Below are 226658 nucleotides of genomic sequence, written 5' to 3'. Positions count from 1 at the left end.
CGGGAGCGGGCACGCCGGGCCGGCTGCGCGTCGTGCTGGCGGGCCGGATGCAGCGGCACAAGGGCCCGCAGGTCCTGCTGCAGGCGGTCGCGCGGCTGCGGGAGCAGCGGCCGGACATCGGCCTCGACGTGCGGATCATCGGCGCCGCGAGCGGCGGCGACCTGGATCTGCCCGCCCTCGTGACGTCGCTCGGGGTCGAGGACGCGGTGCGGCTCGAGCCCCCGGTGCCCCCACGGCGGCTCGCCGCGGCGTTCCGGGCCGCGGACGTCGTCGTCATGCCCTCGGCCCACGAGTCGTTCGGCCTGGTGGCCCTGGAGGCCCAGGCGTGCGGCACCCCGGTGATCGCCACGGACGCCGGTGGCCTGGCGGAGGCCGTGCAGGACGGCGAGACGGGCATCCTGGTGCCGGGCCGGGACCCAACGGACTGGGCCGACGCCCTCGCCCGGCTCCACGACGACCCGGCGGGACGGGCCGCCCTCGCGACGAGGGCCGCCGTGCACGCCCGGGCCTTCACCTGGGACAACACGGCGGCCCTCACCGAGGACGCCTACCGTCGGGCGCTCAGCGGCCTCAGCCGCGAATGAACTCCTCGACCGCGGCGCGGCCGGCCTCGTCCGGCAGCTGCTGCGGCGGGGACTTCATGAAGTACGTCGACGCGGCCATCACGGGGCCGCCCTCGCCGCGGTCGGCGGCGATCTTCGCGGCGCGCACGGCGTCGATGATCACGCCGGCGGAGTTCGGGGAGTCCCACACCTCGAGCTTGTACTCGATCGAGACGGGCACGTCACCGAAGTTGCGGCCCTCGATGCGCACGAACGCCCACTTCCGGTCGTCCAGCCACTGCACGTAGTCGCTGGGGCCGATGTGCACGTCCCGCTCGGCGAGGTCCGCGTCGATGTTCGAGGTGACGGCGCGGGTCTTGGAGATCTTCTTGGACTGCAGCCGGTCCCGTTCGAGCATGTTCTTGAAGTCCATGTTGCCGCCGACGTTGAGCTGGTAGGTGCGGTCGACGGTGACGCCGCGCTCCTCGAACAGCCGGGCCAGGGACCGGTGCGTGATGGTGGCACCGATCTGGCTCTTGATGTCGTCACCGACGATCGGCACCCCGGCGTCGCGGAACTTCTGCGCCCACTCCTCGGTGGAGGCGATGAACACGGGCAGCGCGTTGACGAAGGCGACCTTCGCGTCGATCGCGGCCTGCGCGTAGTGCTTCGCCGCCTCCTCGGAACCGACCGGCAGGTAGCAGACCAGGACGTCGGCCTTCGCCTCCCTGAGGGCGGCGACGACGTCGACGGGCTCGCGCGGGGACTCGTCGATGGTCTCCTGGTAGTACTTGCCGAGGCCGTCCAGGGTGGGGCCGCGCTGGACCTCGACACCGCTGGTGGGCACGTCGCAGATCTTGATGGTGTTGTTCTGGGAGGCCTCGATCGCCTCGGCCAGGTCCTTGCCGACCTTGACGTCGTCGACGTCGAACGCCGCGACGAACTCGAGATCGCCGACGTGGTAGTCGCCGAACTGGACGTGCATCAGGCCGGGAACGGTCTCGGCCGGATCGGCGTCACGGTAGTAGTGCACGCCCTGCACGAGGGATGACGCGCAGTTGCCGACACCGGCGATGGCCACGCGGATGGGTTGACGGGGCACGGACAGGACTCCTTCGATGAACGGGTCGCCGGACTGCCCCGCGGGGCAGTCCGGCCATCCGTCCACTCTAGCCAGCGCCGGCCGCTGACCAGCGCGTTCACCCACCCGGTGACACCGCGTGTGGCCCGGATCACCGGGCGGGTGAACGAGTGCCGACTCTCAGCGGGCCATGCCCCAGATGTTGATGCCGGCGTCCACGGCGTGCCGGTCGATCCGGTTCAGTTCGTCGTCGCTGAACTCGAGGTTGCCGAGCGCCGCGAGGCTGTCGTGCAGCTGGTCGACGCTGGAGGCCCCGATGAGGGCGCTGGTCACCGTGCGCTGTCCCTGCTCGCGCAGCACCCAGGCGATGGCGAGCTGGGCGAGGGACTGGCCCCGGTCGCGGGCGAGGTCGTTGAGAGCACGGACGTGCTTGATGGTGTCCGGGGTGAGCCAGTCGGGGTTCAGCGACTTGCCGGCGGCGGCGCGGGAGTCGGCGGGCACCCCGTCGAGGTACTTGTCGGTGAGCATGCCCTGGGCCAGCGGGGAGAAGGCGATGGAGCCGACGCCCTCGTCGCCGAGCACGTCGAGCAGGGAGGGCTCGCCGTCCTCGATCCAGCGGTTGAGCAGCGAGTAGGAGGGCTGGTGGATCACCAGCGGCGTGCCGAGGTCGTTCAGGATCCGGACGGCCTGCGTCGTCTGCTCGGCCGTGTAGGAGGAGATGCCGGCGTAGAGGGCCTTGCCGGAGCGCACGGCGGAGTCCAGGGCGCCGAGGGTCTCCTCCATCGGGGTGTCCGGGTCCGGGCGGTGGCTGTAGAAGATGTCGACGTGGTCCAGGCCCGTCCGGGACAGGGAGGCGTCCAGGCTCTCCAGCAGGTACTTCCGGGAGCCCCACTCGCCGTAGGGGCCGGGCTGCATGCGGTAGCCGGCCTTGGTGGAGATGACCAGCTCCTCGCGGTAGGAGGCGAAGTCCTCGGCGAGGATCCGGCCGGCGTTGATCTCCGCACTGCCCGCGGGCGGCCCGTAGTTGTTGGCCAGGTCGAAGTGGGTGATGCCGGCGTCGAAGGCGGCGCGCAGGATGTCCCGCTGGGTCTGCAGCGGCTTGTCGTCACCGAAGTTGTGCCACAGCCCGAGGCTGATCGCGGGCAGTTTCAGGCCGGATCGGCCCAGCCGCCGGTAGGGCATCGTCTCGTAACGGTTCTCGGAAGCGGAGTACACCATGGCCTCATCGTGCCACGGGCATCCGACGGTTCCGTGCGCGGGCGGTGCACGGGTGCGCGCACGCCTCTGATACCGGCGCACCGACGACGCCGAGTGTGCGGTTGACGCACGCAGACCGACGGTTCACCTGCGTCATCCGCACACTCGACGGCGGGAGAGGATCCTCAGACGCTGGCGCGCAACACCAGGGCCGACGACGCCGGCATCTGCGCATCCCCGTACACGAGGTGACCCTCCACGGTGTTCAGCAGCACCTCGTCGACGCTGCCCACCGGCACGGCCCGGTCCGAGTCCGACAGGTTGACCGCCACGACGACGTCACCCGCGCCCGCCAGCCCGGTCCGGCGCAGCACGATCCACTGCTCCTCCTCGGAGAAGTCGACGGCGATCGAGCGGAAGTCCGGCTGCGTGAGCTCAGGGGTGGCGTGCCGGAGGGCGATCAGCGACCGGTAGAGCGCCAGCAGCCGGGCGTGATCGCCGCCGGAGACCTCGTCCCAGTCCAGTTTCGAGTTCGTGAAGGTGCTCGGATCCTGCGGGTCCGGCACCGTGGACTCGTCCCAGCCCATCGCCCCGAACTCGCCGATCCGGCCCTTCGAGACGGCCTCGCCGAGCTCCTTCTCGGGGTGGGCGGTGAAGAACTGCCACGGCGTGGACGCTCCCCACTCCTCCCCCATGAACAGCATCGGCGTGAACGGCGCCATCAGGTTCAGCACCGCCGCGACGGCGAGCCGGTCGTACGGCAGCGTCGCCGAGAGCCGGTCGCCCGCCGCCCGGTTGCCCACCTGGTCGTGGTTCTGGATGCACGTGACCAGTCGCCACGTCGGCGTCGTGAACGGGTCGATCGGCCGGCCGTGGTGCCGTCCCCGGAAGGTCGAGAGCGTCCCGTCGTGGAAGAAGCCCCCGCGCAGCACCTTGGCGAGCGACGCGAGCGGCGCGAAGTCGGCGTAGTAGCCGACGGTCTCCCCGGTCACCGCGGTGTGCACGGCGTGGTGGAAGTCGTCGCTCCACTGGCCGGCGCAGCCGAGGCCGTTGGCGGCCCGCGGCGTGATCATCCGCGGGTCGTTGAGGTCGGACTCGGCGACCGCGAACAGCGGCCGTCCCGTCGCCGCCCCGATCTCGTCCACGACCCGGTTGATCTCCTCGAGCAGGTGCACCGCGCGCCGGTCCTCGAGGGCGTGCACCGCATCGAGCCGGAGACCGTCCACGTGGTAGTCGCCCAGCCACATCGCGACGTTGTCGAGGATGTAGGCCCGCACCTCGTCGGAGTCGGCCCCGTCCAGGTTGATCGAGTCGCCCCACGGGTTCACCGCCGAGGAGTGCAGATACGGACCGAACCGGCCCAGGTAGTTCCCGGACGGGCCGAGGTGGTTGTAGACGACGTCCTGCACGACGGCGAGGCCGCGAGCGTGCGCCGCGTCGACGAAGCGCTGGTACGCGGCCGGACCGCCGTACACCTCGGCCACGGTGAACCAGGCGACCCCGTCGTAGCCCCAGTTGTGCTCGCCGTTGAAGCCGTTGACGGGCAGCAGCTCGATCGCGTCGACGCCGAGCTCGACCAGGTGGTCGAGTCGCCCGATCGCCGCGTCCAGGGTGCCCTCGGGGGTGAAGGTGCCCAGGTGCATCTCGTAGAGCACGGAGCCGGCCAGCTGACGACCGGTCCAGGTGGCGTCGGTCCACGGGTGGGACGACGGCTCGACGGTGCGGGAGAGCCCGTGCACCCCGTCCGGCTGGCGCCGCGAGCGCGGGTCCGGCAGGGGCGTCGTGTCGTCGTCGAGCAGGTAGCCGTAGTCGACCTCGGTCGCGGGGACGTCCGCGGGAGCGACGGTCCACCATCCGTCCGCAGCGGAAGCCGACGAACCGGACGCGGACGGACCGGACGCCCGGTGCATCGGCACGTCACGGCCGGCCACGCGCAGGGTCACGCGCTCGGCGGCCGGCGCCCAGACGTCGAATCGGGTGCGGCTCATGCGTTCTCTCCTCCGATGGGCAGCAGCAGGGCGACGCCGAGCTCGCCGATGACGTCCGCGACCCGCACCCGCCCGGCGGGGAGCTCCCGGCCGGTGAGCGCGTCCACGGTGGGCACCGCCAGGGTGAGCGCGGTGTCCCCGAGCCCGCCTCGGGCCGCCAGCCCGACCGGGAGCCGGGTGGCGACGGTGACGGCACCGGGCCGCTCACCCCCACGGTCGAACGCGATGACGTGGTCCGCGGCGGGACCGTCCACGGCGATCGGCCGGTACCCGGCGAACAACTCCGGCCGGTTTCGGCGGGCGTGCAGCGCGGCCCGCACGACCTGCAGCTTGGCCACGCCCACGGGACCGATCTCCGGCTGCGGGTCGAACTCGAGCTCGGCCAGCGCCGTGACCCGCGAGGCGTAGTCGACCGGCCGGCGGTTGTCGGGGTCCACGAGGGAGAAGTCCCAGAACTCGGTGCCCTGGTAGACGTCGGGCACCCCCGGGATGGTCAGCTGGATCAGCTTGGCCGCGAGCGAGTTCCGGTAGCCGGGACCCTCGATCGCGCCGACGAAATCCTCGACGACGCGGGTGACCTCGCGCCGGTCGTGGACGGCGTCGACGGCGCCGGTCAGGGCGGCCTCGAACTCCTCGTCCTGGTCCGTCCAGGTGGTGCTGGTGCCTGCCTCGCGGGCGGCCTTGAGGACGTAGTCCGTCAGCCGTTCCCGGCTGATCGGCCAGGCGCCGACGGTGGCCTGCCACACCAGGTTGGCGATCGGCGGGTCCGGGATCGGCGCGAGCTCCTGCAGCCGCGCGAACGTCCGCGCCCACTCGTCGGGCAGCTCGGAGAGCACCGAGATGCGGGCGCGGGTGTCCTCGCTGCGCTTGGTGTCGTGCGTGGTCAGGGCGTTCATCGCGGTCGGCCAGTCCCGGGCGCGCTCGGCCATCTTGGCGTGGAACCCCTCGACCCCGAGGCTGAAGATCGACGGGTCGGCACCGACCTCGGTCAGCGACGTCAGGCGCGTGTACCGGTAGAAGGCGGTGTCCTCCACGCCCTTGGCCATCACCATGCCGGAGGTCTGCTGGAAGCGCCGCGCGACCGGCTGGTTCTCGTCCTCGAGCAGTCCGACCAGGACGTCGACGGCCCCGGCGAGGTCGGGACGGTGATCGACGGCCAGGTGGGCCGCCTCGTGCAGGTGGGCGGCCCCGTCCTCGGGCAGGTAGCTGCGGTAGACGGGGAAGCACGCGAGCAGCTCGGCCAGCGCGTCCTGCGCGGTGGCGGCGTCGAGCCCGGTGTCGGCGGGCAGTTCCCGCACGAGGCGCAGAGTCTCGGCGAGCAGGGTGCGGTCCGCGAAGTCCCGCTTGGTGCCGTGGATCAGCTCGGCCCACTCGACGGTGCCGGTCACGGCGTCGAGGCCGGCCTCCCCGGCGGGGTCGGTGAAGAGCCGGTCGACGTCGGCGAGCGTGTCATAGCCGGTGGTGCCGGCGGTCGCCCAGCCGGACGGCAGCCGCTCCCCCGGCTCGAGGATCTTCTCCACGAGCACGTACACGCCACCGGTGGCGTCCGCGAGGTCGTCCAGGTAGCCCGCCGGGTCCCGCAGCCCGTCCGGGTGGTCGATGCGCAGCCCGTCGACGAGGCCCTCGTCCACCCAGCGGCGGATCTCGGCGTGAGAGGCGTCGAACACCTCGGCGTCCTCGACCCGCACGCCGGCCAGCGTCGAGACGGAGAAGAAGCGCCGGTAGTTCAGCTCGGCGTCGCCGCGCCGCCAGTCGGCCAGCTCGTAGTGCTGCCGGCCGTGCACGGTCGCCGCGTCGGCGCCGTCGTCGGCGGTGCCCGCCGCCACCGGGAACCGGTGGTCGTAGTAGGCCAGCTGCCCGTCGACCAGCTCCAGCTCCTTCACGTCCTCGGCGGAGCCGAGCACCGGCAGCAGCAGCCGGCCCCCGTTCGCGTCCCAGTCGATGTCGAAGGCCTGCGCGTACGGCGAGGCGGTGCCCTCGGCCAGCACCGACCACCACCAGGGGTTGTCGGCCGGCGTGGCCACGCCCTGGTGGTTGGGCACGATGTCGACGAGCACGCCCAGGCCGGCGTCGTGCGCCGCCGTGGCGAGCGCCGCCAGCGCGTCCGCACCGCCGCGGGACTCGTCCACGGTGGTCGGGTCCGTCACGTCGTAGCCGTGGTTGGAGCCCTTCTCCGCGGTCAGGATCGGCGAGAGGTAGATCCAGTCCACGCCCAGCTGTGCCAGGTAGGTCAGCTGCGCGGTCGCGTCGGCGAGGGTGAACCCCTCGTGGATCTGCAGGCGGTAGGTCGAACGCGGTGTTCTCATGGCCTCACGATCGGTCGGGGCACGGGTCCGGGGAACACAGGTCGGTCCGCCCCGTCGGGACGGACCGACCCGCGGTCAGGAGTCGGTCTCGGTCGCGCTCTGGGTCAGCACGGCCAGGGAGGCGGCCACGGAGTGATCGGGCTCGACCTCCGGCTCCACGAAGGCCTTGAGCACGATCATCGAGCGCTCGGCGACGACGAACTCCTCGCCGGCCTCGTGCACGATGTCCTCCTCGGCGGAGCCGGCGGTGTCGATCATCTCCGCCCACTTCTCCCCCAGCTCCGCCGGCGGCAGCCGGAAGGTGACCGGTTCGGGGCTGGAGTTGAAGTAGAGCAGGAAGTGGTCGTCGGTGATCTCCCGGCCCAGGCTGTCCACGCCCTGGATGCCGTCACCGTTCAGCCACATCCCGAAGGACCGGCTCAGGGAGTTGTCCCAGTCCGAGGGCACCATGCGGGTGCCGTCGGAGTTGAGCCAGGCGATGTCCGGCATCGACGTCTTGGTGCCCGGCTCGACCGGCCGGCCGTCGAAGAAGTACCGGCGGCGGAAGGTCGGGTGGTCGGCGCGAAGCTTGTTGACGGCCGCGGTGAACTCGACCAGGGGCAGGTCCGCCTTGTCCCAGTGCACCCAGGTCAGCTCGGAGTCCTGGCAGTAGGTGTTGTTGTTGCCCTGCTGCGTGCGGCCGAGCTCGTCCCCGTGCAGGATCATCGGCACGCCCTGCGAGAGCAGGAGGGTCGCGATGAAGTTCCGCTGCTGGCGGGCCCGCAGGGCGAGCACCTTCTCGTCGTCGGTCTCACCCTCGATCCCGGAGTTCCAGGACCGGTTGTGGGACTCGCCGTCGTTGTTGTCCTCGCCGTTGGCGTCGTTGTGCTTCTCGTTGTAGGACACGAGGTCGCGCAGGGTGAAGCCGTCGTGCGCGGTGACGAAGTTGATCGACGCGACCGGACGGCGGGCGGACCGCTCGTACAGATCGGCCGATCCGCTCAGCCGCGACGCGAACTCGCCGAGGGTGGAGGGCTCGCCGCGCCAGAAGTCGCGCACGGTGTCGCGGTACTTGCCGTTCCACTCGGTCCACTGCGGGGGGAAGTTGCCCACCTGGTAACCGCCGGGACCGATGTCCCACGGCTCGGCGATCAGCTTGACCTGCGAGACGACCGGATCCTGCTGGATGAGTTCGAAGAACGTCGAGAGCTTGTCGACGTCGTAGAACTCGCGGGCCAGGGTCGAGGCGAGGTCGAAGCGGAAGCCGTCGACGTGCATCTCGGTGACCCAGTAGCGCAGGGAGTCCATCAGCAGCTGCAGGGAGTGCGGGTGGCGCACGTTCAGCGAGTTGCCGGTGCCCGTGTAGTCCATGTAGTACCGCTTGTCGTCGTCCACGAGGCGGTAGTACGCGGCGTTGTCGATGCCCTTGAAGGAGAGCACGGGGCCCATGTGGTTGCCCTCGGCGGTGTGGTTGTAGACCACGTCGAGGATGACCTCGATGCCGGCGCGGTGCATCGAGCGGACCATCGCCTTGAACTCCTGCACCTGGGCACCCTCGTCGCCGGTGGAGCAGTAGGTGTTCTGCGGCGCGAAAAAGCCGATGGTGTTGTAGCCCCAGTAGTTCGAGAGGCCCTTGTCCAGCAGCGTGGAGTCGTTGACGAACTGGTGCACGGGCATCAGTTCGATCGCGGTGACGCCGAGCTTCTGCAGGTGGGCGATCACCGAGGGGTGGGAGACGCCGGCGTAGGTGCCGCGCTGCTCCTCCGGGACGTCCGGGTGCAGGGCGGTGAGGCCCTTGACGTGCGCTTCGTAGATGACGGACTTCGGGTACGGGATGCGCGGCAGCCGGTCCCCGTCCCAGTCGAAGAAGGGGTTGATGACGACGCCGTGCATCATGTGCGCGGCCGAGTCGTCGTCGTTCACCGAGTCGGGATCACCGAAGTGGTACGGGAACAGGGACTCGTCCCAGTCGATCTCCCCGGCCACGGCCTTGGCGTAGGGGTCGAGCAGCAGCTTGTTGACGTTGCAGCGCAGCCCCTGCGAGGGATCGTTGGCGCCCTCGATGCGGTAGCCGTACCGCTGTCCGGGCTGGATGTGCGGCAGGTAGCAGTGCCAGACGTAGCCGTCGACCTCCTGCAGCTCGACGCGCTCCTCGGTGCCCTCGGCGTCGATCAGGCAGAGGATCACCTTCTCGGCGACCTCGCTGAACAGAGCGAAGTTGGTGCCCGTGCCGTCGTAGGTGGCACCCAGCGGGTAGGGGTTCCCGGGCCAGACTTCCATGCACACTCCAGTGTCGAGAGGAATCGGTATCAGTGCTTACGATACCGGGCCGCGGGGTGCCGGGTTGACCGGCGGTGCGGCCTCAGGCGGCGAGAACGGCGCGGATCGCGGCGGCGGTGGCATCGATCACGGCGGTGGCGTGCAGGGGTCCTCCCGCACCCGTGCCCGCGGGGTCGTGCGCCGCGACGCGGCCGGCCCGGCCGTGGACGGCGGCGGCGACGGCGGCCGCGGCGGCCCAGCGGGTGTCTCCGCCGACGCCGAGCCGTTCCGCTGCCTCCGGATGCTCGGCCACTCCGGCGAGGACGGCGCCGAGGATGCCGGCGAGCACGTCGCCGCTGCCGGCGGTGGACAGCCACGGGGTGGCGTCGGCCTGGCTGAACACGGCGCCGTCCGGGCCGGCGACCAGCGTGGTCGCACCCTTGAGCAGCACCGTGCAGCCGGTCAGGCTCGCGGCCAGCCGCACGTGATGGAGGGGCCGCGCCTCGACGTCGGCCCGCTGGACCGGATCGCCGTTGCCCTGCCGGTCGGACAGCAGCCGGGCCAGCTCGCCGGCGTGCGGGGTGAGGACGAGGTGCGCGGCGCCGGTCGGCGGGAGCACGCTCATCCCCCCGGCGTCGACCACGGCCGGGGTGCCGTCCTCGACGGCGGCCGCCAGGGCGGCGCGCACCCGGTCGAGCTGGCCCTCGTCGTCGTTGGTGCCGGGGCCGGCGAGCCACGCCTGCACGTGCACGTCCCCGGGTTGCTGTTCGCTGCACACCGCGTCGGGGGTGCGCAGGTTGATGGCCTCGCCGACGGCGGCCGGACCCAGGTAGCGGACCATCCCGACCCCGGCGGCGGCGGCGGCAGCGGTCGTGAGGAGAGCGGCCCCGGGGTACTGCGCGGACCCGGCGATGACGCCGAGCACCCCGCGACTGTACTTGTGGGCGCTGCGTGACGGGGAGGGCCAGAGGGCGCGCAGGTCTCTTGCCTGCAGCCGCCGGATCGTGGGGGCGGGCAGCCCGTCCTCGATGCCGATCGGCACCACGGTCAGCGTGCCGGACGCCGTCTCGCCGGCCCCGGCCAGGTGCCCGGCCTTCGCGCCGCCGAAGGTCGCGGTCGCGTCGGCGGTGATGTGGGCGTCACCCGCCTCGCCCGTGTCGGCATCGACCCCGGACGGGATGTCACAGGCGAGCACGACGACGGATCCGTCGCGACGGAGATCCTCGAGGTGGGCCGCCAGTCCGGCGGCGGGTTCCCGCAGGCCGCCGGAGCCGCCGGTGCCGAGGATGCCGTCGATCACGACGTCGGCGTCCTCGAGCAGCCGCCGTGCCGCGTCGGCGGAGGACGACCCCTCATCGGCGAGCCGGACGACGTCGCCGCCCGCGGCGCGCAGGGCGGCCAGGCCGGCCTCGTGGGCGCGGTCCGCGACGAGCACGGCGGCGGGCCCGAGGCCGCGCCGGGCCAGCAGGGCCGCCGCCCAGAGAGCGTCGCCCCCGTTGTTGCCGGAGCCGGCCAGGGCCACGACCCGGGCGCCGTAGCGGGGCCGTCGGCGGGCGTCCAGCAGCGCCAGGGCCGCACCGGACAGACCGTGGGCGGCGCGACGCATCAGGGCGTCGCCCTCCCCGGCGTCGAGGTGCGGTTGTTCGGCGGCGCGGATCTGCGCACCGGTCCAGGCCTGACGCATGAGCGGTCCCTTCTCGTGAGGCTGGTCCACCGAACGACTCAGTCCGCCTCGGCGATCACCATGCCGGTGGCGATGTCGCCGTCGTGGCTGATGGACACGTGCCACCGGTCGATGCCGCGGGAGCGGGCGACCTCGGCCACGCTGTCGCACATCCGCAGGTGCGGCGCCCCGGCGTCGTCGGTCTCCACCCAGCAGTGCTGCCAGTTCATCCCGGCGGGCGCGCCGAGCGCCTTCGCCGTGGCCTCCTTGACCGCGAACCGGGCCGCGAGGGAGCGCACGTGCAGGCCACGCTCGGACGGCACGAACAGCCGTTCGAGCAGCCGCGGCGTGCGGGCCAGCTGCGCGGCGAATCGCTCGACGGCCACCACGTCCACGCCGATGCCGCGGATGCCCACGGGACTACTCGACCGTGACGGACTTGGCCAGGTTGCGGGGCTGGTCCACGTCGTAGCCCTTGGAGTCCGCGAGCTGGCACGCGAACAGCTGCAGCGGGACGGTGGTCAGCAGCGGGGCGAGCAGCACCGGCGTCTGCGGCACCCGGATCACCTCGTTGGCGTACGGGGTGACGGCCTCGTCACCCTCCTCCGCGATCACGATGGTGATGGCGCCGCGGGCGCGCACCTCCTGGATGTTGGAGACGACCTTGGCGTGCAGCGAGTCGCGGCCGCGGGGGGACGGCACGATGACGAACACCGGCTGCCCCTCCTCGACGAGCGCGATCGGGCCGTGCTTGAGCTCGCCGGCGGCGAAGCCCTCGGCGTGGATGTAGGCGATCTCCTTGAGCTTCAGCGCGCCCTCGAGGGCCACGGGGTAGCCCACGTGCCGGCCGAGGAAGAGCACCGAGTCCGCGTCCGACATGCGCCGGGCCAGGTCCTTGACCTCGTCGGCGGCGTCCAGGACGGTCTGGATCTTGGCGGGCACCTGCTGCAGCTCGTGCAGCACCTCGCGCACCTCGTCGGCGAACTTGGTGCCGCGCAGCTGGGCCAGGTAGAGGCCGAGCAGGTACGCGGCGGCGATCTGCGAGAGGAACGCCTTGGTGGAGGCGACGGCGATCTCGGGGCCGGCGTGCGTGTAGATCACGGCGTCGGACTCGCGCGGGATGGTCGAGCCGTTGGTGTTGCAGATGGAGACGACCTTGGCGCCCTGCTCCCGGGCGTGCCGCACGGCCATCAGGGTGTCCATCGTCTCGCCGGACTGCGAGAACGCGACGACGAGGGTCTTCTCGTTCACGATCGGGTCCCGGTAGCGGAACTCGTGCGCGAGCTCGACCTCGGTGGGGATGCGGCACCAGTGCTCGATGGCGTACTTGGCGACCTGGCCGGCGTAGGCGGCGGTGCCGCACGCGACGACGACGATCTTGTCGACGGCCCGCAGGATCGACTCGTCGATCCGCAGCTCGTCCAGCATCAGGTTGCCGTGCGTGTCGAGACGGCCCATCAGGGTCTGCTCGACGGCGGAGGGCTGCTCGTTGATCTCCTTGAGCATGAAGGACGAGTAGCCGTCCTTCTCCGCGGCGGCGGCGTCCCAGTCGACGCGGTACTCGGTGCCCTCGGCGGGGTTGCCGTGGAAGTCGGTGATCTCCATCGCCTCGGGGGTGATGGTGACGATCTGGTCCTGGCCGAGCTCGACGGCGCGGCGGGTGTAGTCGATGAACCCGGAGACGTCGGAACCGAGGAAGTTCTCGCCGTCACCGAGGCCCACGACGAGCGGGGAGCTGCGGCGGGCGGCGACGACGACGTCGGCGGCGTCCGCGTGCACGGCGAGCAGGGTGAAGGCGCCCTCGAGGCGCTGGCAGGCCCGCTGCATGGCAGTGGTCAGTCGCTGGCCGGGATCGGCGATCTCGTCGGCGAGGGCACGGTAGGTCCGGGCGAGCAGGACGGCGGCGACCTCGGTGTCGGTCTCGGAGAGGAACACGTGACCGGTGTCGAGCAGCTCGGCCTTCAGCTCGGCGAAGTTCTCGATGATGCCGTTGTGGATCACGGCGAGCCGGCCCTCATCGGCCAGGTGCGGGTGCGCGTTGCGGTCGGTCGGGCCGCCGTGGGTGGCCCACCGGGTGTGGCCGATGCCGGTGACGGCGTCGGGCAGCGGCGCCTGCTCGATCTCCCCGACCAGGTTGGCGAGCTTGCCGGACTTCTTCCGGAAGTCGATGGCCCCGTCGGCGACGACGGCGACGCCCGCCGAGTCATAGCCGCGGTACTCGAGGCGACGCAGGCCCTCCAGCACGACGTTCAGGGCGGTGTGGGCGTGCCCGGGACGCCCGACATATCCAACGATTCCACACATGCCTGCCAGCCTACCGGGGTGATCGGACCCTCCGGGCACGGCGCGGCGGTCGCCCGCGTGACGTGCGACGCAGTGGCCGCCGAAGCGTCGTGCACCGGCCGTCGGGCGCGGTCGAGTGGACTCGCTCCCCCCTGCCGGGCAGAATCGAGACGATGAGCGTGGAGCCCCCGGGCCTGGTCCCGACCCTGTCCCCCCGTGCCCCCTCGGCGGAGCACGGGGTGAGTCCGTTCTTCGAACTGGACCGCCCGACGTGGGCGCGCCTCTCCACGGAGATCGATTCGCCCCTCAATCAGGAGGACATCGACCGGCTGCGCGGCACCGGCGATCCGCTGGACCTGGAGGAGATCCGGGACGTCTACCTGCCGCTCTCCCGGTTGCTGAACCTCTACGTCGAGGCCGCGGGGCACACCCACAACGTCACGACGACGTTCCTCGGGGAGCGGACGCACCGCACCCCGTTCGTCATCGCCGTGGCCGGCTCGGTGGCCGTCGGCAAGTCCACCATCGCCCGGGTGCTGCGGGAGATGCTGCGCCGCTGGCCGAGCACCCCGGACGTCCAGCTGGTCACCACCGACGGCTTCCTGCTGCCCAACGCCGAGCTCGAGCGGCGCGGCCTGATGGAGCGCAAGGGCTTTCCCGAGTCCTACGACCAGCGGGCGCTGCTGCGGTTCGTCGCCGAGGTCAAGAGCGGTGCCGAGGAGGTCCGCGCCCCCTGGTACTCGCACCTGGTGTACGACATCGTGCCGGACCGGGAGATCGTCGTCCGCCGGCCCGACGTGCTGATCATCGAGGGCCTGAACGTGCTGCAGCCGGCGCGACGGCACCGTGACGGCCGGGTGGGTCTGACCCTGAGCGACTACTTCGACTTCTCTCTCTACGTGGACGCGCGGACCGCCGACATCGAGAACTGGTACATCCAGCGGTTCCGGCAGCTGCGCTCCTCCGCGTTCGCCGACCCGCAGTCCTACTTCCGCCGGTTCGCGACCCTCTCGGACAGCGAGGCGGAGGCGACGGCCCGCGGCTACTGGCGCGGCATCAACGAGCCGAACCTCGTGCAGAACGTGCTGCCCACCCGCGGCCGGGCCCAGCTCGTGCTGAGCAAGGACGCCGACCACTCCGTCCGGCGCGTCCTGCTGCGGAAGACCTGACCGTGGACCGGGCGCTCGGCACGTTCGCGGTGGCCGCGACGGTGACGGTGGCCCTGCTGCTGAGCGCGTGCGACCGCCCGACGCCGAGCCCGTTCCCCACGCCGCCCGCGACGTCGCCGAGCCCGAGATCACCGGCACCATCGACGACGTCAGCAGTACCGTCCGTACCGTCCACGGCGTCTCCCGACACGTCGACCCCCGCCACGGGCATCCCCCCGCAGCCGATCCCCTCGCCGTCCTCGTTCAGCCCGGAGCGTCCCGACCGCGGCGGCGACCGGGTCCCGCCGGACCCGAACCCCACGCGTTGAAGACCCCGGGACGGATGTCGTCCCCGCGGGAACTCTTCACCCGGCCGCAACGTTGAGGTGCTTTCAGCCGTCCATCCGGAGGGCTACGCTGCTGCCCATGTTGCAGGGATTCAAGCAGTTCATCATGAAGGGCAACGTGCTGGACCTGGCCGTTGCCGTGATCATCGGAGCGGCGTTCTCGAAGATCGTCGACGCGCTCGTCACCGACGTGCTGATGCCGCTCATCGCGGCGCTGGTCGGCTCGCCGGACTTCAACAGCTTCGCCCTCGTCACCATCAACGGGAACGACGTCAAGTTCGGCGTCCTGCTCACGGCCATCGTCAACTTCCTCCTCGTCGCCGCCGCCGTCTACTTCGCCATCGTGCTGCCCATGAACACGATGATCGAGCGTCGCAACCGGCGCCTCGGCATCGTGCCGGCGGACGCCCCCGCCGACCCGCAGGTGCAGCTGCTCACCGAGATCCGCGACTCGCTCGTCGCCGGTCGTCCACGCGCCTGACCCACCCCACCAACGGCTGAGGCCCGCTCCCGGATCCGGGGGCGGGCCTCATGACGTGAGGGTGGGATCGGGCTGCTCGGCTCAGACCTTCTCGGACAGGGCCAGGCTGTCACGCACGGCGGCCGCGAGGGACTCGGCCTCGGTCCGCGCGGTGTCCATGTCGGCCGCCTCGACCATCACCCGCACGACGGGCTCGGTGCCGGAGGGCCGCAGCAGCACGCGCCCGGTCTCGCCCAGGCGTTCCTCGGTCGCGGCGATCACGGCCTGCAGTTCGGTGTGCGTGGAGGCACGGGACTTGTCCACGTCCTTGACGTTGATCAGCACCTGGGGCAGGCGGGTCATCTGGGCGGCGAGTTCGGAGAGCCGCTGCCCGGTCGCGGCGACCTGCGCCGCGAGCTGCAGACCGGTGAGCACCCCGTCGCCGGTGGTGGCGTGCTCGGCGAAGATGACGTGGCCGGACTGCTCTCCGCCCAGGGTGTAACCGCCCTCCCGCATCCGCTCGAGCACGTAGCGGTCACCGACGCCGGTCTCCTCGATGCGGATCCCGGCGTCGCGCAGGGCGAGCTTGAGGCCGAGGTTGCTCATCACCGTCGCCACCAGCACGTCGTCCTGCAGGGCGTTCCGGCTCTTGAGGGCGAGCGCGAGGATGGCCATGATCTGGTCGCCGTCGACGACCTCGCCGCGCTCGTCGACCGCGAGGCAGCGGTCCGCGTCACCGTCGTGGGCGATGCCCAGGTCCGCGCCGTGGGCGAGCACCGCGGCGCGCAGGGGCTCGAGGTGCGTGGAACCGACCCCGTCGTTGATGTTGACGCCGTCCGGGTCCGCCCCGATGACGACGACCCGGGCCCCGGCGTCGGCGAACGCCTGCGGGGAGCAACCGCTCGCGGCGCCGTTCGCGCAGTCGACGACCACGGTCAGCCCCTCCAGGCGGGCGGGCAACGCGGCGAGCAGGTGCAGGACGTATCGGTCCTCGGCGTCGGCGAAACGCTGGACGCGGCCGACGTCGGCTCCGGTGGGACGGCGGCGGTCGGGGCCGCGGAACACCGCCTCGATCTCGTCCTCGACGGCGTCGGGCAGCTTCTGGCCACCGCGGGCGAAGAACTTGATGCCGTTGTCCGGCGCGGGGTTGTGCGAGGCGGAGATCATCACGCCGAAGTCCGCGTCGATGTCCGCGACGAGGAAGGCCGCCGCGGGCGTGGGGAGCACTCCGGCGTCGTAGACGTCGACGCCCTCGCTCGCCAGCCCGGCCGCGGTGGCGGCGGAGATGAACTCGCCGCTGATGCGGGGGTCGCGCGCGAGCACCGCCCGGGGGCGCGCGCCCTGCTCGGTGCGGTCGTGGCCGAGCACCTGTGCCGCGGCCTGCGCGAGCCCGAGGGCCAGCTCCGCCGTGAGGGTGCCATTGGCCAGGCCTCGGACTCCATCGGTCCCAAACAATCTAGACATCGCCACTCATCATAGCGGGGGGCCGAGCCGCGACCGGCCCACGCGCCACCCGCAGACGACGAACGGCCGGTCGCCCAGGGGCGTCCGGCCGTTCGTCGTGCGCGGCAGCGGGATGGGTCCCGCGCCGCGAAAGGATCAGCGCTTCGAGTACTGCGGGGCCTTGCGGGCCTTCTTCAGACCGGCCTTCTTGCGCTCGATGACGCGGGCGTCACGGGTCAGGAAGCCGGCCTTCTTCAGGGTCGGCCGGTTGTTGTCCCGGTCGATCTCGTTCAGCGACCGGGCGATGCCGAGGCGGAGCGCTCCGGCCTGACCGGAGGGGCCGCCACCGCTGATGCGGGCGATGACGTCGTAGGCGCCCTCGAGCTCGAGGATGCGGAACGGCTCGTTGACTTCCTGCTGGTGCAGCTTGTTCGGGAAGTAGTTCGCCAGGTCACGGCCGTTGATGGTCCACGTGCCGGTGCCCGGCACGATCCGCACGCGTGCGATGGCCTCCTTGCGACGGCCCACGGCAGCACCGGGGACGGTCAGGGCGGGGCGGGCGGCAGCGGGCGACTCGGCGCCTGCGGCCGAGGACTCGCTCGTGTAGCTGGTCAGGGTGTCCTCGCCGTCGGCGGCGAAGGTCTGCTCGTCGTTCTGAGCCACGATTCTCCTTGTGTTCTTCGGGGCCCGCGACTACTGCGCGACCTGGGTGATGGCGAACGTCTGGGGCTGCTGCGCCGCGTGGGGGTGCTCCGGCCCGACGTAGATCTTCAGCTTCGAGAGCTGCTGGGCGGCCAGCGAGTTCTTCGGCAGCATGCCCTTGACGGCCTTCTCCACGGCGCGGGTCGGGTTCTTCTCCAGCAGCTCGGCGTAGCTGACGGACTTCAGGCCGCCCGGGTAGCCGGAGTGCCGGTAGGCGCGCTTCTGCTCGGCCTTGGAGCCGGTCAGCGCAACCTTGTCGGCGTTGATGATGATGACGAAGTCGCCGGTGTCGACGTGAGGGGCAAAGGTCGGCTTGTGCTTCCCGCGCAGCAGCGTTGCGGTCTGGCTGGCAAGGCGACCCAGGACGACGTCGGTGGCGTCGATGACGTGCCACTTGCGGTCGATGTCACCGGGCTTCGGAGTGTACGTACGCACGTTGTTTGCCTTCGTTTCGATACAGTTCGTGGTGGCGCAACTGTGGACGCGCCGCGGTCGATGCGTTCGGGAGACGGCCAGGTGAGGGCTGAGCATCATTCCCCTGATCCTCGACCGGCGCATCTCGTCGACCTTGTCCTGCAACGGGACTCGACGTGGATACGCGTGATCCGGGCAGGACACGCACAACAGCTTGCAAGACTACCGGGTCCGGACCCCACGGGTCAAAACGAGGTCGGACCCTCCGCCGGGACGGCGTCAGGACAGCGTCCGGACGGCGTCGAAGCACCGTCGGCCGCCGTCAGGCGAGCGGGTCCCGCCGGGCCCGCGTGGCGTCGGCCCGGGCCGCGAGCTCCTCGTCGGCCGGGTAGCCGACCTCCTCGAGCACGAGCGGGTGGGGGGCGGCGAGCCGGCTGGCGGAGTCCCGGATCCGTGCGTCGAGCCGTTCCCTCAGCCAGCCGGTGTCCCGCCGCCCGTCGCCGGCCTGCAGGGCGGCGCCGATCAGGCCGCGCACCATGTGGTGGCAGAACGCGTCCGCCACCACGTCCGCGACGATCACGCCGTCGTCCTGCCGGGTGAAGGTGAACCGCCGCAGGTCGCGCACGGTCGTGGCGTGCTCGCGCGGCTTGCAGAAGGAGAGGAAGTCCCCCACGCCGGTGACCGCGTCGGCGGCCGCGTTGAGCGCGCCGACGTCGAGCGGTTCCGGGTGCCAGAGCGTGGTGCCCCGCCGCAGCGGGTCCCGCCCGGCCGCCGGGTCGGCGATCCGGTAGCTGTATCGCCGCCACAGGGCGGAGAAGCGGGCGTCGAAACCGGCTGCCGCGACGGCGGCGCTGTGGACGACGACGGCGTTCGCCGCGTGCGGGCCGAGGTCGCCGAGCACCCGCCCGAGGACGCCGCGCAGGCGCCGCAGTAGAGCCTCGGCCGGGTCCCCGGTGTCACGCCGCCGCAGCCCCTCCCACTCGGCCGTCGTGACGTCCAGGTGCGCGACCTGCCCACGGGCGTGGACACCGGCGTCGGTGCGGCCGGCCACGGTCAACCGTGCCGGCCGTCGCAGCAGGAGCGCCAGCCCGCTCTCCAGCGCCCCCTGCACGGTGGGGGCGGATGGCTGCGTGGCCCAGCCGGCGAACGGTGCGCCGTCGTAGGCGATGCCCAGACGGATCCTCAGCTCCCGGTCCCCCGCCGCGACGGAGCCGATCGACACCGTGGAGCCGTCGGGTGTGGAGCCGGTCGACACCACGGACGCGGGCTGCTCACTCATGGTCGGTCCGCCTTCCGGGTGTCGGGTGAGGTGTCGGATGGGATCTGCCCGGCCGCGCACGACCAGCGCAGAAGTGAGGGCCGGGATGTCGGAGCCGGGGCGGAACGCACGATGCCCGCCCCCGCGGAGGCGGGGACGGGCATCGACGTGCGAACACGGACGAGGTCAGGCCTTCTCGGCGTCGCCCTCGGTCGCAGTCTCGGTCTCGGCGGGAGCCTCGGCCGGGGTCGCCTCGGCGGGGGTCTCGGCCGGGGTCGCCTCGGTCTCGTCGGCGGCCGGAGCAGCGGCGGCCACGTCGGCCGTGCTGTCCTCGGCCGGCACCTGGGCGGCGGCCGGAGCAGCGCTCGAGCCGGCGCGACGGGTGGCGTTCTCCGCCTCCGCGACGGTCGCCTGCCGGGCGGAGACCGGCTCGAGGACGAGCTCGATCACGGCCATCGGCGCGTTGTCGCCCTTGCGGGGACCGATCTTGGTGATGCGGGTGTAACCGCCGTCGCGCTGCGACACGGCCGGGGCGATCTCGGTGAAGAGCTCGTGGACCACGGTCTTGTTGCTGATCACGGCGAGCACGCGGCGACGGGACGCCAGGTCACCGCGCTTGGCGAAGGTGACCAGTCGCTCGGCGTAGGGACGCAGGCGCTTCGCCTTGGTCACCGTGGTGGTGATCCGACGGTGCTCGAAGAGCGAGGCCGCCAGGTTGGCCAGCATGAGGCGCTCGTGGGCGGGGCCGCCTCCGAGGCGCGGACCCTTGGTGGGGGTGGGCATGGTTGTTCTCCTCTAGAAACGGCGGGTCAGAGTTCGTCGTCGCCGTACTCGGCGTCGTCCTCTTCGAGGGCGGCACGAGCGGCCAGGTCGAAGCCTGGGGGCGAGTCCTTCAGCGAGAGACCGAGCTCGAGGAGCTTGGCCTTGACCTCGTCGATGGACTTGGCGCCGAAGTTCCGGATGTCCATCAGGTCCGCCTCGGACCGGGCGACGAGCTCACCCACGCTGTGGATGCCCTCACGCTTGAGGCAGTTGTAGGACCGGACGGTCAGCTCCAGGTCCTCGATCGGCAGCGCCATGTCGGCGGCGAGGGCGGCGTCCGTCGGCGACGGGCCGATCTCGATGCCCTCGGCGGCGGTGTTCAGCTCGCGGGCGAGGCCGAACAGCTCCACCAGGGTGGTGCCGGCCGACGCGACGGCGTCGCGCGGGCTGATCGCCGGCTTGGTCTCGACGTCCACGACCAGGCTGTCGAAGTCGGTCCGCTGCTCGACGCGGGTGGCGTCGACGCGGAAGGTGACCTTCAGGACCGGCGAGTAGATCGAGTCGACCGGGATGCGGCCGATCTCGGCGTCGAAGGACTTGTTCTGCGAGGCCGAGACGTAGCCGCGGCCACGCTCGATGGTCAGCTCGACCTCGAACTTGCCCTTCTCGTTCAGCGTGGCGATGTGCAGGTCCGGGTTGTGGAACTCCACCCCGGCCGGCGGCGCGATGTCCGCGGCGGTGACGACGCCCGGGCCCTGCTTGCGCAGGTAGGCGACGACCGGCTCGTCGTGCTCCGAGGAGACCGAGAGCTGCTTGATGTTCAGGATGATCTCGGTGACGTCCTCCTTGACACCGGGGACCGTCGTGAACTCGTGCAGCACGCCGTCGATGCGGATGCTGGTGACGGCGGCACCGGGGATGGAGGACAGCAGGGTCCGGCGCAGGGAGTTACCGAGCGTGTAGCCGAAGCCGGGCTCGAGGGGCTCGATGGTGAAACGGGAGCGCGTCTCGGAGACGACTTCTTCCGTGAGAGTGGGGCGCTGTGCAATGAGCACTTCGGAGGTTTCCTTTCAGCGAGCGACCGCTATATGACGCAACACAGTGGTGGAATGACCGGGTCCGGCCACCCGACGGGCGTCGGCATCACGCCGAGGTCCCGGTGGTGGCACGACCGAGCGACCGGGCCCGCGGAGCGGACCCGGTCGCCGGGGATGATCAGACGCGGCGGCGCTTCGGCGGGCGGCAGCCGTTGTGGGCGCTCGGGGTGACGTCCTGGATGGTGCCGACCTCCAGGCCGGTCGCCTGCAGCGAGCGGATCGCGGTCTCACGACCGGAGCCCGGGCCCTTGACGAACACGTCGACCTTCTTGACACCGTGCTCCTGCGCGCGCTTGGCGGCCGACTCGGCGGCCATCTGCGCGGCGTAGGGGGTCGACTTCCGCGAACCCTTGAACCCGACCTCGCCGGCCGAGGCCCACGAGATGACGGCACCGGAGGGGTCGGTGATCGAGACGATGGTGTTGTTGAAGGTGCTCTTGATGTGCGCCTGGCCGAGCGTGATGTTCTTCTTGTCCTTGCGGCGCGGCTTGCGCACCGCCGAGCGGGTCTTCGGGGGCATGTCTACTCTCCTGGGATGGGATCTGCGTTCGCGAGAGGTCCGCTGAGAATCAGCGGGCCTTCTTCTTGCCGGCCACGGTGCGCTTCGGGCCCTTGCGGGTGCGCGCGTTCGTCTTCGTGCGCTGTCCGCGCACCGGCAGGCCACGGCGGTGCCGCAGGCCCTCGTAGCTGCCGATCTCGACCTTGCGGCGGATGTCGGCGGCCACCTCGCGGCGGAGATCGCCCTCGACGCGGAAGTTGCCCTCGATGTAGTCGCGCAGCTGCACCAGCTGATCGTCCGTCAGGTCCTTGACCCGGACGTCCGGGCTGATCCCGGTCTCGGCCAGGACCTGGTGCGCACGGGTGCGGCCCACGCCATAGATGTAGGTCAGCGCGATCTCGACCCGCTTCTCACGGGGAATGTCGACGCCAGCGAGACGTGCCATGTGGCGGTTCTCCTTGGTTCATCCGGAGGTCTGAGGCATCACCGTCCACGGTGTCTCGCCGTGGTCCCCGGCCTCCGGAGCCGGGGGTGTGCGGGCGGGGCCCGCGGTGGTGCCTGTCATGATCGGCGCCGGTGGCGCCGGGGTGGGTGCGGATGCACCCGGGAGCGGCCCAGGGCCTCCCGGAGGAGGTCAGCCCTGGCGCTGCTTGTGGCGTGGGTTCTCGCAGATCACCATGACCCGGCCGTTGCGGCGGATCACCTTGCACTTGTCGCAGATCGGCTTCACGCTCGGTTGGACCTTCATGTCTTTCCTTTGCGTTTACTTGTAGCGGTAGACGATGCGGCCGCGGGACAGGTCGTAGGGAGAGAGCTCCACCACCACCCGGTCCTCGGGGAGGATCCGGATGTAGTGCTGACGCATCTTCCCTGAGATGTGGGCGAGAACGAGGTGACCGTTGGACAACTCCACCCGGAAGGTGGCGTTGGGCAGCGCCTCGGTCACTGTGCCCTCGATCTCGATGACACCGTCTTTCTTGGCCATGAACTCCGCTATCGTTTTCTCGTCCGCCCCGGTCGAGGCGGTGGGACGTTCCCGGTTGCCCGAGGTTCTCCCGGACATGCGGTCGCCCGTGTCACTGTCGGAACGGGGAATGCAGGCCGCACGGAGGGCGCAGACAACCAACAGACAATCCTACGCGTCGATCGGCGCGAAGGGAAATCGGTGCGACCGACGCCGCGACCCGCTCGCGTGGGCGCGCACGTCGGGCCGGCATGCCGGGCCGGGCTCGCCGGCGCGTCAGGGGGCGACGGGCGTGATGCCGTAGGCCGCGAGGCGGGAGGCCCCGCCGTCCTCGGCGGTGAGGACCCAGATGCCGTCCTCGTGGCGGGCGACGGAATGCTCCCAGTGCGCGGCCCGGGCGCCGTCGACGGTGACGACGGTCCAGTCGTCCTCGAGCACCGCCGTCTCCAGTCCCCCGGCGACCAGCATGGGCTCGATGGCCAGGCACATCCCGGCTCGCGCCTTCGCCCCGCGGTCACGCGCCCGGTAGTTGAGCACGTCCGGCGGCTGGTGCATGGCGGTGCCGATGCCGTGGCCGACGTAGTCCTCGAGGATCCCGAACCGCTCCCCCGCGAGCTCGGTGACCCGGTCGTCGATCGCGGCACCGATGTCCCCCACCCGCGTGGCGGAGGCGAACGCGGCGACCCCGGCCCACATGGCCTCCTCGGTGACCCGTGAGAGCTCGACGTCGGCGGGGTTCGCGGCGCCCACGATCACGGTGCGGGCGCTGTCCCCGTGCCAGCCGTCGACGATCGCCCCGCCGTCGATGGAGACGATGTCGCCGTCGGCGAGCCGGTGCTCACCGGGGATGCCGTGCACGACCTGGTTGTTGACGGAGATGCACAGCGTGGCCGGGTAGCCGTGGTAGCCCAGGAAGTTCGACGTGGCGCCGGCGTCGCGGATCACCGCGGCCGCCGCGGCGTCGATCTCGGCCGTGGTCACACCGACCCCGGCCGTGGCGATCGCCGCGTCCAGGGCTGCGGACGTGACGCGTCCCGCCTCGACCATGCGGGCCATCTGCTCCCGGGACTTGTACTCGATGCCGTGCCGGGCGAAGGGCGACACCGTCAGGCCTGGCGCTCGACGACGCGGGCCATCGCGGTCATCACCCGGTCGGTCACCTCGTCGATCCCGCCGATGCCGTCGACGGCGACGAGGATGCCGCGGTCGGCGTAATCGTTGACGACCGCCGAGGTCTGCTGCGTGTACAGGTCGAGCCGGTGACGGATGACGGTCTCGTTGTCGTCCGTGCGGCCCTCCTCCGCGGCACGGCTGAGCAGCCGGCGCACCAGCTCCTCGTTGTCCGCGGTCAGCTGCAGGACGAGGTCCAGGGTCGCGTTGCCGGCGGCCAGGATGGCGTCCAGCTCCACGACCTGTGCCGTGGTGCGGGGGTAGCCGTCGAGCAGGAAGCCGCCCGCGACGTCCGGCTCGGCCAGCCGCTCGCGGACCATGTTGTTGGTCACCGAGTCCGGCACGAAGTCACCGGCGTCCATGTAGGACTTCGCCTCGATGCCGAGCGGGGTGCCGCCCTTGACGTTGGCCCGGAAGATGTCACCGGTGGAGATGGCGACGATGTCGAGCCGCTCGCTGATGCGGGCGGCCTGCGTGCCCTTGCCGGAGCCCGGCGGCCCGATGATCAGCATGCGCACACCCGCGGCCGCCAGGGAGTCCGTCTGTGCCTGTACGTCCGTCTGAGTCATCGCAGGAGCCCTTCGTAGTGTCGTTGCTGCAGTTGCGCGTCGATCTGTTTGACCGTCTCCAGCCCGACGCCGACGACGATGAGCAGCGACGTGCCACCGAACGGGAAGTTCTGGTTCGCTCCGAAGGCGACGAGAGCGATCAGCGGGATCAGGGCGACCAGCGCCAGGTAGATGGCGCCCGGCAGCGTGATGCGCGACAGCACGTACTGCAGGTACTGCTCGGTCGGCCGGCCGGCCCGGATGCCCGGGATGAACCCGCCGTACTTCTTCATGTTGTCGCTCACCTCGGTGGGGTTGAAGGTGATGGACACGTAGAAGTACGTGAAGAAGATGATCAGCAGGGCGTACAGCACCATGTACAGCGGGTGGTCGCCACGGGTCAGGTAGTTGTTGATCCACACGACCCACGCGGCCGGCTCCTGGCCCGCCTTCGGGGTGTTGAACTGGGCGAGCAGGCTCGGCAGGTACAGCATCGAGGACGCGAAGATCACGGGGATCACGCCGGCCATGTTGACCTTGATCGGGATGTACGTCGTCGTCCCACCCACGGTCCGCCGGCCCACCATCCGCTTCGCGTACTGCACGGGGATGCGGCGCTGGGACTGTTCGACGAAGACGACGGCGGCGACGACCACGAGGCCGAGCACCAGGACCAGCAGGAACGTGCCCCAGCCCTTGGTGGTGAGGATCGAGCCGAGCGAGCTCGGGAACCCGGCGGCGACGGACGTGAAGATGAGGATCGACATGCCGTTGCCGACGCCCCGCTCCGTCACCAGCTCGCCGAGCCACATGATCAGACCGGTACCGGCCGTGAGCGTGACGATGAGCAGGATGATCGTGATCGGGTCGTCGTTCGGGATCACCGGGTACGGGCAGTTGTTCAGCAGCGCGCCCGAGCGGGCGAGTGTGACGATCGTCGTCGCGTTCAGCACGCCGAGGCCGATGGTCAGGTACCGCGTGTACTGGGTGAGCCGCGCCTGCCCGGTCTGTCCCTCCTCCCACAGCGTCTGGAAGTAGGGGATCACGACGCGCAGCAACTGGATGATGATGCTCGCGGTGATGTACGGCATGATGCCGAGCGCGAAGATCGACACCTGCAGCAGCGCACCGCCGCTGAACAGGTTGACCAGCTGGTAGACGCCGCCCGAGGTGTTGCCGAGGGCGAGGCACTGCTGCACGTTGGCGTAGTCGACGCCCGGGGAGGGGATGTAGGCACCCGCCCGGTAGATGGCGATGGCCGCCAGCGTGAACAACAACTTGCGTCGCAGATCGGGCGTCCGGAACGCCCGTCCAAGTGCGCTGAGCAAGTGTCCTCCTGGAGAAGTCATGGGGTGGAAGCGGTGGCCACGGGCCACAGCTTGCCAGTGTATCGGTAGTGGTTCCGGTGACGACGCCGCCCCGGATGCGACGAACTCCCGGCCGATGGGAGACCCATCGACCGGGAGTTCGTCTCACGGACTGTCGGCGTGCTCCGACGGTCCCTTCGCGGGGGTCATGGACCGCCCGGTCAGAGCGCCGTGGTGGAGCCGCCGGCGGCGGCGATCTTCTCGACCGCGCTGGCCGAGAACGCGTTCGCGGTGATGTTCACCGCGACGCCGATCTCGCCCGAGCCGAGGACCTTCACCGGCTGGTTCTTGCGGACGGCGCCCTTGGCGACCAGCGCCGCGACGTCCACGGTGCCACCGGCCGGGAACAGCTCCGCGAGCTTGTCCAGGTTGACCACCTGGAACTCGACGCGGAACGGGTTCGTGAAGCCACGCAGCTTCGGCATCCGCATGTGCAGCGGGAGCTGACCGCCGGCGAAGCCCGGGCGGACCTGGTACCGGGCCTTCGTGCCCTTGGTACCGCGACCCGCGGTCTTGCCCTTGGAACCCTCACCGCGACCGACGCGGGTCTTGGTGGTCTTGGCGCCCGGGGCCGGCCGCAGGTGGTGGACCTTCAGCGCGTGGGTGGACCCGGTGACCTCGACGGTCTCGTTCGGGTTCGTGTTCTCAGTGTTGTCCGCGATGCTCACTTTGCCTCCTCGACCTTCACCAGGTGCGACACGGTGTGGATCATGCCCAGGGTCACGGCGTCCGCATCGCGCTCGACCGTGTGGCCGATGCGCTTGAGGCCGAGCGAACGCAGCGTGTCCCGCTGGTTCTGCTTGCCCCCGATGACGGACCGGATCTGGGTCACCTTCAGCTTGCCTTCGTACGACGGCGCAGCCATGGTCACGCACCTGCCTTCTGGATCGACCGCAGCAGCGGGGCGGGGACGACCTCGTCCATGGGCAGGCCACGGCGGGCCGCCACGGAGCGGGGCTCCTCGAGGCCCTTGAGCGCCTCCACCGTCGCGTGGACGATGTTGATGGCGTTCGAGGAACCGAGCGACTTGGAGAGCACGTCGTGGATACCGGCGCACTCGAGCACGGCGCGCACCGGACCACCGGCGATCACGCCGGTACCCGGGGTGGCCGGACGCAGCATGACGACGCCGGCAGCGGCCTCACCCTGCACGCGGTGCGGGATGGTGCGGTCCTCGATGCGGGGGACGCGGAAGAAGGACTTCTTCGCCTCCTCGACGCCCTTGGCGATCGCGGCCGGCACCTCCTTGGCCTTGCCGTAACCGACACCGACCATCCCGTTGCCGTCACCGACGACGACGAGAGCGGTGAAGGAGAACCGGCGGCCACCCTTGACGACCTTGGCGACGCGGTTGATGTTCACGACGCGCTCCAGGAACTTGTCCCGGTCGTCGTCGCGGCCACCACGGCCACCACGCCCGCCGTCACGGCCACCACGGCCACCGTCGCGGCCACCACGGCCACCACGCTCGCCCCGACCGCCGCGGTCACCACGGCCACTGCCGTCGGTGCGCGTGCTGTCTCCGGCGGTGCCGGCGTTGGCGGCCGGAGCCGCCTCTGCGTTGTTCACCACAGTGTCCTTCTCGTTGTTCTGCTCGCTCACAGTGCCAGCCCCTTCTCGCGGGCGCCCTCGGCGACCGCGGCCACACGGCCGTGGTACTTGTTGCCCGCGCGGTCGAACACGACGCTCGCCACACCGGCGGCCTGGGCGCGCTCGGCGACCAGTTCACCGACCCGACGGGCCTTGGCGGTCTTGTCGGCCCCGAGGGACCGGAGGTCGGCCTCGAGGGTCGACGCCGACGCGAGGGTGACCCCGCGGGTGTCGTCGACGACCTGGACGAAGACGTGACGGCTCGAGCGGGTGACGACCAGCCGGGGACGGACGGTCGTACCGCTGACGTGCTTGCGGCCACGGACCTGGCGGCGAGCACGGGCAGCGGCCTTGCTCCTGCCCTTGATGACGGAGATCCCGATGGGAGTCATGTTTACTTACCAGCCTTTCCGACCTTGCGGCGGATCTGCTCGCCTGCGTACCGGATGCCCTTGCCCTTGTAGGGGTCGGGACGGCGCAGTTTGCGGATGTTCGCAGCGACCTCGCCGACGCGCTGCTTGTCGATGCCGGTGACGGTGAGCCGGTTGGGGCCCTCCACCGTGAAGGTGATGCCGTCGGGGGCCTTGACCGGGACCGGGTGGGAGTACCCCAGCGCGAACTCGAGATCCGCACCCCGCGCCTGAACGCGGTAACCGGTGCCGACGATCTCGAGCTTCTTCTCGTAGCCGGCGGTGACGCCGACGATGAGGTTGTTGATCAGGGACCGCGTCAGGCCGTGCAGCGAGCGGGATTCCCGCTCGTCGTTCGGCCGGGAGACGGTCAGAGTGCCCTCGTCCAGCGCGACCTCGATGGGGCTGGCCACGGTGTGGCTCAGCTCGCCCTTCGGGCCCTTGACGCTGACCTGGCTGCCGTCGATGGTGACATCGACACCGGCGGGCACGGCGATCGGGAGACGTCCGATTCGTGACATGGTGCTTCGCTTCCTTTCGTGTGCCCGCGACTACCAGACGTAGGCGAGGACTTCCCCGCCGACGCCCTTCTTGGCAGCCTGCTTGTCGGTCAGCAGACCGGAGGAGGTGGACAGGATCGCGATGCCGAGACCGCCGAGCACGTGCGGCAGGTTCGTGGACTTCGCGTACACCCGGAGGCCGGGCTTGGAGATGCGACGCACACCGGCGATCGCGCGCTCACGGTTCGGACCGAACTTCAGCGCGATGGTGAGGTTCTTGCCCACGCGGGCGTCCTCCTCCGACCATTCGGCGATGTAGCCCTCGGCCTTGAGGATGTCGGCGACGCGGCCCTTGAGCTTGCTGTAGGGCATGGTCACCGAGTCGTGGTGAGCGGAGTTGGCGTTGCGCAGGCGCGTCAGCATGTCTGCGACTGGGTCTGTCATGGTCATTGGGCTGGTGCCCTTCCTCGACGTGGTTTCCGCACTCGTGCGGACCTGCGGCGTAGTGGTGTCAGTCGGTGGTGAAGGGGAAGCCCAGTGCGCGCAGCAGCGAGCGTCCCTCGTCGTCGGTGTTCGCCGTGGTCACCACGGTGATGTCCATGCCCCGCGTGCGATCGATCCGGTCCTGGTCGATCTCGTGGAACATGACCTGCTCGGTCAGGCCGAACGTGTAGTTGCCGTTGCCGTCGAACTGCTTCGGGCTCAGGCCGCGGAAGTCGCGGATACGGGGCAGCGCGAGGCTGACCAGGCGGTCCACGAACTCCCACATGCGGTCCCCGCGCAGCGTGGCGTGGGTACCGATCGGCATGCCCTCACGCAGCTTGAACTGCGCGATGGACTTGCGGGCCTTGGTGACCATCGGCTTCTGACCGGTGATCGCCGTCAGGTCGCGCACGGCGCCCTCGATCAGCTTCGAGTCCTTCGCCGCGTCGCCGACACCCATGTTCACGACGACCTTGACCAGGCCGGGAACCTGCATCGGGTTCGCGTAGGAGAACTCCTCCTGGAGCTTCCCGACGATCTCCGAGCGGTACTTCGCCTTCAGCCGCGGGGTGATCTTCTCTTCGGTGGCACCAGCGGTGCTGTTCATCTCTGTCGTCTCGCTCATCACAGGTCCTTACCGGAGGCCTTGGCCACGCGGATACGCACGGTGCGCTGCCGGCCGTCGCGCTCGACGGTGTCGATCCGGTAGCCCACGCGGGTCGGCTTCTTGGTCTCGGGGTCGACGACCGCCACGTTGGAGATGTGGATCGGCGCCTCGACGTGCTCGATGCCACCCGTGCGGGTGCCACGGTCGCTCTGCCCGGCCTTGGTGTGCTTCGTGACCCGGTTGATGCCCTCGACGAGCACCCGGTTGGTCTCGGGGAACACCTTCAGGACCTTGCCCTGCTTGCCCCGGTCACCGCCGCGAGCGGCGTTGGCGCCACTGATCACCTGGACCAGGTCGCCCTTCTTGATCTTGAACTTCTGAGCCATGGGTCAGAGCACCTCCGGCGCCAGCGAGATGATCTTCATGAAGCGCTTGTCGCGCAGCTCACGCCCGACGGGCCCGAAGATGCGGGTGCCGCGGGGGTCGCCGTCGTTCTTCAGGATCACTGCGGCGTTCTCGTCGAACTTGATGTAGGACCCGTCGGGACGACGGCGCTCCTTCTTGGTGCGGACGATGACGGCCTTGACGACGTCACCCTTCTTGACGTTGCCACCGGGGATCGCGTCCTTGACGGTGGCGACGATCACGTCACCGATGCCTGCGTAGCGACGTCCGGAACCACCGAGAACACGGATGGTGAGGATCTCCTTCGCCCCCGTGTTGTCGGCGACCTTCAGTCGCGACTCCTGCTGAATCACTGTGTACTCCTGTCGTCGTACCGGTTCTTCCGCACCCCTCGGCGATGCCGGCGAGGGAGGAAGCCTGGTCGAACGGATATGGACTGCGCGGGCCGTCCGGACCCGCGGGCCGGGCCGAAGCGGGGAATCACTCCCCCGCCACCGGCCCCGCGCCCCTGCCCCGCACCGCCGTCGCGCGAGGCGACGGCCGGAAAGAGGGGCAGAGAGAGTTTACTTGGCCTTCTCGACGATCTCGACCAGGCGCCACCGCTTGGAGGCGGACAGCGGCCGGGTCTCGCTGATCAGGACCAGGTCGCCGATGCCGGCGGTGTTCTGCTCGTCGTGCGCCTTGACCTTCGAGGTCCGGCGCAGCACCTTGCCGTACAGGGGGTGCTTGACGCGGTCCTCGACCTCGACGACGACGGTCTTGTCCATCTTGTCGGACACGACGTAGCCGCGGCGGGTCTTGCGGTCACCGCGGGACTTGGCGTCCGTGCCGCCGCCTGCGGCCGCGTTCTCGGTCACGTTCTCACTCACTTGGTCTCATCCTCGCTCGCTGCGGCGGGCTCGTCCGCCGGCGTCTCGTCGGCCTTCTTCGAACGCCGCGTGGCCTTCTTCTCGGGCTGCGCCGGCTCGGCTGCCTTGGCGACGGTCGGACGGATGCCCAGCTCGCGCTCACGCAGCAGCGTGTAGATGCGGGCGATGTCCCGCTTGACGGCCTTGAGCCGGCCGTGGTTCTCGAGCTGCCCGGTCGCGGACTGGAAGCGCAGGTTGAACAGCTCTTCCTTCGACTTGCGCAGTTCCTCGCCCAGCCGGTCGTTGTCCAGCTCGGCGAGCTGTTCGATGGCCAGGTCCTTGGTCCCCACTGCCATGTCTATTCACCACCTTCGCGACGCACGATGCGCGCCTTGCACGGGAGCTTGTGGATGGCCAGGCGCAGGGCCTCGCGCGCCACCTCGTCGGTGACACCGGAGAGCTCGAAGAGCACGCGTCCGGGCTTGACGTTGGCGATCCACCATTCGGGTGAGCCCTTGCCGGAACCCATGCGGGTCTCGGCGGGCTTCTTGGTCAGCGGGCGGTCCGGGTAGATGTTGATCCAGACCTTGCCGCCACGCTTGATGTGGCGGGTCATCGCGATACGAGCGGCTTCGATCTGCCGGTTCGTGACGTAGGCCGGGGTCAGCGCCTGGATGCCCCAGTCACCGAAGGTGACCTGGGTACCGCCGGTAGCCTGCCCGGAGCGACCCGGGTGGTGCTGCTTGCGGTATTTCACTCGGCGTGGGATCAGCATTTACTGCTCTCCTCCTTCAGCGGCGGGCGCGGTGGCGCCGGCCGGGGCGTTCTCGGTGGCCGCGGGGGCCTGGCCCTCGGGACGGTCACCACGACGGCGGCGGTCGCCGCCACCGGCGCGGCCACCACGGTCGCCGCGGTCTCCACGCTCGCCACGGCCACGCGACGGCGCGGCTGCGGCCTGAGCGGCGAGCTCCTTGGCGGTGATGTCGCCCTTGTAGATCCAGACCTTCACACCGATGCGGCCGAAGGTGGTCTTGGCCTCGAAGAAGCCGTAGTCGATGTTGGCGCGGAGCGTGTGCAGGGGCACGCGACCCTCGCGGTAGAACTCCGAACGGCTCATCTCGGCACCGCCGAGGCGGCCGGAGCACTGGATCCGGATGCCCTTGGCACCGGCCCGCTGCGCGGACTGCATGGCCTTCTTCATGGCACGGCGGAACGCGACGCGGGACGCGAGCTGCTCGGCGACGCCCTGCGCCACCAGCTGAGCCTCGATCTCGGGGTTCTTCACCTCGAGGATGTTCAGCTGCACCTGCTTGCCCGTGAGCTTCTCCAGCTCGCCACGGATCCGGTCCGCCTCGGCGCCGCGGCGGCCGATGACGATGCCCGGACGGGCGGTGTGGATGTCGACGCGGACACGGTCACGGGTGCGCTCGATCTCGACCTTGGCGATACCGGCGCGGTCCATGCCCTTGGACATGAGCTGACGGATCTTCACGTCCTCGCGGACGAAGTCCTTGTAGCGCTGGCCGGCCTTGGTGCTGTCGGCGTACCAGTGCGACACGTGGTCGGTGGTGATCCCGAGGCGGAAGCCGTGCGGGTTGACTTTCTGTCCCACTTAGCGGACCTCCTCGTTCTGGGGCGTGGTGACGACGACGGTGATGTGGCTCGTGCGCTTGTTGATGCGGTAGGCGCGGCCCTGGGCCCGCGGCTGGAACCGCTTCATCGTCGGGCCCTCGTCGACGAACGCCTCCGAGACGATCACGTCGTCCTCGTTGAAGGCGACACTGAGCTGGTCGGCCTTCACCCGGGCGTTGGCCAGCGCGGACGCGACCACCTTGTAGACCGGCTCGGACGCGTGCTGCGGGGCGAACTTCAGGATCGCCAGCGCCTCGTTCGCCTGCTTGCCACGAATCAGGTTGACGACGCGCCGGGCCTTCATCGGCGTGACGCGGATGTGCCGCGCGACTGCCTTGGCTTCCATTGCTTTCCTTCTCTCGTCTTGACGAAGAGCGGCGCCTAGCGGCGCTTGCCCTTCTTGTCGTCCTTCACGTGGCCGCGGAAGGTCCGGGTCGGAGCGAACTCACCGAGCTTGTGTCCGACCATGGACTCCGTGACGAACACCGGCACGTGCTTGCGCCCGTCGTGCACGGCGATCGTGTGACCGAGCATGTCGGGGATGATCATCGACCGGCGGGACCAGGTCTTGATGACGTTCTTCGTGCCCTTGTCGTTCTCGTTGGCGACCTTCACGAACAGGTGCTGGTCGACGAAGGGGCCCTTCTTCAGGCTGCGAGGCATGTTCCGCCGCTCCTATCGCTTGTTCTTGCCAGTACGGCGGCGACGCACAATCAGCTTGTCGCTGTCCTTGTTCCGACGGCGGGTGCGGCCCTCGGGCTTGCCATTGGGGTTGACGGGGTTACGACCACCGGAGGTCTTGCCCTCGCCACCACCGTGCGGGTGGTCGACCGGGTTCATGGCCACACCGCGCACCGTCGGGCGGATACCCCGCCACCGGTTGCGGCCGGCCTTGCCCCAGCTGATGTTCGACTGCTCGGCGTTGCCGACCTCGCCGACGGTCGCGCGGCAGCGCACGTCGACGTTGCGGATCTCACCGGACGGCAGCCGGAGCTGGCCGAAGCGGCCTTCCTTCGCCACCAGCTGCACGGACGCACCGGCCGAGCGGGCCAGCTTGGCCCCGCCGCCCGGACGCAGCTCGACGGCGTGGATCACGGTGCCGACGGGGATGTTGCGCAGCGGCAGGTTGTTGCCGGGCTTGATGTCGGCGCCGGCGCCGGACTCGACGAAGTCACCCTGCTTGAGGCGGTTCGGCGCGATGATGTAGCGCTTGGTGCCGTCCACGTAGTGCAGGAGGGCGATGCGCGCGGTGCGGTTCGGGTCGTACTCGATCTCCGCGACGCGGGCGTCGACGCCGTCCTTGTCGTGCCGGCGGAAGTCGATCAGCCGGTACTGGCGCTTGTGACCGCCGCCCTTGTGCCGGGTGGTGATCTTGCCGGTGTTGTTCCGGCCGCCCTTCTTGGGCAGCGGGCGGACCAGGGACTTCTCCGGAGTGCTCCGGGTGATCTCTGCGAAGTCGGCGACGGACGAGCCGCGTCGGCCCGGCGTCGTCGGCTTGTACTTACGGATAGCCATGGGTTCTCAGTTCCTCGCTAAAGTGGTCTCCGCTCAGCCGAGCGGACCGCCGAAGATGTCGATCGTCCCCTGCTTGAGGGTCACGATGGCGCGCTTGGTGCCCTTGCGCTGGCCCCAACCGAACTTGGTCCGCTTGCGCTTGCCCACGCGGTTGAGGGTGTTCACGGACTCGACCGAGACGGAGAAGATCTTCTCGATCGCGTTCTTGATCTCGGTCTTGTTCGACCGGGGGTCCACCAGGAAGGTGTACTTGCCCTCGTCGATCAGGCCGTAGCTCTTCTCCGACACGACCGGCGCGAGGATGATGTCCCGCGGGTCCTTGTGGTGGATGGCGCTGCTGGTGCTCTGCGTGCTCACTTGGCTTCCTCCTGCGACTTGCCGGCGGCAGCCACGAACGCCTCGTAGGCGGCCTGGGTGAAGACGACGTCGTCGGCGACCAGCACGTCGTAGGTGTTCAGCTGGTCGGCGTACAGCGCGTGCACGTTCGTCAGGTTGCGCACCGACAGGGCCGCCACGTCGTTGCCCCGCTCGAGGACGACGAGGACGGACTTGCGATCGGTGAGCTCACCGAGGACGGCCATGGCCGCCTTGGTGGACGCCGTGGTCCCCTCGACGAGGCTGCTGATCACGTGCACCCGGCCGTACCGGGCGCGATCGGACAGCGCACCGCGCAGGGCGGCGGCCTTCATCTTCTTGGGGGTCCGCTGCGAGTAGTCGCGCGGCGTCGGGCCGTGCACGACGCCACCACCGGTCATGTGCGGGGCGCGGACGGAGCCCTGACGAGCCCGGCCGGTGCCCTTCTGCTTGAACGGCTTGCGACCGGCACCGGCGACCTCGCCGCGGTTCTTGACCTTGTGCGTGCCCTGGCGGGCGGCGGCCAGCTGAGCCACGACCACCTGGTGCAGCAGCGGCACGTTGGTCTGGACGTCGAAGATCTCCGCCGGCAGGTCCACCGCGACGGTCTTCGCACTCTGTGTAGTAGCCATGGGTTGTTACGCTCCCTGAGTTTCGTTGGCCTTGACGGCGGAACGGACCAGGACGACCGAGCCGCGCGCGCCGGGGACGGCGCCCTTGAGCAGCAGCAGCGAGTTCTCGGCGTCGACGCCGTGCACGAGCAGGTTCAGCGTGGTCTGCCGGACGGCGCCCATGCGACCGGCCATCCGCAGGCCCTTGAACACGCGGCCGGGCGTCGAGGCCCCGCCGATGGAACCGGGCTTGCGGTGGTTCTTGTGAGCACCGTGCGAGGCGCCCACGCCGTGGAAGCCGTGGCGCTTCATGACGCCGGCGAAGCCCTTGCCCTTGGTGGTGCCGATGACGTCGACACGCTGGCCGGCGGCGAAGGTCTCCACGGAGAGCTCCTGGCCGAGCTGGTACTCGGCGGCGTCGGCGGTGCGCAGCTCGACGACGTGGCGGCGAGGGGTGACACCGGCCTTCGCGAAGTGACCGGCCAGGGGCTGGGTCACCTTGCGCGGGTCGATGGCGCCGAAGCCGATCTGGACGGCGTTGTAGCCGTCGCCCTGCGCGTCGCGCAGTGCGGTGATGACGTTCGAGTCAGCCTTGACGACGGTCACCGGCACGAGACGGTTGTTCTCGTCCCAGACCTGGGTCATACCGAGCTTGATGCCCAGCAGTCCCTTCACCTGGCGGGTGAGATGGTGTGTCATGTCGATGCGATCCTCAGAGTTTGATTTCGATGTTCACGTCGGCCGGCAGGTCGAGACGCATGAGCGAGTCGACGGCCTTCGGCGTGGGGTCGATGATGTCGATCAGACGCTTGTGGGTGCGCATCTCGAAGTGCTCGCGGCTGTCCTTGTACTTGTGCGGCGAACGGATCACGCAGTACACGTTCTTCTCGGTGGGCAGCGGGACGGGGCCCACCACCGTCGCACCGGCGCGCGTGACCGTCTCCACGATCTTCCGGGCTGAGACGTCGATGACCTCGTGGTCATAGGACTTCAGCCGAATGCGGATTTTCTGTCCCGCCATGGCGTCGCCACTCTCTTTCTTCACGTGCTCTCTGGTGGAAATGAATCCCTTGTCAGGTGTGCCGGCTCTCGCCTGCCCACCGCCGTCGCCTGAGCTGAATCCGGACCTGTCCGGGTTCCTCAACCCACCGCGGCTCCGACCCCCGCACTCGGGCGTGTCGCCTCGCCTGCGCAACACGATTCCCGGTTCTTCGTTGTGGGGGTGGTCGTGTCCGTGTCCTGCCGAGGGCCGCCGCGGTGGGCGACCTCTTCCCCACGCCGTCCGGCATCCGAGGATGCTCCGGCCGGGGCACTGTCCATGCGGAACCAGCGACGCCATCCGGCGAAGCACATGGCAGGGCACGTGAACAACTCACCCAGTCTGCCAGACGCACCGCTGCCCTGCAAATCGGCGGGGTGAGAGGCCGGTCACCCGGGGCGTGTTCCCCGCTCCCCGCCGGCCTGCGCACCCGGCTCCCCGACACGACGAAGGGCCCCGGCGCGATGCCGGGGCCCTTCGTCAGTGGTCCCGCCCGACCGGCACCCTCAGCGGGTGAGCGGCCGGACGGTCGGGATCACTTGTTGATCTTGGTGACGCGACCCGAGCCGACGGTGCGGCCACCCTCACGGATGGCGAAGCCGAGGCCCTCCTCCATGGCGATCGGCTGGATCAGCTCGACCGACATCTCGGTGTTGTCGCCCGGCATGACCATCTCGGTGCCCTCGGGCAGCGTGATGACGCCGGTGACGTCGGTGGTCCGGAAGTAGAACTGCGGACGGTAGTTCGAGTAGAACGGGTTGTGACGCCCACCCTCGTCCTTGGACAGGATGTAGACGTTCGCCTCGAAGTTGGTGTGCGGGGTGATCGAACCCGGCTTCACCACGACCTGGCCACGCTCGACATCGTCGCGCTTGAGGCCACGGAGCAGCAGGCCACAGTTCTCGCCGGCCCACGCCTCGTCGAGCTGCTTGTGGAACATCTCGATACCGGTCACCGTGGTCTTCTGGACCGGGCGGATGCCGACGATCTCGACCTCGGAGTTGATCGCGAGGGTGCCGCGCTCGGCGCGACCCGTCACGACGGTACCGCGACCGGTGATCGTGAAGACGTCCTCGATCGGCATCAGGAACGGCTTGTCCTTGTCACGGACCGGATCCGGGATGTAGGTGTCCACGGCCTCCATGAGGTCCTCGACGGACTTGACCCACTCCGCGTCGCCCTCGAGGGCCTTCAGACCGGAGGTGCGGATGACGGGCGCGTTGTCGCCGTCGAACTCCTGGGAGGAGAGCAGCTCGCGCACCTCCATCTCGACCAGGTCCAGCAGTTCCTCGTCGTCGACCATGTCCGACTTGTTCAGCGCGACCAGCAGTGCCGGCACGCCGACCTGGCGGGCCAGGAGCACGTGCTCGCGGGTCTGCGCCATCGGGCCGTCGGTCGCCGCGACCACGAGGATCGCGCCGTCCATCTGAGCCGCACCGGTGATCATGTTCTTGATGTAGTCGGCGTGACCCGGAGCATCGACGTGAGCGTAGTGACGCTTCTCCGTCTGGTACTCCACGTGGGAGATGTTGATGGTGATGCCGCGCTGCTTCTCTTCGGGAGCAGAGTCGATGGACGAGAAGTCACGCTGCTCGTTCAGAGACGGGTACTTGTCAGCAAGCACCTTCGAGATGGCAGCGGTCAACGTGGTCTTACCGTGGTCGACGTGACCGATGGTACCGATGTTGACGTGCGGCTTAGTCCGCTCGAACTTTGCCTTCGCCACGGGGTTCCTCCTAGAACGTTAGTGGTGTAGAGAAGTCGCTTCCAGCTCGCGAAGGGTGCCGCTGCTGAAACCCGACCAAGTCTACTGGGGGCTGGTTGATTGGGGAAATCAGCTTCCCCGACCCGCGACTACTCGCCGCGGGTCTTCTGGATGATCTCTTCGGCCACGTTCTTCGGGACCTCCGAGTAGCTGTCGAACTGCATCGAGTACACCGCGCGGCCCTGGGTACGGGAGCGCAGGTCACCGATGTAGCCGAACATCTCGGACAGCGGCACGTTGGCACGCACCACCTTCACACCGCTGGCATCCTCCATGGACTGGATCTGCCCGCGCCGCGAGTTCAGGTCGCCGATGACGTCGCCCATGTACTCCTCCGGCGTGCGCACCTCGACCGCCATGAGCGGCTCGAGGAGCACCGGGTTGGCGCGCCGGGCGCCTTCCTTGAACACCATCGAACCGGCGATCTTGAACGCCATCTCCGAGGAGTCGACGTCGTGGTAGGCGCCGTCGAGCAGGGTCGCCTTCACGCCCACGAGCGGGTAACCGGCCAGCACGCCGAACTGCATGGCGTCCTGGATGCCCGCGTCCACCGAGGGGATGTACTCGCGGGGGATGCGGCCACCGGTGACCTTGTTCTCGAACTCGTAGAAGGTGCCGTCCGAGGTGTCGAGCGGCTCGAAGGACATCTGCACCTTCGCGAACTGCCCGGAACCACCGGTCTGCTTCTTGTGCGTGTAGTCGATCTTCTCGACCTTGCGCTTGATGGTCTCCCGGTAGGCGACCTGCGGCTTGCCGACGTTCGCCTCGACGCGGAACTCGCGACGCATGCGGTCCACCAGGATGTCCAGGTGGAGCTCGCCCATGCCGCCGATCTCGGTCTGGCCGGTCTCCTCGTTGAGCGAGACCGTGAACGTCGGGTCCTCGGCCGAGAGCTTCTGGATGGCCGTGGAGAGCTTCTCCTGGTCACCCTTCGTCTTCGGCTCGATGGCCACGAAGATGACCGGCTCGGGGAAGGACATCGACTCGAGCACGATCGGCTGGTTCGGATCGCACAGGGTGTCACCCGTGGTGGTGTCCTTCAGCCCGACGACCGCGTAGATGTGCCCGGCGTAGACCTCGTCGACCGGGTTCTCCTTGTTGGCGTGCATCTGGAAGAGCTTCCCGATGCGCTCCTTCTTGCTCTTGGTCGAGTTGAGCACCTGCGAGCCGGCGGCCACCTTGCCCGAGTACACCCGGACGAAGGTGAGCTGACCGAAGAACGGGTGCGAGGCGACCTTGAACGCGAGCGCCGAGAACGGCTCGTCGCGGGACGGCTTGCGGGAGAGCTCGGTCTCCTCGTTCTTCGGGTCGTGGCCGATCATCGGCGGCACGTCGATCGGGGACGGCAGGTAGTCGATGACCGCGTCCAGCATCGGCTGCACGCCACGGTTCTTGAACGCAGAACCGCAGAGCACGGGGTAGATGCGGGAGTTGACGGTCAGCTCGCGGATACCGGCCTTGAGCTCCTCGATGGACAGCTCTTCGCCCTCGAGGTACTTCTCCATCAGCTCGTCGGACGCCTCGGCGACGGCCTCGACGAGATCCGCCCGGTACTGCTCGGCCCGCTCGCGCAGGTCCTCGGGGATCTCCTGGGTCTCGTAGTGCGCACCCATGGTCACGTCGCCCTTGGCGTCGCCCGGCCACACGAGGGCCTTCATGGTCAGCAGGTCGACGACGCCGACGAAGTCGTTCTCGGAGCCGATCGGCAGCTGCAGCACCAGGGGCTTCGCGCCGAGCCGGTTGACGATGGTGTCGACGGTGAAGTAGAAGTCCGCACCGAGCTTGTCCATCTTGTTGACGAAGCAGATGCGCGGGACGTCGTACTTGTCCGCCTGGCGCCACACGGTCTCCGACTGGGGCTCCACGCCCTCCTTGCCGTCGAACACCGCGACGGCGCCGTCGAGCACGCGCAGGGAGCGCTCCACCTCGACGGTGAAGTCCACGTGGCCGGGCGTGTCGATGATGTTGATCTGGTTGTTGTCCCAGAAGCAGGTCACCGCGGCGGAGGTGATGGTGATGCCGCGTTCCTTCTCCTGCTCCATCCAGTCGGTCGTCGAGGCGCCGTCGTGGGTCTCGCCGATCTTGTGGTTCACACCCGTGTAGAAGAGGATGCGCTCCGTGGTGGTGGTCTTACCGGCATCGATGTGGGCCATGATGCCGATGTTGCGAACCTTGGTGAGGTCGGTGAGCACGTCCTGTGCTGCCACGTGATTGCCTTTCGTTGCGGCTTTGACTTCGGTTCGCCGGGCCCGGGACGGGCCCGGCGAGATGCCGGTGCCTACCAGCGGTAGTGCGCGAAGGCCTTGTTCGACTCGGCCATCTTGTGGGTGTCCTCGCGGCGCTTGACCGCGGCACCTAGGCCGTTCGAGGCGTCGAGGATCTCGTTCTGCAGACGCTCGGTCATCGTCTTCTCGCGGCGCGCCTTGGCGTAGCCGACGAGCCAGCGCAGGGCCAGGGCGGTCGCGCGACCGGCCTTGACCTCGACGGGCACCTGGTAGGTGGCACCGCCGACGCGGCGGGACTTGACCTCGAGGGTCGGCCGGACGTTGTCCATGGCCTTCTTCAGGGTGGCGACGGGGTCCTGGCCGGACTTCGTCTGCGCGCCACCGAGGGCACCGTAGACGATCCGCTCGGCGGTGGACTTCTTGCCGTCGACCAGCACCTTGTTGATCAGCTGGGTGACCAGCGGGGAGCTGTAGATCGGGTCGTTGACGAGCGGCCGCTTGGGGGCCGGGCCCTTGCGAGGCATTACTTCTTCTCCTTCTTCGCGCCGTAACGGCTCCGGGCCTGCTGGCGGTTCTTGACACCCTGGGTGTCCAGGGCGCCGCGGACGATCTTGTAGCGCACGCCCGGCAGGTCCTTCACGCGACCGCCGCGCACCAGCACGATGGAGTGCTCCTGCAGGTTGTGGCCCACACCGGGGATGTACGCGGTGACCTCGACGCCGCCGTTGAGCTTGACGCGTGCGACCTTCCGCAGCGCCGAGTTCGGCTTCTTCGGGGTGGTCGTGTACACACGGGTGCACACGCCACGCTTCATCGGGTTGCCCCTGAGGGCGGGCGCCTTGGTCTTGGCGATCTTGGGTGAGCGGCCCTTGCGGACCAACTGCTGGATCGTAGGCACTACATATTCTCCGTTTGATCTCGGGATCAGGACTGGTGGATCACATCTGTCTGCCTGACGCCCCGGCTACTCGACGGGGAAGCGCGGAGCTTCGAACCCGGATCGGGAGCGTGGTCACGGTGCAGACACCGACTATCAAGAATACTCCCGCGGCGCAGGCCGAGTCAAAACTTGTGGGCAGGAGCAAGCGATGGCATTCGTACACAAGACGCGTGCACCAGGAACGAATCCACTGCCACTTGACAACGGGATCGAGTCTAGCAGACCCGGGTCGGCGGCCGGTCGCGCTCTCCGCCTCGTTCCCTCACCCGGTCGCCGGTCCGGTCTCCGGGCGCGAGGGTCACGCCCCGTCGACGTCGTCGGTCTCGTCGCCGGTGCCGGCGCCCGTGCCTCCCTGCAACCGGACCAGCAGTTCGGCACGGGATCGCACCTGCGCCTTCCGGTACACACGGGTGAGGTAGCCCTCCACCGTCTTCTCGCTGAGGTGCAGCCGTTCGGCGATGGTCGCGGTGGTGGCACCGGTGAGCACCTCGTCGGCGATCTGCGACTCCCGCACGGTGAGGGTGAACCGGTCGCGGGGGTCGGCGGTCCCGCAGGCCTCGGCGGCGCGGTCCCGCAGGCCGACGGCGAGCTCCCGCCAGCACACCGCCTGCAGCGAGCCGAAGGTGTCCGCGGCCCGAGCGGCGAAATCGTGCACGGTCCGCGCCGTCACCGGCGAGCGCAGTCCCCCGGCCGCCGCCCGGGTCGCGACGAGCAGGGTGAGGAACGCGTTGATCCAGGCGTTCTCCGGGGCGGCGCCCTCTTCCAGCGCGGTCTCGGCGACCTCCGCCAGCTCGTCCGGTTCGCAGGCGATCACGCGGCAGCGCACCCGCAGCCCCGCGATCAGGGGGTGGGCCGGCTCGCCCTCCCCCAGCTCGTCGAGGACCGACCGCGCGAGGCGCTGGGCCGGGGCCGGCCGACCGGCGTGGAGCTGGGACTCGGCCAGGTCCGTCGCCACGCTCAGGGCGAGGGGCCCGCGGACTCCCCGGCCCCGCACCGCCCGGTGCAGGATGTCCAGTCTCTTCGCGGCGTCCGCGGCGCGGCCCCGGCTCACCAGGTCGGCCGCCCGCAGCTGCTCCAGCAGGACCCGCATCAACGCGGGCGGATCCGGCGGCACCCGCTCGACGGCCACGCCGAACGGTGTCCCGCCGTAGACCATGGCCCGGGCGGCGACCATGGCGGCCAGGGCGTCACTGAGCCGGCCCGAGTAGATCGGTGACATCTCGGCCGCCTCCACCGCACGGCGCAGAGAGAGGGTCAGGTCCCCCTTCTCGACGTCGATCCAGCCCTCGCTCGCACTCAGCCACGGCAGGGCCGCCAGCCCACCGGTCCGCTCGGCGGTGCGGCGCCCGTGCGCGAGCGCGCTGCGCGCGCCCTCCAGGTCCTGCACGAGCAGCAGGAGCAGGCCCGACGCGAGGCTGTACTGCACGTCCTCGTGCGCGGGCACCGACCGGCGCACCTCGTCCAGGTCGGCGCGGGTCAGCTCCCCCGTGAGGAAGCGGAGCATGCCGCGCGCCACCGGCACGAGCGCCGCCACGGGGTGGGCGGCCTGCTCGGGGGTCAGGCCGTCGAGCCGCGCCATCGCCGCGGGCGCGTCGTGCGCCTGCAGCTGGAGCAGCATCAGCTGCGCGCGCACCGCGGCGTGCAGGGCGGCGAGCGACTCCGGGACCGGGCCCGGCTGCGGCGGCTCCTGCCCGTCCCACGAGTGGATGAGCGCCCGGTAGAGACCGATCTCCTCGCGCAGGGCGACGGTGTCCGCCTCGCGCATCGCCTCCTGCAGCAGCTCGCCGACGCGGGTGGAGACGTGGGTCGCGTTGACCGCCGCGTTCAGCAGCAGGCCGGCTCGCGCGTTCCGGTCGGTGTTCAGTTCCGCGGCCTGCTCGAACGAGCGGCTCGCGCTGGCCCGGTCCTGCCGGCGGACGCACTCGTGCGCGTGCGCGGCCAGCGCCGCGCTCAGATCGTCGTCGGGACCGGCGGCGGCGGCCACCCGCTGCCACAGCGCGGCGTCGTGCCAGCCCTGGGCGGTCAGCGCGCGGGCCAGGTCCGCGTGCGCGTGCCGGACCTCGTCGGCGTCGGCCATCGCGAGCACGGCCTGACGGATCAGCGGGTGCCGCACGTCGATGGCCTGGGCTCCGGCGCGCACCAGGTCGTGGGCGACCAGGGCGTCCACCGCCGACCGCGCGAGGGTCGCGTCGACGCCGCGCGGATCCGGGGCGGTGCCGTCGTCGGCGGCGAGCGCACCGGCCAGCATCTCGAGGGTGAGCCGCTGCTCGCACGCGATCAGCACGGCCGCACGGCGCTCGGTCGCCGACAGGGCGGCGAACTGCTGCGAGTAGGCCCGCACCAGGCGGGCCGTGGCCGCGCTCGGCATCCGGGTCCGCTCGCTGAGGACGAAGTCGGTGACCTCCGGGGACCGCGCCGACTCGAGGATGGCCAGCGGATTGCCCGCCGTCGCGTGCACGAGCTGCGTGAGGATGTCGTGGCCGATGGTCAGGCCGTGCTGGGCGAGCATGGCCCGGGCCTCGTCGACGGAGAGCCCCTCGACGCGGATCTGCTCGAACTCGGTGTCGAGCTGCCGGCCGTCGTCGATCGCGACGAAGGCGGCGATGCGGTCGTTCTGCGCCTGGTTGCCGACGAAGCCGAGGACGGCGAGACTGCCGTCGTCCAGGTGCTGGGCATCGTCGATCAGCAGGAGCAGCGGACGGTCCCGCGCGGCGATCCGCATCAGGTCCACGACGCCGGTCGCGAGCGCGATCTCCCCGAGCACGGGCGGCCCGAGGGCGAGGGCACCCTCGACGGCGGCGCGGCGCGGCGGGCTCAACTGGTCCAGGTACGGCGTCAACGGGCCGAGCAGGACGGAGAGCGCGCCGAGCGGGACGGTGGACAACCGGGAGGAGGCCCGGAGCCACACCACACGGAAGTCGGAGGAGACGCTGCCGATCTGCTCGAGCAGGGCCGTCTTGCCGACCCCGGGCACGCCCTGCAGCACCGCCGCGCTGGCCCGGGACCGGCGGGCGTCGTTGACGAGCCGCTGCAGGCGGGCCAGTTCGCGTGCCCGGCCCACCAGCGTCACGGCGGCGTCAGCGTCCACCGGCCCGGTCATGCAGCCATCGTGGCACCGGCCCGACTGCACGGCAACTCGGAGTCAGCTGAGCGTCGTCCGACCGCGCCCGGAGGTCGCACCGCAGGTCACCGGGCCGTGGCGGCACCGGCACCGGCGGTGCGCAGGTCGGCCGAGATGGCGGCGGCGGTGGCCAGCAGGCCGGCGATCAGCGGGGAGCCCGCGGCGGCCTCCGGGGAGTGCAGCGCCGACATGGAGACGTTGATGGCGGCGACGACCTCGCCGTTCGCCCCGTGCACCGGCGCGGCGACCGAGCGCAGGCCGGCCTCCAGTTCCTGGTCGACGACCGCCCAGCCGGCCTCTCGGACGCGGTCGATCTCCTGCCGGAGCGCGGCGGGATCGGTGAGGGTGCGGGCGGTCAGCGCGGACGGGGGCCGCTCCCGGAGGATCTCCTCCAGGTCGGCGGGCGTCTGGGCGGCCAGCAGCACGCGGCCCATCGACGTGGCGTAGGCCGGGAACCGGGTGCCGACGCTGATTCCCACCATCATCAGGCGGCGGGTCGCCACCCGCGCGACGTAGACGATGTCGGCGCCGTCGAGCACGGACGCCGACGTCGACTCCCCCAGCTCGGCGGACAGCGCCTCCAGATGGGGTTGCGCGATGTCGGTCAGCCCCATGGACGAGAGGTAGGCGTAGCCGAGGCGGAGCACCTGCGGGGTGAGGCGGAAGAGACGCCCGTCGGTGCGGACGTAGCCGAGCTCGACGAGGGTGAGCAGGAAGCGGCGTGCGGTGGCCCGGGTCAGGCCGGTGCGGCGGGCGACGTCGGAGAGGGAGAGCTCCGGGTGCTGCGCGTCGAACGCCCGGATCACCTCGAGCCCGCGCGCGAGGGACTGGACGAACTGGTCGCCGGGTGCGTTCGCCGCGGTGCCGGCCTCCCGCTCCGTCGTCGTCACCCCGCCGTGCCGTCGATCAGGTCGAGGCCGACCATGCGCTGCACGTCCGCGAAACCCACGCCGAAGGTGTCCCGCACGCGCACGCCCTCGTCGGTGATGAGGAAGACCGCGTGCTCGGTGTAGACGCGGCTGACGCAGCCGACCCCGGTCAGCGGGTAGGTGCAGGTCTGCACGAGCTTGGACGCGCCCTCGCGGGTGAGCAGGTTCATCATCACGAACACGTCCTTCGCGCCGGTCGCGAGGTCCATGGCCCCGCCGACGGCGGGGATCGCGTCCGGGGCACCGGTGTGCCAGTTGGCGAGGTCGCCGGTCGCGGACACCTGGAACGCACCGAGGACGCACACGTCCAGGTGGCCGCCACGCATCATGGCGAACGAGTCGGCGTGATGGAAGTAGGAGGCACCCGGCAGCTCGGTGACCGGGATCTTGCCGGCGTTGATCAGGTCGGGGTCGACCTCGTCCCCGACCGCGGCCGGCCCCATCCCGAGCATGCCGTTCTCGGTGTGCAGGAAGACCCCGGAGTCCTCGCTCAGGTGGTCGGAGACCCTCGTCGGCTGACCGATGCCCAGGTTGACGTAGGCGCCGGCCGGGATGTCGGCCGCGACGACGGCGGCCATCTGGTCGCGGGTCAGGGTCGCGTCGTGCGTCACCCCGGTACTCGTCGTGCTCATCACTGTCCCTCTCCCCTGCTGAGTGCCTCGGTGACGGCCGGGGCCGCGTGCCCGACGCAGACCACCCGGTCGACGTAGATGCCCGGCGTCACGATGACCTCCGGATCGAGTGCGCCGATCTCGACGAGCTCGCCGACCTGGACCACGGACGTGGTCGCGGCGGCCGCCATGATCGGGCCGAAGTTGCGGGCGGTCTTGCGGTAGACCAGGTTGCCGCGCCGGTCGGCGGTCAGGGCCTTGACCAGGGCGATGTCCCCGGCGATCGGGTGCTCGAGCACCTGGAGGCGGCCGCCGATCTCGCGGGTCTCCTTGCCCTCGGCCAGGGGTGTGCCCGCGCCGGTCGGGGTGAAGAAGGCGCCGATGCCGGCCCCGGCCGCACGGATCCGCTCGGCCAGGTTGCCCTGCGGGACGAGTTCGAGCTCGATCTTCCCGGCCCGGTACAGGCCGTCGAAGATCTGCGAGTCGGACTGCCGCGGGAAGGAGCAGATGATCTTGCGCACCTGCCCGGCGGCCAGCAGCGCGGCGAGGCCCTGCTCGCCGTTGCCGGCGTTGTTGTTGACCACGGTGAGGTCCTTGACGCCGGTGCGGCGCACGGCGTCGATCAGCTCCATGGGCTGCCCGGCCGTGCCGAAGCCGCCGATCAGCACGGTGTCGCCGTCCTTGATCGGCGCGACGGCCTCGTCGGGGTCGGCTGCGATGGTCAGCACGGGTGGGGCTCCTCTTCTCGGTTCCGGGGTCCGGCCACCGGATCTGGTGTGGCGCTCACGCGGAGGCGTTCTCGATGACGACGGCGAGGCCCTGGCCCACGCCGATGCAGATGGCGGCGACGCCGTAGCGCTGCCCGGTCTCCTCGAGCCGGGCGACCAGGGTGCCGAGGATGCGGCCCCCGGACGCGCCGAGCGGGTGACCGATGGCGATGGCGCCCCCGCGGGCGTTGACGATGTCCTCGTCGATCCCCCACGCCTGCACGCAGGCCAGCGACTGGACGGCGAAGGCCTCGTTGAGCTCGACGGCGCCGACGTCGGACCAGCCGATCCCGGCGCGGGTGAGCGCGCGGTTGGCCGCCTCGACCGGTGCGTAGCCGAAGTCCCGCGGGTCCAGGGCGTGGGCGCCCCGGCCGATGATGCGGGCGCGGGGCCGGGCGCCGATGCGCTCGCCGGCGGCCTCGCTGCCGAGCAGCACGGCGGAGGCGCCGTCGTTGAGCGGCGAGGCGTTCCCGGCGGTGATGGTGCCGTCGGGCCGGAACACGGTGCGCAGCCCGCCCAGCTGCTCCGGCGTGCTGGACGCGCGGATCGACTCGTCGCGGGTGAGGTCGGTGCCGGGCACCGGGACGGTCATCGCGTCGTAGAAGCCCTCGGACCAGGCGGCGTCGGCGAGCTGGTGCGAGCGGTAGGCGAACGCGTCCTGGCGGGCCCGGCTGATGTCGTGCTTCTCCTGCAGCTGCTCGTTGGCCTCCCCGAGGGACACCGTCCACTCCGCCGGCATGTTCCGGTTGACCAGGCGCCAGCCGAGGGTGGTGGAGGCGAGGTTCAGGTCGCCGGCCGGGTAGGGCTTCTCCGTCTTCGGCAGCACCCAGGGCGCTCGGCTCATCGACTCGACGCCGCCCGTGAGGACGAGGTCCGCGTCGCCGGTCTCGATCTGCCGGGAACCGATCATCGCGGCGTCCAGGCTGGACCCGCACAGCCGGTTGACGGTCGTGCCCGGCACGGAGACGGGCAGACCGGCCAGGAGCACCGCCATCCGGGCGACGTTGCGGTTCTCCTCGCCGGCGCCGTTCGCGTTGCCGAGGATCACCTCCTCGACCATCGCCCCGTCGAGCCCGGGGGTTCGTTCGAGCAGGGCGCCGACGACGACGGTGGCCAGGTCGTCCGGCCGAACGGGGGCGAGCGCCCCGCCGAACCGGCCGAAGGGCGTCCGCACGGCGTCGTAGATGTAAGCCTCGGACATGCGTCTCCGTTCCGGGCGGCTCGGCCGCTCCCGCGTCGCTGCGGTCATGCTCCGCAGGCCGCTCACACGGGAGGGCCGACAGGCCAGTGTTCGCAATGCGAACGTATGTGCGTTATATGAACAACAGTAGGACGGCGCTCACGCCGGGTCAAGGTGGGTGCTGTCGAGATCGGCGAACACCCGCTGGGCCGTGGCGAAGGCCGTGTTCGCGGACGGCACGCTGCAGTAGATGGCGCTCTGCAGCAGCACCTCCTTGATCTCCTCCCGCGTCAGCCCGTTGGTCAGGGCCGCGCGCACGTGCATCGCCAGCTCCTCGGTGTGGCCGCCCGCGATCATGGCCGTGAGGGTGATCATGGAGCGACTGCGCCGGTCCAGGCCGGGCCGCGTCCAGATGGTGCCCCACGCGTAGCGGGTGATCATGTCCTGGAAGTCGGCGGTGAAGTCGTCGACCCGGGCGTTGGCCCGGTCCACGTGCGCGTCGCCGAGCACCTCGCGGCGGACGGCCATGCCGGCGTCGTAGACCTCGCGCTGGGTGCGGTCCGGGTGCTCGGGTCCGTGCTCACTCATCGTCGTCTCCTCGGGTGGAATCGGTCGCGCCGGGGACGTTCGCGCCGGCGAGGAAGTGCGCCCGGAGCAGGGCCGCGGTCGCGCCCGGGTCCTCGGCCGGGGCCAGGTGGGCGACGCCGGGCAGCTCCACGGCGCGGCCGTCCTGCACGTGCTCGGCGATCTCGCGGGCGAGGCCCATCGGGGCGACCTCGTCCGCCGCGCCGGCCAGCGCGAGCACCGGCACGGTGATCTCGGCGAGCCGGTCCCGCGCGTCGAATCCGGCCAGCGCCTCGCACACGCGGGCGTAGCTGAACCGGTCGGCGTGCTGCAGCGAGCTGAGGAGGGCGGTGGCGGTGGGGGCCTCCCGGGCCAGGAAGCCCGGCCCGAACCACCGCTGGGCGGAGCCGGTGACCATGACGGGCGTGCCCGAGGCGCGCACGGTCTCGGCTCGCTCGCGCCACGCCACCGGGTCGCCGATCTTCGCGCCGGAACAGATGATGGCGGCCGCCCGGAAGCGCTCCGGCGCGTCGAGGAGCAGCTGCAGCCCGGTGGCACCGCCGACGGAGACCCCGGCGTAGCCCACCGGCCCGGCACCGTCGGCCGCCACCCGGTCCAGCAGCTCGAGCACCCCTGCCGCCAGCTCGGCGATGGTGAAGGGTTCCGCCTGCGGGGCGGACGTGCCGTGCCCCGGCAGATCCCAGGCGATCAGGTCGAGGTCGTCGGCCAGCAGATCGGCGGTGCGCTGCCACAGGGGCTGGGCCGCGGTACCCAGCGACGGCCCGAGCACGACGAGCGGGCGGGTGCGGCCGTCCTCGGCGGGACGGCGGAAGTCGACGGCGGTGAGCCGGGGGACGGTCACGAGTGCTCCTCTGCGGTGCCGCGGGTCACGGCGTTATCGGCACGGCGGCCGGCTGCGGCGGCGCTGTCGGCGACGATCGCGTCGACGAAGGCGCCGGCCGAGCCGAGATAGCGGGTGGGGTCCAGCAGGTCCTCGAGCGCGGCGTCGTCGAGCGCGTCCTGCGGGATGGCGGACCGCAGCTGAGCGCGCAGGTGAGCGGTGGCCGATGCTCCCCCGCCCGCCGCGCCGGCGCCGTCCGCCTGCGCGATCATCGCGGTGAGGCGCTCCTTCGCACTCCCGCCGTCGCCGGCGTCGGATCGCTGATCGTCGCGCAGCAGCGGGGTGGCCACCGCGGTGATCCGTTCGCTGAGGACGCCCGGGCAGGCGTCCGTCAGGGTCGCCAGCATCCGGTCCGCGTGCACGACCAGGCCACCGGTCAGCTCCGCCGCGGATGCCGCGGCGGAGGGAACCAACCGCAGCAGCGAGGCGAGCGCGGGCCACTCGCTGTGCCAGGCGCCGTCGGGCCGTTCGTCGTCGGCGAGGGCCGCCGCGAGGTGCAGCTGGGCGACCAGCTGGGGCACGGTCAGGGCGGTGCGGCGGATCAGCACTGAGAGCACGGGGTTGCGCTTCTGCGGCATCGCGGAGGAGCCGCCGCGGCCCGGCGCCGCCGGCTCGGCGAGCTCGGCGATCTCGGGCCTGCTCAGCAGCACGACGTCGGTGGCCAGCTTGCCGAGGGCGTCGGCGAGCAGGGCGAACGCGTCGGCCGCCTCCACGAGCGGCAGCCGGGCGGTGTGCCAGGGGGCAGCGGGGCGCAGCCCGAGCCGGGCGGCGAACCGGCCGGCCAGGTCGAGCGGGGTGACGCCCGTGCCGGCGACGACCGTGCCGACCGCGGCGAGGGTGCCGCTCGCGCCGCCGCACTGGACCGGCAGTCGGTCGGTGCGTTCGCGTAGCACGGCGACCGCGGTGTCGACGCCCTGCAGCCACGTGGCGGCCTTCAACCCGAAGGTGTAGGGCACGGCGTGCTGGGCGAGGGTGCGGCCGACCATCGCGGTGTCGCGGTGCTCGACGGCGAGGTCGCGCAGGTGCGCCGCCACGGCCTCGGCGTCGGCGAGCGTGGTGTCCGCCGCCCGCCGGAGCAGCAGTACCAGGGCGGTGTCGATGACGTCCTGGCTGGTCAGGCCACGGTGCACGAATCGCACCGCACGATCAGCCGCCGGGTCCGCCGCCGTGACCGCGCCGCGCAGCTGTGCCAGCAGCGGGATCAGCGCGTTCGCCCCGTTCTCCGCCTCGACGCCGATGGCCGCCAGGTCGAGACTGCCGACGACGGCGGCCCGGGCCACCGTGTCGGCGGCCTCGGCCGGGGCGAGGCCGAGGTCCGCCTGGGCGTGAACCCAGGCGGCCTCGACGTCGAGCATGGCCTGCGCGAAGGCGGCGTCCCCGACGGCGTCAGCCGTGGCCGCCGTCCCGGGGGCGAAGAGCAGGGAATCGCTCACGCGTCGATGCCCGGGAACGCGAGGAACACGGTCTCGCCCTCCCCCTGCAGCCGGATGTCGAACCGCAGGCCGCCGTCGGGCTCGCGCTGCGCGATCAGCGTCGAGCGCCGATCGGCGGGCAGGGAGGAGAGCAGCCGGTCCCGGTCGAGGGCGGCGGTGTCCTCGGGCAGGTAGACGCGGGTGAACAGCCGGTTGAGCAGGCCGCGGGCGAACACGGTCACGGCGATGAACGGCGCGGCGCCCTCCTCGGTGGGGCCGGGGTCCACCGTCGTGAAGGTGTAGTCGCCCGCCCCGTCGACGGCCGCGCGACCGAAACCGGTGAACGTCCAGCCGTCGCGCCGCAGGGATCCGGGCACGTGCGGCACCGTGCCGTCCTCGTCGGCCTGCCAGATCTCGATCAGGGCGTCGGGGATGGGGTCGCCGGCACCGTCGTACACGGTGCCGTGCAGCCGGACGGGGCGGGGGTGGTGCGGGCCCACCAGCTGCTCGCCGCGCTCGTACGGCAGGGCGTAGCCGTAGAACGGGCCGATGGTCTGGCCGGGGGTGGCCACCAGTTTCTCGCTCATGCCTGCTCGTCCTCCTCCATCCAGGTGCGGTTGCTGCCGGAGAGGACGATGTCCCACCGGTAGCCGGTGCACCACTCGTGTTCGGTGATGCCGTGGTCGTAGGTGGCCACCAGCCGTTCTCGCGCCTTCGGGTCGACGATGGACTGGTAGATCGGGTCCAGGTCGAACAGCGGGTCCCCGGGGAAGTACATCTGGGTGATCATCCGCTGGGTGAAGTCCGTGCCGAACAGGGAGAAGTGGATGTGGGCCGGTCGCCACGCGTTGTGGTGGTTCTTCCACGGGTACGGTCCCGGCTTGATGGTCGTGAACCGGTAGGTGCCGTCGTCGTCCGTCAGGCAGCGGCCCACGCCCGTGAAGTTGGGGTCGATCGGCGCGGGGTGCTGGTCGCGCTTGTGGATGTAGCGGCCGGCGGCGTTCGCCTGCCACACCTCCACGAGCTGGTTCCGCACCGGCCGGCCGTCGCCGTCGAGCACACGGCCGGTGACGATCATGCGTTCGCCGACCGGGTCGCCGTTGTGCTGGATGGTCAGGTCCGACTCGAGCGCGTTGACGTCCTGGTGCCCGAAGGCCGGCGCCCAGAGCTCGATGGTCTCCGGGTCGGTGTGGTGCAGGTCCTTCGTGGGGTGCCGCAGGATCGAGCTGCGGTAGGGCCGGTAGTCGATGCGCGGCTGCGTCTCCTCGGTTCCACCGCGCCGGTATTCCTCCCCCAGGCTCGCGATCTCGCGGCTGACGGCGTCCTGCGTGTCCGCGGCGTCGTCGGACGAGAGCGGGGTGTCGTGGTCGAACGTCTCGGAATCTTCTGAGGCCATGGGGACTCCTGTCGGACGGAGCGGGCGACCGCAGCGGGCGCCCGCGGGGGCGGGATGGTGGTGGATCGGGTCGGGTCAGGTGGCGGGAGCGGGACGCCGGGAGAGCGCGAACTGGGCGGCCATCCGCACCGGGGCGTCGGGGGCGCCGAACCCGCGGTAGTCGCCGCGGCGCTCGAGCACCTCGAGGTAGAGCTCGCCGATGGTCTCGGTGTAGAAGTGCAGGAACTCGCCGTGCTCGTCCCGGTCGTAGAACAGGGTGAGGTCCCGCAGGTCCGCGACGGTCGCGTCGTCGAGACCGAACCGGGCCTGCAGGTCGTCGTAGTAGTTCTGCGGGATGGGCAGCAGGACCAACCCGGCGTCGCGGGCGGCCCGGGCGGCGGCGACGATGTCGTCGCAGGCCAGGGCGAGGTGCTCCGGCCGGCTCACGCTGGCTGCATCCGCGCCGGCGCGAGGGTTGACGTTGAGGACGACCCGGACGGACGCGTCGTCGCTGGACATCACCTGGGACTGGACCAGGCCGGCGGGACCGGCGACGTCGAGCGTGGGCCAGCGGGTCAGGCCCAGGGCGCTCGGGTAGAACAGGCGCGCCTCGTCGATGTGCTGCCACGGTTGGACCAGGTTGACGTGGTCGATGCGCCGGATCCCGAGGCCGGGACGGTCGGCGGCGGGCCGCCCGTCGTGGTGGAACTCGGTCGCCCACGCCGGTTCGGGGCCCGACTGGCAGAAGAAGATCTCGGTCCCGTCGGGCGCGCGGACGGCCTGCAGGGCCTCCTCGTCGACCCGCTGGGTGCGCGGCACGGGCGCGGCGAGCAGCCGGTGCGCGCGGTCGGCCGCGTCGATGGGCCGGTGGACGTCCACGCCGAGGGCGGAGATGAACGGGTCCGCGGCGTCGGCGTCCTGCGCGTTGATGACGATCCGCGCCTCGCCCTGCTGCCACAGCGTGACGGGCTTGCTCTGGTGGGTGCCGACATAGGCGAAGCCGAGCTGGCCGAGGACCCGCTCGAGGTGCGCGTTGCCGGTGGTCTTCACCTCGGCGAAGCCGAGCGCGGTGGGCGGGGTGACGGCGGGCAGCGCGGTCAGGCCGACCCGGTCCGGCTTGACGTCGGCACCGGGGGTACGGGCCGCTTCGGCACGGTCGCGTGCCGTGGTGTCGGCCAGGGCGATCAGCGAGCGCAGGCCGGCGACGGCGGTGCGGCGCGTCTCGCTCTGGCGGAAGACGTCGTTGAAGATCTCGAGCGAGACCGGGCCGGCGTAGCCGGAGGCGACGACGGCGTCGAACAGGGCGGCGACCGGCAGGTCGCCCTCGCCGGGGAAGACGCGGTGGTGGCGGCTCCAGGACAGCACGTCCATGCCGAGCACGGGCGCGTCCGCGAGCTGGAGGAAGAAGATCGTCTCCGGGTCGAAGCCGGCGATCTCCGCGGGGTCGTGCCCCCGGGAGAGGATGTGGAAGCTGTCCAGGCAGGTGCCGACCGCGGGGTGGCCCGCCAGCGTGACGATGCGGTGGGCGCGCCGGTAGTCGTTCACGTAGCGACCCCAGGCGAGCGCCTCGTAGGCGAGGCGGATGCCGTGCTCGGCGGCGGCGTCACCGAGGGCGCTGAGCTGCTCGGCGGCGAGCGCGTCGTCGTCGATCGTGGCGGTCGCGACGTTGGAGCAGACGAGCAGCAGGTCCGCGCCGAGGCGCTCCATCAGCGCGAACTTCAGCTCGGCCCGCCGCAGCGTGTCGGCGAACAGCTCGGGCGACACGAGGTCGGCGTCGCGGAACGGCTGGTAGAGGTCGAGGGACAGGCCCAGGTCCGCGCAGCGGGCGGCGATGTCCTCGGGCCGGGAGGCCGAGGCGATCAGGTCGTTCTCGAAGATCTCGACACCGTCGAATCCGGCGGCCGCGCACGCGTCGAGCTTGTCCTCCAGGGTGCCGCTCAGGCACACGGTGGCGATCGAGGTGCGCATCAGGGCGCGGCCTGCTCGGCGTCGACGAGCGAGGCGAACACGTCGTGCATGCGGGCGGGGTCGGCGGTGCGGCCGGTGAAGACGGCGAAGGCGTCCACGGCCTGGCCGACGGCCATCCCGGCACCGCTGAGGGTGCGGCAGCCGCGCGCGGCGGCGGTGGTCAGCAGCGCGGTCGCCAGCGGCCGGTAGACGATGTCGCTGACCCAGAAGCGGTCGTCCAGCAGCTCGGCGTCCAGGGGCAGGCCGGGGTGGGCGGCCATCCCGACCGGGGTGCAGTTGACCAGCCCGTCCGCGCGGGCGAGCAGGCCGGGCAGGTCCGCGGGCGTGCCGGCCGCGACCGTGCGGTCGGGGAACAGTCGGGCCAGTCCCTCCGCCCGGGCCTGCGCACGCGACCGGTCGACGTCGACGACGGTCAGCTGCTGCGCGCCGAGGGTCAGCAGGGCGTAGGCGACGGCGGAGCCCGCTCCCCCGGCTCCGAGCTGGACCACCCGGTCGACCGCGGCACCGGGCAGACCCTCCTGGAAGCCGCGCCGGAAGCCCGAGTGGTCGGTGTTGTGGCCCACGGTGCGGCCGGCGTCGTCGATGGTGACCGTGTTGACGGCCTCCAGCCGCGCAGCGTCGGGGTCCACTTCGTCGAGGTGGGCGAGCACGAGCTGCTTGCACGGGTGGGTGACGTTCAGCCCGTTGAAGCCGAGGACGTGCGCCCAGCGCAGGACGTCGCCGACCCGGTCGGCGGGGATGCCGAGGACGGTGAGATCGATCGGCCGGTACAGCAGGGTGAGCCCGTGGTGACGCGCTTCCGCCTCGTGCAGCGGCGGGGTCAGCGACGGCGTGACGCCGTCACCGACCAGGCCCAGGAGAGGGGATGTCGCGCGTGTACTCACCATTCCTCCAGAGCGCCGGGACCGCGTGTGACACGGGCAACAGTAGCAGTGTTCGCCATGCGTTCGCTTGTTCGTAGAGCGAACACGATGGCAGACCGCACGCTCGTGCGTCACCGACCGGGCCACCCGGTGTACGCCTCGGCGAGCCACGTGGAGCCGGCCGTCGAGGTGACCACCGAGGTGAGCTCGCCGAGCTGCCGCTTCCGGTCGAACGCGTTGGCCTCGGGGTTCTCGTGCAGCATCGACGTCATCCAGTAGGAGAAGTGCTGGGCCTTCCACACGCGCTGCAGCGCGGTGTCGCTGTAGGCGTCGATCCCGGTGGTGGAGCCGGTGGCGAAGTGATCGGCGAGGGCGGCGTGCAGGACGGCGACGTCGGCGAGCGCCAGGTTAAGCCCCTTGGCGCCGGTGGGCGGGACGGTGTGGCCGGCGTCGCCGGCGAGGAACATGCGGCCGTGCCGCAGCGGCTCGCAGACGAAGCTGCGGAACGGCAGCACCGTCTTCTCGAAGACCGGCCCGCGCTGGAGGGTGAACCCGTTACCCTCGACGCGGCGCTGCAGCTCGGCCCAGATCTGGTCCTCGGACCACTGCTCCGGGTCGGTGTCCTTCTCGCACTGGAAGTACATCCGCTGCACCGTGTCGGTGCGCTGGCTGATCAGGGCGAATCCGTGCGGGGAGTTGGCGTACATCAGCTCCGGGGCACTCGGCGGCGCCTCGCAGAGGATGCCGAACCAGGCGAACGGGTACTCCCGGAAGTAGGAGCGGCGCGCGGTCTCCGGCACCTCGCGGCGGCAGATGCTGCGCGATCCGTCGGTGCCGGCGAGGTACTCGCACTCGATCCGCCAGTCCACGCCGTCGGCGTCGGTGAACTCGACGGCGGGGGCGTCCACGACGTCCTCGACCCGGGTGTCCCGCACGCCGTACCGGACGTCGCCGCCGTCGCGTTCCCGCGCCGCGGCCAGGTCCATGAAGACGTCGGTCTGCGGGTAGAGCCAGACGGACTCGCCGACGAGGTCGCGGAAGTCGATGCGGTGGCCCTCGCCGTCGAACCGCAGCTCGATGCCCTCGTGCTCGTAGCCCTCGCGGAGCACGCGGTCGCTGACCTCGTTCTCCAGTAGCATCCGCACGCTGCCGTGCTCGAGGATGCCGGCGCGGATGGTGGTCTCTATCTCGGCACGCGTGCGGGCCTCGACCACGACGGTCTCGACGCCGGACCGGGCGAGCAGGTGGGAGAGCATGAGCCCGGCGGGGCCCGCCCCCACGATGGCGACCTGCGTCCTGACCACGCGCCGTTGCGCCACTGCGTCTCCCTCGACCGATTGCCCGGCTGCTCGTGCGCCGGATGGCCCACATGGTGTGGGCGTGCTCACAGTCTCAACCGGTGCCGCGGTCGATGTCCCCGGCATTCTCATTGAACGAGAGACCGAGATCGACGGCGCGACGGGCGATGCCGCGGGCGGCGGTCTGCAGCACCGGCACCGTGGTGCCGGTCCGCTCCTGCCCGGCGGGCACGACGACGCCGAGGGCGGCGACCGCGCGACGGTCGGGCCCGAGCACGGGCACCGCGACGCCGGAGGTGGCGTCCACGACGTGGCTGTCGAGCAGGGCGTGACCCTCGCGCCGCACGTGGGCAAGGAGACGGCGCAGCTCGGCGACGCTCATCCGGGCCCACGGCGCGTCCGGATCGTAGCCGTGGCGCAGGTAGTGCTCCGTCCGCTCGCGGTCGCCGAAAGCGAGCAGGACGACGCCGGAGGAGGAGATGGCGGCGGGCAGCCGGCCGGCGACGCGGGCGGCGTTGGCGATCGACCCGTGCCAGGAGAGCCGTTCGACGAAGAGGACGTCCCCGCCGTCCTGCAGGATGGTCAGCTGGGTGTGCTGGCGCACGACGGACTGGACGTCCTCGAGGAAGGGCATCGCCACCTGCCGCAGTGTGGTCACCGGCGACGCGCGGCTGGCCAGCTCCCACAGACGGATCCCGAGCCGGACCCGCCCCGCGCCGTCCCGCTCGAGCATCCGCTGGGCCACCAGTTCATGCACGATCCGGTGGGTGGTGGCCAAGGGGATCTCCGCCCGCGCCGCCAGGGCCGCCACCGTCAACGCCGGCCGCTCACTCGAGAAGGCCCCGAGGATCCGGATGATCCGCTCGATCATCGAGTCCCCGGACGGCGAATTGGCCATGGGGCAATCCTCCCACCCACCCCCCTTCCTTCCCGCTGCACCCCCGTGCCCGACCCCGCGCCGCACCCACCCCAGCCACAAAGAAGAACAAGGGCATACAGAAACGGCCCCGCTCCCACGAAGGGAACGGGGCCGTCTCAGTGACGGATCAGAGCCGTCGACGACGGATCAGCGGAAGTCGCTGCCCATGTCGTAGTCGTCCAGCGAGATCGCGTGGAACTCCGGCGACACGGAGCCGTCGAGGCCCGCGTAGTCGAAGTCACCGAACGCGCTCGGGCCGGTGTACAGGTTGGCCTTCGCTTCCTCGGTCGGCTCCACGGAGACGTCGTTGTACACGGGCAGCCCGGTCCCGGCGGGGATGAGCTTGCCGATGATGACGTTCTCCTTGAGGCCGAGCAGCGGGTCGCTCTTGCCCTCCATGGCCGCCTGGGTGAGCACCCGGGTGGTCTCCTGGAAGGACGCGGCGGACAGCCACGACTCGGTCGCCAGCGAGGCCTTGGTGATACCCATCAGCTCCGGACGACCCTGCGCCGGGGCCAGGCCCTCGGCGACGGCCTTGCGGCTGGCCTGCTCGTACCGGCTGCGCTCGGCGAGCTCACCGGGCAGCAGATCCGTGTCACCGGACTCGATGACCGTGACCCGACGCAGCATCTGCCGGACGATGACCTCCACGTGCTTGTCGTGGATGCCGACGCCCTGGCTGCGGTACACGCCCTGGACCTCGTCGACGAGGAACTTCTGCGCCTCGCGGGGGCCCATGATGCGCAGCACCTGCTTCGGGTCCACGGCACCGGACACCAGCTGCTGACCGACCTCGACGTGATCGCCGTCGGCGACGAGCAGACGCGCACGCCGCAGCACGGGGTACGCGATCTCCTCGCTGCCGTCGTCCGGGGTGACGACGATCCGCAGGGACCGCTCCGTCTCCTCCAGGGCGACCCGGCCGGCACTGTCCGAGATCGGGGCGACACCCTTCGGGGTACGCGCCTCGAACAGCTCCTGGATACGGGGCAGACCCTGGGTGATGTCCTCCGCGGAGGCGACACCACCGGTGTGGAAGGTACGCATGGTCAGCTGGGTGCCGGGCTCGCCGATCGACTGGGCGGCGATGATGCCGACCGCCTCGCCGATGTCGACGACCTTGCCGGTGGCCAGCGAACGGCCGTAGCACTTGGCGCAGGTCCCGACCGCGGACTCACAGGTGAGCACGGAGCGGACCTTGAGCTCGGTGACGCCGGCCTCGAACAGCTGGGCGATCAGCACGTCCCCGACGTCGGCGCCGGCCTCGGCCAGCACCGTGCCGTCCGCGCTGGTCACGGCGGTGGCCAGGCTGCGGGCGTAGACGCTGTTCTCGACCTGCTCGTGCATGGTCAGCTCGCCGTTGGCGTCCGCCGTCGCGATCGGCAGCGTGAGGCCGCGATCGGTGCCGCAGTCCTCCTCGCGGACGATGACGTCCTGCGAGACGTCGACCAGACGACGGGTCAGGTACCCCGAGTTCGCGGTACGCAGCGCGGTGTCCGCGAGGCCCTTCCGGGCACCGTGGGTCGCGATGAAGTACTCGAGCACGGACAGGCCCTCACGGTAGGAGGACTTGATCGGGCGCGGGATGATCTCACCCTTCGGGTTCGCCACCAGGCCACGGATACCGGCGATCTGACGCACCTGCATCCAGTTACCACGGGCACCGGAGGAGACCATGCGGTTGATCGTGTTCGACGCCGTCAGGTTCTTGCGCATGACGTCGGCGATCTCGTTGGTCGCACGGTTCCACAGGTCGATCAGTTCCTGGCGACGCTCGTCGTCGTCGACCAGACCCTTCTCGTACTGCGCCTGGATCTTCGCGGCCTGAGCCTCGTAGCCCTCCATGATGGCGGGCTTCTCCGGCGGCGCGGCGACGTCGGAGATCGCCACGGTCACCCCGGACCGGGTGGCCCAGTAGAAGCCGGCGTCCTTGAGGTTGTCCAGCGTCTGCGCGACGACGACCTTCGGGTAGCGCTCCGCCAGGTCGTTGACGATGGTCGACAGGCGACCCTTGTCCGCGACCGACTCGACCCACGGGTAGTCCGCGGGCAGCGTCTGGTTGAACACGACCTGACCGAGCGAGGTCTTCACCATCGCCGGCTGACCGGGCTCCCAGCCCTCCGGGGCCTCCCACTCGGCGTTGGGGACGAAGTCGTCCAGCCGGATGGTGATCTGCGAGTTCAGGTGCAGCGTCCCGGAGTCGTGCGCCATGATCGCCTCGGCCGGGTTCGAGAACACGCGACCCTCACCCGTCGACCCGACTCGCTTGGTGGTCAGGTGGTGCAGACCGATGATCATGTCCTGCGAGGGCAGGGTGACCGGACGGCCGTCGGACGGCTTGAGGATGTTGTTCGAGGAGAGCATCAGGATGCGCGCCTCGGCCTGCGCCTCGGGGCTCAGCGGCAGGTGCACCGCCATCTGGTCCCCGTCGAAGTCGGCGTTGAACGCACCGCAGACGAGCGGGTGCAGCTGGATGGCCTTGCCCTCGACCAGCTGCGGCTCGAACGCCTGGATGCCCAGACGGTGCAGGGTGGGGGCACGGTTGAGCAGCACCGGGTGCTCGGTGATGATCTCCTCGAGCACGTCCCAGACCTGCGGACGGTAGCGCTCGACCATGCGCTTGGCGCTCTTGATGTTCTGCGCGTGGTTCAGGTCCACGAGCCGCTTCATCACGAAGGGCTTGAACAGCTCGAGAGCCATCTGCTTGGGCAGACCGCACTGGTGCAGCTTCAGCTGGGGGCCGACGACGATGACCGAACGGCCCGAGTAGTCGACGCGCTTGCCGAGCAGGTTCTGCCGGAACCGGCCCTGCTTGCCCTTGAGCATGTCCGAGAGCGACTTCAGCGGCCGGTTGCCCGGGCCGGTGACCGGACGGCCACGACGGCCGTTGTCGAACAGCGAGTCGACGGCCTCCTGGAGCATCCGCTTCTCGTTGTTGACGATGATCTCCGGGGCACCCAGGTCGAGCAGGCGCTTGAGCCGGTTGTTCCGGTTGATCACGCGGCGGTACAGGTCGTTCAGGTCCGAGGTGGCGAAGCGGCCACCGTCGAGCTGGACCATCGGGCGCAGCTCCGGCGGGATCACCGGAACGGCGTCCAGGACCATGCCCAGCGGCGAGTTGGTCGTCGTCAGGAACGCGTTGACCACCTTCAGACGCTTCAGGGCGCGGGTCTTGCGCTGCCCCTTGCCGTTCTTGATGGTGTCGCGCAGCGACTCGGCCTCGCCCTCCATGTCGAAGTCGATCAGGCGCTGCTTGATCGCCTCCGCACCCATGGAGCCCTCGAAGTAGAGGCCGAACTTGTCGACCATCTGCCGGTACAGCGACTCGTCGCCCTCGAGGTCGGAGACCTTGAGGTTCTTGAACCGGTCCCAGACCTGCTCGAGCCGGTCGATGTCGGCGTCGGCGCGCTTGCGCACGCTGGCCATCTGCCGGTCGGCGGAGTCGCGGGCCTTCTTCTTGTCGGCGGCCTTGGCACCCTCGCCCTCGAGGCGCTCGATCTCACCCTCGAGGTCGCGGGCGATCGCGGCGATGTCGGAGTCACGGGTGTCCGTGAGCTGCTTCTTCTCCAGGTCGTGCTCGGCCTGCAGGTTCGGCAGGTCGGCGTGCCGACCCTCCTCGTCGACGCTGGTGATCATGTAGGCGGCGAAGTAGATGACCTTCTCCAGGTCCTTCGGCGCCAGGTCCAGCAGGTACCCCAGGCGCGACGGGACGCCCTTGAAGTACCAGATGTGGGTGACCGGAGCGGCCAGCTCGATGTGGCCCATCCGCTCGCGCCGCACCTTGGCCCGGGTCACCTCGACGCCGCAGCGCTCACAGATGATGCCCTTGAAGCGGACGCGCTTGTACTTGCCGCAGTAGCACTCCCAGTCCCGGGAGGGGCCGAAGATCTTCTCGCAGAAGAGTCCGTCCTTCTCGGGCTTGAGGGTGCGGTAGTTGATGGTCTCGGGCTTCTTGACCTCACCGTAGGACCACGCGCGGATTTCTTCCGCGGTGGCGAGGCCGATACGCATGTGTCCGAACGAAGTGTCGGTCGACATCTGGTCCTTGTCTCTCTTGGTGTGACGAATGTCTGAAGTCGGTTCCTGAGGGTGCTGACGGCTCCCGCCCTCCGTGCCCGGCGTGAGGCCGGGCACGGAGGGCGGAGCGGGTCAGACCTCCTCGACCGAGCTGGGCTCGGCCCGGGACAGGTCGATACCGAGTTCCTCGGCGGCCCGGAAGACTTCCTCGTCCGAGTCACGCATCTCGATGGTGGTGCCGTCGGTGGAGAGGACCTCCACGTTCAGGCACAGCGACTGCATCTCCTTGATCAGGACCTTGAACGACTCCGGCACACCGGGCTCGGGGATGTTCTCGCCCTTGACGATGGCCTCGTAGACCTTCACGCGACCGTGGATGTCGTCCGACTTGATGGTCAGCAGTTCCTGCAGCGTGTAGGCCGCGCCGTACGCCTCGAGGGCCCATACCTCCATCTCACCGAAGCGCTGGCCACCGAACTGCGCCTTACCACCCAGCGGCTGCTGCGTGATCATCGAGTACGGGCCGGTGGAGCGGGCGTGGATCTTGTCGTCCACCAGGTGGTGGAGCTTCAGGATGTACATGTAGCCCACGGAGATCGGGTCCGGGAACGGCTGGCCGGAGCGGCCGTCGAACAGGCGCGCCTTGCCGGAGCGCTCGATCAGACGGTTGCCGTCACGGGTGACATTGGTCGAGTCCAGGAGGCCCTGGATCTCGTCCTCGGTCGCGCCGTCGAACACCGGGGTGGCGACGTTCGTCGGGCCGGACTCGCGCGGCAGCTGCGGCAGGTTCGCCGCCCACGCCGGCTCGCCCTCGATCTTCCAGCCCTGCTTCGCAGCCCAGCCCAGGTGGATCTCCAGGACCTGACCGATGTTCATGCGGCCCGGGACGCCCAGCGGGTTCAGGATCACGTCGACGGGCGTGCCGTCCTCCAGGAACGGCATGTCCTCGATCGGCAGGATCTTGGAGATGACGCCCTTGTTGCCGTGGCGGCCGGCGAGCTTGTCGCCGTCGGTGATCTTGCGCTTCTGCGCCACGTAGACGCGGACCAGCTGGTTCACGCCCGGGGGCAGCTCGTCGTCGTCCTCGCGGTCGAACACGCGCACGCCGATGACGGTGCCGGACTCGCCGTGGGGCACCTTCAGGGACGTGTCGCGCACCTCGCGCGACTTCTCACCGAAGATCGCCCGGAGCAGGCGCTCCTCCGGGGTCAACTCGGTCTCGCCCTTGGGGGTGACCTTGCCGACGAGGATGTCGCCGGCCTCGACCTCGGCACCGATGTGGATGATGCCGCGCTCGTCCAGGGCGGAGAGGATCTCCTCGGACACGTTCGGGATGTCCCGGGTGATCTCCTCGGCGCCGAGCTTGGTGTCGCGGGCGTCGATCTCGTGCTCCTCGATGTGGATCGAGGAGAGCACGTCGTCGGAGACCATCCGCTGGGACAGGATGATCGCGTCCTCGTAGTTCAGTCCCTCCCAGGACATGAACGCCACGAGCAGGTTCTTGCCGAGCGCCAGCTCGCCGCCGTCGGTGGCCGGGCCGTCGGCGATGACGCCGCCGCGCTCGACCCGGTCGCCCTCGGCGACCACGACGCGCTGGTTGTAGGAGTTGCCCTGGTTGGACCGGGAGAACTTCATGATCGGGTAGTTCGTCTGGGTGCCCTCGTCCTCGAGCACCGTGACCATGTCGGCCGACACCTCCGAGACGACGCCCGCCTTCGCGGCGACGACCACGTCACCGGCGTCGACCGCGGCGTGCTTCTCCATGCCGGTGCCCACGACGGGGGCCTCGGACCGGAGCAGCGGCACGGCCTGGCGCTGCATGTTCGCACCCATCAGGGCGCGGTTCGCGTCGTCGTGCTCGAGGAACGGGATCAGGGCGGTCGCCACGGACACCATCTGCCGCGGGGAGACGTCCATGTAGTCGACCTCGGCGGCCGGGATCAGCACGGGCTCGCCGCTGCCGCCGCGCTGGCGGACCAGCACGGTCTCCTCGGTGAAGTGCCCGTCGTCCGTCAGCGGGGCGTTCGCCTGCGCGATGACGACCTCGATCTCGTCGTCGGCGGTGAGGTAGTCGACCTCGTCGCTGACCTGGCCCTCGGTGACCCGGCGGTACGGGGTCTCGATGAACCCGAACGAGTTGATCCGACCGTAGGAGGCGAGCGAGCCGATCAGGCCGATGTTCGGGCCTTCCGGCGTCTCGATCGGGCACATGCGGCCGTAGTGCGACGGGTGCACGTCACGGACCTCCATGCCGGCCCGGTCGCGGGAGAGACCGCCGGGGCCGAGCGCGGAGAGGCGCCGCTTGTGGGTCAGACCCGCGAGCGGGTTGTTCTGGTCCATGAACTGGCTCAGCTGGGAGGTCCCGAAGAACTCCTTGATGGCCGCGGACACCGGGCGGATGTTGATCAGGGTCTGCGGCGTGATCGCCTCGACGTCCTGGGTGGTCATCCGCTCACGGACCACACGCTCCATCCGGGACAGGCCGGTGCGGAGCTGGTTCTCGATCAGCTCGCCCACGGCGCGGATGCGGCGGTTGCCGAAGTGGTCGATGTCGTCGACCTCGACGCGGAGGTCGTGCTCGGCCCCGTCACGGATGCCGGGCATGGTCTCGTTGCCGGCGTGCAGGGACACGAGGAAGCGGATCATCGCGACGATGTCGTCGATGTTCAGCACGGAGGCGCGGGGATCGTCCAGCGCGGTCTCGACGCCGAGCTTCCGGTTGATCTTGTACCGGCCGACCTTGGCCAGGTCGTAGCGCTTCGGGTTGAAGTAGAGGTTGTCCAGCAGCGTCTGGGCGGCCTCGACCGTCGGCGGCTCGCCCGGGCGCAGCTTGCGGTAGATGTCGAGCAGCGCTTCCTCGCGGGTCTGCGTGCCGTCCTTCTCCAGGGTGGCGCGGATGGAGTCGAAGTCGCCGAACTCCTCGAGGATGCGGCTCTCGGTCCAGCCCATGGCCTTGAGCAGGACGGTCACCGACTGCTTGCGCTTGCGGTCCAGACGGACGCCGACCTGGTCACGCTTGTCGATCTCGAGCTCGAACCAGGCTCCGCGCGAGGGGATGATCTTCGCGGTGTAGATGTCCTTGTCGCTGGTCTTGTCCGCGGTCTTCTCGAAGTAGGCGCCCGGGGAGCGGACCAGCTGCGAGACGACGACGCGCTCGGTGCCGTTGATGACGAAGGTGCCCTTGTCGGTCATCAACGGGAAGTCGCCCATGAACACCGTCTGCTGCTTGATCTCACCGGTGACGTTGTTCATGAACTCGGCCTTGACGTACAGCGGCGCGGCGTAGGTCGCGTCGCGCTCCTTGCACTCGGCCATCGTGTACTTCGGGTCGGCGAACTCCGGCTCCGAGAAGGACAGGGACATGGTGCCCTGGAAGTCCTCGATCGGGGAGATCTCCTCGAAGATGTCGGCCAGACCGGAGGTGGTCGGCACGCCCTTGTCGCCCGTCGCGATGGCTTCCTCGACGCGGCGGCGCCAGGTGTCGTTGCCGACGAGCCAGTCGAAGCTGTCCAGCTGCAGGGACAGGAGGTTGGGAACATCCAGCGGTTCGTGGATCTTGGCGAAGGAGAGGCGGGGTGCTTCGCCGCTAGCGGTTACGTTGTCAGAGGTGCTCGAGGCGACCAAGAGGGATCCTTCCACAGACCTTCAGGCGAGAACTGCGCCCCCGACGGCGACCTGCGGCCTGCAGTCGTGCCGCCCACCCGTACTGGTCCGATACGGACCGGGTCGCTGCTCGCGGTCGCCTCCGTGAGGTCCACGGATCTGGCGTCCAGCGCAGCACACGACCGAGCCCACCGCTATATGAAGGCTGAAGGTGAAGAGGGGATACGCAAAGATTCAGTCTACCCGGCAGAATGCTTGGTGTCCAGCCCGGCCTGTGGTATTCGCGCGGGAACAGGCGGTTCCCCCACCCGGCGCCCCGCCCCGCTGCCCCCGCCGACGGCCGGAGCGAGGCGCCGGTCACACTAGGCTGGGGGCACCCAACGTCTCCGGAGGACCAACGCCATCATGAGTGAGCACCACGACAACGACGTCGTCATCCTGGCCGGGGCTCGCACCCCCCAGGGCAAGATCCTCGGCCAGCTGGCCGGCTTCACGGCCGTCGAACTGGGGACGCTCGCCGCGTCCGCCGCGATCGAGCGGGCCGGGGTCGGCGCCGCCGACATCGACCACGTCATCCTCGGCCAGGTGGTGCAGGCCGGCGCCGGCCAGAACCCCGCCCGGCAGACCGCCATCGCCGCCGGCGTCGGCTGGGACGTGCCGGCCGTGACGCTGAACAAGGTCTGCCTCTCCGGGCTGGTCGCCATCACGGACGCCGCGCGGCTGATCCGCTCCGGTGAGGCGGACGTCGTGCTCGCCGGTGGCCAGGAGTCGATGACGAACGCCCCGCACCTGCTGCCCGGCGCCCGCAAGGGCTGGACCTACGGCTCCTTCGAGGCGCTCGACTCCGTCGCGCAGGACGGCCTGGTCGACTCGTTCGACCACGTCTCGATGGGCGCCTCCACCGAGGGGCACAACGGCCGGCTGGGCATCGACCGCGCCGCGCAGGACGAGGTCGCCGCGGCTTCGCACCAGCGGGCGGCCGCCGCAGCCGACGCCGGGGTCTTCGAGCAGGAGATCGTCCCGGTGAAGGTGCCGCAGCGCAAGGGCGCGCCGGTCGTGGTCTCCACCGATGAGGGCGTGCGGCCGACCACCACGGTCGAGACGCTCGCCGGGCTGCGGCCCGCCTTCGCCTCGGACGGGACCATCACGGCGGGCAACTCCTCGCCGCTCTCGGACGGCGCCTCCGTCGTCGTCGTCGCGCGCCGGTCGTGGGCGGAGGAGCGCGGGCTGCCCTGGCTGGCCGTGATCGGTGCTCCCGGCCAGGTCGCCGGCCCGGACAACTCCCTGCACTCGCAGCCGTCCCGCGCCATCGACCACGCCCTCGGCCGTGCCGGCTGGCAGCGCGAGGACCTCGACTTCATCGAGATCAACGAGGCCTTCGGCGCGGTGGCCGTGCAGTCCCTCGCCGACCTGGACTACCCGCTGGAGAAGACCAACATCCACGGCGGCGCGATCGCTCTGGGTCACCCGATCGGCGCCTCCGGAGCCCGGCTCGCGCTGCACGCCGCTCTCGAGCTGGCACGACGCGGCTCCGGCCGCGCCGCCGTGTCGCTGTGCGGCGGTGGCGGTCAGGGCGAGGCCCTGCTGCTCTCCCGCGACTGAGTCACGCTCCCCCGGTCGCCGCGACGGCCGACGGCGGACGCGAGAAGGGCCCCGCTCCGGTGACCGGAGCGGGGCCCTTCTGCGTGCCCCCGTCGGGGGCGTGTACCAATGATCAGATGATCGGCGAGGTCACTTGAGGGTGACGGTGGCGCCGGCGCCCTCGAGCTGCGCCTTGGCCTTCTCGGCGGTCTCCTTGTTGGCGCCCTCGAGGACCGCCTTCGGGGCACCGTCGACCAGGTCCTTGGCTTCCTTCAGACCCAGGGAGGTCAGCGCGCGGACCTCCTTGATGACCTGGATCTTCTTCTCGCCGGCGGCCTCGAGGACGACGTCGAACTCGGTCTTCTCCTCCTCGGCCTCCGCCTCGCCGCCACCGGCAGCAGCCGGGCCGGCCACGGCCACGGGGGCGGCAGCGGTGACGTCGAAGGTCTCCTCGAACGCCTTGACGAACTCGGAGAGCTCGATGAGGGTCAGTTCCTTGAACGCGTCGATCAGTTCGTCGGTGGTCAGCTTCGCCATGATGGCGCTCCTTCGTTTCGTTGCCGGTCTCGTGCCGCCCTCACGGGGCGGGGTGATCCCGGCGGGATCTTCGGTCGTGGCCCGGAGCCCGGGCCGGCAGGAGCGGGTCCTGCCTGTGCTGCCGTCGTGGCGTCACCGCCGTCGGGCAGCGGCCGCTCACGCGGCCTGGCTGGCCTCGTCCTGCTTCGCTCGCAGGGCCTCCGCAGTGCGGACGGTCTTGGAGAGCGGAGCCTGGAACAAGGCGGCGGCCTTGGACAGCGACGCCTGAGCGGCGCCGGCGACCTTGGCCAGCAGGACCTCGCGGGACTCGAGATCCGCGAGTTTGGTGATCTCAGCGCCGCTGAGTGCCTTCCCCTCGAGGAAGCCACCCTTCACGATCAGCTGAGGGTTGGTCTTGGCGAAGTCACGCAGGCTCTTGGCAGCCTCCACCGGGTCTCCGGTGATGAACGCGATCGCGGAGGGTCCGGCAAGCTGGCCATCGAACGCATCGATGCCCGCCTCCTTCGCCGCGATCTCGGTCAGCGTGTTCTTCACCACGGCGTATTCCGCGTTCTCACCGAGGGAACGACGCAGCTGCTTGAGCTGGGCCACGGTGAGACCACGGTATTCCGTCAGGACGGCGGCGGTGGAGTTGCGGAAGTGATCCGTCAGCTCCTGGACCGCGGCGACCTTGTTCGGCTGCGCCATGGTTCTCCTTCCGGTCATCGTGGGCCGGCCGGCCACGGCAGCGGAATGTGCGTCTTGAACGCAACAACGCCCCGCGCAGATGCACGGGGCGCACGGAGAGCGGACGGGAAGAGACCCGTCGGCGTCGAGCTTTCGTTCACCTGCGCAGGCCGCCCGCTGTGCGGGGCCTTCGATTCATCCTCCGCCTCGAGCACGATTGCCCGGGCAGAGATGAACGACCGGCGGTCTTTGGTACCCGTCCATGGTACGTGAGCGCGGCGATCCGGCCAAATGCCGGGTCGCCGCGCTCCCGGGACGGTGCTCGGCTAACCCGAGTCCTCGGATACTCAGGCGGCGTGCCGCCCGCGGCGACGGCCGAGGCCGCGTGGCGTCGCGAGGAAGACGGCCACCAGAGCGGCCACGAGGAAGCCGACGGCCGGCAGCAGGAGGGACTGGCCCATGGCACTCGCGTACCCTGCCTGCAGGGCAGCCGGCAGGGAGCCGGAACCCCCCATCCCGGCCTCGCCGGCGGGGGCGCCGCCGCTCAGGTGCGGCAGCTCGGCCGCGAGCCGGCTCTCCATCAGCACCGCGATCGCGGCCGAGCCGAGCACCGCGCCGACCTGACGCGTCGTGTTGTAGACGCCCGAGCCGGCCCCGGCGACGTCCGGTGTGAGGTTGCGGGTCGCGCTGATCGACAGCGGGGCCCACATGCAGGAGCTGCCCAGGCCCATGATGACCGGCACGAGCGCCAGGAACACCAGTGGCGTGTCCGGGGTCATGATCGCGGCGAGGATCAGCAGGCCGATGCCGAAGGCGGCCATGCCGGGCACCGCCAGGCGCCGGGGGTCCACCCGGGCGATGATGCGGCCGACGATCGGCGCCATGACGCCGGAGACGATGGCCATCGGGGCGAGCATGAGGGCCGACTGCGTCGGGGTGAGGCCGCGGACGGTCTGCAGGAAGAGCATGAGCGGGAAGTTCATCGCGGTGATCGCCAGGCCCACGAGGGTGATGGCCAGGTTCGCGAGGCTGAAGTTGCGGTCGCGGAAGAGCCGCAGCGGGATCAGCGGCTCACCGCGGTTGTAGCGCTGCCACACGACGAAGAGGGCGAGCACGACGACGCCGGTGATGATGAGCCCCCACACTGAGATGGGCCCGGTGATGGTGCCCCAGTCGTAGGTCTCCCCCTCCTGGATGCCGAACACCAGCGCGAACATGCCCACCGCGCTGAGCACGACGCCCAGGATGTCGAACCGGTGGCTGTGGGTCGGCAGCCGCGGGACGAGCATGAAGGCGAGGACGAGCCCGACGACGCCCACCGGCACGTTGACGAAGAAGATCCACTCCCAGCCCAGCGAGTCGACCAGCAGGCCGCCGAGGATCGGGCCGACCAGGGTGGCGATGCCGGCGGTCGCGCCCCAGAGTCCCATCGCCGCGCCGCGTTTCGCCACCGGGAACATCCGGGTGATCACGGACATGGTCTGGGGCGTCATGAGCGCCGCGCCCAGGCCCTGCAGCACCCGGGCGAGGATCAGCATCTGCACGTCGCCGGCGAAGCCGCACCAGGCGGAGGCGACCGTGAACACGGCCAGGCCGATCACGTAGATGTTCTTCGGCCCGAACCGGTCACCGAGTCGCCCGGTGATCAGCAGCGGCACCGCGTAGGCGAGCAGGTAGGCACTGGTGACCCAGATGACGGCGTTGATGTCGGCGCCGAGGCCCCGCATGATGGCGGGCATCGCCGTGGTCACGATGGTGGAGTCCACGAGGATCATGAAGAAGCCGACGACGAGGGCCCACAGGGCCGGCCACGCCTTCGGGTCGAGCGGCGCGTCGGTCGCCGGGGACGGGTACGGGGTGCCCGCGCGCGGAGGGGTCGCCTCGGCAACGGGGGGCTGGGCCTGCGCGACGGTCTGGTCGCTGCGGGTGGTGGTCACGGATGTCCTTCCGCCCGGGAGACCCGGGGAGCGGTGCTGGTGCACGTGGTGCGGGTGGAGCAGATGTCGATCGAGCGGCCCGACGGCAGACGACGCCGGTCGGAAGCAGTGGGGGGTGGCGGCGCTGACGCGGGGCCACCCTGCGGCATCAACGTCGGTGCCGGGACGGTTATGCCCGGTCCGACGGACCGGGGGGATGATCAGCAGAGGCGCTTCTGCCAGGCGCCGACCACGCCGGCCTGCCGGAAGCCGAGCTCGACATTGATGGCGAGCACGGGGGTGTTCTCCTCGGCGTTCCAGGTGTAGACGCGGCGAACCTCCGGCCACGCCGTCGCCAGCCGCCGGAGGTTGTCGATCTTCAGCAGCATACCCAGCCGGTGGCCGCGATGGGCGCTCAGGACCAGGGTGTCCTGCTGGTAGGCGACGGCGGGACGCGCGTCGAAGCGCTCGAGGACGGTGTGGCCCACCAGCCGCCCGGTCGGGACGTGCCGGACGGCGGTCACGAGCCGGTGCCCGCCTCCGGCGGCCAGTTCCGCTTCCTCGTCCGCGACCCGGCCGGCGTCCCAGTCCTCCTCGTCCTGCTCGAGGTCGGCGGAGGGGACGTCCGTGCTCATGGCCGTCTTCAGCTGCGCGTAGTCCGCGGCGGTGTCGGCGGGTGCGACGTCGGACCAGGCGATGAGCTCGTGGTCGGGATGCTCGGGCAGGGCGGCGTACCAGGCCTGGAGGGTGGCCGGCGCGACCGGCACGTCGAGCCGGCCGAGGCGTTCGACCTGTTCGAGCACGTACCCGTGGCGCCGGGCGAAGGCCACCTCCGGGGCACCGGCGGGCACGGCTCCGGCCCCGGATCGGGCCGGTACGGCATCGGGCCAGGGTTCGGTGCCCGCGGTCTCGGTCCAGCCGGTCAGCACCGTCCGGCCCGCGGTTCGCAGGTCCCGCTCGGCCACCGCCATCAGGGAGGATCCGACGCCTCGGCGCTGGCGACCGGGATCGACCACGACGTCGACCCAGGCGACGGCCGGGTTCTCCCGCAGCGGCAGGGTGGCGGTGAGCAGGCCGAGCACGCCGCCTGCCCCGTCGACGGCGATCCAGCCACGCCACTGCTCCGCGGCGGTGTCAGCGGCACGGGCGTACTGCTCGGGCAGGCTCTCGGTGTGGTCGTCGTCGCCCCACTGGTGACGGCGGGCCCGGATCCCGACCCCGGCGGCGGCCCGGAAGGTCGCGGCGTCGGCGCCGGTCAACTCGGCGGGGCGGACGAGCTCGCGGACCTCGACGGTCTCCTGGTCGCGCACGGTCACGCTCCTCATCGTGTCCCGGCCGGCCGCTCCGGTCCAGACCCGGCGGTACTCCGCATCCCGTCGGCCCTCGGACTCCGACCCGGGAACGCGAACGGGGCCGGACGAGATGATCTCGTCCGGCCCCGTTCGTCGGCCGTGTGGCCGCGGGTCGTTCAGCCTCAGGCGGCGGGGAGCACGCGGGTGACGTTCGGATCCACCGGGATGCCGGGGCCGAAGGTCGTGCTCACGGTGGCGCGCTGGATGTAGCGGCCCTTCGAGGCGGACGGCTTGAGCCGCAGGACCTCGTCGAGCGCCGCGGCGTAGTTCTCCGCCAGCTTCTCGGCGTCGAAGGACACCTTGCCGATGATGAAGTGCAGGTTCGCGTGCTTGTCGACCCGGAAGTCGATCTTGCCGCCCTTGATCTCGGTCACGGCGCGGGCCACGTCCGGGGTCACGGTGCCGGTCTTCGGGTTCGGCATCAGGTTGCGGGGGCCGAGGATCTTGCCCAGGCGACCGACCTTGCCCATCAGGTCCGGGGTGGCGACGGCGGCGTCGAAGTCCGTCCACCCGCCCTGGATGCGCTCCATCAGGTCGTCCGACCCGACGAAGTCGGCGCCGGCGGCCTCGGCCGCGGCGGCCCGGTCACCGGTCGCGAAGACCACGACGCGGGCGGTCTTGCCGGTGCCGTTCGGGAGCATCACGGTGCCGCGGACCATCTGGTCGGCCTTGCGGGGGTCGACGCCCAGACGGAACGCGACCTCGACGGTGGCGTCCGAGGACGACGGGTTGGACTCCTTGGCCAGGGTGATGGCCTCGGCCGGGGCGTACAGCTTGCCCTCTTCGATCTTGGCGGCCGCGGCCCGGTATGCCTTGCTGCGCTGTGCCATCTGCGTCTTCTCCTTGTGCAGGTGTGGTGTGACGGGCCGCGCGCGGCCCTTTCCCACGGGATGTGTCAGGTGCCGAGCAACTGCTCGGCGGGTGTCGAGTGACTACTCGACTCCGTCTGATCGTCGAGTGACTATTCGACGGTGATGCCCATCGAGCGGGCCGTGCCCGCGATGATCTTGGCGGCCGCGTCGACGTCGTTCGCGTTCAGGTCCTCGAGCTTCGTCTGGGCGATCTCGCGCACCTGGGCCTGGGTCAGCTTCGCGACCTTGGCGGTGTGCGGGGTGGCCGAGCCCTTCTGGACGCCCGCAGCCTTCTTGATCAGCTCAGCGGCCGGCGGTGTCTTGGTGATGAAGGTGAACGAGCGGTCCTCGTAGACCGTGATCTCGACGGGGACGACGTTGCCGCGCTGGGATTCCGTCGCGGCGTTGTACGCCTTGCAGAATTCCATGATGTTGACGCCGTGCTGACCGAGCGCGGGACCGATCGGGGGGGCCGGGTTGGCGGCACCCGCCTGGATCTGCAGCTTGATCAGGCCGGCGACCTTCTTCTTGGGAGCCAATTGAAGATCCTTCTTCCATGATGGTGCCCGCCGGCACAGGAGCGTCCCGGCGGAGGTTGGCCGCCGTGGCGCGGCGGCCGCCGTCGTCATGATCCGCAAAGCATCGGATCACGCCGACGAAGTCGGGGGTCGGACTCTCAGATCTTGGTGACCTGGTTGAACCCGAGGGTGACGGGCGTCTCGCGCTCGAAGATGGAGACCAGCACGACGAGCTGCTGCGACTCGGGCTTGATCTCGGAGATCGTGGCCGGCAGGGTCTCGAACGGGCCCTCCTTGACGATGACCGACTCGCCGACGGTGAAATCGACGGCGATGGCGCCCGGCGCCGGGCGGACCGGCTTGCCCTCCTCGGCCGCACGCTCGGCCTCGAACGACGGAGCCAGCATCGAGACGACCTCGTCCAGGCGCAGCGGGACGGGGTTGTGGGCGTTGCCCACGAAGCCAGTGACACCCGGGGTGTGCCGGACGGCGCCCCAGGACTCGTCGGTCAGTTCCATCCGGACCAGCACGTAGCCGGGGATCCGCACGCGGCGCACGACCTTGCGCTGCGCGTTCTTGATCTCCACGACATCCTCCATGGGGACCTGGATCTCGAAGATGAAATCCTCCATGTTGAGGGTCTGGATCCGGGTCTCCAGGTTGACCTTCACCCGGTTCTCGTAGCCGGCGTAGGAGTGGATGACATACCAGTCACCCTCCTGGCGGCGCAGCTTCGCGGTGAACTCGACCAGCGGGTCCTCGGCGGGCTGGGCCGTGTCGGCCTCGCCCTCCTCGCCCTCGGTGATCGGCTCGGCGGTGTCGGTGCCCGCGGCGACGGCGAGGTCCGTCTCCTGGATGGTCGCGTCGTCGGTGGCGACACCGTCGGCCTCGGCCAGCGTGACGTCGTCGTCCTGCGTCGTCTCCACCTGCGCGGCCTCGGCGTCGTCGGCCTGAGCGGTCTCGACCTCGTCGTCCGTGACGTCCGGCTCGGCGGGGGCCGACACCGGCGCCCCGGTCGGCGCGGCGTCGCTGAACGGCGAGTCGGCGCTGCGCGCGTTCGACCGGGTGACGTCGTCGTCGATGTTTTCGAGCCTGTGCTCGGACACGGTGTACTCCTGTTTCTCGACCGGTTGTCTTGCGGGGTGCTCACGCACCCGAGGCATCACTGCGTGGGCGTGCCGACGAAGACCCATTTCGCTGCCGAGAAGAACACGAAATCCAGTCCCGTCACGATGAGCATCATGATCACCACGAACACGAGCACCACGGCGGTGTAGTTCAGCCACTGTCCTCGCGTCGGCGTCACCACCTTGCGCAGTTCGCCGATGACCTGCCGGACGAACAGCGCGATCCGCGAGAACACGTTGCGCCTGGGCTGCTTCGCCTCGGGCGAGGGGCGCCCCTGAGAGCTGCTGGCAGCTGTTTCGGTCACCGGTTCCTCACTTGCCGTTCGTCGAGTTCGCCGACGGTCACACGACCGCCGCGCCGCGATGCCGGCTGTTCACCAGCCAGTGCGCAGGGCAGACAGGACTCGAACCTGCAACCTGCGGTTTTGGAGACCGCTGCGCTACCAATTGCGCCACTACCCTTCGATGTTCCGCTTCCGGGGCTGATCCTGACCCTGCATGAGGGCGCAGTCGAGCTTCGGGCGAACACCAAAATGACAGTCTACGCATGTCGAGCGCGAACGTCGAACCGACGCCTCCCGATGCACGCCGATGTCGACGTCGCCCGGCCCCCTTGTGCCCTGGATCACAGCCGGTGTACCGTGGTCGCATTCACGTAGCGAACACTTGTTCGCCATACGAACACCAACGGCGTCCACGGACCCCGTCCCGGTGATCGTCACCGGATCGGCCACCGTCCCCGGTCCCCCCACGGTCGGCCGCCCGGCCTCCGGCACCGCCCGCGTCCCCAGCCCGTCGAGATGGAGACCTCCGATGACCTCCCACGAGACCACCCCCCTGTCGCCCCGCGAAGAGGGCGTCACGCCCGACGAGCAGGCCCGCCGCCTGCAGCGCGCGAAGAAGGCCGCCACGGCCGCCTTCCTCGGTGGCACGCTCGAGTACTACGACTTCTTCATCTACACCACCGCCGCGTCGCTGGTGTTCTCGAAGATCTTCTTCCCCGCCGGCGACCCCGTCGTCGGCCAGATCCAGGCCTTCGCGACGCTCGGCGTGGCGTACGTCTTCCGTCCCGTCGGCGCCATCGTGTTCGGTCACCTCGGCGACAAGATCGGGCGGAAGAACACCCTGGTGCTCACCATCCTGCTGATGGGAGCCGCGACCTTCCTCATCGGCTTCCTGCCCACCTTCGGGGCCGCCGGCTACCTCGCTCCGGTGCTGCTCGTCCTGCTGCGCGTGCTGCAGGGTCTCTCCGCGGGTGGGGAGACCGCCGGCGCGGCGTCGCTGACGATGGAGGAGTCGCCCGTCGGACGGCGCGGCTTCTTCCCCAGCTTCACCATGAGCGGCATCTCGGGCGGCATCGTCCTCGCCTCGCTGGTGTTCCTGCCGATCGCCGCCCTGCCGCAGGACCAGTTGCTGACGTGGGGCTGGCGGATCCCGTTCTGGCTCTCACTGGTGGTGGTCGTCGTCGCCTTCCTCGTGCGCCGCACGCTGGAGGAGCCCGAGGTGTTCGAGGAGAAGGCGGAGCACGCTGATCTGGTCAAGCTCCCGCTCACGGAGATGCTGCGCACCCACCCGAAGCAGTTCGTGCAGACCGTGCTCATGTCCTTCGAGACGGTGACCAACACCTTCATGCAGTCCTTCGGGCTCGCCTACGCCGTGGTGGTCGGCATCCCGGCGACGACGATGCTGTGGGTGAGCGTCGTGGGCAACGCCCTGGCGATCTTCTCGCAGCCGCTCATGGCCTCGTTCTCCGACCGGATCGGCCGCAAGCCGCTCTTCGTCTCGGGCGTCATCGGCTCCGGGATCATGATCTTCATCTACTTCTGGTCGATCTCGACGCAGAACATCGCCCTCGTCTTCATCACCAGCACGCTCATCACGGCCGGCACCTACGCGATGTCCAACGCCATCTACCCGGCCTGGTTCCCCGAGCTGTTCAACGTCCGGGTGCGCTACTCGGGGGTGGCCATCGGCCTGCAGATCGGGATCCTGTGCGCGGGCTTCACCCCGCTGCTGGGCGAGGCCCTGCGCGGAGCCGACAAGGCCAACTGGGGCCCGGCCGCGTGGATCGTGGCGGCCTCCTCGATCCTCGCCGCCACCGGTGCCCTCTGGGCCCGGGAGACCTTCCGGACCCCGCTGAAGGACCTCGGCGCCCCGGTCCACCACCCGCAGACGAGCAGCATCGACAAACTCTCCGTCTGACCCACCACAGAACCGAACGAACGACGGACGGCCCCGCCACGAAGGCGGGGCCCTCCGTCGTCCGGTCGTCGTGTGAAGTCAGCGCTGACCCTGCGCAATCCGCCACCCCCCCTCCCCCTCCCCCCGCTCGTGACACCGACCGCCCCCCACCAACAGCAATACCGATCCGGCGGAACCGACGATCCGAGGTCGGCACGGTGCCGGGCGAAAGGGGACGTGTCGACCGGAGCGAGCTCTGCGAGCGCAGGGAGATCCAGTCCCCGTGCCCGGTGCCGTACCGACCGAACGCAACCCGACCGAATGCAACCCGACCGACGCAACACGACGGAACGCACCTAACGCACCGAAGCGAACGCAACCCCGCCACACGCGGTCGAAACCAGGACTCCCAGCACCCGACGTCACGAACGGAGACCCCGCCTAGACTTGTCACCACCCCCGCCCGCAACGAAGGACGTCATGAGCCCAGCCCGCATCTCCCAGCGTGTCGGATCGATCGCCGAGTCGGCCACCCTCGCGGTGGACGCCCGCGCGAAGGCCCTCAAGGCGCAGGGCCGGCCCGTGATCGGGTTCGGCGCCGGGGAACCGGACTTCCCGACGCCGGACTACATCGTGGAGGCGGCGGTCGAGGCGGCGCGGGATCCCCGCAATCACCGGTACTCCCCCGCCGGGGGCCTGCCGGAGCTGAAGACCGCGATCGCGGAGAAGACGCAGCGCGACTCCGGGTACACCGTCGACCCCGCGCAGGTGCTGGTGACCAACGGCGGGAAGCAGGCCGTCTACGAGTCGTTCGCCACGCTGCTGGATCCGGGCGACGAGGTGCTCATGCCCACCCCGTACTGGACCACGTACCCCGAGGCCATCCGCCTCGCCGGGGGCGTCCCCGTCGAGGTGTTCGCCGGCCCCGAGCAGGGCTACCTGGTCACCGTCGACCAGCTCGAGGCGGCCCTGACCGAGCGCACCAAGGTGCTGCTCTTCGTCTCCCCCTCCAACCCGACGGGTGCCGTCTACTCCCCCGAGCAGACCGCGCAGATCGGCGCGTGGGCCGCGTCGAAGGGCCTCTGGGTGGTCACCGACGAGATCTACGAGCACCTGACCTACGACGGCGTGCCGTTCACCTCGATCGCCACCGCGGCACCGGAGCTCGGCGACCGCGTCGTCATCCTCAACGGCGTGGCCAAGACCTACGCGATGACGGGCTGGCGGGTCGGCTGGATGATCGCCGCCCCGGACGTGGTCAAGGCGGCGACGAACCTGCAGTCCCACGCGACGTCCAACGTCGCCAACGTCTCCCAGCGCGCGGCTCTTGCCGCCGTCGCCGGACCGCTGGACGCCGTCCACCGCATGCGGGAGTCCTTCGACCGGCGGCGGAAGCTGATCGTCGAGGGCCTCAATGCGATCGACGGCGTCGAGTGCCCGATGCCGACCGGAGCCTTCTACGCGTACGCCGACGTGCGCCCGCTGCTGCAGCGGCCGGTGAAGGGTCGCACACTGTCCACCAGCGCGGAGCTGGCCACCTTCATCCTCGAGGAGGCGGAGGTGGCCGTCGTGCCCGGCGAGGCGTTCGGCCCCTCGGGCTTCCTGCGCCTGTCCTACGCCCTCGGCGAGGACGACCTGCTCGAGGGTGTCGGCCGGGTGCAGCGCCTGCTCGGCGCGTGACCGACCACTGACCGACCACCGACCGTGATGCCCGGGATGACGCGGATGCACGCCGGTCCTCCCGGCAGACGGGCCGGTGGCGACCCCGTGGCGAAGATGGCAGGCTGACCACCATGAACTCCTTCTTCACCGCCATCCGCTCGCTCGGCGTGCGGCGCGGGCCGCACCGGATGCTCGCCGGCGTCTGCGGCGGTATCGCGGATCGCTTCGGCGTCAGCCCCTGGCTGGTGCGGCTGATCTTCGTGCTCAGCCTCCTGCTGCCCGGTTCTGGCATCGTCGTCTACCTGATCGGCTGGGTCCTGCTGCCGGACGAGCAGGGCGTCATCCCGCTGCAGCGCTCCCTCCAGCGCTGACCCGTCCCCACCCGCACCACGGCACCGTTCCTGAACGAGGAGACCACCAGATGAAGATCGGCATGCTCACCAGCGGCGGCGACTGCCCCGGCCTGAACGCGGTGATCCGCGGGATGGTGCTCAAGGGCATCGAGATCGGTGACCACGAGTTCGTCGGCTTCCGGGACGGGTGGCGCGGTGTGGTCCAGGAGGACATCATCCCCATCCCCCGCTCCAAGGTGCGGGGCATCTCGAAGCAGGGCGGCACCATCATCGGGACCTCCCGCACGAACCCCTACGAGGGGGACGGTGGCGGTCCGGAGAAGATCGCCGCCATGCTCGAGCGCAACGGCATCGACGCGATCGTGGCGATCGGCGGCGAGGGCACCCTGGCCGCCGCGAACCGGCTGGCCAACGAGGGCATCCCGGTGGTCGGCGTGCCGAAGACCATCGACAACGACCTGAACGCGACGGACTACACGTTCGGCTTCGACACCGCGGTCCAGATCGCGACCGACGCCATGGACCGGCTGCGGACCACCGGCGAGTCCCACTCCCGCTGCATGGTGGCCGAGGTGATGGGCCGGCACGCCGGCTGGATCGCCCTGCACTCCGGCGTCGCCTCGGGCGCGCACGCCATCCTCATCCCCGAGCAGAGCCTGGACATGGAGCGGGTGACCGGATGGGTGCAGGAGGCATTCGACCGTGGCCGCGCGCCCCTCGTGGTGGTTGCGGAGGGCTTCATCCCCGCCGGCTACCAGGAGGCCTACTCCGACAAGGGCCTGGACGCCTTCGGCCGTCCCCGCCTGGGCGGGATCGGCGAGTGGGTGACCGGCGAGATCGAGCGGATCACCGGGATCGAGAGCCGCAACACGATCCTCGGCCACATGCAGCGCGGAGGCACGCCCACCAGCTACGACCGCGTGCTCGCCACCCGGTTCGGCATGGCCGTCATCGACCTCGTCCTCCAGGAGCGGTGGGGGCACATGGTCTCCCTCGACGGCACCGACATCGTGCAGGTGCCGTTCGCGGACGCCATCGGCGACCTGCGCGTGGTGCCGCAGTCGCGCTACGACGAGGCCGCCCTGCTCTTCGGCTGACCCGGTCGGGCTACCGGGTCGGCCGCGCCGACCCGGGTTCCGGCGTCAGCCGCGGCGCGTGTTGAGCAGACCCGCCGGACGGCCGACCACCTGGCCGGCGTCGGGCGCGACGATGATCTCCTGCGCGGCCGCGTACCTGCTGTCGCCGTCGACGACGACGAGCGTGGCCTCCGGGTCGACCGACCGCTTGATCACGGCCAGCGCGATCGGGCCCATCTCGCCGTGCTGGGCGACCGAGGTGACACGCCCGACGGCGCGCTCCCCGGAGCGCACCTCGGACCCGGCCGCCGGCAGCGTGTGCTCGGAGCCGTCCAGGTGCAGGAACACGAGCCGCCGCGGCGGGTGGCCGAGGTTGTGCACGCGGGCGACGGTCTCCTGCCCCTTGTAGCAGCCCTTCGCCAGGTGGACGCCGGTGCGGATCAGGTCCAGTTCGTGCGGGATGGTCTTCTCGTCGACGTCCCGGGCGTACCGGGGACGCCACGCGGCGACCCGCAGCGCCTCCGCGGCGCTGTGCCCGGCCAGGCCGACGCCGGTCTCGGCGAGGGCGTCGACCGTGCGCTCGAGGTCCTCGCGCGGGACCAGGAAGACCGACCAGTGCCACGTGGCGGCGGGGTGATCCTCGCCGACCGTGTAGGCGAAACCGCCCGGGCCGAGCCGCGGCCACGGGTCGGCGAAGTGGGTCAGTGCGTCCCGCAGGGGAGCCGGCGTGTCCTCGACGTCGAGCGCGGCGCCGACGGCGGCCCACGCGTCGGTGACGTCGGCGACCTCGACCCGCAGCATGAAGCGCATGGAGTCGAGCCAGCGGGCCAGGTCCTCGTGCTGTCCGACGTCGGTGAGCAGCCACGTGCGCTCGCCGTCGTCGGTGACGAGCAGATCGAATTCGATGCGCCCCTGCACGCTCAGCAGCAGGGTCTCCGTCGTCACCCCGGCCGGCAGACCCGTCAGCTGCTGGGAGGAGAGGGTGTGGAGCCAGCTGAGCCGGTCCGGGCCGGTGACGGTCACGACGCCGCGATTGCTCAGGTCCACCACCGCACGGCCGCGGGTCAGGGCGCGCTGCTCCTGGGCGGGATCGCCGTAGTGGGCGGCGATGCCGGCGTCGGCCCCCTCGTCGGGGACGGCACCGTGGCGGGAGAGCAGGGGGCTGGTGGGACTCATGTTCTCCTCAACGGCCGCGGCGCGCGCCCGCATTCCCGGCAGCGACCGGCATCGGTGGGTGCGGGCGGGTCAGGCGCGGTGCAGGCGGCCGGAGGCGTGGGACTGCAGGGCCCGTCCGGCAGCGGCGATGTCCCAGGCCCAGAGCAGGTCGCCCTCGACGAGCCCGTACATCCGGGTGGCCGCGCGGTAGTCCTTGGCGCCGGGCGCCCGCATCACCGCGTCGGTGCTCAGGTCGATGCGGGGGCCCTTGATCTGGCCCACGTAGAGCTCGCTCACCCCGCCCGGATGGACGAGGGTGGCGACGATGTCGAAACCGCCGTCGCCGTTGCGCAGCTTCTCGACGTCGTCGGCGGTGCGCAGGGCCGGCACGATGTCCGCCGGCAGCATGCCCGGGCCGGAATCGGCGTCGTTCTGGGGGCGGTCGAGCTGCCAGATGCCCGTCTCCATCGTCAGCGGGCGCAGCCGCTGACCGTCTTCGTCGATGAGCCAGGACTCACTGGTGTAGATCAGGTAGGGCAGGCCGTTCTGGGAGAACGTGATGTGCTGCTCGAACTGCAGGCTCTCCTCGTCCGCGTACCCGAGGACGCCCGTCCCCTCCCAGTGGCCGATCAGCCAGGAGAGCGGGACGAGTTCGGGAGTGAGGTCCGTGGGCAGTTCGAACGGCATCGACTCAGGCTACTGCTGGCCCTTGAAGAGCCGCCAGACGACGAATCCGGCGAACCATGCCATGGCCAGGCTGGCGATGGCCAGCAGCACCAGATAGAAGATCTCGAGGGCAACAATCGACATGCTGTCAGGGTACACGCGGCGCGGGCGCGACCCGTCGTCGATGACGGCCCGACACGCGTGCGCGGGTCACGCGGCGAGCAGCAGCTGGGCCCCGTAGACGGCCGAGCCGGCCGCGAGCACCGGGCCGACCCCGACGGCCACGGCGCCCAGCCTGGTGCGGGGCCCGCCGTCGGCGAGCACCATGCGGCGGAAGGTCGCCACCACCAGACCGGCGACGGCGCCGAGCACCGTGGCGACGCCGGCGCTCGGCTCGTGCAGCAGGAGGGCGAGCAGCGGGGCGACGGCCGTGGCCACGAGGACGCACAGCGGGTCGATGACGCGGTCCGGCCACGGGACGGCCGCCATCACCACGGCGACCATGGCCGCGACGGCGGTCGTGCCGATCAGGGCGACGTGGGCGTCCGTGGCCACCCGGAGCGAACCCACCCAGCCCGAGCCGAGGGCCGTCAGCACCACGCCGGAGGAGGAGGCCACCAACGACTCGAGCCGCCGCTCGGCGCCCGTGCCCCGCACCAGCTCGATCAGGAACACGGCGATGACGCCGACGGCGGCGATCAGCCCGGTCCAGGTCAGGAAGGCGCCGGGCAGGCGGGCAGCGGTCAGGACGGAGACGATCCCCACGACCGCGATCACCACGCTGTGGGCGCGGGCGGCGGTCAGGCCCTGCAGGCGCACCCAGCCGACGCCGGTGACGACCGCGGCGACGGCGACGAACACCACCAGCGCCCCGACGCCCAGAGCGGCGGCCGCGACGAGCCCGAGCAGGGTCAACAGAGCGGCGGCGCAGACGATGTTCAGCCTCACCCCCTCATCCTCCCAGCCCGGAGGCGGATTCGGTGACCCGACCTCGGCGCACGGGACGCCGGCTCCCTCACCGCCGCGAGCGCATCGCGTGCGTCACGGTGCCGGGCCCCCATACGAGGCGCCTCGTATACTGAGGGGGTCCTGGCCTCCCGCGCGGAGGTTCGGCGCCGATGACCGACGTGTCCGACGATGCGCGCGTGAGACCTCGACCGACGGAGGCAGAAATGTCGCACCTCCTGCTCCTCACCAACAGCACCGGGTCCTCCGTGGACGTGTTGCCGGCCCTCGAGCTGCTCAACCACCGGGTGCACATCCTCCCGGCCGAGCCGACCGCCCTCCTCGAGACGGAGCCGTGCGACGTCGTCCTGCTCGACGCCCGCCGCGACCTGGTCGGCGCCCGCGCGCTCGCCCAGCTGCTCAAGGCCACCGGCCTGAGCGCTCCCCTCATGCTGGTCCTGACGGAGGGTGGCATGGCCGCGGTCTCGACCGCGTGGCAGGCCGACGACGTCGTCCTCGACTCGGCCGGACCCGCCGAGGTGGAAGCCCGGCTGCGCCTGGCCGTCACCCGGACCGACGCCGCGACCGAGGACACCGGGGAGATCCGCGCCGGTGGCGTCGTCATCGACGAGGCGAGCTACACCGCCCGGGTCTCCGGCGAGATCCTGAACCTGACCTACAAGGAGTTCGAGCTCCTCAAGTACCTCGCCCAGCACCCGGGCCGGGTCTTCACCCGCAGCCAGCTGCTGCACGAGGTGTGGGGCTACGACTACTACGGCGGCACCCGCACGGTGGACGTGCACGTGCGGCGGCTGCGCGCCAAGCTCGGCCCCGATCACGAGACGCTGATCGGCACCGTGCGCAACGTCGGCTACCGGTTCGCGCCCACCCGGATGGACGAGGACGCCCTGGAGGGCGCCGACGTCTGACGCCGGATCAGCGACGGAGACGACGAAGGGCCCGACCGGATGGTCGGGCCCTTCGTCGTCTGATGCTCGGTACTGGTGGAGGACATACGGGTCGAACGTATCGAGGGCACCCCACTGGTGCATCCCCCTCGTCCCATGACGGGAACGGTTCCCGACCCTAGCCCACCCCCGCCGACCGGCGCAAACCGTGACCGGAGTCCACCCTCGGCGCGACCAGCGCCGCCCAGGCAGGCGCACGCGCCGGTTGCGCCCGGCGCGCGGATCGCCTAGGCAGGAGGGCATGAGCACCCGCTGGCACCTCGACATCGTCCGGTCCCGTCCCACCGACGCGCAGCTCGAGCAGCTGGGGCGTCTCGCCGGCGCGGCCCGCGCCGCGGACGGCCATCCGCCGTTCTCCGACCAGACGCTGGTCAGCCTGCGGGCCGGCGACGGGGACGGCCGCCGGGTCACGACCCTGCTGGCCTCCGACGACGACGGGACGGCCGGCGAGGCGGGCCGTCCGCAGGACGCCGACGCGAGCACGACCACCCTCGCCGGGGCGGCCGTGCTCGTCGCCGACAGGGACGGTGCTCCCCTGCTCGAACTGGTGGTCGACCCCGCGCGCCGCCGCGACGGCGCCGGTTCGGCCCTGCTGCGCGCCGCGGCCGATCTGCCCGATCTGCCCGGCGAGGCCGAGAACGCGGGTGCGGACGTGCGGGCCTGGTCGCACGGGGACCACCCCGCCGGCCGGGTGCTGGCCGCGGAGCACGGCTACGCCGTCGTGCGTGAACTGTGGCGGATGAGCGCACCGGTGGGCGACGTCGTCCCGGACCCCGCGGAGATCGCCCCGCCCGAGGGCGTCCGGCTGCGCTCCTTCCGGCCCGGCGACGAGAACGCCCTGCTCGAACTCAATCGCGCCGCCTTCGCCCACCACCCCGAGCAGGGGTCCCTGAGTGCGACCGACCTGACCGACCTGATGGCGCAGCCGTGGTTCGACGCCGCCGGGCTGTTCCTCGCCGAGCGCGACACCGAGGGGTCCGACGGCGCGCTGCTCGGGTTCCACTGGACCAAGATCGACCCCGCCGAGCCGGGCGAGGGCGAGGTGTACGTCCTCGGCGTCCACCCGCAGGCGCAGGGGCTCGGCCTCGGCCGGGTGCTCACCGCGGTCGGCCTCGCGCACCTGCGCGACCGCGGTGTCGCGACCGTCACCCTGTACGTCGACGCCGACAACACCGCGGCGGTCCGGCTCTACACCGGGATGGGCTTCACCCGCGCCGACGTGGACGTCCAGTACGCCCCGGCCGTCGCCCCCGGTGGCAGACAGTAATCTGGAATCGATCCCGGATCCCCCTGCGACAGGAAGCTCATGGAACAGCAGTCATCGGTCGACGGCACGGCGCAGGTGGACGGCACGGCCCAGGCGGACACCACCGTGGCGGTGGACGGCGTCGCCCCGTTCGACTTCTCCGAGGTGGCCGCAGCGCGCGCGACGCAGGACCGCATCGACATCCCCGAGTTCGCGCCCACGCTCGTCCCGGCCGGTGACGTCGGGCCGGAGCGGTTCCTGGACCGCGAGCTGAGCTGGCTGGCGTTCAACGCGCGCGTGCTCGAGCTCGCCGAGGATCCCAGCCTGTTCCTGCTCGAGCGGGTCACCTTCCTCTCGATCTTCGCGTCCAACCTCGACGAGTTCTTCATGGTGCGGGTGGCCGGGCTGAAGCGCCGGATCGCCGCCGGCCTGGCGGTGCCCTCCCCCGCGGGCCTGAGCCCGCTGGAGGTGCTCGACCAGATCTCCGAGAAGGCGCACGAGCTGATGCAGCGCCACGCCGCCGTCTTCACCGACCAGATCCAGCCCGCCCTCGAGCAGGAGTCCATCCTGTTGACCTCGTGGGACGAGCTGAACGACGTCGAACAGGCCCGGCTCACGGACTTCTTCGTCCAGAAGGTGTTCCCCATCCTGACCCCGCTCGCGGTGGACCCGGCGCACCCGTTCCCCTACATCTCCGGGCTCTCGCTCAACCTCGCCGTCATCGTGCGCAACCCGCTGACGGGCAAGGACCTCTTCGCCCGGCTCAAGGTGCCGGATCAACTGCCCCGGCTGATCTCCGTCGACGGGCCGCGGGCCGGTCACGCGCCGGGCCGCACCGCGCGGTTCATCCCGCTCGAGGACGTCATCGCCGAGCACCTGGGGGAACTGTTCCCGGGGATGGAGGTGCTCGAGAAGCACACGTTCCGGGTGACCCGCAACGAGGATCTCGAGGTGGAGGAGGACGACGCCGAGAACCTCCTGCAGGCCCTGGAGAAGGAACTGCTGCGCCGCCGGTTCGGCCCGCCGGTGCGCCTGGAGGTGCGCACCGACATCAACCCGAGTGTGCGCCGGCTGCTCGAGCGCGAGCTCGGCGTCGAGGAGCACGAGGTGTACGCCCTGTCCGGGCTGCTGGACCTGCGCGGCCTCGGCGTGATCGCGAAGATCGACCGGTCCGACCTGCACTACCCGAAGGCCGTCCCCCACACCAACCGGGACCTGAACGAGAGCGAGACGGCGAAGGCAGCCAACGTGTTCGCCGCGATGCGCCGGCGCGACATCCTGCTGCACCACCCCTACGACTCGTTCTCCACCAGCGTGCAGGCGTTCCTCGAGCAGGCGGCCGCGGACAAGCGGGTGCAGGCCATCAAGCAGACCCTGTATCGCACGTCGGGCGACTCCCCGATCGTCGACGCCCTCGTGGACGCCGCGGAGGCCGGCAAGCAGGTCCTGGCCCTGGTGGAGATCAAGGCCCGGTTCGACGAGCAGGCGAACATCTCGTGGGCCCGCAAGCTCGAGCAGGCGGGCGTGCACGTCGTCTACGGCATCGTCGGCCTGAAGACCCACTGCAAGCTCTCCCTCGTGGTGCGGCAGGAGAGCGACGGGCTGCGCCGGTACTGCCACATCGGCACCGGCAACTACCACCCGTCCACGGCCCGCTACTACGAGGACATGGGCCTGCTGACCTCCGACCCGCAGGTCGGCGAGGACCTGTCCCGGCTGTTCAACCAGCTCTCCGGCTACGCGCCCCGCTCGACGTTCAAGCGGCTGCTGGTCGCCCCGCGGTCCCTGCGCTCCGGGCTGATCGACCGGATCGAGAAGGAGATCACGAACCGGCGGGCCGGGCTGGCCGCGCGGATCCAGATCAAGGTCAACTCGATGGTGGACGAGGCGATCATCGACGCGCTGTACCGGGCCTCGCAGGCCGGGGTCGTCGTCGACGTCATCGTCCGCGGCATCTGCTCCCTGCGTCCCGGTGTGCCGGGTCTGAGCGAGAACATCACGGTGCGCTCGATCCTCGGCCGGTTCCTCGAGCACTCCCGGGTCTTCGCCTTCGCCAACGGCGGCAACCCGGTCGTCTACATCGGGTCCGCCGACATGATGCACCGCAACCTGGACCGCCGCGTCGAGGCCCTCGTGCAGCTGAAGTCCCCCACCCAGGTCCGCGACGTCACCACCCTGCTCGACCGCTACATCGACGAGGGCACCTCGAGCTGGCACCTGGACAGCGACGGCGAGTGGGCGCGCCACTCCCGCGCCGCGGACGGCACCGCGCTGACCGACATCCAGTCCATGCTGCTGGAGATGCGGGCGCACCCGCGGGCGGCGTCGATCCGATGAGTTCCACCGTCGATCCCCGCGAGACAGCTCCCCACCCGAGGCGCCCCGGTGCCTGACGCCGGTTCCCGCCACGGCGTCGTTCTCGCTGCGGGCGCCCTGTGCTGGCGGCTGCGCGGAGGGGAGCTGGAGGTGCTGCTCATCCACCGGCCCCGCTACGACGACTGGTCCTGGCCGAAGGGCAAGCAGGACCACGGCGAGACGCTGCCCGAGACCGCGGTCCGCGAGGTGGAGGAGGAGGCCGGGGTGCGGATCACCCTGGGCATCCCGCTGCCCACCGCCACCTATCCCGTTTCCGCCGGCCGCAAGGACGTTTCCTACTGGGCGGCGCAGCTGCACGCCGCGACCGTCGCCGAGCCGGACGGCAAGGAGGTGGACCGGGTGCGCTGGGCCGCCCCGGCCGCGGCCGCGAAGCTGCTGACCAACCCGACGGACCGGGAACCGCTCGAGGCGCTGCTCGCGGCGCACGCGGCGGGCACGCTGCAGACCCGCGAGGTCCTCGTCATCCGCCACGCCAAGGCCAAGCCCCGTTCCGGCTGGACCCATGCCGAGGGGCAGCGCCCGCTCGCCGCGACCGGCCGCCGCCAGGCGCACGCGCTCGCCGACCTGCTCATCGCGTGGCGCCCGCGCCGGATCGTCACGAGCCCCTGGCTGCGCTGCACCCAGACGATCTCGCCCTACGCGAAGGCGCACGACGTCAAGGTCAGCACGGAGTCGGCCCTCACCGAGGCGAACGCCCGGCGCAAGCCCCGTCGGGCCGCGGCCGCGATCGAGAAGGTGCTGGAGAAGACCCGGCCGATGGCCGTGTGCACGCACCGGCCGGTGCTGCCGGTGGTGCTCGAGGTCCTCGCCGCGCACGCGCCGGCGGACCTGGCACGGCAGCTGCCGGACGCCGATCCGTACCTGAGCCCGGGCGAGGTGCTCGTGGTGCACCTGAGTGTGGCCGAGCCGGGCCGCATCGTCGCCCTCGAGCGTCACCAGCCGTTCGACGACTGAGCGTTCTCGCCGCATCCCGGGTACGGACCGTGCTCCGAGCGGCGTCGACCGTCGGCGCGACGCACCGTCCTAGACTGGTCGTCGTGAGCATCCCGACGCCGTACGAAGATCTGCTGCGTGAGGTCCTGGAGCAGGGCACCCCGAAATCCGATCGGACCGGTACCGGCACCCGCAGCGTGTTCGGCCGGCAACTGCGGTTCGACCTCGCCGACTCGTTCCCGCTGATCACCACCAAGCGGGTCCACGTCAAGTCGGTGGCCCTCGAACTGCTCTGGTTCCTGCGCGGCGAGTCGAACGTGCGCTGGCTGCAGGAGCGCGGCGTGCGGATCTGGAACGAGTGGGCCGACGAGGACGGCGAGCTGGGACCGGTGTACGGCGTGCAGTGGCGCTCGTGGCCCACCCCCGACGGCCGGCACATCGACCAGATCAGTCAGGTCGTCGAGTCGCTGAAGACGACGCCGGACTCGCGGCGGCACATCGTCTCCGCCTGGAACGTGGCCGAGATCGAGAACATGGCGCTGCCCCCGTGCCACGCCTTCTTCCAGTTCTACGTCCAGCCGCAGCCCGAGGGCCCGGGGCAGCTCTCCTGCCAGCTGTACCAGCGCAGCGCCGACATGTTCCTCGGCGTCCCGTTCAACATCGCCTCCTACGCCCTGCTCACCCGCATGGTCGCCCAGCAGACGGACCTGCTGCCCGGGGAGTTCATCTGGACCGGCGGCGACTGCCACATCTACGACGACCACGTCGACCAGGTGACCGAGCAGCTCACCCGCGAGCCCTACCCCTACCCGCAGCTGCACCTGACCCGCCGGCCGGCGAGCATCCTCGACTACGAGTACGAGGACGTCGAGGTGGTCGACTACCAGCACCACCCCACCATCACGGCGCCCATCGCGGTCTGACACCCAGACCGGATCCGGTTCCACCACCCGCAACGGAGGCACGACGATGACGACGACGCCGGCACCGCCCCTGGACGCCGCCTGGGACGACCTGACCCTGGACGAGGACCACGACCGCGGGCGGTTCAACCTCCTCAAGGGCCCGACGTACCTCGGCTTCGTCGGGTACGCCGACCGCGAGGACGGCGCGATCGTCCTGCAGCACACGATCATCGCCGAGCAGTACGGGCGGCAGGGCTACGCGCGGGCCCTCGTGACCCTCGTCCTCGACCGGCTGCGCGAGCGCGGGGCGCGGATCGTGCCCGAGTGCAGCTACGTGCAGGACTACCTGCGCCGGTTCCCGCAGTACGGCGACCTGGTCACCGAGTGACGACCGGGGCTGGATCCTCCGGATCCGGGGCCACCGGGTCCGGCGCCGGCCGGCCGCCGGTCGGGATGATCTGGGCGCAGGCGCACGACGGCGTGATCGGCCGTGACGGCGGGATGCCGTGGCACGTGCCCGAGGACCTGCGCCACTTCACGACCAGCACGACGGGTCACCCCGTGATCATGGGCCGGACCACGTGGGAGTCCTTCCCCGACCGGTTCCGCCCCCTCCCGGAGCGCACCAACATCGTCCTGACCCGCAACCCGGACGTCGCACCCGAGGGCGCCGTCGTCGCCCGGGATCTCGACACCGCGCTGGAGGACGCCGCCCGCGCTCCCGGCGCGGACCGAGTGTGGGTGATCGGCGGCAACGCGGTGTTCACCGAGGCGGAGCAACTGGCGGACCTCGCCGTCGTCACCGACCTGGATCTCGCCGTCGACGGCGACACCGTCGCTCCCCGCCTCGGCGACGACTGGACGGCCGAGCGGTGGGAACCCGCGGACGGTTCGTGGCTGACGTCGACCGGTGGTACCCGCTACCGGTTCACCTGGTACCGGCGGCAGTCCTCCCCCGAGTGAGCACGCGCGTGACGCACCGCGCAGACCCCGCGGAGCGCGTTTCTCTACACTGGAGGACATGACCTCCCCCGCCGTCGCTCCCGCACGCCCCGCCCCCGACGCGCCGACCACGACCGTCGGTTTCGTCGGCTGGCGCGGCATGGTCGGCTCCGTCCTCATGCAGCGGATGCGCGAGGAAGGCGACTTCGCCGGCATCGACCCGGTGTTCTTCTCGACGTCGAACGCGGGCGGCCCCGCACCGTCGATCGCCGAGGGTGCTCCCGCCCTGCAGGACGCGCACGACCTGGCGGCGCTGGCGAAGCTGCCGATCATCGTCACCGCCCAGGGCGGGGACTACACCGCCGAGGTGCACCCGAAGCTGCGGGCCGCGGGCTGGGACGGGCTGTGGATCGACGCCGCTTCGACGTTGCGGCAGGCGGAGGACTCGGTCATCGTCCTCGACCCCGTCAACCGGTCCGTGATCGACCGTGCGCTCGCCGGCGGCATCAAGGACTTCATCGGCGGCAACTGCACCGTCTCCTGCATGCTGATGGGCCTGGGCGGCCTGTTCAAGGCCGGACTCGTCGAGTGGGGCACCGCGATGACGTACCAGGCCGCCTCCGGCGGCGGTGCCCGGCACATGCGCGAGCTGATCGACCAGTTCGGCGCCATCCACGGGGCGGTCGCGGACGAGCTCGCGGACCCGGCGTCCGCCATCCTCGAGATCGACCGCAAGGTCCTCGCCACCCAGCAGGACCCGGCCTTGGATGCCTCCCGCTTCGGGGTGCCGCTGGCCGGCTCGCTGATCCCCTGGATCGACGCGGACCTGGGCGACGGCATGTCGAAGGAGGAGTGGAAGGCCGGCGCGGAGACCAACAAGATCCTCGGCCTCGGGCAGCGCGGGCCCGGCGGGGTCCCCGGCAGCACCGCCATCCCCTTCGACAGCCTCTGCGTGCGCGTGGGCACCCTGCGCTGCCACTCCCAGGCGATCACCCTCAAGCTCACCCAGGACCTGCCGGTCGCCGAGATCGAGCGCATCATCGACGCGGACAACCCGTGGGCCCACGTGGTGCCCAACACCAAGGAGGACACCCTCCGCGAGCTGACCCCGGTGGCGGTGACCGGGACGATGGACATCCCCGTCGGCCGCATCCGCAAGCTCGCCATGGGGCCGGAGTACATCAGCGCGTTCACGGTCGGCGACCAGCTGCTCTGGGGCGCCGCGGAGCCGCTGCGCCGGATGCTGCGGATCGCCCTCGGCACCCTCTGAGCGTCCTCGGCGGCCCGACCGGGGCCCGCATCCGGCCCTGAGCGCAGTTCTGTCGGTGGCGGCGGCGAGGCTGTGGCCATGGAGTACCGCACCATCGACGACGCGCTGCACGGCTTCGTCGTCTCCTGCCTCGGCGGCAGGACCCTGCCCGCGGCCCGGCGGATCGTGGCCGTCGACGCCGCCCTGCGCCGCTACCTCGACACGGACGGCAGCGAGGCGCTGCTGCCGGACGAACGCGTGCTCGTCGAGCTCGAGCGCGATCTCGGCACCGCCGAACCGCTGGCCCGGCTGCTGCCGGCGGACCGGCTGCTGAGCCTGCTGCCCGGCTTCATCGCCGCGACCCCGTCGCCCACCGCGGTGCGTCGTGCCCGGCTGACCCAGGTGTGGCGCCTCGTCCAGTGGTTGCGCAGCCGCGATCTGCTCGACGTCGGCGAGCATGCCGAGGACATCGCCCGGATCCGGGAGGCTCTCGCCGCCGTCCGCATCTCCCGCTACCGGTGAGCGGGGTCAGCCGTGGGGATGCATCGCCGCGTCAGAGCGCCGTGCCGATCAGCAGCGGCTCGGGATGCAGGTCGACGCCGAACCGCTCCCGCACGCCGTCGCGGACCGCCCGGGCCACCGCGAGCACGTCGCCGGTGCTGGCCCCGCCCCGGTTCGTCACCGCGAGCGTGTGCTTGGTCGACAGACTCGCCCGCCCTCCGGCGAGCTCCTGCCCCGGCGTACCGGGCAGCCCGAAGCCCTTGGAGAAACCGGCCCGGTCGATCAGCCAGGCCGCGCTGAGCTTGACCTTGCCGTCGGCCGCCGGATAGCGGGGCGCGTCCTCGGGCAGGGCTGCCGCCTCGTCCTGGTCGACGATCGGGTTGGTGAAGAAGGACCCGGTGCTGAACGTGTCCCGGTCCTCCGGGTCCAGCACCATGCCCTTGCCCGCCCGCAGGCGCAGCACGGCCCGCCGCACGTCGGTTGCGTAGGCCTTCTCGCCGACCTCGACGTCGAGCGCGCGGGCCAGTTCGGCGTAGCGGATCGGCACGCTCATCCGGCCGATCGCGAGCTGGAAGTCGACGGTGAGCACGACGTAGCGGGGCGACCCGTCCACGGTGGTGCGCTTGAGCAGGGAGTCCCGGTAACCGAAGGCGAGGTCGTGGTTGAAGAGGGTGCGGACAGCATTGGTCTCCCGGTCCCAGCAGCGCACGCTCGCGATCGTCGCCGAGACGTCGGTGCCGTACGCTCCGACGTTCTGCACGGGGGTGGCACCGGTGGACCCGGGAATGCCGGAGAGCGCCTCCAGCCCGGAGTAGGCGTGCAGCACGGTGAACTGCACCAGGTCGTCCCACGGGTGCCCGGCGGCCACCCGGACGAAGACGCCGCCGCAGGTGTCCTCGGAGTCCACGCGGTGGCCGGTGCTGGCGATCTGCAGGACGGTCGCGTCCACGCCGCCGTCGTCGATCACCAGGTTGGATCCGCCGCCGACGATCAGCAGCCGCTCCCCGGCCGCATCGGCCTCCCGCACGGTCGCGATGATCTCGTCCTCGCTGCGGGCGGTGACGAGCCGCCGCGCCGGGCCGCCGGTGCCCAGGGTGGTCAGATCGGCCAGCTGCGTCCCCGTCACCAGATCCTGACCTGCGCCTGGGACCGGGCGAGCACGCGGGTGCCGTCGAGGCCGACCGTGAGGTCGACCCGGGCCACCTGGTTGTCCTCGTCGAGCGCGCCGATCGTGCCGCTGATCTGCAGCACCGCGCCGGGGCCGCCGTCCGTGTTGGCCACCGGCACCGGCTTGGTGAAGCGCGCCCGGTAGTCGACGACGGCGGCCGGGTTGCCGATCCAGTCGACGACGAGCTGCACGGCAGCGCCCATGGTGAACATGCCGTGCGCGATGACGCCGGGCAGTTCCACCGACGTCGCCACGTCCTCGTTCCAGTGGATGGGGTTGAAGTCACCGGAGGCGCCCGCGTAGCGCACCAGGTCCGCGCGGGTGATCTCGACGGTCCGCTCCCCGATGCTCGCGCCGACCTGAAGGTCGGCCCAGGTCACGCTCACGCGTCGTCCCCCCGCACGATCAGGGTCGAGGTGGCCGTGGCGACCTTCTCCCCCTCGACGGTGGCGATCTCGGCGCGCGTGGTGATCATCGCGCCCGCGGGCGTGGACCGCAGGGTGTCAACGTGCAGCTCGGCGGTCAGCTCGTCGCCGGCCTGGATCGGCTGGTGGTGGGTGAACTGCTGCTCGGCGTGGACGACGCGGGAGAAGTCGATGCCCGCGTCCTCGTCGGTGATCAGCTGCGCCTCGGCGCGCTGCGAGACGATGATCGCGAAGGTCGGCGGGGCGACGACGTCGCGGTAGCCCAGCTCCTGGGCGGCCTCCAGCTCGAAGTGCGCGGGGTGCGTCGCCTTGACCGCCCGGGCGAACTCGCCGATCTTCTCCCGGCCGACGGCGTACGGGCGCGTGGCCGGGTACACCCGCCCCTGCAGGTCCTGGTTCACTGGCACGTCGCGGTCCTCACGTCGTTCGTCACGGGCACCATCGAGCATAGCCAGTCGCGGGGCCGGGCGAGTGAGCCGACCGGCCCGCGCAGCACCGGTTCAGCCTGCGCGACGTCGGTCCTACCATGAGGGGGTGAACGGGCGCCGGCGGTTGACGCAGGCCGAGTGGCGGCACGCCACCGAATGGCCGCTGATCATCGCCGCCGTGCTCTACACCGCCGGTTTCGCGTGGCAGGTGATCGACGAGCCGCCGGGCGCGATCGGCGTCGCCCTCGAGGTGGCCCTGTGGCTGCTGTGGGCCGTGTTCGCCGCGGACTACGTCGTCATGATCGTCACCGCGCACGACCGCATGCGGTGGTTCGTCCGCAACCTGCACGAACTCCTGCTCGTGGTGCTGCCGATGTTCCGGCCGCTGCGGCTGCTCCGGCTGATCAGCGTCGCCATGATGCTCGAACGCCGGATCGGCCCGCGGATCCAGGGCCGGGTGTTCCTCTACGGCCTGTCCTCCGCTCTGCTGGTGGTCCTGATCGGCTCGATCGCCGTGCTCGACGCCGAGAAGCACGCTCCTGGGACGACGATCACGACCTTCGGGGACGCCCTGTGGTGGGCGGTCGTGACGATCACGACCGCCGGCTACGGCGACCTCTACCCCGTCACCGCGCTCGGGCGGCTGATCGCGGTGGGACTGATGATCAGCGGGATCGCCGTCATCGGCCTCGTCACCGCGACCCTCGCCTCGTGGCTGATGCAGCGGGTGGTGAGCGAGGAGATCGTCGAGGAGGTCACGGACGAGCAGGCGCCACTGCGGCGCGAGGTGGCCGCCCTGAGCGAGCAGGTCGCCCGGCTGAGCGCCCAGCTGGATCGCCTGACCGGTGACCGCCCGGGTCCTCCCGCGGCGAACGGTCAGCACGCCGACGACGCCGGCACCGATGCGGCCCAGGTCGATGCGTCCCAGGTCGTCCTGCCCCGGGGACGACGCAGGCCCCCGGCTGACGCCGAGGGCCTGTGAAAGGAAGTAGCGGTGCCGGGGCTCGATCCCGGGACCTCACGATTATGAGTCGTGCGCTCTGACCAACTGAGCTACACCGCCATTCACGGGAACGCCCGCGCCGCGTCTGCCGACGTACCGCGCGGGCGTGAACCGTGAGAGCCCCGACCGGGAATCGATCCCGGGACCTCCATCTTACCAAGATGGCGCTCTACCACTGAGCTATCGGGGCAACGATCGACTACTTTACCAGCGCGAACACGCCGGACGAAATCGACGTCCGACGGGCTCGGGCAGGGGCCGCCGACCGCGTCGTTCCGGGCGAGAAGGGCCCTCAGCCCTTCCGGTTCCAGGGCTTGTCGTTGCCCTTCCAGCTGCCGCCCTCGGATCCGCCGCCGCGCTTGCGGTCGGCCCGGTCCTCGCGACGCCGGAAGCCGTCCGCCTGTGTGGAACGGCCGGCGTGCCGGCTGCCCCCGCCACGCGGTCCGCGGTCCAGCTCGAGCTCGATCAGCTGGCCACCGATCCGGGTGCGGGACAGCGCCCGCAGGGTCTGCTCGGGCAGCTCCGCCGGCAGCTCGACCAGGGAGTGGTCGGACCGGATGTCGATGCCGCCGATGTCGGAGGAGTCGATGCCGCCCTCGTTGGCGATGGCGCCGACGATCGAGCCGGGCATCACCCGCTGGCGGCGCCCGACGGCGATCCGGTAGGTGGCCTTGCCGGCACCGGGGCCGCGGCCGGAGGTCCGGCCCCGGTCCTTGCCGGCGCGGGGACCCTTGGCCGGCAGCGGCGCGGGCTCCTCCATGAGCAGCGGGCGGCCGCCCTGGGCCATCACGGCGAGCGCCGCGGCGACCTCGACCGCGTCGACGTCCTGCTCGCGCACGTACTCCTCGACCAGGTCGCGGAAGACGCTCAGGTCCTCCGCCTGCCGGGTCTGGGTGATCTGCTCGGCGAAGCGCCCGATGCGGGTGCTGTTGACCGCGTCGACCGACGGCAGCGTCATCTGCTCGACCGGCTGGCGCGTGGCCCGCTCGATGGAGCGCAGCAGGTACTTCTCGCGCGGCGTCATGAACAGGATGGCGTCACCGGCACGCCCGGCGCGGCCGGTGCGGCCGATCCGGTGCACGTAGGACTCGGTGTCGTGCGGGATGTCGTAGTTGATCACGAGGCTGATCCGCTCGACGTCCAGCCCGCGAGCGGCGACGTCGGTGGCGACGAGCACGTCGACATTGCCGGCGCGCAGCGCGTCGACGGTCCGCTCGCGCTGGGTCTGCGGGATGTCGCCGTTGATGGCGGCGGCCGTGAAGCCCCGCGCGGTCAGCTTGTCGGCCAGTTCCTCGGTGGCGATCTTCGTGCGGACGAAGACGATGACGCCGTCGTACTCCTCCACCTCGAGCAGGCGGGTGATCGCGTCGAGCTTGTGCGGGTTCATCACCTGCACGTACCGCTGACGGATGTTGGCGCGCGTGGTGGTCTTCGCCGCGACGGTGATCTCCGCGGCGTTGTTCAGGTACTTCGCGGCGATCTTGCGGATGGCCGGCGGCATGGTCGCCGAGAACAGGGCCACCTGCTTCTCCGCCGGGGTGGAGGCGAGGATCGTCTCGACGTCCTCGGCGAACCCCATCCGCAGCATCTCGTCGGCCTCGTCCAGGACCACGTACTGCAGCCCGGTCAGGTCGAGCGAGCCCTTGCTGATGTGGTCGATGACGCGACCCGGGGTACCGACGACCACCTGGGCGCCGCGGCGCAGGCCGGCCAGCTGGGGGCCGTAGGGGGAGCCGCCGTAGACGGGCAGCACGGTGAAGCCCTTCAGGTGGGCGGCGTAGGTGGAGAACGCCTCGGCCACCTGCAGGGCCAGCTCGCGGGTCGGGGCCAGGACGAGCACCTGCGGGGAGGTGGCCGGGCCGTGGACGTCGGCCAGCTCGGCGAGCCTGGAAAGGGCGGGGACGGCGAAGGCGGCGGTCTTGCCGGTGCCCGTCTGGGCGAGGCCGACGACGTCGCGGCCCTCGAGCAGCGCCGGGATGGTGGCGGCCTGGATCGGCGAGGGGTTCTCGTAGCCGAGGTCGGTCAGGGCGGCCAGCACGCGGCCGTCGATGCCCAGGTCGGTGAAGCGGACCTGATCCGCGTCGTTGAGGTTGTCGGTGTCGCTCTTCTTGTCGCTGCCGTTCCCGGCGGCGTTCCCGGGCGCGTTCTCGGCGGCGGAGCGGTCCGCACCGCCGGACGTGGCGTCCGTGGACACGGCGGTCTCGGGCGACGCGGTGTCGGGGGTCGTGGTGGTCTCGGTGGTCGTGGTGTCCTCGGACATGGTCCTCATTCGTGAGCGCGGGAGATCACCGGCCCGATGGTGGGGCGGCGACGTCGTCGGTGGTGGCGTTGACCCGGCTGGGCTCGGGAGCCAGTGCAGAGCCGGCACGCTGCCGGCGGGCTGATGGCCCGCGCTTGTCCGATCACCAGGACCGGACGGACGGGCATGTCCGCGGATCGAAGGTCCGGCTCCAGCACGATGAGGAGCCGCGACGCGGGGACACGAGGAACGGGCGAACCGCCACGGGAAACATCTCCATTCTACAGACTGCGGGCCGTCCCGGACCGTGAGACGTGTCTCGTCCCTGGTCGGCAGGCAGCCCGGGGACGGCACCGTCGGCCACGCCGGTGCGCCCGGCGGTCGCCGCACCGGCGGCGACCCGCCCGCACGACGCCGGGTCCTCACCTCCGGGCGGGGACGCCGGCCTTATGCTGCCCGGGTGCATCCACCACGGCGGGACCACCCATGACGGCCGGGCGCGTCCTCACCGCCGCGGCCGTGCTGGCGGCCGCGCTCCTGCTGGTCACCGGCGCCCTGCCGGCCCGTGCCGCGCTGCAGCTGGCCGATCGCACCATCCCCATCCTCGTCTTCGTGGCCGCCATGACGGTCGTCACCGAACTGCTCGAGGCGGCCGGGCTGTTCCACCGGGTGGCGTACGGCGTCGCCCGGCTCGCTCGCGGCCGCACACCGGTGCTGTGGCTGCTGGTCGCCCTGCTCGGTGTCGTGACCACCGCCCTGTTCTCCCTGGACACGACCGCGGTGCTGCTGACCCCCGTCGTCGTCGTGGTGGCGCGGGCGTGTGGTCTGCCGGTGACGCCGTTCGCGCTGCTGTGCATCATGCTCGCGAACACGGGCTCCCTGTTCCTGCCGGTGTCCAATCTCACCAACCTGCTGGCGCAGCACCGGCTCTCCTGGTCGCCGGGTGCATTCCTCCTGGCGGCGGGGCTGCCGGCCGTCGTCGCCTGCGTCGTGCCGGTCGCCGTGCTCACCCTGGTGTACCGGCGCGCGGTGACCGGGACCTATACCCCTCCCGCATCGCGCCCGCTCGCCGATCCGGTCCTGCTGCGGATCAGCCAGGTGACGGTCGCGGTGCTCATGGTCGCCCTCGTCAGCGGCATGCCGGTGTGGATCCCCGCCGTCGCGGCCGCGACCGTCCTGCTCGTGGCGACGTCCCGCCGCACGCGGGTCATCCCGTCCCCGCGACTGGTGCCGTGGCGGATCCTGCTGCTCACCACCGCCCTGTTCGTCGCGGTCGAGACGGTGCACGCGCGCGGGCTGGATGCGGCACTGCAGTCGGCGGCCACCGGGGGCCGGGACGCCGGCTCACTCGCCCTGCTCGCCGCCCTCGCGGCCGTCAGCGCGAACGTGGCCAACAACCTGCCCGCCTACCTGCTGCTCGAACCCGCGGCCGGAGCCGACGCCGCGCGACTGCTGGCCCTGCTGATCGGCGTCAACGTGGGGCCCCTCGTCACACCGTGGGCCTCCCTGGCGACGATGCTGTGGCACCGCCGGCTCACGACCCTGGGCGAGTCGGTCAGCTGGGGCCGGTTCGCAGCGATCGGCGCGGTGATCGCCGTGCTCACCGTCGCCGCCTGCGTCCTCGCCCTGGCGCTCGTCCCCCCGGCGTGATCAGATCGACCGCGCCGGCCGCGCCGGCCGTCACCTCCGGCGGCGCGGTCCGAGACCCGGTGCGGTCCGGAGCTCGGTGCGATCCGGGCTCCGCTCGGGTTCTGTCGGCGTCCGGTGACACAATCGAGGCATGGCCCTGACCGTCCCCTCCCCCTTCGCCACCACGGGTTCGACCCGCGTGCGCGCCGTGGGCGAGCGCCGGGACGACGGGGTCGACACCGCTTCCGATCCGGCCACGGGGCACGCAACGGGGCACGCAACGGCGGAGCGGGTCCTGATGGACCGCGTGCTCACGACCGCGGACGAGGAAGCCGCGGCCGTGTTCCTGATTCCGGGCGGCTACGACCTGCGCGCGAGTCTCGGCATCCTCCAGCACGGCGTCCAGGATCCCAGCATGCGGCTCGACCCGGGCCGGGCAGCCGGCTGCTGGATGGCGTTCAACACCGACCACGGTCCCGCATCGCTGCGGCTGGACGCGCGCCGGGTCGCCGGTCAGCACCCGCCCGGCGCGGAGGGCGCTCTCGAGCCGGAGATCGTCGGGCCGGAGAGCGTCGTCGGGCCGGTGCATGTCCTCGTGCAGGCCCGGGCCTACGGTCCTGGCGCGGCCGACGCCCTGGCCGCGGTGCCCGCCCTGCTCGGTGCCCACGACGACTGGGCCGATCTGGACGGCGACGAGTTGGCCGGGCAGCTGCCCCGCTTCATCACGCGGACCCGGCGGGCTCGCCTGGACGTGCGTCTGCCGACCGCCGGGCGGATGCTCGACTTCGCCGTCATCGCCGTGCTGGGGCAGAAGATCACCGGCCTCGAGGCGAAGCGGGCGTGGCAGTACCTGGTGTCACGGTTCGGCTCGCCCGCCCCGGGTCCCGTTCCCGCCGGGCTGACCGTTCCGCCGACCGGCGAGCAGTGGCGACGGGTGCCGTCGTGGCACTGGCACCGCGCCGGCGTCGACCTCAGCCGGTCGACCACGATCCTGCGCCTGGCCCAGCGCGCCACCGCCCTGCAGCGGCTGGCCGCGCTGCCCTGCGGCGACGAGCTGGCCACCCGCCTGATGTCCATCCCCGGGATCGGGCCGTGGACCACGGCGGAGACCACGCAGCGCACGCACGGCGATCCGGACGCCGTCAGCGTCGGCGACTTCCACCTGGCCAAGGACGTCGGGTGGGCGTTCTCGGGTGCCGCCGTCGACGACGAGGGCATGATGCGCATCCTCGAACCCTGGACCGGCCACCGGCAGCGGGTCGTGCGGCTGATGTACCTCTCCGGCTTCCGGCGCCCCCGCTTCCACCCGCGACTGGCCCCGGCTGACCACCGCTTCCACTGACACGATCCGGGACATGACCCAGCCGGACATGACAACGGCCCGGACGCTGCTGCGTCCGGACCGTCGACGTCGGAACGGTGGCCGAGGGAACGGCCGCCGAGCGAGAACGCCGGTGTCAGGCGAGGGGGCCGAGGTTGGCCGGGTCCTCCGTGGTGCCGGTCTGGTGGGCAGTGCCGCCCGCGGACGGTGCGCCGGCCTGCTGCGCCTGCGCCTCCGCCTGGGCCTGCTGCTGGGCGACGGCCGCGTGCACCTCGTTCATGTCGAGGCCCTTCACGGCCTCGATGAGCTGGTCCAGCGAACCCTTGTCCAGCGCACCGGCCTGGTTGAAGACCATGACCTTCTCGCGGAAGGCCATCAGCGTCGGGATCGACGTGATGCCGGCCGCGGCGGCCAGCTGCTGCTCCGCCTCGGTGTCCACCTTGCCGAAGACGATGTCCTCGTTCTCGGTGGAGGCGGCGTCGAACACGGGCGCGAACTGCTTGCACGGGCCGCACCAGTCGGCCCAGAAGTCCAGCAGCACGATGTCGTTGCCCTCGATGGTCTCGGCGAGCGTGTCGTTCGTGACGGTGACGGTACTCATGGGTTTCACGCTAGCGGCCGGGGCGGCCCGTGGCCAACGCTGTTCGCTGACCGGTGAGCGCTGCGGCGCCGGGCCCGGACCTCATCCGACTCAGACGTGCTCCGGCTCGTGCCGGTTCAGCAGCCGGCGGCCGCCGAGGATGACGGCGGCACTGACGAGCACCAGGACGGCGGCGCTGAGGAACGGCACCCGTGCACCGAAGTGCTCGGCGAGCGTCGTCGCCACGAACGGGGCGAGGGCCCCGCCCAGCCAGCGGACTCCGTTGTAGGCCGCCGAGGCGACCGGACGCGGGGCCGAGGAGACCTCCATCGCCAGCTCGGTGAAGAGCGTGTTGTTCACGCCGAGCAGGGCGCCGGAGAGCACCGTGACCACCACGACCGCGGGGATGAGACCGACCGCGAAGACGGCCAGCAGGGCGAGGACGACGGCCAGACCGACGAGGGATCCGGCCAGGACGGCGGTGGTTCCGAACCGGTTCTGCAGCACGGGGGCCAGGAACACCGAGCACACCGCGAGCAGGACGCCCCAGCCGAAGAACACCGCACCGATGCCGTAGGCGTTCATGCCGAGCACGAAGGGCACGTAGGCGAGGATCGTGAAGAACCCGAAGTTGTAGAAGAACGCGGCGATCGCCGTCGTCCGCAGGCCGCGGTGGCCGAGGGCGACGAGCGGGTCCCGCAGCCGGGTCTTCGTCGCGGCGGGGGGCAGCGTCGGCAGCAGCACGCTCAGCGCGATGAAGGCCGCGGCCATGAGCACCGCGGTGCCGAAGAACGGGGCGCGCCACTGCCAGCCGCCCAGCACGGCGCCGACGAGGGGGCCGAGCGAGATGCCCAGACCGAGGGCGGCCTCGTAGAGGACGATGGCGACGCCGGACCCGCCGCTCGCGACGCCGACGATGACGGCGAGCGCGGTCGCGACGAAGAGGGCGTTGCCCAGGCCCCAGCCGGCACGGAAGCCGACCAGCTGGGCGACGTCGCCGCTCAGACCCGAGAGCGAGGCGAACACGACGATCAGGCCGAGCCCGATCAGCAGCGTCTTCTTGCCGCCGATGCGGGTGGAGACGACGCCGGTGATGAGCATGGCCAGGGCCGTGATGAGGAAGTAGCTGGTGAACAGCAGCGAGACCTGGGAGTGGCTCGCCTGCAGGTTGACGGCGATGGCCGGCAGGATCGGGTCCACGAGCCCGATGCCCATGAACGCGAACACGGAGGCCAGCGCGGTTGCCCACAGGGCCTTGGGCTGGCGCAGGAGGCTGGTCGTCTCCCGTTCGAGGGTGGCGGACGCGTCCGCGGCACCGTGCGGGTTGCCCTCTCCCGTGCTCGATGCCGGGTTCTGCTGGTCGGCCGTCCTGTTCTGGTCGGCGTGGTGGACGCTCACGTGTCCGTGCTCCTCTCGCTGGTCATTCCGGGGCCGGCGATATCGCCGGCCGGGGGAATCAGCGGGAGTCCTGCAACCTGACCAGACGCTCCAGGGCCGGCACGGAACGGCGCAGGGCCTCGCGGTCCTCCGCGTCGAGCCGGTCCAGGCGTTCCGCCAGGTAGGCGTTGCGCCGTTGGTTCACGCCGTCGAGCGTCTCGCGTCCCCGTTCCGTCAACCGGACGAGGACCGCGCGGGCGTCGTCCGGATCCGAGGACCGGACGACCATGCCGGCCTTCTCCAGCCGGCTGACCAGGTCCGTCGCACTGGGCACCTTGATCCCGGCGCGGGCGGCGATGCCGCTCATCCGCATCGGCGATTCCGCCAGCATGTTGAGCAGCCCCACCTGGGCCGTGGACCAGTCGCCGTCGGCGTCGAGCCCCCGCATCAGGTAGACAGCGTGCCGCAGCCCCTGGCGCAGATCGTCGGCCAGATCCATCCGGTCGCCCGGGAGATCGGCGTCGCGCTCGGAATCGTTCGACTCCCGTGATTCCACCATTGTTTAGGTTACCTAACTATTGTGGTGACGACAAGGCGTCTGCGGGTGACTCCGGATACACGACGACCCCCGATCGTATCGATCGAGGGTCGTGGTGGTGTGCGGGTGGCAGGTGAGGGATTCGAACCCCCGTAGGCAATGCCAGCTGATTTACAGTCAGCCCCCTTTGGCCGCTCGGGTAACCTGCCGCGCTCATCCGGGGATGAGCCGCTCCACCGAGGGAGAGCAATAGAACAATACAAGGCGGAACCGGATTTGGCCGAATCGGGGTGATGGGCGGCGCTCAGACCCGGGGGTGACCCAGCCGGGCGAGCTGCTGCTCGAAGCGATCGGCCTGCTCCTGCGTCACTTGACCGAACCGGACAGCACGGCTCAGTTCGTCGTGGACGCCCGGGACCACCGGCATGCGGCGGCGGGGGTGGCCGTCCAGCTCATCGTCACCGGTGTCCGGGGAGGGCAGGTCGTCGTTCATCATCACTCCATCGTGTTGACCGTGCGTGAGCAGGCTATGAGGGGTGGCTTGGTGTCGGCTGAGAGTCGAGGCACGAACCGGTAACGGCCGCACTAGGCTGGAGGACGAGCCCGTCCCGATCCCCCGATCCCGAAACCGCAGGAGTGCAGCATGGCTTCCGAGTCCTCGTTCGACGTCGTCAGCAAGGTCGACAAGCAGGAGGTCGCCAACGCGCTGAACCAGGCGCAGAAGGAGATCGCCCAGCGCTACGACTTCAAGGGCGTCGGCGCCGAGATCGACTTCAGCGGCGAGAAGATCCTGATGAAGGCCAACGCCGAGGAGCGGGTCAAGGCGGTGCTGGACGTCTTCGAGTCGAAGCTGGTCAAGCGCGGCATCTCGCTGAAGTCCCTCGACGCCGGCGAACCGTTCGCCTCCGGCAAGGAGTACCGGATCGAGGCCTCCATCAAGGAGGGCATCGAGCAGGACGCCGCGAAGAAGATCACCAAGCTGATCCGCGACGAGGGACCCAAGGGCACGAAGGCGCAGATCCAGGGCGACGAGCTGCGGGTCTCCTCCAAGTCCCGCGACGACCTGCAGGCGGTCATCGCCCTGCTCAAGGGCGCGGACCTCGACGTCGACCTGCAGTTCCTCAACTACCGGTAGGACGCACCCGCGGTTCTCCCGGTCTCCGCGGCACCGGCCGGGTGATCAGCGCCTCACAGGGGCACCGTCGACGCGGCACAGACCCGGCACAGAGTCGGCTCCGATCGTGGAGCCATGGACACCTCCCCGCTTCCCGTCACCCCCGTTCGTCCCTCCGGCTCGCTTCCTCCCGGGACCGGACGTTCGGCCTCCGATTCCTCTGTTCCCTCGGCCTCTGTTCCCTCGGCCGTCGGCCGGGTGCGCTCCCGCAACCGCGCCCTCTTCGCCCGCCGGGTCGTGACCCTGGCCGTCGGCGCCGGCTCGATCGCCACCGCGGCGACCATGACGGCGGTGTGGGCGCAGGACGCCATCGCCAGCCCGTCCTCGTCGACGTCCTCGAGCACCACCAGCACCACCAACGGGTCCAGCAGCTCCACCGACGGCAGCAGCAGCAGCTCCAGCGACAGCGGCAGTTCGAGCGGGTCGTGGGCCGGCCAGGCCCCGCAGTCCGGGGGCGGCGGCTCCCAGGGCTCGACGGGCGGCTCCTGATGGATGCCGTCGAGACGCCCGACGGGATGGATGCGGACCTCACGACCGATCCCGTCCACGTCGGCGCTGCTCGCTGGGAGGCCATCGGCACCACCTGCACCGTCCACACCGCGGAGCCCGGTGCCGTCATCGAGGCCCGGCGCCTCGTCTCCGCCCAGCTGACCGAGCTCGACGTCGCCTGCTCGCGGTTCCGCCACGACTCGGAGCTGAACCAGCTACCACGCGGGCGGTGGGTCGAGGTGTCGGCGGTGCTGTTCTCGCTCATCGAGGCCGCGCGGCACACGGCGCGGCGCACCGACGGTCTGGTGGACCCGACGATCGCGGCCGCGATGGACGCTGCGGGGTACGACCGCGACCTCACCGCGGTCCAGGCGCGGTTGCCCGAGCACCAGGAGCCGGTCCCGGCCCCCGGCTGGTACCGGGTGATGACGGACGCGGCGTCCTCGCGCATCCTGATCCCCCACCGGGTCGAGCTCGACCTCGGCTCCAGCGCCAAGGCGTGGGCCGCCGACCGTGCGGCCACCGCCGCGGCCGCCACCCTCGGCTGCGGGGTCCTGGTCAACCTCGGCGGCGATCTGCGGGCGGCCGGCCCTGCTCCGGCAGGCGGCTGGCAGCTGACGGTCGACGACGGCCTGCCCGGGCCGCGCCCCGCCGTCACCATCACGACGGGCGGCCTGGCCAGCTCGTCGACCGCCCGGCGCACCTGGCAGGTCCGCGAGCGCGACGGCGGGATCCGCCGGCTGCACCACATCCTCGACCCGCGCACCGGCGAACCGGCGCCGCGCACCTGGCGGCTCGTCAGCGCGACCGCCTCCACCTGCCTGACCGCGAACGCTGCCACGACCGCCGCGGTCGTGCTCGGCGACGCCGCCTCCGCCTGGCTCGAGGCGCGGAACATCCCGGCCCGCCTGGTCGGCCGGGGCGCGGGCGACCACGGACCGGACGGCGAGCGCCTCGTGCGGACGACGGCCGGCTGGCCGGCGGACGTGTCCGCCACGCCCGGCGCTCGAGCCGCGTCGTGACCGAGATCCTCTGGGCACTCTCCCGCTCCACCGGGCTGATCGCCCTCGTCCTGTTCACGGCCGCCCTGATCTGCGGCGCCCTGGTGTCCGGCCGCGCCGGACGCGGGCGGGCGGCCTCCCTGCTCCCCGCCGGGCTGCACCGCACGCTCTCCCTGCTCGCGGTGGTCTTCCTCGCCACCCACGTCGTCAGCGCCGTCGTCGAAGGCTACGTCGACATCGGCTGGCTCGCGACGGTGGTGCCGTTCACCGCCGGCTGGAACCCGCTCGGCGTCGGGCTCGGCACCCTGGCCGTCGACCTGCTGCTCGCGATCACGCTGACGACGGCGTTCCGGCACCGCCTCTCCCCGCACGTCTGGCGCTCGGTCCACCTGAGCGCGTACGCGATGTGGCCGATCGCCCTCGTCCACACGGTCGCGACCGTGAGCGTCGACGTCGGCCTCGCCTGGACGGTCGCCCTGCTCTGCCTGGCCGCCGGGACCGCCACCCTGATCTGGCGCGCCCGCCGGCCCGACCACGACGCCGCCGCCCGGCGGCTCGCCCCCTCCGACTCCTGGCGGTGACCCCGTGACCCTGCTCGATCCCTCCGTCCCCGGCGGCGTCCTGCCCGACGTGGCCGCCCTTCCCCGCGGCACTGCACACCTGCCCCGACTGCTGCGTCTGCTCACCGACGCCGGCCTGACCGGGCGCGGCGGTGGCGGCTTCCCGGCCGCGGCCAAGCTCCGCTCATTGACCACCGCGCCGGTCCGCCTCATCGTCAACGCCTGCGAGTCCGAGCCGTGGGTGTACAAGGACGAGGTGCTGCTGCAGCGCCGCCCCGACCTGGTGCTCGGCGGTGCCGCCCTGATCGCCGAGGCCGTCGGCGCCCACGAGCTCGTCCTGGCGGCCGGCCGGGGGACGGCGACGCTCGACCGGCTCCGCCGGCTGCTCGCCCTGACGCCGGGCCTGTTCCGGCGGGTCCGCGTCCTCGACGTCCCCGACCACTACGCCTCCAGCGAGGCGAGCGCCCTCGCCTCGTTCGCCGCCGGGGGCGCCGCCCGCCCGCGGTTCCACGTCGGCCCGATGACCCGCGCGGACCACCCCGGCGGCCCGGTGCTCGTCCTGAATGCCGAGACGGTCGCCCACGCCGCCGCGGTGTGGGCGTCCGACGGCGCCGTCGTCCCGACCCGGCTGCTGACCCTCTCCGGTGACGTACGGCAACCCGGCGTCGTCGAGGTGAGCGAGCACGCCGTCCCGCGGCTGACCGAGGTCCTGGACCGCGCGGGCGGCCCCGCCGTCACGCCCCGGGCGGTCCTCCTCGGCGGCCTCGGCGGGACCTGGGTGCCGTGGTCACGGGCGCAGCGCCTGAGGCTGGACCCGGCCGATCTGCGCAGCGTCGGCGCCTCGTTCGGCGCGGGCCTGGTGCACGTCCTCGGTGCCGACGTCTGCCCGCACCCCGTGGTCGCGGACATCCTCGACTTCCTGGCCGGCGAGAGTGCCGGTCAGTGCGGGCCCTGCATGTTCGGGCTGCCCTCGATCGCCGCGGACTGGCACGCCGTGGGCGGGGGCGCCGGGACAGCCGCCGGTGCGGCGGCCCGGGACCGGCTGGCCCGGCGGCTGCCGCTGATCGCCGGGCGCGGAGCGTGCCGGCACCCCGACGGCGCGGTGCGGCAGGCCGCCTCCGCGCTGGCGGTGTTCGGGGATCACCTGCAGGCGCACGGAGCGGGCCGGTGCGACGCGATCGAGACGGAACCGTCCACCGACACCGCCTCCGAGCAGGGAGTCGCCACGGCGATGGGGGTCGCCTCGTGAGCAGCGCAGCACCGCGGCCCGGCGGCGTGTCCGTGGATCCGACCGCGTGCGCGGCGCACGGCCTGTGCGCCGCGTGGCTGCCCGAGCGGGTCACCCTGGACGAGTGGGGGTACCCGCTGGTCGACGGCACCCCGCTCGATCCGGCCACGCGGCGGCGGGCCGAGCGAGCGGCGGCGGAGTGCCCGGTCCGCGCGTTCCACGTCGCCACCGCCCCGGACCGGGCCGCGATGCGCTGAGCCGGACTCGCCTGGACGGTGCTCGCGCGGGTCCGTCACCGCCCCACCCGGAGTGCGCCGTCGCACGCGCCACACCGTAACGTTGGAGGTCATCATCATCTGACGGACACCACAGCGGGAGCGGTCATGAGCCTCATGAGGACCAAGTCGATCGAGCAGTCGATCAAGGACTCCGACGAACCCGGACACGACCTCAAACGGTCACTCGGCGCCTGGGACCTCGCCATCATGGGCGTGGCCGTGGCGGTGGGCGCCGGCATCTTCTCGGTCGGCGCGAAGGCCGCCGCCAACTTCGCCGGGCCCGCGGTGAGCGTCTCCTTCGTGCTCGCCGCCGTCACCTGCGGCCTGGCGATCATGTGCTACGCCGAGTTCGCGTCCACCATCCCGGTCGCCGGCAGCGCCTACACCTATACGTACGCGACGCTCGGCGAGCTGCTGGCCTGGATCATCGGCTGGGATCTCATCCTCGAGCTGCTCGCCGCGGGGGCGGTGATCGCGAAGTACTGGGGCATCTACCTCTCGAACGTCTTCAGCCTGTTCCACGTCGACGTTCCGACCACCCTGCACCTCGGACCGGTGGCGTTCGATTGGGGCCCGTTCGTCATCGTCGCGATCTTCACCGTGCTGCTGATCCTGGGGACCAAGCTCTCCACGATGGTCAACAACGTGTTCACCATCATCAAGGTGGCCATCGTCGTCTTCGTCATCATCGTCGGGTTCACCTTCGTCAAGGCGGAGAACTACACGCCGTTCGTGCCGCCCGCGCAGCCGCCGGCCGGTGGCGGCAGCGTCCTGACGCAGTCGTTCCTCTCGTTCCTCACCGGTGCGGCGCCGGCGCAGTACGGCGTGTTCGGCATCTTCTCCGGCGCCGCGCTCGTGTTCTTCGCGTTCATCGGGTTCGACGTCGTCGCCACGTCGGCGGAGGAGGTCAAGAACCCGCAGAAGAACCTGCCGCGCGGCATCTTCGGCGGCCTGATCCTGGTCAGCATCCTCTACATCCTCACGACGCTGGCCCTGACCGGCATGGCCTCCTACCAGGACCTGGCGAAGGCCGAGAGCCCGTCCCTGGCGACGGCGTTCGTCCAGGTGGGCGCCCCCTGGGCGGCGCAGGTGATCTCCGTGGGCATCCTCATCGGCCTGACCACCGTGATCATGGTGCTGCTGATGGGCCTGTCCCGGGTGCTGCTCGCACTCAGCCGCGACGGTCTGCTCCCCCGCTGGCTCTCCGCCACCTCCGCGAAGCACAAGACGCCCGCGCGGCTGCAGCTGATCTGCGGTGCCGCCGTCGCGCTGATCGCAGCCCTGACCGACGTGTCCTGGCTCGAGGAGATGATCAACATCGGCACGCTCTCCGCGTTCGTGCTGGTGAGCATCGGCGTCGTCGTCCTGCGCCGCAAGCGGCCCGAGCTGCCGCGGGGCTACCGGGTGCCGTGGTCCCCCGTGCTGCCGATCATCGCGGCCGTGCTCTGCTTCTATCTGATGCTCAACCTCACGGTCGAGTCCTGGATCCGGTTCGTCGTGTGGCTGCTGATCGGTTTCGTCATCTACTTCAGCTACGGGCGCCGGCACGCGCGGGTGGGGCTGATGAACGATCCGGTGCGCAGCCGGTTGGCGGACACCGAGCGCCGCTGACGCCACCCGCTCCGCGGGAACGCACCGGCCCTACACGAAGGGCCCCGCACCGGTTGGTGCGGGGCCCTCCGTGTGGGAGCAGCTCGTCAGCGGCGGCCGGCCATCCGCTCGAGGCGCTCGACGCGGGCGTCCATCGGCGGGTGGGAGGCGAAGAGACCGGCGACGCCGGCGCCCGCCTTCCGGAACGGGTTGGCGATCATCAGGTGCGAGGTGTTCACCAGCTTCTGGTCCTGCGGCAGCGGTGCCCGCTGGGTGCCGGCCTGCAGCTTGCGCAGCGCGGAGGCGAGGGCCAGGGGGTCGTTCGTCAGGGTGGACCCGTCCTCGTCGGCGTCGTACTCCCGGGTGCGGCTGATCGCGGACTGCACGACGACCGCCGCCAGGGGCGCCAGCAGCGAGGTGGCGAGCACGGCGAGGATGTTGCCGCCGTTCCGGTCCCGTCCGCCGCCGAAGAACAGGGCGAACTGGGCCAGGGAGGTGATGACGCCGGCGATGGCGGCGGCCACCGAGGAGGTGAGGATGTCGCGGTTGTAGACGTGCATGAGCTCGTGACCGAGGACGCCGCGCAGCTCGCGCTCGTTGAGCAGGCCGAGGATGCCCTCCGTGCAGCAGACTGCGGCGTTCTGCGGGTTCCGCCCCGTGGCGAAGGCGTTGGGCGCCGCGGTCGGGGAGACGTAGAGCCGTGGCATCGGCTGGTTGGCCCGGGCCGAGAGTTCCTGCACGATCCGGTACATCCCCGGCTGCTGCTCCGGCGTCACCGGGTAGGCCTGCATCGAGCGCAGGGCGATCTTGTCGCTGTTCCAGTACCCGTACGCCGTGGTCCCGAGCCCGATCAGCAGGAAGATCCACAGGAAGGCGCCGTTCCGGGTGCCCGCCGCGAGCGCGGCGCCCACCAGGAGCAGCAGCCCCATCATGCCGCCGAGCAGCAGGGTCGTCTTCAGGCCATTGTGGTGGTTGTGCACGGTCCGTCCCGGGTAGTGAAGTGCCAACAGGTTCTCATCGGTGAGAACGTCCGGCAAGCGGGCGCTGTTCCGATGCTCGGACAACTCGGAGCCGACTCCCAGCCGGCGTCGATCCCCGCGGGCCCAGCACGCCCCGCTGGGTCACGGCGTGGGGTGCCGCGCGTCGTAGTCCCGGAAACCCGGCTGCCGCCACGCCATCACCGCGGTCAGCGCGATGCACAGCAGGCCTCCGAGGAACAGGACGGTCCCCTCGGAGAACAGGGTGGTCGCGCCGCCGGCCACCGCGTCGCCGATCCGGGGGCCGCCGGCCACCACGACCACGAACACGCCCGAGAGCCGGCCGCGCAGGTGATCCGGGGCGGCGCTCTGCAGGATCGTCGAGCGGAACACCGAGCTGATCGAGTCCGCCACCCCGGCGGCGGTGCAGGCCAGCAGCGCGGGCACCACCCAGAGGGAAACGACGCCGTCGGTGTCGCGGCCCGCCGCCAGCACCGTCAGGCCGAGCACCCCGATGCACAGCCCCCACGCCGCGACCGACCACAGCACCGCCAGGCCCTGACGCCGGACCGCGCCGAGCGGGCCGGAGAAGAGCCCCGCGAGGAAGGAGCCGAGGGCGATGGCCGCCAGCAGCGCCCCGGCCGTCGCCTCGCCCCCACCGAGGGCGAGCGCGCCGATCGCGGGGATGAGGGCGCGCGGGGCCGCGGTGATCATGGCGATCAGGTCGATGACGAAGGTGCCGCGCACGTTGGGCCGGGTGGCCAGAAAGGCGAACCCCTCGAGCACCGACCGCAGGCCGGGCGTTCCCGTCGCTCCCACGGGCTTGAGCGGGGGCAGCGTGAACAGGCCCCACCAGGCGAAGGCGAAGGAGAGCACGTCGAGGGTGTAGGTCCAGCCGTACCCGACGCTGGCGACGAGGAACCCGCCGACCATCGGGCCGATCATCGCCGCCATGGTGAAGGTGATCATGCCGAGCGCGTTCGCGGCCGGCAGCAGCTCCTTGCCCACGAGCTGCGGGATGATCGCGCTGCGCGTCGGTTGATTGATCGCGGTACCGGCGCTGTTGAGCGCCACCAGCAGGTACAGCACCCCGATGTTGTGCAGCCCGGCCCACGCCTGGATCGCCATTCCCGCGCTCGAGGCCCACATGATGCCGGCGGACACGAGCGCGACGCGGCGCCGGTCGTGCACGTCGGCGATCGAGCCGCCGTAGAGCCCGAACACGACGAGCGGGACGAGAGCGAAGATGCCGAGGATGCCGACGTAGAGGCTCTGCCCGGTGATGGAGAACACCTGCAGGCTGACCGCGACGAGCGCGATGTTGCTGCCCATCGCCGAGAGCGACATCCCGACCCACATCCGCCGGTACGCGCTGCTGCGCTTCAGCGGCGTCAGATCGGCGAGGAGGCGGGGCACCGGTCCAGCCTACGAGAGCCCGTCACCGGTTCCCGCCCACGTCGCGCCGCCCGCCGTTCACCCGGCGTTGCCCGTACCGTTGTTGTGAGTCATTCAGAAAAAGTGCTTCACTGGACGTGATGGAGACGACAGCGACGACGAACACCGAGCCGGACTGGCCGGCGCAGCTGCGCGCCCACGCCCTGCGGGTCACCCGGCCACGCACGAACGTGCTGCGCGTCGTCCAGGAGCACCCGCACGCCAGCGCCGACGAGGTGCACCGCCAGGTGCGCGCGGCCCTGCCGGAGATCAGCGTGCAGTCCGTCTACGTCGTCCTCGCGGACCTGGACCGGCACGGACTGATCCGCCGGATCGACGTCCCCGCCTCCCCCGCCCGGTACGAGACCCGCACCGGCGACAACCACCACCATGCACAGTGCGTCCGATGCCACCGCATCGTCGACGTGGACTGCGTCGTCGGCTCCGCGCCCTGCCTGACCCCGGGCGACGCGGCCGGCATGACCATTCTCTCCGCCGACGTCCTGTTCCGGGTCGTCTGCGCGGATTGCCGGGAGAACGGCCCGGACAGCGGCATCCCCCACCGTTGATGCACGACACGATCAAGGAGCAAGCATGACGACCACCCCCCGCGAGACAGGTCGCTACACGACCGCGAACAACGGCGCCCCCGTCGCCAGTGACAACGAGTCGCTCACCGTCGGCGCCGACGGCCCCGTCGTCCTGCACGACCACTACCTGCTCGAGAAGCTGGCCCAGTTCAACCGCGAGCGGGTTCCCGAGCGCGTCGTCCACGCCAAGGGCGGTGGCGCGTTCGGCGTCTTCGAGACCACCGAGGACGTCTCGCAGTACACCCGCGCCGCGCTGTTCCAGCCCGGCGTGAGCACCGAGATGCTGGCCCGGTTCTCCACGGTCGCCGGCGAGCAGGGCTCCCCCGACACGTGGCGGGACCCGCGCGGCTTCGCGCTGAAGTTCTACACGACCGAGGGCAACTACGACCTGGTCGGCAACAACACCCCGGTGTTCTTCATCAAGGACGGGATCAAGTTCCCCGACTTCATCCACTCCCAGAAGCGCCTGCCCGGCTCCGGCATGCGGGACAACGACATGCAGTGGGACTTCTGGTCCCTGCGCCCCGAGTCGTCGCACCAGGTGACCTGGCTGATGGGTGACCGCGGCATCCCGAAGACCTGGCGGCACATGGACGGCTTCGGCTCCCACACCTACCAGTGGACCAACGAGGCCGGCGAGCGGTTCTGGGTCAAGTACCACTTCCAGACCGACCAGGGCAACGAGTACCTGACCGCGGACGAGGCTGAGCAGCTCGCCGGTGTCGACGCCGACCACCACCGCCGCGACCTGTTCGAGGCGATCGAGCGTGGCGAGCACCCGTCCTGGACGCTGTCCGTGCAGGTCATGCCCTACGAGGATGCCAAGACCTACCGGTTCAACCCGTTCGACCTGACCAAGGTGTGGCCGCACGGCGACTACCCGCTGATCAAGGTCGGAAAGATGACCCTGAACCGGAACCCGGAGAACTTCCACGCGCAGATCGAGCAGTCCTCGTTCGAGCCGTCCAACTTCGTGCCCGGCATCTCCACCAGCCCGGACAAGATGCTGCTCGCCCGCATCTTCTCCTACGCGGACGCCCACCGGTACCGGATCGGCGCGAACTACCAGGACCTGCCGGTCAACTATCCGAAGAACGCGCAGGTCAACTCCTACTCCAAGGAGGGGCCCATGCGGTACACGTTCAACGCGCCGGACGTCCCGGTCTACGCGCCGAACTCCTTCGGCGGCCCACACGCCGACGCGGCCCGGGCGGCCGAGTCGAACGGCTGGGACGCCGACGGCGATCTGGTGCGCGCCGCGGCGACCCTGCACCCCGAGGACGACGACGTGACGCAGCCGCGCAACCTCTACCGGAACGTCCTCGACGCCGGTCAGCAGGAGCGTCTCGTGGGCAACATCGCGGGCCACATCTCCGGCGTCCGCAGCGCCGAGATCCGCGAGCGGGCCTTCCAGTACTGGGACAACATCGACTCGGAGCTCGGTTCGCGCGTGCGCAACGCCTACGCCGAGGCTGCCGCCGAGCAGGATCAGCCGGTCGCGACCGTCTGACCAGCACCGCGACCGCAGGTCAGCCCGCGGGCCCGTTCGGACGTCGTCCGAGCGGGCCCGCGGCCCGTGCGGCCACGCCGCATTTCGACACACAATTGGTTTGTGTATCCCCCAGTGTGCTGCCATACTAAAAACGAGGCGACTCGCGAGGAATTCCCCCATCTCTCGCTGAGAGCCTCCAGCCGGCCGGACTGGTCACCTATCCCCCCACTGGTAATCAGCCCGGCTGGCGCCAACGTTCCGGATGCCCGGTGGCGCGACGAGAGTCCGCCCCGGGCATTCGTCGTCTCCCATTCCGTCTCTTCCTGCACGAGCGGCCTTCCTGCGCCGTCGTCGCCTCCGTGCCGCTCGGCGGCCCTGCCCTGATTCTCCTGCTCTGACGGTCGCGGTCTGCTCGGGGTTCCCCGGTCACCCCTGCCCGAAGAGCGACGCGGTGATGGTCGGCAGTGCGGGCAGCGTCGGGCCGCCCGGGTCCCCGGACGACGAGCTGGTCGGCAGGCTGGTCGCCGTGCCTGACGGAGTGCTCGTCGGAGTGCTCGTCGGGGAGCCGGTCGGGGTAGTCGTCGGCCGCTCCTGAACGGGGAGCTCGCCCCGCGCGGTGGCGCCGTCGCGCAGATCGGTCAGGACCCACGGGACGGCGGGGACGGTGGACGGAGCCGGAACGGCCGAGACGCGCACGGCGACGATGTCGACGGTCACCTCACCGCGGCGGGCCGGCAGGTCGACGCTGAAGCTCGTCATCAGGGGAGATGCCGTCACATCGGCATGGGCGTCCCGGATCGCGCGCGCCTGATCGGCCGTGAGGCGGTCGTCGGCACCGGCCGTCGCGGACGCGCTCGCCGTCCCGGATGCGTCGAGCGTCGGGGTGGAGGAGGCCGATGGCGTGACCGACGGCGTGGCCGACGCGCTGACGGCGGCAGCCGCGGCGGAGGACGTGGCACCGGCGGTGGCGCCGGGATCGGACATCGACGCCGGGCGGCGGACCACCAGCCATCCGTCCTGCGGCCGGAACTGCAACGTCAGCCGCCGGTCCGACTCGGCGATCGGTGCCGTGACGGTGATGCGGGCCGTGGCGACCCCGTCGACGGGACCGGACTGCCAGAACCGGCCTTCGGCCGCGACCACCGCACGCACACCCAGCACGGCACCGGTGGACGGCACCGTCGTCGGCGGGGCTGTCACCGTGGGTGGGGCTGACGTGGGAGGAGCGGTGGTAGGAGGAGCGGTGGTCGGAGGCAGGGACGTCGGTGGCGGCGTCGTCGGAGGTGCCGTCGTCGGAGGCACCGTCGTCGGGGGTGCCGTCGTCGGGGGTGCTGTCGTGGGCGACGCGGTCACGGTGACGGTCGTGGAGGGCAGCGGCGCTGTCGTGGTGGTCGACGGCGCCGGCAGGGTCGGTGAGGCCGTCGGGGGAATCGCCGGACGCGGAACGGACGGCGTGCCGACCGGTGTCGTCGTCCGCGGCGGGGCGACACTCGAAGGGGCGACGCTCGGAGCGGCGATCCCGGGCGAGCCCGGGTCGGGGGCAAGGGCACCGGTTCCGTCCGGGCGGCCGTCGCCGCCCCCACCGGATCCGGGGAAGCCCGGAATGACCCCGGCCGGCGGCTGTTGATCGAGCAATCCAGGATCCTGACCCAGTGGCACGTCCGGCGACCAGACGCCGCTCCCGTCACCGGTCACACCACCGGGCAGGTCACCGCCGGGCAGACCGACGCCCGGCAGACCGCCGCCCGCATCACCCAGACCGCTGGACGGGAGCATCGAGCCGGACACGACGACTCCGGGGGCACCCGCGCTGCCGGACGGAACGCTGGGCAGCGCCCCGGACCGCCCGTCGAGCACCCCACCCGCGAGGGCGCCGGGCAGGTCCACCGGTGCCGCCGCCGCCACGATCGCTGCCGGAGCCGGCTCGGCCGTCACGAGGCGGCCGACACCGATCCCGGCGGCCACCCCCACCACGACGACGGCCGTGGTCACGGCGGCCGCGCCCGAACTGCCGCCGGGACCGAAGGCGGCGAGCCCCCACCGGCCGGACCGCGCCGTCGGGACGGCCGCCGATCCGATGCCCAGGGCAGCGAGCAGTCCGGACCCGGACGACGCCGCGACGGCAGCCAGCGGCAGATAGGCCGCGCGCAGCCCGCGGTTGACGTCGCGCAGGTGCAGGACGGCGGCGGAGCAGCTCAGGCAGCTCTCGACGTGCGTGCGTGTCACGGCGAGCGCGGGTCCGCGCAGCCGGCCGGCCGCGAAGGCCCCCAGCGACGGCCCGACGACGCGGCACTGCTGGTCCTGGACCGCGCGGACGTGGCACTGCAGGTAGGCCTCGGCCAGCCGGTCGCGGGCGCGACGCAGGGCGACCGAGGCGGCGTTCGGGCTCAGACCGACGAGCGGGCCGATGGCCGCAGGCTTCAGACCCTCGACGGCGGCGTACCAGAGCACGGTCCGCGAGCGCTCGGGCAGCGTGAGGAAGGCGCGGCGGATGGTCTCGGCATCGAAGCTCTTCAGCACGGGGTCGTCGAAGACCTGCGGGACCTCGGCGAGCTCGATCGCCTCGGTGCTGTACTGGCCGCGGGTCGACCGGGCCGCCCGTGCGGCCTCGTGCGCGACGATGGTCACCAGGTAGGCGCGGACGTTGTCGCGTGGACCGGCTCCCCGACGGATCGCGGCCAGCGTGTTGGCGAAGGCCTCGGCCACCAGGTCGTCCGCCTGCGCCGCGCTGGTGGCACTGCGGCGGGCCACCCGCCATGCGGCGTCGCGATGGCGTTCGTAGAGGACCCCGAACGCGCGGCGGTCCCCCGCGCGGACGGCGCTGATCAGTTGCCCGTCGCTCGCGTCGTCGTCCGCGATCGGCACCGCTGGTGCGTTCACTGCGTACCGCCTCGTGCAGGTCCAGATCCCTTCTGGATTCTACGTCGGTCCGCGGTCACCGCACCCGGGCGGTGACCGCCGATCCTTGGTCGGATGCCGGTGCCCGCGCCTCCCCCGAGTGCGGGCACCAGCATCCGGACAGTGCGTTCTCGCACTGGTCGTGCCGCCTCACCCCCGCGGACGGCACCCGGCCCCCTCCATCGACGCCCGCACGTCGCTCCCCAGCGCCGCGGCGTCGTCGCACTCATGAAGAGACGGAATCGGGCCCAACGTGACACCCCGTTACCGAAGCGTTACGAAGCGAGCCGTCGAGGAGGGGGGCGATCGGGCCGGACGGCACCGGCGGGGGCCGCCACGGGGCGGTGCCCGATCGTAGGGTAGGAGCATGACCTCTGCTCTCCAGTCGCTCGTCGACCGTGGACTGTTCCTCTCCGTCGAACACCAGCGCGCGTTCGAGGAGCACCTGGTTCCCGATGCCGCGCAGGTGGATTTCGCCGGCCCGCGCGTGACCCTGCCGGGCACCGACGGCACCGCGATCCCGTACCTGCTCGGCAGTTCCTCACCGTCACGCGGCACCTGGATCTGGTCGTGGCAGCAGCCCGAGCACTTCCTGCCGGCCGTGCTCGCGGCCGCCGAGGCCACGCGGCGCTACGGCGTCGATCACGACGTCCCCGAACTGGCGGAGGACGAGGTCCCGCTCGCCGCGGGCCTGGACGAGCGTCTCGTGATCGCCGCCAAGACCGTCTCCGGCGTGCACGCCCACTACACCGCCGGTGCGGGCGGGGGTGCCCGGGTGTGGATGCTCGTGCGCTCCGACGCGCTGGTCCTCGACCCGCCGACGGTCCGTTCCGTCGGCCGCACGATCGCCGAGGGACTGCACACGGGCCTGGCCACCGACCACCGGGCCGCGGTCGAGGGCTACGCCCGGCGCCGGGGCCTGCACCTGAGCGAGGACGCCGACGACCGGGTGGTGCTCAGCACCGCCGATGGCGGCGTCGAGCTGACCTTCGACGGCTCCGCGATCAGCGGGATCGACGTCGTCGAGAGCCGTCTCCCCGCGGGTTTCGCCCCCGAACCGGTGCCGGTGACGCTCGTGGAGCCGGAACCGGTCGAGCGCCCCGCCGCCGTCGCCCGCGAGGAGGCACCGGCCGCCCCGCAGACGCCGATCCCCGCGCCCGTGTCCGAGGCCGCACCCGAGCCGGCGCGCGAGCAGCCCGAGCCGGCGCGCGAGCAGCCGTCGTATCAGGAGCCGACCCGCGAGGCGCCTGCGTCCGCCGCTCCTGCCGAGCAGCCCGTCCCGACGGCTCCGGCCGCCGACGAGGCCGGGACACCGGAGCAGCCCCGGGAAGCACCGCGCCCGGAGGAGACGCAACCCGAGGAGACGCGACCCGCGGAGCCTGTCGAGCCGCAGGAGGCACCCGACGGCCAGCGCACCGAGACGCCCGAGGACGAGGAGGAGCCGCGCCGGAAGGGCTTCTTCGGCCGCCTGTTCGGCCGCTGATCGGCGGCGACCCGCACGCCCCCGTGTCATCGGCCCCCGAGCAGCGCCCCGGGCGGGGAATACCGGCTCCCACCCGCGACTTGAGACATGGATGTGACCTCCACGCGCAGCGCCTCGGCGAGACCACCCGCCCGCACTCCGGACTCGCTCGATTCGGGCGGTCGCCTCGGTCGTACCGGCGTCGGGCTGCTCAACGGCTTCGCCGCCTACGGCCTGTGGGGCCTGCTGCCGCTCTACTTCGCGCTGCTGGGCTCCGCGGGTGCCGTCGAGATCGTCGCGAACCGCGTCGCCTGGTCCGTGCTGTTCTGCGCGGTTCTGCTCACCGTCATGCGGGGCTGGGGCGCCCTGGGGCATGCGCTGACCGATCGCCGCGTCGTCGGGACGCTGGCCCTCGCGGCGGTGCTCATCGCCGTCAACTGGCTGGCGTTCGCGTACGCCATCACCACGCACCAGGCGATCGAGGGGTCGCTCGGCTACTTCATCAACCCGCTGGTGTCCGTGGTCGTCGGGGTGCTCGTGCTGCACGAGTCGCTGCGCCGCACCCAGTGGGTCGCCGTGGGGATCGGCGCCGTCGCCGTCGTCGTCCTCGCGATCGCCTACGGCAAGCTGCCGTGGATCGCACTCGTCCTGGCGTTCTCCTTCGGGTTCTACGGCCTGGTCAAGAACCGGATCGGCGGCCGAGTGGACGCCCTGACCAGCCTGACGGTGGAGACCGTGGTGCTGCTGCCGGTGGGGCTGGCCGTCATGCTGTGGCTGGCGCTGACCGGTCAGGCCACGCTCACCGCGTACGGGCCCGGCCACTTCTGGCTGATGGTCGCCAGCGGTGTCATCACCGCGCTGCCGCTGCTCTTCTTCGGCGGCGCCGCCCGGCGCCTGCCGCTGTCCACCGTGGGCCTGATCCAGTACCTGGCGCCCGTGCTCCAGTTCATCTTCGCGATCTCGGTCCTGAAGGAGCACATGCCGACCGAGCGGTGGGTCGGGTTCGGCCTCGTGTGGGTCGCGCTGCTCGTGCTCATCGTCGACGCCCTCCGGCAGATCCGCCGTCGGCCCCGTTCCGGTACGACGACGACGGGCTCAGCGAACACGGAGCCGCTCGCGTCCTGACCGAGCTGCCCTGAGCAGCGCCGCGACGCCGATCGACACGGCCAGCAGCACGGCGCTGCCGACGACGTCGAGCACGTAGTGGTTGCCCGTCCCGATCACCACGGCGACCATGGCCGTCGGGAACAGCCACGGCAGCAGCCCGAGGCGCCGGTGAGCCCCCGTCAGTGCCGACCACGCCGCCCAGGCGGCCAAGGCGGACCACCCCACGTGCAGGCTCGGGAAGGCCGAGAAGAGGTTCCGGCCACCGCTGAGGTCACGTGACGCGGGGCCGCCGAGCAGCGCGTCGTCGGCCACGACGTCGACGATGCCCGGCAGGGCGAACCGGGGCGGGGACACCGGGTACGCCCAGAAGACGACCAGGGCGAGGACCGCCATGACGATCGCGGTCGTCCGCACCTGCCGGTAGATCCCGCCGTGACGGAGCAGCACCCACAGCAGGACGCCGAGCACCGGCACGGCGTAGAAGCGATAGAGCAGCACCGCGGCCCGGGCCAGCGGCGGCCGTTCGACGAGCCAGCGATTCGCCGACACCTCGACGTCCAGGTCCAGGGCCCGCTCCACCGACTGCAGCAGCTGCGCGTGCTCGGTGGCGGCCGTGAGGCCGGGCCGCAGCGCGTCGTGGGCCCAGGAGAACACCGCCACCACGGCGATCAGGACGGCGAGCTCGAGCCAGCGTCGGCGGCCGTGGACCCCCGTGGAACTCCGTGCTCCGGTCGGACCGGAGGAGGCCGGCGTCGTCGTGGATCCTCGACGACGCCGGCCCCCTGCTCGGTCTTTCCCGGTGCGGTCGCCGGGCTGCTCAGCCGGCGTGGTCCTCCCCCGTCCGGCCGACGTGCCGACCGAGGTGACCGCCGGCGTCGCCGTCGTGGGCCGTCGGCCCGTCCGCGTTCTCGACGACCCCCGCGTTCTCGACGACCCCGGCGTTCGCGCGGTGGTCCTCACCCGCGGACGACGTGTCGGCGGGCAGCGCATCCGTGGGCTCCCCGTCCCGCCCGTCCACACGGTCGCCCGCGGCCGGCTCGGTCGCGGCGACACCGGCCGGAGCAGCCGTGTCGTCGACGGCATCCTCCCGGCCCGGCGTGCGCAGGTTCCAGCGGCGGATGACGAACCGGAACACCAGGTAGTAGATGACCGCGTAGACCAGCCCGATCGGGATCAGCCACAGCCCGTTGGTCGACTTGCCCAGGTTCAACAGGAAGTCGATGGCGCCGGCCGAGAACGAGAAGCCGTGATGGATGCCGAGCGCGTTGACCAGGGCGATGGACGTGCCCGTGAGGATCGCGTGGATGACGTACAGCGGCCACGCCACGAACATGAAGGAGAACTCGAGCGGCTCGGTGATGCCGGTGATGAACGAGGTCAGACCGGTCGAGAGCATGACGCCGCCGATCACCTTGCGCTGCGCGGGCCGCGCCTCGTGCCAGATGGCCAGCGCGGCGGCCGGCAGGGCGAACATCATGATGGGGAAGAACCCGGTCATGAACAGGCCCGCGTTCGGGTCACCGGCGAAGAAGCGGGTGAGGTCGCCGTGCTTGCCGTTGAAGTCCCCGATGAGGAACCAGACCACGGAGTTGAGGATGTGGTGCAGGCCGAGCGGGATGAGCAGCCGGTTGAGCACGCCGTAGATGCCGCCACCGACGATCGCGTTGTCCTGGACGGCGTTGCCCACGCCCGTGAGGGCGGTGTTGAACAGCGGGTAGATGAGGGAGAGCACGACGCCGATGATCATCGCGGAGACCGCCGTGAGGATCGGCACGAGGCGGCGGCCGCCGAAGAAGCCGATGTAGTCCGGCAGTTTCGTCCGGTAGAACCGCTGCCAGAGGACGGCCGCGAGCAGGCCGATGACGATGCCGCCGAGGACGCCGAAGTTGATCAGCGCCTGGGTGCCGTCGGTGGCCTTCTGCCCCGCCAGCACGATGGGCGACATCACCTTGAACACCCCGGTGAGCACCAGGTAGCCGACGACGGCCGCGAGCGCCGTCGAGCCGTCGGCCTTGCGCGCCCAGCCGATGGCGATGCCGACCGCGAACAGCAGCGGCAGGTTGTCGAACAGGGCACCGCCCGCCGCGGAGATGACCGAGCCGACGGTCTCCAGGCCCGCGATCCCACCGATCAGGTCGGCCTGGCCGAGGCGCAGCAGCAGGCCCGCGGCCGGCAGCGCCGCGATCGGCAGCATGAGCGACCGGCCGAACCGTTGCAGGTTCGCCATGCCGCGCCGTTCCTTGCGTGGGGCGGCCGCCCCGGTCGCGATGCTGGTCATGAGTCCTCGTCTCGTCGGCGATCCCGGCCACCGGACCGGCGACGGGCGGTGATCGGGGCGCGGTTCCCGCGCATGGTCTCGATCACGCTGAGAGAACGCTCGTAGTATTGACCCCGGTTGTCAACGAGGCACGCTGACGCAGGTCAGCGAAGGATGAAGGAGCCACACATGGCCAAGGCGGACGACATCGTGGCGGCGCTCGGCGGCGCCGGGAACATCGTCGAGGTGGAGGGCTGCATCACGCGGCTGCGGACCGAGGTGTCCGACGCCTCCGTGGTGAACGAGGCGGCGCTGCGGGCCGCCGGCGCGCACGGCGTCATCGTCTCCGGACGCGCGGTGCAGGTCGTCGTGGGGCCCGAGGCCGACTCGCTCGCCGAGGACATCCAGGACCTCCTGTGACCGTCCCGGTGGGCGCCCCCGTCGCCGGCACGGTGACGACGCTCGCCGAGGTGCCCGACGAGGTGTTCGCCGCTCAGATGGTGGGACCGGGCGTCTCCGTGGCGCCGTCCGGCTCGGGCGCGGTCCCCGTGCTGGCCCCCGTCGGCGGGACCATCGTCAAGCTGCACCCGCATGCCTTCGTCGTCACCACCCCGGAGGGGCCCAGCGTGCTGGTGCACGTGGGGCTCGACACCGTGGAGCTGAAGGGCCGGCACTTCACCCTGCACGCCGAAGAGGGGCAGCAGGTGGAGGCGGGTGAGACCGTGGTGACCGTGGACCTCACGGCCGTGCAGGACGCCGGGTACAGTGCCGCCTGCCCCGTGGTGGTGCTCGGCGCCGCACCGGACTCCGTCAGCAGCGACGCCGTCGGACGCACGGTGGCGGCCGGGGACCGCCTCTACGACCTGCGCTGACTTCCGGTGCTGTCCGCACCGGCCGCGTCCGCCACGTCGGCGGCGGCGTCCGCCACGGCATCAGCGGCCAGGGCCGCCGCGCTCTTGGGCACGACGATCATCGGCACGGGCAGCGTGCGCAGCATCTTCGACGCCGTGCTCCCCATGAACAGCCGGTTCCCGTGGGCGAGTCGGCTCGAGCCGACCAGCACCAGGTCGCCCGGTTCCCAGGTCATCCGGTCGATGGCGTTCTCGATCGTCTTGCCCGTCGCGATGGCGGTGTCCACCCGCGCGGCGGCCGGCAGGGTGTGCGCGGCCTCGTCGAGCATGCGCTGCGTGTGCCGGCGCGCCTCGGGCCGGTCCTTGACGTTGCCGAGCGCCAGCAGCGAGATCAGGCGCAGCCGCACCCGACGCCGGGCCGCCGCCGCGAGCCCGGTGTCCAGCACCGCCTGGGCGCCCGGCCGTGAGCCGATCGCCGCGCTGATGCGCGTGATCCGGGGTGCGTCGTAACCGCGCGGCGCGAGGGCCACGGGCACGGGTGAGCTGTGCAGCAGGTGGTCGGCCACGGTGCCGACGCTGAACCGGGACCACAGCCCCGAGCTGGCGGCACCGACGATGATCAGTTCCGCGTCGAACTGCTGGGCCACCGTCATCAGGCCCTCGGCGAAGGAGCTCGCCGTGCGGGTGTGGGTGCGGGCCTCGACGTCGTCGGGCACCAGGGAGCGCGCCCGCTCGAGCAGGGTGCGCGGGGAGGGCCGGCCACCGCGCTCGGCGCCCGGATCCTGTTCGGGGTAGCTGGGGTTGAACGGTTCGGAGCGCCGGCGCACGTGCACGATGTCCAGCGAGGCGGACTGGGCGCGGGCGATCGCCACGGCCAGCGCCACGGCGTCGGCACCCGTGTCCGCGGCTCCGTAGCCGACCACGTACCTCATGCTCCCCATCTCCGTCCCGCCCTGTCGTCGTTCTCGCCGATGTCCCTCGGTGCCGGTCCCCTGCCCCGGCCTGCGCGCCTGGCCTGCGGCGATGCCGCACCCACCGGCCCGTGACCTCCGCCACCATTGTGGCAGCCCCCACCGTCGGGATCCGGAACCGGGAGTCATGAAGTGGTCGGCACGCAGCACCGGCCGGCGCCCGTCGCGCGGGGCCGGCCGGTGCGGTGCTCCACCGCGTGGTGCGTGGTGCCGCTCAGGCGGCGAGGATGGCCGTCTCGAGCACGTCGAGCGCGTCCACCAGCAGCTCGTCGCTGATCACCAGCGGCGGCAGCAGCCGGATGACGTTGCCGTAGGTGCCGCAGGTGAGCAGGATGACGCCCTCCGCGAGGGCGGCCTGCACGATGGCCTTCGTCGCCTCCGGGTTCGGCTCCTTGGTGGTGGCGCCGGTGCCGGGCTTGACCAGTTCGATCGCCATCATCGCGCCGCGTCCGCGGACCTCGCCGATGATGTCGGTCTTCTCCGCAAGCGCGCGCAGCCGGGAGCCGATGGTGTCCCCGATGTGCCCGGCGCGGGCCGGCAGGTCCTGCTCCTTCATGGTCCCGATCGCGGCGAGCGCGGCGGCGCACGCCACCGGGTTGCCGCCGTAGGTGCCGCCGAGACCGCCGCCGTGGACGGCGTCGAGCAGGTCGGCCCGGCCGGTGACCGCGGAGAGCGGGAGGCCGCCGGCGATGCCCTTGGCCATGGTGATCAGGTCCGGCACGACGTTCTCGTGCTCGGAGGCGAACCAGGCGCCGGTGCGGCAGAAACCGGACTGCACCTCGTCGGCGATGAAGACGACGCCGGTCTCCTTCGCCCACGCGGCCAGGGTCGGCAGGAAGCCCTCGGCGGGGACGATGAAGCCGCCCTCGCCCTGGACCGGCTCGATCAGGATGGCGGCGACCTGGTCCGCGCCGATCTGCTTCTCGATCATGGCGATGGCCCGGCGGGCGGCGTCCTCGCCCTTGATCTCCGTCTCCTCGCGGTACGGGTAGCTCATCGGCACCCGGTACACCTCGGGGGCGAACGGGCCGAAGCCGTGCTTGTAGGGCATCGACTTGGCGGTCAGCGCCATCGTCAGGTTGGTGCGGCCGTGGTAGGCGTGGTCGAAGACGACGACGGCGTTGCGGCCGGTGGCCAGGCGGGCCACCTTGACGGCGTTCTCCACCGCCTCGGCGCCGGAGTTGAAGAGCACGGTCCGCTTCTCGTGGTCCCCCGGGGTCAGCGCGTTCAGCTGCTCGGCGACGGCGATGTAGCTCTCGTAGGGGGTGACCATGAAGCACGTGTGGGTGAAGTGCTCGACGGACTCCTGGACGGCGGCGACGACGGCCGGGTCCGAGGCGCCGACCGAGGTGACGGCGATGCCGGAACCCAGGTCGATGAACTGGTTGCCGTCGACGTCACGGATGATGGCGCCGTCGGCGTCGGCGGCGTAGACGGGCACGCTGGAGGCGACGCCGGCAGCGACGACGGCGGACCGGCGCTGCGCGAGCTCCTGCGATCGCGGGCCGGGGAAGGCCCCGGAGACGTCGCGCTTCTGTTCCAGGCGGGTGGCGATGGCGGTCATGGATCGTCCTCTCGGGTGGGCGGGTTTCGGCTGTCAGCGTAGCCCCGGGGCCACCCTCCGTTCCATGTCCAGTCGCACAGTCATCACGGTCATCGGTGTGACATCCGACAGATCTGCCGTAGCGTGGATCCATGCCCATCACCGTGCACGACCTGCTCGCCGACACCGGCCTGGGGCTCCGTCCCGTCACCGACGGGCGGGGCATGGACGAGCCGATCTCCTGGACCGCGTCCACCGAGCTGGAGGATCCGTCGCCGTTCCTCTCCGGCGCGGAGGTGGTGCTCACCGTGGGGCTACGGCAGCCCGACGCGGCGGCGCAGCGCCGGTTCGTCTCCCGGCTGGCCTCCGCCGGCGTCGTCGGGCTCGGCTTCGGCACCGGGCTGGGGCACGACGAGGTTCCGGCCGCCACCCGCGCGGAGGCGGAACGGACCGGTCTGGCCGTGTTCGAGGTGCCCTACGCGGTGCCGTTCCTCGCGATCACCCGGCGGGTGGCGCAGGCGCACGCGGACGAGACGTCCGCCCGGCTCGAGGGACTGCTGCGCGAGCACCAGGTCCTCGCCCACACCCTGCTCTCCGGCCGCGGCCTGCCGGGTCTGCTCACGGCGCTGGCCGGGATGCTCGGCACCGACGTCGCCCTGACCCAGTACGGTTCGGTGCTGCACACCGCCCCCGGTTCACGACTGCCCGAGGAGGCGTGGACACGGGTGGCGATCTCAACCGGCAGCGCCGACGCCGCGGTCCTCGCCGTGCGGGAGCTGCCGGCGGACGCGGACATCCTCGCCTACGCGCAGAGCCTGGTCAGCCTGGAACTGAGCAGCCAGTCCCGGCATCGTGCGTCTCTGCGGCAGGTGCGCGGCCAGGTGCTCGGCGACATCGTCCGCGGGACCGTCACTGGCGCGGAGGCCGCGTCCCGCATCGAGTCCCTCGGGCTGCAGCCGCGACGCCGCCACCGGGTGCTGGCCCTCAGCCTCGCCTCCGAGCGCGGGCACGGCCGGGACCGGCTGCTCGCCGCCCTGCCCCTGCCGGGCGTCGCCGCGGACCTGGTCACCGCCGTCCTGCAGGAGAGCCTGCTCATCATCGTCCCGGACACCGGGCCCCGTACCGGGCAGGACATCGCGGAGGCGGTCGCCACGCACGTCGAAGCGGCGGGGCTGGACGGGAGCATCGGCATCGGCGGGGCCTACCCGCACCCGGAGGGGCTGCGGTGGAGCTGGTTCGAGGCGCGGCAGGCCCTCGCCCGCGGCGGCCGGATCAACGACGTCGAGAAGCTGAGCCTGACCGGGCTGCTGCTGGCCAGCGAGGACGTGCCGCTGGCGGCGATGAGCGACGAGGTGCTGGCGCCGGTGCGGACCAGCGACGCCGACCACGGCACCGATCTGATGGTGACCCTGGCCCGGTACCTCGATCTGAACGGCTCGGCGGCGGCGGTGGCCGCGGACCTGGCGCTGCACCGGAACACGGTGCGCTATCGCCTCGCCCAGATCGAGACCCTCACGGGGCTGGACCCGGGCGTCACCGCGGACCGGGTGCAGCTGTGGCTCGCGCTGACCGTGTCCCGGGTCCGCAACGGGGCGTGAGATCACGAGAGCCGCCGAGTGTGCGGTTGACGCAGCCACACCCCCCCCGATGAGACCGCCATCCGCACACTCGGCGCGAGAACGTGAAACGACGGCGGCCGCGCCGCACCGGTCAGGTGCAGCGCGGCCGCCGTCGTTGAGCAGGCGTGACGCTCAGGCGCCGGTGAGGTCCCGGATCGCCCGGCTGATGTCGACCATGTCGCCGCGCGGGACGACCTTGACGCGCTCCCGCTCGACCGGGCCGGACGCCGTGGCCGTCGTGCCGAGCTCCCGCTCGTGCGCGTCCAGGGCGTGCCAGCCCTCCCACGTCGTGTACTCGACACCGCGGCCGTCCAGCAGCTCGATCACGGCGGACTCCTCGGGGTGCTCCGGCCGGGCCAGGCCCTCACGGTCCGCCAGCAGCATGCCGATGGTCTCCAGGGCGTCGCCCTTGGTGTGCCCGATCAGGCCGACCGGGCCACGCTTGATCCAGCCGGTGGCGTAGACGCCCGGGACGGGGTTGCCGTCGGCGTCGAGCACGTGCCCGCCGTCGTTCGGCAGCACACCGCGGCGGTGGTCGAAGTCCAGGTCCGGCAGCGCCGAGCCGAAGTAGCCGATGGCCCGGTAGACGGCCTGCACGGGGTACTCGACCGTCTCACCGGTGCCGCGGACCCCGCCGGTGCCGTCCAGCTCGGTCCGCTCGAATCGCATCGCGGCGACGTGCCCGGGGGCGTCCGCCGAGTCGAGGATCTCGACCGGGTTGTGCAGGAAGTGCAGGTGCAGGCGGCGCTTGGCGGTCAGCTCCGCCAGGTCGTCCGGCTGGGCCGCGATCCAGTTGGTGAGCGTGCCCATCATGGTCTTGGTCTGGTTGTTCGTCTGCATCTGCCGCTCGGACTCCTCGTCGAACTCGAAGTCCTCCGGGTAGAGCACGATGTCGACGTCGGGCGACTGGGAGAGCTCGCGCAGCTCCAGCGGCGTGAACTTGATCTGCGCGGGGCCCCGGCGGCCGAAGATGTGCACGTCCGTGGCGGGCGAGCGCTTGAGCGCCTGGTAGACGTTGTCCGGGATCTCGGTGGTGAGCAGGTCGTCGGCCTGCTTGGCGAGGATGCGGGCGACGTCGAGGGCGACGTTGCCGTTGCCGATGACCGCGATCTCCTTGGCGTCCAGCGGCCAGTCGCGGTCCACGTCGGGGTGCCCGTCGTACCAGGAGACGAAGTCGGCGGCCCCCCAGGAGCCCTCCAGCTCGACACCCGGGATGTTCAAGTCCGCGTCCTTGATGGCACCGGTGGCGAAGATGACGGCGTCGTACCGGGCGCGCAGCTCCGTCAGGGTGATGTCGGTGCCGACGTTGACGTTGCCGAAGAAACGGATATCGCCGCGGTCGAGCACCTTGTGCAGGGCGGCGATGATGCCCTTGATCCGGGGGTGATCCGGCGCGACGCCGTACCGGATCAGCCCGAACGGGGCCGGGTAGCGGTCGAAGAGGTCGATGCTCAGCGTCAGGGCACCACTCTTGACCTCCTCGGACTTGGTGAGCAGGTCCGCGGCGTAGACGCCGGCGGGGCCGGCTCCGACGACGGCGACCCGCAGGACGGTCGTCGTGGCGCTGGCGTCGGCGGGGGTCGCGGTGGTGGCGGTCTCGTCGGCCGCGGCGGTGCCGTTCAGGCTGTGGTCGAGCACGATCGAATCAGTCTCCTTCAAATCCACACCATTCTAGTTTCTTATTCGGAGCCGTTCGTGGTGACGTGCGCAAGCACACACCACTCCCCCGGTGAACGGCGCCGTGGCGCGAGAAGGAGAGATCAGCCGTCGGCGTCGGGACCGGCGCCGGGCAGGAAGGACAGCACCTCCCAGAGGTGCCCGTCGAGGTCGCGGAAGTAGCCGGAGTAGATGCCCCAGGGGCGCTCGTGCGCCACGCCGAGGACGGTGGCCCCGGCCAGCTCGGCCTCGCGCAGCACGGCATCGACGTCGTCGCGCTCCGGCACGATGTGACCCAGGGACACGCCGGAGCCGCCGATCGCGTCGGCGGGCAGGCCGGCGTCCTTGGCCAGTTCACCGGCCGGGTAGAGGGAGAGGATCAAGCCGCCGTCCAGGTGGAACATGGCGGTCTCGCCGCCCGGGCTGTCCGGCGTCGCGGGGTGCTCGGAGCCGATGATGCCCTCGGTGGCCAGGCCGAGCCCGTCCCGGTAGAAGGTGACGGCGCGCTGGAGATCCGCCACCGCGAGGGTCACGACGTGGAGCTGGCTCTTCATCGGTCAGGACCCGCCGTCGTCGTCGCCCTCCGCGGCCTCCTCGGCGTGTTCACGGGGCTGCGTCGGCTGGGTATCGTCGTCGCCCTCGGCCGGGGACTCGCCGTGCGTGCGGCCCTGGTCGTCGTCGGGCTGGGTGCTGGTCATGGTGACCTCCTGGAGTGCAGCTCCGGTCCGGTGCTGCTGATCCAGCCAAGCAGAGGGACCCCGGCGAGCGCAATGGTCACCGCGCCGGTCCGGAGACCGGGTCAGTCCGGCAGCGGCTCGAACGCGGTCTCCTTCATCGTCAGGTAGAAGACGGTGGAGATGGCCATCAGCACGACGAGGTACCAGGGGAACGCCGTCGGCAGCCCGACGGACGCCAGCTGCGTCCCGACCATCGGCACCGTGCCGCCGATCAGCCCGACCGTCAGCGCGTAGGGGAAGCCGAGGCCCGCGGCCCGGAAGTCGGCCGGGAACATCTCGGTGTAGGCCGGCATCGAGCTGGCCTGCAGCAGGGACAGGGTCAGCATCCCGAAGCCCTGCACGGCGATCAGCGACCACACCGAGTGGTTGATCAGGGCGAGCGCCGGGACGGTGCCGACCGTCAGCAGCACGCCCGCCGCGACCATCGTGGGCCGGCGCCCGAACCGGTCCGAGAGCCGCCCGGCGACCAGGGCCCCGACCATCGCGACGACGGTGCTCACGACCATGGCCACCATGCCGAGCTTCGGGTCGAAACCCCGGTAGGTGGTCGCGTAGGTGGGCATGTAGGTCCCCCACGCGTAGACCATGGCCGTGAACCCGATGGTCAGGCCGACCACCCGGACGGTGGCGCCCGGGTAGCGGCGCATGGCCGCGAACATGCCGGTGGCACCGGCCCGCGAGCGCCGCGCGTCGATCGTCTCGTGCATGTCGCGGCGCAGCCAGATCCCGGCCACCGACAGCAGCGCCCCGACGACGAAGACGAGCCGCCAGCCCCATGCCGTCATGGCCTCGTGCGGCAGCGTCCAGGACAGCAGCAGCACGAGGCCGGCGACGGCGATCTGGCCGAAGCCGGCGACGGCGTTGAGCACCCCGGCGATGAAACCGCGCCGGCCCTGCGGCGCCATCTCCATCGCGAACGCGGACATCGAGGCGTACTCCCCGCCGATGCAGATGCCCTGCACGATGCGGGCCACGAGCAGGATCAGCGGCGCCACGAGCCCTACCTGCGCGTAGGTGGGCGCGAAGGCGATCAGCAGGCTGGACACGCCCATCCCGTAGACGGTCAGCAGCAGGGCGGGCTTGCGGCCGAACCGGTCGGCGACGGTGCCGAGCACCAGCCCGGCCAGCGGACGGGCGATGAAGCCGACCGCCATGATGCCGAAGGTGCCGAGCAGGGCGACGAGCGGGGACGTGCCGGCGGGGAAGAACTGGCCGGCGAAGTAGACCGACAGCAGGGCGTAGGCGTTCCAGTCGAACCACTCGATCAGGTTGCCGATCCCGGCCGCACGCAGCTGGCGCCGCGGGATGCCGGGCACCAGGGAGGGGCGGTCCCGCGCGGGGGTGACGGCGGGTGCGGCGGTGGCGCCGGAGGTCAGCTCAGCCATGTCTCGACGGTAGGAGCGTGATGCGGGCCGCGTGCAGCCGGCCGACACCTCCGGTCACGCCGGGACACATTTCGTCACCGGTCCCGTCGTCATCGGAGGTGGGCCTGCGCCCCCTACGCTGGGGGCCGTGAACGCCTCGGTGACGCTGCTGATCCTCGACCTCGTGGGGGTCTACTTCTTCGCGGTGTCCGGTTCCCTGCTCGCGGCCCGGCAGCGCTTCGACCTGGTCGGCTCGCTGCTGCTCGCCTCGGTCACCGGCCTCGGCGGCGGCGTCGTCCGGGACCTCGTGCTCGACGCAGGGCCGCCGATCGCGTTCTCCCAGCCCCTCTACCTGGCGCCGCCCGTGCTGGCGGTCGTGACCGTGTACTTCATCTCGGCGTCGGTGCGCCGGTTCAACCGGCTGCTGGTGGCCTTCGACGCGGCGGGCTTGGCGCTGTTCTGCGTGTCCGGGACGCTGCTGGCCATCGCCGCGCACCAGCACCCGGTGACGGCCGCCCTGCTCGGGGTCACGACGGCGGTGGGCGGGGGCATCCTACGGGACGTGATCGCCAACGTCACCCCGGCGCTGTTCGACCAGCGCGAGTTCTACGCGATCCCCGCGTTCGTGGGGGCGGCGCTGACGGCGGCCGCGGCCGCGCTCGGGCTCGTGCACCCGCTGACGACGGTGCCCATCATCGTGCTCGTGTTCGCCCTGCGGGTGGCGGGACGGCGGCTGCGGTGGGGCATTCCCCTGGCCAGTCGCCGCGTCGTCGAGTGAAACCCTCCGCGACCGACACCGACGCCCGGGGCCGGCTCAGGCGGAGCGGTCCACCACGGCGCGCGCGAAGCCGACCAGCGCGTCCTTGACGACGCCGGCGGGCAGCGGGTCCAGCGCGTCGACAGCGTCGTCGGCCCAGCGGCGGGCAACACTCCACGACTCGTCGGTGGCCGAGTGGTCCGCCACCGCGGCGACCGCGGTGCGCAGCGCCTCGTCCGAGCCGAGGTCGCCGTCGACCAGGTCCAGCACGCGGGCGGCGGACTCGTCCCCGCCGGCGGCCGCGCGACGCAGCAGCAGGACGGGCAGGGTCGGGACGTGCTCGCGCAGGTCCGTACCCGGGGTCTTCCCCGAGACCGCGCGAGCCCCGGTGACGTCGATGACGTCGTCGGCCAGCTGGAAGGCGACGCCGATCTTCTCGCCGTAGCTGACCATGGTGTCGACGTAGACCTCGTCGGCGCCCGAGAAGATGGCCCCGAGCTGGCCGCTGGCCGCGACGAGGGAGCCGGTCTTGTCGGCGATGACGGAGAGGTAGTGGGCCACGGGGTCCTCGCCCTCGGCGGGGCCGACGGTCTCGTGCAGCTGTCCCAGGCACAGCCGCTCGAAGGTGCTCGCCTGGATGGCCAGCGCCCGGCCGCCGAGGTCGGAGACGAGCCGGGAGGCGCGGGCGAACAGGAGGTCGCCCGCGAGGATGGCGACCGAGTTGCCCCAGATCTGGTGGGCGGACGGGGCACCGCGGCGGAACTGCGCGGAGTCCATCACGTCGTCGTGGTAGAGCGTGGCCAGGTGGGTCATCTCGACGACGACGGCGGCCTGCTCCACCTCGTCGCGGTCCGGGTCACCCAGGTGCGCGGCGAGGATGGTCAGCAGCGGGCGGATGCGCTTGCCGCCGGCGTCGAACAGGTGCCGGCTGATGGTGTCCGCGAGCGGGTCCGCGTGCGCGATGGAGGTGCGCAGGCGTTCCTCGACCCGCCCGAGGGAGGCGACGACGGCGGGACCGAGGTCGGCGTTGTCGGCGACGAGGGAGAACGCGGCGGGCAGCACCATGCCGGCCGTGGGCAGGCGACCCGATCCGGAGCCACCGGTCGGGCGGACGGCGGACGCCACCGGCGACCCGGCCGACGTCATCTCGGCGTTCGAGGTTTCCTTCACGCCTCAACCCTAGCTTTCTGCGGCAACGACGCCGGACGCCGGCCGGTACTCGCCCGGTTGCTCAGCTGGTTGCTCGCGGGAGGAGTGAGCCGTTCCAGCAGGTGGATGGCCCGGTCCTCGAGCCCGCCCGGGTGATCCGTGAGGTTCGCGAGCATGCGCACCACCATCCGCAGCAGCGGCGGGGCGCTCATGCCGGTGCGCAGCGCCGCGTTCATCACCTGCGGGTGCCCGATCAGGCGGGCGAAGAGGGCACCGAGCTGGAAGTGGGAGCCCCACTGCCCGCGGATCACGTCCGGGTAGGTGGCCAGCGCCGCGTCACGGCCGGCGGCGTCGGGGGCGGCCAAGGCGTCGACGATGCGCTCGGCGGCGAACCGGGCGGACTCCATGGCGTAGGAGATGCCCTCGCCGTTGAACGGGGAGACCATGCCGCCGGCGTCGCCGAGCAGCAGCATGCCCGGCACCGCGTGCGGGGTGCGGTTGAAGCCCATCGGCAGGGCGGCACCGCGGATGGGGCCCACCTGGTTCTCGGGCCGGTAGCCCCACTCCGCGGGCATCGCGGCCGTCCACTCCCGCAGCACCTGCCGGTAGTCGATCCTCCCGAACTGCTTCGAGGAGTTGAGGATGCCCAGGCCCACGTTGGAGGTGCCGTCGCCGACGCCGAAGACCCAGCCGTAGCCCGGCAGCGGGCGGCCGGCGGCGTCGGGCAGCTGCAGCCAGCCCTCCATCCAGTCGTCCTCGTGGCGGGGGGACGTGTAGTAGGTGCGCACGGCCACGCCGAGCGGACGGTCCTCGCGACGCTCGAGGCCGACGGAGAGGGCGGTGCGGGCGGAGTTGCCGTCTGCGGCGAGGACGACGTCGGCGTCGAACCTGCGCTCCTCGCCGGTGCGCCGGCCGTCGGCGTCGAGCACCGCGGCCCGCACCCCGGTCACCCGGCCGGCATCGTCCCGCTCGGCCCCGAGCACGTTGTGCCCGGTCAATACGGTGGCGCCGGCGGCCTCGGCGTGGCGGGCGAGGGCCTCGTCGAAGCCGAGCCGGGTGCGGACCAGCCCGTAGTCGGGGAAGTCGGTGAGTTCGGGCCAGGGCACCTCGACGGTGCGACCCGCGGCGATCAGGCGCAGCCCCTTCATCCGGCGCCAGCCGGCGTCGACCTCGTGGGGCAGACCGATGCGCTGCATCTCGCGGACGGCGCGCGGGGTGAGCCCGTCCCCGCAGACCTTCTCCCGGGGGAAGTGGGTCTTCTCGAGGACGACGGTCTCGATGCCGGCCTGCGCGAGGTGCCAGGCCGCGGTGGAGCCGGCGGGGCCGGCCCCGACGATGACGACGGTCACGGCGCGGCGACCGACGGCGTCACGGCATCCGCCGCGGACGTCGTCACGGGCTTCGTGGCCCGGTGCACGGCGACGATGCCGCCGGTCAGGTTCCGGTACTGCACGTCGGTCCAGCCGGCCTCGGCGAGCCAGGCGGCGAGCTCCTCCTGGTCCGGCCAAGCACGGATCGACTCGGCCAGATAGACGTAGGAGTCCGGGTTCGAGGAGACCGCGCGGGCGATCGGTGGGATGGCCCGCATCAGGTACTCGGTGTAGACGGTGCGGAAAGGCGCGAACGTCGGTCGGGAGAACTCGGCGATCACGAGCCGGCCACCGGGCTTCGTCACGCGCAGCATCTCGCGCAGCGCCTGCTTCGGGTCGTTGATGTTGCGCAACCCGTAGGAGATGGTCGTGGCGTCGAACTCGCCGTCGCCGAAGGGCAGGGCCATGGCGTCGGCCTGGACGAAGGTGATGTCGGGGCGACGGCGACGGCCGACCTCGAGCATGCCCGGGGAGAAGTCGGCGGCGACCACGTCCACGCCCGCGTCGGCGTAGGGCTCGCTGGACGTACCGGTGCCGGCGGCGAGGTCCAGCACCCGCTGGCCGCGTCGCGCGCCGACGGCGGCCACGACGATCCGGCGCCAGTACCGCACCTGTCCGGCGGACAGCACATCGTTGACCAGGTCGTAGCGGGGTGCGACGTCGTCGAACATCCGCGCGACGTCGTCGGGATCCTTCTCCAGGGACGCGCGATTCACCCGCTCATTCTGGCACGCCGGGGCGAACCCACCCCGCGAGGGCCCGGCACTTCGCCGGCAGCGGACGCCCCGGCCGCCGCACCGGTCGCGCCTCCGCAGCCGAGTAGATTGAGGGCACCATGGCCTCCGTTTCCTCGCGGGTGGCCGGGGAACCCTCCCCGGCCGGCACCGACACCCCCACTCCCCTTCTCTCGACCGTGACCGTTCCCCTGGACCCCGCGCGTCTGCCGGGTGGCCTCGTGGGTCTGGTCGAGACGACACGGCGGTCGGGGCTTCCCGCGGTCTGGCTGCGCCGGGAGAACGGCCTCGTCGGTATCGGCACCGCCGCGCGGTTCGCGTCCGCAGGCGCCGACCGGTTCGCCCGGGCCCGGCAGTGGTGGCGTCAGGTCAGCGCCACCGCGCGGCGGGAGAACACCGTGGGCGGGCCCGGCACCGGGCTCCTGGCCTTCGGGTCCTTCGCCTTCGCCGACGACTCCGCCTTCGACTCCCGCCTCGTCGTGCCCGAACTCGTCGTGGGCGCCGCGGACGACGGACGCACCTGGCTCACGCTGCAGAGCGTGAGCGACGACGCCCCGACCGCCGCGACCGCCCTCGCCGCATTCGACGCGCTGCTCTCCGAGTCCTCGGCTCCGCCCGCCGTTCCGACCGGTGGCCGGGTGCGGGACGGGTCGCTGAGCGGGGACCAGTGGATGGACGCGGTCACGGCGGGGGTCGCCCGGATCAGCGCCGGGGAGCTGCACAAGCTCGTCCTGGCGCGCGACGTCGTCGTCGAGCTGGACACCGCGGTGGAGCCGGCGGCCGTGCTCTCGGACCTGGCGCACCGGTACCGGGACTGCTGGACGTACTCGGTGGAGGGGCTCATCGGGTCCACCCCGGAGATGCTGATCAAGGTCGAGGACAACGTGGCCCGCGCCCGGGTGCTGGCCGGGACCCTGGACCGGGCGAGCGCGCCGGCGGACGACCCGGACTACGCGCAGCGGGTGCTGTGGGGTTCGACGAAGCAGCGGCAGGAGCACGAGTTCGCGATCAACTCGCTGCTGGACCGCCTCACCAGTTACACGGACACGATGACAGTCTCGAGCGAGCCGTTCGTGCTCGAGCTGCCCAACGTGTGGCACCTGGCCTCGGACGTGACGGCGGTGCTCAACGACGCGCCCTCTCCCACCGGCAAGCACCGCACGCCGGGCGCGCTCGCCCTGGCGGAGGCGCTGCACCCCACGGCCGCCGTGTGCGGAACGCCGACGGCCGCCGCCGCGGAGCTGATCAGCGAACTCGAGCACCTGGACCGCGGACCGTACGCCGGCCCGGTCGGCTGGGTCGACTCGACCGGCAACGGCGAGTGGGGCATCGCCCTGCGGGGGGCGGTGCTGGAGTCGCCGACGACGGCGCGCCTGTTCGCCGGGTGCGGGATCGTCGAGGCCTCCGATCCGGCCGCGGAACTCCGGGAGACCTGGGCGAAGTTCCGGCCGATGCTCCAGGCCCTCGGGGTGCAGGCGCACTAGGGGTTCGGGGGCTCGGCCGCCGTCCTTCTGGCGGTGGCGGCGGGCTGACTCGTCTCATGGAGGAGTTGTTCACGCCTGGGCCCGGTGGCGCACCGGTTCATCGTCGGACTCCCTCCACAGCTTCCCCGGCCGCCGCGAGTTCTGTCGGTGGCAGCGGGTTGACTCGTGCCATGGAGGAGCTGTTCGCGCTCGTGCACGTTGATGGAGGCGGTCGCGCCGACGAGACGGTGACGCCCGTCGCCGGGCTCGCGCCCCGTCCCCTGGACGAAGCCGAGGCGATGCGCCGGGTCCATGCCGTGGCATCCGCCGCGGACACCGACTCGACCGATGTGCTCATCGGTGCCTTGGAGCAGGTGCGGCAGCTCGAGTCCTGGCTGGAGGCGCGTCGACACGCCATCGCGGTGAGCGCGACCCACGCCGCCACGCGCGACCACGAGGCCTGGGTCAGCGCGAACCCGACGTGGGACGACGGTCTCGCGGACCGTGGGAGTGCCGGGCTCGGGCACGGTGGACTCACGCGCGCCGAGAGGGTCGCCGTCGCCGAACGCAGCGCCATCGCCGAGATCGCCTGCGCCCTGCGGATCGGCGAGAAGGCCGCTCACCTGCTGATCCAGCACGGTCAATTGCTCGATGCCTGGCTCCCGGACACCACAACGGCGCTGGCTGCCGGCACCATCACGGGCGCCGCCGCCCGCATCATCATCGACAGTGCGAGGGAGTACACCTCGCTGCCGGTCACGGACGCTCAGACCGACGCCCGCGTCCGCACCGCCGTCGAACAGACCGAACGGTTCCTCCTCGACGTGGCGTGCGCCGGAGGTACGACGGGCGAGGTGGGTGCGCGAGCCCGCCGGCTGCGTGAGCGCCTGCACCCCCTCTCCCGGCAGGAACGCCACGAGGTGGCGCGAGCCGACCGATGCGTCCGCGTCCGACCGGGGTGCGACGGCATGGCGCACCTGACGGCGTGGCTGCCGGCGGCCGACGCCCACGACGTCGACCACCACCTCACCGCCCTCGCGCGGGCCGCGCTGGGACCTCAGCTCGAAGTGTCCACCGGCCGGACTCGGGAGACGGGTATGCCCGACGACGAGGACGAGCGGACCGTCGGTCAGGCTCGGGTCGACGTCCTCACCGACCTGATCATCGGAGGAACCACCAGCGGGAGCGTTCCGGACGCCGCCGGCACAACGGCTCCGGACCTGAGCGACGCCGGCGCCGGCGGGACGAGGGCGGCTCCGTCCGCCGATGGTCCGTCGAGTTCGCCGCCGTCGCTCCTGCTCACCATGCCGGCCGCGGTGCTCCTCGGCGAAGACGGCCCGGCCGCGTTCGGACCCTTCGGATCGATCCCCGTCGAGGACGCCCGCCGGCTCGCGTCGACAGCGACGTCCTTCACCCTCGGCATCACCCTGGCCGACGACTCGTCGCCGACCGGTACGCGGCTGATCACCGCAGGGCGGCAGTACCGGATCCCCGCCGAGCTGCGTCGCCGGTTGCAGGTGCGGGACGGAACCTGCCGGTTCCCCGGATGCCGCCGTGCCGCCACCCGCTGCGATCTCGACCATCGCACCGCCTGGGCCGACGGCGGGGCCACCGAGGAGGACAACCTCGCCCACCTGTGCCGCCGACATCACGTGCTCAAGCACCACTCCGCCTGGCGAGTGACCGGTCCACCCGGGCTGGACGCCGCCTCGCGCGACGATCCGACGCCGACGTCGTCTGCTTCGAGCTCATCGGTTCCGGCGCCGGCACCATACTCCTCGCCTCCACCGGCCTCGTCCGTCCTGCACTGGGTGTCCCCCACCGGTCGTCGGTACCGGAGCGACCCGGATGACGCTCCCTTCCGACGGCCTCCGGCGCCGCCGGCCCGCTGACGTGGGCGGCTCCTGCTCTCGGGCAATTTCCGCCCACCCGGCAACACTGTTCAGACCCCTCGACGCGGCCACTCTCGGCGCACGCCGGAAACGAGGACGACACGTGGGGTGGTGCATACTCTTGGAAGCATGCGCACCGGCTCCCCGTTCGGCACTGGTGCCCTGTCCGACCATTGCCCTGCCCGTCCACAGGAGGACGCCTTGCGCTCACGACTGCTCGCCTCTGCCCTGGTCCTCACGGTCCTCGGCGCCGTCTCCGGTTGCTCCAACTCGGACACGACGTCCAGCCCGGCCACCAACGCCTCGGGGTCCTCCGTCGCCAGCTTCGATCCGACCTCGGTCGCCAAGGACGACGCGCTCGCCGGCCAGGTGCCCGACGCGATCAAGTCGAAGGGCACTCTGACCGTCGGGTCGGACACGTCCTACGCCCCGGCCGAGTTCCTCAAGGAGGACGGCCAGACCGCCCAGGGCTACGACATCGACCTCGCCAAGGCCATCGCGGCCACCCTCGGCCTGAAGGCCACCGTGCAGACCGCGGAGTTCGGCTCGATCCTCCCGGCGCTGGGCTCCAAGTACGACGTCGGCATGTCGTCCTTCACGATCAACGCCGAGCGGCTCAAGGCCGTGAACATGGTGTCCTACTTCAAGGCCGGCACCCAGTGGGCCGTCAAGAAGGGCAACCCCAAGAACGTCTCCGTGGACGACGTCTGCGGCAAGACCGTCGGCGTCCAGACCGGCACCGTCCAGGAGTCCCCGGACCTGTCCGACCGCAGCGCCAAGTGCAAGGCGGCCGGCAAGGACGCCATCACCATCGTGTCCCTGAAGAACCAGACGGACGTGACCACGCGCCTCGTCAACGGCAGCATCGACGCCATGGCCGCCGACTCGCCCATCACGAGCTACGCAATCACCCAGACCAACGGACAGATCGAGAAGGTCGGCGACGTCTACGACGCCGCCCCGCAGGCGATCACCGTGGCCAAGAAGGACACCGCGCTGGCGGGCCTGATGCAGAAGACGATGCAGAAGCTCATCGATGACGGGACCTACACCAAGATCCTTGCCTCCTGGAACAACACCGACGGCGCCGTCAAGACGTCAGAGCTGAACCCGGCGCAGTCGTGAGTCACGGCGTCACCACCCGCAGGGACCCGGACGCCGGCGGCAACGCCCGGCCGGACCTGATCCGCGCCGTCCCCGTCCGGCACCCCTGGCGCTGGGTGGGCGCGGCGGTGCTCATCGTGCTCGTCGCCCTGCTCGCCCAGAGCCTGGTGACCAACGAGAACTACCGCTGGGACGTCGTCGCCAAGTACCTGCTGGACACGCGGGTGATCGCCGGTGTCGGCTGGACCCTGCTGCTGACCGTCCTCTCGATGGTCATCGCGATCGTCCTGGCGATCACCCTGGCGCTGATGCGGCAGTCGGACAACCCGCTCTTCCGCTGGGTCAGCTGGGTGTGGGTGTGGTTCTTCCGCGGCACTCCCGTCTACACCCAGCTGGTGTTCTGGGGTCTGGCGTCGACGCTGTACCCCAACATCGCCCTCGGCGTCCCGTTCGGCCCCGAGCTGTTCACCATCAGGACGGAGACGCTCCTCTCCTCCTTCTGGGCCGCGACCCTGGGCCTGGCGCTGAACGAGTCGGCGTACCTCGCCGAGATCTTCCGCGCCGGCCTGAAGTCGGTGGACAACGGGCAGGAAGAGGCCGCGGAGGCCCTCGGCATGCGCAAGTCCGTGATCATGCGGCGCATCGTGCTGCCGCAGGCGATGCGGGTGATCGTGCCCCCGACCGGCAACGAGACCATCGGCATGCTCAAGACGACGTCGCTCGTCCTGGCCGTGCCGTTCATCCTCGACCTGACGTTCTCGACCAACGCCATTGCCAACCGCATCTACCTGCCGATCCCGCTGCTGATCGTGGCCGCCTTCTGGTACCTGCTCGTCACGAGCATCCTCATGGTCGGCCAGTTCTACATCGAGCGGCACTTCGGCCGGGGCGTGGACGCGGACTCCCCGGCTCCGGTGAAGGTGACGCCGGCGGCCCACCACACGGCCGCCGACGATGCCGCCACCACCGATGCGCCCGCCCTGGCGGGCGAGGGCGATCTACCCGGCAACCGTGCCGCAGGAGGCGACGGACGATGACCAGCGAGACCACCCGCACCGCTCCCCGCGCCGAGCGAGGTACCGCCCCCCTGGTGCGGATCGAGGGGCTGCACAAGTTCTTCGGCGACCACCACGTGCTGCGCGGCATCGACCTCACGGTCAACCGGGGCGAGGTCTGCGTCGTCGTCGGGCCGTCAGGCTCCGGCAAGTCGACCGTCCTCCGCTGCGTCAACCAGCTCGAGACCATCAGCGCCGGGCGTATCTTCATCGGCGACGAGCTGATCGGCTACCGCGAGCAGGACGGCAGGCTGCACGACCTCACGCCCCGGCAGATCGCGGCCCAGCGCCGTGAGGTCGGCATGGTCTTCCAGCGCTTCAACCTGTTCCCGCACATGACGGCGCTGCAGAACGTGATGGAAGCGCCCATGCAGGTCAAGGGCGTCAAGAAGGCCGAGGCCACCAGGCGCGCGCACGAGCTGCTCGACCGCGTGGGCCTGGGCGACCGGTCCGGGCACTACCCCTCGCAGCTCTCCGGCGGTCAGCAGCAGCGCGTGGCGATCGCCCGGGCGCTGGCCATGGAACCGGAACTGATGCTCTTCGACGAGCCCACCTCGGCGCTCGACCCGGAGCTGGTCGGGGACGTGCTCGAGGTGATGAAGGACCTTGCCCGCTCGGGCATGACGATGATGGTCGTCACCCACGAGATGGGCTTCGCCCGCGAGGTCGGCGACACCCTGGTCTTCATGGATCAGGGCGCCGTCGTCGAGGCCGGTCACCCGCGCGAGGTGCTCGGCAACCCGCAGAACCCCCGCACCCAGGAGTTCCTCTCCAAGGTGCTCTGAGGCTCGCCGGACTCCGCGTCATCCGCGGAATGCCGCGTTGGTCGTCGATTGCCCCGTCGTTCGCGGCAATCGACGAACGACGCGGCATTGCGCTGTCCGGGGTCGGTGCGGGGCGGGGTGCGACCGGGTCCGGGTGCGGCCGACGTCCCGTCAGTTCGCGGTGGGCGTCAGCGCGCGATGGGCGTCAATTCGCGCCGGCGATGTCGGCGGCCGCGGCGGTGAACGACGCGTGCAGGTCGGCGAGCCGGGTGCGATCCGCGACCACCTCGATGAGGCTGCGTCCACGGATCGGCGCCGAGAGGGCTGTCTCAAGGGCGCCGAGGTCGGCCACCCGCTGGTGACGGACCCCGTAGGCAGCGGCGAGCGACCCCAGGTCGACGTGCTGCGGGGTGCCGAACAGCCGTTCGACCGCGCTCGTCCAGCCCGCTCGCCGGGCCACCTTCCCGTGTTCGAGCAGGCCGAAGATCGCTCCCCCGGCGTCGTTGAGCACCACCGCCTGCAGGTCCGGTTCCGGCTCACCCGCGCCGAGGTACCAGCCGGTCGCGTCGTGCAGGTAGGTGACGTCGCCGAGCAGCACCCGGACGGGGCGGCGCGTGCCGAGCGCGACGCCGGTCGCGGTCGAGATGGTGCCGTCGATGCCGGCGACGCCGCGGTTGGCGATCACCCGCGTCGGACCGGGGCCGGCGACCGGCGCCATCAGGTCGAGGTCGCGGATGGGGTTGGACGACCCGGCGAGGAGGATGCCGTCCGTGGCCGGCCACAGCCGCTCCGCGAGGAGGGGCCCGTTGACGCCGCTCTCCCGGGCGTCGTCCTCGGCGAGCTCGACGAGCCGACCGGCCAGGTGCGTTCCGCGGTCCTGCCACTCGTCCGCCCACCCGTCCGGTCCGGTCCCGGCGAAGGCGGCGAGCTCGTCACGGTCGGTGACGACGCGTTCGCGGCGGCGGCCGGTGTCGAACCAGGCGACGGGCACCGGCGCGTAGAGGGCGGTCTCGATCTCTTCGCGGCCCAGCAGGGCGGCGACCGGCCGGCTGAGCGTGGGCCGTCCGAACAGCACCGCCCGCTCGACCCGCTCCAGCAGGTGCGGGAGCAGCAGTCGGTAGGCCGCCACGGACGTCGCTCCGTGCCGGGCGTTCGAGGACGGCTCGGCGAGCAGCGGCAGCCCGCGCTCGGCCGCGAACAGCGCGGCCTCCGGCCCGGCACCGTCGCCCGCGACGACGACGGTGCGGCGAGTCGCGGCACCGCCGGTGCGAGCCGCAGTGCCAGTGCCAGTCCCTACGGCAGCGGCTGCGCCAGTGCCAGCGGCAGTCGGGGAATAGGAGAGCAGGGCGGAGCGGGATCGGTCGCCGTCACGGTCATTGTCGCCGTCGGACTCGACGGGCCGGGTCGCGAGGGGCGCGGCGTTGCGCCCGCCGCCACTGTCGCCGTCACCGCCGTCGCCGTCGTTGTCGCCGTCGGCCGTGATCGTGAGGGTGGAGGCATACGCCGTCGACGGCGCCGCCTCGGCAACGACCACCGGGTCCTCCGCCGGCACGAGCGGGTCCCGGAAGGCGAGGTTGAGCTGCACCGGCCCGGGCGCCGCCACGGGTTCGAAGGAGAAGGCCGGGTGGGTCGGCGGGAGCAGTCCGTTCGCCGCGGCCAGCACCCGGCCGACGGCGTCCAGCGCTGCGTCGACGTCGTCGGCGGGCACGTCGATCGCCTCCCGCACGTGGACGCCGAAGAGGCCGGCCTGCCGGGTGGTCTGGTTGGCGCCGGTGCCGCGGAGTTCCTCGGGCCGGTCTGCGCTGAGCACGAGCATCGGCACCGCGCTGTGGTTCGCCTCCATCACCGCGGGCATCAGATTGCCGACGGCGGTGCCGCTTGTGGTGACCACGGCCGCCGGGACCCCGGTGCCCCGTGCCAGACCGAGCGCGGTGAACCCGGCGGACCGTTCGTCGATCCGCACGTGCAGGCGCAGCCGGCCGGGCAGGACGTCCCGGCTCGCGGTGGTGGGATCCGCGTCGGGCTCGACGGCGACCTCGACCAGCGCGTACGCCAGGGGCGCGCTGCGGGAGCCGGGGCAGACGACGACGTCGCGCACCCCGCCGTCGATCAGCAGCCGCACCACCGCGCGGGCCACGGTCATCGCATCAGTCACCGCTCCATCATGCCGCGACGGTCGCACCGGCCCGCACCGGACGACACCGACCCGGCCGGACGCGTGGTCCGGCCGGGTCGGGGGACGCCGGCGTGCGGCGTCGTCCGGGGCGCCCGTTCAACGCCCCGGTGGGGGTGGCTCAGCGCCGGTGGACCTGCACCACCGACGGGCGCGGCGCGGCGACCTGGCCGGCTCGGGGGCTCGTGCCGGGGCGGACGTAGTCCGGGAACAGCGAGTGCTGGGCGGCGAAGGAGCCCTCCTCGCCCGGGTGCTGCACGGCAACGTAGACCATGCCGTCCCGGTCGTGGATCACGGGCCCGCAGGTCTCCGCCTCGGTGGGCACGGAGAGGAACTGCTGCACGCGACCGCGCTCGCGGCCCTCGAGGGTCACCTTGAACAGCCCGTCGTTGTACCCGATGGTCGACGGCGCCCCGTCGGTCGAGATCCACAGGTTGCCGGTGGAGTCGAACGCGACGTTGTCGGGGCAGGAGATCGGCGAGACCTTCTCCTTCGGGAAGCCCGAGAAGTACGTGGACGTGTTGGTCGCCGGGTCCCCGCACACGAGCAGCAGGTTCCAGCGGAACGTCGTCGCGGCCGCACGGTTGCCCGTCTCGGTCAGTTCGACGATGTGCCCGTCGCGGTTGGGCGTGCGCGGGTTGACCTCGTCGGCGCCGGCCTTGCCGGTCTTGCCGCGGTCCGAGTTGTTGGTGCACGCGACGTACACCTTGCCGGTCAGCAGGTTCGGCTGCACGTCCTCGCAGCGGTCCATCTTGGTCGCTCCGACCTGGTCGGCGGCCAGACGGGTGTGGACGAGGACCTCCTCGACGCTCATGCCGCTGACCTGCGAACGACCGTCGACGACGAGCGGCAGCCACATGCCGCTGCCGTCGAAGGCGCCGTCCGCGGGCAGCCGGCCGGAGCCGTCGATCTCGCTCGCGCCGCTGTCGCCGCGGAACTTCGCGACGAACAGGTCGCCCTCGGAGAGAAGCTTCAGGTTCTCGGCGCGGTTCCTCGAGACCCTGCGGCGGGAGACGAACTTGTACAGGTAGTCGAACTTCTCGTCGTCGCCCATGTACGCCACGACCCGGCCCTCGCCGTCGACGCGCACGTTCGCGCCCTCGTGCTTGAAGCGGCCCATCGCGGTGTGCTTGACGGGGGTCGACGTCGGGTCCTGCGGGTCGATCTCGACGATCCAGCCGAACTGGTGGGCGGCATTCTCGTACCCGGCGTTGCGGGTGTCCCAGCGCGGCTCGTCGGCCTCCCAGCCGTATGTGCTCGGCTTGTCCATCAGGCCGTAGCGCTTGTCCTCGGCGCTCGTGCCGGGGGTGCGGAAGTAGCCGTTGAAGTTCTCCTCGCCGGAGAGCACCGTGCCCCAGGGGGTCGTGCCGCCGGAGCAGTTCCCGATCGTGCCGCGGGTCGTGGTGCCGTCGGCGTGCTCGACGGTGCGCAGCAGGGCCGAGCCGGCGGCGGGACCGTCGAAGGCGAAGGTGGTGTCCGCGTCGACGCGCCGGTTCCGGCGGCCCCCGACGGTGTAGCTCCACGGCCGGCCCGTGCGGCGCCGGGTCAGCTCGACGACCGACATGCCGTGGGCGGCGCGGGCGATCGCCCGGTTGGTGGCCTGCTGCGCCGGGTCCGTGGTCGCCGGGAACATGATGCCCGGGTTCACGTACTCCTGGTTGCAGACGAGGATGCCGCTGCGGCCGTTGCCGTGATCGACGATGACGTCCGTGTAGTCGTTGTTGTAGCCGAACTGCCGCTTCTGGGCGGACGGGGTCTGGTGCTGCAGGTCGAACGCCGGGGCATCGGCGAACAGCGGATCGCCCCAGCGGATGATCGGGGACCAGGTGTACCCGGCGGGGACGGTGAACGCGTCCACGCTCTTGTCGACCGGGGTGATCGCGGTGAACGGCAGCCGCCCGACGTTCCCGCGGCCATGCCCGTGGCCGGTGGGGAGGGCGGACGCGGCCGGAGCCGCGGCAGCGGGACCGCCCGTGGCCGCGGAGCCGGCGGCGATCAGAACGGCGCCGGCCGCGCCGAGGCCGAGTACGTTGCGCCGGCTGAGTGCCGCGGCGGCCACGTCCCGGAAGTACTCGTTGTCGGTGGTGTTGCAGGTCTCGCCCAGGCAGGCGTTCCCGCACTTGAAGTGGCAGGTCACGGGGCTGCGTTTGCCCTTCGTGTGCCCGTACATGGGCAGGAGCGACAGCGGCGTGCGCGTGGTCTCGGTCATCGTGGCTTCCCTCGTCGGCTCGTGCGGTGTGATGCCCCCGAGGGCACACGCTGCCAGTGCGCCGCCGACGACGCGCGACGCGAAGATGACCCGCCGGTGAACACGAGGTGGCCGATCGGGTTCGCGCCCACGGTGGGACCACGACCGGCGGTGGCCGCGCCGGTCAGCCGCGTCAGCCGCGTCCGGCGAGGACGGCGTGCACCCGGGTGAGCCGGTCCCGCCACCACCGTTCCCGGTCCGGCCGAGCGGCCAGCGCGTCCAGCCGGTCCGGGTCGGGGACGACATCGCGCACGTCGAGGTGCCCGTCGACCGGGCGCAGGGAGTCGGCGACGACGTCGTCGGCCATCAACGCCACCGTGCCGAGCCCGCACGCGAAGGGCAGGTCCGGCAGGGCGGCGGCCAGGGCGACCCCGCCACGGATGCCGACACTGGTGTCCAGCGCGCTGGAGACCACGGCCGGCAGGCCCGCGGCGGCGACGACGGCGAGCGCGCGGCGCACCCCGCCGAGCGGCGCGGCCTTGACCACGATCAGGTCCGCGGCCCCGGCGCGGGCCACCCGCAGCGGGTCGTCCGCCCGGCGCACGCTCTCGTCGGCGGCGATCAACGTGTCGACGCCGCGGTCCCGCAACGCCTCCCGCAGGCGGGCGAGGCCGTCGATGCCGTCGACCGGCTGCTCCGCGTACTGCAGGTGCACCGGTCCGAGCGCGGTGAGCGCCTCGACCGCCGCCTCGTGCGTCCAGCCGGCGTTGGCGTCGACGCGCAGGGCCGCGTCCGGCAGTGCGCGGCGCACGGCGGCGACGCGGGCGACGTCGTCCTCCAGGCTCTGCCCGCGCTCGGCCACCTTGATCTTGACCGTGCTCACCGGCCCGAACCCGGCGAGCACCTCGGGCACCCGGTCGGCGGCGACCGCCGGGACGGTGGCGTTGACGGGGATCCGGCTGCGCCGCGGCTCCGGGTAGCCGGTCCACGCGGCCTCGATGCCCGACGCCAGCCACGCGGCCGCCTCGGCGTCGTCGTACTCCGGGAACGGTCCGAACTCTCCCCACCCGGCCGGGCCGCGCAGGAGCAGCACCTCCCGGGTCTCGGTGGACCGGAACCGGACCCGCATCGGCACACTGACCACCCGCGCGGCGTCCTGCAGGTCGGCCAGGGGCGGCAGGTCAGTCGGCCGGACGGGCGGCAGCGGGACCTCCTCGGGCACCGGGCCTGTTCCGGGCGGGACGGACGGTCCAGGGGTCACGGCATCGCTCACCGGTTCAGCGTATCCACCGGCGATCCCACCCGAACGCTCAGGCGGGCGGACCCCCGAGGACGGGCCCGGATGGGACAATGGCAGCGATGACTCTGTCCCACCTGACCCGTGACCGCGGCCGGACCGGCGCCCGCCGGCCGGCCACCCGCACCCTGCCGGTGGCCGCCCTCTGGACCGGCGCGGCGCTGTGCGCCGCCGCCGTGTTCGCCGTGTACGCGTTCTTCGTCCGCACCGTCCTCGGCCAGCAGCTCGACGAGGCGCCCCTGACCAGCGCCCAGAAGCTGCAGACCGGCGACACCCCGGCCGCCGTGTGGCTGCAGACGCTCCCGTGGTTCCTGATCGCCGGGGTGCTGATCGCCCTGGCGGTGCTGATCGCCGTGGTCCGGCGCCGGTGGGCGGTGCTGGTCGCCGTCGTCGTGACGGTGGCCGGAGCGGTGCTGACCACCCAGTTCCTCAAGTACGCCGTGTTCGAGCGGCCGGACCTGGGGCTGGACACCCTCACCCTGAACTCGCTGCCGTCCGGTCACACGACGGCGGCCGGGGCGGCGGCGGTCGCGCTGCTGATCGCCGTGCCGCGGGAGTGGCGGCCCGTGTTCGGCGTCGCCGGCGCCGTGTTCACCACCGTCGTGGCCGCCTCGACCCTGATCAGCTACTGGCACCGCCCCTCCGACGTGGTCGCCGCCCTGGCCGTGGTGGGGGCGTGGGCGTGCGCCGCGGCGGCCCTGACGGACCCCCGGGCCGCGCGCCGGCGGGGCCGGGCCGGTGGGGGTGCCGCCCGCAACCGGGCCGTCGCCGAGCAGGCTCGGCTCGCCGGCCTGGTGCTGCTGGGGATCGGCGTCGTCGCCCTGTGCGTCTCGGGCGTGTTGTACACCGGGGTCATTCCGGCGTCCGTCGCCGGCACCGGCGGCAACCTGTGGGCGGGGCTGCTGTTCGAGACGTCCGCGGCCTGCGCGCTCTTCGCCGCGCTCACCCTGGTCCTCGGCCGGCGCTCGGTCCTGCCCTGAGCGCGCCCGCCGGGCCCGTCTTCGACGCCCACCTTCACATCGTCGACCCGCGGTTCCCTCTCGTGCCCAACGACGGGTACCTGCCCGACCCGTTCCCGGTGCCGGCCTACCGGCACCGGGTCGCCGCGCTCGACGTGCGGGGCGGCGCCGTCGTCTCGGGTTCCTTCCAGGGCTTCGACCAGACCTACCTGCTCGACGCGCTGGCCCAGCTCGGGCCCGGGTTCGTGGGCGTGACCCAGCTGCCGGAGACGGTGACCGACGCGGAGATCACCCGGCTCGACGACGCCGGGGTGCGGGCCGTGCGGTTCAACGTCCGCCGGGGCGGGTCGGCGGCCGTCGAGGCCCTGGAGCCGCTCGCCCGGCAGGTGCACGACGTCGCCGGCTGGCACGCCGAGCTGTACATCGACGCCCGGGACCTGCCGGACCTGCTGCCCGTGCTGCGGCGCCTGCCCGCCGTCAGCATCGACCACCTCGGCCTGCACGCGGACGGGCTGCCGCACCTGCTGGTCGCTGTGGAGCACGGTGCCCGGGTCAAGGCCACCGGGTTCGGGCGGGTGGACCTGGACCCGGCGCAGGCGATCGCGGCGATCCTGTCCGTCGACCCCACCGCGGTGATGGCGGGCACCGACCTGCCGTCCACGCGCGCGCGGCGTCCCTTCGCCGACGCGGACCTGGACCTGCTCGCCGAGGCCGCCGGGCCGGAGCACCGGGATGCCGTGCTGTGGAGCAACGCCGCCGCGTTCTACCGGCTCGAGCCGGGCGTCAGGCCCGGATCGGCTTGATCCGCGGCAGCAGGATCACGAACAGCACGGCGGCGATCAGACCGAGCACCCCGGTCACGGACACGCCCGCGGCCAGGGAGACGGCGTCGGTCACGGCGGAGAGCACGAGCGGACCGGCCGTCGAGCCCGCGTCGGCCATGAACCGCCACACGCCGAGGAACTGCACCCGCCCGTCCGACGGGGAGTAGTCGGCGCCCAGCGTCATCACGAGGCCGGACCCGATCCCGTTGCCGAAGCCGAGCATCATCGCGACCAGCAGGAACGGCACCGTCGTCGTCGTGAGCGGGCAGAGCAGCAGGGCCACGCCCATCACCGCCATGCTCGGTGCCGCCACCGCCAGGCGCCCGCGGGTGTCCATCAGCTTGCCGGCCGGGTAGAAGACGAGCATGTCGACCGCGCCGGAGATGCCGTAGACGAGCGACGTGGCGGACGGGTCCAGGCCCAGGCTCTCCGCCCAGAGGGGGATCACGACCTGGCGGGCCTGACGGATGGCGGAGACGAAGATGACGGCCACCCCGATGGTGGCGTAGATGCGGGCGTGGCTGCGCAGCACCGACCGGATGGTCACGGCGGAGCCGGTGGAGGGACGCTCGGGCTGGTCGGCACGCGGGCCCGCCGACGACGTCCCGCCCGCCAGCGCGTCCGTGGTGACCACCGGGATCGAGCGGGTGGGCATCGGCGGGTCCGGCATCGACAGGGCGATCGCGCCGGCCGCCACGAGGGCGACGACGCCCACGAGGTAGGCACCGCCGAGGCCGGTCAGCTGCATCACCGCCGCCCCGACGAAGGGGCCGATGAACAGGCCGATCCGCATCGAGCCGCCGAGGCTGGAGAGGGCGCGGGCCCGGTACCGCGGTTCGACCATGACCGTCAGGTACAGCTGCCGGGCGAGGTTGAAGACGGCGCCGGAGGACCCGATCAGGAACACGGCGATCGCGAGGACCGCGAGATTCGGCGCGAGCAGCGCCGTCAGCATGCCGACGGCGCACAGCGCGGCGGCGGCGACGATGGCCCACCGCTCCCCCACCCGGGCGGTGACGATCGAGGCCGGGATGTTGGACAGCAGCGACCCGACGCCGATCAGGGTGACGATGACCGCGGCGACGGCGATCGAGCCGCCGAGATCGCGGGCGGTGAGCGGGACCACCGGCAGGATGGCGCCCTCGCCGACGGCGAAGAGCACGGAGGGGCCGAACACGGGAACGACGAACCTGCGGAGGGAGAAGTCGTCGCGTCCGGCCATCGATTCCACTCTACGCGCGGGCCTGCCGGCCGGCCCGCGCCGTCAGGCGACTCCCGGTCAGGTGGCCATCGGGCGCACGTTGAGGGACTCCACCTGGGCCTCCGGCGTCGCACCGAGGGCGAAGACCACGGCGCGGGCCACGGACTCCGGAGTCAGGTAGGCGTCGGCGCGGTAGTCGCCGCCCTGGTGGCCGACGATCTGGCGCTGCATGTCGGTGTCCACCTTGCCGGGGTGGATGGAGGTGACCCGCACACCGTGCTGCCGTTCCTCCTCGCGCAGGGTGTCGGCGAAGGCCCGCAGGGCGAACTTGCTGGCGCTGTAGACGCTGTTGCCGGGGTTGGTGAAGAAGCCGGACCCGGAATTGATCAGCACCACCTGGCCCCGGGCCCGGCGCAGGGCGGGCAGCAGCCGGCTCGTCAGGTCCGCGACGGCGACCACGTTGACCTCGAGGATCTCGCGCCACGTCTGCCGGGACAGCTCCTCGACGGTGCCCATCGCGGTGATGCCCGCCGAGTGGACCAGGGCGTCGAGCCGGTCGATCCGTCCGGCAGCCGCGGCGACGTCGTCCCCGGACGTCAGGTCGGCGACGAACGGCTCCGCGGACGGGAAGGACGCGGCGACCGCGGCGGCCAGGTCCCGGTCCCGGCCGCCGATCAGCAGGTGGTGGGTGGGGGCGAGTTCCTCGGCGACCGCGCGGCCGATGCCGCGGGTGCCGCCGGTGATGAGCACGTGGGGGCGGTTGTCCAGGTTGTCCATCGATCCAGCCTAGGACCGGCGGCGCCCGCACCCGCACTCGCAACAGGGAGGCGCCCACACGAGTGGGTGCCGCGGCCCTCCTCGCCGCGGCACCCGTGTCGTTCCCTCAGGCCCGTTCACTCAGGCCCGTTCACTCGTGTGGTCGGTGCTGCTCCGTCACCGCGGGTCGGTCACCAGCGGTGGGCGACGTCGACCACGAGCCGGCTCGTGGTGCCGTCGGCGAGCACGAAGGCGCGCATGGGCAGCCGCGCCCGGACGCCGACGCCGACGGTCGACTGGCCCTCGAAGCTCCCGCCCCAGGCCACCTGCCGCAGCGTCGAGTACCCGCTGACGTCCACCATCTCGGAGCGGTTGAGCGCCGGGCTCGTGCCGGAGGCGTTGACCACGACCTCCAGGTACGCGCCACCGCGCAGGGACAGCGGCAGGCCGGAGCCCTGCCGGAGCACCTGGTTCACGTACTGCACACGGAAGCCCACCGCGGGGCCCTGCACGTCGAACACCAGGCGGTCGTAGCAGTCGTGCTGGCCGGCGCGCACCCCGGTCAGCGTGGCCGCCGTCCACGGCAGCGTTCCCTTCGGCGTGGATCCCCAGGTGATCCCGCACCAGGGAGCCGCCGTCGTCGTGGCCGCCGTCGCCGTCGACGGGACCACCAGCAACGAACCGGCCAGCGCCACGGCGGCGAGGGCCGATCGTGTCCTTCTCATGACTACCTCCTCCGGCGGCCCCCGACGGCCGCCGATCCCCGGCATCACGCCCGGTGCGCGATGCACTCGGTGGCTCGATCGTAGGAACGCCGGGCGCCCCGGGATAGAGGGATTCTCCTGATCCCGGGCCGTGACCCGGGTCGCGGCCCGGCCTCAGTAGGGTGGACCGGTGAGTCCCACAGGCCGCTACGCCCCGTCCCCGACCGGGGACCTGCACGTCGGCAACCTGCGTACCGCGCTGCTGGCCTGGCTGTTCGCCCGCAGCACGGGCCGGGCGTTCCGGATGCGGGTCGAGGACCTGGACCGCGCCCGCTCAGGCTCGGCGGAACGTCAGCTGGCGGACCTGGCGGCGGTCGGCATCGACTGGGACGGCGACGTCGTCGTCCAGTCCACGCGCAACGTCCTGTACGCCGAGGCCCTCGAGACGTTGCGGGAGCGTGGACTCGTCTACGCGTGCTTCTGCACCCGCCGGGAGATCGCCGAGGCGGCGTCGGCCCCGCACGCGGCACCCGGCGCCTACCCCGGCACCTGCCGGAACCTCGACGACGCCGAGCGGGCGGCCCGGCGGGCGAGTGGCCGGCCCCCGGCGCTGCGGCTGCGCTCCGCGGTGGACTCCTTCACGGTGCACGACGTGCTCGCCGGCGAGTGGACCGGGCTCGTCGACGATCTCGTGCTCGTGCGCAACGACGGGACCGTCGCCTACAACTTCGCGGTGGTGCTCGACGACGGTCAGATGGGCATCGACCAGGTGGTCCGGGGCGACGATCTGCTCGCCTCCTCCCCACGGCAGGCCTACCTCGCGACCGTCCTCGGGCTGCAGCCGCCGACCTACGCCCACGTCCCGCTCGTGCTCGGGCCGACCGGGGCGCGGCTGGCCAAGCGGGACGGCGCGGTGACGCTGCGGGAGCTGACCGAGGACGGGGTTGCCGTCGCCGACGTCGTCGGAATGATCGCCGACTCGCTGGACCTGCGCGGTGCCCGCACGGCGGCGGCGATGCTCGAGCGGTTCGATCCGGCGGCCCTGCCCCGGCACCCCTGGACCTTCACGCCAGCTCGTCAATAGATGCTCTATCGGAGCCGGATTCGACCCCCGACGGGACATCTTGTGGCGAGCTGGCATCAGGGCAGGGCCGTCAGGGCAGCGGTCCGGTGAGGTAGCGCTGCAGGTTCGGTGCGATCAGGGCGACGATCTGCTCGTGCGGCATCGACGCGATCGGCTCCAGCTTGACCACGTACCGCGTCAGGATCAGCCCCGCGATCTGGCTCGCGACCAGGGACGCGCGCATCGCCCGCTCGGCGTCGTTCCCCGGCAGGTGCTCCACGATCGGCGTGAGCGCGCGGCGCTGGATGAACTGGCGCAGCAGCGCGACGCCCCAGTCCCGGTGCAGGCCGGAGCGGAACAGCCCGACGGCGGCGGCCCCGGCCGGGGAGTCCCACACCGGCAGCAGCGTGGCGAGCAGCCGGGCCGCGAGCCCCTCGGTGTCCGCCGGCCGCACGGACCGGACGTACTGCGCCGGGTCGAACGGCGCCTCCACCGCGGCCAGGAAGAGCGGCTCCTTCCCGCCGAAGTGGTGGTTGATCATGGCGGGATCGACGCCGGCGTCGGCGGCGATGGCCCGCACCGTGGCCCCGTCGAACCCGTCCGCGGCGAAGCGACGGCGGGCGGCGGCGAGGATCAGGGCCCGCGTGTCGTGCCCGGCACCACGCCGGCCGCGCCGGGGAGCCGGCGCCGTCATCCGGCGGCTGCCGCCCGCTCGCCGGCTGCCGCGCGCTCGTCCCGCATCGACCGCTCGTCCCGCGTCGACTCGCCGGGCGTGCGGTGTCCGGTCCGCCCGGGCCGTCGCGCGAACGACGGCGCGTGCTCGGGACGTGGACCGAGGGCGATCAGCCGCGCCGGTAGCGCCGAAAAGGCGGGCACGTGGCGAGCGAGCGCGATCATCACCGCCGGCGGCCCGCTCCGCTTCCCCTGGACGGCGGGCCCGAAGATCGCCGCCTGCAGCACTCGCTGCACGGCCTGGATGATGACCGTCGGCGGGTACCGGCGGCGCTGCACCGCGGCGAGGTCGCGCTCCGTGACGGTGCCGGCCTTCAGCGGTGCAGCCAGCCGAGTGGCGGCCGCGACGGCGTCCTGCACGGCGAGGTTGATGCCGACACCGCCGGCCGGGGACATGGCGTGCGCGGCGTCCCCGATCAGCAGCAGACCGGGCCGGTACCAGCGGCGCAGGCGATTGAGCTTGACGTCGAGCAGGTGCACCTCGTCCATCGACGCGATCGTGTCCACCCGGTCCGCCAGGTCCGGCCGCATCCCGGCGACGCGCTGCCGAAAGCGCTCGATGCCCTCGGCCCGCAGCTGCGCGTCGGCGCCCTTCTCCCGGAAGTAGGCGATCTGGAAGAAGGTGTTGCGGACCAGCGAGAGCATGATCTCGCCCTTCCCGAACACGGGCATCAGCGAGGAGTGCTGCCGTTCACCCTCGAATCGCGGCAGCCGGAACCACCACGTGTCGAACGGGACGGCGAACTCCTTCGGCACCAACCCGGCCTGCTCCCGGACGAGCGACCCACGCCCGTCGGAGGCCACGGTGAGCGGCGCCGTCAGCCGGTGCCGTGCGCCGGTGGCCCGGTCCACGTACTCGACACCGGTGACGGCGCCGTCCTCCTCCAGCAGCCGGGTGACCTCGGCCTGCATCCGGATGTCGAAGCCGGGCTCGGGCGTGGCCTGGTCGACGAGGAAGTCCAGCAGATCCCACTGCGGGATCATCGCGATGTAGTCGTACGGCGGCCGCAGCCGGCCGAAGTCCGCGAGGGTGACCGTCCTGCCGTCGCCCAGCGGCAGCTCGAAGTTAGCGAGCCGGTCCTGGGGCAGCGCCGCGAAGGCATCGCCGAAACCGAGCTCGTCCATCAGGCGAATGGTCGAGGCGTGCACGGTGTCCCCCCGGAAGTCGCGGAGGAAGTCGCGGTGCTTCTCGAGCACCGTCACCCGCACGCCGCCGCGGGCGAGGATCAGGGCGAGCATGACGCCGGCCGGTCCGCCGCCGACGACGATGCAGTCGCGGCTCTCCGTGATGACAGCGGCGTCGGCGTTCGACGGGAGGGAATCGGTGGACATGGCGGCCTCCTCGGGCTTCCAATTCAACAACCGTTGAATTAACGCTACGCCGAGCCGGTCGTGAGCGGAAGGGGGCAACCGTCTGCGGTCAGGCCCTGGCCGCAGACGGGTGTCGCACCGGCGAGCCCGGTCCTACGCTGACGCCATCACCGTGCTGCTCGAGGAGACCACCGTGGACTGGCGCATCGAACTGATCTTCTTCCCCGTCGCCGACGTCGACCGTTCCGTCGCCTTCTACCGCGACCAGGTCGGCTTCACCCTGGACCACGACCACACCCCGCACGAGGGCCTGCGATTCGTGCAGTTCACCCCGCCGGGCTCGGCGTGCTCGATCGCCTTCGGCACCGGTATCCACGACGCCGAACCGGGGAGCCAGCACAGCGTTCAGGTGGTGATTCCGGACGCCGACGAGGCGCTGGCGCACCTGACGAGCAACGGGGTCGACGCGCAGGGCGTGCAGGAACTGGCGTGGGGCCGGTTCGTCACCTTCGCCGACCCGGACGGGAACACCTGGACGCTCCAGCAGCTGCCGACGCGGAGCTGACGCACCGGGCCTGACAAACCGGAGCGCGTCGGCCGTCACGCCAGAGGGGACCGTTGCTGCCGTTCGGGACCGACGTTCACCGCCTCGGCGGAAGGAACGGTCCCACCGGCGATCCGAGCGACGGTGACGGCTGGCGCCGGATCAGTTCGCGCCGTCCCCGATGCGGACGTCGACGTCGAACCCGACCGGCGTGCCGTGCTCGACGGTCCGCGACACGGTGCAGTTCTTGTCGTGCGAGAGGGCGACGAGCCGGTCGACCATCCCCGCCGCCTGCCGGCCGGCCTCGTCGTCGGCGAAGGCCAGGTGGAAGCCCAGGTGGAGGTCCTCGACCCGGTTGCCGCCGCCGTCGTCGACGACCTTGCGGCCCGAGGCCTCGACGCGGAACTCGACCGGCTCGGTGCGCCGGGACGTGACGGTGTCGACGTCGATCGCGGAGCACCCGGCGATGGCGGCCAGCAGCAGCTCGACCGGGGAGAGCAGCCCGTCCGCCTGGCCGAAGCTGACGGACGCCCCGGCGGCGTTGCGCGCGGTGTAGCGGCCGGTGGCGTCGCGGGTCAGCTCGACGGAGCGCTGGGCGGGATCGGGAGTCTCGGTCATGGCCCCATCATGGCACCGGAGCAGGCGAGCCCCGGACCCGCTCGGTGCGACCGTTGCCGGGTTCACACGGTCGGTCGCGGACGACGCAACGGCCCCAGGACCCGACGCCGGCCCGGCGCCTACAGCTCGGCCAGCACCGAGGTCGGGTCCTCGATGGCCCGGGCGACGAACATGAGGAAGGCCGAGGCCGTCCCGCCGTCGCACACCCGGTGATCGAAGGCGAGCGTCAACTGGGTCACCCGGCGCACGCGGAGCCGCCCCTTGACCACCCACGGTTTCTCGATGATCCGCCCGACGCCGAGGATGCCGACCTCGGGGTGGTTGATGATCGCGGCGGAGCCGTCCACCCCGAACACCCCGTAGTTGTTCAGCGTGAAGGTGCCGCGGCGCAGCTCCTCGGGGGTGCACTTGCCGTCCCGCGCCCGGGCGGTGAGCGCCTTGAGCTCGGCGTCGAGTTCGCGGGCGTTCAGCCGGTGGGCATTCGGCACGGACGGGACGACGAGGCCGCGGTCGGTCTGGGCGGCGAAGCCGAGGTTGACACCGTCGACGGTGACGATGTGATCGCCGTCGATCCGGGCGTTGAGCTCGGGGTAGCGCATCAGTGCGGCCGCGGTGAACCGGCCGATCAGGGCCAGCAGGCCGGGCGCCCCGGCCGGGTCCGCCGCCTTGTGCCGCTCGCGCAGCTTGAGCAGCCGGGTCGCATCGACGTCGACCCAGACCGTGGCCTCGGGGATCTCCCGGCGGCTGCGGCTCATCGCCTCGGCGGTCACCTTCCGCACGCCGCGCATCTCGGTGCGCGCGGCGACGGGCAGGCCGCTGCGGCGGTCGGTCTCGCCCGTAGCGGGAGCGGTGACGGCGGCAGCGGGTGTCGGCGACGACGGGGCCGGGGTCTCCCCCAGACTGGCCGCGGCCTCCGTCGTCGCGGCCGAGGTACCGGTGCCGGCCGCCGCCTCGACGTCGCGGCGGAGGATGAGCCCGTCGCGGCCGGTGCCGGTGACCGCGTCCAGAGCGATCCCGAGCTCGCGGGCCAGCCGGCGCACGATCGGCGAGATCACCGACGGCGCGCGACGGTCACCGGGAGCGGGAGCCGCGGGGGCCGCCGGGGACGCGGGCGTCGCCGCGGAAGCAGGAGCAGGAGCCGCAGGAGCAGGAGCAGAAGGAGCGGACGCACCGCGCGGGCGCCGGGTCCGTCCCCGGGCGGCCGTGCCGCTGGTGCCGTAGCCGATCAGCACGTTCCCGGAGCCACCGGCGCTCGACTCCGCGGCGTCCCCGCCGGCGGTGTCGGGCGTGACCTCCGCGGGCGGCGTCGCCCCGGCGCGCTCCTCCTCGCGGTAGCTCAGGGCTCGCTCGGCACCCACCGGGGCGGTGCCGGGAGCGGCTCCGGCCGGGGCCGTGCCAGGATCAGCAGCGGCCCCGTCGGCGCCGCCGGAACCGGCCTCGACAGGAGCGGACGAGCCGCCCTCATCGACGCTGATCAGCGGGGATCCGACGTCGATCACCGCGCCGGCGTCGCCGTGCAGAGTCGCGACCACCCCGCCGAACGGGGAGGGCACCTCGACGACGGACTTGGCGGTCTCGACCTCGGCCACGGGCTGGTCGACGACGATCGTCTCGCCGACGGCGACGAGCCAGCGCACCAGCTCGCCCTCGGTCAGGCCCTCGCCGAGGTCCGGCAGGAGAAAGGTGCGCACGGTCGTGGTGGCGGTGGTCATCGGTCCTCCCACTGCAGGTCGTCCAGCGCGTCCAGGATGCGGTCGACGCTGGGCAGGTGATGGTGTTCGAGCTTGGGCGAGGGGTACGGGATGTCGAAGCCGGTCACCCGGCGCACGGGCGCAGCCAGCTGGTGGAAGCAGCGCTCCTGGATGCGGGCGACGAGCTCGGAGGCGACGGAGACGAAACCCTGCGACTCGGCCACGACCACCGCGCGGCCGGTGGCGCGCACGGCGGCGGTGATCGCCTCGTCGTCCAGCGGCACCAGGGTGCGCAGGTCGAGGACGGCGACGGAGCGCCCCTCGGCCTCCGCGGCGGCCGCGGCCGCGAGCGCCGTCGGCACGGACGGGCCGTAGGTGACGATGGTCGCGTCGGTCCCGGACCGGGCCAGGACCGCCTTGCCCTCCGCCCGGTCCTCACCGGTGGCGGCGTCGTCGCCGACGGACTCCTGCAGGGCCGCCAGGTCGAGCGTCTCCTTCGACCAGTACAGCTTCTTCGGCTCGAAGAACACGACCGGATCGTCGGACGCGATCGCCTCGCGCAGCATCCGGTAGGCGTCCGCGACGGTGGCCGGCGTGAAGATCTTCAGGCCCGGCGTGTGCGCGTAGTACGCCTCGGAGGAGTCGCAGTGATGCTCGACGCCTCCGATGCCGCCGCCGTAGGGGATGCGGATGACCAGGGGCAGCGAGACGGCACCCCGGGTGCGGTTGTGCATCTTGGCGACGTGGCTGAAGATCTGCTCGAGCGCCGGGTAGGCGAACGCGTCGAACTGCATCTCGACGACGGGTCGGAGGCCGTTCATCGCCATGCCGACGGCCATCCCGATGATGCCGGACTCGGCCAGCGGGGTGTCGAAGCAGCGGTCCTTGCCGAATCGGGCGGTCAACCCGTCGGTGATGCGGAAGACGCCGCCGAGCGTGCCGACGTCCTCGCCGAAGACGACGACGGAGGGGTCCGCCGCCATGGCGTCGGCCAGCGCCGTGTTCAGCGCCTTGGCAAAGGTCACCGGAGCAGGGGCAGCAGCGGCGGAACTGGCGGCGGCGTTGGCTGTCGCGGTGCTGATGTTGCCGTTGGCGTCCGACGACGTGGGGATGGTCTCGCGGGTCATCGTCGTGTCGCTCATGATGCGTCCTCCTCGCGGGACAGCTCGTCCGCCAGCTGGGCGGCCTGCTCCCGCAGCTGCGGGGTGGGCTCGGTGTAGACGTGGGCGAACAGGTCCTGCGGGTCAAGCTGGCTCTCGGCGTTCAGCGCCGCCCGCAGCGAGGCGGCGACCGCTTCGGCCTCCGCGGTGATGTCCGCCTCGGCGGCCTCGTCGAGCACGCCGGTGCCGGTCAGGTACGTGCGCAGCCGGGTCAGCGGGTCCTTCGCCGCCCAGCCGGCGACCTCCTCGTCCTGCCGGTACCGGGTGGCGTCGTCGGCGTTGGTGTGCGCCTGCATCCGGTAGGTGTGGGCCTCGACGAGCACCGGGCCGCTGCCGTCGCGGACGATCTCCACGCCGCGGCCGAGGACGGCGAGCAGCGCGGCGAGGTCGTTGCCGTCGACCCGCTCCCCCGGCAGGCCGTACCCGATGGCCTTGTGCGCGAGGGACGGGGCCGCGCTCTGATGGGCGAGGGGCACGGAGATCGCGTACTGGTTGTTCTGGATGAAGAAGATCACCGGCAGATGGAAGACGGCCGCGAAGTTCAGGGCCTCGTGGAAGTCGCCCTCGCTCGTGGCGCCGTCGCCGCACATCGCCAGCACCACGGTGTCCTCGCCGCGCAGCTTCGCGGCATGGGCGACGCCGACGGCGTGCAGGAGCTGGGTGGTCAGCGGCGTCGACTGGGTGGCGACGCGCTCGGCCATCGGGTCGTACCCCGCGTGCCAGTCGCCGCGGAAGGAGACCATGACCTTTGCCGGGTCGACGCCGCGGCTCATCACGGCGACGCTGTCCCGGTAGGTCGGCATCAGCCAGTCCTGCGCGGCGAGGCAGAACGCCGCGGCCACCTGGCAGGCCTCCTGCCCGTGGCTGGAGGGGTAGACGGCCATCCGGCCCTGCCGGACGAGCGCGGAGTTCTGGTCGTTGACGCGGCGGCCGACGACGAGCTTGCGGTAGGCGGCGAGCAGCGTCGCGTCGTCGGGGAACGCGTACTCGTGCCCGGGCTGCACGCGACCCTCGCCCGGGGCCTGGCGCACGCCGTGCTCGTCGACCATCTGGATCGGCGCGGTGGCCGGCAGCATGTAGTCCTCGAGGCTGATGCCGAACGGGGTGGTTCCCGGCCGTGGCCAGCGCCCGCCGGCCTCCTCGTCCGCCCCGGGATCCACGACGGTGGTCTCACTCATGATGCTCCCTTCCCTGACCTGCCTGCAGGCGCCGCTGTGACTCAGGGCACATGACGGTCCTGTCGCACCAGTATGCGGCTATCCGGCATTCCGTCACATCGATTACGCCCGAGGCCGGACGTTCTGCGCCCGTATGCGGTTTTCCTGGACGATATGCTCAACAAGCCGGGCTGGAGTCAGCGCGGCTGGACGATTCGATGCGCGCGCGGAGCGTGGCCGACGAGAGGACGCCGCCATGGAGCTGGACGAGGTCGACCGGGCGATGATCGCCGAGCTGCGCCGGGATGCCCGCCTGCCCGTCGCCACGCTCGCCGCACGCGTGCACATCTCGCGAGCCAACTGCTACACCCGGCTCAACCGGCTCACCGGCGAGGGGGTGATCAGCGGGTTCACCGCCGTGGTGGACCCGCTCAAGCTGGGCCTGAGCGCGTCCGCCTACGTCACCCTGCGGCTGCGGCAGCACTCGTGGCGGGAACTGCGGGCGCGGCTCGAGGCCGTCGACGAGATCGCCCACATCGCCCTGGTGGGCGGCAGCTTCGACGTCATCCTGCTCGTGCGCGCCCGCGACAACGCCGATCTGCGTCGCGTGGTGTTCGACCAGCTGCAGACCATGCCCGGAGTCCTCGACACCCAGACGTTCCTGATCTTCGAGGACACGGACACCCGGGCCGTCTGACCCGGGCGGGCGGAGACCGCTCCTGCCGCGCCGCGTGGCGTTTTGGTCCACGAGAGCACGGCTTCGTATGCTGATCATCTGGTCAAGCAGCGGCCCTTCCTTCAGTGTGTCGTCCTGCCAGAGGAGAGCGCCGCCGTGACCGCCCCCCATTCCTGTACCCCCGCTCGCGCTGGTGCACGCGCGGGTGCGGGTGCGCGCGCGGGCCAGGCGCCCGTCTGCCCGGGGGCCGCATGACCGACGACGTGCTCGGCGAGGACCCGGTCGCCCCGGATCTGCCCGCGGTCCGCGACATCTTCTCGGCTCCCAGTCATCGGTCCAGCGCGAGCACGTATCTACGCCCCACCGATCCGTTCCCCGACCTGACCGTGCTGACGCTCCGCGACCTGCAGATCCTCCACAGCCGGGTGGCCCGGCAACGGGAGGCGGAGTACCTGACCCTCGAGGGGCCCCATCCCGTCACGCTCGACCGCCTCGAGGAGTTGACCCGCGTGCTCGACTCCCAGGATCACCAGCTGCCCTGAGCGGCGTCCGTCCTCCTCCCTCCCCCCTTCCCCTCCCTCAGCCCCTCCCCAGCCCCTCCGAAAGGGACCCCGTGTCCACCCAGACCTCCGACGACTTCCTCGCCCAGCTCCAGGAGCTGATCCTGCGCAGCGACGAGTTCATCGACTTCCTCGAGGGCTTCACCGCCATGCTCGCCGACCTGATGCCCGCCGACATGGGCGAACTCTGCTACGCGGTGACCCTGATGCGGGAACGACGGCCCGACACCGTCTCCGCCTCCAGCGACCAGGCGCGCGCACTCGACGAGTCGCAGGGCCGGCACGCGGACGGCCCGTGTCTGACCTCCCTGCGGGAGCAGATCGTCGTGCACGTCGAGAACACCGCGACGGAGCGCCGCTGGCCGGAGTACACCGCGACCGCCGCGAAGGCGGAGGTCGGTTCCATCATCGCGGTGCCGTTCGAGCTCGAGGGGGAGGCGCGTGCCGCGCTGAACGTCTACGCCGGACAGCCACACGCCTTCGATGCCGCGGCCATCGAGATGATCCAGCGGCAGACCCGCCAGGCCACCGGCGCCCTGCGCCTCGCTCTGCGCCTGGCCCGCCACCGGGACACTGAGGCGGACCTGCGGGCCACGCTCGAGTCCCGGACCGACATCAACCTCGCGGTCGGGATCCTGATGGGACAGAACCAGTGCAGCCAGCAGCAGGCGGTCGCCATGCTCGAGTCCGCGTCGAACCACCGGAACATCAAGCTGCGGCAGATCGCCGCCGACCTGGTCGCCAGCATCGGCGGTGGCCAGGCGGCGACCCGCTTCGACGGCTGACTGACATTGCCCCGGATGTCGACGTACCGGGGACACCGTCGTCGCCCGCGTGTACGCTGGAACCGACGGTCGGACAGTGGCCGCACGTGCCGGTCCGCATCTGCGGAGGCACTGAACGAAAGGCCACTGTGATGTCCGAACATCCGGTCGTCCCCGCCCCCCGGACTCCTCGCGACGGTTCGTCCTCCTCGCCTCAGGAACGCCGGCTGGTCATGAGCGTCGCCCGGTGACGCCGCCGACCTACACCGAGCAGTTCAAGGCGCAGGCCGTCCGGATGGTCCAGGACCACCGGCCGGACCCGACGGTCGCGTCGCCGGCGCTCTCCGTCGCCCGGCTCCTCGGCCTCGAGGCAGACCTGCTGCTGGCCTGGGTCGCCGCCTCGGTCACACCGGCGCCCTCTCCGGCCCGTCAGCAGGGGGGCTGGGACGACGACCTCCGGGACGTGACGGACGTCCAGGACTTCCTGGAGCGCCTCACCGGTGTCGTCACCGACGGGCTGCGCGCCACCGACCCGTATGTGCGGTGCACCATCATGGCGTTCGACGGCGGCGTCGGGCGGACGCTCGCCGCCAGCACCGACAGTGCTCGCGACATCGATGCCGTGCAGTTCGACACCGGCGAGGGCCCGTCCCTGCTGGCGGGGCGGACGCAGTCCCTGGTGCTCGTCGGCGACGTCACGACGGAGGGACGCTGGTCCAGCTTCGCGTGGACGGCCGCCCGTCACGGCGTGGTCTCGATGATCGGCGTCCCCTTCCTCGTCTCCGGCGTCGGGCCGGCCGCGTTGAGCGCGTACGCACCCCAGGCGCATGCCTTCAGCAGCGACGCCATCCAGCAGGTCCGCGAGCGGACCGACCGGGCGTCGCGCCTGCTCCGCTCAACGGCCCCGCGCTCGAGCTGATCGGCCACCCGCCCCGTCAACCGCCGAGCGCGAGGCGGCGGCCGGTCCAGCGCTCGCGCAGCCAACGGTCGTGCGTGGCGAGGACGACGGTCCCGTCCCACTCGGCCAGCGCCGCCTCCAGGTCCTCCACCAGCCCGAGGGCCAGGTGGTTCGTCGGCTCGTCCAGCAGCAGGACGTCCGGCGGGCTGGCCAGCACCGCGGCGAGCGCGACCCGGCGGCGCTGCCCGGGTGAGAGGTCGCGCAGCGGCCGGCGCAGATCCTCGGCCGCGAGCAGCCCGAGTTCGACGGGGCCGGGCAGGTCCACGGGCTCGCCCGGCCGCCGCGTCTGCCGCAGCGCCGAGCGGAAGGCCTCGAGGGCGGTACCGTCGCCGTCGGGCCGTGGGTCGTGCTGGCCGAGCCGGCCGATGACCAGCCCGTCCTCGCGGTCCAGCTCCCCGGACCCGGCCGCGAGCCGGCCGGCCAGCACGTCCAGCAGGGTGGACTTGCCCGCCCCGTTGGGGCCGGTGACGAGCAGGTGGTCGCCGGCTCGGAGGTCGACGTCGACGGCGTCCAGGCGGCCGGGCACCGCGACCGCCCGACCCTGGATCAACGTCGTCGCCTCCCGGACCCGGGCGTGGGGCGCCCCCACCCGCGCACGCGGCGTCCGGGCGCCGGGTGCCGGTCCGGTCGGCGCGGTTCCCCGGGACGCCGTTCCCGTGAGCGCCGTCAGCCGCAGCGGTTCCGGCGGCGCGACGATCGCCTCCCGCTCCAGGGTGTCCAGGCGGCTGCGGGCCGCGTGCAGGCGATTGCCCAGGGTCTTCGCGGCCCGGTCGGCGTAGAACGTGGTCGAGGCGCGCGTCTCGCTCTTCGACGTCGACCGGTGGAAGAGGTCGCCCTCCCCCAGGCCGGTGGCCTCCTCGAGCCGGGCGCGCTCCTCCTCCTGGTCCGCGTACCGGGCGGCCCAGCGGCGCCGCGCCCGCGCGCGAGCGCTCAGGTAGTCGCTGTAGCCGCCGGTCCACGCGGTGCCCTGCCGGTCACCGCCCGCGCCGTCCGGATCCAGGCCGGGGTCGAGATCGACGATGCCGGTCGCGACGGCGTCGAGGAACCACCGGTCGTGACTGGCCATGAGCACCGGCCCGCGCCACGCCGCCAGTTCCCAAGCGAGGAAGTCCATGGCGCCGTCGTCGAGGTGGTTGGTCGGCTCGTCCAGCAGCAGCGCCTCCGGCCGGGAGAGCAGCAGGGCGGCCAGCTGCAGCCGTCGCCGCTCGCCGCCCGAGACGCCGGTGACGGCCCGCCCGGACGGCAGGTGGTCCAGCCCGAGGCCGGTCAGGACCGCGGCGATCCGCGCGTCCAGACTCCATGCCTCGTCCCGCTCGGCGTCCCGCAGGGCGGCGTCCCACGCGTCCGCCACCGTCGGGTCGTCCGGCTCGGCGCTCAGCTGCTCACCGAGCGACTCGATGCGGCCGGCGAGGGCGCGGACGTCGGCGACGGCGTCCTCGACGAGCGAGCCGACGGTGGCCGCGGCGTCGTACGGGGCCTGCTGGTGCAGCAGCCCGGGCGCGTCCGGCCGCTGCACGACACCGCGGTCCGGCGTGAGCAGCCCGGCGGCGATGCGCAGCAGTGTCGACTTGCCGCTGCCGTTCTCCCCGATCAGGCCGATGCGTTCGCCGGCGTTGACGGTCAGCGTGACGTCGGTGAGCACGCGGCGGTCCGGCCGCGTCGGGTAGGAGAAGCCGACCCCGTCCAGGCGAAGACCCGCCCAACGGGCAGCAGGAGGTCGGGCAGCAGGAGGTCGGGCAGCAGAAGGCCGGGCAGCACGAGGCCGGGCAGAGGAGTCGCGCGCAGCGGAAGGGCGGGCAGAGGAGGGGGTCATGAGGTTCCTGACGAGGGAAGGGAACCCGCCGGGCCGTGCCCCCGGGAAGAGGGGTCCGGACGACGTGACCGGTCGGGTCGACCGGGAGCTGGACTGCTCGTCGTCGTCAGGGGCCGCGGACGCGGGATGCTGGCTCGTCACCGGAACATGCGTGCCATCGTAGCGGGTGCCCGCAGCCGCGTCACGGCCGGGATCCGGGCGGCGTGAACCGTAGGATGTTCCGTGTGCTGACGCCCCGATCGGGGCGTCGGTGGAGTCGAGAGGGAGAACTGTGACCGCCAGCGCCGAACCCGGGCCCGGTACCCCCCTCGACGCCCGGATGACCGTCGTCATCGCCACCCGGAACCGGCGCGACGAGCTGCTGGAGAACCTCCGCCACCACGAGTCACCCGTGATCGTCGTCGACAACGCCTCGACCGACGGCACCTCCGCAGCGGTGGCCGCCGCGTTCCCCGAGGTCACGGTGATCCCGCTGATGATCAACGCGGGCGCCGCCGCCCGCACGCTCGGCGCCCAGTTCGCCCACACCGCGTACGTGGCCTTCGCCGACGACGACTCCTGGTGGGCTCCCGGCGCCCTGGCCGCGGCCGCCGATGTGTTCGACGCACACTCCAGCCTCGGCGCCCTCGCCGGATCCCTCGTCGTCGGCCCGGGCGAGGATCCCGACCCGATCAACGCGGTGCTCGCCGCCTCGCCGCTCGGCACCCCGCCGGGCTGGCCCGGCCCCGCTCTGCTCGGCTTCGTCGCGTGCGGGACGATCGTGCGCCGTCGCGCGTTCCTCGCCGTCGGCGGGTTCGACGACATCGTCCGGTTCCCCGGCGAGGAGGAGCGCCTCGCCCTCGACCTGGTCGACGCCGGCTGGCAGGTGGCCCACGTGGCCGCCGTCCGGGCGCACCACCACCCGTCGCTGCAGCGGGACACCGACCGGCGGCGGCAGTCCGAGTTGATCCGCAGCCGGTTGCTGACCGCCCTGCTGCGCCGCAGCTGGGCGGAGGTCGCCCGGCAGACCGGCACGGCCCTGGTCAGCGACGGTGGATGGCGTGCGCTCACCGAGGCGATCCGCCGGAGCCCGGCGGCGTTGCGGGCCCGGCGTCGGCTCACCCCCGCCACCGAGGCCTCCCTCGCCGCACTGCGGTCCGGCGTCCCGCTGCCGGGACCGGCCGACGGAACCCGCGTGCCGATCCGCACCCGATGACGGAGGCCACCCCGCGGCCGGATCCGCGGATCGCCGTCGTCATGATCACCCACAACCGTCGGGACGAGGCCCTGCTCTCGCTCGACCGGCTGCGCCGGCTTCCCGAGCAGCCGCACGTGGTGGTCGTGGACAACGGCTCCACGGACGGCACGGCCGCCGCGATCGAGGCCGAGCACCCCTGGGCGGAGTTGATCGCCAGTTCCGAGAACCTCGGCGCGGTAGGGCGCAACGTGGCGGTGGCGCGGCTGGACGCCCCGTACGTCGGCTTCTGCGACGACGACACGTGGTGGGAGCCCGGGTCGCTGCGCCGGGCCGCCGACGCCCTCGACGCCCACCCGAGCCTCGGCGTCGTGACCGGGAAGATCCTCGTCGAACCGGGCGGCACGGAGGACCCCATCAACGCGGAGCTGCTGCACTCCCCCGTCGAGACCGCCGGGTCCATGCCGGGCCCCGCGCTGGGCAGTTTCCTCGCGGGGGCGTCCGTGATCCGCCGGTCCGCGTACACCGCGGTCGGCGGATTCCACGAGCGGCTGTGGCTCGGCGGCGAGGAGGAGCTGATGGCCGCGGACCTGGCCACGGCCGGCTGGGAGCTGTGCCACCTGCCCGACGTCGTGATCCACCATCAGGCGTCCACCGCGCGGGATCCGCACCTGCGCCGTCGGCACGGCCTGCGCAACACCCTCTGGTTCACGTGGCTGCGCCGCCCCTTTCCGGCGCTCGTGCGGCGCACGGGTCACGTGCTCGCCGGCGCCCCGCGGGACCGGGTGACGGCCGCCGCGGTGCTCGACGCGGTCCGTGGGCTGCCGTGGGTGCTGCGGGACCGGCGCCCGCTTCCCCGGCACGTCGAGCGGCGGTTCCGGGTGCTCGAGGCCTCGCAGCGGACCAGCGCGGCCCGCCGCTACGTCAGCTGAGCCCGCGGGCTCAGTTCCCCACCAGGAAGTTCTCGATCGGCTCGAACACCGTGATGGTCACCTGCACCGCGAGCGGCTCGTCCCAGTCGACGTGCAGGATGAACTCCACGCCGCCGGCGGCGCCCTCCGGGTCGTGCGGGCCGATGTTGGAGACCCAGATGTCGGCGTCGCCCAGGTGCGGGCGGCCGGTCTCGTCATAGGGATCCCGGCCGGCCACCCACTCGGCGGCGGTGACCAGCACCGCCGAGCGCTTGGCGATGGGCTCCCAGTCGTGGTTGATCCGGCACCGGCCCTGCATGTTCCGGTAGACGAGGCGGATCGAGCGTGCCATGGTCCTCTCCTTGCTCACTTGACGTACCGGACAGCCTCCGTGGGGCTGATCCAGAGGTGCTTGACGGACCGGATCGGGACGAGCTGCTCCCCGATGGCGCGGGTCTCGAGCTGGTACTTGAGGCTGTAGTTCAGGCTCTGCGTCGCGGCCCTGTCCAGGTACCAGCTTTCGAGCCAGGTGTACGGGCCGTGCAGCTTCAGCTCCTGCTGGAACGCCCCGCCGTACTTCACGACGTCCACGCCGCGCCCGCTGCCCGCCGCCTCCGCGGCGGCGTGCCCCGCGACCCCGGCGAGGTCCAGCCGGCCACTGACGCCCATCTCCTCGCGGAACGCGGCGATGGCCCGCAGGTCCTCGACGGTGAAGTCGCGGTTCAGCTTCGCGGCCACCTGCTCGACCGTCTCGGCCCGCGCCCGGAACCCCAGCGCGGCCACGTCCTTGAGCAGCAGCGCGGAGGAGGCCCGCTCCGTCGTCGTCGCCGCCGGCAGCACCGTCGCGTAGAGCCGGGACGGGTTGCCCCGGGCGGTCGCCAGGTCCTCGACGACGCGGCCGACGACGGCGTAGCGGTGCGAGACCTCGACGTCGCCCCCGCTGAGCACCAGCCCGGTGGTGCCGAACCCGAGCGCCGTGGGCGAGGCGGTGAGGGCGAAGACGTAGTCCAGCTGGCCGCTCATCCGGACCGTCTCGGTGGTGTCCGCGCCGCTGAAGGCCAGGGCCAGGCCGGAGGAGGCCTGGGCGGTCCCGGACGCGAATCCCATCGCCCCGATCAACGGCAGCGCGAGGCCACCCGTGCCGTAGACGATGGCCCCGGAGACGAGCATCGTGCCCACGCCCTCGGCGACGTGACCCATGCCGGTCAGGGCCGCGGAGCGCCGGACCTCCAGCGGGTGGGAGCGCAGCTCGTTCACGGTGGCGGCGAGCCGGTACTCGTCGCTCACGGTGGTCTGGAGCGCCTGCGCGGCGAGCTGCTGCAGGTCCGCCTCCCCCGCTCCGACGATCGTCGCGCGGCCCGCGGCCAGCGCCTCGATGGCGGCGTGGCTCTCGTCCAGCTCGGCCTGGATCTGGTTGCGCACGCTCGACTCGGTCGCGTCGCTCGCCCGGGGTGGCAGGCACGAGGTCCGGGCCGGGTCGCAGACGACGACGTTGTCGGCCAGCAGGTAGGGCGAGGAGAGCAGGCGCGGGGGCCGGCCCACGACGGAGGTCCCGCCGGTCCTGGGCCGGATCGGGCGGTCGAGGGCGGTCAGGGGATCGAACGCCGGGGCGCCCGTGTACGGGTCGGGGTGCTCGACCTCGGTGGGAAGACCGGTGAACGGGTCGACGTCGACACCGGTGAACGGGGCGAGGCCGAGCGGGGTCTCGCTGCCGGTCGACGACCACCCGTCCCGTGGCCGGCCGCTGCCGACCCCGGAGCGGGGCTGGCCGCCCGGGACCGTTCGCGGCGGGGTGAGTGCGGGCGAGAACAGGTCGGGCGCCGGGGTGTCGGGCAGGTGGGTCTGCGGCGGCGCCACCGACCCGGGCGGACCGATGTCGTCACCGGCGTAGCCGCCGTTGCCGGTGTAGTCGCCGGCGTTGCCGAGACTCCAGTGGTTCAGGTAGGCCAGGATGGCGGCGATGTCCCCGCCGCCGCCGAACGAGCCGGAGCCGCCCGGCTCGCTGCCGCCTCCCGGATCGCCCTCCCCCGGACACATGCCACGCGCCTCCGTCCTCGTCCCGGCCCTGCTGCCCGCGTCAGCTCAGGGTCACCTGGGTGAACTCCGCGTCGAACGTCCAGTCCAGCGGCAGGATCGGGTTCCCGGCGCCGTCGACGTTGGGGGCGTCGACGACCACCTCCCACCGGGCGCCGTCCCCCGTCCCCCGGGCCGCCACGACCGTCCCCGTCATGGTGGTCACCGGACCCGCCGCCCCGCTGAGCGTCGTCACCACCGTGGCCGCCGCACCGAGCGCCACCGGACCGTGGTGCACCAGGGAACCGACCAGCCGGACCCGGCGGTGGTCCTCGACGCGGAGCACCGGCTCGCCCGCGTCGACGGGCTCCCCCGGGTTCTTGTACACGCCCGTCACCACTCCGGCCACCGGGGAGGTGAGGAACGAGCGGAGCAGGGCGACCTGCAGCTGGTAGACGTCGTTGTCGAGCGAGGCGAGTTCGTTGGCGAAGATCGTCTCCAGGTGCGGCATGTTCTGCTCGAGTAGGTACGACTCGAACCGCTGGTCCATCAGGCTGATCTGGGCCCGGTGGTTCCGGGCCCGCGCCTCCAGGTTCGGGGTGCGGTACTCGTGGTCGACATGGGTGGCCGACTGGGTGCCGGACGAACTGCCGTGCTCCCGCGACTGTTCGTAGGTCCGTCCCACGGTCAGCGGGGCGGCGTCGCTGCCGTTGGCGGTGAAGCGCATCGCCTCGTAGCCCTCCCACGGTGCCGGAAGCAGGTGGGGAATCCTCGACCCCTTCGGCGCGTACCGGCCCACGCTCTCCTGGATGAAGCTGGACCCGCGATCTCCGCCGCCGCGGTTCCGGGTGGCGGACTCGAGGAAGCTGGTCGTCGAGCGCACGACCCCGACCTCGTCCTCGTCGTACGCCTGCTGCAGGTCCATGGCCTGCTGCTGGGCGAGGTCGCTGAGGGTCTGCAGCCGGTTGGGCTTGGACGCGGGCGAGGTGCGGGAGTAGTAGCCGCGGATGGTGGAGATGACGAATCCGGCGTTGGCGTACTTGGAGAAGTACACGTTCTGCCGGGAGTTGACGGCGCTGTCCAGGATGGCCCTTCGGTCCTCGTTCCGGAGAGTGGCCAGCGCGAAGCTGTTCGCGAGATTCCGGATGGCCTGCCCGTCGGCGCCGAGGCGAGAGGGGTCGCCCGGGTTGACGTTGGCCTCCTTCACCAGGTCGGTGAGCTTCTCCCAGGGGATGTCCGGGACGGTGTCCCCGAGGTCGACGGGGCGGGTGTCGAGGATCCCGCCGATCTCGAACCCGAGGTAGGCGACGGTGCGCGGTCGCGCCGTCATCGTGATGACCCTGGCGGTGCCCATCACGGGCTCCTCTCCGGCGGAAGGACTGGTCGGTGTCGGCGGCGTCAGCGCAGGACGCAGTGCAGGAGCGAGTCGACGGCGCTCTCGGCGTAGACGCCCGCGAGGTGGTTGACGGGCAGGGTGAGGCACTCGCCGGCCTGGATGGTGCCCAGGTCGGTGGTGGCCCCGGCGGCGGTGCGGGTTCCGATGGTGACCGGTTCGCCCGCGCCGTCGTTGGCCAGGTGCAGCAGCGGGGCCGTCGCGAAGTCGACGTCGGTGGTCATGCCTGCGGAGCCCCACACGTAACGGCGCCCGCGGACCTTGACCGTCCAGGCGGGCCCGCCCCACGCGGTCTCCGGCGTCGGCGTGCTCATCGGTCCGGTTCGGTCGAGGCGGGCGGCAGGACGCCGGTCGGGGACCGGTACTCCGCGTCGTCGGCGGCGGCGCCGCTCGTGCTCGCCCGCGCGCTGAGGTGGACGACGAGGTGCTGGCGGTTCCGTGCAGCACGGCCCTCGTCGTGCCCGACGTCGCGCTCGTCGTCCACGATCCAGAACGCCGGTTCCTGCCGGCTCGCGGCGGGCTGCCACGTGACGTCCACCTCGACGGACACGCCGTCGACCGCGAACCCGGCGTCGTCCTGTTCACCCTCGCGGGCAGCGCCGCGTACCGCGCCGAGATCGGCCTGCAGGCGCACGAGGTAGTCCGTCAGGCTCAGTCGTGATCCGGGGTCCCCGGGCGTTCCCATCCGCGTCACCTCCGTCCCCGGTGGAGTGCGGAACTCGCCGGAGCGCTCGCCGTCGGTCCGCCACTTCATGCGGCGGTGTCGGTGCGTTTGACCCCGGATTGTAGTCCGCCGCCGCACCGGTGGCGAGGGCCCGGGGCGGGTCTTCGGGGTCTGTCCTCGGGGCGGCCGGACCAGCAGGATGGACACCGTGCGGGCCGACCGGGTCCGCTCCCGGAGGTGGACCGTGAGAAGTGAACGAACCGCCGCGTTCAGCGACGCCGTGATCGCCATCGCGATCACCGTCATGGTGCTGGAACTGCCCAAGCCCGACGGCCCGACCCTGGCGGCCCTGCGCGCGGACGTCCCGGTGCTGCTCGCGTACGTGCTCAGCTTCGTGTACCTCGGCATCTACTGGAACAACCATCACCAGATGCTGGCCGCGGTCTCCCGGGTCAACGGGTCGGTGCTCTGGGCGAACCTGCACCTGCTGTTCTGGCTCACGCTCGTGCCGTTCACGACGGCGTGGATGAGCGAGCAGGACTTCGCGCCGGTGCCCGTCGCCGCGTACGGCGTCGTGCTGCTGGCCAACGCGCTGGCCTACATGCTCCTGCAGAGCCGCCTGCTCCGAGCGCAGGGCGGACGCTCGTCCCTGCACCGGGCGCTCGGCCGCGACCTGAAGGGCAAGCTCTCACCGTTCCTCTACGTCGCCGGCATCCTGTTGACCCTGGTGCAGCCGTGAATGGGCATCACCGTGTACGTCGTCGTCGCGCTGATCTGGCTGATCCCGGACGCGCGGATCGAGCGGCAGCTCGCCCGCGACGGCGCCGCGGTGCCGGACGTCTCGACCACGGACTGACACCGTCGCCGGCTGCGGCCGGTCCGTCTGCGCGCGGTCGGCTCAGCCCGTCCGGCTCAGCCGGCGACGGGGTCGGCGAGCACCGCCCGGATCGTGCGTTCCTGGATGGCCCGGTGGTACCGGTCGTACGCCGTGTCCCGCTCGGCGCCGGTCACCGTGATGAGCGCCTTCCACAGCGCCCAGCCGCGCGCCAGGCGCCACGTCGCGGGCGGCAGGTCGACGGCGGCGGCGAAGAGGCGGCGTTCGGCCGCGTCGAAGAGGGTCCAGGCGATGACCAGGTCGCACGCCGGGTCGCCGACCCCGCAGGTGCCGAAGTCGATGACGGCGCTGAGCCGGCCGTCGACGGTGAGCAGATTGCCGACGCCGATGTCGCCGTGGAACCACCCGTCCGGCTGTTCGATCCCGGTCGCGAGCACCTCGCCCCACACGGCGGCGCAGGCGTCGACGTCGATGCCGTCGTCCTGCCGCGCTCGCAGGGCCGCGAGGACCGCCCGCACCTCGTCGTCGTACACCCGTGGGTGCTCACCCCGGAAGAAGCTGTGCGGACCGGCCACCGGCCCGCCGGCGGTCGGCAGTCCCCGCAGCGCCACGAGGAAGGCCCCGAGATCGCAGGCGAGGGCGTCCCGGTCCAGGGCGGGATCCGCGTCCGCCGTCGTCCCCGGCAACCAGCGCCGCACCGACCACGGGAACGGATAGCCCTCACCGGGGGCGCCCGTCGCCACGGGTGCGGGTACCGCCACGGGCAGGGCTCCGGCCAGGCGCGGGAGGACGAGGTCCTCCTTCTCGACCGCGGGAACGTAGCCGGCCGCACTCGGCAGCCGCGCCACCAGCTCGTCGCCGAGCCGGAAGGTGCGGTTGTCGTTGCCCTGGGGCGACACCGGCCGGACCGGCAGCGACGCCCACGCCGGGAACTGCGCGGCCACGAGCCGGGCGACGAGCCCGGCGTCGATCGCGGGCCTCACCTCATCGGTCATCGCAGCAGGCTACTGCCGGGCCTGGCGCCTCAGCGCACGGCCTCCACCGGATCCTCGGTCGAGCCCGCCCCGGTGCCGACGACGTCGACGGCCTCCCGGAACCAGTCGACGGTCCGCGTCAGCCCCTCCGCCCAGTCCACCTCGGGTGCCCAGCCGAGCACCTCGGTGGCCAGCGTCGTGTCCGGGCGGCGGACCATCGGGTCGTCCACCGGCCGGCCGATGAAGCGAACCTCGGAGTCGGAGCCGGTGGCGGCGATGACGTCGCGGGCGATCTGCAGCACCGAGAGCTCGTGCGGGTTGCCGATGTTCATCGGGCCGGAGTGCCCGCTCTCGGCCAGGGCCAGGATGCCGCGCACCAGGTCCGAGACGAAGCACACCGACCGGGTCTGGGCGCCGTCGCCGGCCACCGTCACCGGCTCGCCCGCGAGCGCCTGCCGGATGAACGTCGGGATGGCGCGGCCGTCGGACGGCCGCATCCGCGGGCCGAACGTGTTGAAGATCCGCACGATGGCGGTGTCCACCCCGTGCGTCTGCCGGTACGCCATGGTCAGGGCCTCGGCGTACCGCTTCGCCTCGTCGTACACCCCGCGCGGGCCCACCGGGTTGACGTGCCCCCAGTAGGTCTCCGGCTGCGGGTGCACCTGCGGGTCGCCGTAGACCTCGGAGGTGGAGGCGAGCAGGAACCGGGCGCCCTTCTCCTTCGCCAGGCCGAGCGCGTGGTTGGTGCCGATCGAACCGACCTTGAGCGTGTGGATGGGCAGCTTGAGGTAGTCCACCGGCGAGGCCGGGGAGGCGAAGTGCAGCACGAGGTCCACGTCGCCGGGCACGTGCACGTAGTCGGTGACGTCGCAGTGGACGAGCCGGAAGCCGGGGTCGTCGGCCAGGTGGGCGACGTTGCCCGGGTTGCCGGTGAGGAAGTTGTCCAGGGCGACGACCTCGACGCCGCGGCGGCGCAGTTCGGTGCCCAGATGGCTGCCGAGGAAACCGGCACCGCCGGTGATGACGGCGCGGCGCAGCGGGCGCGATCCGGCGAGGGTCTGCAGGGAATCGGTCACGATCATCCTTCGGGTGCGGTGACGGGCGTGGGAACGGGTGCGGGGTGCTCGGCCGACTCGGGGTCCGGCAGCTGGGCGGCGACGGCGGCGATCACCTCGGCGACGGTGATGGCGGCCAGGCGCTCGTCGAGCGTCTCGCCGTGCGGGTCCCCCCAGGTGGTGGCGGCGGGGTCGCCGTGCCACAACACGGTGTGCAGATGCTGGTCGACGACGGGGCCCCAGCGCGACGGCGGCGTCGGGCCGAACAGGAGCACGGACGGGACGGCCAGCGCCGTGGCGAGGTGCGCGGTGCCGGTGTCGCCGCTGAGCACGAGCGCCGCCCCGTCGACCACGGCCGTCAGCCCGGTCAGCCCGAGGGCGCCGCCGAGATCGCGCACACCGGGAAGGCCGTCGCTCACCGCCGCCGTCAGATCCCGTTCCCCGGCCGACCCGGTCACCAGGACCCGGCGGCCCCGGTCGACCAGGTGCTCGGCGACGGCACGCCACCGGTCGACCGGCCAGCGGCGCGAACCGAACGCGGCGCCCGGGTGCAGGACGACGGGCGCGTCGGCCGGGGCGGGACGCTGGAAGCGCAGCAGCAGGTCGGCGGGTCCGCACGGTCCGCCTGCGTCGGCGACCAGCCGGCACCAGCGCGCCACCTCGTGCTCGTCGGCATGCCACTCCGGGCCGTCGTGTCCCACCTCGGGGCAGGCGAAGGCGATCAGCCGGGACGGACGCGTCGCGGTCAGCAGCCGCTGGCTCGCCGGCCCGCGGCCGTGCAGGTCGACGGCGACGTGGCCGCCCGCGAGCGGGGGCAGGTCCACCAGACCCGGGGTGGGCAGCACGCCGTCGACGGCGCCGAGCTCGGTCAGCCAGGCGCCGACCGGTCCGGGGGCGGCCAGGATCAGGCGGTGGTCGGGGAACAGCCGGCGCAGCCCGCGCAGCGGTGCGATGCCGGCGAGGGCGTCGCCGAGCCCGAGCGCGCGCAGGACGAGGACGTCGCCCTCGCCGATGCCGGCGGGGTCGACGGCGTGCGGGACGTCGTCGGTCCCGGCGTCCTCGGGTGCGGTCCAGGCAGCCAGCGCGGCCGCCGTGTAGGGCTCGGGCCGGTCGTCGGCCATGGTCAGCGCTCCTGTCCGGCACGCGCGAGAATCGCGCTGGTCGAGCGGCCGGAGAGGTACGGCAGGACCGTGACCCGGCCACCACCCGCGGCCACGACGTCCGCCTCGGGCAGCTGCTCGGGCAGGTAGTCGCCGCCCTTGACCCACACGTCCGGGCGCAGGGCGGCGAGGGCGGCGCGGGGGTCGTCCTCCTCGAAGACGACGACGGCGTCGACGCTGCGCAGCGCGGCGAGCACGCGCGTCCGGTCCGGCGCCGCGACCACCGGCCGGGTCGGCCCCTTGAGCCGCCGCACCGAGTCGTCGGAGTTGAGCAGGACGACGAGGGCGTCGCCGAGGTTGCGGGCCGCGTCCAGGCAGGCAATGTGCCCGGCGTGCAGGACGTCGAAGCAGCCGCCGGTCGCGACGACGGTGCCGCCGGCGGCGCGGACCCGGTCGACCAGGTCGCGCACCTCGGCGGGCAGCGCGGGGTCGGCCGGCCGGACGTCCGCGCGGTCCCGGGCCCGCAGCCCGGCACGGAAGGCAAGGGCACCGCCGGCGGCGACCCACTGACCGGCCGCCTCCACGGCCGCCTCCACCGCGGCGTCGAGCGTACCGCCGGCAGCGAGGGTCAGGGCCGCGGTCGCGGCGAACCGGTCCCCCGCCCCGCACGGGTCGGTGCTCGCGACGGGCGCGGCGGGCACGTGCGTGACGCCGGTGTTCGTGGCCAGGTGCGCGCCGTCGGCGCCGACGGTGACGGCCACGCCGTGCGCCCGCCAGCCCGCCCGCAGGGTGCGGGCCCGGGCGGCGGCATCGCCCGCGTGGTCGGTCTCCCCGGAGGCTGCCGTCGACGTTGCCGCGGGCGTCATCGCCGCCATCGCGGCCTCCGCCTCCGCCGCGTTGGGGGTGATCAGGGTGCAGCCGGGGACGGGGGCGCCGCCCCGCGGATGCGGGTCCCAGACCACGGTGCCGCGGGTCGCGTGCTCGGTCAGGGCGGCCCGCACGACGGCGTCGCGGGTGACCCCGCCGCCGTAGTCGGAGACGAGCACGACGTCGGCCGTCGCGAGCACCGCAGCGAGCGCGGCGGCGTCGACGTCGACCGGCTCTCCCGGACCGCCCTCGTCGACGCGCAGCATCGCCTGCCCCGAGGAACGGATCCGCGTCTTCGTCCGGGTGGGACCGTCGTGGCCGAGCCGGTGCACGGCAATGCCGGGCAGCGCGTCCACGAGCTCCCGGCCCGCCGCGTCGTCCGCGACGGGCGCCACGAGGGTCACGGTGGTGCCGCCGTTTCCCGCCGCACCGCCGTTTCCCGCCCGGCACAGCAGCGCGGTCAGGCCGGCGCCCCCGGGGCTGGAGAGCACCTGCTCGACGTCGACGACCGGCACCGGCGCGTCCGGGCTCAGCCGGGTGCTCGTGCCGACGAGGTCGCGGTCGAGCATGACGTCGCCGACGACGACGAGGTGCGGGCTCATCCGGCGTCCGCCTCGACCAGCACGGCGTCGTCGGGCTCGGCGTCGGGCTCGGCATGTGCGGACGCGACGACCGGCGCCTCCTCGGGTACCGCGGCGACCATCGGCACGTCGACGGCCACCGGCGCCACGGCGTGCCGGGCGTCGACCGCCGCGCAGACCGCGTGCAGGAGCATCAGGTGCATCTCCTGGACCACCGAGGTGCTGGTCGCGTCGACCGTGAGCGCCTCGTCGGCCGCGTCGGCGAGCGGGTTGGGGCCGGGCCCGGTCAGCGCCCACACGTGCATGCCCCCCGCGCGGGCCCGTTCGGCCGCGGCGATGATGTTGGGGCTGCGGCCGCTCGTGGAGAGCAGGACGACGACGTCGCCGGGCCGTCCGTGGGCCTGCACCTGCCGCGCGAACACCTCGCTGATCCCGTAGTCGTTGCCGATCGCGGTGAGGCTGGAGGTCTCGGCGGACAGGCACAGCGCGGAGAGCGGCGTCCGCTCGTCCTCGAAGCGGCCCACCAGTTCGGCGGTGAAGTGCTGCGCCTCGGCCGCGCTGCCGCCGTTGCCGGCCACGAGCACCCGGCCGCCGCGGCCGAGCAGGGCCGCCAGCTGAGCGCCCCAGCGGTCGACGACATCGGCGTGATCGGCGGCGTCCGTGACGGCGCGCTGCAGTTCGGCCAGGTGATCGGTGATCCACTCGCGCGTGCCCGTCCGGGGGCGGTGCTGCCGGTCCCCGTGGGCGCGCAGCACTCGGTCGTAGACCGTCTCGGTGCTCTCGGCGACCCGGTCCCAGCCGAACAGCCGCTCGACCCGGTCCCGGCCGGCGCGGCCCATCCGGGCGGCGAACTCACGGTCCCCGAGGACCCGCCGCAGGGCGACCGCTGTCGCGGTCACGTCGCGCGGGGGCACGAGCAGGCCGGTGACGCCGTCCTCCACACTGTCCAGCAGACCGCCCACGGCCGAGCCGACGACGGGCCGCCCGCAGGCCGCCGCCTCGAGCGGGACCATGCCGAACGGCTCGTACCAGGGGGTGCAGGCGACGACGTCGGCGGCGGCCAGCAGCGCCGCGGCACCCGTGCGATCCACCCGGCCATGGAGGACGACCCGGTCCTCGATGCCGAGCTCACGGGCGAGGGCGGTGAGCCGGACGACCTCGGGGTCGTCGTCGAGATCAGCCACGTCAGGGCCGCCGGCGATGTGCAGGACGGCACTGCTCAGGACGGAGCTGCTCGGGTCGGAGCTGCTGAGATCGTCCGTTCCGGAGCCTGGCAGCGCCGCCAGTGCGGCGAGCACGGTGTCGACGCCCTTGCGTTCGACCAGCCGGCCCAGCGCGACGATGCGGGCCGGCTCCCCGTCCTCGTGGGGCGGCGGGTCCGTGGGGGCGAACGCGCTCAGGTCGACGCCGCACGGGACGACGGCCACCCGCTCGGGGTCGGCACCGAGGGCGATCAGCTCGCGCTTCTCGTCCTCGCACGTGGCCAGCACGGCGTCGGCCCCGGCGAGCAGGGCGGTCTCCGCGGCGAGCCGGTGGGCGGGGCTGGTGTCGGCGAGGCCCTGGTGGCGGCGCTTGACGGCGCCGAGGGCGTGGAAGGTCTGGACGAGCGGCAGCTGCAGCGCGTCCGCGGCCCGGCGCGCGGCCAGCCCGGACATCCAGAAGTGGGCGTGCACCAGGTCCGGCGCCCCGTCGGCGATCCAGGTCCGGGTCAGCCAGCGGCCGAACTCGTCCATGAACGGGGCCAGCTCGTCCTTGGGCAGGGTGCGGGCCGGGCCAGCGGGCACATGGAACACCCGCACGCCCGGCGCCAGCTCTACGGCGTCGGGCAGACCGGCGTCGTCCCGGCGGGTGTAGACGGTGACGGTGTGGCCACGGCCCGCCAGCGCGGTGGCCAGCTGGGCGACGTGCACGTTCTGCCCGCCGGCGTCGACGCCGCCGAGGGCGGCCAGGGGGCTGGCGTGTTCGGACACCATGGCGATCTTCATCGGCTCACCTTTCCCAGGAGGTCGTCCCAGTCGGTCAGGAAGCGGTCGAGGCCGTAGTGGGCCAGCGCGTGCGCGCGGCCCGCGGCCCCGGCGGCCCGCGCCTCGTCCGGCTCGTCGAGCCACCGGCGTGCCTGCGCGGCGAGGGCGGTCAGGTCGTTGGTCAGCAGGCCGGCGTCCGCGGGCACCGCGCGCGGCCCCTCGGTCGTGGAGAGTCCGAGCACGGGCAGCCCGAGCATCATCGTCTCGATCAGGGCGAGGCCCAGGCTCGTCCACCGGTACGGGTGCAGGTACGCGCGGTGACTGCCGAGCGCGTCGTGCAGCCGGTGCTGCGGGTAGTTCTCGTGCAGGGTCCAGCGCCGGCCGGGTGCGGACGCGGCGAGGGCGTCCATGCCCATCCCGTAAACGTCGACGGGCAGGTCGACGGCGAGATCGGTGACGATGTCGGTGCCGGCCACCCGGCCGCGGCGCACCGGCTCGTTGACGACGACGGCCAGCGACGCGGCGTCCCCGGTGTACCGGGCGCCCGGGTCGATCACGCCGTGCTCGATCACGGCCGTCGGCGCGGTCCCGTTGTCCCACATCACGTGGTTGAAGTGGGTGACGTGGACGATCGGGATGGCCGTCTGGTCCGCGAGCGGATGCCGGGAGGTGACGGCATGGCCGCGCGGGGCGTCGTGCTCGACGTAGACGGCGGGCAGGTCGCGGCCGGGGCGGCGTCCGGTCCAGCGTTCGGCCAGCTCGATCTCCTCGGGCCGCTGCAGGACGACGAGATCGATCGCCGTGTCCGCGAGCTCCTCGGGGCTCAGCTCGACGGCGTTCTCCGGCCAGTCCCAGGTCTGGGCGCGGCCGAGCCCGTCGCGGCTCCGGTCGGGCAGCACCGGCAGCAGGTAGGTGTGCCGGCCCTGGACGAAGGCCGTCGACCAGGAGCCGTGGACGTGCCAGGTCAGGATGCGCACGGGGACACCTCCTCGGTCGTAATCTCCGTGATGGTCGTGGTGGTCCGGTTCGTGGTCAGCGCGGCGACCGCGGTGACCACCTCGGCGGCGCTGACGTCGCTCAGGCACGGGTGGCCCGGCACCGGGCACTCCCGCGCCCGGGTGTCACGGCAGGCGGCGTGCTGGTCGCCGAGCACGATGGTCGGCACCCCGTGGGGCGCCCAGCGTTGCGCGGGGACCACCGGGGAGAACAGGCTGACGACGGGCGTCCCGACGGCCGCCGCGAGGTGGGCGGGCCCGGTGTTGCCGACGACGACGCACGCGGCGGCGTCGAGCACGGCCGCCAGTTCGGCCAGCGACGTGCGGCCGGCGATGTCGACGATCGTGGCGTCGGGAGCGGTTGCCAGCGCCTGCGCGACGACGTCGGCGCAGCGAGCGGCCTCGGCGGGGCCGCCGGTGACGACGACCGTCCGGCCTGCGGCGGCCAGGCCCGCGGCCATCGTCGCGGCGTGCTCGGTGGTCAGCGCGCGCGACGGCACGGAGGCGCCGGGGTGCAGCACGACGAAGCCGCCGTCGTCATTCCCGGAACCGCCGGCGGGCAGCAACCCGTCGGGCAGCAGCCTCTCGGGAACGGCGGGCAGCGGCCGGCGCACCGCGAGCGCGGTGCCGCCCGGTCCGGGGTCCGGGGCACCCGCGGCGAGCGCCAGGGCGAGCGCGGCCTCGGACTCGTGGCCGCCGCCCGGGGGCGCGTCCCGCCGGTGCCGGACGTCCAGGAGGGAGCCGGGATAGTCCTCGCTGGTCGCGGCGATCCGGCCGATGCCGGCGAGCCGGCAGAGCAGCGCCATCGGCAGCGGGCTCTGGTGGAATGAGGTGAAGATGACCGCGGTCTCGTGGTGCCGTGCGGCGAGGTCCTCGACCAGCGCGCGGGTGGCGTCGGCGTCGACCGCGGGCGGCGCGAAACCGGACCACGGAGCGTCGAAGACGAGCACGTCGGCGACCTCGGGCAGCAGCTGGCCGGCGGCCGCCCCGGACGGGGACGCGAGCAGGTCGACCTCGCCGAGCCGCGCGAGCGCGCGGATGGCCGGGCCGGTCAGCAGCACGTCGCCGTCGGAGTCGAGGCGCACCGCGAGCACGCGACCCACCGTCAGGCCCCCGCCCGCACGGTCGCCGGCTCCGCGTCGGCGTACGCCGTGCCGGAGAGGGTCACCCGGCTGCCCAGTGCTTGGGTGACGGCGTCGAGCAGGTCGGTCGCGACGGCCGGGGCGGCGTCGACCTCGGCGGGCAGCGTGACGTCGGTGGGGACGAGGATGCCGCGCGCCCCGGCCGCCTGGGCGGCCTCGACGTCGGCGCCGATGTCCCCGATCATCACGCACTCGGCCGGGTCGACGCCGAGGTCGGCCGCGGCCGCGGTGATCAGCCCGGGCCGCGGCTTGCGGCAGGCGCAGTCGTCCTCGGGAGCGTGCGGGCACACGCGGACGGTGTCGAAAGGCGCGGTGGTGAAAGGCGCGGTGTCGTCGCCACCCAGCAGCTCGCCGACGCGCGCGTTGACGGCGTCCACCTGCTCCCGGGTGAGCAGGCCGCGGCCGATGCCGGACTGGTTGCTGACCAGCCCGATCGGCAGACCGGCCGCCCGGACCCGGCGGACCGCCTCCACCGCGCCGGGCATCAGCTCGACCCGGTCGGGGTCGCCGTTGTAGGGCACGTCCCGCACGAGGGTGCCGTCACGGTCGAACAGGACGGCGCGGACGGGTCGGGGCCAGGGCCCCGTGCCGCGGTGGGCGGCGATGCCGCGCACGTGGTGGGCGACGGCCGCGGCAGGGATGGTGGCACTGGTCAGCGCCATCCGCGTCAGTTCGTCGCGGTACCCGGGCTCGCCGGGACGCGGGCCCGGATTCATCCGCAGGCGCAGGAACCGGCCGGTCAGTCCGGTCCAGGCCAGGACGCCGGCCGCCGCGGTGGCCAGGCCGGCACGCCTGACGAGGGCGCGTCCGGCGGTCGCGTCCGCGGTCGGCACCGACCGGGCGATCGCCCCACCGGCGAGTCCGTCGAGGGCGACGGCGGCCCCGAGCACACCGGTCGCCGCAGCCGCGACGGTCGCGACGTGCCAGCGGAACCCACCGCCGGGCGCCTCGGCACGGTCGCGCCACTGCGGGCCGTGCAGCCGACGCATCAGGGCGTCGTCGGCGTTGCCGGCCTGCACCCGGTGGCTGACCCACGCGTCGGCGGGCCGCACCGGGTGGATGATGGACCGCTGCCCGTGGCGCAGCGTCCAGCCGGCGTCGCGGACGCGCAGGGCAAGATCGGCGTCCTCCCGGAAGGCGCGCGGGAACCGCTCGTCGAAGCCGCCCACCTGCGCCAGGGCAAGGACGCGGTAGGCCATGTCCGCGGTCGCCCAGTCCGCGACCATCAGGCCCGCGGTGTTGCGCTCCCAGTCGGTGGGGCGACGGTCCGCGGGCAGCGGGACGTGGATGCGGCCCTGCGTGGCCGCGTCACCGGGGCCGCAGGAGGCGAGGTCGGCGGCGAGGCCGTCCGCCCAGCCGGCGGGCAGCTCGACGTCGTCGTCCAGGAAGGCGATCCAGTCCGCCCCGGTGCGGGCCGCGACCCGCCAGCCCCGGTTGCGGGCGGCGGCCGGACCGCGGCCGTATCCCCGCACGACGGTCAGGGGGACGTCCAGGTCGTCGGCAGGAGCGAACCCGGGGGTCAGACCGGGCACGTCACCACGCCGGTCGTCGACCACGACGACGGCGGTCGGCGCCGTCACCCGGCTGGCGGCGGTGCCATCGGACGACGCGGTGCCCTCGAACTGCGCGGCCAGCGTGTCCAGCAGCCGCTGCAGGGTCGGACGGCCGACCGAGGGGATCACGACGGCGTACGAGGGCGCGGCGGACCGCGCTCCGGGGACCGGGGCCGTCAAGGGGCCGCCCGGAAGAGGTCGGTGCGGCGCACGAGGTGCGGGCCCAGAACCAGCACCGCCACAGGGGCGGAACCGAAGAGTTCGAGGGCGTCACGGGGATCGTCGACCATCGGCCGGCCGGCGGTGTTCAGCGACGTGTTGACGACCACGGGCACCCCGGTGCGCTCGTCGAAGGCCCGCAGCAGGGCGGCGATGCCGGCGTTGTCCTCGTCGGTGACCGTCTGGATCCGCGCGGTCCCGTCCACGTGCGTGACGGTGGGGATCTTCTCCCGCCAGGGCTCGGCGACGTCGTGCACGAACAGCATGTACGGGCTGGGGATGGGTCCCCCGCTGAAGATCTCGCTCGCGCGGTCGGCGAGGACCATGGGCGCCACCGGCCGGAACTGCTCGCGGCCCTTGACGTCGTTGAGCCGTTCCAGGTTCTCGGCGTGGATCGGGTTGGCGATCAGGGAGCGGCGGCCGAGCGCGCGGGGCCCGAACTCGCTGCGCCCGTCGAACCAGGCGACGACGCCGTTGTCCGCGAGCACGTCCGCCACCTCGCCGGCGAGGTCCGCCGGCGTCGTGAACGGCACCTGCGCCGTGGTCAGCCAGTTCGCCAGCTCGTCGTCCGTCCAGCTGCGGCCGAGCGCGGCCGTCGGGGCGGGCACGATCGTGTCGCCACCCTCGGCGGCCAGGTGCAGGGCCGCGCCGAGCGCGGTGCCGGAGTCCCCCGCCGCGGGCTGGACCCACACGTCGTCGAACGGCGACTCCCGCCAGATCCGCGAGTTGGCCACGCAGTTCAGCGCGGTGCCGCCGGCCATGGTCAGGTACCGGTCCCCCGTCTGCCCGTGCAGCCAGGTGGCCAGGTCGACGAGGGTCTCCTCGACGACGGCCTGGACGGAGGCGGCGAGGTCGGCGTGGTCGCCGCCCCAGGTGCCGTCGTCGATGCGCGCCGGAGCGAACCGGTTCCAGTCCGGCGCCTGAGCGCGGAACCCGCCGTCGCCGGTGGCGTGCACGATCTCCCGCAGGTCGTCGAGGAAGCGCGGCGTGCCGTAGGAGGCGAGCGCCATCACCTTGAACTCGTCGCTGGACCGCTCGAAGCCCAGGTGCCCGGTCAGCGACTCGTAGAGCAGGCCGAGCGAGTCCGGCAGTTCCTGGCGGTGCAGGATCTCCAGTCTGCCGTTCTCGTACCGGCCGGCCAGGTGCGAGTGGGCCTCACCGCGACCGTCGACGACGAGGACGCTGCCGGTCGGGTACGGGCCGGCGAGCCCCGAGGACGCGGCGTGCGCCACGTGGTGCTGGACGTAGTGGACGCGGCTCGGGTCCAGGCCCGGCAGCGCCTCGGCGAGGAAGCCGGGGGCGCGGCGGGCGTAGTCGACCCGGATGGGGTCGTAGGGGTCGTCGGGGATGTCCGCCGCGATCGCGGGATCGAACGAGTAGCCGACCGCGTCGAGGTCCTCGGGCCGCAGGCCGGCCTCGCGCAGCACCCAGCGCATCGCCTGCTCGGGCAGTTCCCAGGCCGAGAACGGCACCGGTCGTTTGCCGTGCTTGCGCCGGGAGAACCGCTCCTCCTCTGCGGCGGCGACCACGTGCCCGTCGACGACCAGGGCCGCTGCGGGATCGTGGAAGATCGCGTTCACTCCGAGAACCTTCATGTTCCGCAGTGTACTGACGATCAGCCTGCTGCATAACCGCTTCCGGAAGCGGTTGTCCGATTGGACAAGTGCTTCCCGGGTCCGCCCGGGCCCGGGAAGGCGAGTGTCAGGGGCGCAGAGTCAAGCGCAGCGTCACCCTCCCGGCGTGAGCGTGACGACGGCGCGGCCGCGGATGCGCCGGTCGGCCAGGTCGCGGTAGGCCTGTCCGGCGTCGGCGAACGCGTACCGGTCGGTGACGAGCTCGTCGAGCCGGATGCGCCCGTCGGCCACCAGGTCGAGCACGGCCGGCATGTCCTGCGAGGCGCGGGCGCCAAAGGAGCCGAGGATCTGGATCTTCCGGCGGACGACCCGTGCAATGTCGAACTGCGCCTCCACCCCCACCGGGGCGATCCCGACGAGCACCACCCGGCCGCCGTCGTCGACCACGTCGACCGCGGTGCGCACGGTCGGCGCGCTGCCGAAGGCCTCGAACGCGACGTCGACCCCGTGCCCGTCGGTGAGGCCACGGACCGCCTCGAGGGCGTCCTCGGTGCGCGAGTTGACGGTGTCGGTCGCGCCGACCCGCCGGGCGAGCGCGAGCTTCTCGTCGTCGATGTCGATCGCGATCACCCGGGAGGCACCGTGCGCGGCCGCCATCTGGATGATGTTCAGGCCGATGCCGCCCGCGGCGACGACGGCGACCGTGTCCCCCGCGGTCACCTTCCCGACGTTGTGGACGGCGCCGTAGCTGGTGAACACGCTGCATCCCAGGACGGCGGCCGCATCGAGCGGGATCGCGTCCGGGAGCCGGAAGACGGCCGTGGCGGGCACGACCGCGTGCTCGGCGAGCCCGGCCATCGAGTACATCGCGATCGGGGTGCCGTCCTCGGCGGAGAGCCGGGTCGAGCCGTCGTACAGCTGCCCCTTGAGCCGGTTCTTCGCGAAGAACGTCTCGCACAGGTCCTCGTGGCCGCGGTCGCACTGCCGGCAGGACCCGCACGGCATGATGAAGCTGCAGACGACCCGGTCGCCGACGTCCAGACCCGTCACGCCGTCGCCGAGCGTCTCGACCCACCCGGAGATCTCGTGCCCCAGCACGCACGGCGTCGGGAACGCGACCTCGCCCTTGATGACGTGCAGGTCGGTGTGGCAGACCCCGCAGGCGGCGACGCGGACGCCCACCTCCCCGGCCTTCGGCGGGTCCAGGGCGACGTCGCCCTCCCGCAGGTCGGTGCCGACGGTGTCCAGGACGTGTGCTCGCATGCCGTCTCCTCGCGTTGATGATCGTGAGGACCACTGTCCCCGAACACGGCGCCGAGGTCGAGGGACGACACCCGATCCGGTGTCGCGGCAGGGACGGCTCAGCCGCAGGTCAGACGAGCGCGGCCAGCAACCGGTCCAGTTGCACGTCGCCGGCGGCCGGCCAGGCGGCACGCTCGCGAGCGGCGGCGCGGCCCGCCTCGGAGAGGCACCAGTCCAGATGGGCGGTGAGGGCGGCGGTGCCGGCGTCCTCCGTGGTCACGAGCGCGGGCCAGTCCCAGGCGCGGGCCTGGGCGGTGACCTTGCCGCCGCCGGCGACCGGGTCGATCGCCACGACGGGCACCCCCTGCCGCAGCGCGAGCGCGAGCCCGTGCATCCGCATGCTGACGACGGCGTCGACGCGGCCGAGCACCGCGTCGACCTGGGCGGCACCGGTCGGCAGCCGCCAGTCCCGCGGGTCCAGCCGGGTGTCCAGGGGCAGCAGGGCGGCGTCGAGACCGCGCAGCCAGTCCGTGAGGACGGCGGTGACCGACTCGTGGCGGCGAGCGGAGCCGTACTCCCCCTGCTCGCCGGTGAGGTAGACCCCGAGGACGGGCACCCGCTCCGGCGCCGGCGCGATCCGCGAGGCGAGGTCGCGGTGCGGGTCGGCGCCCGGGGCGTCCCGCGGGATGACGGTGTGGAAGCCGGCCGTCACGGGGTCGTCGTGGTCCAGGACGCTGACGCCGACGGCGATCCGGGTGGCGTGGGCGAACGCCTCGTGCAGCTGGGCGATCGGGGTACCCGTGGCGGGGCCGCAGCAGAAGACCAGGTGCGAGTAGGCGCCGGGGTCGGCATCGGTCAGCGCGAGCCCGTCCGCGGGGCGCATGACGGCGCTCCAGGCGACGTCGTGGGCGATGCCGGCGGTCTCGAGGGCGTCCGTGACGGCACGCATGGCCAGGACGTCACCGGCGGTCGCCTCGCCGTGCTCGACGCTGGACCAACCGACCACGAGTGCACGCATGATTCCGAGCGTATCGGCGCGGCGGGCGCGGCCGGACGTGGGGTGACGCTTCTCTCGTCCCGGATCGCGTCGCGCGCGAGCGCGTCCCGTCAGCCGCCCGGGCCGGCGCCGGGGCCCGTCGGGGGCACAGGAGGACGCAAGGGCTCAGCCGTGGAAGACGGGGGTGCGCTTCTGCTGGAAGGCGCTGAAGCCCTCGGCGTAGTCGGCCGTGCGGCACAGGTCGCCCTGAGCCGTGTTCTCGGCGGTGATGGAGTCCCACAGGCCGAGCCGCTCGTCGCGGATCTGCGCCACGAGTGCCTTGGAGGCGCGGAACGCGCCGGTGGCCCCGGTGGCGACCTTCGCCACGGTCGCCCGCGTCGTCTCCAGCAGGTCCTCGGCGGGCATCGCGCGGCTGAACAGCCCCGAGGCGACGGCGTCGGCGCCGCTCATCAACTCGGCGGTGTAGATCAGGTCCAGGGTCCGGTGGGCGCCGAGGCGCTCGGTGAACAGCCAGTGGCCGCCGGAGTCGAGCGTCGCGCCGAGGTTGGCGAACGGCGAGCCGATCTTCGCGGTGTCGGCGACGTAGACGACGTCCGTGGCGACGAGCAGGCCGAGGCCGACGCCGAGGGCCGCGCCCTGCACGGCGGCGAAGGTCGGGGCGGGGAAGGCACTCATCTCGCGCAGCACCGGGGTGACGACGTCGGCGAGGAAGCCCAGCGCGTCGTCGGTGGCGGGTTCGACGCCGGAGATGTCCCGGCCGGCGCAGAAACCGCGGCCCTCACCGCGCAGCAGCAGGGCGCGCACGTCGGCCGCGGCCGCGTCGGCGTACGCCTGCCGCAGCTCCCCCAGCGCCGTCTCGTCCAGGGCGTTCATCTTCTGCGGCGCGTTCAGCACCACCTCGGCGACGTCGTCGGCGATGGACAGCTCGATCACGGGCACACTCCTGCGGGTCGAAGGGACGGCGGCGGGAAAGCGGTGGATCGCCAGCTCCTCGATACATGTTCCATCCGGCGCGTTGCGGGTCCTCCGGTGAACATCTGGTGGCGAGCTGGCGCGGGCTCAGGCGTCGTAGTCGACGGTGACCGTGTCCGAGGTGGGCCGGGACTGGCAGGTGAGCACGTAGCCACGCTCCACCTCGTCGGCCTCGAGGGCGTAGTTCTCGTCCATGTCGACGGTGCCGGAGACGACCTTCGCGCGGCACGTGCCGCAGACTCCGCCCGCGCAGGCGAACGGCACGTCGCCGCGCACGCGCAGGGCGGCGTTGAGGATGGTCTCGCGAGCGCTGCGGGGGCTCTTGACCGCGCCGTGCAGGCCGTCGAGGTTGAACTCGATCTCGTAGTTCGCACCCTCGGGGTCCTCGACCACGGGTCGGCCGGCGTTCGCTTCGGGGCCGCCCTCGGGCCGGCCGGTGGTGAACAGCTCGAAGCGGACCTTCGACGCCGGGACGTCCCGCTCGGCGAGGGTGTCGCGGGCCAGCTGGACGAGGTCGAACGGCCCGCACAGGAACCACTCGTCGACGAGGGGGGTGCGGACGACGGAGTCGACGATCGTGGTCAGCTTCTCGGCGTCGATGCGGCCGGTCAGCAGCGGGGAGATCCGCTGCTCGCGGGAGAGCACGTGGTGCAGCGCGAGCCGCGTCGGGTACCGGTCCTTCAGGTCGGCGAGTTCCTCGAGGAACATCACGTCCTGCGCGGACCGGTTGGCATACACCAGGTCAAAGCTGGCCTGCGGGTTGCGCTTGAGGACGGCTCGCGCGATCGCGATCACCGGGGTGATGCCCGAGCCGGCGGCGATCCCCACGTAACTGGCACGGCCGGCGTCGGCGACCTCGTCGCCGATGGCCTCGGGGTCGTTCAGGCCGGTCAGGGCGTGCTGGGAGATGAACGCGCCCTGCGGGCTCATCACCTCAAGGGTGTCCCCGGCCGTCAGGTCGCTCGTGGCCCAGGTGGAGAACACGCCACCGAGGTCCTTCTTGATGCCGACCTTGATCCGGGAGCTGCCGTCGTCGAAGGTGGTCGGCTCGGCGCAGATCGAGTAGCTGCGGCGCACCTCGCGGCCGTCGATCTCGGTGCGCAGGGCCACGTACTGGCCGGGGACGTAGTCGTACTGCGGCGCCAGATCGGCCGGGACGGCGAAGGTGACCTCGACGGCGTCGGCGGTCAGCCGGCGCACCTCGCTGACGGTGAGCGGATGGAACGAGGCCCGCTTCTTCGCGGGGGCATCGTCGGTCGTCGCGGTCATCTAGAGCACCTTGAAGTAGTCGAACGGTTCCTGGCAGTCGTTGCAGACGTAGAGCGCCTTGCACGACGTCGAGCCGAAGCGGGTGACCTCCCGGGTCCGCAGCGAGGCGCAGCGCGGGCACTTCACGCTCAGGGCCAGCCGGATGGGGCCGGACGCGGCGGCGCGGCCCGACGGCGGGGCGATGCCGTACTCGGTCAGCTTCGCCTTCCCGTCCTCGCTCATCCAGTCCGTGGTCCAGGCGGGGCTCAGGGAGAAGTCGACGTGCACGTGCCGGTAGCCGTGGGCGGTCAGTGCCGTCACCAGGTCGTCGCGGATGGTGTCCATCGCGGGGCAGCCCGAGTAGGTCGGCGTGATGGTGACGCGAGCGGTGCCCCCGTCGCCGGCGGCCGCGTCGAAGCCCGCGTCGCGCAGGATGCCGAGGTCCTCGATGGTCAGCACCGGGATCTCGGGGTCGCACACGGTCGCGGCGATGTCCCAGACCTGCCGGTCCGCGTCGGTGCTCACGGTGCCGCGGTCGATCGTCGCGGCGCTCACCAGGTGGCCCCCGGGTGCTTCCGCGCCAGCGACTGCATCTCGGCCAGGATGTAACCGAGCTGCTCGTGCGCCTCGCCGCGGCGGCCGCCGGTGCTGCTGGGCTGGACGTCGGGCACCGTCAGCTCGGCTTGCGCGAACACGGCGGCGATGTCGGCGTCGAAACCGGCCCTCAGCTCGGACGGGCGGACCGCGATGCCCTCGAGCTCGTCGATCAGCGCGTCGTCCTCGAACAACTCCGCCACATACGGCCACACGACGGAGAGGCCGTGCTCGAGCCGGCGCCGCGACTCCTCGGTGCCGAGCGCGAGGCGGAGCACCCACTGGGCGGCGTGGTCGCGGTGGTAGTCGACCTCCTTGAGCGCCTTCGCGGCGATCGCGGCGAGGGTGGTGTCGGCAGACGCGGCGAGCCGCGTGTACAGGCCGTGCTGGTAGCAGGCGATGACGAGCTGGCGGGCGATGGTCTGCCCGAAGTCTCCGTTCTCCAGCGCCACGATCCAGGCGTTGCGGAACTCCTCCTCATCGCGGAAGTAGGCGAGATCGTCCTCGCTCTTGCCCCACGCACTTCCGGCGTAGGTGAGGAAGGAGCGCGCGTGCCCGATCTGATCGAGGGCGATGTTGCCGAGCGCCATGTCCTCCTCGAGCTCGGGGGCCCGCGAGATCCACCAGCCCAGGCGCTGGGCGAGGATCAGGGCGTCGTCACCCAGTCGCAGCGCGTACTGGGCGACCGGCTCGGGGGCGGTGGCACCGGACGCGGCGATGTCCTCGGGGGTGAGGGCGTCGCCGACGGAGATCCGGGTGGCGGAGTCGTTGGACATGCGGGTTCCTCGATGTCGGTGGAGGGGTGCGGCTCTGAACGGGTGGAGTTTCTTGGGACGCGGCGATGCGCCCCCGGACGTCAGAGGTGCTTCACGCCCTCGCTGCGCGTGTAGTAGGTGGCGTGGCGGTAGGCCTTGCCGGCGGCGGACTCGAAGAAGGCGCCCTTGGCGTCCGGGTCCGAGGCGGTGATGGCGTCCGCGGGCACGACCCACACGGACGTGCCCTCGTTGCGGCGGGTGTAGAGGTCGCGCCCGTTGCGGACGGCCATCGTGGCATCCGGAGCGTGCAGGGAGCCGGCGTGCACGTGGGACAGGCCGCGGGACGGCCGGACGAACACCTCCCACAGGGGCCACTCGCGGGTGTCCTGCTGCTCGGCGCTGTTGTGCTGCCCGGCGTCGTCCTGCTTCGCCATGATCAGGCTCCGATCAGCTCGGTCGACTGACGACCCTCGGTCCGGGCGGCGTACGCCTTCGCGGCCTCGCGCACCCAGGCACCGTCCTCGTGGGCGGCACGACGACGCTCGAGCCGCTGGGTGTTGCAGGGCCCGCGCCCGGCGATCACCTCGGTGAACTCGTGCCAGTCGAGCTCGCCGAAGTCGTAGTGGCCGCGCTCCTCGTTCCACTTCAGGTCCGGGTCGGGCAGGGTCAGGCCCAGCACCTCGGCCTGCGGGACGATCATGTCGACGAAGCGCTGCCGCAGCTCGTCGTTGCTGAACCGCTTGATGTTCCACTGCATGGACTGCACCGAGTTCGGGGAGTCGCCGTCCGGCGGCCCGAACATCATCAGGGCCGGGGCGTAGGTCCGGTTGACGGCGTCCTGCGCCATCTGCTTCTGCGCGGGGGTGCCGTTGGCGAGCTCGAGCAGGATCTCGAAGCCCTGCCGCTGGTGGAAGGACTCCTCCTTGCAGACCCGCACCATGGCCCGGCCGTACGGACCGTAGGAGGCCCGGCACAGGGGCACCTGGTTGCAGATCGCGGCACCGTCGACGAGCCAGCCGATGGCCCCCATGTCCGCCCACGTGCGGGCCGGGTAGTTGAAGATCGACGAGTACTTGGCCTTGCCCTCGATGAGCTGCTGCATCATCTCGTCGCGCGTGGTGCCCAGCGTCTCGGCGGCCGAGTACAGGTAGAGCCCGTGGCCGGCCTCGTCCTGCACCTTCGCCATCAGGATGGCCTTGCGCTTGAGGGAGGGGGCCCGGGTGATCCAGTTGCCCTCCGGCTGCATGCCGATGATCTCCGAGTGCGCGTGCTGCGAGATCTGGCGGGTCAGGCTCTTCCGGTACTTCTCCGGCATCCAGTCCCGCGGTTCGACGCGGGAGTCCGCCTCGATGATGCGGTCGAACGCCGCCTGGCCCTCGACGTCGACGGCGGGCGTCTCGTCGTCGGGGACGGCGCGCAGCGTCTGATCGGACGTGGCAGCCATGGTCATCACCTCGTGATCGGGATGGGGAAGTCGGGAGGGTCGGCGATCCTGCCTCGAATTACCGACCGTTCGTTCAGGATATGCGTGACGTGCGGCACCGTCAAGATCAGCGGTCGCCCCCGGAGCGAGTTTCCACGCCTGCGTCGCGTGCCCGGCCGGGACGTGCCCCGACGTGGAGGGCCCGTCTAGGATGAACGGACCATGCCAGCCAGCGCGGAGGGACTCTCATGAATCAGGTGTCCGGAGTCGGAGTCAGTGCCGGACGAGTCGTCGGGACCGTGCTGAAGATGGCCCCGCCCGTCTCGGCACCGCCCGAGGGCGAACGCCTGGCCGGTGGCGCGGACGCCGCCACGGAGGCCGCGCGCATCAAGGAGGCCGCCGCCGTCGTCAAGGCGAAGCTGCAGGAGCGTGCCGCCGCCGCGACCGGCGACTCGAAGAAGGTGCTCGAGGCGACCGCGATGATGGCCGCGGACCCCGCCCTGACGAAGGACGCCGCCAAGCGCGTCACGGATTCCGGGGCCAGCCCCGCCCGCGCCGTGTGGGACGCCGCCGAGAAGGTGGCCGACATGCTCAAGGGCCTCGGCGGGTACATGGCCGAGCGGGCCAACGACATCTACGACGTGCGCAGCCGCATCGTCGCCGAGCTGCGCGGCGAGCAGCCCCCGGGGGTGCCGACGTCGAGCACCCCGTTCGTCCTCGTCGCCGTCGACCTGGCGCCCGCGGACACCGCGACCCTGGACCCGGCGCTCGTGCAGGCGCTGGTGACCAGCGAGGGCGGCCCGCAGTCCCACACCGCGATCCTCGCGCGGCAGCTCGGCCTGCCCGCCATCGTCGCCGCCCACGGGGCGGACGCGATCGCCGAGGGCACGGAGGTCTTCGTCGACGGCGCCGCCGGCACCGTCCAGCTCGAGGTCGGCGACACCGAGCGGCAGTACGCGGCCACCTGGGCCGAGCGCGCCGCCAACCCGAGCGTGTTCAACGGCGTCGGCAAGCTCTCCGACGGATTCTCCGTGCCGCTGCTGGCCAACATCGGCAACGCGAAGGACGCGAAGAAGGCCGCGGCCGCGAACGCCGAGGGCGTCGGCCTGTTCCGCACCGAGTTCCTGTTCCTCGACCAGGCGGACGAGCCACCCGTCGACGTACAGGTCAAGCAGTACGCCGACGTCTTCGCCGAGTTCCCGGGCAAGAAGGTCGTCATCCGCACGCTGGACGCCGGCGCGGACAAGCCGCTGCCGTTCGTCACCGACGACACCGAGCCGAACCCGGCGCTGGGCGTGCGCGGCTACCGGACGTCGTGGCACTACCCCGATGTCCTGACCAACCAGCTCACCGCGATCGCGCAGGCCGCGGACGCGAGCGAGGCCGACGTGTGGGTGATGGCGCCGATGATCGCCACCGCCGCCGAGTCCGCCGACTTCGCGAAGCAGTGCACCGATGCGGGCATCAAGCGGCCCGGCATCATGATCGAGATCCCGGCCGCGGCGCTGACCGCCGACAAGCTGCTGACCGACGCCACGTTCGCCAGCATCGGCACCAACGACCTGACGCAGTACACGATGGCGGCCGACCGGCAGCTCGGTTCCCTGGCGGAGCTGAACGACCCGTGGCAGCCGGGGCTGCTCGCGCTGGTCAAGGCCTCGGTGGACGGTGCGACCGTCGCGGGCCAGCAGGTCTCCGGCGACGCCACCGCCCCGGACGAGCACCACCACGGCGACCCGGCCCGTCCCGTCGGCGTGTGCGGTGAGGCCGCGGGGGACCCGGCACTGGCCGTCGTGCTCGTCGGCCTCGGGGTCAGCACCCTGTCGATGACGCCGCGCAGCCTGGCCAACGTCGCGGAGATTCTCGCGTCGGTCTCGAAGGCGGACACGACGCGGATCGCCCAGCTGGCCCTGGACGCCCCGTCGGCGGCCGAGGCGAAGGCCCGGGTCCGGGAGCAGATCCCCCTGCTGGAGGAACTGGGCCTGTAGGGCCACCGGGCAGCCAGCTGCCTGCTGGCTCCGGCTCGCACCCTGTCCCACGCATCACCCGGCTTGCGAGCACCCTGTCCCACGGCGGTTCGCGCGCCCTGTCCCCCGGCGGTTTGCGCGCGCCCGGTCCCCCCGCGGTCTGCGCGCGCCCGTCCCACGACACGCCCTGCAAGTCCGGGATACAGCGCCATATCCCCGCTGACGCCGACGTGTCCCGGGACGGGGCAGGGGTGGGTACAAATCAATAGCGGCAGAGTCCGTGCAAGCCGGCCGCCCCTGCCGCACCCGGTCTCACGACACGCGGTGCGGATTCGGGATACAGCGCCATATCCCCGCTGACGCCAGCGTGTCCCGGGACGGGGCAGGGGTGGGTACAAATCAATAGCGGCAGAGTCCGTGCAAGCCGGCCGCCCCTGCCGCACCCGGTCTCACGACACGCGGTGCGGATTCGGGATACAGCGCCATATCCCCGCTGACGCCAGCGTGTCCCGGGACGGGGCGTGGGTGGGTACGGATGAGCAGCCGCAGAGTCGACGCGATCACGCGGGTCGGCGGTGGCGTCTGAGCGCGTCGCCCACCAGCCGCACGAACACCTCGGGCTCGTACATCACCGTCTCGTACGGCACCGTCAACAGCGGAAGTCCTCGGACGGTCAGCAGGTTCCACCGACGCCGATCGTTGCGGTAGGACTGCCGATCGCTGTGGAACTCGGCGCCGTCCAGTTCCACGTAGAGGACGCCGTTGACAAGTAAGTCGTAGCGCCCGACCCCGGGCACGACGACCTGACAGTGGACGTGGAAGCCGGCCTTCGTCAGCCGGTACCGGCCGACGGTCTCAAGGATGGACGCGCTGGCGGGATTGACCAGTTGCAGGATCCGGCGTTCCCGTGAGCTCCGGGCGCCGTCGACCGCACGGCGCAGCTCGTCCCAGCTCACGCGACGCTGGACGACAGCCGACTCGACGATCACGAGCGCGTCCAGCTCGAGCAGGCACCGGCAGCACTGGCGAAGCAGCTCGATCATGGATTGATTCCGAGTGACGCGATGGACGACGCATCCGGGTATCGCCGCGGCCCGAAGGACCCCGACGTGCGGCCGAGCTGGTTCGGCGAGCACCCACAGGCCCAGGGCACGAGCCCGGCTCACGCAGGTCAGGCGCCCGCCGGCCAGGCGCACGGTGACGAGCGCGGGATCGGCCCCGGGCAGGGCGTAGACGCCGTGGCCGGCCGCGATCAGCTGGCCGCCCTCGACCATCGTGGCGATCGCGGCCACGGCAATGCCCGCCTCTATCAGCTCTCGCCACCGCACGACCCCACCGTGCTGCCGTCCCAGCTCCATCACGTCCATGTCGACCAGCGTCCGCTGATCCGGCCCCGTCGGAGGTCGGTCCAGCCGCGCCGTGGACGAACGGACGTCGTGGCTTGGCTGTGGAGGGAGAACGACCCGATCACTGACCGGGGCCGTCCTCGCCGGCGGACGTCCTTCCTTGCCGCCCAGGTCCCGTGACACGCGTACGAAACCGATACAGCGCTCTTTCCCCGCCGACGCCGGCATGCCGCGGGAACGCGTGCGTGCATGGGCCGAGATCGGGCGACGAAGCTTCCCACTGGGTCCCACGACACGCCGTATGAAACCGGGATATAACGCCATATCCCGTCCAAGACCGGCGTGTCCCGGGACCGGGTGCGAGCGGACCAGCCGGATGGCGCCATCTCCCCGCCGACGCCGGCGTGTGCCCGGGACGGGATGCGAGCGTCCGCCAAGACCGGGCGGCAGAGCGTCCTGCTGGATCCCACGACACGCCTCGCGATTTCGGGATATAACGCCATATCCCGCCCAAGACCGGCGTGTCCCGGGACCGGGTGCGAGCGGACCAGCCGGATCGCGCCATCTCCCCGCCGACGCCGGCGCGTCCTGGGACCGGATGGGGCGGGACAGAGGAAGAGCCCCCAGAAACGCCGCATGGCCGGCACCCCGAGAGGTACCGGCCATGCAGGAGTGCGAGGACTACTCCGCGTCGAGGTCCCGGCTCAGCACCGCCACGAGGGCGTCGAGGGACTCGTCGGCCCCGTCGCCCTCGGCCCGCAGCGTGACCTCTTCGCCGTGCTCGGCGCCGAGGGTCATGAGCGAGAGGATGCTGGCGGCGGGCACGGCCTCGACGCCGGGCTTCTCGATGGTCACTTCCGCCGGCTGCTCACCGGCGGCCTGGGCGAAGATCGCCGCGGGGCGGGCGTGCAGTCCGGACGAGCTGGCGATCTTGACGGAACGCTCGGGCATGGGTCTACCTCCGTGGTCGGAACTACTGGGAACTGATTCGAAACTATCGGGCCTGGCGGTCCCGGACAAGCGAGGCGACCCGCTCGTACAGGGCGTCCTCGGGTGTGAGCCCGGTGACCTGCGTGACGAGGTCCTCGGTCGTCGCCGACGAGAGCAGCTGCTGCAGCTCCACGGCCTCGGCGTCCTCGGGGACGTCGAACCGCAGGGCCGCGCCCATGGCCGCCTCCAGCGCCGCCGTCGAGAGGCCGCGCTCGGCCGCCTCGGCCGCGGGGCCGACGAACCGCTCGTGCCGGCTCAGCTTGCGCATCGGCGCCCGGCCGACCCGCTCCACCGTGTCCGGCAGGTGCGGGTTGGCGAAGCGCCCGAGGATCTTCTCCACGTACGCCTGCTGCTGCTCCTCGCTGAAGCCGTGCTTGGCCACGAGCAGCGCCTTCGTCTCCTGCAGCACCGCGTCGACGGAGTCCCGGATCGTGGGGTCCGCCAGCGCGTCGGAGATCTTGTGCACGCCGGCGACGTAGCCGAAGTAGGCGCTCGTCGCGTGCCCGGTGTTGACCGTGAACAGCTTCCGCTCGATGTACGGGGCGAGGTCGTCGACCCACGTGACGCCGGGGATGTCCGGCGTCGCGCCGTCGAACGGACCGCGCTCCACGGCCCACTCGAAGAAGGTCTCCACCGTCACGTCCAGGCCCGCACCGGGATCCTGGGCGGGCACGATGCGGTCCACCGCGGTGTTGGCGAAGATCGCCCGTGCGTCCAGGTCGTCACCGGCGTAGTTCTTCCGGATCTCGTCGGCGAGGACGTCGGTCGCGTTGATCGCGTTCTCGCACGCCATCACCGCCACCCGCGGCGCGTCGGCGCTGCGGGCGGCGATGCCGGCGGCGATCACCGGGGCCACGAACTTGAGGATGTTCGGCCCGACGGCGGTGGTGACGACGTCGGCGCCCGCGATCGCCTCGATCACGCCCGCCTCGTCGGTGCCCGAGTTGAGGGCGGAGTAGCCGTCGACCGTGTGGGTCGCCGACTCCTCCCCCACCTCGTGCACCTGATAGCTCGGCGTGGCGTCGAGCGCGTCGATCAGCGGCGCGGCGACGTCGGCGAACACCAGCTCGTACCCGGCGTTGTGCAGCAGCAGCCCGACGAAGCCGCGGCCGATGTTGCCGGCGCCGAAGTGGACAGCTCTCATGCGTTGTTCACCGAATCGAAGATGAACAGCACGTCGCGAGCGGATCGCGCGTTCTCCAGCCGGGCCACCTGCTCCTTGTCCGAGAACACCTTCGCGATCGAGGACAGGATGTTCAGGTGCTCGTTGTTGCGGCCGGCGATGCCGACGACGAACTTGACCGGCTTGCCGTTCCAGTCGATGCCCTCGGGGTAGCGGACGAAGGAGATCGCCGACCGCTGGATGTACCCCTTGGCCTCGTTGGTGCCGTGCGGGATGGCCAGGAAGTTGCCCATGTACGTCGGCACGGAGCGCTCCCGGTCGTGCATCGCGGCGACGTAGTCGCCGGTCACGGCGCCCGAGTCGACCAGCAGCTTGCCGGACTCCTCGATGGCCGCGGCCTGGCTGGTCGCGGAGCCGTCGAGCACGATGCTGCGCTCGGCGAGGATGCCGTCCGCGTTCCCGGCCGCGGTGCGCGGCGCGTCGTCCGGGGCGACCCAGGTACCGGCCGCACCGCCCGCGGCTGCGCCTGCCGCCGCGCCCGTCACGTTGGACCCGGCACCGGTGGTGCCGGCTCCGGCGGTCGGGGCCAGGCCGGCGTGCTCGGCGGTCTCGCCGCCGGCCGTGCCGGTGCCGCCGCCGCGGTTCGTCTGCTCGAGCAGCTCGACGATCTCGTCGTACCGGGGGCTGCCCATGAAGTTGTCGACGGTCACGAACTGGGCCGACGGCGCCTTGGGCTCGGCCCGGGGGGCGAGGTCCTGGTGCACCACGACCATGTCGTAGGTGTCGGTCAGGTTGGCGATCGAGGCGTTGGTGACCTTGACGTCGTTGAAGCCCGCCGCCTTGATCTTGTTCCGCAGCACCGAGGCGCCCATCGCGGAGGAACCCATGCCGGCGTCGCACGCGAACACGATGTTGTTGATGGTGCCCTGAGCGGTGGCGACGCCGCCGCCGGTCAGCGTCGAGGCGACGGAGCTCTTCTTGCCCTTCATCGCCTCCATGCGCGCGGTCGCGTCGCCGAGGTCGCCCTCCCCCTTGTCCTTGCTGGTGCGCAGGATGACCGAGGCGATCAGGAACGACACCGCCGCCGCGAGGATGACCGAGAGAATGACGCCGATGTAGCTGTCGTTCGCCGTCGAGGCGAGCACCGCGATGATCGAACCCGGAGCGGCCGGCGAGCGCAGGCCCGAGTTGAAGATGACGTTGGTGAGGATGCCCGTCGCGCCACCGCAGATGGTGGCGATGATCAGGACCGGCTTGGCCAGGATGTACGGGAAGTAGATCTCGTGGATGCCGCCGATGAACTGGATCACGGCCGCGCCACCCGCGGAAGCCTTCGCCGCGCCACGGCCGAACACCATGTAGGCCAGCAGCAGACCGAAGCCCGGGCCGGGGTTGGCCTCGAGCAGGAACAGGATCGACTTGCCGGTCTGGACGGACTGCTCGGTGCCGAGCGGCGTCAGGATGCCGTGGTTGATGGCGTTGTTCAGGAACAGCACCTTGGCCGGCTCGATCAGGATCGACGTCAGCGGCAGGATGTGCGCGCCGACCAGCCACTCGACCACGTTGGCAGCGATCTGGGTGAAGAACTCGACGACGGGCCCGACGACCAGGAAGGCGACGAGGGCCATGATGGCGCCGAGGATGCCGGCGGAGAAGTTGTTGACCAGCATCTCGAAGCCGGGCTTGATCTTGCCGTCCCAGATCGAGTCGACCTTCTTCATCAGCCACGCGGTCAGCGGGCCCATGATCATGGCGCCGATGAACATCGGGATGTTGGTGCCCACGATCACGCCCATGGTCGCGATCGCACCGACGACGCCACCACGGACGTCGTAGACCATCCGGCCGCCGGTGTAGGCGATCAGCAGCGGCAGCAGGTACGTGATCATCGGGCCGACGAGGCCGGTCCACGGCACCTCGGCGCCGTCGACGGTATGGGTACCGAAGCCACCGAGCTGCGGGACCGGGAGAAACCCCTTCTCGATGAACAGAGCGGTGATGATGCCCCAGGCGATGAAGGCGCCGATGTTCGGCATGATCATGCCCGAGAGGAAGGTGCCGAATCGCTGGACGCCCGCGCGGACGTTGGTTCCACGCGACCTTTCAACTGTCGTCGTTGCCATGGTTCCTTCTCGAGGGTCGGCCCGCGGCGGTGCGGGGGGACGGGTGCGATGTGCTGGTACGGGTGATGCTCAGGTCGTGGTGGGGTGCGTCATGCGCTGGAGCCATTCGAGGAACAGACGCATCTCGCTGCTGGAGAGCTGCTCCGGATGCGATGCCTGCAGCGTCGCGTTCAGAGCGATGGCCGCCACCACGTAGGACGGCTGCTCGGGGTTGTCGGGATCAGATCGGGTGGCCGCGCCGTCGGACAGGACGGCGGAGATCGCACCATCCCGGCTCAGCTCGCTCAGCCCCATGGAGCGTCGCTGCGCCGGTTCGGCGATGAGCATCAGCGTCACCCCCACGTTGGCGGCGAGGATGCTCCGCGCCGCCTGCCGTGGCGGCACCACCAGCAGGCCCTGTCGGGCGGCATTCTGCAGGATGCCCTCCAGCACCGCCTCGGTCTCGATGACGATGGCGGGCCGCTGCTCGGGTCGGACGTTGCCGAACATCACCGAGTAGACGTCGGGCTGCTCGAGTCCGAACTGCACGTGGGCGTCCCAGAACCGGCGCACGTCCTCCACCGGATCCGCGGAGACGCTCAGTCCGCGTTCCCGCGCGAGGTACTGCTCGAATCCCCGGGCGACGACGGCGTCCAGCAGGCCTTCCTTGTCACCGAAGTGGTGGTACAGGGTCGGCGCCTTCACCCCCGCCAGATCGGTGATCTGGCGGGTGGAGACGGGCCCACCCTGTGCCTGGGTGAGCAGGGTCGTCGCAGCCTGGATCAGGCGCTCGCGCGCGGGGAGGCTGTGGTCGACGCTGCTCACGGCGATACAGTAACACCTGTAGCGACGCTATATGGCACGGCTCACATCCCTGCTCTCCGAGCCACCCCTGCCCCCGTCGTCACGCGGTTGACATCGCTGCCTCGATCGGATTACCTAATGAACATTCGGTAATTAAAGGTGAGAGGTGTCACATGGCCGAGAGTACGCCCACACTCGAACAACTCGCGGAGCATCACGAGATCCTGCGCGACGACTTCGCCTCCGAGTGGATGGGCATCCGCGTCGTCGAGATCGCCGACGGCCGGGCCGTGATCACCATGGACCTGCGCCGGGAGATGCTCAACGGCTTCGGGATGGCCCATGGCGGCATGATCTTCGCCTTCGCCGACACCGCCTTCGCTCTCGCGTGCAATGACATGGCCGGGAGCGAGGAGACCATCACCGTCGCCTCCGGCGCGGACGTCACCTTCATCCGCTCCGCCCGCCAGGGCCAGACGCTCACCGCCACCGCCGTGCGCCGGGCGTCCGCCGGGCGCAGCGGCCTGTACGACGTGACGATCACCGCGGCCGGCGAGAACGGCACGAACGGTGCCGCCGGCGAGGACCAGCTCATCGCCGAGTTCCGCGGCCGCAGCCGCACCATCCCCCAGCCCGCCCGCCGCCTGCGCTGAGCCCCGCCAGCACGAGCACGACGAGCAGCAGCGACAAGCAAAGGAGCCTGTTGTGACGGCCACCGCCACCAACCCGACCCTCGATCCCCAGGGCCTCGACCGCGAGGAGACCATCAGTCGCGACGAGCTCGAGGCGCTGCAGCTGAGCCGCCTGCAGGACACCGTGCAGCGGGCGTACGCGAAGGTCCCCCTCTACACCCGCAAGTGGGACGAGGCCGGCGTCCACCCGGACGACCTCGAGGAACTGGGCGACCTGCAGAAGTTCCCCTACACCACCAAGGCGGACCTGCGGGAGGCGTACCCGTTCGGCATGTTCGCCGTCCCGATGAACGAGGTCTCGCGGGTGCACGCGTCGTCCGGCACCACCGGCCGTCCCACCGTCGTCGGCTACACGCGCCAGGACCTGGACAACTGGGCGACCATTGTGGCGCGCTGCCTGCGCCTCTCCGGCGTCCGGCCCGGTGACATCCTGCAGAACTCGTACGGCTACGGCCTGTTCACCGGCGGCCTCGGCGCCCACTACGGCGCCGAGAAGCTGGGCTGCACCGTCGTCCCCATGTCGGGCGGGCAGACCGAGAAGCAGATCCAGATGATCCAGGACTTCGGACCGCGCGCCATCCTGTGCACGCCGACGTACCTGCTCACGATCATGGACGCCATGGCCGCGAAGGGCATCGACCCGCGCAGCACCTCGCTGAAGGTCGCCGTCCTCGGCGCCGAGCCCTGGACCGCCGAGATGCGGCATGAGCTGGAGACCGGCCTCGGCATCGACGCCTGCGACATCTACGGCCTCAGTGAGGTGATGGGCCCGGGCGTGGCCGGCGAGTCGAATGAGACGAAGGACGGCGCGCACATCTGGGAGGACCACTTCCGGCCCGAGATCATCGACCCGTTCTCCGACGCGGTGCTCGACGACGGTGAGCACGGTGAGCTGGTCTTCACGTCGCTGACCAAGCAGGCCCTGCCGATCATCCGCTACCGCACCCGGGACCTGACCCGGCTGCTGCCGGGTACCGCTCGCCCCTCGCACCGCCGGATGGGCCGGATCACCGGCCGCAGCGACGACATGATCATCCTGCGCGGCGTCAACATGTTCCCCAGCCAGATCGAGGAGATCGCGCTGCGGATCCCGGGGCTGAGCCCGCACTTCCAGCTGCACCTGACCCGCCCGGGCCGGATGGACCAGCTCACGGTCAAGATCGAGCGGCGCGACGACTGCACGGCGGAGACCGCGAAGGGCGCCGCCTCGGAGCTGGGCCGGCAGATGAAGATCCACATCGGGTCGACCGCGACCATCGAGATCTGCGAGCCGGGTTCGCTCGAGCGCTCCAGCGGGAAGCTCCGCCGCATCTACGATCAGCGTGGCACTCAGCAGGCGTGAGACCCGTGCGAGACTGAACGTCATGCCTGAGATCACCCCCGTCGCGCCGCCCGCCCGGGCACGCGGCGCGTCCCGCCGAGGCCGGCCGGGATACGACCAGCAGACCGTGCTGCGGATCGCCGTCGACGTGTTCAACCGGCACGGCTACGAGGCGACGTCGATGGGTCTGCTGGCGGACGAGCTCGGCATCTCCAAGTCCGCGATCTACCACCACGTGCCCGGCAAGGAGGACCTGCTCCGGCTCGCGCTGGAGCGGGCGCTCGGCGGGCTGGAGTCGACGCTGCACCAGCCGGGCGCGACGTCCGGGACCGCCGACGAGCGGCTCGAGTTCGTCGTGCGCGGCACCGTCGCCGTCCTGGTCGACGAGCTCCCGTTCGTCACCCTCCTGCTGCGGCTGCGGGGCAACACCGAGATGGAGCGGCAGGCGCTCGAACGGCGGCGCTACTTCGACCGGCAGATCGCCCAGCTGGTGGAGCAGGCCAGCACCGAGGGGGCGGTGCGCAGCGACATCGCCCCGCGCGTCGCCAGCCGGCTGCTGTTCGGCACCATCAACTCGATCGTCGAGTGGTACCGGCCCGGTGGCGCCCTGACGCAGGAGGAACTGGCCGACGACGTCGTCGCCATCCTCTTCGACGGCCTGCACGAGGGCCGCGCGCGCCGCCGCAGCACCGGCACCCCGAGCCCGGACGTCATCGGCCTCTGACGGACCGACGGACCGGGCGACGGACGGAAGGGAGGGCAGATGGCTCCGACGACGTCGCTCGAGCCCGCCCTCACCTTCACCCGGCTCGCGCCGGGCTCGGTTGCCCCTGTCCCCGGCGTCGCCTCGCTCGTCGACTACCGCACGGAGCGGGACGAGCCGCGCGTGCACCGTGGACTGCCGTCCCCGTGGCTGACCTTCATCATCAGCTTCGGCGAACCGGTGCCAACCGCCCCGGCTGCCGCCCTGGTCGGCACGGCCGGGGCGACGGCGTACGACGTCCTCGTGGGTCGCCTGCACACCAGCCCGGCCTACATCGATCAGCCGTCGGCGCAGAGCGGGATCCAGGTGGCCGTCCACCCGCTCGCCGCACGACGACTGTTCGGCGTGCCGGCAGCAGACCTGGTGTCGCTGACCGAGGACGGTGAGGCGGTGCTGGGCGGGGTGGTGCGGGGGTGGCGCGAACGGCTCGGCGCCGAACCCGACGCCCACCGGCGGCTGACCCTACTCGCCGGCTGGCTGGCCGAACGGCAGGCCGCGACGACCGCGGCGACCCCGGCGCGGCCGGAGGTCGCCGAGGCCTGGCGTCTGCTGGCCGCCAGCGGCGGGCGGCTGTCCACCACCGAGCTGGCCTCCCGCGTGTACCTGAGCGGGCGCCGGCTGACGACGCTCTTCGACCGCGAGCTGGGCTGCAGCCCCACCACCGCCGCCCGCGTCGTCCGCTTCGACCGGGCGGTCGGGATCATCCGCGACGCCGCCGTCGGCGGGATTCCGAACCTCTCGGCCGCCGCCGCGACCGCCGGCTACGCGGACCACCCGCACCTGGACCGGGAGTTCTCCCGGTTCGCCGGCTGCTCCCCCACGGCCTGGCTGCGGGAGGAGTTCCGGAACATCCAAGCCGGCGGCCACCGCAACGGTGTGGAATGAGCGCATGGACACGAACCCCGCCCCCGCCCTGCAGGTCTGGCCCACGCTGCAGGCGAACGACGCCCGCGGCCTGATCGACTACCTCGTGCGGGTCTTCGGCTTCGAGGAGACCGTCGCGTACGCCGACGGTGACCGCATCGCGCACGCCCAGCTGGACTGGCCCGAGGGCGGCGGCATCATGCTCGGCTCGCACAAGCCGGAGGGCCCGTTCACCCTGCAGCCGGGCACGTTCTCGGCCTACGTGGTGAGCGCCGACGTCGAGGGCCTGCACCGGCGCGCGGTCGACGCCGGCGGCATCGACGTCTCGGAGCTGACCCGCACCGACTACGGCAGCACGGACTTCCGCGCCTCCGATCCGGAGGGCAACATCTGGAGCTTCGGCACCTACGCCGGAGAGCCGCGCAGAACGGCCGGCTGACGGCGCCACCCGCGCACTCGGTGACGACCTCGCCCTCGCCGAGTGCACGGATCCCGCCGTCGATCGGGCGGCGGTGGGCCTACTCCGGTCCCGTCGCCAGGGCGATCCGCACCTCGCGGGCCACCTGCACGGCCGAAGGCAGGTCCGAGTGCACGCACACCGATGCCGGCTGCACCGGGACGGCGGTGCCGTCCACGGCCGTGACCGTCCCCTGCCGCACCGCCTGCAGCACCCGGTCCCGCACCTCCTCCGGACGGCGCGGAAGGGGGGCGCGCTCGACCACGATCATGCCGTCGGCCCCGTAGTCGAGATCGACGTAGAGCTCCGGGACGAAGGCGACGCCGGTCTCCGCGCAGATCGACTCGTGGGCGGTGCCCGCCAGGCCGAGGACCGGGACCGCGTACTGCCGGGCGACGTCGCAGATCGCCCGCATCAGGTCCTCGTCCGTCGCGCACATGCCGAACAGGGCGCCGTGCGGTTTGAGGTGGTCCAGGGGTGCCCCGTGGCGGTCGAGGAACCCCACGAGGGCGCCCACCTGGTAGCGCACGAGGTCGCGCGTCTCGTCGGGCGTCAGCGCCATGGCGCGCCGCCCGAAGCCGGTGATGTCGGGCAGCCCGGGGTGCGCGCCGATGGTCACGCCCGCGGCCACCGCGGCGCGCACGGTCCGCTCCATGGTGACGGGGTCCCCCGCGTGCATGCCGCAGGCGACGTTGACCGTGTCGACGATGGCGAGGAGCTCCTCGTCGTTGCCGAACGCGTGCAGTCCGATCGACTCACCGAGGTCGGAGTTGATGGTGATGGATGGCGTCGTCATCGGCTACAGCTCCGGCGCGGACCAGCCGCGCAGGGAGTCCTCGACGGCGGCGGCCAGCCCGAGCAGGCCGTGTTCGGCCGACGGAACGCCCATCAGCTCGAGCCCGACGGGCAGCCCGTCGGAGGTCTTCCCCGCGGGCACGGTGACGGCCGGGAAGAGGAGCTGGGACGCGATCACGGTGTTCGTGGGATAGGTCAGGCAGGTCCACCGCCCGGCGAGGATGTCCTCGTGGGTGGGGGCCGGCAGCTTGGCGTCGGGGAACGCGATGGCGTCCAGCCGGTGCGCGGCGATCACGCCGAGCACTTGGCGCTGGAACGCGCTCTGCGCGAGGACGCGGTCCACATACTCGGCGTCGTCCCGCGGATTCTCCGGGCCGGCGACGATCGCCTCGAGCAGGTCGAGCTTCTCGTGGTACTGGCCGGTGTCCACGAGCTCCCGCATCGACGTGATGCCGAGATCCGGCCGGGCGGTGACGAACGCGTTCATGTCGGCCTGCGACCGGGTCGTGTACAGCGACGTGAAGCCGACCTGCTCGTCGAGGTCGTCGATGGTGATATCGACGAGCTCCGCACCGGCCTCGCTCAGGGTGGCGAGGGCCGACTCGACGGTCTCGGCGACGCGCGCGCCGTCGGGATCGGTGCCGTCCGGGAACGCCTGGCGCAGGACGCCGATGCGCTTGCCCGTCAGCGATGCGCCGTCGAGGGCCTCGGTGTAGGAGCCGTGGGGGCCGTTCGCGCCGGCGACCACGGTCGCGGCCGTGTAGTCGTCGGCCGGGTCGTAGCCGACCAGGACGTCGAGCAGCTGCGCCGCGTCCCGCACGGACCGGGTCATGGGCCCGGCGGTGTCCTGCGGCACGACCAGGGAGGACATACCGGCGCGGCTGATCAGTCCCGGCGTCACCCGCACCCCGACGAGACCGCAGAAGGACGCGGGGAGGCGGATCGATCCGCCGGTGTCCTCACCGATGCCGACGAGGGCGAGACCGGCGGCGACGGCGGCCGCGGTGCCGCTCGACGAGCCGCCCGGGTCGCGGGTGAGGTCGTAGGGGTTCTTCGTGAGGCCACTGCGGGAGGACGTGGAGAACCAGGACGTCGCGAAGTCCGGCATGGTGGTCTTCCCGAGGATGATCGCGCCGGCCTCCCGGAGCCGGGCGATGGCCGTCGCGTCCTGAGCCGGGCGGTAGTCGCCGGACGCCGCACTGCCGAAGGTGGTCGGCAGGTCTGCCGTCTCGATCTGGTCCTTCACCACGACCGGGATGCCGTGCAGCGGTCCGGAGAGGCGACCCGTCTCCGCGAACTCCCGGTCGAGGCGCCGCGCCTCACCGACCGCGGTGGTGGACACCGAGATGAGCGCGTTCAGCTCGGGCCCTGATCGGTCGAGCTGCTCGATCCGCTCGAGGAAGGCGCGGACGAGGCCCTCGGCCGAGTAGTCCCCGGCGCGGAAGGCGTCGTGGACGTCGGCGATGGTGAGCCGGCTCGCGAGATCGGGAGGGGTCATGGTCGGGTGGTCCTCACGTCGGGAAGTCATTGTCCAACATTCAACATCCAAACTATTACCTCGGTCCACGTCCGGTGTAAAGAGTGTGTTTCCATTGATCCGAGAGGAGGCCGCATGTCGAGTTTCGAGCCGGAGCAGCTCGGCCGGCGCAATGCGTCCGGCCAGATCGCGCGGCAGTTGCGCAACGCCATCACCCAGGGCGTGTGGCAGCCGGGCGAGCGCCTCCCGACCGAGCAGGAGCTCGCGGTCACCTTCGACGTCGCCCGCGCCACGGCGCGGGAGGGCCTCAAACTGCTGTCGGCGACCGGCCTCGTCGTCTCGGCACGCGGAAGCAACGGCGGAACGTTCGTCACCGTGCCCGACGCCGAGGACGTGGCGGAACAGCTCAGCGACGCCATCTCCCTCTGGTACCGCGCCGGCAACGTCTCGGTGCACGACGTCGACGAGGCCCGCTGGGTGCTGGAGATGCACTGCGTCGAGCTCGCTGCCCGGCGGCGCACCGACGCGGACCTGGAGGCGATCCGCCGGCCGGTCGAGGCGTCCCGCGACCTGTCCATGGACATGGCCGACTGGCTCGACCTGGACCTCGAGTTCCACACCGCGATCACCCGGGCCGCGAAGAACAAGATCCTGGAACTGGCCATGACGTCGGTCCACCTCGCCCGTCCTGCGACCAACTCGGTGTTCGTCGAGTACCTCGACCGCACCCGCATCACCGAACAGCACGACGCCATCCACCGCGCGATCGCGGCGGCGGACCCCGAGGGAGCCCAGGCCGCGTTCCAGCGTCACGTCACCTATCTGGACGAGACCCGGCACGTGGCGCTGCGCGACACGAGCGCCGCGGACGTGCTCGTCGCGACCCTGCCGGAGCTGGGCCATGCCGACGTGGCGGAGCGACCGGGCGCCTGACCCGCCGGCGGCGGTCACGCGGACTCAGGCGCGGTCGAAGTCGATCTGGAAGTAGACCAGCCGGCCGGCGCGACGGACCTCGCGCATCCCGGCACGTAGCATCACGGCCTGGGAGGCGATGTTGTCCGGGGTGGTCGTGGCCTTGACGGTGCGGGCACCGGCCTCCCGCGCGATGCGCAGCGCTTCGCTGACCGCCTCCTTGGCATAGCCGCGGCCGCGAGCCCCGGGTACCAGGCCGTACCCGAACTCGACCACGCCGTCCTTGCTGGGCGGCCCGAAGAAGGCGACGCCGCCCACCTGGTCACCGGTCTCGCGTTCGCACACGTCGTAGACGCCGAACGGGCGGGTGTCACCGACCTCGTCCCACATCTCCACGAAGGAGGTGAGGGCACTGCGCTGGTCCACGACGGGGTAGCCGGTCCCCCACCGCTCCTCCGCCGGGATGTCCGCCGCGGCGCGCGCGACGGCTTCGTCCCGGGTCAGGGGGTGCAGCGTGAGGCGTTCGGTCGTGACATCCACCGGACAAGTCTGCCGGGTACCGGGTACCCGCTGTCCAATCGGACCGGTTTCCAGCGGTTCGGTGACGCGGCAGCGCCTGGTCGAGACCGCCTCAGGCCTCCTTGGCCACCAGGGTGAGGACGTCGTACTGCGCGACGAGCTCGTCGTGCTGGTTGTGGATGACGGCATCCCAGCGCACCTCGCCGTACTCGTCGGTCACGCGCGGGGTGATCTGCTTGCAGGTCAGCGTCACCCGGATGGCGTCGTCATAGGTGACCGGGGTGATGAAGCGCAGGTTCTCCAGCCCGTAGTTGGCGAGCACCGGCCCGGGCGCGGCGTCGACGAACAGGCCGGCCGCCCAGGAGACCAGCAAGTAGCCGTGAGCCACCCGGCGCGGGAAGAACGGGTTGGCCATGGCGGCCTCCTCGTCCGTGTGCGCGTAGAACTTGTCGCCCGTCGTCTCGGCGAAGTCGAGGATGTCCTGCAGGTGCACCGTGCGCAGGTCCGAGGCGAACTGGTCGCCGATCCGCAGGGTCGCCAGCGACTTGCGGAACGGGTGCTCGCCGGTGCCGGCGTCGACGTCGGAGCGGCTGACAGAGTTGACGGCAGCACCGGCGTGCCACACGCCCGTGACGGCGGTGAGCATGTCCGGGGAGCCCTGCACGGCGGTGCGCTGCATGTGGTGCTTGACGGCGCGAATGCCACCGAGCTCCTCGCCGCCGCCGGCGCGGCCGGGGCCGCCGTGGATCAGGTGCGGAACCGGGGAGCCGTGGCCGGTGGAGGTCTTCGCGTCCTGCCGGTTGAGGATCAGCACGCGGCCGTGGTGGGCGGCGATGCCGGTGATCAGCGCGGTGGCGGTCTCCGGGTCGTTGGTGCAGACGGTCGCGACGAGCGAGCCCTGGCCGAGGGCGGCGAGCCGGACGGCGTCGTCGACGTCGCTGTAGCCGAGCACCGAGGTGACCGGGCCGAAGGCCTCGACGCTGTGCGCCTGCTCGGTGTCCGCGTCGGCGAAGGTGAGCACGGTGGGCGGGAAGAAGGCGTCGTCGCCGTTCCCGTCCGGCGCACCACCGATCCGCACCTGGCCGCCGGCCGCCTCGAGGCGACGCACCGAGCGGGTGACCTCCTCGCGCTGGCCGACGGAAGCGAGCGCGCCCATCGTGGTGCCCTCGGTTCGCGGGTCGCCGACGACGACCGCCGCGAGCCGGCCGCGCAGCGCCTCGACGACGTCGTCGACGACCGTCGCGGGCACGATGGTGCGGCGGATCGCCGTGCACTTCTGCCCGGCCTTGCTGGTGATCTCGGTGACGACCGAACCGACGAACGCGTCGAACTCGGGGGTACCGGGGACGGCGTCGGGCGCGAGGATCGCCGCGTTGAGGGAGTCCGTCTCGGCCGTGAAGCGGACGCCGCCGTCGGCCACCTGCGGGTGGGCCTTCAGCGACGCCGCCGTACCGGCCGACCCGGTGAAGGCGACCAGGTCGCGGTGGTCCAGGTGGTCGAGGAGGTCCCGCGCGGAGCCGGAGATCAGCTGCAGGGAACCGGCGGGCAGCAGCCCGGACTCGACCATGAGCCGCACGCACGCCGCGGTGACGTAGCCCGTCGGCGTCGCCGGCTTGACCAGGGTGGGCACCCCGGCGATGAAGGCCGGCGCGAACTTCTCGAGCATGCCCCAGACGGGGAAATTGAAGGCGTTGATCTGCACCGCGACGCCCGGCAGGCGGGTGTAGATGTGCTCGCCGATGAATGAGCCGTCGCGGGAGAGCGGCTCGACGGCGCCGTCGATCAGCACCTGGCTGTTCGGCAGCTCGCGGCGGCCCTTGGAGGAGAAGGTGAAGAGCGTGCCGATTCCGCCGTCGACGTCGACCAGGTTGTCCTTGTCGGTCGCGCCGGTGCGATGGGAGAGGACGTAGAGCTCCTGCTTGTGCGCGGTCAGGTGGGCCGCCAGCTCCTTGAGCTTCAGCGCCCGCTCGTGCAGGCTCAACTCGCCGAGCGAGCGCTGGCCGACCGTGCGGGCATGCTCGACGGCGGCAGCGACGTCGAGCCCGTCGGTGCTGACCCGCGCGACCGGCTCCCCCGTCGCGGCGTCCCGCACCTCCGTGCCGGCGACGTCGTCGGCGGGGCGCCACCAGGCGTCCTGCACGTAACTGGCCACGAACTCGATGGCGGGGGCAGGTGCGGTCATCATCGACGTCCTTCTGTTCCTCACACGGCAGATCCGTACGCTGGGGATCGTGATGACGCCGCAATGGCGTTACCGACCGATCGTTCAGTAATGTCAGCGTACAGGATGCGTGAGCGGGAGCACGCACCACAGGAGGAGGACCCATGCCGGAGCAGACGGAGCAGGCGCACGAGCCGTGGCAGATCACGCTCGGTGAGCTCGACGAGAAGATGGGGGTGACCATCGTCGAGCAGTCGGCCGAGCGGGTCGTCGCCACCATGCCCGTCGAGGGAAACCGGCAGTCCTTCGGCCTCCTGCACGGCGGCGCGTCGCTGGCCGTGGGCGAGGCGGTCGGGTCTTGGGCCGCGGTGATCCACGCGAGCTCGATGGGCCGCAGCGCCGTCGGCGTCGACGTCTCGGCCACGCATCATCGGTCGGCCACCTCCGGCACCGTGACCGTCACGGCGACCGCGATCTCCCTGGGCCGGACGATGACGAGCCACGAGGTGGTCATCACCGACGAGCAGGATCGCCGGCTCTGCACGCTGCGGATCACGAATCTCATCGTGGACAGAACGGTGGACCGCAAGTAGCCCGGCCCGACCGGGACCGCCCGCCCGCCGCGGAGTAGCCTCACGTCTGTCACCACCCGCGGACGTCGGAGGCGCTGCGATGGATCCAGAAGCGACGGAGCCGGCTGCACCGGAACCACTGATCATCGGGCCGCGGGCGCGCATCCCGAACCCTTCCCTCGAACCACTCGCGTTCCTGGTGGGCGAGTGGCGGACGACCGGGACGCACCCCGCCCTGGGCGGGCGGACGGTCACCGGGCAGGCGTCCTTCACGTGGCACGAGGGCGGAGCCTTCCTGCTCGTGCGGACCCACGTCGACGAACCCGGGTTCCCGGACGGGGTGGCCGTCATCGGCGGTGACGGCGGCCGCACCATCGACCACCCCCGATTCGTCATGGTGTACGTCGACGAGCGGGAGGTGTCGCGGCTGTACGACGTCGTTCTCGGCGCTGGCACCGTGACCTGGTCCCGCGACGATCCGATGATCGCGCAGACCGTGACCGTCCACGCCGAGCCGGACGGCACGCTCGTCAGCACCGGGCGGATCTCCGAGCACGGCGGCCCGTGGGGCGAGGACCTGTCTCAGGTGTTCCACCGGGTCAGCTGACCGGCGGGGTCGGGGCGGGCCGGCACCGCCTTCGCGTCCGTCGTCATTCTCCGGGATCCGGCGACGACAGGCTCGAGAGCTCGCTCCCGGCGCGGTCGACCCACTCGACCAGCAGTTCGCGTTCCTTCGCCGTCAGTCCGCGCAGCCGGGGCGCGAGAGCACGGAACGTCTCCACCGCGGCACGGGCTTCATCACCCGATGAGGGCGGCGCATCCACGAGGATCTGGCGGAGCACGGCGTCGAACATCGCGTCCGCCAGGGCCCGGTCCCGCTCGTCGACGCGCCGGCTCAGCAGCGTCTGCACGGTGCCGACGCCGGCGGCCTGGATGAGATCGACGGCACGGCGTTCGTCCGTGCGCAACCATCCGCGGGCGGCGATCCGGTGGACCCGGGCCTCGAGGATGCGTTGCCCCGCCTGCACGGAGGGCGACCGGGCGGCCCGCTGCGGATCGTTGAGGAGTCGGTAGACCGCCGGGTTGGCCAGACTGAACTCGATCTGCAGGGTCCAGCTCGCCCGCAGGTCCTCGACCGGGTCGACCTCGGTGCTGGTGGCGTCCCGGAGGGCCTCGGTCTTGCCGGCGACCCACGTGGCCAGCACGTGCTCGGTGACCGCTTCGAGCAGGCCGTCCTTGTCCCCGAACAATCGGTAGATCACGGGCGCCTGTACCTGCGCGGCCTCGGCCACTCCGCGGGTCGTCACCGCCGTCATGCCGTCGCGCAGGAGCGCCGCTGCCGCCTCGATGATGCGATCGCGCGTCGCCGACCGCGCCCTGCCCTCCGTCATCGCTCCACGATATCGGCTCTTCCCTCCTGGTGTTTCCATTGATAACGTTTAGACCGATACGCCGATAACAGGAGGCCACTCATGATCGTCGTCACCGGAGCCACCGGGGCGCTGAACGGCGCCACCACCGACCACCTGCTCGACCGCCTGCCCGCCGCCGACATCGTCGTCGCGGTGCGCGACCCCGCCAAGGCGCGGCGATTCGCCGACCGGGGCGTCGAGGTGCGACGCGGCGACTACGCCGACGCCTCCTCTCTCCCGGCAGCCTTCGAGGGTGCCGACCAGCTGCTGCTGGTGTCCTCGAACGATCCGACGGGCGACACCGTCAGCCTGCACCGCGCGGCGATCGACGCGGCGGTGTCGGTGGGGGTCGGCCGCATCCTCTACACGAGTCACCAGGGTGCTGCCGCCGACACTCCGTTCGGGCCGGGCCGGGTCCACGCCGCCACCGAGGGCCTCCTGGCCGCGTCGGGGCTGCCGTGGACGTCGTTGCGCAACGGCTTCTACACGCACAGCCTCGCCTGGTTGGCGGGACCGTGGCGGGAGACCGGCGTCATCGCGGTGCCCGCTGACGGGCCGGTGTCCTGGACCACGCGGGAGGACGCCGCGGAGGCCGCCGCCGCGATCATCGCCTCCGACGGCGGTCACGACGGCCCGACGACCATCACTGCGGACGCCGCCCCGACCTTCGAGGAGATCGCCCGGATCACCTCCGAGCTGACCGGCCGCTCCGTGGAGCGGGTGCTGATCGATCCGGACGAGTGGGTCGCGGCGCGCATTGCCGAGGGGATGCCCGAGGCGGCGGCGCACTTCACGCTCGGCATGTACCAGGCGGCCGACAAGGGATTCTTCGCCGGCACCGATCCCCTGCTCGGGCAGCTGCTCGGCCGCCGGCCCCGGTCGGTGCGGGACGTTCTCGCCGCACCCGCGCCGGCCTGAGCCCGCGTCGGCGGTGCCGCCCGTTCCCGCAGGGCCGGCTGATAGGTTGGCGGGTCCCACCCAGTCCGACTCGCGGCATCGGACCGCGACCCGGCCGACCAGGAGGAGACCCATGCGCATCGCCGTCATCGGCGGGACCGGCCACATCGGCACGTTCCTCGTCCCCCGCCTCGTCCGCGCCGGCCACGACGTCGTCAGCCTCAGCCGCGGCAGCCGCACCCCCTACGCCGAGGCCCCCGAATGGGGCCAGGTCGAGCAGGTGACGGCGGATCGGGAGGCCGAAGAGCGGGACGGCACCTTCGGCGAACGCATCGCCGGGCTGGGCGCCGACGTCGTCGTCGACCTCGTCTGCTTCACCCTCGAGTCGGCGACGGCGCTCGTCGAGCGACTGCGCGGCGACGTCGGGCACCTGATCCACTGCGGCTCCATCTGGCGTGCCGGCGTCAGCCACGTCCTGCCGGTCACCGAGGACAACGCGACCCCGCCGTTCGGTGAGTACGGCGTGCAGAAGGACCGCATCGCGCGGATGCTCAAGGAGGAGACCGCGTCCGGCGGCCTGGTCACCACGTCGCTTCACCCGGGGCACATCAGCGGCCCGGGCTGGGCGCCGATCGGCCCCACCGGCAACCTCGATCCCGGCGTCTGGCGGACGCTCTCTGCAGGCGAGCCGCTGCCCGTTCCCGGCCTCGGTGCCGAGACGATGCACCACGTGCACGCCGACGACGTCGCCCAGGCGTTCGAGCTCGCCGTCACCCACCGGGACGCGGCGGCCGGAGAGGACTTCTCCGTCGTCGCGGCCGACGCGTTCTCCGTGCGCGGCTACGCGGAGGCTGCCGCGTCCTGGTTCGGACAGCAGGCCCGGCTCCAATCGGTGAGCTGGGAGGAGTTCCGGTCCGGACTCTCCGACCAGCACGGGCAGACCAGCTGGGAGCACCTCGTACGCAGTCACGTGTTCTCGATCGAGAAGGCGCAGCGGCTGCTGGGCTACGCGCCGCGGTACACGGTCGAGGAGACGACGCTCGCGGCGGTGCGCTGGCTGGTCGAGCACGACGAGATCGCGGTGGCGGCACCGCTGGTCGCGTGAGCAAACGACGCCGCGATCCTGCGAACCTGGCGGCCCGATGCAGGAGAGCTATCTCCGCGCCGTCGACGAGCTGCGCGATGCCGTGTCCCCGTTGCTGCCGGACCACGACGATCAACAGGTCCTGGCCACCGTCGCGCTGCTGGTCGGCGCCCTGCAGCTGTCCCGGGCCAACGCCGGCACGCCGGAATCCGACGCGATCCTGGCGGCCGCCCGCGCAGCCCTGCGGGAGAACCCAGCCGACTCCTGATCGAGGTCGGCCCTCCGCCGGCGATCAGTACCGGTCATCTGCTCAGGACAGCCCGGGCAGCACGTGTTCGCTCAACAGCGGGGCCACGTCCGCCGGGTAGGCGTCCAGGCCGATCGGCTGCCAGCGGAGTTCCTCGATCTCCCCGGTCGGCTCACCCACCGGGATCACGGGATGGGTGAAGACGACCGCCTCGACGTCGTGGTCGGCCTCGTTGGCCGCCGCGGCCCGGAACGTGCCGAGGCACACGAGGCGGTCGGCGGTGATCGCCACCCCGAGCTCCTCGGCGACCTCGCGGACGGCAGTCTCCTCGCTCGTCTCGCCGGGTTCCGGCTTCCCGCCCGGGAACATGAACCGGGACGTGCCCCGCTTCCGCACCGTCAGCACCCCGCGCTCGGCATCGGCCAGCACCACCGCACTCACCCGCACCACCGGCCGGGCCTGCTCCACCTCACCGCTCACCGGACCAGCTTCCCACTCCGTGGCACCGATCCGTCGGCGCAGGCTGGAGCGTCGGTACGCCACCAGTCACCGGCGGCCGGGCAAGAGCAGCACTCGCCGTATCGGCCGTCCGTCGGCGCGCGACAAGGAGCGGACGCAGGCCCGTGAAGGCGGCCGGCGCACCGACCCACCTCTGGATCCTCAGCACCACGAAAGGCCCCGCACAGCCCGCGGACCGAGAGTGGTGTGGACGGGTTCGACGAAGGCCGCCGGACCCGGTCCTGACAGGAGTTCACCATGAAGGCAACCCGCGTCACCATCGCCGCTGCGTCCGCAGCCGTCGCCGCCGCCGTCCTCGCCGGTGGCGGGACCGCCGTCGCGAACGCCGTGACCACGTCCAGCCCCTCGACGGCGCCCAGCGGTGCCGCCACCGATGCGAATCCACGAGGCCAGCACACCGCGGCCACGGCGGAAGAGACCGCCCGGGTGACCGCGGCCGTCAAGGCCAAGGCCGCGTCCGCCCAGGTCACGAAGGTCGAGAAGGACGCCGACGGCTCGTTCGACGCGACGGCCACCCTGAACGGCGCCACCGTCCGGTACGACGTCAGCGCCGACTACGCCACGGTGACCGTCAACGATCACGGGGGTCCCGGCGGTCCCGGTGGACACGGCGACCGCGGTGGCTCGCACACGCCGCTGACCAGTGACCAACTCGCCAAGGTCACGGCCGCGATCAAGGCGAAGGACGCGAACGCGACGGTCAAGGAGTCGTGGAAGGACGCGGACGGGTCGTTCGACGTCGTGGCCACCTCCGGGAGCACCACCACCAAGTACGAGGTCAGCGCGGACTACTCCACCGTCACGGTCGACGCCGGGTTCGGCCAGGGCCGTCACGGCGGGCGCCACGGCGACGGCCCGTCCGGCTCATCCGCCCCGTCGAGTTCCGCCAGCCCGTCGAGTTCCGCCAGCCCGTCGAGTTCCGCCAGCCCGTCGAGTTCCGCGCGCCCGTCCGGCAGCAGCCTGGAGGGGTGACGACGGCACCGGCCGGCGTCGCCGCGGTGACGGCCTGATCACCGCGGCGATGCGGCCGGGCGGTCGGGCCACATGCACGTGGCCCGACCGCTGAGTGCGACGATCGCCGTCCCGTCGAGGCGGACGTGCGCTTCCGGAAGTCCCAGGTCGGGCCACTGGAAGACGAGGTCGAGGGGACCCTGGGGCGGCAGGGGCCACAACCAGAGGCCCTCCGTGGTGGAGTACGACCGGTCGTCCCCGCCGCCTCCGCCGCCGCTGCGGATCAGCACCGAGGAACGAGGTTCGGTGAAGGGATCCTCAGTCGGTCCGTGATGGGCACCGTCGAGCACACGTTGACCATTGCTGAGGACGACGCCGTAGCGGAGCCTGCCCGGGGTGTCCTCGCTCTCCCGGCCGAGGAAGGCCTCACGGTGGCGAGCCCAGTCACCCCGGGACATCGAGTGCCGCCGCAGCCGCCGCTCGATCCGGAGATCGATCCCGCTCCTGAAGACGTCGGCCCCGAGCAGTGCCACGGCGACATGGTCGGAGACACCCAGGACGGCGGGATGAGCCCACGCCACCGGGATCTCGTCGTCGGGAGGCCCCCACCACGCCGGGCGCGGCGCCTCCGGCGGGTGCTCCTCGTCGGCCACGTCGTCGAGCGGAAAGAATCCCATGCGCCGAGCACACACCACGCGGGGTCGCCGCACAACCGTCAGGGTGCACCAGATCCGTCGTGAGGAAGCCCTCCACGACAGCGTCACGCGGAGCTGGCAGACCCCGGCCTACAGCACCGGCGGCGAATGCACTGTCGCCTGATTCCTGCGGCCCGCCCTCCATGGCGTCGAGCGGAACCGGCAACACCGGTCTCGTTTGCGCATCGATGCTGGTCAGAGCGCCGAGAATCTCGATTTGTGAGCTATGTTGGGCGCAGGCGTCGACACTAAGCCGACTGCCTTTCCACTCCACTCAGGGAGCAACACCACATGAAGCGCACTTCTGTTCTTCTCGCAGCACCGGCGCTGGCGCTGGGGGCGCTGGCCCTCTCGGCCGTCCCGGCCCAGGCCCACGACGCCGACACCACCGTCTACCAGACCCAGCTCAAGGCTCTCAACGGCAGCACCGCCAGTGGCAGCGTCTGGGTCTCGGTCCACGGGAACCAGGCCACCGTCACCGAGACAGTGACCGGTCTGCCGGCCTCGTTCAACGGCCAGGCCTACCCGCACGTCCAGCACATCCACATCGGTGCCATGGGCATGTGCCCGGACGCCTCCGCGGACAAGAACGGTGACGGCGTCGTCAGCACCACCGAGGGCGCCCCGCACTACGGCAAGATCGCCCAGACGCTGACCACCAGCGGGGACACCTCGCCGGCCAGCGCGACCGATCTGAAGCTGGCGCCCTCCGGCGGCACCATCGACTACAAGCGGTCCTTCACCCTGAGCGCGGAGACCATCAACGCACTCAAGGCCGGTACCGCCTCCGTCGTGGTCCACGGTCTGGACCCGGCCACTCTGTCCCCGGCCGCGGCGAAGGCCAAGAGTGACATCGTTCCCTCCCTGCCGCTGGCCGCCACCTCGCCGGCCCTCTGCGGTGAGCTGACCGTCTCGCAGATGAGCGCGATGCCCAACGGTGCCCCGGAGACCGGTGTGAAGTCGGCCGCCCCGACCACGTCCACGGACGCCACCCCGGGTGTCCTCGCCGCTGCCGGTGGGGTTCTCGTGGCCGGTGCCGCCGCGTTCGGTCTGAACCGTCGCCGGACTGCCCGCAAGGCGCAGGACTGACCCTCAGTTCTGAACTGAACACCACAGCGCCGCCGCGGATCCGGGAAACCGGTCCGCGGCGGCGTTGTTCGTGGCCTCCGACTGCTGTGGTCGACTGCAGGCCGCCGAGCTGGATCTTTCCGCTATTCGACGGTCAACTCGCCATTCATGTTCCCGTGGAACTCGCAGTGGAAGGCATAGCGTCCGGGCTTGGCCGGTGCCTTGAAGGACATCGACTCGCCGGGCTTGACGGTGACCCCGAAGGACCCGTCATCGGCGGTGACGGTATGCGTGGTGTCGTCATTGTTCTTGACGGTCACGGTCGATCCTGCCCCCACGGCACCATGCGACTGGTAGGCGAATTCCTTGATCTCGATCATGCCGGCCACGGCCGCGCTGGATGCCGTGGCAGTCGACTTCGAAGTCGAGGCGGACGCCGACGGCGTCATGGATGGGGCGGACGACATCGAGGCGCCTGAGGTCATCGACTCCGACGACATCGAGGAGCTGGCCATGGGCGACGCCATGGCCGAGGAAGCAGAACCGGTTCCACCGCCACCCACGGAGCATCCCGCCAGGGCGAGCAGGGCGGCAATGCCCACCGCCGGGTAAGCGAGTTCTCGTCTGATCTTCATGGCACCCTCGTTCTCGCGAATCTCCGTCCCGACTTCTGACGTCGGCCCGAGTGATGTTCGTAGCGACGGGCACCACAGATGTGCCACGGGTAGCCGAGCCGCCAGCAGAATGCTTCGCCGTCGGGGGCGCAACACCCGAACCCGGCCGCGCGCGTCAAACCCGAGCGCGCGCTCGGCGCACGGCCTTGACGATCTCCTCCGCCACCAGGACGAGGGCCGACGCGCCCACGGCCAGCGCCCAGTGTCCGACGTCAAGCGACGCGGTTCCAAAGGCAGCCTGCAGCAGCGGAACCTCCACCACGAGGATCTGCGCGACCACCACGAAACCGAAGGACGCCCACAGTCACGGATTCACGAACAGCTTGTGGAAGGCGCTTCCCAGATCCGAGCGGCTGTTGAGCGCGTTGAACAGCTGCGCGAACACCAGGGTGGTGAACGCGGTGGTGCGGGCGACCGCCAGTTGCTCTCCGGCCGGCACCCCGTCGGCGAGCAGGGTGAACAGGCCTCCCGGCAGGCAGGCGTCGAAGACGGCGAGCGTGGCCGCGCCCATCACCAGACCGATGAAGACGATCCGGCCCCACATGTGGCCGTCGATGATCCGTTCGTCCGGACGCCGCGGACGCCGCGCCAAAACGTCGTCGATCTCCGGGTCCACCCCCATCGCGAGGGCGGGACCGGAATCGGTGACCAGGTTGACCCAGAGGATCTGGGTCGCGAGCAGCGGCACGACCGAGGCCGCCGGGTTCGCCGGGTCACGCAGGCCCAACCAGCCGGCCAGGAGCACCCCGAAGAAGATCGTGCAGATCTCACCCATGTTCGAGCTGAGCAGGTAGCGCAGGAACTTCTTGATGTTGTCGAAGATGACGCGGCCCTGCCGGACGGCGCGGACGATCGTCGCATAGTTGTCGTCGCCGAGGATCATGGTCGCGGCCTGCTTGGTCACCTCGGTGCCGGTGATCCCCATCGCCACCCCGATGTCCGCCGACTTCAGCGCCGGGGCGTCGTTCACGCCGTCGCCGGTCATTGCCACGATGTGGCCGTCGGCCGGCAGCGCGTCCACCAGCTTCAGCTTGTGTTCCGGCGCCACGCGGGCATAGACGCTGACCTCGCGGGTGACCTCCCGCAGGCCCTGCTCGTCGAGTTCGTCGAGTTCGCGACCGGTGACGGCCCGGGCCGATTGCCCCTCGACGATGCCGAGGTCGTCGGCGATCCGGGCGGCGGTCGTCGGGTGGTCGCCCGTGATCATCACCGTGCGGATGCCGGCGCGGTGCGCCTCGGCGAGGGCGTCCCTGGCCTCCTCTCGGGGCGGGTCGACGATGCCGACGACGCCCAGGTAGGTGAGGTCGCGCTCGGCGGCTTCGTCGAACCCGTCCTCGTCCGGGTCCGCCTCGCGCCACGCGACGGCGAGGGTGCGGTAGCCCCGGGACGAGAGCTCCTCCACCGTCTCGCGCTGCCGCTCCCTCTCCCCGTCGGTCAGCGCCCGCGTCCCGTCGCCCACCTGGAGGGCGGTGCACCGGTCGAGCAGCACGTCGGGGGCGCCCTTGGAGAAAATGCGCCGCCCGTCGGCGTCCGATCGGTCCAGCACGCTCATCATCCTGCGCTCGGAACTGAAGGGCACCTCGCCCTCGCGGCGGTAACGGCCCACCCGCTCGGCGACGCCGTCGAGCTTGTGCTGCGCCACCAGGAAGGCGGCCTCCGTCGGGTCGCCCTGGATCCCCCACTGGCCGTCCCGGTGGTCGAGTTGGGCATTGTTGGCACGGACGCCCCCGGTGAGCAGGCGGCGCGCCTCACCCGCAGCGACGTCGCCGCCCACGACCTCGGCGGCGCCCTGCGGGTCGTAACCGGTGCCCGAGAGGGAGACCCGGCCGGAGGCGGTCACGATCTCGGTCAGGGTCATCTCGTTGCGGGTCAGGGTGCCGGTCTTGTCCGAGGCGATGGCGGACGCCGACCCGAGGGTCTCGACCGAGTGGAGCCGCTTCATCACCGCGTTGTGCTCGGCGAGCTTGCGGACGCCGATGGCCAGGACCACCGACAGGATGGCGGGCAGGCCCTCCGGGACGGCGGCGACGGCCAGCGAGACGCCGAGCAGCAGCACGTCCAGGAGCTCCTGGGGCGTCGAGGCGCCGTTGACGAGGATCATGGCGGCCATCACGACGATGGCGATGCCGACGACGGCGATCCCGAGCATCCGGGAGACCCGCTCGATCTCCCGGTCCAGCGGCGAGGACTCCTGCTCGGTCTCGTCCAGCAGCGTCGCGATGCGGCCCATCTCGGTCTGCATCCCGGTCGACGTCACGACCGCGCGTCCGACGCCGGACACGATCGCGGTGCCCTTGAACACCATGCCGGTGCGGTCGCCGATCGGGGCCTCCGCCGGCACGGGGTCGACGGTCTTCGTGACGGCCGCCGACTCGCCGGTCAGGGCGGACTCCTGGATCCGCAACGACGTCGCCTCGACGAGGCGCGCGTCCGCACCCACGGCGTCGCCCTCGGCGAGGACCAGGACATCGCCGGGCACGAGCTCGGTGGCATTGACGGAGGCCAGACGCCCGTCGCGCTGGACCGTGGCGGTGGCGGCGGTCATGTCGGCGAGCGCGGCGACGGCGTCCTCCGCCTTGTTCTCCTGGACGAACCCCAGAACGGCGTTGGCCAGCAGGATCGCCAGGATCACGATGACGTCGACGGGGGCGCCGGTGGCCCCCTCGAGCAGCCACGCGGTGAGGGAGACCGCGACGGCGACGAGCAGCAGGTACACCAGTGGATCGGCGAACTGGGCGAAGAAGCGCCGCCAGGCCGGCGTCCGCGGCGTGCTGCGCAGCTCGTTGGCGCCGTGGCGTTCCCGGCGCTTCCGGACGCCGCCGTCGTCCAGACCCTCGCTCGGCTCCACTCCCAGGGCGACCGCCACCTCCGAGGCCGACGACGCCCACGGGGTCTCGGGCACGGAGGGGAAGGAAGCGATCGACGTCGGCTCGCTCATGAGAACACCAGCCTCTCGGGCAGCCCCGGGCGGAGCCCTGACGCCCAATCTATCGGGGCGTCAGGTCACACGACGTTGCCACTACCGCGGTCGGGTCCGTCGAAGAACGATCGGTCAACGGATGGACGAAGTGATCACGTCAACTCGCGCAACTCCGCAGTCATCTCGCCTCCGGCGTCTCTGGTGTTTCCGCCGATGCGGCTGCCAACGCTCGGTGATCGTCGAGAGGACCACCTGGATGTTTCGCACAGGTTCGGCCATGACTGAACCCTGGGGCGACGCCCCCGCCAGGAGCGCGTAGTGCTGTCTCGACCCTTGCTAGCGACCCGGGCGTCGCGGGTGCCCGATAGACGATCCTCTATCGGGCGTTTCGGAAGCTCCGTGTTGGCTGGATGCAACTTGGGTGAATCCCAGGTGTGACATGCCCAAGGGCCAGCAGCCTTTCGCTGCCCGATAGCTGGCGGCCTACTGGGTGTGGCCCTGGTTGCCGGAAGTCACTTGCACCTGCCCGGTGCGATGCCTCGTCGCGGTTCGAACTTCAATCACGAGCAGGCAACAGCCGACCACCGTCGATGACACGAGTGAGACGACTCCCGCGATGAAAATCAGCCAACTGGCCACGCTCGGGAACCGGATGATCGGCTCTTCGGAATCAAGGGTGTAGGCGGGGGCCGCTGGCTGGTTCGCGGATAGACGTCGAGGTCTTCCAGGATGGAAGTTCTTCACGCTTGCCATCCCGGAAGACCTCGACTTGCTCCACCCTACGTTCGCGACCCCTGACCTCACCACGTTCTGCCGTCTCGACGAGCTCGGCCTCGAAGCCGTCGGCCAGCTGCTCGAGCCCGATCGGGCGGTGCTGGAGTGCCGCGTCGTCGATGACGACCCGTGGTGCCGGAAGTGCGGTGCGGTTCGGCGATCTTCGCGCTGCTCTTCCGGTAAGGGTTTCGTAGGCCGTCTTACGACGTTTCGTCTCGCTTCGCTCGCTCAACGTCCGGGGGTGCGACCCTCCGGACGCGAGCGAGGTGCGAAGCGATAGACAGCGCCGAGCGCCGCGCGCAACCCCCTTGACGGCACCCGGGCCATCCGCTTGGCTCGACCGCATGACGAATCCGTTCCTCGGCCGCGACAATCAGGCCATCGACGTCTCCGATACTCCGCGCGGTGAGCTCGAGGTGGTGCACACCTTCACCGACGGCCCCATGCCTACCGGCGTGAGCGTCTCACATGCCGGCCGCATCTTCGTGAACTTCCCGAAATGGGGCGACGAGGTGCCCGCGACCGTCGTCGAGCTCGTCGACGGCGAAGCGAGGCCGTATCCGAGCGCGGAGGCGAACCAGGCGAAGGGCAACGCCGACCCGGACGCCTTCGTGTCGGTGCAGAGCATCGTCGTCGACCCCGCCGACCGCCTGTGGGTGCTCGACACCGGCAGCCCGCTGTTCGAGGAGACGCAGCGCGGCGGTCCGAAGCTCGTCTGCGTCGACCTGAGCACGGATGAGATCGCGCAGACGATCCTGTTCGAGCCGGATGTGGCCCTGCCGACCACCTACCTCAACGACGTCCGGTTCGATCTGCGGCAGGGCGAGGCGGGCTTCGCGTACATCACCGACTCCTCCGACCAGGGTCCGAACGGCATCATCGTCGTCGACCTCGCCAGCGGCGAGGCGTGGCGGCGCCTCCACGACCATCCGACCACCAAGGCTCTGCCGCCCGAGGAGATGGTGCCGGTCGCCGAGGGGCGGGTGTTCGCCGAGCGCACCGTGGGCGAGGCGCCCCAGCCGGTGGCGATGGGCGCCGACGGCATCGCGATCTCCCACGACGGCGAGCGGCTCTGGTACTGCCCGCTCATCTCGCGCCGGTGGTTCAGCGTCGACACCGCGGCGCTGCGTGACCGCGCGCGCTCGGAGGAGGACGTCGCGGCGACCGTCGTCGACGAGGGCGACAAGGGCGGCGGGGCCGACGGGCTCGAGACCGACGACAAGGGCCGGCTGTACGCGACGAACTGGGAACACAACGCCGTCCTCCGGCGCCTTCCCGACGGCGAGATGCAGACCCTCGTGCACGACGAGCGACTGCTCTGGCCCGACACGATGTCGGTCGCCCGTGACGGCCACCTGTACGTCACGGCGAATCAGCTGCACCGTCAGGCGAAGTACCAGGATGGCCAGGACCTGCGTGTGTACCCGTACCACCTGTTCCGCTTCGCCATCGACGCGGGGCCCGTGCTGCTCCGCTGAGAATCCCCTCGCAGGAAGCGGGGCCCGGCCGTGTCAGCCGGGCCCCGCTCGTCGTCACTCCGCGGGGTCGAAGTCCTGCGCGCCGATCGTCTGGAACCGGCTGCGGACCTGTTCCGCGTCGTCGGTGAACGTCAGCGCGAGCTGCAGCAGCACGCGCGCCTTCTGCGGCGTCAGGTCGAATCCGGCGATCACGCCCTCCGTGCCGTCGTCGTAGATCGCTCCCGACCCGGTGCGCGTGGTCGTCACGAAGACCACGCCGTCCTCGGTGCCAGCGGTCCGGACGTCGGCCTGCGCGGTCGAGATGCCGCCGGCGCCGTGCCCTGCCGTGACGATGCCGTCGACCCCGGCGTCCACGAGCGCGCGGATGGGCACGTCCGACGCTTCGACGTAGTTGTAGACGATCTCCGCTGAGGCGAGGTCCTCGAACTCGACGGTCGACAGGTCGAAGGGGGTGGCCCATCCTTCGGTGCCACAGGCCTCGACACGCGCCGGCTCGCGCATGTGCCGGAAGTTCTGCCCGTCGACGGTTCCGAGAGCGCCGTAGGCTCTTCGTAGTTGAGGGTGTAGTCGGGGGCCGCTGGCTGGTTCGCGGATAGACGTCGAGGTCTTCCAGGATGGAAGTTCTTCACGCTTGCCATCCCGGAAGACCTCGACGTGCACCCCCCTACGTTCGCGACCCCTGACCTCACCACGTTCTGCCGTCTCGACGAGCTCGGCCTCGAAGCCGTCGGCCAGCTGCTCGAGCCCGACCGGGCGGTGCTGGAGTGCCGCGTCGTCGACGACGACCCGTGGTGCCGGAAGTGCGGTGCGGAGGGCGTGCCGCGTGACACCGTCACGCGGCCGCTTGCGCACGAGCCGTTCGGGCACCGGCCGACGACGCTGCTGGTGCGGGTGCGCCGATACCGGTGTGCCCACTGCCTGCGGACCTGGCGGCAGGACACGACGAAGGCGGCGATGCCGCGGGCGAAGATCTCCCGCGGCGGGATGAGCTGGGCGCTCAAGGCGATCGTGGTCGACCACCTCACCGTCTCCCGCGCCGCCGCAGGACTGGGGGTGTCGTGGCACACCGCGAACACCGCGATCCTCGCCGAGGGCAAGCGGCGACTCATCGACGACCCTGCCCGGTTCCACGGGGTCACCACAATCGGTGTCGACGAGCACGTCTGGCGTCACACCAGGCACGGCGACAAATACGTCACCGTGATCATCGACCTCACCCCAGCCCGCGACAAGACGGGCCCGGCGCGGCTGCTGGACATGATCGAGAGCCGCTCGAAGGCGGTGTTCAAACAGTGGCTCGCCGCCCGCCCGAAGGACTGGTCGAAAGCGATCGAGGTGGTCGCGATGGACGGGTTCTCCGGGTTCAAGACCGCCGCCGCGGAAGAGCTGCCCGACGCTGTTCCCGTCATGGATCCGTTCCATGTCGTCCGGCTCGCCGGTGATGCGCTCGACGTCTGCCGGCGCCGGGTCCAGCAGGACACCACCGGTCACCGCGGGATGAAGGGCGATCCGCTCTACAAGGCTCGCCGCACCCTGCACACCGGGGCGAGCCTGCTCACCGACCGTCAGCGGGTCCGACTGGATGCGGTGTTCGCGAGTGAGGAGCATATCGAGGTCGAAGCGACCTGGGGCATCTACCAGCGCATCGTCGCCGCCTACCGCGAGCCCGACAAGAAGAAGGCCAAGCTGGCCATGCAGGCCGTGATCGCCACGATCACCACCAGGGTTCCCGCCGCGCTGGTCGAGATCCGCAAGCTCGGCCGCACGATGAAGCAACGCGCCGCCGACATCCTCGCGTTCTTCGACCGGCCCGGCACCAGCAACGGCCCCACGGAAGCGATCAACGGCCGGCTCGAGCACCTCCGCGGCTCCGCCCTCGGCTTCCGGAACCTCACCCACTACATCGCGAGGTCGCTACTCGAAGCCGGCGGCTTCAGACCCCACCTACACCCTTGATTCCGAAGAGCCGGATACCGTCGTTGCGTCCGGCATAATCTATCCCGGGCGATCAGGGGATCCCCGGCCAACCAAGGGGATCAATGACAAGGCTTCACCTAATCTCAGTCGCGCTCATATCTGCCCTGCTCGTGACCGGATGCGCGGGTGGGGCTCAACGATCGGTTCCAGCCCCGTCACTCACCTCTGGTACGCCGTCGGAGCAGGCGACGTCTGAGGAAGTCACGCCGGATGCGAGTGAAGCGACGGAAGATCCGGACCCCCAGGCGACGCTTCCTGACTCCGAGTATGTGAGGGTTTCGCTCGAGTGCGGGGATCCGTCCGGTTCTTCACCCCTCGCCTCCTTCACCAGTGTCGAAGACGTGTGGGCGTCCGGAGAGGCGTACGACCGGTGTCAGGCTACGCGCGACGGTCCCGCTTTGAACAAGACGGAAGTCGCAGCGGTGCGGACGGCATATGGAGAGGAAGCCGTGGGCAACGGCTCAGATCAGTACATCAATGCTCTCTATGCGATCTGCGCTCAGACTGCTGGCAATTACGTCGAGGGGCCGGTAGAGGATTCTGAAGCAGCTGAAGCCGCCGGCGCCATCCTGCTCTGCCCAACTCATCCGAAGATCAGCTCCATGCGATCTCAGGCCAAGCAAGGCGCCGGCATTGTCGCGGAGCGCGACCGTGTGGCTACGGCCAAGAAGACCAAGAAGTTCGCCCTCCCGGGAACGTATCTCGTCGGGAAAGATCTTGTGCCGGGAACATACGAAACGGCTACCGACCGCGTCACCAGCTGCTACTGGGAAGTGTCGGACGCGCAAGGCAACATCCTCGCCAACAACTTCGTCAACGTGGCGCCTAAGTTCCAAATTGCGATCCCGTCTACCGCGTCCGGCTTCACGGCCCGGGGATGCAGTTTCATCTGGGTAAGCCCCTAGAACAGAGGGCCGGCACAGCGTCAGCTGTGCCGGCCCTCGCTGTTTTCCTCGCCAAAGGAAATCCAGGGTGCTGCACTCAGTCGAGCGGCTCGGGGTAGACCAGGTCGACGGGCGAGTCGATGACCGGGCCGGGCTCGTGGTGGTCGACGGCGTCCTCGAGCGGGGTGTGTTCGATGATGGCGACCGGGGTCGTGGGGTGGATCAGGTCGGCGCTCATGCCCCTCACTGTATCGAGGGGGTCAGACAGCCGCCTGGGCTCGTGCGGAGTGGTGGGTGAGACCGGCCTGGTAGTCGACTTCGATGTGCACGATGATCGCGTGCCCGGCCGCACGGAGATCCGCGCCGCGGGAGCACCGCCGGGTGCGGTGGATCTGCCGGCGGACCAGGTCGTGGGACCGGCTTGAGACCAGCCGGCGGCGGTGACGACGTCGACGACGTTCTGGTCGGTGATGTCGTCTCCGGTGATGGTCGTTCCCGTGCCGGGGGTGTGCTCGATGGTGAGCTGGTGCGCGCACATCATGAACGTTCTTCGTAGCGTGGCCGCCGGTGGAGCTGGGCCGCCCTCTCGGGCGGCCCAGCGGTGGTCTAGTCGTCGAGGGGGTCCATCAGGGTGATGACCGGCTCCGGTGTGTCACCCGGGCCGCAGCGCATCACGATGGGAAACGTCTCCCCGGTGGCGGGCTTGGTGTAGGTGAAGGCGCGGCGGTCACCACGCGGGCCGGTGCGGGCCTGGTCGACGGCTTCGTTGAGGAGCATCCGGATGTTCAGCTCCTGGGCGGCGCCGCTGGTCTCACGGATCACCCCGATCCACACCGCGCGGGTCACGGCCACGGGGTAGGCGAAACCGAACCGCTGGGCGTGCTCGGTGATGTCGATCAGGACACCGTCAGCGATGGCGTGGGCCCGGCTGTAGGAGTGGATGATCTCGGCGTTCTCGAACGGGTCGGTGCTCATTTGAGGGTTCTCCTTGCTGGTGAGGGGCGGGGCGCCGACCGGATCGCCGGCCCCCCTGTGGGTCAGGCGTAGTGGGTAGCGTGTCGGGGTCGGCCGTCCCACGGGTAGGCGTTGGTGTAGCCGTTGATGGCGACGGCTCCGCGGGCGTAGGTGAGGACCTTCCGCCGGAACGGTTCGCCGTTGTAGTCGCCTGGGACGGGTTCGACGTACTCGCTCAGCTCGCCGGTGACTTCCACGCACCGGCTGCGGATCGGCCGCAGCTGCACCGTCTTGGCGGTGGCGGCGACGACTTCGTAGAAGTCGATGTTGGTCTGGTCGTACCCCCACGAGGAGCAGTAGATGGTGCCGGTCTTCGCGGCAAGTCCAGTGTCGGTGATGGTCATGGTCTTCTCTCTCCTTGGCGAGGTGGGGAACGGTCCGGGACCAGCCGCCCAGGCTCTTGCTCTTCCCCATCGTTTTTCCGGCTGGCGAGCTTGCGAGCTGCGGCCGACGGAAAGCCGGTCAACCCGCAAGGGCGGCGGGGGAACGATCCGGTACGGCGATGGGAGCGACGCAGGAGCGCGTCGTGCCGGATCGTGGCGGAGCCGGCCCCGGAGGGGCTTGACCGGCTTGGAGCGGCCGCGATAATCCGCCAGGACAGCCGGACAAAACGGGTTCCCGTCGACGGGTGCAGCGGTAGCGGAGGCCGGCGTCGGGGACGGGACAGTCCGAGCGCAGCGAGGACCGCTACCCGGTCTGAGCGAGCGAGGACCGGTGCCCTGGCCTCGGCGTGGGTATGGCCGGGGCCAGCTGCCTGCGGTGGTGGGCCAGGTCTTTCGACCGGACCCACCACCCGCGGGACTCAGTGTCGCCGGTAGGCGGTGCGGCGGTTGGTGGCCAGCGGGTGGACGCCGAGGGTGATGCCCTGCCGGATCAGTCCGGCGAGGACGTGGCCGGGGTCGGCCTGCTCGGCGAGGTCCGCCCACGTATCGGCGTCCGTTCCCATGCCCTTGGTCCACGCGAACATCGCCAGGACCGCGAACAGGTCGGCCCGGTGGCTGGGAGGGGTCATCGCCAGTACAGTCCAGATGACCCGCTCGACCTCGTCGACGCGTTCCCAGTCGGGCACGACCCTGCCGGAGGCCAGCAGCGGCCACCCGGCGGTCAGGTCGCCACCCAACCCGTAGGCGTCGAACATGATCCAGTCCCGCAGGGGCCGGTGTCCGACCATCGCCGCGACCGTGGCCGCGTCGCTCACCTCGACCGTCTCCGCTCCCGTGAGCGCGGTGATCTGCCGTCGGGCGGCGAGGGTGTCGGCGTGGTGCCGCCCGTCGGTCGCGGTGACCGTGAACGCCCGGGCTGCCCGGTCGATCTTCGCTCCCTGCAGGGCGCTGCCGGTGTAGGCCGGTGCGGTGACGGTGGGCCGTTCGGTCAGGCCGTGCTCGGCGCGGGCGGCGATCCCGGCGGTACTGTGGGTGACCTCGGACCACATCGCCCACACCTCCAGTTCCGGGACGACGGTCCGCCACGCGGCGGGGGTGCAGTGGAACAGGCGGAACAGGTCGATCCCTTCGGCGTTGGCGGCCTCGGTGACCGCGTCCGTCAGGGTCCCGTACTGGTTCACGTGCTCGCTGTAGAGGGCGATCATCAGTCGATCCAGCGGGCCGCCGGTGGTGATGGTGTCCACCACGTACAGGGCGAACGCGCGGATGGTGTTCTCGTCCTCGATGTGCTGGGGCAGGTCCAGCCGCAGGGACGGACCCAGCTCGGTCCCCTGTCTGGTCATCCCCTGGACGAGCAGCGAATCACTCGGGCGACGCCCGGAGGTCAGTTCCATCAGGGCGAGCAGGTCGGCGTGGGTGCGGACGGTGATGCGCTTGGTCATGTCGTGCTCCTTTGGCGAGTCGGGGCTGGGACGGGACCAGCCGCGTCCCTCTCCCCCATTTGTTTTTCCGGCTGGCGAGCATGCGAGCTGCGGCCGACGGAAAGCGGGTCAACCCGTAGGGCGGCGGGTGGAGAGAATCTGCCGGCGAGATAAGCGACGCAGGAGCGCGTCGGCAGAATCTCGGAGGAGCCGGCCCCGACGAAGGAGGGGCTTGAACCGCTTGGAGCGGCCGCGATAATCCGAAGGACAGCCGGAAAAACAAGGGGGCACCGACGACGTGCCGGAGCTTGCGGAGGCCGGCGGCGGTGACTCATCAGCCCGAGCGCAGCGAGGACCGCTTCCCGGTTCGAGCCCGCGAGGACCGGGCCCCCTGCCCCGGCACGCTTCACGCCGGGGCAGGCACGCCCTGGTGGTGGACCCGGCCGCTCGACCGGACCCACCACCCGCTGCGGCTACTTGGTATCGGCCATGAGTCGTTCGACATCGGCGGGCGTGTATCCCCAGCCGATCAGGGCCGTCAGGTACTCCCCCGCCCCGGAGGGCCGGTTCCGCCACGAGCCGCGATCCATGTCGGCCTCAATGCACCCGATCACGGCGGCGAGGGCCACCATCGTCGGGTCGGTGGTCCGCTTCCTCGCCCACGCGGGGCCGTCCTCGCCCTTGGCTACCCGGATCGACTCGACGATGTTGTGGCCGACCTGGTAGGCGTGCCCGGTGATGCGGGCGGCGATGAACCGGGCCGCGTCCTTGGGCGGGGTCTTGCGGGAGAGCAGGGTGGCCACGAACTCGCGGCGGACGACCTGGGCGGCTTCCATCGCCCGGTTGTTCTCCACCACGGCCCGGCGTTCGGCCTTCTGCTCCTCGGTCAGCCCGCCCCCAGCGGCCCCGTAGTCCCCGCTGGTGCGGCGGCGGCTGTAGCCGCAGGACTTCCAGTCCAGCACCGCGTAGGAGTGCACGACCTCCCCGGACCAGTCGGTGCCGACGTAGACGGCGTTCGCGTCGTCCTCGGTCAGGGCGACCGGCCCGGTCGGGGACGGCTTCGCCAGCTCGGCCACCGCAACCGCGTCCCCGTCGTAGCCCCACGCGGCGGGGTTGCGGTCCAGAATCGTCAGACCCCGCTCCGTCGCCGTGGCCTGCGCGGTCGCCACGAGCGCGGCCCGCTCACGGGACGCCTTCAGCCGGGACGCCTCGTGCGCCAGCGACTCCGGGGACCGGAGGGCGACAGCGGTCAGCTGCTCCTGCGCCTCGACGTCGCCGTCGAACTGCGCGAGGACGAGGGCCTGATCGACGGTCAGGCCCGTGGCCAGGGCCTCGGTGGCGGTCGTGTTGGCCTTCACGGCCAGCGTCGTCTCGACGGTGGTCTTGGCGACGCCGATCCGCTTGGCGATCCGGGTCGGGGAGACACCGAGCAGGCTCAGCTGGTTGATCGCCTCGGCCCGATCCGTCTCGGTCAGGCCGGTCCGCTGGTCGTTCTCCACGACCTGCCTGGCCAGCCGGTCCGCAGCCTCCGGGGTGGCGACCAGATGCACCGGGATGGTGGCCTGTCCGGCCTCGACGGCGGCAAGAGTGCGCCGCTGGCCCATCAGCACCTTCACCGTCCCGTCCTCGGCCCGGTGGGCGACCACCGGCACGAGCACGCCGTGCTCCTTGACGGAGGCGACGAACGCGGGCGTCAACCCCGCGTCGGCGCGGACGTTGGTGTCCACGGTCAGCGTGGACGGGTCCAGCTCGACGAGCGCGGCGGTGTTGCTCTGGGTGGTGGTGTTCTCGGACATGATTGTGCTCCTTGGCGAGTGGGGGCTGGGACCGGAGCCAGCGGCGTCCCTCTCCCCCGTCGTTGTATGCCTGCTGGCGAGCTTGCCGAGCGGCGGCCGACGGAGCCCCGGTCCACCCGCAGGGCGGCGGGTGGAGAGAATCTGCCGGCGATGTGAGCGACGAAGGAGCGCGTCGGCAGAATCTCGGCAGGAGCCGGCCCCGGAGCGCCAGCGGAAGGGCTTGACCGGGGTGGAGCGGCCACGAAAATCCGCAGGACAGCAGGCACACCACAAGAAGAGCCAGGCGACCGGGGCGG

The 226658-nt window shown here is 71.7% G+C and carries 215 protein-coding genes, 4 tRNA genes and 3 pseudogenes (1 of these 222 running past the window's edge); 69 read left to right on the top strand and 153 right to left on the bottom strand.

Annotated elements, in window-relative coordinates; translation table 11 throughout:
* Window positions 1-584: the end of a glycosyltransferase gene (locus BGP79_RS05005; protein ID WP_233121125.1), read on the top strand. It extends 628 nt beyond the left edge of the window; the window shows 584 of its 1212 coding nt (coding positions 629-1212); its start codon lies beyond the left edge, outside the window; it ends in the stop codon at window positions 582-584.
* On the opposite strand, the gene BGP79_RS05000 is transcribed toward BGP79_RS05005, so the two are convergent.
* From BGP79_RS05000 to glmS, 8 genes are all read right to left on the bottom strand, one after another.
* Window positions 571-1644 carry an inositol-3-phosphate synthase gene (locus BGP79_RS05000; RefSeq protein WP_076693545.1) on the bottom strand — a complete coding sequence of 358 codons (1074 nt, stop codon included), beginning with the start codon at window positions 1642-1644 and terminating at the stop codon, window positions 571-573. The genes BGP79_RS05005 and BGP79_RS05000 overlap by 14 nt on opposite strands.
* Before the next feature lie 159 nt (window positions 1645-1803).
* Complete coding sequence (mgrA, locus tag BGP79_RS04995; RefSeq protein ID WP_076693544.1) at window positions 1804-2841, bottom strand: L-glyceraldehyde 3-phosphate reductase; 1038 nt, start codon at window positions 2839-2841, stop codon at window positions 1804-1806.
* A 164-nt stretch (window positions 2842-3005) separates the two neighbouring features.
* Window positions 3006-4808, bottom strand: a complete 1803-nt coding sequence (treZ, locus tag BGP79_RS04990; RefSeq protein WP_076693543.1) for a malto-oligosyltrehalose trehalohydrolase — start codon at window positions 4806-4808, stop codon at window positions 3006-3008.
* Window positions 4805-7114 (bottom strand): malto-oligosyltrehalose synthase, encoded by a 2310-nt coding sequence (gene treY / locus BGP79_RS04985; RefSeq protein ID WP_076693542.1) that lies wholly within the window; start codon window positions 7112-7114, stop codon window positions 4805-4807. The genes treZ and treY overlap by 4 nt, the downstream gene beginning before the upstream one ends.
* A 75-nt stretch (window positions 7115-7189) precedes the next feature.
* On the bottom strand, window positions 7190-9373 hold the full coding sequence (gene glgX, locus BGP79_RS04980) for a glycogen debranching protein GlgX (RefSeq protein WP_076693541.1): 2184 nt from the start codon (window positions 9371-9373) through the stop codon (window positions 7190-7192).
* An 82-nt stretch (window positions 9374-9455) separates the two neighbouring features.
* Entirely contained in the window at window positions 9456-11036 is a 1581-nt protein-coding gene (locus BGP79_RS04975; RefSeq protein ID WP_076693540.1) for a bifunctional ADP-dependent NAD(P)H-hydrate dehydratase/NAD(P)H-hydrate epimerase, read from the bottom strand.
* A gap of 38 nt (window positions 11037-11074) precedes the next feature.
* The gene (locus BGP79_RS04970) at window positions 11075-11431 is read right to left on the bottom strand and encodes a holo-ACP synthase (protein ID WP_233121123.1); all 357 of its coding nucleotides are present in this window, start codon (window positions 11429-11431) and stop codon (window positions 11075-11077) included.
* A 4-nt stretch (window positions 11432-11435) separates the two neighbouring features.
* Complete coding sequence (gene glmS / locus BGP79_RS04965; RefSeq protein ID WP_076693539.1) at window positions 11436-13319, bottom strand: glutamine--fructose-6-phosphate transaminase (isomerizing); 1884 nt, start codon at window positions 13317-13319, stop codon at window positions 11436-11438.
* A 152-nt stretch (window positions 13320-13471) separates the two neighbouring features.
* On the opposite strand from glmS, the gene coaA reads away from it, so the two are divergent.
* Both coaA and mscL read left to right on the top strand, forming a co-directional pair.
* Window positions 13472-14467, top strand: coding sequence for a type I pantothenate kinase (coaA, locus tag BGP79_RS04960; RefSeq protein ID WP_083701578.1), 996 nt, complete (start codon window positions 13472-13474; stop codon window positions 14465-14467).
* A 405-nt stretch (window positions 14468-14872) separates the two neighbouring features.
* Window positions 14873-15274, top strand: coding sequence for a large conductance mechanosensitive channel protein MscL (gene mscL / locus BGP79_RS04950; protein ID WP_076693537.1), 402 nt, complete (start codon window positions 14873-14875; stop codon window positions 15272-15274).
* Window positions 15275-15355: 81 nt separating this feature from the next.
* Here mscL and glmM read toward each other — a convergent pair whose 3' ends face one another.
* From glmM to rpoB, 53 genes are all read right to left on the bottom strand, one after another.
* A complete protein-coding gene (glmM, locus tag BGP79_RS04945; protein WP_076693536.1) occupies window positions 15356-16717 on the bottom strand; it encodes a phosphoglucosamine mutase in 1362 nt (453 codons plus the stop codon).
* Between the two features lie 135 nt (window positions 16718-16852).
* A complete protein-coding gene (gene rpsI / locus BGP79_RS04940) occupies window positions 16853-17359 on the bottom strand; it encodes a 30S ribosomal protein S9 (protein ID WP_076693535.1) in 507 nt (168 codons plus the stop codon).
* Between the two features lie 30 nt (window positions 17360-17389).
* The gene (rplM, locus tag BGP79_RS04935; protein WP_076693534.1) at window positions 17390-17833 is read right to left on the bottom strand and encodes a 50S ribosomal protein L13; all 444 of its coding nucleotides are present in this window, start codon (window positions 17831-17833) and stop codon (window positions 17390-17392) included.
* A gap of 301 nt (window positions 17834-18134) precedes the next feature.
* Window positions 18135-18998 (bottom strand): tRNA pseudouridine(38-40) synthase TruA, encoded by an 864-nt coding sequence (locus tag BGP79_RS04930; RefSeq protein WP_076693838.1) that lies wholly within the window; start codon window positions 18996-18998, stop codon window positions 18135-18137.
* 258 nt (window positions 18999-19256) lie between these two features.
* The gene (rplQ, locus tag BGP79_RS04925; RefSeq protein WP_076693533.1) at window positions 19257-19853 is read right to left on the bottom strand and encodes a 50S ribosomal protein L17; all 597 of its coding nucleotides are present in this window, start codon (window positions 19851-19853) and stop codon (window positions 19257-19259) included.
* 26 nt (window positions 19854-19879) lie between these two features.
* Entirely contained in the window at window positions 19880-20887 is a 1008-nt protein-coding gene (locus BGP79_RS04920) for a DNA-directed RNA polymerase subunit alpha (protein WP_076693532.1), read from the bottom strand.
* A 160-nt stretch (window positions 20888-21047) separates the two neighbouring features.
* Window positions 21048-21449, bottom strand: coding sequence for a 30S ribosomal protein S11 (rpsK, locus tag BGP79_RS04915; protein ID WP_076693531.1), 402 nt, complete (start codon window positions 21447-21449; stop codon window positions 21048-21050).
* Window positions 21450-21498: 49 nt separating this feature from the next.
* A complete protein-coding gene (rpsM, locus tag BGP79_RS04910) occupies window positions 21499-21873 on the bottom strand; it encodes a 30S ribosomal protein S13 (protein ID WP_076693530.1) in 375 nt (124 codons plus the stop codon).
* Window positions 21874-22062: 189 nt separating this feature from the next.
* Window positions 22063-22176: a 50S ribosomal protein L36 gene (gene rpmJ, locus BGP79_RS04905; RefSeq protein WP_017833320.1), complete on the bottom strand. Its 114-nt coding sequence runs from the start codon at window positions 22174-22176 to the stop codon at window positions 22063-22065.
* Window positions 22177-22191: 15 nt separating this feature from the next.
* A complete protein-coding gene (gene infA, locus BGP79_RS04900; protein WP_076693529.1) occupies window positions 22192-22413 on the bottom strand; it encodes a translation initiation factor IF-1 in 222 nt (73 codons plus the stop codon).
* Window positions 22414-22668: 255 nt separating this feature from the next.
* On the bottom strand, window positions 22669-23496 hold the full coding sequence (map, locus tag BGP79_RS04895; protein ID WP_304442059.1) for a type I methionyl aminopeptidase: 828 nt from the start codon (window positions 23494-23496) through the stop codon (window positions 22669-22671).
* Between the two features lie 2 nt (window positions 23497-23498).
* On the bottom strand, window positions 23499-24074 hold the full coding sequence (locus BGP79_RS04890) for an adenylate kinase (RefSeq protein ID WP_076693834.1): 576 nt from the start codon (window positions 24072-24074) through the stop codon (window positions 23499-23501).
* A 53-nt stretch (window positions 24075-24127) separates the two neighbouring features.
* Window positions 24128-25438, bottom strand: a complete 1311-nt coding sequence (gene secY / locus BGP79_RS04885; RefSeq protein WP_076693528.1) for a preprotein translocase subunit SecY — start codon at window positions 25436-25438, stop codon at window positions 24128-24130.
* 200 nt (window positions 25439-25638) lie between these two features.
* On the bottom strand, window positions 25639-26139 hold the full coding sequence (gene rplO / locus BGP79_RS04880; RefSeq protein ID WP_076693832.1) for a 50S ribosomal protein L15: 501 nt from the start codon (window positions 26137-26139) through the stop codon (window positions 25639-25641).
* Between the two features lie 2 nt (window positions 26140-26141).
* Complete coding sequence (rpmD, locus tag BGP79_RS04875; protein WP_076693527.1) at window positions 26142-26342, bottom strand: 50S ribosomal protein L30; 201 nt, start codon at window positions 26340-26342, stop codon at window positions 26142-26144.
* 2 nt (window positions 26343-26344) lie between these two features.
* Complete coding sequence (gene rpsE / locus BGP79_RS04870) at window positions 26345-27079, bottom strand: 30S ribosomal protein S5 (RefSeq protein WP_076693526.1); 735 nt, start codon at window positions 27077-27079, stop codon at window positions 26345-26347.
* Window positions 27076-27459 (bottom strand): 50S ribosomal protein L18, encoded by a 384-nt coding sequence (rplR, locus tag BGP79_RS04865; RefSeq protein ID WP_369800158.1) that lies wholly within the window; start codon window positions 27457-27459, stop codon window positions 27076-27078. The genes rpsE and rplR overlap by 4 nt, the downstream gene beginning before the upstream one ends.
* Before the next feature lie 2 nt (window positions 27460-27461).
* Window positions 27462-27998 (bottom strand): 50S ribosomal protein L6, encoded by a 537-nt coding sequence (gene rplF, locus BGP79_RS04860; protein ID WP_076693525.1) that lies wholly within the window; start codon window positions 27996-27998, stop codon window positions 27462-27464.
* A 30-nt stretch (window positions 27999-28028) separates the two neighbouring features.
* Entirely contained in the window at window positions 28029-28427 is a 399-nt protein-coding gene (gene rpsH / locus BGP79_RS04855; RefSeq protein WP_076693524.1) for a 30S ribosomal protein S8, read from the bottom strand.
* A gap of 61 nt (window positions 28428-28488) precedes the next feature.
* Window positions 28489-29067, bottom strand: a complete 579-nt coding sequence (gene rplE, locus BGP79_RS04850) for a 50S ribosomal protein L5 (RefSeq protein WP_143588321.1) — start codon at window positions 29065-29067, stop codon at window positions 28489-28491.
* Window positions 29068-29084: 17 nt separating this feature from the next.
* A complete protein-coding gene (rplX, locus tag BGP79_RS04845) occupies window positions 29085-29453 on the bottom strand; it encodes a 50S ribosomal protein L24 (protein ID WP_076693522.1) in 369 nt (122 codons plus the stop codon).
* A gap of 3 nt (window positions 29454-29456) precedes the next feature.
* Complete coding sequence (rplN, locus tag BGP79_RS04840) at window positions 29457-29825, bottom strand: 50S ribosomal protein L14 (protein WP_076693521.1); 369 nt, start codon at window positions 29823-29825, stop codon at window positions 29457-29459.
* A 210-nt stretch (window positions 29826-30035) separates the two neighbouring features.
* Window positions 30036-30341 carry a 30S ribosomal protein S17 gene (gene rpsQ, locus BGP79_RS04835; protein ID WP_076693520.1) on the bottom strand — a complete coding sequence of 102 codons (306 nt, stop codon included), beginning with the start codon at window positions 30339-30341 and terminating at the stop codon, window positions 30036-30038.
* Window positions 30338-30676, bottom strand: coding sequence for a 50S ribosomal protein L29 (gene rpmC / locus BGP79_RS04830; RefSeq protein ID WP_076693519.1), 339 nt, complete (start codon window positions 30674-30676; stop codon window positions 30338-30340). The genes rpsQ and rpmC overlap by 4 nt, the downstream gene beginning before the upstream one ends.
* 2 nt (window positions 30677-30678) lie before the next feature.
* Window positions 30679-31095, bottom strand: coding sequence for a 50S ribosomal protein L16 (gene rplP / locus BGP79_RS04825; protein WP_076693518.1), 417 nt, complete (start codon window positions 31093-31095; stop codon window positions 30679-30681).
* On the bottom strand, window positions 31096-31932 hold the full coding sequence (gene rpsC, locus BGP79_RS04820; protein ID WP_076693517.1) for a 30S ribosomal protein S3: 837 nt from the start codon (window positions 31930-31932) through the stop codon (window positions 31096-31098).
* Entirely contained in the window at window positions 31933-32298 is a 366-nt protein-coding gene (gene rplV, locus BGP79_RS04815) for a 50S ribosomal protein L22 (RefSeq protein WP_076693516.1), read from the bottom strand.
* 35 nt (window positions 32299-32333) lie between these two features.
* Window positions 32334-32615: a 30S ribosomal protein S19 gene (gene rpsS, locus BGP79_RS04810; RefSeq protein ID WP_076693515.1), complete on the bottom strand. Its 282-nt coding sequence runs from the start codon at window positions 32613-32615 to the stop codon at window positions 32334-32336.
* 12 nt (window positions 32616-32627) lie between these two features.
* On the bottom strand, window positions 32628-33467 hold the full coding sequence (rplB, locus tag BGP79_RS04805) for a 50S ribosomal protein L2 (RefSeq protein WP_076693514.1): 840 nt from the start codon (window positions 33465-33467) through the stop codon (window positions 32628-32630).
* 33 nt (window positions 33468-33500) lie between these two features.
* Window positions 33501-33797: a 50S ribosomal protein L23 gene (gene rplW / locus BGP79_RS04800; protein WP_143588320.1), complete on the bottom strand. Its 297-nt coding sequence runs from the start codon at window positions 33795-33797 to the stop codon at window positions 33501-33503.
* Window positions 33798-33820: 23 nt separating this feature from the next.
* The gene (rplD, locus tag BGP79_RS04795; protein WP_076693512.1) at window positions 33821-34453 is read right to left on the bottom strand and encodes a 50S ribosomal protein L4; all 633 of its coding nucleotides are present in this window, start codon (window positions 34451-34453) and stop codon (window positions 33821-33823) included.
* A 6-nt stretch (window positions 34454-34459) separates the two neighbouring features.
* Complete coding sequence (gene rplC / locus BGP79_RS04790; protein ID WP_076693511.1) at window positions 34460-35131, bottom strand: 50S ribosomal protein L3; 672 nt, start codon at window positions 35129-35131, stop codon at window positions 34460-34462.
* A 13-nt stretch (window positions 35132-35144) separates the two neighbouring features.
* Window positions 35145-35453 carry a 30S ribosomal protein S10 gene (gene rpsJ, locus BGP79_RS04785; protein WP_003803825.1) on the bottom strand — a complete coding sequence of 103 codons (309 nt, stop codon included), beginning with the start codon at window positions 35451-35453 and terminating at the stop codon, window positions 35145-35147.
* A gap of 553 nt (window positions 35454-36006) precedes the next feature.
* Window positions 36007-37197, bottom strand: a complete 1191-nt coding sequence (gene tuf, locus BGP79_RS04780) for an elongation factor Tu (RefSeq protein WP_076693510.1) — start codon at window positions 37195-37197, stop codon at window positions 36007-36009.
* Window positions 37198-37325: 128 nt separating this feature from the next.
* Window positions 37326-39443 carry an elongation factor G gene (gene fusA, locus BGP79_RS04775; protein ID WP_304442058.1) on the bottom strand — a complete coding sequence of 706 codons (2118 nt, stop codon included), beginning with the start codon at window positions 39441-39443 and terminating at the stop codon, window positions 37326-37328.
* Between the two features lie 71 nt (window positions 39444-39514).
* Entirely contained in the window at window positions 39515-39985 is a 471-nt protein-coding gene (gene rpsG, locus BGP79_RS04770) for a 30S ribosomal protein S7 (protein WP_076693827.1), read from the bottom strand.
* The gene (gene rpsL / locus BGP79_RS04765; protein ID WP_076693509.1) at window positions 39985-40359 is read right to left on the bottom strand and encodes a 30S ribosomal protein S12; all 375 of its coding nucleotides are present in this window, start codon (window positions 40357-40359) and stop codon (window positions 39985-39987) included. The genes rpsG and rpsL overlap by 1 nt, the downstream gene beginning before the upstream one ends.
* Before the next feature lie 340 nt (window positions 40360-40699).
* Window positions 40700-43501 (bottom strand): AAA family ATPase, encoded by a 2802-nt coding sequence (locus tag BGP79_RS04760; RefSeq protein ID WP_076693508.1) that lies wholly within the window; start codon window positions 43499-43501, stop codon window positions 40700-40702.
* Between the two features lie 86 nt (window positions 43502-43587).
* Window positions 43588-44412 (bottom strand): IclR family transcriptional regulator C-terminal domain-containing protein, encoded by an 825-nt coding sequence (locus tag BGP79_RS04755; RefSeq protein WP_076693507.1) that lies wholly within the window; start codon window positions 44410-44412, stop codon window positions 43588-43590.
* Window positions 44409-45083, bottom strand: coding sequence for a 3-oxoacid CoA-transferase subunit B (locus tag BGP79_RS04750; protein WP_076693506.1), 675 nt, complete (start codon window positions 45081-45083; stop codon window positions 44409-44411). The genes BGP79_RS04755 and BGP79_RS04750 overlap by 4 nt, the downstream gene beginning before the upstream one ends.
* Window positions 45083-45790 (bottom strand): 3-oxoacid CoA-transferase subunit A, encoded by a 708-nt coding sequence (locus tag BGP79_RS04745; RefSeq protein ID WP_076693505.1) that lies wholly within the window; start codon window positions 45788-45790, stop codon window positions 45083-45085. The genes BGP79_RS04750 and BGP79_RS04745 overlap by 1 nt, the downstream gene beginning before the upstream one ends.
* Window positions 45791-45845: 55 nt before the next feature.
* A complete protein-coding gene (locus BGP79_RS04740; protein WP_076693504.1) occupies window positions 45846-47030 on the bottom strand; it encodes a thiolase family protein in 1185 nt (394 codons plus the stop codon).
* A 138-nt stretch (window positions 47031-47168) separates the two neighbouring features.
* The gene (pcaC, locus tag BGP79_RS16710; RefSeq protein ID WP_076693503.1) at window positions 47169-47597 is read right to left on the bottom strand and encodes a 4-carboxymuconolactone decarboxylase; all 429 of its coding nucleotides are present in this window, start codon (window positions 47595-47597) and stop codon (window positions 47169-47171) included.
* Entirely contained in the window at window positions 47590-48435 is an 846-nt protein-coding gene (locus tag BGP79_RS16705) for an alpha/beta fold hydrolase (protein ID WP_076693502.1), read from the bottom strand. Before BGP79_RS16705 ends, pcaC begins: the two co-directional genes overlap by 8 nt.
* Window positions 48432-49907: a lyase family protein gene (locus tag BGP79_RS04725; RefSeq protein WP_076693501.1), complete on the bottom strand. Its 1476-nt coding sequence runs from the start codon at window positions 49905-49907 to the stop codon at window positions 48432-48434. The genes BGP79_RS16705 and BGP79_RS04725 overlap by 4 nt, the downstream gene beginning before the upstream one ends.
* The gene (gene pcaG / locus BGP79_RS04720; protein WP_076693500.1) at window positions 49904-50473 is read right to left on the bottom strand and encodes a protocatechuate 3,4-dioxygenase subunit alpha; all 570 of its coding nucleotides are present in this window, start codon (window positions 50471-50473) and stop codon (window positions 49904-49906) included. Before pcaG ends, BGP79_RS04725 begins: the two co-directional genes overlap by 4 nt.
* Complete coding sequence (pcaH, locus tag BGP79_RS04715; protein WP_076693499.1) at window positions 50470-51282, bottom strand: protocatechuate 3,4-dioxygenase subunit beta; 813 nt, start codon at window positions 51280-51282, stop codon at window positions 50470-50472. The genes pcaG and pcaH overlap by 4 nt, the downstream gene beginning before the upstream one ends.
* A gap of 75 nt (window positions 51283-51357) precedes the next feature.
* Window positions 51358-53229, bottom strand: coding sequence for a sugar phosphate isomerase/epimerase and 4-hydroxyphenylpyruvate domain-containing protein (locus BGP79_RS04710; RefSeq protein ID WP_076693498.1), 1872 nt, complete (start codon window positions 53227-53229; stop codon window positions 51358-51360).
* Window positions 53229-54113 carry a shikimate dehydrogenase gene (locus tag BGP79_RS04705; protein WP_076693825.1) on the bottom strand — a complete coding sequence of 295 codons (885 nt, stop codon included), beginning with the start codon at window positions 54111-54113 and terminating at the stop codon, window positions 53229-53231. Before BGP79_RS04705 ends, BGP79_RS04710 begins: the two co-directional genes overlap by 1 nt.
* Before the next feature lie 110 nt (window positions 54114-54223).
* On the bottom strand, window positions 54224-55411 hold the full coding sequence (locus BGP79_RS04700) for a 4-hydroxybenzoate 3-monooxygenase (protein ID WP_076693497.1): 1188 nt from the start codon (window positions 55409-55411) through the stop codon (window positions 54224-54226).
* Window positions 55412-55484: 73 nt separating this feature from the next.
* Window positions 55485-56288 carry an IclR family transcriptional regulator gene (locus tag BGP79_RS04695; protein ID WP_076693496.1) on the bottom strand — a complete coding sequence of 268 codons (804 nt, stop codon included), beginning with the start codon at window positions 56286-56288 and terminating at the stop codon, window positions 55485-55487.
* A 168-nt stretch (window positions 56289-56456) separates the two neighbouring features.
* Window positions 56457-60347, bottom strand: a complete 3891-nt coding sequence (locus BGP79_RS04690; protein ID WP_076693495.1) for a DNA-directed RNA polymerase subunit beta' — start codon at window positions 60345-60347, stop codon at window positions 56457-56459.
* A gap of 111 nt (window positions 60348-60458) precedes the next feature.
* On the bottom strand, window positions 60459-63950 hold the full coding sequence (rpoB, locus tag BGP79_RS04685; RefSeq protein WP_076693494.1) for a DNA-directed RNA polymerase subunit beta: 3492 nt from the start codon (window positions 63948-63950) through the stop codon (window positions 60459-60461).
* 384 nt (window positions 63951-64334) lie between these two features.
* On the opposite strand from rpoB, the gene BGP79_RS04680 reads away from it, so the two are divergent.
* A complete protein-coding gene (locus tag BGP79_RS04680; RefSeq protein ID WP_076693493.1) occupies window positions 64335-65531 on the top strand; it encodes an acetyl-CoA C-acetyltransferase in 1197 nt (398 codons plus the stop codon).
* 129 nt (window positions 65532-65660) lie between these two features.
* Here the strand turns inward: BGP79_RS04680 and rplL are convergent, their stop codons facing one another.
* From rplL to BGP79_RS04635, 9 genes are all read right to left on the bottom strand, one after another.
* Window positions 65661-66047, bottom strand: coding sequence for a 50S ribosomal protein L7/L12 (gene rplL / locus BGP79_RS04675; RefSeq protein ID WP_076693492.1), 387 nt, complete (start codon window positions 66045-66047; stop codon window positions 65661-65663).
* Window positions 66048-66203: 156 nt separating this feature from the next.
* Window positions 66204-66734 carry a 50S ribosomal protein L10 gene (gene rplJ, locus BGP79_RS04670; RefSeq protein WP_076693491.1) on the bottom strand — a complete coding sequence of 177 codons (531 nt, stop codon included), beginning with the start codon at window positions 66732-66734 and terminating at the stop codon, window positions 66204-66206.
* Window positions 66735-67060: 326 nt separating this feature from the next.
* Window positions 67061-68488, bottom strand: a complete 1428-nt coding sequence (locus tag BGP79_RS04665; RefSeq protein WP_076693823.1) for a DHA2 family efflux MFS transporter permease subunit — start codon at window positions 68486-68488, stop codon at window positions 67061-67063.
* Window positions 68489-68850: 362 nt separating this feature from the next.
* Window positions 68851-69945: a GNAT family N-acetyltransferase gene (locus BGP79_RS04660; protein ID WP_158067140.1), complete on the bottom strand. Its 1095-nt coding sequence runs from the start codon at window positions 69943-69945 to the stop codon at window positions 68851-68853.
* 158 nt (window positions 69946-70103) lie between these two features.
* Window positions 70104-70811 (bottom strand): 50S ribosomal protein L1, encoded by a 708-nt coding sequence (rplA, locus tag BGP79_RS04655; protein ID WP_076693490.1) that lies wholly within the window; start codon window positions 70809-70811, stop codon window positions 70104-70106.
* 131 nt (window positions 70812-70942) lie between these two features.
* On the bottom strand, window positions 70943-71371 hold the full coding sequence (rplK, locus tag BGP79_RS04650) for a 50S ribosomal protein L11 (RefSeq protein WP_076693489.1): 429 nt from the start codon (window positions 71369-71371) through the stop codon (window positions 70943-70945).
* Between the two features lie 137 nt (window positions 71372-71508).
* A complete protein-coding gene (nusG, locus tag BGP79_RS04645) occupies window positions 71509-72456 on the bottom strand; it encodes a transcription termination/antitermination protein NusG (protein ID WP_369800157.1) in 948 nt (315 codons plus the stop codon).
* A gap of 56 nt (window positions 72457-72512) precedes the next feature.
* Window positions 72513-72782: a preprotein translocase subunit SecE gene (secE, locus tag BGP79_RS04640; protein WP_083701574.1), complete on the bottom strand. Its 270-nt coding sequence runs from the start codon at window positions 72780-72782 to the stop codon at window positions 72513-72515.
* A gap of 84 nt (window positions 72783-72866) precedes the next feature.
* Window positions 72867-72939: transfer RNA gene (locus BGP79_RS04635), tRNA-Trp, on the bottom strand.
* 351 nt (window positions 72940-73290) lie between these two features.
* Between BGP79_RS04635 and BGP79_RS04630 the strand changes: the two genes are divergently transcribed.
* The 4 genes from BGP79_RS04630 (at window position 73291) to BGP79_RS04615 (ending at window position 77770) form a co-directional block, all read left to right on the top strand.
* A complete protein-coding gene (locus BGP79_RS04630; protein ID WP_076693487.1) occupies window positions 73291-74679 on the top strand; it encodes an MFS transporter in 1389 nt (462 codons plus the stop codon).
* A 459-nt stretch (window positions 74680-75138) separates the two neighbouring features.
* Window positions 75139-76338: a pyridoxal phosphate-dependent aminotransferase gene (locus BGP79_RS04625; protein ID WP_076693486.1), complete on the top strand. Its 1200-nt coding sequence runs from the start codon at window positions 75139-75141 to the stop codon at window positions 76336-76338.
* Window positions 76339-76451: 113 nt separating this feature from the next.
* Window positions 76452-76691, top strand: coding sequence for a PspC domain-containing protein (locus tag BGP79_RS04620; protein ID WP_076693485.1), 240 nt, complete (start codon window positions 76452-76454; stop codon window positions 76689-76691).
* Window positions 76692-76741: 50 nt separating this feature from the next.
* Window positions 76742-77770 (top strand): 6-phosphofructokinase, encoded by a 1029-nt coding sequence (locus tag BGP79_RS04615; RefSeq protein WP_076693484.1) that lies wholly within the window; start codon window positions 76742-76744, stop codon window positions 77768-77770.
* 45 nt (window positions 77771-77815) lie between these two features.
* Here BGP79_RS04615 and BGP79_RS04610 read toward each other — a convergent pair whose 3' ends face one another.
* From BGP79_RS04610 to BGP79_RS04600, 3 genes are all read right to left on the bottom strand, one after another.
* Window positions 77816-78925 (bottom strand): folate-binding protein YgfZ, encoded by a 1110-nt coding sequence (locus tag BGP79_RS04610; RefSeq protein WP_076693483.1) that lies wholly within the window; start codon window positions 78923-78925, stop codon window positions 77816-77818.
* 69 nt (window positions 78926-78994) lie between these two features.
* Window positions 78995-79591 (bottom strand): FABP family protein, encoded by a 597-nt coding sequence (locus BGP79_RS04605; RefSeq protein WP_076693482.1) that lies wholly within the window; start codon window positions 79589-79591, stop codon window positions 78995-78997.
* 189 nt (window positions 79592-79780) lie between these two features.
* Window positions 79781-80518 carry a hypothetical protein gene (locus tag BGP79_RS04600; protein WP_083701573.1) on the bottom strand — a complete coding sequence of 246 codons (738 nt, stop codon included), beginning with the start codon at window positions 80516-80518 and terminating at the stop codon, window positions 79781-79783.
* Between the two features lie 224 nt (window positions 80519-80742).
* On the opposite strand from BGP79_RS04600, the gene BGP79_RS04595 reads away from it, so the two are divergent.
* From BGP79_RS04595 to BGP79_RS04555, 9 genes are all read left to right on the top strand, one after another.
* A complete protein-coding gene (locus BGP79_RS04595) occupies window positions 80743-81444 on the top strand; it encodes a response regulator transcription factor (RefSeq protein WP_076693481.1) in 702 nt (233 codons plus the stop codon).
* 280 nt (window positions 81445-81724) lie between these two features.
* The gene (gene mshD / locus BGP79_RS04590; protein WP_076693480.1) at window positions 81725-82750 is read left to right on the top strand and encodes a mycothiol synthase; all 1026 of its coding nucleotides are present in this window, start codon (window positions 81725-81727) and stop codon (window positions 82748-82750) included.
* A 39-nt stretch (window positions 82751-82789) separates the two neighbouring features.
* Window positions 82790-85066, top strand: coding sequence for an RNA degradosome polyphosphate kinase (locus BGP79_RS04585; RefSeq protein WP_076693479.1), 2277 nt, complete (start codon window positions 82790-82792; stop codon window positions 85064-85066).
* Window positions 85067-85114: 48 nt separating this feature from the next.
* Window positions 85115-86059 (top strand): NUDIX hydrolase, encoded by a 945-nt coding sequence (locus BGP79_RS04580; protein WP_076693478.1) that lies wholly within the window; start codon window positions 85115-85117, stop codon window positions 86057-86059.
* Between the two features lie 83 nt (window positions 86060-86142).
* On the top strand, window positions 86143-86961 hold the full coding sequence (locus BGP79_RS04575; RefSeq protein WP_076693477.1) for a thymidylate synthase: 819 nt from the start codon (window positions 86143-86145) through the stop codon (window positions 86959-86961).
* Between the two features lie 46 nt (window positions 86962-87007).
* Window positions 87008-87331 carry a GNAT family N-acetyltransferase gene (locus tag BGP79_RS04570; RefSeq protein ID WP_076693476.1) on the top strand — a complete coding sequence of 108 codons (324 nt, stop codon included), beginning with the start codon at window positions 87008-87010 and terminating at the stop codon, window positions 87329-87331.
* The gene (locus BGP79_RS04565; protein WP_233121120.1) at window positions 87328-87906 is read left to right on the top strand and encodes a dihydrofolate reductase; all 579 of its coding nucleotides are present in this window, start codon (window positions 87328-87330) and stop codon (window positions 87904-87906) included. The genes BGP79_RS04570 and BGP79_RS04565 overlap by 4 nt, the downstream gene beginning before the upstream one ends.
* 58 nt (window positions 87907-87964) lie before the next feature.
* Window positions 87965-89155 (top strand): aspartate-semialdehyde dehydrogenase, encoded by a 1191-nt coding sequence (asd, locus tag BGP79_RS04560; RefSeq protein WP_076693475.1) that lies wholly within the window; start codon window positions 87965-87967, stop codon window positions 89153-89155.
* 78 nt (window positions 89156-89233) lie between these two features.
* Window positions 89234-89656 carry a hypothetical protein gene (locus tag BGP79_RS04555; protein WP_076693474.1) on the top strand — a complete coding sequence of 141 codons (423 nt, stop codon included), beginning with the start codon at window positions 89234-89236 and terminating at the stop codon, window positions 89654-89656.
* A 31-nt stretch (window positions 89657-89687) separates the two neighbouring features.
* On the opposite strand, the gene BGP79_RS04550 is transcribed toward BGP79_RS04555, so the two are convergent.
* The 3 genes from BGP79_RS04550 to BGP79_RS04540 are packed head-to-tail and all read right to left on the bottom strand — an operon-like array spanning window position 89688 to window position 91635.
* On the bottom strand, window positions 89688-90761 hold the full coding sequence (locus tag BGP79_RS04550) for a UDP-N-acetylmuramate dehydrogenase (RefSeq protein ID WP_076693473.1): 1074 nt from the start codon (window positions 90759-90761) through the stop codon (window positions 89688-89690).
* Window positions 90758-91189 carry a MaoC/PaaZ C-terminal domain-containing protein gene (locus tag BGP79_RS04545; RefSeq protein WP_076693472.1) on the bottom strand — a complete coding sequence of 144 codons (432 nt, stop codon included), beginning with the start codon at window positions 91187-91189 and terminating at the stop codon, window positions 90758-90760. The genes BGP79_RS04550 and BGP79_RS04545 overlap by 4 nt, the downstream gene beginning before the upstream one ends.
* A complete protein-coding gene (locus tag BGP79_RS04540) occupies window positions 91186-91635 on the bottom strand; it encodes a MaoC family dehydratase N-terminal domain-containing protein (protein ID WP_076693814.1) in 450 nt (149 codons plus the stop codon). The genes BGP79_RS04545 and BGP79_RS04540 overlap by 4 nt, the downstream gene beginning before the upstream one ends.
* Window positions 91636-91762: 127 nt before the next feature.
* Here BGP79_RS04540 and BGP79_RS04535 point away from each other — a divergent pair, with 127 nt between their 5' ends.
* Window positions 91763-92638, top strand: a complete 876-nt coding sequence (locus BGP79_RS04535; protein ID WP_076693471.1) for a potassium channel family protein — start codon at window positions 91763-91765, stop codon at window positions 92636-92638.
* A gap of 7 nt (window positions 92639-92645) precedes the next feature.
* On the opposite strand, the gene BGP79_RS04530 is transcribed toward BGP79_RS04535, so the two are convergent.
* From BGP79_RS04530 to BGP79_RS04520, 3 genes are all read right to left on the bottom strand, one after another.
* Window positions 92646-92719: transfer RNA gene (locus BGP79_RS04530), tRNA-Met, on the bottom strand.
* Window positions 92720-92777: 58 nt separating this feature from the next.
* Window positions 92778-92849 (bottom strand) — tRNA-Thr (locus tag BGP79_RS04525).
* A gap of 102 nt (window positions 92850-92951) precedes the next feature.
* Entirely contained in the window at window positions 92952-94919 is a 1968-nt protein-coding gene (locus tag BGP79_RS04520; protein ID WP_083701572.1) for a DEAD/DEAH box helicase, read from the bottom strand.
* Window positions 94920-95384: 465 nt separating this feature from the next.
* Between BGP79_RS04520 and BGP79_RS04515 the strand changes: the two genes are divergently transcribed.
* Window positions 95385-96548 carry an SLC13 family permease gene (locus BGP79_RS04515; protein ID WP_076693470.1) on the top strand — a complete coding sequence of 388 codons (1164 nt, stop codon included), beginning with the start codon at window positions 95385-95387 and terminating at the stop codon, window positions 96546-96548.
* A gap of 130 nt (window positions 96549-96678) precedes the next feature.
* On the top strand, window positions 96679-97869 hold the full coding sequence (locus BGP79_RS04510) for a DNA-3-methyladenine glycosylase (protein WP_233121117.1): 1191 nt from the start codon (window positions 96679-96681) through the stop codon (window positions 97867-97869).
* Between the two features lie 115 nt (window positions 97870-97984).
* Here BGP79_RS04510 and trxA read toward each other — a convergent pair whose 3' ends face one another.
* From trxA to BGP79_RS04485, 5 genes are all read right to left on the bottom strand, one after another.
* Complete coding sequence (trxA, locus tag BGP79_RS04505; protein WP_076693469.1) at window positions 97985-98449, bottom strand: thioredoxin; 465 nt, start codon at window positions 98447-98449, stop codon at window positions 97985-97987.
* A gap of 90 nt (window positions 98450-98539) precedes the next feature.
* Complete coding sequence (locus BGP79_RS04500; RefSeq protein ID WP_076693811.1) at window positions 98540-99697, bottom strand: MFS transporter; 1158 nt, start codon at window positions 99695-99697, stop codon at window positions 98540-98542.
* 187 nt (window positions 99698-99884) lie between these two features.
* A complete protein-coding gene (locus BGP79_RS04495) occupies window positions 99885-100364 on the bottom strand; it encodes a MarR family winged helix-turn-helix transcriptional regulator (protein WP_083701570.1) in 480 nt (159 codons plus the stop codon).
* 106 nt (window positions 100365-100470) lie between these two features.
* Window positions 100471-100552: transfer RNA gene (locus BGP79_RS04490), tRNA-Tyr, on the bottom strand.
* A gap of 95 nt (window positions 100553-100647) precedes the next feature.
* Window positions 100648-100839 (bottom strand): hypothetical protein, encoded by a 192-nt coding sequence (locus BGP79_RS04485; protein WP_076693467.1) that lies wholly within the window; start codon window positions 100837-100839, stop codon window positions 100648-100650.
* Between the two features lie 147 nt (window positions 100840-100986).
* On the opposite strand from BGP79_RS04485, the gene BGP79_RS04480 reads away from it, so the two are divergent.
* The 7 genes from BGP79_RS04480 to BGP79_RS04450 all read left to right on the top strand — a co-directional run bounded on the left by BGP79_RS04480 (window position 100987) and on the right by BGP79_RS04450 (window position 106684).
* Window positions 100987-101478 carry a YajQ family cyclic di-GMP-binding protein gene (locus BGP79_RS04480; RefSeq protein WP_076693466.1) on the top strand — a complete coding sequence of 164 codons (492 nt, stop codon included), beginning with the start codon at window positions 100987-100989 and terminating at the stop codon, window positions 101476-101478.
* Window positions 101479-101715: 237 nt separating this feature from the next.
* Window positions 101716-102006 carry a hypothetical protein gene (locus BGP79_RS04475; protein WP_076693465.1) on the top strand — a complete coding sequence of 97 codons (291 nt, stop codon included), beginning with the start codon at window positions 101716-101718 and terminating at the stop codon, window positions 102004-102006.
* A complete protein-coding gene (locus tag BGP79_RS04470; RefSeq protein WP_233121115.1) occupies window positions 102006-103028 on the top strand; it encodes an FAD:protein FMN transferase in 1023 nt (340 codons plus the stop codon). The genes BGP79_RS04475 and BGP79_RS04470 overlap by 1 nt, the downstream gene beginning before the upstream one ends.
* A complete protein-coding gene (locus BGP79_RS04465) occupies window positions 103025-103588 on the top strand; it encodes a ferric reductase-like transmembrane domain-containing protein (protein ID WP_076693464.1) in 564 nt (187 codons plus the stop codon). The genes BGP79_RS04470 and BGP79_RS04465 overlap by 4 nt, the downstream gene beginning before the upstream one ends.
* Before the next feature lie 4 nt (window positions 103589-103592).
* A complete protein-coding gene (locus tag BGP79_RS04460) occupies window positions 103593-104816 on the top strand; it encodes an NADH-ubiquinone oxidoreductase-F iron-sulfur binding region domain-containing protein (protein ID WP_076693463.1) in 1224 nt (407 codons plus the stop codon).
* Complete coding sequence (locus BGP79_RS04455) at window positions 104813-105052, top strand: ferredoxin (RefSeq protein ID WP_076693462.1); 240 nt, start codon at window positions 104813-104815, stop codon at window positions 105050-105052. Before BGP79_RS04460 ends, BGP79_RS04455 begins: the two co-directional genes overlap by 4 nt.
* Before the next feature lie 126 nt (window positions 105053-105178).
* On the top strand, window positions 105179-106684 hold the full coding sequence (locus BGP79_RS04450; protein WP_076693461.1) for an APC family permease: 1506 nt from the start codon (window positions 105179-105181) through the stop codon (window positions 106682-106684).
* A gap of 86 nt (window positions 106685-106770) precedes the next feature.
* Here BGP79_RS04450 and htpX read toward each other — a convergent pair whose 3' ends face one another.
* Both htpX and BGP79_RS04440 read right to left on the bottom strand, forming a co-directional pair.
* Window positions 106771-107643, bottom strand: a complete 873-nt coding sequence (gene htpX, locus BGP79_RS04445; protein WP_076693460.1) for a zinc metalloprotease HtpX — start codon at window positions 107641-107643, stop codon at window positions 106771-106773.
* A gap of 141 nt (window positions 107644-107784) precedes the next feature.
* The gene (locus tag BGP79_RS04440; protein WP_076693459.1) at window positions 107785-109056 is read right to left on the bottom strand and encodes an MFS transporter; all 1272 of its coding nucleotides are present in this window, start codon (window positions 109054-109056) and stop codon (window positions 107785-107787) included.
* A 119-nt stretch (window positions 109057-109175) separates the two neighbouring features.
* On the opposite strand from BGP79_RS04440, the gene BGP79_RS04435 reads away from it, so the two are divergent.
* Entirely contained in the window at window positions 109176-109643 is a 468-nt protein-coding gene (locus BGP79_RS04435; protein WP_076693458.1) for a Fur family transcriptional regulator, read from the top strand.
* A gap of 25 nt (window positions 109644-109668) precedes the next feature.
* Window positions 109669-111174, top strand: coding sequence for a catalase (locus tag BGP79_RS04430; protein WP_076693457.1), 1506 nt, complete (start codon window positions 109669-109671; stop codon window positions 111172-111174).
* Window positions 111175-111582: 408 nt separating this feature from the next.
* Here BGP79_RS04430 and BGP79_RS04425 read toward each other — a convergent pair whose 3' ends face one another.
* On the bottom strand, window positions 111583-114036 hold the full coding sequence (locus BGP79_RS04425) for an RNA polymerase sigma factor (protein ID WP_083701569.1): 2454 nt from the start codon (window positions 114034-114036) through the stop codon (window positions 111583-111585).
* A gap of 385 nt (window positions 114037-114421) precedes the next feature.
* Between BGP79_RS04425 and BGP79_RS04420 the strand changes: the two genes are divergently transcribed.
* Complete coding sequence (locus BGP79_RS04420) at window positions 114422-115537, top strand: DUF6882 domain-containing protein (RefSeq protein WP_076693455.1); 1116 nt, start codon at window positions 114422-114424, stop codon at window positions 115535-115537.
* Between the two features lie 87 nt (window positions 115538-115624).
* The gene (gene rarD, locus BGP79_RS04415) at window positions 115625-116641 is read left to right on the top strand and encodes an EamA family transporter RarD (RefSeq protein ID WP_076693454.1); all 1017 of its coding nucleotides are present in this window, start codon (window positions 115625-115627) and stop codon (window positions 116639-116641) included.
* Here the strand turns inward: rarD and BGP79_RS04410 are convergent.
* Both BGP79_RS04410 and BGP79_RS04405 read right to left on the bottom strand, forming a co-directional pair.
* Window positions 116612-117283: a phosphatase PAP2 family protein gene (locus tag BGP79_RS04410; protein ID WP_198928420.1), complete on the bottom strand. Its 672-nt coding sequence runs from the start codon at window positions 117281-117283 to the stop codon at window positions 116612-116614. The genes rarD and BGP79_RS04410 overlap by 30 nt on opposite strands.
* Window positions 117284-117683: 400 nt before the next feature.
* Window positions 117684-118901: pseudogene (locus BGP79_RS04405) on the bottom strand (PTS transporter subunit EIIC); the annotation flags it as partial.
* Between the two features lie 168 nt (window positions 118902-119069).
* On the opposite strand from BGP79_RS04405, the gene BGP79_RS04400 reads away from it, so the two are divergent.
* Both BGP79_RS04400 and BGP79_RS04395 read left to right on the top strand, forming a co-directional pair.
* Window positions 119070-119300 carry a glucose PTS transporter subunit EIIB gene (locus tag BGP79_RS04400; RefSeq protein WP_076693453.1) on the top strand — a complete coding sequence of 77 codons (231 nt, stop codon included), beginning with the start codon at window positions 119070-119072 and terminating at the stop codon, window positions 119298-119300.
* Window positions 119297-119752 (top strand): PTS glucose transporter subunit IIA, encoded by a 456-nt coding sequence (locus BGP79_RS04395; RefSeq protein WP_076693452.1) that lies wholly within the window; start codon window positions 119297-119299, stop codon window positions 119750-119752. The genes BGP79_RS04400 and BGP79_RS04395 overlap by 4 nt, the downstream gene beginning before the upstream one ends.
* On the opposite strand, the gene BGP79_RS04390 is transcribed toward BGP79_RS04395, so the two are convergent.
* Both BGP79_RS04390 and gabT read right to left on the bottom strand, forming a co-directional pair.
* Window positions 119737-120663 carry a universal stress protein gene (locus BGP79_RS04390; RefSeq protein WP_083701635.1) on the bottom strand — a complete coding sequence of 309 codons (927 nt, stop codon included), beginning with the start codon at window positions 120661-120663 and terminating at the stop codon, window positions 119737-119739. The genes BGP79_RS04395 and BGP79_RS04390 overlap by 16 nt on opposite strands.
* Before the next feature lie 253 nt (window positions 120664-120916).
* A complete protein-coding gene (gene gabT, locus BGP79_RS04385) occupies window positions 120917-122266 on the bottom strand; it encodes a 4-aminobutyrate--2-oxoglutarate transaminase (RefSeq protein WP_076693450.1) in 1350 nt (449 codons plus the stop codon).
* Window positions 122267-122397: 131 nt separating this feature from the next.
* On the opposite strand from gabT, the gene BGP79_RS04380 reads away from it, so the two are divergent.
* On the top strand, window positions 122398-123843 hold the full coding sequence (locus BGP79_RS04380; protein ID WP_076693449.1) for a PucR family transcriptional regulator: 1446 nt from the start codon (window positions 122398-122400) through the stop codon (window positions 123841-123843).
* 153 nt (window positions 123844-123996) lie between these two features.
* Here the strand turns inward: BGP79_RS04380 and BGP79_RS04375 are convergent, their stop codons facing one another.
* The 4 genes from BGP79_RS04375 to BGP79_RS04365 all read right to left on the bottom strand — a co-directional run bounded on the left by BGP79_RS04375 (window position 123997) and on the right by BGP79_RS04365 (window position 127642).
* On the bottom strand, window positions 123997-125412 hold the full coding sequence (locus tag BGP79_RS04375; RefSeq protein WP_076693807.1) for an FAD-dependent oxidoreductase: 1416 nt from the start codon (window positions 125410-125412) through the stop codon (window positions 123997-123999).
* A 212-nt stretch (window positions 125413-125624) separates the two neighbouring features.
* Window positions 125625-126074 (bottom strand): VOC family protein, encoded by a 450-nt coding sequence (locus BGP79_RS04370; RefSeq protein WP_076693448.1) that lies wholly within the window; start codon window positions 126072-126074, stop codon window positions 125625-125627.
* A 3-nt stretch (window positions 126075-126077) separates the two neighbouring features.
* Window positions 126078-126218: a hypothetical protein gene (locus tag BGP79_RS16570; protein WP_158067138.1), complete on the bottom strand. Its 141-nt coding sequence runs from the start codon at window positions 126216-126218 to the stop codon at window positions 126078-126080.
* 101 nt (window positions 126219-126319) lie between these two features.
* Window positions 126320-127642 carry an MFS transporter gene (locus tag BGP79_RS04365; protein WP_076693447.1) on the bottom strand — a complete coding sequence of 441 codons (1323 nt, stop codon included), beginning with the start codon at window positions 127640-127642 and terminating at the stop codon, window positions 126320-126322.
* A 127-nt stretch (window positions 127643-127769) separates the two neighbouring features.
* On the opposite strand from BGP79_RS04365, the gene BGP79_RS04360 reads away from it, so the two are divergent.
* Entirely contained in the window at window positions 127770-128399 is a 630-nt protein-coding gene (locus BGP79_RS04360) for a trimeric intracellular cation channel family protein (RefSeq protein WP_076693446.1), read from the top strand.
* A 36-nt stretch (window positions 128400-128435) separates the two neighbouring features.
* Here the strand turns inward: BGP79_RS04360 and BGP79_RS04355 are convergent, their stop codons facing one another.
* The 3 genes from BGP79_RS04355 to BGP79_RS04345 all read right to left on the bottom strand — a co-directional run bounded on the left by BGP79_RS04355 (window position 128436) and on the right by BGP79_RS04345 (window position 131613).
* Complete coding sequence (locus BGP79_RS04355; protein ID WP_233121199.1) at window positions 128436-129443, bottom strand: polyprenyl synthetase family protein; 1008 nt, start codon at window positions 129441-129443, stop codon at window positions 128436-128438.
* A 101-nt stretch (window positions 129444-129544) separates the two neighbouring features.
* Window positions 129545-130876 (bottom strand): geranylgeranyl reductase family protein, encoded by a 1332-nt coding sequence (locus tag BGP79_RS04350; RefSeq protein ID WP_076693445.1) that lies wholly within the window; start codon window positions 130874-130876, stop codon window positions 129545-129547.
* On the bottom strand, window positions 130873-131613 hold the full coding sequence (locus BGP79_RS04345; protein WP_076693444.1) for a demethylmenaquinone methyltransferase: 741 nt from the start codon (window positions 131611-131613) through the stop codon (window positions 130873-130875). The genes BGP79_RS04350 and BGP79_RS04345 overlap by 4 nt, the downstream gene beginning before the upstream one ends.
* 119 nt (window positions 131614-131732) lie before the next feature.
* On the opposite strand from BGP79_RS04345, the gene BGP79_RS04340 reads away from it, so the two are divergent.
* The 5 genes from BGP79_RS04340 (at window position 131733) to BGP79_RS04320 (ending at window position 137930) form a co-directional block, all read left to right on the top strand.
* A complete protein-coding gene (locus BGP79_RS04340; protein ID WP_083701567.1) occupies window positions 131733-133115 on the top strand; it encodes an isochorismate synthase MenF in 1383 nt (460 codons plus the stop codon).
* Between the two features lie 170 nt (window positions 133116-133285).
* Entirely contained in the window at window positions 133286-134986 is a 1701-nt protein-coding gene (locus BGP79_RS04335; protein ID WP_076693443.1) for an HNH endonuclease signature motif containing protein, read from the top strand.
* 201 nt (window positions 134987-135187) lie between these two features.
* On the top strand, window positions 135188-136111 hold the full coding sequence (locus BGP79_RS04330) for an ABC transporter substrate-binding protein (RefSeq protein WP_076693442.1): 924 nt from the start codon (window positions 135188-135190) through the stop codon (window positions 136109-136111).
* Window positions 136108-137127: an amino acid ABC transporter permease gene (locus BGP79_RS04325; RefSeq protein WP_076693441.1), complete on the top strand. Its 1020-nt coding sequence runs from the start codon at window positions 136108-136110 to the stop codon at window positions 137125-137127. The genes BGP79_RS04330 and BGP79_RS04325 overlap by 4 nt, the downstream gene beginning before the upstream one ends.
* Entirely contained in the window at window positions 137124-137930 is an 807-nt protein-coding gene (locus BGP79_RS04320) for an amino acid ABC transporter ATP-binding protein (protein WP_076693440.1), read from the top strand. Before BGP79_RS04325 ends, BGP79_RS04320 begins: the two co-directional genes overlap by 4 nt.
* 184 nt (window positions 137931-138114) lie before the next feature.
* Here BGP79_RS04320 and menD read toward each other — a convergent pair whose 3' ends face one another.
* The 3 genes from menD to BGP79_RS04305 all read right to left on the bottom strand — a co-directional run bounded on the left by menD (window position 138115) and on the right by BGP79_RS04305 (window position 143474).
* Complete coding sequence (gene menD / locus BGP79_RS04315; protein WP_369800156.1) at window positions 138115-140064, bottom strand: 2-succinyl-5-enolpyruvyl-6-hydroxy-3-cyclohexene-1-carboxylate synthase; 1950 nt, start codon at window positions 140062-140064, stop codon at window positions 138115-138117.
* A 139-nt stretch (window positions 140065-140203) separates the two neighbouring features.
* Window positions 140204-142291, bottom strand: a complete 2088-nt coding sequence (locus BGP79_RS04310; protein ID WP_076693438.1) for a PhoX family phosphatase — start codon at window positions 142289-142291, stop codon at window positions 140204-140206.
* 172 nt (window positions 142292-142463) lie between these two features.
* Complete coding sequence (locus BGP79_RS04305) at window positions 142464-143474, bottom strand: o-succinylbenzoate synthase (RefSeq protein WP_198928426.1); 1011 nt, start codon at window positions 143472-143474, stop codon at window positions 142464-142466.
* Between the two features lie 155 nt (window positions 143475-143629).
* Between BGP79_RS04305 and BGP79_RS04300 the strand changes: the two genes are divergently transcribed.
* Together BGP79_RS04300 and BGP79_RS04295 are read left to right on the top strand one after the other, a co-directional pair.
* On the top strand, window positions 143630-144547 hold the full coding sequence (locus BGP79_RS04300; RefSeq protein WP_158067135.1) for a phosphatase PAP2 family protein: 918 nt from the start codon (window positions 143630-143632) through the stop codon (window positions 144545-144547).
* On the top strand, window positions 144490-145329 hold the full coding sequence (locus BGP79_RS04295; protein WP_369800165.1) for an amidohydrolase: 840 nt from the start codon (window positions 144490-144492) through the stop codon (window positions 145327-145329). The genes BGP79_RS04300 and BGP79_RS04295 overlap by 58 nt, the downstream gene beginning before the upstream one ends.
* Here the strand turns inward: BGP79_RS04295 and BGP79_RS04290 are convergent.
* From BGP79_RS04290 to BGP79_RS04280, 3 genes are all read right to left on the bottom strand, one after another.
* The gene (locus tag BGP79_RS04290; RefSeq protein ID WP_076693437.1) at window positions 145310-146572 is read right to left on the bottom strand and encodes an MFS transporter; all 1263 of its coding nucleotides are present in this window, start codon (window positions 146570-146572) and stop codon (window positions 145310-145312) included. The two genes, BGP79_RS04295 and BGP79_RS04290, sit on opposite strands and share 20 nt — an antisense overlap.
* A gap of 57 nt (window positions 146573-146629) precedes the next feature.
* Window positions 146630-147328, bottom strand: a complete 699-nt coding sequence (locus BGP79_RS04285; protein ID WP_143588307.1) for an SDR family oxidoreductase — start codon at window positions 147326-147328, stop codon at window positions 146630-146632.
* Window positions 147329-147498: 170 nt separating this feature from the next.
* A complete protein-coding gene (locus tag BGP79_RS04280; protein ID WP_076693436.1) occupies window positions 147499-148032 on the bottom strand; it encodes a hypothetical protein in 534 nt (177 codons plus the stop codon).
* 169 nt (window positions 148033-148201) lie between these two features.
* Here BGP79_RS04280 and gluQRS point away from each other — a divergent pair, with 169 nt between their 5' ends.
* Window positions 148202-149095, top strand: coding sequence for a tRNA glutamyl-Q(34) synthetase GluQRS (gluQRS, locus tag BGP79_RS04275; RefSeq protein ID WP_076693435.1), 894 nt, complete (start codon window positions 148202-148204; stop codon window positions 149093-149095).
* 70 nt (window positions 149096-149165) lie between these two features.
* Here the strand turns inward: gluQRS and BGP79_RS04270 are convergent, their stop codons facing one another.
* Both BGP79_RS04270 and BGP79_RS04265 read right to left on the bottom strand, forming a co-directional pair.
* Window positions 149166-149768 carry a TetR/AcrR family transcriptional regulator gene (locus tag BGP79_RS04270; RefSeq protein WP_076693434.1) on the bottom strand — a complete coding sequence of 201 codons (603 nt, stop codon included), beginning with the start codon at window positions 149766-149768 and terminating at the stop codon, window positions 149166-149168.
* Window positions 149765-151138 carry an FAD-dependent oxidoreductase gene (locus tag BGP79_RS04265; protein WP_076693433.1) on the bottom strand — a complete coding sequence of 458 codons (1374 nt, stop codon included), beginning with the start codon at window positions 151136-151138 and terminating at the stop codon, window positions 149765-149767. Before BGP79_RS04265 ends, BGP79_RS04270 begins: the two co-directional genes overlap by 4 nt.
* Window positions 151139-151310: 172 nt before the next feature.
* On the opposite strand from BGP79_RS04265, the gene BGP79_RS04260 reads away from it, so the two are divergent.
* On the top strand, window positions 151311-151682 hold the full coding sequence (locus BGP79_RS04260) for a VOC family protein (RefSeq protein ID WP_076693795.1): 372 nt from the start codon (window positions 151311-151313) through the stop codon (window positions 151680-151682).
* 141 nt (window positions 151683-151823) lie between these two features.
* Here the strand turns inward: BGP79_RS04260 and BGP79_RS04255 are convergent, their stop codons facing one another.
* The 4 genes from BGP79_RS04255 to pdhA form a co-directional block, all read right to left on the bottom strand.
* Window positions 151824-152279, bottom strand: a complete 456-nt coding sequence (locus BGP79_RS04255; protein WP_076693432.1) for an OsmC family protein — start codon at window positions 152277-152279, stop codon at window positions 151824-151826.
* A 119-nt stretch (window positions 152280-152398) separates the two neighbouring features.
* On the bottom strand, window positions 152399-153991 hold the full coding sequence (locus tag BGP79_RS04250; protein ID WP_076693431.1) for a dihydrolipoamide acetyltransferase family protein: 1593 nt from the start codon (window positions 153989-153991) through the stop codon (window positions 152399-152401).
* Window positions 153988-155112, bottom strand: coding sequence for an alpha-ketoacid dehydrogenase subunit beta (locus BGP79_RS04245; protein ID WP_233121109.1), 1125 nt, complete (start codon window positions 155110-155112; stop codon window positions 153988-153990). The genes BGP79_RS04250 and BGP79_RS04245 overlap by 4 nt, the downstream gene beginning before the upstream one ends.
* Window positions 155109-156308, bottom strand: a complete 1200-nt coding sequence (pdhA, locus tag BGP79_RS04240) for a pyruvate dehydrogenase (acetyl-transferring) E1 component subunit alpha (RefSeq protein WP_076693430.1) — start codon at window positions 156306-156308, stop codon at window positions 155109-155111. The genes BGP79_RS04245 and pdhA overlap by 4 nt, the downstream gene beginning before the upstream one ends.
* A gap of 235 nt (window positions 156309-156543) precedes the next feature.
* Between pdhA and BGP79_RS04235 the strand changes: the two genes are divergently transcribed.
* The 4 genes from BGP79_RS04235 to BGP79_RS04220 all read left to right on the top strand — a co-directional run bounded on the left by BGP79_RS04235 (window position 156544) and on the right by BGP79_RS04220 (window position 159206).
* Window positions 156544-156984 carry an Lrp/AsnC family transcriptional regulator gene (locus BGP79_RS04235; RefSeq protein ID WP_076693429.1) on the top strand — a complete coding sequence of 147 codons (441 nt, stop codon included), beginning with the start codon at window positions 156544-156546 and terminating at the stop codon, window positions 156982-156984.
* Between the two features lie 230 nt (window positions 156985-157214).
* Complete coding sequence (locus tag BGP79_RS04230) at window positions 157215-157505, top strand: hypothetical protein (RefSeq protein WP_076693428.1); 291 nt, start codon at window positions 157215-157217, stop codon at window positions 157503-157505.
* 71 nt (window positions 157506-157576) lie between these two features.
* Complete coding sequence (locus BGP79_RS04225; RefSeq protein WP_076693427.1) at window positions 157577-158308, top strand: ANTAR domain-containing protein; 732 nt, start codon at window positions 157577-157579, stop codon at window positions 158306-158308.
* A gap of 226 nt (window positions 158309-158534) precedes the next feature.
* Window positions 158535-159206 (top strand): GAF domain-containing protein, encoded by a 672-nt coding sequence (locus BGP79_RS04220; RefSeq protein ID WP_076693426.1) that lies wholly within the window; start codon window positions 158535-158537, stop codon window positions 159204-159206.
* Between the two features lie 16 nt (window positions 159207-159222).
* Here the strand turns inward: BGP79_RS04220 and BGP79_RS04215 are convergent, their stop codons facing one another.
* On the bottom strand, window positions 159223-160887 hold the full coding sequence (locus BGP79_RS04215) for an ATP-binding cassette domain-containing protein (protein ID WP_233121106.1): 1665 nt from the start codon (window positions 160885-160887) through the stop codon (window positions 159223-159225).
* Between the two features lie 442 nt (window positions 160888-161329).
* Between BGP79_RS04215 and BGP79_RS04210 the strand changes: the two genes are divergently transcribed.
* Both BGP79_RS04210 and BGP79_RS04205 read left to right on the top strand, forming a co-directional pair.
* Window positions 161330-162253, top strand: coding sequence for a glycosyltransferase family 2 protein (locus BGP79_RS04210; RefSeq protein WP_233121104.1), 924 nt, complete (start codon window positions 161330-161332; stop codon window positions 162251-162253).
* Window positions 162250-163164, top strand: coding sequence for a glycosyltransferase family 2 protein (locus BGP79_RS04205; protein WP_076693425.1), 915 nt, complete (start codon window positions 162250-162252; stop codon window positions 163162-163164). Before BGP79_RS04210 ends, BGP79_RS04205 begins: the two co-directional genes overlap by 4 nt.
* 10 nt (window positions 163165-163174) lie before the next feature.
* Here the strand turns inward: BGP79_RS04205 and BGP79_RS04200 are convergent, their stop codons facing one another.
* The 5 genes from BGP79_RS04200 to BGP79_RS04180 are packed head-to-tail and all read right to left on the bottom strand — an operon-like array spanning window position 163175 to window position 167234.
* Entirely contained in the window at window positions 163175-163495 is a 321-nt protein-coding gene (locus BGP79_RS04200; RefSeq protein WP_076693424.1) for a hypothetical protein, read from the bottom strand.
* A 14-nt stretch (window positions 163496-163509) separates the two neighbouring features.
* The gene (locus BGP79_RS04195) at window positions 163510-165180 is read right to left on the bottom strand and encodes a hypothetical protein (RefSeq protein ID WP_076693423.1); all 1671 of its coding nucleotides are present in this window, start codon (window positions 165178-165180) and stop codon (window positions 163510-163512) included.
* A gap of 40 nt (window positions 165181-165220) precedes the next feature.
* Window positions 165221-166510 (bottom strand): HlyD family efflux transporter periplasmic adaptor subunit, encoded by a 1290-nt coding sequence (locus tag BGP79_RS04190; protein WP_076693422.1) that lies wholly within the window; start codon window positions 166508-166510, stop codon window positions 165221-165223.
* 44 nt (window positions 166511-166554) lie between these two features.
* On the bottom strand, window positions 166555-166863 hold the full coding sequence (locus tag BGP79_RS04185) for a hypothetical protein (RefSeq protein ID WP_076693421.1): 309 nt from the start codon (window positions 166861-166863) through the stop codon (window positions 166555-166557).
* The gene (locus BGP79_RS04180; protein ID WP_158067132.1) at window positions 166860-167234 is read right to left on the bottom strand and encodes a hypothetical protein; all 375 of its coding nucleotides are present in this window, start codon (window positions 167232-167234) and stop codon (window positions 166860-166862) included. The genes BGP79_RS04185 and BGP79_RS04180 overlap by 4 nt, the downstream gene beginning before the upstream one ends.
* 223 nt (window positions 167235-167457) lie before the next feature.
* On the opposite strand from BGP79_RS04180, the gene BGP79_RS04175 reads away from it, so the two are divergent.
* Window positions 167458-167952 carry a TMEM175 family protein gene (locus BGP79_RS04175; RefSeq protein WP_233121101.1) on the top strand — a complete coding sequence of 165 codons (495 nt, stop codon included), beginning with the start codon at window positions 167458-167460 and terminating at the stop codon, window positions 167950-167952.
* Between the two features lie 173 nt (window positions 167953-168125).
* Here BGP79_RS04175 and BGP79_RS04170 read toward each other — a convergent pair whose 3' ends face one another.
* The 17 genes from BGP79_RS04170 to paaA form a co-directional block, all read right to left on the bottom strand.
* Window positions 168126-169043 carry an aminoglycoside phosphotransferase family protein gene (locus BGP79_RS04170; RefSeq protein ID WP_076693419.1) on the bottom strand — a complete coding sequence of 306 codons (918 nt, stop codon included), beginning with the start codon at window positions 169041-169043 and terminating at the stop codon, window positions 168126-168128.
* A 29-nt stretch (window positions 169044-169072) separates the two neighbouring features.
* The gene (locus BGP79_RS04165; RefSeq protein ID WP_233121099.1) at window positions 169073-170098 is read right to left on the bottom strand and encodes a UDP-glucuronic acid decarboxylase family protein; all 1026 of its coding nucleotides are present in this window, start codon (window positions 170096-170098) and stop codon (window positions 169073-169075) included.
* A gap of 2 nt (window positions 170099-170100) precedes the next feature.
* A complete protein-coding gene (locus BGP79_RS04160) occupies window positions 170101-171198 on the bottom strand; it encodes a glycosyltransferase family 9 protein (RefSeq protein WP_083701561.1) in 1098 nt (365 codons plus the stop codon).
* A 2-nt stretch (window positions 171199-171200) separates the two neighbouring features.
* Window positions 171201-172646, bottom strand: a complete 1446-nt coding sequence (locus BGP79_RS04155) for a PfkB family carbohydrate kinase (protein ID WP_076693417.1) — start codon at window positions 172644-172646, stop codon at window positions 171201-171203.
* Window positions 172643-174610 carry a glycosyltransferase gene (locus BGP79_RS16860; protein WP_076693416.1) on the bottom strand — a complete coding sequence of 656 codons (1968 nt, stop codon included), beginning with the start codon at window positions 174608-174610 and terminating at the stop codon, window positions 172643-172645. Before BGP79_RS16860 ends, BGP79_RS04155 begins: the two co-directional genes overlap by 4 nt.
* Window positions 174607-175566, bottom strand: a complete 960-nt coding sequence (locus tag BGP79_RS04145) for a glycosyltransferase (RefSeq protein WP_076693415.1) — start codon at window positions 175564-175566, stop codon at window positions 174607-174609. Before BGP79_RS04145 ends, BGP79_RS16860 begins: the two co-directional genes overlap by 4 nt.
* Window positions 175554-176678 (bottom strand): glycosyltransferase family 9 protein, encoded by a 1125-nt coding sequence (locus tag BGP79_RS04140; protein ID WP_233121097.1) that lies wholly within the window; start codon window positions 176676-176678, stop codon window positions 175554-175556. Before BGP79_RS04140 ends, BGP79_RS04145 begins: the two co-directional genes overlap by 13 nt.
* Before the next feature lie 11 nt (window positions 176679-176689).
* A complete protein-coding gene (locus tag BGP79_RS04135; protein ID WP_076693414.1) occupies window positions 176690-178459 on the bottom strand; it encodes an HAD-IIIA family hydrolase in 1770 nt (589 codons plus the stop codon).
* Entirely contained in the window at window positions 178456-180093 is a 1638-nt protein-coding gene (locus BGP79_RS04130) for a carbamoyltransferase C-terminal domain-containing protein (protein ID WP_076693413.1), read from the bottom strand. Before BGP79_RS04130 ends, BGP79_RS04135 begins: the two co-directional genes overlap by 4 nt.
* A 132-nt stretch (window positions 180094-180225) precedes the next feature.
* Window positions 180226-181335 carry a zinc-binding dehydrogenase gene (locus tag BGP79_RS04125; RefSeq protein WP_076693412.1) on the bottom strand — a complete coding sequence of 370 codons (1110 nt, stop codon included), beginning with the start codon at window positions 181333-181335 and terminating at the stop codon, window positions 180226-180228.
* 109 nt (window positions 181336-181444) lie between these two features.
* Window positions 181445-182332, bottom strand: a complete 888-nt coding sequence (locus BGP79_RS04120) for a polysaccharide pyruvyl transferase family protein (RefSeq protein WP_083701559.1) — start codon at window positions 182330-182332, stop codon at window positions 181445-181447.
* Window positions 182333-182476: 144 nt separating this feature from the next.
* Entirely contained in the window at window positions 182477-183244 is a 768-nt protein-coding gene (locus tag BGP79_RS04115; protein ID WP_076693411.1) for an enoyl-CoA hydratase/isomerase family protein, read from the bottom strand.
* Window positions 183245-183370: 126 nt separating this feature from the next.
* Window positions 183371-184552 carry a 1,2-phenylacetyl-CoA epoxidase subunit PaaE gene (paaE, locus tag BGP79_RS04110; protein WP_076693410.1) on the bottom strand — a complete coding sequence of 394 codons (1182 nt, stop codon included), beginning with the start codon at window positions 184550-184552 and terminating at the stop codon, window positions 183371-183373.
* A complete protein-coding gene (gene paaD, locus BGP79_RS04105; protein WP_076693409.1) occupies window positions 184553-185086 on the bottom strand; it encodes a 1,2-phenylacetyl-CoA epoxidase subunit PaaD in 534 nt (177 codons plus the stop codon).
* Window positions 185083-185901: a 1,2-phenylacetyl-CoA epoxidase subunit PaaC gene (gene paaC / locus BGP79_RS04100; protein ID WP_076693408.1), complete on the bottom strand. Its 819-nt coding sequence runs from the start codon at window positions 185899-185901 to the stop codon at window positions 185083-185085. The genes paaD and paaC overlap by 4 nt, the downstream gene beginning before the upstream one ends.
* Before the next feature lie 80 nt (window positions 185902-185981).
* Window positions 185982-186314 (bottom strand): 1,2-phenylacetyl-CoA epoxidase subunit PaaB, encoded by a 333-nt coding sequence (gene paaB, locus BGP79_RS04095; protein ID WP_076693407.1) that lies wholly within the window; start codon window positions 186312-186314, stop codon window positions 185982-185984.
* 2 nt (window positions 186315-186316) lie between these two features.
* The gene (gene paaA / locus BGP79_RS04090; protein ID WP_076693780.1) at window positions 186317-187324 is read right to left on the bottom strand and encodes a 1,2-phenylacetyl-CoA epoxidase subunit PaaA; all 1008 of its coding nucleotides are present in this window, start codon (window positions 187322-187324) and stop codon (window positions 186317-186319) included.
* A 227-nt stretch (window positions 187325-187551) separates the two neighbouring features.
* Between paaA and BGP79_RS04085 the strand changes: the two genes are divergently transcribed.
* Window positions 187552-189291 (top strand): phosphoenolpyruvate--protein phosphotransferase, encoded by a 1740-nt coding sequence (locus tag BGP79_RS04085; RefSeq protein ID WP_076693406.1) that lies wholly within the window; start codon window positions 187552-187554, stop codon window positions 189289-189291.
* 539 nt (window positions 189292-189830) lie between these two features.
* Here the strand turns inward: BGP79_RS04085 and BGP79_RS16565 are convergent.
* The 5 genes from BGP79_RS16565 to BGP79_RS04060 form a co-directional block, all read right to left on the bottom strand.
* Window positions 189831-190637, bottom strand: coding sequence for a type IV toxin-antitoxin system AbiEi family antitoxin domain-containing protein (locus tag BGP79_RS16565; RefSeq protein WP_076693405.1), 807 nt, complete (start codon window positions 190635-190637; stop codon window positions 189831-189833).
* Between the two features lie 660 nt (window positions 190638-191297).
* Window positions 191298-191567 carry an HPr family phosphocarrier protein gene (locus BGP79_RS04075; protein ID WP_076693404.1) on the bottom strand — a complete coding sequence of 90 codons (270 nt, stop codon included), beginning with the start codon at window positions 191565-191567 and terminating at the stop codon, window positions 191298-191300.
* Window positions 191568-191610: 43 nt separating this feature from the next.
* Window positions 191611-192750, bottom strand: coding sequence for a mannitol-1-phosphate 5-dehydrogenase (locus BGP79_RS04070; protein ID WP_076693403.1), 1140 nt, complete (start codon window positions 192748-192750; stop codon window positions 191611-191613).
* Window positions 192747-194852 carry a PTS mannitol transporter subunit IICBA gene (locus BGP79_RS04065; RefSeq protein ID WP_076693402.1) on the bottom strand — a complete coding sequence of 702 codons (2106 nt, stop codon included), beginning with the start codon at window positions 194850-194852 and terminating at the stop codon, window positions 192747-192749. Before BGP79_RS04065 ends, BGP79_RS04070 begins: the two co-directional genes overlap by 4 nt.
* Window positions 194853-194921: 69 nt before the next feature.
* A complete protein-coding gene (locus BGP79_RS04060) occupies window positions 194922-195656 on the bottom strand; it encodes a TetR/AcrR family transcriptional regulator (protein WP_076693401.1) in 735 nt (244 codons plus the stop codon).
* 152 nt (window positions 195657-195808) lie between these two features.
* Between BGP79_RS04060 and BGP79_RS04055 the strand changes: the two genes are divergently transcribed.
* From BGP79_RS04055 to BGP79_RS04035, 5 genes are read left to right on the top strand one after another with little or no spacing between them, the layout of a single operon-like run.
* Window positions 195809-196288 (top strand): hotdog fold thioesterase, encoded by a 480-nt coding sequence (locus tag BGP79_RS04055; RefSeq protein ID WP_076693400.1) that lies wholly within the window; start codon window positions 195809-195811, stop codon window positions 196286-196288.
* A gap of 52 nt (window positions 196289-196340) precedes the next feature.
* A complete protein-coding gene (gene paaK / locus BGP79_RS04050) occupies window positions 196341-197669 on the top strand; it encodes a phenylacetate--CoA ligase PaaK (RefSeq protein ID WP_076693399.1) in 1329 nt (442 codons plus the stop codon).
* 22 nt (window positions 197670-197691) lie between these two features.
* Window positions 197692-198372: a TetR/AcrR family transcriptional regulator gene (locus BGP79_RS04045; RefSeq protein WP_076693398.1), complete on the top strand. Its 681-nt coding sequence runs from the start codon at window positions 197692-197694 to the stop codon at window positions 198370-198372.
* 39 nt (window positions 198373-198411) lie between these two features.
* Entirely contained in the window at window positions 198412-199296 is an 885-nt protein-coding gene (locus BGP79_RS04040; protein WP_083701557.1) for an AraC family transcriptional regulator, read from the top strand.
* Window positions 199297-199300: 4 nt separating this feature from the next.
* Window positions 199301-199714, top strand: a complete 414-nt coding sequence (locus tag BGP79_RS04035; protein ID WP_076693397.1) for a VOC family protein — start codon at window positions 199301-199303, stop codon at window positions 199712-199714.
* A gap of 79 nt (window positions 199715-199793) precedes the next feature.
* Here BGP79_RS04035 and BGP79_RS04030 read toward each other — a convergent pair whose 3' ends face one another.
* Both BGP79_RS04030 and BGP79_RS04025 read right to left on the bottom strand, forming a co-directional pair.
* On the bottom strand, window positions 199794-200528 hold the full coding sequence (locus tag BGP79_RS04030; RefSeq protein ID WP_076693396.1) for a 5-oxoprolinase subunit PxpA: 735 nt from the start codon (window positions 200526-200528) through the stop codon (window positions 199794-199796).
* A 3-nt stretch (window positions 200529-200531) separates the two neighbouring features.
* The gene (locus BGP79_RS04025) at window positions 200532-202025 is read right to left on the bottom strand and encodes an amidase (protein ID WP_076693395.1); all 1494 of its coding nucleotides are present in this window, start codon (window positions 202023-202025) and stop codon (window positions 200532-200534) included.
* Window positions 202026-202139: 114 nt separating this feature from the next.
* On the opposite strand from BGP79_RS04025, the gene BGP79_RS04020 reads away from it, so the two are divergent.
* Window positions 202140-202937, top strand: a complete 798-nt coding sequence (locus BGP79_RS04020; protein ID WP_076693394.1) for a FadR/GntR family transcriptional regulator — start codon at window positions 202140-202142, stop codon at window positions 202935-202937.
* A gap of 24 nt (window positions 202938-202961) precedes the next feature.
* Here the strand turns inward: BGP79_RS04020 and BGP79_RS04015 are convergent, their stop codons facing one another.
* On the bottom strand, window positions 202962-203456 hold the full coding sequence (locus BGP79_RS04015; protein ID WP_076693393.1) for a GNAT family N-acetyltransferase: 495 nt from the start codon (window positions 203454-203456) through the stop codon (window positions 202962-202964).
* 91 nt (window positions 203457-203547) lie between these two features.
* A complete protein-coding gene (gene paaZ / locus BGP79_RS04010; RefSeq protein ID WP_076693392.1) occupies window positions 203548-205617 on the bottom strand; it encodes a phenylacetic acid degradation bifunctional protein PaaZ in 2070 nt (689 codons plus the stop codon).
* Between the two features lie 143 nt (window positions 205618-205760).
* Between paaZ and BGP79_RS04005 the strand changes: the two genes are divergently transcribed.
* Together BGP79_RS04005 and BGP79_RS04000 are read left to right on the top strand one after the other, a co-directional pair.
* The gene (locus BGP79_RS04005; protein ID WP_076693391.1) at window positions 205761-206189 is read left to right on the top strand and encodes a PaaI family thioesterase; all 429 of its coding nucleotides are present in this window, start codon (window positions 205761-205763) and stop codon (window positions 206187-206189) included.
* 79 nt (window positions 206190-206268) lie between these two features.
* Window positions 206269-206775 (top strand): hypothetical protein, encoded by a 507-nt coding sequence (locus BGP79_RS04000; protein WP_076693390.1) that lies wholly within the window; start codon window positions 206269-206271, stop codon window positions 206773-206775.
* 43 nt (window positions 206776-206818) lie between these two features.
* Here BGP79_RS04000 and BGP79_RS03995 read toward each other — a convergent pair whose 3' ends face one another.
* A complete protein-coding gene (locus tag BGP79_RS03995; protein WP_076693389.1) occupies window positions 206819-207559 on the bottom strand; it encodes a TetR/AcrR family transcriptional regulator in 741 nt (246 codons plus the stop codon).
* Window positions 207560-207640: 81 nt separating this feature from the next.
* On the opposite strand from BGP79_RS03995, the gene BGP79_RS03990 reads away from it, so the two are divergent.
* From BGP79_RS03990 to BGP79_RS03980, 3 genes are all read left to right on the top strand, one after another.
* Window positions 207641-208498 carry an SDR family oxidoreductase gene (locus BGP79_RS03990; RefSeq protein WP_076693388.1) on the top strand — a complete coding sequence of 286 codons (858 nt, stop codon included), beginning with the start codon at window positions 207641-207643 and terminating at the stop codon, window positions 208496-208498.
* 112 nt (window positions 208499-208610) lie between these two features.
* Window positions 208611-209582: an NAD(P)-dependent oxidoreductase gene (locus BGP79_RS03985; protein ID WP_076693387.1), complete on the top strand. Its 972-nt coding sequence runs from the start codon at window positions 208611-208613 to the stop codon at window positions 209580-209582.
* 37 nt (window positions 209583-209619) lie between these two features.
* Window positions 209620-209829, top strand: a complete 210-nt coding sequence (locus tag BGP79_RS03980; RefSeq protein WP_076693386.1) for a hypothetical protein — start codon at window positions 209620-209622, stop codon at window positions 209827-209829.
* A 42-nt stretch (window positions 209830-209871) separates the two neighbouring features.
* On the opposite strand, the gene BGP79_RS03975 is transcribed toward BGP79_RS03980, so the two are convergent.
* Window positions 209872-210288, bottom strand: coding sequence for an NUDIX domain-containing protein (locus tag BGP79_RS03975; RefSeq protein WP_233121094.1), 417 nt, complete (start codon window positions 210286-210288; stop codon window positions 209872-209874).
* 276 nt (window positions 210289-210564) lie between these two features.
* Between BGP79_RS03975 and BGP79_RS16695 the strand changes: the two genes are divergently transcribed.
* Window positions 210565-211299 carry a hypothetical protein gene (locus BGP79_RS16695; RefSeq protein WP_076693385.1) on the top strand — a complete coding sequence of 245 codons (735 nt, stop codon included), beginning with the start codon at window positions 210565-210567 and terminating at the stop codon, window positions 211297-211299.
* Window positions 211300-211337: 38 nt separating this feature from the next.
* Here the strand turns inward: BGP79_RS16695 and BGP79_RS03965 are convergent, their stop codons facing one another.
* The gene (locus BGP79_RS03965) at window positions 211338-211955 is read right to left on the bottom strand and encodes a hypothetical protein (protein WP_076693384.1); all 618 of its coding nucleotides are present in this window, start codon (window positions 211953-211955) and stop codon (window positions 211338-211340) included.
* A gap of 309 nt (window positions 211956-212264) precedes the next feature.
* Here BGP79_RS03965 and BGP79_RS03960 point away from each other — a divergent pair, with 309 nt between their 5' ends.
* On the top strand, window positions 212265-213062 hold the full coding sequence (locus BGP79_RS03960) for a hypothetical protein (protein ID WP_076693383.1): 798 nt from the start codon (window positions 212265-212267) through the stop codon (window positions 213060-213062).
* A 122-nt stretch (window positions 213063-213184) separates the two neighbouring features.
* Here the strand turns inward: BGP79_RS03960 and BGP79_RS16690 are convergent, their stop codons facing one another.
* Together BGP79_RS16690 and BGP79_RS03945 are read right to left on the bottom strand one after the other, a co-directional pair.
* On the bottom strand, window positions 213185-213676 hold the full coding sequence (locus tag BGP79_RS16690; RefSeq protein ID WP_198928419.1) for a cupredoxin domain-containing protein: 492 nt from the start codon (window positions 213674-213676) through the stop codon (window positions 213185-213187).
* Between the two features lie 154 nt (window positions 213677-213830).
* Window positions 213831-216653, bottom strand: a pseudogene (locus BGP79_RS03945) (cation-translocating P-type ATPase).
* A 751-nt stretch (window positions 216654-217404) separates the two neighbouring features.
* On the opposite strand from BGP79_RS03945, the pseudogene BGP79_RS16340 reads away from it, so the two are divergent.
* Together BGP79_RS16340 and BGP79_RS03935 are read left to right on the top strand one after the other, a co-directional pair.
* Window positions 217405-217560: pseudogene (locus BGP79_RS16340) on the top strand (ISL3 family transposase); the annotation flags it as partial.
* Between the two features lie 193 nt (window positions 217561-217753).
* The gene (locus BGP79_RS03935) at window positions 217754-218887 is read left to right on the top strand and encodes an L-dopachrome tautomerase-related protein (protein WP_076693380.1); all 1134 of its coding nucleotides are present in this window, start codon (window positions 217754-217756) and stop codon (window positions 218885-218887) included.
* A 54-nt stretch (window positions 218888-218941) separates the two neighbouring features.
* Here the strand turns inward: BGP79_RS03935 and BGP79_RS03930 are convergent, their stop codons facing one another.
* Window positions 218942-219388, bottom strand: a complete 447-nt coding sequence (locus BGP79_RS03930; RefSeq protein ID WP_076693379.1) for a hypothetical protein — start codon at window positions 219386-219388, stop codon at window positions 218942-218944.
* Window positions 219389-219541: 153 nt separating this feature from the next.
* Here BGP79_RS03930 and BGP79_RS03925 point away from each other — a divergent pair, with 153 nt between their 5' ends.
* Window positions 219542-220843, top strand: a complete 1302-nt coding sequence (locus tag BGP79_RS03925; RefSeq protein WP_076693378.1) for an ISL3 family transposase — start codon at window positions 219542-219544, stop codon at window positions 220841-220843.
* Window positions 220844-221262: 419 nt separating this feature from the next.
* A complete protein-coding gene (locus BGP79_RS16335) occupies window positions 221263-221769 on the top strand; it encodes a hypothetical protein (protein ID WP_143588305.1) in 507 nt (168 codons plus the stop codon).
* Window positions 221770-221845: 76 nt separating this feature from the next.
* Here BGP79_RS16335 and BGP79_RS16560 read toward each other — a convergent pair whose 3' ends face one another.
* From BGP79_RS16560 to BGP79_RS03905, 5 genes are all read right to left on the bottom strand, one after another.
* The gene (locus BGP79_RS16560) at window positions 221846-221986 is read right to left on the bottom strand and encodes a hypothetical protein (RefSeq protein WP_158067130.1); all 141 of its coding nucleotides are present in this window, start codon (window positions 221984-221986) and stop codon (window positions 221846-221848) included.
* A gap of 368 nt (window positions 221987-222354) precedes the next feature.
* Window positions 222355-222723 (bottom strand): DUF6573 family protein, encoded by a 369-nt coding sequence (locus tag BGP79_RS03920; protein ID WP_076693377.1) that lies wholly within the window; start codon window positions 222721-222723, stop codon window positions 222355-222357.
* 62 nt (window positions 222724-222785) lie between these two features.
* Window positions 222786-223106 (bottom strand): hypothetical protein, encoded by a 321-nt coding sequence (locus BGP79_RS03915; RefSeq protein WP_076693376.1) that lies wholly within the window; start codon window positions 223104-223106, stop codon window positions 222786-222788.
* 458 nt (window positions 223107-223564) lie between these two features.
* Window positions 223565-224587: a DUF4192 family protein gene (locus BGP79_RS03910; protein ID WP_076693375.1), complete on the bottom strand. Its 1023-nt coding sequence runs from the start codon at window positions 224585-224587 to the stop codon at window positions 223565-223567.
* Between the two features lie 452 nt (window positions 224588-225039).
* Entirely contained in the window at window positions 225040-226362 is a 1323-nt protein-coding gene (locus BGP79_RS03905; protein WP_076693374.1) for a ParB/RepB/Spo0J family partition protein, read from the bottom strand.
* Between the last annotated feature and the right edge of the window lie 296 nt (window positions 226363-226658).

It is taken from the genome of Tersicoccus sp. Bi-70 (assembly GCF_001968825.1).
GTDB lineage: Bacteria > Actinomycetota > Actinomycetes > Actinomycetales > Micrococcaceae > Tersicoccus.
This window is presented reverse-complemented; position numbering and strand designations above follow the sequence as displayed.

What these genes read in the sequence shown, in the direction of transcription:
- BGP79_RS03920 (WP_076693377.1), bottom strand. Translation starts at nt 222,723, where the DNA reads ATGAGCACCGACCCGTTCGAGAACGCCGAGATCATCCACTCCTACAGC.
- rarD (WP_076693454.1), top strand. Translation starts at nt 115,625, where the DNA reads ATGGATGTGACCTCCACGCGCAGCGCCTCGGCGAGACCACCCGCCCGC.
- BGP79_RS04250 (WP_076693431.1), bottom strand. Translation starts at nt 153,991, where the DNA reads ATGACCACCGCCACCACGACCGTGCGCACCTTTCTCCTGCCGGACCTC.
- BGP79_RS03965 (WP_076693384.1), bottom strand. Translation starts at nt 211,955, where the DNA reads ATGGGATTCTTTCCGCTCGACGACGTGGCCGACGAGGAGCACCCGCCG.
- rplJ (WP_076693491.1), bottom strand. Translation starts at nt 66,734, where the DNA reads ATGGCGCAGCCGAACAAGGTCGCCGCGGTCCAGGAGCTGACGGATCAC.
- BGP79_RS04125 (WP_076693412.1), bottom strand. Translation starts at nt 181,335, where the DNA reads ATGCGAGCACACGTCCTGGACACCGTCGGCACCGACCTGCGGGAGGGC.
- BGP79_RS04620 (WP_076693485.1), top strand. Translation starts at nt 76,452, where the DNA reads ATGAACTCCTTCTTCACCGCCATCCGCTCGCTCGGCGTGCGGCGCGGG.
- BGP79_RS04155 (WP_076693417.1), bottom strand. Translation starts at nt 172,646, where the DNA reads ATGAGCCCGCACCTCGTCGTCGTCGGCGACGTCATGCTCGACCGCGAC.
- BGP79_RS04120 (WP_083701559.1), bottom strand. Translation starts at nt 182,332, where the DNA reads ATGCGTGCACTCGTGGTCGGTTGGTCCAGCGTCGAGCACGGCGAGGCG.
- BGP79_RS04020 (WP_076693394.1), top strand. Translation starts at nt 202,140, where the DNA reads ATGTCGAGTTTCGAGCCGGAGCAGCTCGGCCGGCGCAATGCGTCCGGC.
- BGP79_RS04180 (WP_158067132.1), bottom strand. Translation starts at nt 167,234, where the DNA reads ATGGGAACGCCCGGGGACCCCGGATCACGACTGAGCCTGACGGACTAC.
- BGP79_RS04420 (WP_076693455.1), top strand. Translation starts at nt 114,422, where the DNA reads ATGACCTCTGCTCTCCAGTCGCTCGTCGACCGTGGACTGTTCCTCTCC.
- rpsK (WP_076693531.1), bottom strand. Translation starts at nt 21,449, where the DNA reads ATGCCCCCGAAGACCCGCTCGGCGGTGCGCAAGCCGCGCCGCAAGGAC.
- BGP79_RS03930 (WP_076693379.1), bottom strand. Translation starts at nt 219,388, where the DNA reads ATGCGCGAGCCGGCGCGTGTCGAGGCCTGTGGCACCGAAGGATGGGCC.
- BGP79_RS16560 (WP_158067130.1), bottom strand. Translation starts at nt 221,986, where the DNA reads ATGAGCGCCGACCTGATCCACCCCACGACCCCGGTCGCCATCATCGAA.
- treY (WP_076693542.1), bottom strand. Translation starts at nt 7,114, where the DNA reads ATGAGAACACCGCGTTCGACCTACCGCCTGCAGATCCACGAGGGGTTC.
- BGP79_RS04470 (WP_233121115.1), top strand. Translation starts at nt 102,006, where the DNA reads ATGGATGCCGTCGAGACGCCCGACGGGATGGATGCGGACCTCACGACC.
- BGP79_RS04025 (WP_076693395.1), bottom strand. Translation starts at nt 202,025, where the DNA reads ATGACCCCTCCCGATCTCGCGAGCCGGCTCACCATCGCCGACGTCCAC.
- BGP79_RS04040 (WP_083701557.1), top strand. Translation starts at nt 198,412, where the DNA reads ATGGCTCCGACGACGTCGCTCGAGCCCGCCCTCACCTTCACCCGGCTC.
- rpsH (WP_076693524.1), bottom strand. Translation starts at nt 28,427, where the DNA reads ATGACCATGACAGACCCAGTCGCAGACATGCTGACGCGCCTGCGCAAC.
- BGP79_RS04290 (WP_076693437.1), bottom strand. Translation starts at nt 146,572, where the DNA reads ATGGCCGGACGCGACGACTTCTCCCTCCGCAGGTTCGTCGTTCCCGTG.
- BGP79_RS04340 (WP_083701567.1), top strand. Translation starts at nt 131,733, where the DNA reads ATGGCCTCCGTTTCCTCGCGGGTGGCCGGGGAACCCTCCCCGGCCGGC.
- BGP79_RS04265 (WP_076693433.1), bottom strand. Translation starts at nt 151,138, where the DNA reads ATGTCCACCGATTCCCTCCCGTCGAACGCCGACGCCGCTGTCATCACG.
- BGP79_RS04390 (WP_083701635.1), bottom strand. Translation starts at nt 120,663, where the DNA reads ATGAGGTACGTGGTCGGCTACGGAGCCGCGGACACGGGTGCCGACGCC.
- BGP79_RS04890 (WP_076693834.1), bottom strand. Translation starts at nt 24,074, where the DNA reads ATGCTGATCATCGGGCCGCCGGGCTCCGGCAAGGGCACGCAGGCCGCC.
- BGP79_RS04335 (WP_076693443.1), top strand. Translation starts at nt 133,286, where the DNA reads ATGGAGGAGCTGTTCGCGCTCGTGCACGTTGATGGAGGCGGTCGCGCC.
- BGP79_RS04300 (WP_158067135.1), top strand. Translation starts at nt 143,630, where the DNA reads ATGACTCTGTCCCACCTGACCCGTGACCGCGGCCGGACCGGCGCCCGC.
- BGP79_RS04200 (WP_076693424.1), bottom strand. Translation starts at nt 163,495, where the DNA reads ATGGCACGCTCGATCCGCCTCGTCTACCGGAACATGCAGGGCCGGTGC.
- BGP79_RS04450 (WP_076693461.1), top strand. Translation starts at nt 105,179, where the DNA reads ATGAGCCTCATGAGGACCAAGTCGATCGAGCAGTCGATCAAGGACTCC.
- rplP (WP_076693518.1), bottom strand. Translation starts at nt 31,095, where the DNA reads ATGCTGATCCCACGCCGAGTGAAATACCGCAAGCAGCACCACCCGGGT.
- BGP79_RS04615 (WP_076693484.1), top strand. Translation starts at nt 76,742, where the DNA reads ATGAAGATCGGCATGCTCACCAGCGGCGGCGACTGCCCCGGCCTGAAC.
- paaB (WP_076693407.1), bottom strand. Translation starts at nt 186,314, where the DNA reads ATGGCGAAGCAGGACGACGCCGGGCAGCACAACAGCGCCGAGCAGCAG.
- BGP79_RS04055 (WP_076693400.1), top strand. Translation starts at nt 195,809, where the DNA reads ATGGCCGAGAGTACGCCCACACTCGAACAACTCGCGGAGCATCACGAG.
- BGP79_RS16695 (WP_076693385.1), top strand. Translation starts at nt 210,565, where the DNA reads ATGAAGGCAACCCGCGTCACCATCGCCGCTGCGTCCGCAGCCGTCGCC.
- rplX (WP_076693522.1), bottom strand. Translation starts at nt 29,453, where the DNA reads ATGGCTCAGAAGTTCAAGATCAAGAAGGGCGACCTGGTCCAGGTGATC.
- paaZ (WP_076693392.1), bottom strand. Translation starts at nt 205,617, where the DNA reads ATGACCGCACCTGCCCCCGCCATCGAGTTCGTGGCCAGTTACGTGCAG.
- infA (WP_076693529.1), bottom strand. Translation starts at nt 22,413, where the DNA reads ATGGCCAAGAAAGACGGTGTCATCGAGATCGAGGGCACAGTGACCGAG.
- BGP79_RS04320 (WP_076693440.1), top strand. Translation starts at nt 137,124, where the DNA reads ATGACCAGCGAGACCACCCGCACCGCTCCCCGCGCCGAGCGAGGTACC.
- BGP79_RS04680 (WP_076693493.1), top strand. Translation starts at nt 64,335, where the DNA reads ATGAGTGAGCACCACGACAACGACGTCGTCATCCTGGCCGGGGCTCGC.
- BGP79_RS16860 (WP_076693416.1), bottom strand. Translation starts at nt 174,610, where the DNA reads ATGAAGATCGCCATGGTGTCCGAACACGCCAGCCCCCTGGCCGCCCTC.
- BGP79_RS03905 (WP_076693374.1), bottom strand. Translation starts at nt 226,362, where the DNA reads ATGTCCGAGAACACCACCACCCAGAGCAACACCGCCGCGCTCGTCGAG.
- asd (WP_076693475.1), top strand. Translation starts at nt 87,965, where the DNA reads ATGACCTCCCCCGCCGTCGCTCCCGCACGCCCCGCCCCCGACGCGCCG.
- rplR (WP_369800158.1), bottom strand. Translation starts at nt 27,459, where the DNA reads ATGACTCCCATCGGGATCTCCGTCATCAAGGGCAGGAGCAAGGCCGCT.
- BGP79_RS04270 (WP_076693434.1), bottom strand. Translation starts at nt 149,768, where the DNA reads ATGACGGCGCCGGCTCCCCGGCGCGGCCGGCGTGGTGCCGGGCACGAC.
- rpsS (WP_076693515.1), bottom strand. Translation starts at nt 32,615, where the DNA reads ATGCCTCGCAGCCTGAAGAAGGGCCCCTTCGTCGACCAGCACCTGTTC.
- BGP79_RS03915 (WP_076693376.1), bottom strand. Translation starts at nt 223,106, where the DNA reads ATGACCATCACCGACACTGGACTTGCCGCGAAGACCGGCACCATCTAC.
- rplD (WP_076693512.1), bottom strand. Translation starts at nt 34,453, where the DNA reads ATGGCTACTACACAGAGTGCGAAGACCGTCGCGGTGGACCTGCCGGCG.
- BGP79_RS04160 (WP_083701561.1), bottom strand. Translation starts at nt 171,198, where the DNA reads ATGGCCGACGACCGGCCCGAGCCCTACACGGCGGCCGCGCTGGCTGCC.
- BGP79_RS04480 (WP_076693466.1), top strand. Translation starts at nt 100,987, where the DNA reads ATGGCTTCCGAGTCCTCGTTCGACGTCGTCAGCAAGGTCGACAAGCAG.
- treZ (WP_076693543.1), bottom strand. Translation starts at nt 4,808, where the DNA reads ATGAGCCGCACCCGATTCGACGTCTGGGCGCCGGCCGCCGAGCGCGTG.
- BGP79_RS03985 (WP_076693387.1), top strand. Translation starts at nt 208,611, where the DNA reads ATGCGCATCGCCGTCATCGGCGGGACCGGCCACATCGGCACGTTCCTC.
- BGP79_RS04485 (WP_076693467.1), bottom strand. Translation starts at nt 100,839, where the DNA reads ATGATGAACGACGACCTGCCCTCCCCGGACACCGGTGACGATGAGCTG.
- BGP79_RS04205 (WP_076693425.1), top strand. Translation starts at nt 162,250, where the DNA reads ATGACGGAGGCCACCCCGCGGCCGGATCCGCGGATCGCCGTCGTCATG.
- BGP79_RS04190 (WP_076693422.1), bottom strand. Translation starts at nt 166,510, where the DNA reads ATGGGCACCGCCAGGGTCATCACGATGACGGCGCGACCGCGCACCGTC.
- BGP79_RS04065 (WP_076693402.1), bottom strand. Translation starts at nt 194,852, where the DNA reads ATGGCAACGACGACAGTTGAAAGGTCGCGTGGAACCAACGTCCGCGCG.
- BGP79_RS04245 (WP_233121109.1), bottom strand. Translation starts at nt 155,112, where the DNA reads ATGAGCGACACGACGATGACCCGCGAGACCATCCCCACGTCGTCGGAC.
- rplV (WP_076693516.1), bottom strand. Translation starts at nt 32,298, where the DNA reads ATGGAAGCCAAGGCAGTCGCGCGGCACATCCGCGTCACGCCGATGAAG.
- BGP79_RS04365 (WP_076693447.1), bottom strand. Translation starts at nt 127,642, where the DNA reads ATGGCTGAGCTGACCTCCGGCGCCACCGCCGCACCCGCCGTCACCCCC.
- rpmC (WP_076693519.1), bottom strand. Translation starts at nt 30,676, where the DNA reads ATGGCAGTGGGGACCAAGGACCTGGCCATCGAACAGCTCGCCGAGCTG.
- pcaG (WP_076693500.1), bottom strand. Translation starts at nt 50,473, where the DNA reads ATGAGCGAGAAACTGGTGGCCACCCCCGGCCAGACCATCGGCCCGTTC.
- BGP79_RS04630 (WP_076693487.1), top strand. Translation starts at nt 73,291, where the DNA reads ATGACCTCCCACGAGACCACCCCCCTGTCGCCCCGCGAAGAGGGCGTC.
- rpmJ (WP_017833320.1), bottom strand. Translation starts at nt 22,176, where the DNA reads ATGAAGGTCCAACCGAGCGTGAAGCCGATCTGCGACAAGTGCAAGGTG.
- rplF (WP_076693525.1), bottom strand. Translation starts at nt 27,998, where the DNA reads ATGTCACGAATCGGACGTCTCCCGATCGCCGTGCCCGCCGGTGTCGAT.
- BGP79_RS04310 (WP_076693438.1), bottom strand. Translation starts at nt 142,291, where the DNA reads ATGACCGAGACCACGCGCACGCCGCTGTCGCTCCTGCCCATGTACGGG.
- rpsJ (WP_003803825.1), bottom strand. Translation starts at nt 35,453, where the DNA reads ATGGCGGGACAGAAAATCCGCATTCGGCTGAAGTCCTATGACCACGAG.
- mgrA (WP_076693544.1), bottom strand. Translation starts at nt 2,841, where the DNA reads ATGGTGTACTCCGCTTCCGAGAACCGTTACGAGACGATGCCCTACCGG.
- BGP79_RS04000 (WP_076693390.1), top strand. Translation starts at nt 206,269, where the DNA reads ATGGATCCAGAAGCGACGGAGCCGGCTGCACCGGAACCACTGATCATC.
- BGP79_RS04570 (WP_076693476.1), top strand. Translation starts at nt 87,008, where the DNA reads ATGACGACGACGCCGGCACCGCCCCTGGACGCCGCCTGGGACGACCTG.
- glmS (WP_076693539.1), bottom strand. Translation starts at nt 13,319, where the DNA reads ATGTGTGGAATCGTTGGATATGTCGGGCGTCCCGGGCACGCCCACACC.
- rplB (WP_076693514.1), bottom strand. Translation starts at nt 33,467, where the DNA reads ATGGCTATCCGTAAGTACAAGCCGACGACGCCGGGCCGACGCGGCTCG.
- BGP79_RS04510 (WP_233121117.1), top strand. Translation starts at nt 96,679, where the DNA reads ATGGCCCTGACCGTCCCCTCCCCCTTCGCCACCACGGGTTCGACCCGC.
- rplQ (WP_076693533.1), bottom strand. Translation starts at nt 19,853, where the DNA reads ATGCCCACCCCCACCAAGGGTCCGCGCCTCGGAGGCGGCCCCGCCCAC.
- BGP79_RS04515 (WP_076693470.1), top strand. Translation starts at nt 95,385, where the DNA reads ATGACGGCCGGGCGCGTCCTCACCGCCGCGGCCGTGCTGGCGGCCGCG.
- glmM (WP_076693536.1), bottom strand. Translation starts at nt 16,717, where the DNA reads ATGTCTAGATTGTTTGGGACCGATGGAGTCCGAGGCCTGGCCAATGGC.
- BGP79_RS03910 (WP_076693375.1), bottom strand. Translation starts at nt 224,587, where the DNA reads ATGACCAAGCGCATCACCGTCCGCACCCACGCCGACCTGCTCGCCCTG.
- paaA (WP_076693780.1), bottom strand. Translation starts at nt 187,324, where the DNA reads ATGGCTGCCACGTCCGATCAGACGCTGCGCGCCGTCCCCGACGACGAG.
- BGP79_RS16565 (WP_076693405.1), bottom strand. Translation starts at nt 190,637, where the DNA reads ATGGACGTGATGGAGCTGGGACGGCAGCACGGTGGGGTCGTGCGGTGG.
- BGP79_RS04520 (WP_083701572.1), bottom strand. Translation starts at nt 94,919, where the DNA reads ATGTCCGAGGACACCACGACCACCGAGACCACCACGACCCCCGACACC.
- rpsM (WP_076693530.1), bottom strand. Translation starts at nt 21,873, where the DNA reads ATGGCACGTCTCGCTGGCGTCGACATTCCCCGTGAGAAGCGGGTCGAG.
- BGP79_RS04285 (WP_143588307.1), bottom strand. Translation starts at nt 147,328, where the DNA reads ATGGACAACCTGGACAACCGCCCCCACGTGCTCATCACCGGCGGCACC.
- rplL (WP_076693492.1), bottom strand. Translation starts at nt 66,047, where the DNA reads ATGGCGAAGCTGACCACCGACGAACTGATCGACGCGTTCAAGGAACTG.
- BGP79_RS04585 (WP_076693479.1), top strand. Translation starts at nt 82,790, where the DNA reads ATGGAACAGCAGTCATCGGTCGACGGCACGGCGCAGGTGGACGGCACG.
- BGP79_RS03980 (WP_076693386.1), top strand. Translation starts at nt 209,620, where the DNA reads ATGCAGGAGAGCTATCTCCGCGCCGTCGACGAGCTGCGCGATGCCGTG.
- BGP79_RS04370 (WP_076693448.1), bottom strand. Translation starts at nt 126,074, where the DNA reads ATGAAGAGCCAGCTCCACGTCGTGACCCTCGCGGTGGCGGATCTCCAG.
- rpsG (WP_076693827.1), bottom strand. Translation starts at nt 39,985, where the DNA reads ATGCCTCGCAAGGGCCCGGCCCCCAAGCGGCCGCTCGTCAACGACCCG.
- BGP79_RS03935 (WP_076693380.1), top strand. Translation starts at nt 217,754, where the DNA reads ATGACGAATCCGTTCCTCGGCCGCGACAATCAGGCCATCGACGTCTCC.
- BGP79_RS04555 (WP_076693474.1), top strand. Translation starts at nt 89,234, where the DNA reads ATGGAGTACCGCACCATCGACGACGCGCTGCACGGCTTCGTCGTCTCC.
- BGP79_RS04030 (WP_076693396.1), bottom strand. Translation starts at nt 200,528, where the DNA reads ATGACGACGCCATCCATCACCATCAACTCCGACCTCGGTGAGTCGATC.
- BGP79_RS04710 (WP_076693498.1), bottom strand. Translation starts at nt 53,229, where the DNA reads ATGCGCACCTCGATCGCCACCGTGTGCCTGAGCGGCACCCTGGAGGAC.
- BGP79_RS04235 (WP_076693429.1), top strand. Translation starts at nt 156,544, where the DNA reads ATGGAGCTGGACGAGGTCGACCGGGCGATGATCGCCGAGCTGCGCCGG.
- BGP79_RS04230 (WP_076693428.1), top strand. Translation starts at nt 157,215, where the DNA reads ATGACCGACGACGTGCTCGGCGAGGACCCGGTCGCCCCGGATCTGCCC.
- mshD (WP_076693480.1), top strand. Translation starts at nt 81,725, where the DNA reads ATGAGCACCCGCTGGCACCTCGACATCGTCCGGTCCCGTCCCACCGAC.
- BGP79_RS04690 (WP_076693495.1), bottom strand. Translation starts at nt 60,347, where the DNA reads ATGTCGACCGACACTTCGTTCGGACACATGCGTATCGGCCTCGCCACC.
- BGP79_RS16570 (WP_158067138.1), bottom strand. Translation starts at nt 126,218, where the DNA reads ATGACCAGCACCCAGCCCGACGACGACCAGGGCCGCACGCACGGCGAG.
- BGP79_RS04695 (WP_076693496.1), bottom strand. Translation starts at nt 56,288, where the DNA reads ATGGCCAATTCGCCGTCCGGGGACTCGATGATCGAGCGGATCATCCGG.
- BGP79_RS04005 (WP_076693391.1), top strand. Translation starts at nt 205,761, where the DNA reads ATGCCGGAGCAGACGGAGCAGGCGCACGAGCCGTGGCAGATCACGCTC.
- BGP79_RS04750 (WP_076693506.1), bottom strand. Translation starts at nt 45,083, where the DNA reads ATGAGCACGACGAGTACCGGGGTGACGCACGACGCGACCCTGACCCGC.
- BGP79_RS04495 (WP_083701570.1), bottom strand. Translation starts at nt 100,364, where the DNA reads ATGGTGGAATCACGGGAGTCGAACGATTCCGAGCGCGACGCCGATCTC.
- BGP79_RS04195 (WP_076693423.1), bottom strand. Translation starts at nt 165,180, where the DNA reads ATGTGTCCGGGGGAGGGCGATCCGGGAGGCGGCAGCGAGCCGGGCGGC.
- glgX (WP_076693541.1), bottom strand. Translation starts at nt 9,373, where the DNA reads ATGGAAGTCTGGCCCGGGAACCCCTACCCGCTGGGTGCCACCTACGAC.
- BGP79_RS04740 (WP_076693504.1), bottom strand. Translation starts at nt 47,030, where the DNA reads ATGTCCGAGGCTTACATCTACGACGCCGTGCGGACGCCCTTCGGCCGG.
- BGP79_RS04760 (WP_076693508.1), bottom strand. Translation starts at nt 43,501, where the DNA reads ATGACCGGGCCGGTGGACGCTGACGCCGCCGTGACGCTGGTGGGCCGG.
- pdhA (WP_076693430.1), bottom strand. Translation starts at nt 156,308, where the DNA reads ATGAGTGAGACCACCGTCGTGGATCCCGGGGCGGACGAGGAGGCCGGC.
- BGP79_RS04625 (WP_076693486.1), top strand. Translation starts at nt 75,139, where the DNA reads ATGAGCCCAGCCCGCATCTCCCAGCGTGTCGGATCGATCGCCGAGTCG.
- BGP79_RS04075 (WP_076693404.1), bottom strand. Translation starts at nt 191,567, where the DNA reads ATGCCCGAGCGTTCCGTCAAGATCGCCAGCTCGTCCGGACTGCACGCC.
- pcaH (WP_076693499.1), bottom strand. Translation starts at nt 51,282, where the DNA reads ATGGCCTCAGAAGATTCCGAGACGTTCGACCACGACACCCCGCTCTCG.
- BGP79_RS04400 (WP_076693453.1), top strand. Translation starts at nt 119,070, where the DNA reads ATGGCCAAGGCGGACGACATCGTGGCGGCGCTCGGCGGCGCCGGGAAC.
- paaE (WP_076693410.1), bottom strand. Translation starts at nt 184,552, where the DNA reads ATGACCGCGACGACCGACGATGCCCCCGCGAAGAAGCGGGCCTCGTTC.
- BGP79_RS04085 (WP_076693406.1), top strand. Translation starts at nt 187,552, where the DNA reads ATGAATCAGGTGTCCGGAGTCGGAGTCAGTGCCGGACGAGTCGTCGGG.
- BGP79_RS04975 (WP_076693540.1), bottom strand. Translation starts at nt 11,036, where the DNA reads ATGCGTCAGGCCTGGACCGGTGCGCAGATCCGCGCCGCCGAACAACCG.
- BGP79_RS04070 (WP_076693403.1), bottom strand. Translation starts at nt 192,750, where the DNA reads ATGAGAGCTGTCCACTTCGGCGCCGGCAACATCGGCCGCGGCTTCGTC.
- BGP79_RS04280 (WP_076693436.1), bottom strand. Translation starts at nt 148,032, where the DNA reads ATGAGAAGGACACGATCGGCCCTCGCCGCCGTGGCGCTGGCCGGTTCG.
- BGP79_RS04605 (WP_076693482.1), bottom strand. Translation starts at nt 79,591, where the DNA reads ATGCCGTTCGAACTGCCCACGGACCTCACTCCCGAACTCGTCCCGCTC.
- rplC (WP_076693511.1), bottom strand. Translation starts at nt 35,131, where the DNA reads ATGACACACCATCTCACCCGCCAGGTGAAGGGACTGCTGGGCATCAAG.
- BGP79_RS03960 (WP_076693383.1), top strand. Translation starts at nt 212,265, where the DNA reads ATGAAGCGCACTTCTGTTCTTCTCGCAGCACCGGCGCTGGCGCTGGGG.
- BGP79_RS04355 (WP_233121199.1), bottom strand. Translation starts at nt 129,443, where the DNA reads ATGGTGCTGCCCGCCGCGTTCTCCCTCGTCGCCGACAACGCCGACCTC.
- BGP79_RS04255 (WP_076693432.1), bottom strand. Translation starts at nt 152,279, where the DNA reads ATGACCGAGACTCCCGATCCCGCCCAGCGCTCCGTCGAGCTGACCCGC.
- mscL (WP_076693537.1), top strand. Translation starts at nt 14,873, where the DNA reads ATGTTGCAGGGATTCAAGCAGTTCATCATGAAGGGCAACGTGCTGGAC.
- BGP79_RS04170 (WP_076693419.1), bottom strand. Translation starts at nt 169,043, where the DNA reads ATGACCGATGAGGTGAGGCCCGCGATCGACGCCGGGCTCGTCGCCCGG.
- BGP79_RS04185 (WP_076693421.1), bottom strand. Translation starts at nt 166,863, where the DNA reads ATGAGCACGCCGACGCCGGAGACCGCGTGGGGCGGGCCCGCCTGGACG.
- coaA (WP_083701578.1), top strand. Translation starts at nt 13,472, where the DNA reads ATGAGCGTGGAGCCCCCGGGCCTGGTCCCGACCCTGTCCCCCCGTGCC.
- BGP79_RS04435 (WP_076693458.1), top strand. Translation starts at nt 109,176, where the DNA reads ATGGAGACGACAGCGACGACGAACACCGAGCCGGACTGGCCGGCGCAG.
- BGP79_RS03990 (WP_076693388.1), top strand. Translation starts at nt 207,641, where the DNA reads ATGATCGTCGTCACCGGAGCCACCGGGGCGCTGAACGGCGCCACCACC.
- rplE (WP_143588321.1), bottom strand. Translation starts at nt 29,067, where the DNA reads ATGAACAGCACCGCTGGTGCCACCGAAGAGAAGATCACCCCGCGGCTG.
- BGP79_RS04035 (WP_076693397.1), top strand. Translation starts at nt 199,301, where the DNA reads ATGGACACGAACCCCGCCCCCGCCCTGCAGGTCTGGCCCACGCTGCAG.
- BGP79_RS04665 (WP_076693823.1), bottom strand. Translation starts at nt 68,488, where the DNA reads ATGATCCTCGTGGACTCCACCATCGTGACCACGGCGATGCCCGCCATC.
- BGP79_RS04595 (WP_076693481.1), top strand. Translation starts at nt 80,743, where the DNA reads ATGTCGCACCTCCTGCTCCTCACCAACAGCACCGGGTCCTCCGTGGAC.
- paaC (WP_076693408.1), bottom strand. Translation starts at nt 185,901, where the DNA reads ATGTCCAACGACTCCGCCACCCGGATCTCCGTCGGCGACGCCCTCACC.
- trxA (WP_076693469.1), bottom strand. Translation starts at nt 98,449, where the DNA reads ATGAGTACCGTCACCGTCACGAACGACACGCTCGCCGAGACCATCGAG.
- BGP79_RS04045 (WP_076693398.1), top strand. Translation starts at nt 197,692, where the DNA reads ATGCCTGAGATCACCCCCGTCGCGCCGCCCGCCCGGGCACGCGGCGCG.
- BGP79_RS16690 (WP_198928419.1), bottom strand. Translation starts at nt 213,676, where the DNA reads ATGAAGATCAGACGAGAACTCGCTTACCCGGCGGTGGGCATTGCCGCC.
- BGP79_RS04130 (WP_076693413.1), bottom strand. Translation starts at nt 180,093, where the DNA reads ATGAAGGTTCTCGGAGTGAACGCGATCTTCCACGATCCCGCAGCGGCC.
- rpmD (WP_076693527.1), bottom strand. Translation starts at nt 26,342, where the DNA reads ATGGCTGCGCCGTCGTACGAAGGCAAGCTGAAGGTGACCCAGATCCGG.
- gabT (WP_076693450.1), bottom strand. Translation starts at nt 122,266, where the DNA reads ATGACCGCCATCGCCACCCGCCTGGAACAGAAGCGCGACGTCTCCGGG.
- BGP79_RS04380 (WP_076693449.1), top strand. Translation starts at nt 122,398, where the DNA reads ATGCCCATCACCGTGCACGACCTGCTCGCCGACACCGGCCTGGGGCTC.
- BGP79_RS04610 (WP_076693483.1), bottom strand. Translation starts at nt 78,925, where the DNA reads ATGAGTCCCACCAGCCCCCTGCTCTCCCGCCACGGTGCCGTCCCCGAC.
- BGP79_RS03995 (WP_076693389.1), bottom strand. Translation starts at nt 207,559, where the DNA reads ATGACGGAGGGCAGGGCGCGGTCGGCGACGCGCGATCGCATCATCGAG.
- BGP79_RS04430 (WP_076693457.1), top strand. Translation starts at nt 109,669, where the DNA reads ATGACGACCACCCCCCGCGAGACAGGTCGCTACACGACCGCGAACAAC.
- rplA (WP_076693490.1), bottom strand. Translation starts at nt 70,811, where the DNA reads ATGGCACAGCGCAGCAAGGCATACCGGGCCGCGGCCGCCAAGATCGAA.
- pcaC (WP_076693503.1), bottom strand. Translation starts at nt 47,597, where the DNA reads ATGAGTGAGCACGGACCCGAGCACCCGGACCGCACCCAGCGCGAGGTC.